At 54.3% G+C, this 230,686-nt stretch carries 203 protein-coding genes and 1 tRNA gene (1 of these 204 cut by a window edge); 88 read left to right on the forward strand and 116 right to left on the reverse strand.

The window, feature by feature from the left end; genetic code table 11:
• The 4 genes in view from mlaC to mlaF are tightly spaced (at most 15 nt apart) and all read right to left on the reverse strand, a layout consistent with a single transcriptional unit that may run on beyond the window.
• Positions 1-473 carry the 5' portion of a phospholipid-binding protein MlaC gene (gene mlaC, locus LK04_RS16580; protein WP_039327491.1) on the reverse strand. The gene continues 160 nt to the left of window position 1, outside the view, so only the first 473 of its 633 coding nucleotides appear in the window; its start codon is at positions 471-473; its stop codon lies beyond the left edge, outside the window.
• 15 nt (positions 474-488) lie between these two features.
• On the reverse strand, positions 489-1,031 hold the full coding sequence (gene mlaD / locus LK04_RS16585; RefSeq protein ID WP_039327488.1) for an outer membrane lipid asymmetry maintenance protein MlaD: 543 nt from the start codon (positions 1,029-1,031) through the stop codon (positions 489-491).
• A 4-nt stretch (positions 1,032-1,035) separates the two neighbouring features.
• The gene (gene mlaE / locus LK04_RS16590) at positions 1,036-1,818 is read right to left on the reverse strand and encodes a lipid asymmetry maintenance ABC transporter permease subunit MlaE (protein ID WP_039327484.1); all 783 of its coding nucleotides are present in this window, start codon (positions 1,816-1,818) and stop codon (positions 1,036-1,038) included.
• A 4-nt stretch (positions 1,819-1,822) separates the two neighbouring features.
• Positions 1,823-2,638 (reverse strand): phospholipid ABC transporter ATP-binding protein MlaF, encoded by an 816-nt coding sequence (gene mlaF, locus LK04_RS16595; protein WP_039327665.1) that lies wholly within the window; start codon positions 2,636-2,638, stop codon positions 1,823-1,825.
• A gap of 227 nt (positions 2,639-2,865) precedes the next feature.
• On the opposite strand from mlaF, the gene LK04_RS16600 reads away from it, so the two are divergent.
• From LK04_RS16600 to npr, 11 genes are all read left to right on the forward strand, one after another.
• Positions 2,866-3,849, forward strand: a complete 984-nt coding sequence (locus LK04_RS16600) for a calcium/sodium antiporter (RefSeq protein ID WP_039327481.1) — start codon at positions 2,866-2,868, stop codon at positions 3,847-3,849.
• A 13-nt stretch (positions 3,850-3,862) separates the two neighbouring features.
• Positions 3,863-4,843, forward strand: a complete 981-nt coding sequence (gene kdsD, locus LK04_RS16605; protein ID WP_039327479.1) for an arabinose-5-phosphate isomerase KdsD — start codon at positions 3,863-3,865, stop codon at positions 4,841-4,843.
• Between the two features lie 13 nt (positions 4,844-4,856).
• The gene (gene kdsC / locus LK04_RS16610; protein WP_039327477.1) at positions 4,857-5,423 is read left to right on the forward strand and encodes a 3-deoxy-manno-octulosonate-8-phosphatase KdsC; all 567 of its coding nucleotides are present in this window, start codon (positions 4,857-4,859) and stop codon (positions 5,421-5,423) included.
• The gene (lptC, locus tag LK04_RS16615) at positions 5,420-5,992 is read left to right on the forward strand and encodes an LPS export ABC transporter periplasmic protein LptC (RefSeq protein ID WP_039327475.1); all 573 of its coding nucleotides are present in this window, start codon (positions 5,420-5,422) and stop codon (positions 5,990-5,992) included. Before kdsC ends, lptC begins: the two co-directional genes overlap by 4 nt.
• On the forward strand, positions 5,967-6,521 hold the full coding sequence (gene lptA / locus LK04_RS16620; protein ID WP_039327473.1) for a lipopolysaccharide ABC transporter substrate-binding protein LptA: 555 nt from the start codon (positions 5,967-5,969) through the stop codon (positions 6,519-6,521). Before lptC ends, lptA begins: the two co-directional genes overlap by 26 nt.
• A 5-nt stretch (positions 6,522-6,526) precedes the next feature.
• A complete protein-coding gene (gene lptB, locus LK04_RS16625) occupies positions 6,527-7,252 on the forward strand; it encodes an LPS export ABC transporter ATP-binding protein (protein ID WP_039327471.1) in 726 nt (241 codons plus the stop codon).
• A gap of 48 nt (positions 7,253-7,300) precedes the next feature.
• Positions 7,301-8,734 (forward strand): RNA polymerase factor sigma-54, encoded by a 1,434-nt coding sequence (gene rpoN / locus LK04_RS16630; RefSeq protein WP_039327468.1) that lies wholly within the window; start codon positions 7,301-7,303, stop codon positions 8,732-8,734.
• A gap of 21 nt (positions 8,735-8,755) precedes the next feature.
• Positions 8,756-9,043, forward strand: coding sequence for a ribosome hibernation promoting factor (gene hpf / locus LK04_RS16635; protein ID WP_039327466.1), 288 nt, complete (start codon positions 8,756-8,758; stop codon positions 9,041-9,043).
• A 162-nt stretch (positions 9,044-9,205) separates the two neighbouring features.
• A complete protein-coding gene (gene ptsN, locus LK04_RS16640; RefSeq protein ID WP_197063293.1) occupies positions 9,206-9,688 on the forward strand; it encodes a PTS IIA-like nitrogen regulatory protein PtsN in 483 nt (160 codons plus the stop codon).
• A 52-nt stretch (positions 9,689-9,740) separates the two neighbouring features.
• Complete coding sequence (rapZ, locus tag LK04_RS16645) at positions 9,741-10,595, forward strand: RNase adapter RapZ (RefSeq protein ID WP_039327464.1); 855 nt, start codon at positions 9,741-9,743, stop codon at positions 10,593-10,595.
• On the forward strand, positions 10,592-10,864 hold the full coding sequence (gene npr, locus LK04_RS16650) for a PTS phosphocarrier protein NPr (RefSeq protein ID WP_039327462.1): 273 nt from the start codon (positions 10,592-10,594) through the stop codon (positions 10,862-10,864). Before rapZ ends, npr begins: the two co-directional genes overlap by 4 nt.
• A 6-nt stretch (positions 10,865-10,870) precedes the next feature.
• On the opposite strand, the gene mtgA is transcribed toward npr, so the two are convergent.
• Both mtgA and arcB read right to left on the reverse strand, forming a co-directional pair.
• Entirely contained in the window at positions 10,871-11,593 is a 723-nt protein-coding gene (mtgA, locus tag LK04_RS16655) for a monofunctional biosynthetic peptidoglycan transglycosylase (protein ID WP_039327459.1), read from the reverse strand.
• A gap of 896 nt (positions 11,594-12,489) precedes the next feature.
• Positions 12,490-14,826, reverse strand: coding sequence for an aerobic respiration two-component sensor histidine kinase ArcB (arcB, locus tag LK04_RS16660; RefSeq protein WP_039327457.1), 2,337 nt, complete (start codon positions 14,824-14,826; stop codon positions 12,490-12,492).
• Positions 14,827-15,712: 886 nt separating this feature from the next.
• On the opposite strand from arcB, the gene LK04_RS16665 reads away from it, so the two are divergent.
• The gene (locus tag LK04_RS16665) at positions 15,713-21,244 is read left to right on the forward strand and encodes a glutamate synthase-related protein (RefSeq protein ID WP_039327455.1); all 5,532 of its coding nucleotides are present in this window, start codon (positions 15,713-15,715) and stop codon (positions 21,242-21,244) included.
• Positions 21,245-21,310: 66 nt separating this feature from the next.
• Positions 21,311-23,065, forward strand: coding sequence for a sulfite reductase subunit alpha (locus LK04_RS16670; protein ID WP_039327453.1), 1,755 nt, complete (start codon positions 21,311-21,313; stop codon positions 23,063-23,065).
• Positions 23,066-23,199: 134 nt separating this feature from the next.
• Here LK04_RS16670 and sspB read toward each other — a convergent pair whose 3' ends face one another.
• From sspB to zapE, 5 genes are all read right to left on the reverse strand, one after another.
• The gene (gene sspB / locus LK04_RS16675; protein WP_039327451.1) at positions 23,200-23,685 is read right to left on the reverse strand and encodes a ClpXP protease specificity-enhancing factor; all 486 of its coding nucleotides are present in this window, start codon (positions 23,683-23,685) and stop codon (positions 23,200-23,202) included.
• 3 nt (positions 23,686-23,688) lie between these two features.
• Entirely contained in the window at positions 23,689-24,330 is a 642-nt protein-coding gene (gene sspA, locus LK04_RS16680) for a stringent starvation protein SspA (RefSeq protein ID WP_039327450.1), read from the reverse strand.
• 326 nt (positions 24,331-24,656) lie between these two features.
• Positions 24,657-25,049, reverse strand: a complete 393-nt coding sequence (rpsI, locus tag LK04_RS16685; RefSeq protein WP_034826648.1) for a 30S ribosomal protein S9 — start codon at positions 25,047-25,049, stop codon at positions 24,657-24,659.
• Positions 25,050-25,064: 15 nt separating this feature from the next.
• Positions 25,065-25,493, reverse strand: coding sequence for a 50S ribosomal protein L13 (gene rplM, locus LK04_RS16690; RefSeq protein ID WP_039327446.1), 429 nt, complete (start codon positions 25,491-25,493; stop codon positions 25,065-25,067).
• Between the two features lie 237 nt (positions 25,494-25,730).
• Positions 25,731-26,858, reverse strand: coding sequence for a cell division protein ZapE (gene zapE, locus LK04_RS16695; RefSeq protein WP_039327444.1), 1,128 nt, complete (start codon positions 26,856-26,858; stop codon positions 25,731-25,733).
• A gap of 184 nt (positions 26,859-27,042) precedes the next feature.
• Between zapE and zapG the strand changes: the two genes are divergently transcribed.
• The 3 genes from zapG to degS all read left to right on the forward strand — a co-directional run bounded on the left by zapG (position 27,043) and on the right by degS (position 30,086).
• Complete coding sequence (gene zapG, locus LK04_RS16700) at positions 27,043-27,447, forward strand: Z-ring associated protein ZapG (RefSeq protein ID WP_039327442.1); 405 nt, start codon at positions 27,043-27,045, stop codon at positions 27,445-27,447.
• Positions 27,448-27,549: 102 nt separating this feature from the next.
• Positions 27,550-28,920: a serine endoprotease DegQ gene (degQ, locus tag LK04_RS16705; RefSeq protein ID WP_039327440.1), complete on the forward strand. Its 1,371-nt coding sequence runs from the start codon at positions 27,550-27,552 to the stop codon at positions 28,918-28,920.
• 86 nt (positions 28,921-29,006) lie between these two features.
• The gene (degS, locus tag LK04_RS16710) at positions 29,007-30,086 is read left to right on the forward strand and encodes an outer membrane-stress sensor serine endopeptidase DegS (protein WP_039327438.1); all 1,080 of its coding nucleotides are present in this window, start codon (positions 29,007-29,009) and stop codon (positions 30,084-30,086) included.
• Between the two features lie 23 nt (positions 30,087-30,109).
• Here the strand turns inward: degS and epmA are convergent, their stop codons facing one another.
• The 4 genes from epmA to efp all read right to left on the reverse strand — a co-directional run bounded on the left by epmA (position 30,110) and on the right by efp (position 32,244).
• Positions 30,110-31,087, reverse strand: a complete 978-nt coding sequence (epmA, locus tag LK04_RS16715; protein ID WP_039327436.1) for an elongation factor P--(R)-beta-lysine ligase — start codon at positions 31,085-31,087, stop codon at positions 30,110-30,112.
• A 162-nt stretch (positions 31,088-31,249) separates the two neighbouring features.
• Entirely contained in the window at positions 31,250-31,384 is a 135-nt protein-coding gene (locus LK04_RS16720; protein ID WP_038649531.1) for an entericidin A/B family lipoprotein, read from the reverse strand.
• A gap of 102 nt (positions 31,385-31,486) precedes the next feature.
• Positions 31,487-31,621, reverse strand: a complete 135-nt coding sequence (locus tag LK04_RS16725) for an entericidin A/B family lipoprotein (protein ID WP_039327661.1) — start codon at positions 31,619-31,621, stop codon at positions 31,487-31,489.
• Between the two features lie 56 nt (positions 31,622-31,677).
• A complete protein-coding gene (gene efp, locus LK04_RS16730; RefSeq protein ID WP_039327432.1) occupies positions 31,678-32,244 on the reverse strand; it encodes an elongation factor P in 567 nt (188 codons plus the stop codon).
• 41 nt (positions 32,245-32,285) lie between these two features.
• On the opposite strand from efp, the gene epmB reads away from it, so the two are divergent.
• Complete coding sequence (gene epmB, locus LK04_RS16735) at positions 32,286-33,314, forward strand: EF-P beta-lysylation protein EpmB (protein WP_039327430.1); 1,029 nt, start codon at positions 32,286-32,288, stop codon at positions 33,312-33,314.
• 43 nt (positions 33,315-33,357) lie between these two features.
• Here epmB and LK04_RS16740 read toward each other — a convergent pair whose 3' ends face one another.
• The 4 genes from LK04_RS16740 to LK04_RS16755 form a co-directional block, all read right to left on the reverse strand.
• Complete coding sequence (locus LK04_RS16740; RefSeq protein WP_039327428.1) at positions 33,358-33,705, reverse strand: DUF4156 domain-containing protein; 348 nt, start codon at positions 33,703-33,705, stop codon at positions 33,358-33,360.
• Positions 33,706-34,019: 314 nt separating this feature from the next.
• Positions 34,020-35,672 carry a chaperonin GroEL gene (groL, locus tag LK04_RS16745; protein WP_039327426.1) on the reverse strand — a complete coding sequence of 551 codons (1,653 nt, stop codon included), beginning with the start codon at positions 35,670-35,672 and terminating at the stop codon, positions 34,020-34,022.
• A 45-nt stretch (positions 35,673-35,717) separates the two neighbouring features.
• Complete coding sequence (locus LK04_RS16750) at positions 35,718-36,011, reverse strand: co-chaperone GroES (protein ID WP_021507766.1); 294 nt, start codon at positions 36,009-36,011, stop codon at positions 35,718-35,720.
• Positions 36,012-36,203: 192 nt separating this feature from the next.
• Positions 36,204-36,656 (reverse strand): FxsA family protein, encoded by a 453-nt coding sequence (locus LK04_RS16755; protein WP_039327422.1) that lies wholly within the window; start codon positions 36,654-36,656, stop codon positions 36,204-36,206.
• Positions 36,657-37,030: 374 nt separating this feature from the next.
• Between LK04_RS16755 and aspA the strand changes: the two genes are divergently transcribed.
• The 5 genes from aspA (at position 37,031) to LK04_RS16780 (ending at position 42,675) form a co-directional block, all read left to right on the forward strand.
• On the forward strand, positions 37,031-38,467 hold the full coding sequence (aspA, locus tag LK04_RS16760) for an aspartate ammonia-lyase (RefSeq protein ID WP_007886584.1): 1,437 nt from the start codon (positions 37,031-37,033) through the stop codon (positions 38,465-38,467).
• A gap of 266 nt (positions 38,468-38,733) precedes the next feature.
• Positions 38,734-40,035, forward strand: a complete 1,302-nt coding sequence (locus LK04_RS16765; RefSeq protein ID WP_039337152.1) for an anaerobic C4-dicarboxylate transporter — start codon at positions 38,734-38,736, stop codon at positions 40,033-40,035.
• An 83-nt stretch (positions 40,036-40,118) separates the two neighbouring features.
• Positions 40,119-41,819, forward strand: a complete 1,701-nt coding sequence (locus LK04_RS16770) for a protein-disulfide reductase DsbD (protein ID WP_059109812.1) — start codon at positions 40,119-40,121, stop codon at positions 41,817-41,819.
• Positions 41,820-41,885: 66 nt separating this feature from the next.
• The gene (gene dicD, locus LK04_RS16775; RefSeq protein ID WP_039337484.1) at positions 41,886-42,464 is read left to right on the forward strand and encodes a division control transcriptional repressor DicD; all 579 of its coding nucleotides are present in this window, start codon (positions 41,886-41,888) and stop codon (positions 42,462-42,464) included.
• A 135-nt stretch (positions 42,465-42,599) separates the two neighbouring features.
• Positions 42,600-42,675 (forward strand) — tRNA-Phe (locus tag LK04_RS16780).
• A 243-nt stretch (positions 42,676-42,918) separates the two neighbouring features.
• Here LK04_RS16780 and LK04_RS16785 read toward each other — a convergent pair.
• Entirely contained in the window at positions 42,919-43,317 is a 399-nt protein-coding gene (locus LK04_RS16785) for a cupin domain-containing protein (RefSeq protein WP_039336699.1), read from the reverse strand.
• A gap of 421 nt (positions 43,318-43,738) precedes the next feature.
• Between LK04_RS16785 and LK04_RS16790 the strand changes: the two genes are divergently transcribed.
• On the forward strand, positions 43,739-45,250 hold the full coding sequence (locus tag LK04_RS16790; protein ID WP_039336702.1) for an MFS transporter: 1,512 nt from the start codon (positions 43,739-43,741) through the stop codon (positions 45,248-45,250).
• A gap of 12 nt (positions 45,251-45,262) precedes the next feature.
• A complete protein-coding gene (locus tag LK04_RS16795; protein WP_059109813.1) occupies positions 45,263-45,958 on the forward strand; it encodes an RraA family protein in 696 nt (231 codons plus the stop codon).
• A gap of 95 nt (positions 45,959-46,053) precedes the next feature.
• Here LK04_RS16795 and LK04_RS16800 read toward each other — a convergent pair whose 3' ends face one another.
• Complete coding sequence (locus tag LK04_RS16800) at positions 46,054-46,974, reverse strand: DMT family transporter (protein ID WP_059109814.1); 921 nt, start codon at positions 46,972-46,974, stop codon at positions 46,054-46,056.
• A gap of 257 nt (positions 46,975-47,231) precedes the next feature.
• Here LK04_RS16800 and LK04_RS16805 point away from each other — a divergent pair, with 257 nt between their 5' ends.
• Genes LK04_RS16805 through LK04_RS16820 form a run of 4 tightly spaced genes read left to right on the forward strand, consistent with a single transcriptional unit; the run spans position 47,232 to position 50,559 of the window.
• A complete protein-coding gene (locus LK04_RS16805; protein ID WP_039337325.1) occupies positions 47,232-48,071 on the forward strand; it encodes a transporter substrate-binding domain-containing protein in 840 nt (279 codons plus the stop codon).
• A gap of 2 nt (positions 48,072-48,073) precedes the next feature.
• The gene (gene pxpB, locus LK04_RS16810) at positions 48,074-48,784 is read left to right on the forward strand and encodes a 5-oxoprolinase subunit PxpB (RefSeq protein WP_039337323.1); all 711 of its coding nucleotides are present in this window, start codon (positions 48,074-48,076) and stop codon (positions 48,782-48,784) included.
• Positions 48,781-49,767, forward strand: a complete 987-nt coding sequence (locus tag LK04_RS16815; protein ID WP_039337321.1) for a biotin-dependent carboxyltransferase family protein — start codon at positions 48,781-48,783, stop codon at positions 49,765-49,767. Before pxpB ends, LK04_RS16815 begins: the two co-directional genes overlap by 4 nt.
• A 21-nt stretch (positions 49,768-49,788) precedes the next feature.
• Entirely contained in the window at positions 49,789-50,559 is a 771-nt protein-coding gene (locus LK04_RS16820; protein ID WP_039337320.1) for a 5-oxoprolinase subunit PxpA, read from the forward strand.
• A gap of 376 nt (positions 50,560-50,935) precedes the next feature.
• Here the strand turns inward: LK04_RS16820 and LK04_RS16825 are convergent, their stop codons facing one another.
• Positions 50,936-52,138, reverse strand: a complete 1,203-nt coding sequence (locus LK04_RS16825; protein ID WP_039334113.1) for a pyridoxal phosphate-dependent aminotransferase — start codon at positions 52,136-52,138, stop codon at positions 50,936-50,938.
• Between the two features lie 450 nt (positions 52,139-52,588).
• Between LK04_RS16825 and nac the strand changes: the two genes are divergently transcribed.
• The 6 genes from nac (at position 52,589) to LK04_RS16855 (ending at position 57,153) form a co-directional block, all read left to right on the forward strand.
• A complete protein-coding gene (gene nac / locus LK04_RS16830; protein ID WP_039334112.1) occupies positions 52,589-53,512 on the forward strand; it encodes a nitrogen assimilation transcriptional regulator NAC in 924 nt (307 codons plus the stop codon).
• Between the two features lie 114 nt (positions 53,513-53,626).
• Entirely contained in the window at positions 53,627-54,040 is a 414-nt protein-coding gene (locus tag LK04_RS16835; protein ID WP_039334111.1) for an acetyl-CoA carboxylase biotin carboxyl carrier protein, read from the forward strand.
• 128 nt (positions 54,041-54,168) lie between these two features.
• A complete protein-coding gene (locus LK04_RS16840; RefSeq protein ID WP_039334110.1) occupies positions 54,169-54,921 on the forward strand; it encodes an SDR family oxidoreductase in 753 nt (250 codons plus the stop codon).
• Positions 54,922-54,943: 22 nt separating this feature from the next.
• Positions 54,944-55,639, forward strand: a complete 696-nt coding sequence (locus LK04_RS16845; protein ID WP_039334109.1) for an amino acid ABC transporter permease — start codon at positions 54,944-54,946, stop codon at positions 55,637-55,639.
• Between the two features lie 5 nt (positions 55,640-55,644).
• Positions 55,645-56,406: an amino acid ABC transporter permease gene (locus tag LK04_RS16850; RefSeq protein ID WP_039334105.1), complete on the forward strand. Its 762-nt coding sequence runs from the start codon at positions 55,645-55,647 to the stop codon at positions 56,404-56,406.
• Between the two features lie 9 nt (positions 56,407-56,415).
• Positions 56,416-57,153 carry an amino acid ABC transporter ATP-binding protein gene (locus tag LK04_RS16855; protein WP_039334103.1) on the forward strand — a complete coding sequence of 246 codons (738 nt, stop codon included), beginning with the start codon at positions 56,416-56,418 and terminating at the stop codon, positions 57,151-57,153.
• A gap of 129 nt (positions 57,154-57,282) precedes the next feature.
• Here the strand turns inward: LK04_RS16855 and LK04_RS16860 are convergent, their stop codons facing one another.
• From LK04_RS16860 to LK04_RS16870, 3 genes are all read right to left on the reverse strand, one after another.
• The gene (locus LK04_RS16860; RefSeq protein WP_039334100.1) at positions 57,283-58,452 is read right to left on the reverse strand and encodes a Gfo/Idh/MocA family protein; all 1,170 of its coding nucleotides are present in this window, start codon (positions 58,450-58,452) and stop codon (positions 57,283-57,285) included.
• Between the two features lie 10 nt (positions 58,453-58,462).
• The gene (locus tag LK04_RS16865; protein WP_039334098.1) at positions 58,463-59,386 is read right to left on the reverse strand and encodes a TIM barrel protein; all 924 of its coding nucleotides are present in this window, start codon (positions 59,384-59,386) and stop codon (positions 58,463-58,465) included.
• A 253-nt stretch (positions 59,387-59,639) separates the two neighbouring features.
• Complete coding sequence (locus LK04_RS16870) at positions 59,640-60,668, reverse strand: LacI family DNA-binding transcriptional regulator (protein WP_039334096.1); 1,029 nt, start codon at positions 60,666-60,668, stop codon at positions 59,640-59,642.
• Between the two features lie 324 nt (positions 60,669-60,992).
• Here LK04_RS16870 and LK04_RS16875 point away from each other — a divergent pair, with 324 nt between their 5' ends.
• The gene (locus LK04_RS16875) at positions 60,993-62,030 is read left to right on the forward strand and encodes a Gfo/Idh/MocA family protein (protein ID WP_039334094.1); all 1,038 of its coding nucleotides are present in this window, start codon (positions 60,993-60,995) and stop codon (positions 62,028-62,030) included.
• Positions 62,031-62,046: 16 nt separating this feature from the next.
• Positions 62,047-62,928 (forward strand): sugar phosphate isomerase/epimerase family protein, encoded by an 882-nt coding sequence (locus LK04_RS16880; protein ID WP_039334092.1) that lies wholly within the window; start codon positions 62,047-62,049, stop codon positions 62,926-62,928.
• A gap of 122 nt (positions 62,929-63,050) precedes the next feature.
• Here LK04_RS16880 and LK04_RS16885 read toward each other — a convergent pair whose 3' ends face one another.
• The gene (locus LK04_RS16885) at positions 63,051-64,061 is read right to left on the reverse strand and encodes a Gfo/Idh/MocA family oxidoreductase (RefSeq protein ID WP_039334090.1); all 1,011 of its coding nucleotides are present in this window, start codon (positions 64,059-64,061) and stop codon (positions 63,051-63,053) included.
• A gap of 100 nt (positions 64,062-64,161) precedes the next feature.
• Here LK04_RS16885 and LK04_RS16890 point away from each other — a divergent pair, with 100 nt between their 5' ends.
• From LK04_RS16890 to LK04_RS16900, 3 genes are all read left to right on the forward strand, one after another.
• A complete protein-coding gene (locus tag LK04_RS16890; RefSeq protein WP_039334085.1) occupies positions 64,162-65,181 on the forward strand; it encodes a LacI family DNA-binding transcriptional regulator in 1,020 nt (339 codons plus the stop codon).
• Positions 65,182-65,283: 102 nt separating this feature from the next.
• On the forward strand, positions 65,284-66,165 hold the full coding sequence (gene yghU, locus LK04_RS16895; RefSeq protein WP_039334082.1) for a glutathione-dependent disulfide-bond oxidoreductase: 882 nt from the start codon (positions 65,284-65,286) through the stop codon (positions 66,163-66,165).
• Positions 66,165-66,455, forward strand: coding sequence for a DUF1330 domain-containing protein (locus LK04_RS16900; protein ID WP_039334080.1), 291 nt, complete (start codon positions 66,165-66,167; stop codon positions 66,453-66,455). The genes yghU and LK04_RS16900 overlap by 1 nt, the downstream gene beginning before the upstream one ends.
• A gap of 27 nt (positions 66,456-66,482) precedes the next feature.
• On the opposite strand, the gene LK04_RS16905 is transcribed toward LK04_RS16900, so the two are convergent.
• Positions 66,483-67,934, reverse strand: a complete 1,452-nt coding sequence (locus tag LK04_RS16905) for a methyl-accepting chemotaxis protein (protein WP_039334078.1) — start codon at positions 67,932-67,934, stop codon at positions 66,483-66,485.
• 309 nt (positions 67,935-68,243) lie between these two features.
• On the opposite strand from LK04_RS16905, the gene LK04_RS16910 reads away from it, so the two are divergent.
• Positions 68,244-69,170, forward strand: coding sequence for a glycosyltransferase family 2 protein (locus LK04_RS16910; protein WP_039334077.1), 927 nt, complete (start codon positions 68,244-68,246; stop codon positions 69,168-69,170).
• Positions 69,171-69,190: 20 nt separating this feature from the next.
• Here the strand turns inward: LK04_RS16910 and LK04_RS16915 are convergent, their stop codons facing one another.
• The 4 genes from LK04_RS16915 to LK04_RS16930 form a co-directional block, all read right to left on the reverse strand.
• Positions 69,191-70,414 carry an O-antigen ligase family protein gene (locus tag LK04_RS16915; protein WP_158649445.1) on the reverse strand — a complete coding sequence of 408 codons (1,224 nt, stop codon included), beginning with the start codon at positions 70,412-70,414 and terminating at the stop codon, positions 69,191-69,193.
• Positions 70,415-70,821: 407 nt separating this feature from the next.
• Entirely contained in the window at positions 70,822-71,736 is a 915-nt protein-coding gene (locus LK04_RS16920) for a substrate-binding domain-containing protein (RefSeq protein ID WP_039334076.1), read from the reverse strand.
• A gap of 74 nt (positions 71,737-71,810) precedes the next feature.
• On the reverse strand, positions 71,811-72,590 hold the full coding sequence (locus LK04_RS16925; protein ID WP_039334075.1) for a TIM barrel protein: 780 nt from the start codon (positions 72,588-72,590) through the stop codon (positions 71,811-71,813).
• Positions 72,590-73,609: a Gfo/Idh/MocA family oxidoreductase gene (locus tag LK04_RS16930; protein WP_039334074.1), complete on the reverse strand. Its 1,020-nt coding sequence runs from the start codon at positions 73,607-73,609 to the stop codon at positions 72,590-72,592. The genes LK04_RS16925 and LK04_RS16930 overlap by 1 nt, the downstream gene beginning before the upstream one ends.
• A gap of 197 nt (positions 73,610-73,806) precedes the next feature.
• Here LK04_RS16930 and LK04_RS16935 point away from each other — a divergent pair, with 197 nt between their 5' ends.
• Entirely contained in the window at positions 73,807-75,774 is a 1,968-nt protein-coding gene (locus LK04_RS16935; protein ID WP_039334073.1) for a sigma-54-dependent Fis family transcriptional regulator, read from the forward strand.
• Between the two features lie 72 nt (positions 75,775-75,846).
• Here the strand turns inward: LK04_RS16935 and LK04_RS16940 are convergent, their stop codons facing one another.
• The 4 genes from LK04_RS16940 to LK04_RS16955 form a co-directional block, all read right to left on the reverse strand.
• Complete coding sequence (locus LK04_RS16940; protein ID WP_081998120.1) at positions 75,847-76,524, reverse strand: SDR family NAD(P)-dependent oxidoreductase; 678 nt, start codon at positions 76,522-76,524, stop codon at positions 75,847-75,849.
• Between the two features lie 2 nt (positions 76,525-76,526).
• Positions 76,527-77,708: a sialidase family protein gene (locus LK04_RS16945; RefSeq protein WP_039334069.1), complete on the reverse strand. Its 1,182-nt coding sequence runs from the start codon at positions 77,706-77,708 to the stop codon at positions 76,527-76,529.
• A gap of 1 nt (position 77,709) precedes the next feature.
• Positions 77,710-79,131, reverse strand: coding sequence for a sodium:solute symporter family protein (locus LK04_RS16950; RefSeq protein ID WP_039334067.1), 1,422 nt, complete (start codon positions 79,129-79,131; stop codon positions 77,710-77,712).
• 377 nt (positions 79,132-79,508) lie between these two features.
• Complete coding sequence (locus LK04_RS16955; protein ID WP_039335948.1) at positions 79,509-80,417, reverse strand: LysR family transcriptional regulator; 909 nt, start codon at positions 80,415-80,417, stop codon at positions 79,509-79,511.
• Between the two features lie 85 nt (positions 80,418-80,502).
• Between LK04_RS16955 and LK04_RS16960 the strand changes: the two genes are divergently transcribed.
• Positions 80,503-81,573, forward strand: a complete 1,071-nt coding sequence (locus LK04_RS16960; RefSeq protein ID WP_039335944.1) for a tartrate dehydrogenase — start codon at positions 80,503-80,505, stop codon at positions 81,571-81,573.
• Between the two features lie 96 nt (positions 81,574-81,669).
• Here LK04_RS16960 and LK04_RS16965 read toward each other — a convergent pair whose 3' ends face one another.
• The 3 genes from LK04_RS16965 to LK04_RS16975 are packed head-to-tail and all read right to left on the reverse strand — an operon-like array spanning position 81,670 to position 84,756.
• The gene (locus LK04_RS16965; protein WP_039335942.1) at positions 81,670-82,485 is read right to left on the reverse strand and encodes a carbohydrate ABC transporter permease; all 816 of its coding nucleotides are present in this window, start codon (positions 82,483-82,485) and stop codon (positions 81,670-81,672) included.
• Positions 82,485-83,357 carry a carbohydrate ABC transporter permease gene (locus tag LK04_RS16970; protein ID WP_039335940.1) on the reverse strand — a complete coding sequence of 291 codons (873 nt, stop codon included), beginning with the start codon at positions 83,355-83,357 and terminating at the stop codon, positions 82,485-82,487. The genes LK04_RS16965 and LK04_RS16970 overlap by 1 nt, the downstream gene beginning before the upstream one ends.
• A 58-nt stretch (positions 83,358-83,415) precedes the next feature.
• Positions 83,416-84,756, reverse strand: a complete 1,341-nt coding sequence (locus tag LK04_RS16975; protein ID WP_039335946.1) for an ABC transporter substrate-binding protein — start codon at positions 84,754-84,756, stop codon at positions 83,416-83,418.
• A gap of 519 nt (positions 84,757-85,275) precedes the next feature.
• On the opposite strand from LK04_RS16975, the gene LK04_RS16980 reads away from it, so the two are divergent.
• The 3 genes from LK04_RS16980 (at position 85,276) to LK04_RS16990 (ending at position 88,234) form a co-directional block, all read left to right on the forward strand.
• Positions 85,276-85,875, forward strand: coding sequence for a GNAT family N-acetyltransferase (locus LK04_RS16980; protein WP_039335938.1), 600 nt, complete (start codon positions 85,276-85,278; stop codon positions 85,873-85,875).
• A gap of 12 nt (positions 85,876-85,887) precedes the next feature.
• Positions 85,888-86,979, forward strand: coding sequence for an ABC transporter ATP-binding protein (locus LK04_RS16985; RefSeq protein ID WP_039335936.1), 1,092 nt, complete (start codon positions 85,888-85,890; stop codon positions 86,977-86,979).
• Positions 86,980-87,082: 103 nt separating this feature from the next.
• On the forward strand, positions 87,083-88,234 hold the full coding sequence (locus tag LK04_RS16990) for a DDE-type integrase/transposase/recombinase (protein ID WP_059109794.1): 1,152 nt from the start codon (positions 87,083-87,085) through the stop codon (positions 88,232-88,234).
• A gap of 124 nt (positions 88,235-88,358) precedes the next feature.
• Here LK04_RS16990 and LK04_RS16995 read toward each other — a convergent pair whose 3' ends face one another.
• Positions 88,359-89,477 (reverse strand): ROK family transcriptional regulator, encoded by a 1,119-nt coding sequence (locus LK04_RS16995; RefSeq protein ID WP_039335869.1) that lies wholly within the window; start codon positions 89,475-89,477, stop codon positions 88,359-88,361.
• Positions 89,478-89,503: 26 nt separating this feature from the next.
• Positions 89,504-90,379: a BadF/BadG/BcrA/BcrD ATPase family protein gene (locus LK04_RS17000; protein ID WP_039335867.1), complete on the reverse strand. Its 876-nt coding sequence runs from the start codon at positions 90,377-90,379 to the stop codon at positions 89,504-89,506.
• Between the two features lie 267 nt (positions 90,380-90,646).
• Between LK04_RS17000 and LK04_RS17005 the strand changes: the two genes are divergently transcribed.
• Positions 90,647-91,807 (forward strand): Gfo/Idh/MocA family protein, encoded by a 1,161-nt coding sequence (locus LK04_RS17005; protein ID WP_039335865.1) that lies wholly within the window; start codon positions 90,647-90,649, stop codon positions 91,805-91,807.
• Between the two features lie 117 nt (positions 91,808-91,924).
• Here the strand turns inward: LK04_RS17005 and LK04_RS17010 are convergent, their stop codons facing one another.
• Positions 91,925-93,160: an MFS transporter gene (locus LK04_RS17010; RefSeq protein WP_039335863.1), complete on the reverse strand. Its 1,236-nt coding sequence runs from the start codon at positions 93,158-93,160 to the stop codon at positions 91,925-91,927.
• 420 nt (positions 93,161-93,580) lie between these two features.
• Here LK04_RS17010 and LK04_RS17015 point away from each other — a divergent pair, with 420 nt between their 5' ends.
• The gene (locus tag LK04_RS17015; RefSeq protein WP_039335861.1) at positions 93,581-94,180 is read left to right on the forward strand and encodes a hypothetical protein; all 600 of its coding nucleotides are present in this window, start codon (positions 93,581-93,583) and stop codon (positions 94,178-94,180) included.
• A gap of 283 nt (positions 94,181-94,463) precedes the next feature.
• Positions 94,464-96,854 carry a glucose/quinate/shikimate family membrane-bound PQQ-dependent dehydrogenase gene (locus LK04_RS17020; protein ID WP_039335873.1) on the forward strand — a complete coding sequence of 797 codons (2,391 nt, stop codon included), beginning with the start codon at positions 94,464-94,466 and terminating at the stop codon, positions 96,852-96,854.
• A gap of 93 nt (positions 96,855-96,947) precedes the next feature.
• On the opposite strand, the gene LK04_RS17025 is transcribed toward LK04_RS17020, so the two are convergent.
• The 3 genes from LK04_RS17025 to LK04_RS17035 all read right to left on the reverse strand — a co-directional run bounded on the left by LK04_RS17025 (position 96,948) and on the right by LK04_RS17035 (position 99,722).
• Positions 96,948-98,159: an MFS transporter gene (locus tag LK04_RS17025; protein WP_039335859.1), complete on the reverse strand. Its 1,212-nt coding sequence runs from the start codon at positions 98,157-98,159 to the stop codon at positions 96,948-96,950.
• A gap of 110 nt (positions 98,160-98,269) precedes the next feature.
• The gene (locus LK04_RS17030) at positions 98,270-99,160 is read right to left on the reverse strand and encodes a LysR family transcriptional regulator (RefSeq protein WP_039335857.1); all 891 of its coding nucleotides are present in this window, start codon (positions 99,158-99,160) and stop codon (positions 98,270-98,272) included.
• Between the two features lie 193 nt (positions 99,161-99,353).
• Positions 99,354-99,722: a helix-turn-helix domain-containing protein gene (locus LK04_RS17035; RefSeq protein WP_039335855.1), complete on the reverse strand. Its 369-nt coding sequence runs from the start codon at positions 99,720-99,722 to the stop codon at positions 99,354-99,356.
• Between the two features lie 165 nt (positions 99,723-99,887).
• Here LK04_RS17035 and LK04_RS17040 point away from each other — a divergent pair, with 165 nt between their 5' ends.
• The 3 genes from LK04_RS17040 to LK04_RS17050 all read left to right on the forward strand — a co-directional run bounded on the left by LK04_RS17040 (position 99,888) and on the right by LK04_RS17050 (position 103,132).
• Positions 99,888-100,547, forward strand: a complete 660-nt coding sequence (locus LK04_RS17040; RefSeq protein ID WP_039335853.1) for a response regulator — start codon at positions 99,888-99,890, stop codon at positions 100,545-100,547.
• Entirely contained in the window at positions 100,544-101,902 is a 1,359-nt protein-coding gene (locus tag LK04_RS17045; RefSeq protein WP_039335852.1) for a sensor histidine kinase, read from the forward strand. The genes LK04_RS17040 and LK04_RS17045 overlap by 4 nt, the downstream gene beginning before the upstream one ends.
• 363 nt (positions 101,903-102,265) lie before the next feature.
• Positions 102,266-103,132 (forward strand): nucleoside-specific channel-forming protein Tsx, encoded by an 867-nt coding sequence (locus tag LK04_RS17050; protein ID WP_039335850.1) that lies wholly within the window; start codon positions 102,266-102,268, stop codon positions 103,130-103,132.
• Positions 103,133-103,263: 131 nt separating this feature from the next.
• Here LK04_RS17050 and yjdN read toward each other — a convergent pair whose 3' ends face one another.
• Positions 103,264-103,695, reverse strand: a complete 432-nt coding sequence (gene yjdN, locus LK04_RS17055; RefSeq protein WP_039335847.1) for a VOC family metalloprotein YjdN — start codon at positions 103,693-103,695, stop codon at positions 103,264-103,266.
• Positions 103,696-103,773: 78 nt separating this feature from the next.
• Positions 103,774-104,676, reverse strand: coding sequence for a LysR family transcriptional regulator (locus tag LK04_RS17060; protein WP_039335846.1), 903 nt, complete (start codon positions 104,674-104,676; stop codon positions 103,774-103,776).
• 114 nt (positions 104,677-104,790) lie between these two features.
• Between LK04_RS17060 and LK04_RS17065 the strand changes: the two genes are divergently transcribed.
• The 4 genes from LK04_RS17065 to LK04_RS17080 all read left to right on the forward strand — a co-directional run bounded on the left by LK04_RS17065 (position 104,791) and on the right by LK04_RS17080 (position 110,850).
• Positions 104,791-106,104 (forward strand): amidohydrolase, encoded by a 1,314-nt coding sequence (locus LK04_RS17065; RefSeq protein WP_039335845.1) that lies wholly within the window; start codon positions 104,791-104,793, stop codon positions 106,102-106,104.
• Positions 106,101-107,546 carry a M20 family metallopeptidase gene (locus LK04_RS17070; RefSeq protein WP_039335844.1) on the forward strand — a complete coding sequence of 482 codons (1,446 nt, stop codon included), beginning with the start codon at positions 106,101-106,103 and terminating at the stop codon, positions 107,544-107,546. The genes LK04_RS17065 and LK04_RS17070 overlap by 4 nt, the downstream gene beginning before the upstream one ends.
• Before the next feature lie 185 nt (positions 107,547-107,731).
• The gene (gene abgT, locus LK04_RS17075) at positions 107,732-109,252 is read left to right on the forward strand and encodes a p-aminobenzoyl-glutamate transporter (RefSeq protein WP_039335843.1); all 1,521 of its coding nucleotides are present in this window, start codon (positions 107,732-107,734) and stop codon (positions 109,250-109,252) included.
• A gap of 188 nt (positions 109,253-109,440) precedes the next feature.
• Positions 109,441-110,850, forward strand: a complete 1,410-nt coding sequence (locus LK04_RS17080; RefSeq protein ID WP_039335842.1) for an MFS transporter — start codon at positions 109,441-109,443, stop codon at positions 110,848-110,850.
• Positions 110,851-110,940: 90 nt separating this feature from the next.
• Here LK04_RS17080 and LK04_RS17085 read toward each other — a convergent pair whose 3' ends face one another.
• From LK04_RS17085 to LK04_RS17100, 4 genes are all read right to left on the reverse strand, one after another.
• The gene (locus tag LK04_RS17085) at positions 110,941-112,008 is read right to left on the reverse strand and encodes a helix-turn-helix domain-containing protein (protein ID WP_039335841.1); all 1,068 of its coding nucleotides are present in this window, start codon (positions 112,006-112,008) and stop codon (positions 110,941-110,943) included.
• Between the two features lie 240 nt (positions 112,009-112,248).
• On the reverse strand, positions 112,249-113,559 hold the full coding sequence (locus LK04_RS17090) for a c-type cytochrome (RefSeq protein WP_039335839.1): 1,311 nt from the start codon (positions 113,557-113,559) through the stop codon (positions 112,249-112,251).
• A gap of 11 nt (positions 113,560-113,570) precedes the next feature.
• Positions 113,571-115,355 carry a GMC family oxidoreductase gene (locus tag LK04_RS17095; protein ID WP_059109816.1) on the reverse strand — a complete coding sequence of 595 codons (1,785 nt, stop codon included), beginning with the start codon at positions 115,353-115,355 and terminating at the stop codon, positions 113,571-113,573.
• 2 nt (positions 115,356-115,357) lie between these two features.
• Complete coding sequence (locus LK04_RS17100; protein ID WP_039330378.1) at positions 115,358-116,092, reverse strand: gluconate 2-dehydrogenase subunit 3 family protein; 735 nt, start codon at positions 116,090-116,092, stop codon at positions 115,358-115,360.
• 295 nt (positions 116,093-116,387) lie between these two features.
• Here LK04_RS17100 and sbmA point away from each other — a divergent pair, with 295 nt between their 5' ends.
• Positions 116,388-117,623 (forward strand): peptide antibiotic transporter SbmA, encoded by a 1,236-nt coding sequence (sbmA, locus tag LK04_RS17105; protein ID WP_039330380.1) that lies wholly within the window; start codon positions 116,388-116,390, stop codon positions 117,621-117,623.
• A gap of 41 nt (positions 117,624-117,664) precedes the next feature.
• Here sbmA and LK04_RS17110 read toward each other — a convergent pair whose 3' ends face one another.
• From LK04_RS17110 to LK04_RS17125, 4 genes are all read right to left on the reverse strand, one after another.
• The gene (locus tag LK04_RS17110) at positions 117,665-119,305 is read right to left on the reverse strand and encodes a dihydroxyacetone kinase subunit DhaK (RefSeq protein WP_039330382.1); all 1,641 of its coding nucleotides are present in this window, start codon (positions 119,303-119,305) and stop codon (positions 117,665-117,667) included.
• 123 nt (positions 119,306-119,428) lie between these two features.
• Complete coding sequence (locus LK04_RS17115; RefSeq protein WP_039330384.1) at positions 119,429-120,478, reverse strand: YncE family protein; 1,050 nt, start codon at positions 120,476-120,478, stop codon at positions 119,429-119,431.
• Positions 120,479-120,693: 215 nt separating this feature from the next.
• Positions 120,694-120,903: a DUF1471 domain-containing protein gene (locus LK04_RS17120; protein ID WP_039330385.1), complete on the reverse strand. Its 210-nt coding sequence runs from the start codon at positions 120,901-120,903 to the stop codon at positions 120,694-120,696.
• 358 nt (positions 120,904-121,261) lie between these two features.
• On the reverse strand, positions 121,262-122,449 hold the full coding sequence (locus LK04_RS17125; RefSeq protein ID WP_039330386.1) for an MFS transporter: 1,188 nt from the start codon (positions 122,447-122,449) through the stop codon (positions 121,262-121,264).
• A 103-nt stretch (positions 122,450-122,552) separates the two neighbouring features.
• Between LK04_RS17125 and LK04_RS17130 the strand changes: the two genes are divergently transcribed.
• Entirely contained in the window at positions 122,553-123,503 is a 951-nt protein-coding gene (locus tag LK04_RS17130; RefSeq protein WP_039330389.1) for an AraC family transcriptional regulator, read from the forward strand.
• On the opposite strand, the gene LK04_RS17135 is transcribed toward LK04_RS17130, so the two are convergent.
• From LK04_RS17135 to gltP, 6 genes are all read right to left on the reverse strand, one after another.
• Positions 123,500-125,044 carry a PAS domain-containing methyl-accepting chemotaxis protein gene (locus tag LK04_RS17135; protein ID WP_039330391.1) on the reverse strand — a complete coding sequence of 515 codons (1,545 nt, stop codon included), beginning with the start codon at positions 125,042-125,044 and terminating at the stop codon, positions 123,500-123,502. The genes LK04_RS17130 and LK04_RS17135 overlap by 4 nt on opposite strands.
• Positions 125,045-125,310: 266 nt before the next feature.
• Positions 125,311-131,394, reverse strand: a complete 6,084-nt coding sequence (locus LK04_RS17140; RefSeq protein WP_039330393.1) for an autotransporter outer membrane beta-barrel domain-containing protein — start codon at positions 131,392-131,394, stop codon at positions 125,311-125,313.
• Positions 131,395-132,013: 619 nt separating this feature from the next.
• Positions 132,014-133,453 (reverse strand): PTS N-acetylmuramic acid transporter subunit IIBC, encoded by a 1,440-nt coding sequence (gene murP, locus LK04_RS17145; RefSeq protein WP_039330395.1) that lies wholly within the window; start codon positions 133,451-133,453, stop codon positions 132,014-132,016.
• Positions 133,453-134,364, reverse strand: coding sequence for an N-acetylmuramic acid 6-phosphate etherase (murQ, locus tag LK04_RS17150; RefSeq protein WP_039330397.1), 912 nt, complete (start codon positions 134,362-134,364; stop codon positions 133,453-133,455). The genes murP and murQ overlap by 1 nt, the downstream gene beginning before the upstream one ends.
• Positions 134,365-135,070: 706 nt before the next feature.
• A complete protein-coding gene (locus LK04_RS17155; RefSeq protein ID WP_039336184.1) occupies positions 135,071-135,478 on the reverse strand; it encodes a type II toxin-antitoxin system HicB family antitoxin in 408 nt (135 codons plus the stop codon).
• 151 nt (positions 135,479-135,629) lie between these two features.
• Positions 135,630-136,931 (reverse strand): glutamate/aspartate:proton symporter GltP, encoded by a 1,302-nt coding sequence (gltP, locus tag LK04_RS17160; RefSeq protein WP_039336186.1) that lies wholly within the window; start codon positions 136,929-136,931, stop codon positions 135,630-135,632.
• A 582-nt stretch (positions 136,932-137,513) separates the two neighbouring features.
• Between gltP and acs the strand changes: the two genes are divergently transcribed.
• From acs to actP, 3 genes are all read left to right on the forward strand, one after another.
• Positions 137,514-139,469, forward strand: a complete 1,956-nt coding sequence (gene acs, locus LK04_RS17165; protein ID WP_039336188.1) for an acetate--CoA ligase — start codon at positions 137,514-137,516, stop codon at positions 139,467-139,469.
• Positions 139,470-139,643: 174 nt separating this feature from the next.
• Positions 139,644-139,973, forward strand: a complete 330-nt coding sequence (locus LK04_RS17170) for a DUF485 domain-containing protein (RefSeq protein WP_039336190.1) — start codon at positions 139,644-139,646, stop codon at positions 139,971-139,973.
• A complete protein-coding gene (gene actP / locus LK04_RS17175) occupies positions 139,970-141,622 on the forward strand; it encodes a cation/acetate symporter ActP (protein ID WP_039336192.1) in 1,653 nt (550 codons plus the stop codon). Before LK04_RS17170 ends, actP begins: the two co-directional genes overlap by 4 nt.
• Before the next feature lie 129 nt (positions 141,623-141,751).
• Here actP and LK04_RS17180 read toward each other — a convergent pair whose 3' ends face one another.
• The 4 genes from LK04_RS17180 to LK04_RS17195 form a co-directional block, all read right to left on the reverse strand.
• Positions 141,752-142,903, reverse strand: coding sequence for a DDE-type integrase/transposase/recombinase (locus tag LK04_RS17180; protein ID WP_059109817.1), 1,152 nt, complete (start codon positions 142,901-142,903; stop codon positions 141,752-141,754).
• 152 nt (positions 142,904-143,055) lie between these two features.
• The gene (locus LK04_RS17185) at positions 143,056-143,601 is read right to left on the reverse strand and encodes a YfaZ family outer membrane protein (protein ID WP_039331602.1); all 546 of its coding nucleotides are present in this window, start codon (positions 143,599-143,601) and stop codon (positions 143,056-143,058) included.
• Positions 143,602-143,721: 120 nt separating this feature from the next.
• On the reverse strand, positions 143,722-144,417 hold the full coding sequence (locus LK04_RS17190; protein ID WP_039331603.1) for an LrgB family protein: 696 nt from the start codon (positions 144,415-144,417) through the stop codon (positions 143,722-143,724).
• The gene (locus LK04_RS17195) at positions 144,410-144,835 is read right to left on the reverse strand and encodes a CidA/LrgA family protein (protein WP_039331607.1); all 426 of its coding nucleotides are present in this window, start codon (positions 144,833-144,835) and stop codon (positions 144,410-144,412) included. Before LK04_RS17195 ends, LK04_RS17190 begins: the two co-directional genes overlap by 8 nt.
• A gap of 105 nt (positions 144,836-144,940) precedes the next feature.
• On the opposite strand from LK04_RS17195, the gene LK04_RS17200 reads away from it, so the two are divergent.
• Positions 144,941-145,843: a LysR family transcriptional regulator gene (locus LK04_RS17200; protein WP_039331608.1), complete on the forward strand. Its 903-nt coding sequence runs from the start codon at positions 144,941-144,943 to the stop codon at positions 145,841-145,843.
• A 171-nt stretch (positions 145,844-146,014) separates the two neighbouring features.
• Here LK04_RS17200 and LK04_RS17205 read toward each other — a convergent pair whose 3' ends face one another.
• The 4 genes from LK04_RS17205 to soxR all read right to left on the reverse strand — a co-directional run bounded on the left by LK04_RS17205 (position 146,015) and on the right by soxR (position 150,684).
• On the reverse strand, positions 146,015-147,664 hold the full coding sequence (locus LK04_RS17205) for a Na+/H+ antiporter (protein WP_039331609.1): 1,650 nt from the start codon (positions 147,662-147,664) through the stop codon (positions 146,015-146,017).
• A 139-nt stretch (positions 147,665-147,803) separates the two neighbouring features.
• Positions 147,804-149,153, reverse strand: coding sequence for an NCS2 family permease (locus LK04_RS17210; RefSeq protein WP_039331610.1), 1,350 nt, complete (start codon positions 149,151-149,153; stop codon positions 147,804-147,806).
• A gap of 347 nt (positions 149,154-149,500) precedes the next feature.
• On the reverse strand, positions 149,501-150,163 hold the full coding sequence (locus LK04_RS17215; RefSeq protein ID WP_039331612.1) for a glutathione S-transferase family protein: 663 nt from the start codon (positions 150,161-150,163) through the stop codon (positions 149,501-149,503).
• 44 nt (positions 150,164-150,207) lie between these two features.
• Positions 150,208-150,684: a redox-sensitive transcriptional activator SoxR gene (soxR, locus tag LK04_RS17220; protein WP_039331614.1), complete on the reverse strand. Its 477-nt coding sequence runs from the start codon at positions 150,682-150,684 to the stop codon at positions 150,208-150,210.
• A gap of 100 nt (positions 150,685-150,784) precedes the next feature.
• Here soxR and soxS point away from each other — a divergent pair, with 100 nt between their 5' ends.
• Both soxS and LK04_RS17230 read left to right on the forward strand, forming a co-directional pair.
• Positions 150,785-151,213 carry a superoxide response transcriptional regulator SoxS gene (gene soxS / locus LK04_RS17225; protein ID WP_039331615.1) on the forward strand — a complete coding sequence of 143 codons (429 nt, stop codon included), beginning with the start codon at positions 150,785-150,787 and terminating at the stop codon, positions 151,211-151,213.
• Positions 151,214-151,471: 258 nt separating this feature from the next.
• A complete protein-coding gene (locus LK04_RS17230; RefSeq protein ID WP_039331620.1) occupies positions 151,472-151,753 on the forward strand; it encodes a YjcB family protein in 282 nt (93 codons plus the stop codon).
• Between the two features lie 55 nt (positions 151,754-151,808).
• On the opposite strand, the gene LK04_RS17235 is transcribed toward LK04_RS17230, so the two are convergent.
• Together LK04_RS17235 and LK04_RS17240 are read right to left on the reverse strand one after the other, a co-directional pair.
• On the reverse strand, positions 151,809-152,759 hold the full coding sequence (locus LK04_RS17235; RefSeq protein ID WP_039331628.1) for an ATP-grasp fold amidoligase family protein: 951 nt from the start codon (positions 152,757-152,759) through the stop codon (positions 151,809-151,811).
• Between the two features lie 8 nt (positions 152,760-152,767).
• Positions 152,768-154,024 (reverse strand): polysaccharide biosynthesis C-terminal domain-containing protein, encoded by a 1,257-nt coding sequence (locus tag LK04_RS17240; RefSeq protein ID WP_039331633.1) that lies wholly within the window; start codon positions 154,022-154,024, stop codon positions 152,768-152,770.
• A 527-nt stretch (positions 154,025-154,551) separates the two neighbouring features.
• Between LK04_RS17240 and LK04_RS17245 the strand changes: the two genes are divergently transcribed.
• Positions 154,552-154,947 (forward strand): transposase, encoded by a 396-nt coding sequence (locus tag LK04_RS17245; RefSeq protein WP_039331635.1) that lies wholly within the window; start codon positions 154,552-154,554, stop codon positions 154,945-154,947.
• A 903-nt stretch (positions 154,948-155,850) separates the two neighbouring features.
• On the opposite strand, the gene LK04_RS17250 is transcribed toward LK04_RS17245, so the two are convergent.
• The gene (locus tag LK04_RS17250) at positions 155,851-156,804 is read right to left on the reverse strand and encodes a DMT family transporter (RefSeq protein ID WP_039331637.1); all 954 of its coding nucleotides are present in this window, start codon (positions 156,802-156,804) and stop codon (positions 155,851-155,853) included.
• A 72-nt stretch (positions 156,805-156,876) separates the two neighbouring features.
• A complete protein-coding gene (locus tag LK04_RS17255; RefSeq protein WP_039331639.1) occupies positions 156,877-157,707 on the reverse strand; it encodes an AraC family transcriptional regulator in 831 nt (276 codons plus the stop codon).
• 126 nt (positions 157,708-157,833) lie between these two features.
• Here LK04_RS17255 and LK04_RS17260 point away from each other — a divergent pair, with 126 nt between their 5' ends.
• Positions 157,834-158,361 (forward strand): isochorismatase family protein, encoded by a 528-nt coding sequence (locus LK04_RS17260; protein WP_039331641.1) that lies wholly within the window; start codon positions 157,834-157,836, stop codon positions 158,359-158,361.
• A 103-nt stretch (positions 158,362-158,464) separates the two neighbouring features.
• Here LK04_RS17260 and ssb1 read toward each other — a convergent pair whose 3' ends face one another.
• Positions 158,465-159,016, reverse strand: coding sequence for a single-stranded DNA-binding protein SSB1 (ssb1, locus tag LK04_RS17265; RefSeq protein ID WP_039331643.1), 552 nt, complete (start codon positions 159,014-159,016; stop codon positions 158,465-158,467).
• A gap of 222 nt (positions 159,017-159,238) precedes the next feature.
• Here ssb1 and uvrA point away from each other — a divergent pair, with 222 nt between their 5' ends.
• Together uvrA and LK04_RS17275 are read left to right on the forward strand one after the other, a co-directional pair.
• Complete coding sequence (uvrA, locus tag LK04_RS17270; RefSeq protein ID WP_039331645.1) at positions 159,239-162,067, forward strand: excinuclease ABC subunit UvrA; 2,829 nt, start codon at positions 159,239-159,241, stop codon at positions 162,065-162,067.
• 281 nt (positions 162,068-162,348) lie between these two features.
• Complete coding sequence (locus LK04_RS17275; protein ID WP_039331647.1) at positions 162,349-163,413, forward strand: NAD(P)-dependent alcohol dehydrogenase; 1,065 nt, start codon at positions 162,349-162,351, stop codon at positions 163,411-163,413.
• Here the strand turns inward: LK04_RS17275 and LK04_RS17280 are convergent, their stop codons facing one another.
• The 5 genes from LK04_RS17280 to dnaB form a co-directional block, all read right to left on the reverse strand.
• Complete coding sequence (locus LK04_RS17280) at positions 163,414-163,770, reverse strand: MmcQ/YjbR family DNA-binding protein (RefSeq protein ID WP_039331739.1); 357 nt, start codon at positions 163,768-163,770, stop codon at positions 163,414-163,416.
• A 186-nt stretch (positions 163,771-163,956) separates the two neighbouring features.
• Positions 163,957-165,150 carry an amino acid aminotransferase gene (locus tag LK04_RS17285; RefSeq protein ID WP_102136038.1) on the reverse strand — a complete coding sequence of 398 codons (1,194 nt, stop codon included), beginning with the start codon at positions 165,148-165,150 and terminating at the stop codon, positions 163,957-163,959.
• Positions 165,151-165,198: 48 nt separating this feature from the next.
• Positions 165,199-165,813 (reverse strand): YitT family protein, encoded by a 615-nt coding sequence (locus tag LK04_RS17290; RefSeq protein ID WP_039331650.1) that lies wholly within the window; start codon positions 165,811-165,813, stop codon positions 165,199-165,201.
• Positions 165,814-166,042: 229 nt separating this feature from the next.
• On the reverse strand, positions 166,043-166,534 hold the full coding sequence (locus tag LK04_RS17295; RefSeq protein WP_039331651.1) for an Lrp/AsnC family transcriptional regulator: 492 nt from the start codon (positions 166,532-166,534) through the stop codon (positions 166,043-166,045).
• A gap of 128 nt (positions 166,535-166,662) precedes the next feature.
• A complete protein-coding gene (gene dnaB, locus LK04_RS17300; RefSeq protein WP_039331652.1) occupies positions 166,663-168,069 on the reverse strand; it encodes a replicative DNA helicase in 1,407 nt (468 codons plus the stop codon).
• A gap of 73 nt (positions 168,070-168,142) precedes the next feature.
• Here dnaB and LK04_RS17305 point away from each other — a divergent pair, with 73 nt between their 5' ends.
• Positions 168,143-169,126, forward strand: coding sequence for a quinone oxidoreductase (locus LK04_RS17305; RefSeq protein ID WP_039331653.1), 984 nt, complete (start codon positions 168,143-168,145; stop codon positions 169,124-169,126).
• A 184-nt stretch (positions 169,127-169,310) separates the two neighbouring features.
• Here LK04_RS17305 and pspG read toward each other — a convergent pair whose 3' ends face one another.
• The 3 genes from pspG to traF all read right to left on the reverse strand — a co-directional run bounded on the left by pspG (position 169,311) and on the right by traF (position 172,148).
• Positions 169,311-169,544 (reverse strand): envelope stress response protein PspG, encoded by a 234-nt coding sequence (gene pspG / locus LK04_RS17310; RefSeq protein ID WP_231568861.1) that lies wholly within the window; start codon positions 169,542-169,544, stop codon positions 169,311-169,313.
• A 262-nt stretch (positions 169,545-169,806) separates the two neighbouring features.
• On the reverse strand, positions 169,807-170,802 hold the full coding sequence (dusA, locus tag LK04_RS17315) for a tRNA dihydrouridine(20/20a) synthase DusA (RefSeq protein WP_039331656.1): 996 nt from the start codon (positions 170,800-170,802) through the stop codon (positions 169,807-169,809).
• A 95-nt stretch (positions 170,803-170,897) separates the two neighbouring features.
• Positions 170,898-172,148, reverse strand: coding sequence for a conjugal transfer protein TraF (gene traF, locus LK04_RS17320; RefSeq protein ID WP_039331657.1), 1,251 nt, complete (start codon positions 172,146-172,148; stop codon positions 170,898-170,900).
• A gap of 453 nt (positions 172,149-172,601) precedes the next feature.
• Between traF and zur the strand changes: the two genes are divergently transcribed.
• Positions 172,602-173,123 (forward strand): zinc uptake transcriptional repressor Zur, encoded by a 522-nt coding sequence (zur, locus tag LK04_RS17325; RefSeq protein ID WP_039331658.1) that lies wholly within the window; start codon positions 172,602-172,604, stop codon positions 173,121-173,123.
• 68 nt (positions 173,124-173,191) lie between these two features.
• On the opposite strand, the gene LK04_RS17330 is transcribed toward zur, so the two are convergent.
• The 4 genes from LK04_RS17330 to LK04_RS17345 form a co-directional block, all read right to left on the reverse strand.
• Positions 173,192-173,404: a CsbD family protein gene (locus LK04_RS17330; RefSeq protein ID WP_039331660.1), complete on the reverse strand. Its 213-nt coding sequence runs from the start codon at positions 173,402-173,404 to the stop codon at positions 173,192-173,194.
• 160 nt (positions 173,405-173,564) lie between these two features.
• The gene (gene dinF / locus LK04_RS17335) at positions 173,565-174,890 is read right to left on the reverse strand and encodes an MATE family efflux transporter DinF (protein ID WP_039331662.1); all 1,326 of its coding nucleotides are present in this window, start codon (positions 174,888-174,890) and stop codon (positions 173,565-173,567) included.
• 124 nt (positions 174,891-175,014) lie between these two features.
• Positions 175,015-175,629: a transcriptional repressor LexA gene (lexA, locus tag LK04_RS17340; protein ID WP_039331664.1), complete on the reverse strand. Its 615-nt coding sequence runs from the start codon at positions 175,627-175,629 to the stop codon at positions 175,015-175,017.
• A gap of 105 nt (positions 175,630-175,734) precedes the next feature.
• Positions 175,735-176,103, reverse strand: coding sequence for a diacylglycerol kinase (locus LK04_RS17345; RefSeq protein ID WP_039331667.1), 369 nt, complete (start codon positions 176,101-176,103; stop codon positions 175,735-175,737).
• A 127-nt stretch (positions 176,104-176,230) separates the two neighbouring features.
• Between LK04_RS17345 and plsB the strand changes: the two genes are divergently transcribed.
• Positions 176,231-178,654, forward strand: a complete 2,424-nt coding sequence (gene plsB, locus LK04_RS17350) for a glycerol-3-phosphate 1-O-acyltransferase PlsB (protein WP_039331669.1) — start codon at positions 176,231-176,233, stop codon at positions 178,652-178,654.
• Between the two features lie 35 nt (positions 178,655-178,689).
• Here the strand turns inward: plsB and ubiA are convergent, their stop codons facing one another.
• From ubiA to LK04_RS17370, 4 genes are all read right to left on the reverse strand, one after another.
• Positions 178,690-179,556 carry a 4-hydroxybenzoate octaprenyltransferase gene (ubiA, locus tag LK04_RS17355; protein ID WP_197063326.1) on the reverse strand — a complete coding sequence of 289 codons (867 nt, stop codon included), beginning with the start codon at positions 179,554-179,556 and terminating at the stop codon, positions 178,690-178,692.
• A gap of 24 nt (positions 179,557-179,580) precedes the next feature.
• A complete protein-coding gene (gene ubiC, locus LK04_RS17360; RefSeq protein WP_039331673.1) occupies positions 179,581-180,099 on the reverse strand; it encodes a chorismate lyase in 519 nt (172 codons plus the stop codon).
• Between the two features lie 88 nt (positions 180,100-180,187).
• Positions 180,188-180,598: a phosphate-starvation-inducible protein PsiE gene (psiE, locus tag LK04_RS17365; protein WP_039331675.1), complete on the reverse strand. Its 411-nt coding sequence runs from the start codon at positions 180,596-180,598 to the stop codon at positions 180,188-180,190.
• Positions 180,599-180,667: 69 nt separating this feature from the next.
• Positions 180,668-181,366: a UTRA domain-containing protein gene (locus LK04_RS17370; protein ID WP_039331678.1), complete on the reverse strand. Its 699-nt coding sequence runs from the start codon at positions 181,364-181,366 to the stop codon at positions 180,668-180,670.
• A gap of 224 nt (positions 181,367-181,590) precedes the next feature.
• On the opposite strand from LK04_RS17370, the gene LK04_RS17375 reads away from it, so the two are divergent.
• From LK04_RS17375 to LK04_RS17400, 6 genes are all read left to right on the forward strand, one after another.
• Positions 181,591-182,652 carry an ABC transporter substrate-binding protein gene (locus tag LK04_RS17375; RefSeq protein ID WP_039331679.1) on the forward strand — a complete coding sequence of 354 codons (1,062 nt, stop codon included), beginning with the start codon at positions 181,591-181,593 and terminating at the stop codon, positions 182,650-182,652.
• A 110-nt stretch (positions 182,653-182,762) separates the two neighbouring features.
• Entirely contained in the window at positions 182,763-183,572 is an 810-nt protein-coding gene (locus LK04_RS17380) for an alkaline phosphatase family protein (RefSeq protein ID WP_039331680.1), read from the forward strand.
• On the forward strand, positions 183,572-184,420 hold the full coding sequence (locus tag LK04_RS17385; RefSeq protein WP_039331681.1) for an ABC transporter permease: 849 nt from the start codon (positions 183,572-183,574) through the stop codon (positions 184,418-184,420). Before LK04_RS17380 ends, LK04_RS17385 begins: the two co-directional genes overlap by 1 nt.
• Before the next feature lie 3 nt (positions 184,421-184,423).
• A complete protein-coding gene (locus tag LK04_RS17390) occupies positions 184,424-185,209 on the forward strand; it encodes an ABC transporter permease (protein ID WP_039331682.1) in 786 nt (261 codons plus the stop codon).
• Positions 185,210-185,211: 2 nt separating this feature from the next.
• Complete coding sequence (locus LK04_RS17395) at positions 185,212-186,204, forward strand: ABC transporter ATP-binding protein (RefSeq protein ID WP_039331684.1); 993 nt, start codon at positions 185,212-185,214, stop codon at positions 186,202-186,204.
• Between the two features lie 109 nt (positions 186,205-186,313).
• Complete coding sequence (locus LK04_RS17400; RefSeq protein WP_039331686.1) at positions 186,314-187,939, forward strand: Na/Pi cotransporter family protein; 1,626 nt, start codon at positions 186,314-186,316, stop codon at positions 187,937-187,939.
• 93 nt (positions 187,940-188,032) lie between these two features.
• On the opposite strand, the gene gntU is transcribed toward LK04_RS17400, so the two are convergent.
• The 4 genes from gntU to LK04_RS17420 all read right to left on the reverse strand — a co-directional run bounded on the left by gntU (position 188,033) and on the right by LK04_RS17420 (position 191,911).
• A complete protein-coding gene (gene gntU, locus LK04_RS17405; protein WP_039331688.1) occupies positions 188,033-189,373 on the reverse strand; it encodes a gluconate transporter in 1,341 nt (446 codons plus the stop codon).
• 2 nt (positions 189,374-189,375) lie between these two features.
• Positions 189,376-189,912 (reverse strand): gluconokinase, encoded by a 537-nt coding sequence (gene gntK, locus LK04_RS17410; protein WP_038649722.1) that lies wholly within the window; start codon positions 189,910-189,912, stop codon positions 189,376-189,378.
• A 140-nt stretch (positions 189,913-190,052) separates the two neighbouring features.
• Positions 190,053-191,048, reverse strand: a complete 996-nt coding sequence (gntR, locus tag LK04_RS17415) for a gluconate operon transcriptional repressor GntR (RefSeq protein ID WP_039331691.1) — start codon at positions 191,046-191,048, stop codon at positions 190,053-190,055.
• A 167-nt stretch (positions 191,049-191,215) separates the two neighbouring features.
• Positions 191,216-191,911 carry a pirin family protein gene (locus LK04_RS17420; RefSeq protein ID WP_039331693.1) on the reverse strand — a complete coding sequence of 232 codons (696 nt, stop codon included), beginning with the start codon at positions 191,909-191,911 and terminating at the stop codon, positions 191,216-191,218.
• Positions 191,912-192,307: 396 nt separating this feature from the next.
• Between LK04_RS17420 and LK04_RS17425 the strand changes: the two genes are divergently transcribed.
• Positions 192,308-193,879, forward strand: coding sequence for an AbgT family transporter (locus tag LK04_RS17425; RefSeq protein ID WP_039331695.1), 1,572 nt, complete (start codon positions 192,308-192,310; stop codon positions 193,877-193,879).
• A gap of 228 nt (positions 193,880-194,107) precedes the next feature.
• A complete protein-coding gene (locus tag LK04_RS17430; RefSeq protein WP_039331697.1) occupies positions 194,108-194,599 on the forward strand; it encodes a GNAT family N-acetyltransferase in 492 nt (163 codons plus the stop codon).
• Positions 194,600-194,661: 62 nt separating this feature from the next.
• Here the strand turns inward: LK04_RS17430 and ggt are convergent, their stop codons facing one another.
• Positions 194,662-196,413 (reverse strand): gamma-glutamyltransferase, encoded by a 1,752-nt coding sequence (gene ggt, locus LK04_RS17435; protein WP_039331698.1) that lies wholly within the window; start codon positions 196,411-196,413, stop codon positions 194,662-194,664.
• A 186-nt stretch (positions 196,414-196,599) separates the two neighbouring features.
• On the opposite strand from ggt, the gene LK04_RS17440 reads away from it, so the two are divergent.
• A complete protein-coding gene (locus LK04_RS17440; protein WP_039331699.1) occupies positions 196,600-196,875 on the forward strand; it encodes a DUF2756 domain-containing protein in 276 nt (91 codons plus the stop codon).
• Here the strand turns inward: LK04_RS17440 and ugpQ are convergent.
• From ugpQ to LK04_RS17490, 10 genes are all read right to left on the reverse strand, one after another.
• Positions 196,872-197,615, reverse strand: a complete 744-nt coding sequence (ugpQ, locus tag LK04_RS17445; protein ID WP_039331700.1) for a glycerophosphodiester phosphodiesterase — start codon at positions 197,613-197,615, stop codon at positions 196,872-196,874. The two genes, LK04_RS17440 and ugpQ, sit on opposite strands and share 4 nt — an antisense overlap.
• Entirely contained in the window at positions 197,612-198,685 is a 1,074-nt protein-coding gene (locus tag LK04_RS17450; protein ID WP_039331701.1) for a sn-glycerol-3-phosphate import ATP-binding protein UgpC, read from the reverse strand. Before LK04_RS17450 ends, ugpQ begins: the two co-directional genes overlap by 4 nt.
• Positions 198,686-199,531 (reverse strand): sn-glycerol-3-phosphate ABC transporter permease UgpE, encoded by an 846-nt coding sequence (ugpE, locus tag LK04_RS17455; protein ID WP_039331703.1) that lies wholly within the window; start codon positions 199,529-199,531, stop codon positions 198,686-198,688. It lies immediately after the preceding gene.
• Positions 199,528-200,415 carry a sn-glycerol-3-phosphate ABC transporter permease UgpA gene (gene ugpA / locus LK04_RS17460; RefSeq protein WP_039331705.1) on the reverse strand — a complete coding sequence of 296 codons (888 nt, stop codon included), beginning with the start codon at positions 200,413-200,415 and terminating at the stop codon, positions 199,528-199,530. Before ugpA ends, ugpE begins: the two co-directional genes overlap by 4 nt.
• A 60-nt stretch (positions 200,416-200,475) precedes the next feature.
• A complete protein-coding gene (ugpB, locus tag LK04_RS17465; protein ID WP_039331707.1) occupies positions 200,476-201,792 on the reverse strand; it encodes a sn-glycerol-3-phosphate ABC transporter substrate-binding protein UgpB in 1,317 nt (438 codons plus the stop codon).
• A 345-nt stretch (positions 201,793-202,137) separates the two neighbouring features.
• Positions 202,138-202,851, reverse strand: a complete 714-nt coding sequence (gene livF, locus LK04_RS17470; protein WP_039331711.1) for a high-affinity branched-chain amino acid ABC transporter ATP-binding protein LivF — start codon at positions 202,849-202,851, stop codon at positions 202,138-202,140.
• Between the two features lies 1 nt (position 202,852).
• A complete protein-coding gene (gene livG, locus LK04_RS17475; RefSeq protein WP_039331713.1) occupies positions 202,853-203,620 on the reverse strand; it encodes a high-affinity branched-chain amino acid ABC transporter ATP-binding protein LivG in 768 nt (255 codons plus the stop codon).
• Entirely contained in the window at positions 203,617-204,888 is a 1,272-nt protein-coding gene (locus LK04_RS17480) for a high-affinity branched-chain amino acid ABC transporter permease LivM (protein WP_039331715.1), read from the reverse strand. The genes livG and LK04_RS17480 overlap by 4 nt, the downstream gene beginning before the upstream one ends.
• Positions 204,885-205,811, reverse strand: a complete 927-nt coding sequence (livH, locus tag LK04_RS17485) for a high-affinity branched-chain amino acid ABC transporter permease LivH (protein ID WP_039331717.1) — start codon at positions 205,809-205,811, stop codon at positions 204,885-204,887. Before livH ends, LK04_RS17480 begins: the two co-directional genes overlap by 4 nt.
• 152 nt (positions 205,812-205,963) lie before the next feature.
• On the reverse strand, positions 205,964-207,091 hold the full coding sequence (locus LK04_RS17490) for a branched-chain amino acid ABC transporter substrate-binding protein (RefSeq protein ID WP_039331722.1): 1,128 nt from the start codon (positions 207,089-207,091) through the stop codon (positions 205,964-205,966).
• A 405-nt stretch (positions 207,092-207,496) separates the two neighbouring features.
• Here LK04_RS17490 and panM point away from each other — a divergent pair, with 405 nt between their 5' ends.
• On the forward strand, positions 207,497-207,883 hold the full coding sequence (gene panM / locus LK04_RS17495; protein WP_039331723.1) for an aspartate 1-decarboxylase autocleavage activator PanM: 387 nt from the start codon (positions 207,497-207,499) through the stop codon (positions 207,881-207,883).
• Positions 207,884-208,000: 117 nt separating this feature from the next.
• Here panM and rpoH read toward each other — a convergent pair whose 3' ends face one another.
• From rpoH to ftsY, 4 genes are all read right to left on the reverse strand, one after another.
• A complete protein-coding gene (gene rpoH / locus LK04_RS17500; RefSeq protein WP_039331724.1) occupies positions 208,001-208,858 on the reverse strand; it encodes an RNA polymerase sigma factor RpoH in 858 nt (285 codons plus the stop codon).
• A 239-nt stretch (positions 208,859-209,097) separates the two neighbouring features.
• On the reverse strand, positions 209,098-210,084 hold the full coding sequence (gene ftsX / locus LK04_RS17505) for a permease-like cell division protein FtsX (RefSeq protein ID WP_039331725.1): 987 nt from the start codon (positions 210,082-210,084) through the stop codon (positions 209,098-209,100).
• Positions 210,074-210,742, reverse strand: a complete 669-nt coding sequence (ftsE, locus tag LK04_RS17510; RefSeq protein ID WP_039331726.1) for a cell division ATP-binding protein FtsE — start codon at positions 210,740-210,742, stop codon at positions 210,074-210,076. Before ftsE ends, ftsX begins: the two co-directional genes overlap by 11 nt.
• A gap of 5 nt (positions 210,743-210,747) precedes the next feature.
• Positions 210,748-212,343, reverse strand: coding sequence for a signal recognition particle-docking protein FtsY (gene ftsY, locus LK04_RS17515; RefSeq protein ID WP_039331728.1), 1,596 nt, complete (start codon positions 212,341-212,343; stop codon positions 210,748-210,750).
• 230 nt (positions 212,344-212,573) lie between these two features.
• On the opposite strand from ftsY, the gene rsmD reads away from it, so the two are divergent.
• Complete coding sequence (rsmD, locus tag LK04_RS17520; protein WP_039331731.1) at positions 212,574-213,173, forward strand: 16S rRNA (guanine(966)-N(2))-methyltransferase; 600 nt, start codon at positions 212,574-212,576, stop codon at positions 213,171-213,173.
• Positions 213,163-213,432 carry a DUF1145 family protein gene (locus tag LK04_RS17525; RefSeq protein WP_039331733.1) on the forward strand — a complete coding sequence of 90 codons (270 nt, stop codon included), beginning with the start codon at positions 213,163-213,165 and terminating at the stop codon, positions 213,430-213,432. Before rsmD ends, LK04_RS17525 begins: the two co-directional genes overlap by 11 nt.
• Before the next feature lie 27 nt (positions 213,433-213,459).
• Here LK04_RS17525 and LK04_RS17530 read toward each other — a convergent pair whose 3' ends face one another.
• Positions 213,460-213,816: a DUF2500 domain-containing protein gene (locus LK04_RS17530; protein WP_039331734.1), complete on the reverse strand. Its 357-nt coding sequence runs from the start codon at positions 213,814-213,816 to the stop codon at positions 213,460-213,462.
• A gap of 162 nt (positions 213,817-213,978) precedes the next feature.
• Here LK04_RS17530 and LK04_RS17535 point away from each other — a divergent pair, with 162 nt between their 5' ends.
• Positions 213,979-214,608 carry a lysoplasmalogenase gene (locus LK04_RS17535; protein ID WP_039331735.1) on the forward strand — a complete coding sequence of 210 codons (630 nt, stop codon included), beginning with the start codon at positions 213,979-213,981 and terminating at the stop codon, positions 214,606-214,608.
• A gap of 95 nt (positions 214,609-214,703) precedes the next feature.
• Entirely contained in the window at positions 214,704-216,980 is a 2,277-nt protein-coding gene (locus LK04_RS17540; RefSeq protein WP_039331736.1) for a zinc/cadmium/mercury/lead-transporting ATPase, read from the forward strand.
• Here LK04_RS17540 and tusA read toward each other — a convergent pair.
• Positions 216,977-217,225 carry a sulfurtransferase TusA gene (gene tusA, locus LK04_RS17545; protein ID WP_039331737.1) on the reverse strand — a complete coding sequence of 83 codons (249 nt, stop codon included), beginning with the start codon at positions 217,223-217,225 and terminating at the stop codon, positions 216,977-216,979. The two genes, LK04_RS17540 and tusA, sit on opposite strands and share 4 nt — an antisense overlap.
• A gap of 190 nt (positions 217,226-217,415) precedes the next feature.
• On the opposite strand from tusA, the gene LK04_RS17550 reads away from it, so the two are divergent.
• A complete protein-coding gene (locus tag LK04_RS17550; protein WP_039331738.1) occupies positions 217,416-218,081 on the forward strand; it encodes a 7-cyano-7-deazaguanine/7-aminomethyl-7-deazaguanine transporter in 666 nt (221 codons plus the stop codon).
• A 125-nt stretch (positions 218,082-218,206) separates the two neighbouring features.
• Positions 218,207-218,764, forward strand: a complete 558-nt coding sequence (locus LK04_RS17555) for a DcrB family lipoprotein (RefSeq protein ID WP_039337516.1) — start codon at positions 218,207-218,209, stop codon at positions 218,762-218,764.
• 88 nt (positions 218,765-218,852) lie between these two features.
• Here the strand turns inward: LK04_RS17555 and glgP are convergent, their stop codons facing one another.
• From glgP to glgB, 5 genes are all read right to left on the reverse strand, one after another.
• The gene (glgP, locus tag LK04_RS17560; RefSeq protein ID WP_039333961.1) at positions 218,853-221,300 is read right to left on the reverse strand and encodes a glycogen phosphorylase; all 2,448 of its coding nucleotides are present in this window, start codon (positions 221,298-221,300) and stop codon (positions 218,853-218,855) included.
• Positions 221,301-221,321: 21 nt separating this feature from the next.
• The gene (gene glgA / locus LK04_RS17565; RefSeq protein ID WP_039333965.1) at positions 221,322-222,755 is read right to left on the reverse strand and encodes a glycogen synthase GlgA; all 1,434 of its coding nucleotides are present in this window, start codon (positions 222,753-222,755) and stop codon (positions 221,322-221,324) included.
• Positions 222,756-222,829: 74 nt separating this feature from the next.
• Positions 222,830-224,113, reverse strand: a complete 1,284-nt coding sequence (gene glgC, locus LK04_RS17570; RefSeq protein WP_039333966.1) for a glucose-1-phosphate adenylyltransferase — start codon at positions 224,111-224,113, stop codon at positions 222,830-222,832.
• Positions 224,114-224,123: 10 nt separating this feature from the next.
• Positions 224,124-226,103, reverse strand: a complete 1,980-nt coding sequence (glgX, locus tag LK04_RS17575; protein ID WP_039333969.1) for a glycogen debranching protein GlgX — start codon at positions 226,101-226,103, stop codon at positions 224,124-224,126.
• On the reverse strand, positions 226,103-228,289 hold the full coding sequence (gene glgB, locus LK04_RS17580) for a 1,4-alpha-glucan branching enzyme (protein WP_039333971.1): 2,187 nt from the start codon (positions 228,287-228,289) through the stop codon (positions 226,103-226,105). The genes glgX and glgB overlap by 1 nt, the downstream gene beginning before the upstream one ends.
• Before the next feature lie 35 nt (positions 228,290-228,324).
• Between glgB and LK04_RS17585 the strand changes: the two genes are divergently transcribed.
• Positions 228,325-228,651 (forward strand): hypothetical protein, encoded by a 327-nt coding sequence (locus tag LK04_RS17585; RefSeq protein ID WP_039333973.1) that lies wholly within the window; start codon positions 228,325-228,327, stop codon positions 228,649-228,651.
• Here LK04_RS17585 and asd read toward each other — a convergent pair.
• Positions 228,648-229,757: an aspartate-semialdehyde dehydrogenase gene (asd, locus tag LK04_RS17590; RefSeq protein ID WP_039333992.1), complete on the reverse strand. Its 1,110-nt coding sequence runs from the start codon at positions 229,755-229,757 to the stop codon at positions 228,648-228,650. The two genes, LK04_RS17585 and asd, sit on opposite strands and share 4 nt — an antisense overlap.
• A 207-nt stretch (positions 229,758-229,964) precedes the next feature.
• On the opposite strand from asd, the gene LK04_RS17595 reads away from it, so the two are divergent.
• Positions 229,965-230,558: a YhgN family NAAT transporter gene (locus LK04_RS17595; RefSeq protein WP_039333975.1), complete on the forward strand. Its 594-nt coding sequence runs from the start codon at positions 229,965-229,967 to the stop codon at positions 230,556-230,558.
• Positions 230,559-230,686 lie beyond the last annotated feature (128 nt).

Genomic DNA, 230,686 nt, shown 5'->3' on the forward strand with positions numbered 1-230,686 from the left:
CCGGTTTGGCTATTTTTACGCCACTGGAAATCCAGGCGCACTGGTGGGCGTCCGTTAGGATCAAGGATGGTAACGCGAATCGCCACAATGTTGGCATCGCCAATCGGCTGCGGTTGCTGAATCTGGTAGGTCTGCCCATGATAGAGCGCCAGCGCCTGACCGTATGCCTGCGCCAGATAGTCACCGAAAGCGGTGAAATAGGCCTCACGTTGTGCTGGGGTCGCTTCACGGTAATAACGGCCCAGCACTAAAGCACCGGCATATTTGATTTGTACATACGGCAGTAACTCCTGACGCACCACTTCGCGCAGATAGTTCGGGTCCTGCTTGATCTTAGGCTGTTCGTTTTTCAGGCGGGTAAAGGTTTTCGCCGCCGCGTCATTCATTTGCTTGTAAGGATCGCTCTGATCCGCCGCATTCGCCGCCAAGGGCACAATGGCCAGCATGGCAATCATCAGAAATCGTTTAAACATCGTGTTTACCCTCTCTTATTCCGTGGTAGCAGGTGCTGCTGAAGCAGGGGCACTCTCCGTGTCCTGCTTTTGGTTATCGTTTTTATTGTCGCCGCTCTTATAGAGGAACTGACCTATCAGATCTTCCAGCACCAGTGCAGATTTGGTATCGCGCAGGGTACCGCCATCTTTGAGCATGGATGAACCGAGTTCAGGATCGTCAAAACCTAAATTTAGCGCAAGGAACTGCTCACCGAGCAAGCCTTGTGTGCGGATCGCCAGCGAACTGGTATCAGGAATTTTATCGGCATAGGCATCGCTGATATCCATAGTGACACGCGGCGATAAGGTTTTATCATCCAGCGAAATATCCGTGACGCGGCCAATCACCACGCCGCCTATTTTCACCGGCGAGCTGACTTTCAGGCCGCCGATATTGTCGAAGGTCGCGTAGAGCTTCCAGGTCGGTTCGGTGCCGAGTGACTTAAGATCGGCTACGCGCAGACTCAGGAACAGCAGCGCAATCAGTGCCGCCAGCATAAAGACGCCTACCCAGATTTCGTTTTTCTTGCTTTGCATTGCATCAATTCCCAAACATCAGTGCTGTCAGCACAAAATCCAAACCGAGTACCGCTAATGAAGCATGCACTACGGTGCGCGTTGTCGCCCGACTGATCCCTTCGGAAGTCGGGATGGCGTCATAGCCATTGAACAGCGCAATCCAGGTTACCGTGACGGCAAAGACCGCGCTTTTGATAATGCAGTTGATAACATCGCTGCGGAAATCCACCGCATTCTGCATCGCGGACCAGAAGAAGCCCGGATCGATGCCCTTCCAGCTCACGCCCACCAGCGCCCCGCCAGCAATGCCCACTGCAGTGAAAATGAGCGTGAGCAGCGGCATGCTGATAAAGCCGGCCCAGAAACGCGGTGACACCACACGGCGCAGCGGATCAACCGCCATCATTTCCATACTGGAGAGCTGTTCAGTGGCTTTCATCAGACCAATTTCAGCTGTTAACGCTGAACCCGCCCGTCCGGCAAACAGCAAGGCCGTCACCACCGGGCCAAGTTCACGTAACAACGAAAGCGAAACCAGCATGCCCAGACTGGTCTCGGCACTGTAGGTGGTGAGTACCAGGTAGCCTTGCAAACCTAGCACCATGCCAATAAACAAGCCGGAAACCACAATGATCAGCAGTGAGAGCACGCCGACGCTGTACAACTGTTTCACCAGTAATGGCGCGTGCCGACGTAAAGCCGGTTTCCCCACCAGCGCGTGAAACAGCATCAAGCCTGCACGACCAAACGCCGCACAAGTGTTAATTCCCTGTCGTCCGAGTGACGCCAGCGCCTTTAGCAACATCAGTTTAGGTTCTCCCTGCGCGGGTCAGATCGCTGAGGTAATCCCCGGCAGCGAAGCGGAATGGCACTGGGCCATCCGCATGACCCTCAATAAACTGGCGCACGCGCGGATCGGCATTTTCCCGAAGTTCCGGCGCACTGCCCTGGGCAATAATTTTTTTCCCGGCAACAATATAGGCATGATCGGCAATGCTCAAGACCTCTGGCACGTCGTGTGAAACAACGATACAGGTCACGCCTAACGCATGATTCAACTCATCGATCAGTTTAACCAAGACGCCCATGGTGATCGGATCCTGGCCCACAAAGGGCTCATCGAACATGATGAGATCCGGTTCCAGTGCGATAGATCGCGCTAACGCCGCACGGCGTGCCATACCGCCTGACAGCTCAGCGGGCATTAATTTGGCTGCGCCACGCAGACCCACCGCCTCAAGCTTCATCATTACCGTACTGTGTAGTAATTCAGGGGGTAACTGCGTGTGCTCACGCAGCGGCCAGGCGACGTTATCAAAGACGTTGAGATCGGTGAAAAGTGCCCCCGACTGAAACAACATGCTCATCTTTTTACGCACTTCATACAATTTCGTGCGGGAAAGCGTCGGGATGTTCTGATCGCGGAACCAGATCTCACCTTTGTCCGGCTGCAACTGCCCGCCAATCAGACGCAACAGCGTGGTTTTACCAATGCCGGACGGACCCATAATCGCAGTCACTTTACCTGCGGGTACCGTGAGCGAGATGTCGTCGAAGATGACACGATCGCCGCGCGTAAAGCTGACGCCACGAACCTCAACCAGATTCGTTTGCTGCTGGACCATCATTACCTCTTTATGCGGATCGGGCGTTATCAAAGTCGTGGATGGTAGCCTGGTAGGCCACAATGCACGATAGTTTTACAGAAACTTACCCGTTAGGTGTGGCGAAAACGGCCTTAAAATTTACTTTTGCCTCTCAGACAGTCAAAATCAGCGCCTGTTTCCGCGCGCGCAATGTTTTTACCTGTCGGACAAGGTTTGCCGACACACATATCCATCAAGGATTTTTCATGTTCGTAGCCACTGCCCTGCTGTTTATTGGATTGATTTTACTGGCTTACGGCGCTGACCGTCTGGTATTCAGTGCCGCGATCCTGTGTCGATCCTTCGGCATCCCACCGTTAATCATCGGCATGACGGTAGTAAGCATTGGCACATCGTTACCCGAATTGATCGTCTCCTTCTCAGCGGCACAACACGGCCAGATGGACTTAGCAGTGGGCACCGCACTCGGCTCAAATATCACCAATATTCTGTTAATACTCGGCGGTGCGGCGCTTTTGCATCCTTTGACAGTGCATTCCAATCTGATTCGCCGCGAACTCCCCTTGATGCTGCTGGTCTCACTGCTGAGCGGCATTATGTTGTTTGATAATCATCTTAGTCGACTGGATGGGGCAGCACTGCTGCTGATCGCGCTGGGCTATTTGGTGATTGCGATTCGCATCGCCCGCCGCGCGGAGCGTGATAACAATGATACGTTAACGCGTGAGCAACTGGCCGAACTGCCGCGCGATGAAGTCGGCAACACCGTGGCCTTTCTGTGGTTGGCGGTGGCGCTGATAATTTTACCGATGTCGACCCGTATGGTGATCGACAATGCCACCGTGTTTGCCGACTACTTTGGTGTCAGTGAACTGGTGATGGGTCTGACGCTGATTGCGGTGGGCACCAGCTTGCCAGAGCTCGCCACCGTCGTGGCAGGCGCACTGAAAGGTGAAGACGATATCGCCATCGGTAACCTGATTGGCGCGAATATTTTTAATCTGGCGATCGTACTGGGCCTGCCTGCACTGATTCATCCCGGCAGCATTGATGCGCATGCCTTCGCGCGTGATTACTGGGTCATGCTGGGCGTGAGCGTATTGTTTGCCCTGCTCTGCCTGCTGCGCAAGCGCCGTATTGGTCGCGTAGCGGGCACATTACTGTTAGGTGGATTTATCGCGTGGGTACTGTGGCTGTGGCTCAGCCCTGCGCTTATCTCAAGTTATTAAGGACGGACTGACCATGTCACATCAGCAACCGGATTTTGATTACCAGCAGGCGGGCAAAGCGGTACTGCGCATCGAACGTGAAGGACTTGAGCAACTGGATCAGTATATTAACGCCGACTTCAGCCGCGCCTGCGAGATGATTATTGCCTGCCGCGGTAAAGTGGTGGTGATGGGAATGGGTAAATCCGGGCATATTGGTGCGAAAATGGCGGCAACCTTCGCCAGTACCGGCACCTCGTCGTTCTTTGTTCACCCAGGTGAGGCCAGCCATGGTGACCTCGGGATGGTCACACCAAATGATGTGGTGATTGCTATCTCGAATAGCGGCGAGTCGAATGAGATCCTCGCCCTGATTCCAGTGCTGAAGCGCCAGAAAGTGCCACTCATCTGCCTCACCAGCCGCCCAGAAAGCGCGATGGGGCGTGCCGCAGATGTGCATTTGTGCGTGAAAGTGCCACAGGAAGCCTGTCCGCTGGGATTAGCGCCGACTTCCAGCACGACCGCAACGCTGGTAATGGGTGATGCACTCGCCGTAGCACTGCTGGAAGCGCGCGGTTTTACTCAGGAAGATTTTGCATTGTCACATCCCGGCGGTGCCCTCGGCCGCAAGCTTCTGCTGCATGTCAGCGACATCATGCACAGCGGTGATGAGATCCCTCACGTGAGCCGTGATGCCTCGCTGCGTGATGCGTTGCTGGAGATCACGCGTAAAAATCTTGGCCTGACGGTGATCGTTGATGACCTGATGAAAATTGAAGGCATCTTCACCGATGGTGACTTGCGCCGCATCTTCGATATGGGCATCGATTTTCAGTCCGCCAGTATTCAGGATGTGATGACGCGCGGTGGGATTCGTGTGCGCCCCAATATGCTGGCGGTGGATGCGCTTAACTTAATGCAAAACAAAAACATCACTGCAGTGCTGGTCGCCGATGACGATCGTCTTCTTGGTGTGGTACATATGCATGACATGCTGCGCGCTGGCGTAGTTTGAACAGGAACAAATAATGAGTGTTGAATCCACAATGGTTGATACCTGCTACGGTCCGGTCAGTGCCGATGTTATGGCGCGCGCGGCTAAGATTCGCCTGCTAATTTGTGATGTTGATGGCGTGATGTCAGATGGTGTCATTTACATGGGCAACAGCGGTGAAGAGTTGAAGGCGTTTAACGTGCGCGATGGCTACGGCATCCGCTGCCTGCTGACCTCAGACGTCGAAGTGGCTATTATAACCGGCCGTAAAGCGAAACTGCTGGAGGACCGCTGCCAGACGTTGGGCATTACGCATCTTTACCAGGGACAATCTGATAAGCTTTTGGCGTGGCGCGAACTCCTGGATAAACTGTCTTTATCTGCCGATCAGGTTGCCTATATTGGCGACGATCTAATCGACTGGCCCGTGATGGCACAAGCCGGCTTAAGTGTGGCCGTGGCCGATGCCCATCCGGTTTTACTGCCACGTGCAAACTACGTGACTCGTATCGCTGGCGGTCGGGGTGCGGTGCGTGAACTGTGCGATTTGATCTTGATGGCGCAGAACAAATTTGAGGATGCCAAAGGGCAATCAGTATGAGTAAGAGCAGGCGTTGGATAACGCTGATTCTGGCCTTGATCGCCGTGGTGCTGATCGGCTGGAATCTCACCAACCAGGATGACAGCAAAGCGCCGGTGGCAACCAATACCCAAGAGCCAACGTACACCAGCGAAAAATCTCACTCTGTGGTTTATAACCCCACGGGGGCGTTAGCCTATAAACTGATCTCGGATAAAGTCACCTACTTTGCGGCCGATGAAGTTAGCTGGTTCGAAAATCCTGTGGCGACCACTTATGATGAAAACAAAGTGCCGACCTGGACCATTCGCGCTGATAAGGCAAAGCTGACCAAAGATCGTATGCTTTACCTTTACGGCCACGTTGAAGTGAATACGCTGACCCAGGATTCACAGCTTGAGCGCATCATCACCGATACCGCTCAGGTTAATCTGGTCACCCAGGATGTGACATCTGACGATCAGGTCACCCTATTTGGCCGCAGTTTTAATTCCACTGGCATGAAGATGCGCGGCAATTTACGAACAAAAAATGCCCAGCTGCTTGAAAAGGTCAAAACTTCCTATGAAATCCAAAATGAAAAAAAATAGCCTCAAGTTGTTGCTGGTAAGTGCACTGCTGGCCACCAGCCTGCCTGCGCTGGCCTTGACGGGTGATTCAGACAAACCCGTCAATATCGATTCCGTTAACCAGTCGCTTGATCTACAAGGCAACGTGGCGACCTTCACCGGCAATGTCATCGTTACCCAAGGTTCAATCAAGATCACCGCTGACAAAGTGGTAGTCACGCGTCCAGGCGGCGACAGCAAAAAAACCATCGTCGATGCTTACGGAACTCCCGCGACCTTCTATCAGATGCAAGACAACGGCAAACCGGTTCAGGGGCACGCTTCAAAGCTGCACTATGAGCTGGCGAACGATTTTGTTGAGCTGACGGGCAACGCCTTCATTCAGCAGCTGGACAGCAATATCAAAGGCGATCGCATCACCTATCTGGTCAAAGAACAGAAAATGCAGGCTTTCAGCCAGGGTGACAGCAAACGCGTGACCACCGTGCTGGTGCCGTCGCAGCTGCAAGACAAAAACGGCTCAACTGCGAGCCCAAAAAAGAGTAACTGATCGCTATGGCCACATTAGTCGCTGAAAATTTGGCGAAAGCCTATAAAGGCCGCCGCGTGGTAGAAGACGTCAGCCTGCAGGTAAAATCAGGTGAAATTGTTGGCCTGCTCGGCCCGAACGGTGCTGGCAAAACCACCACGTTTTATATGGTCGTGGGCATTGTCCCGCGCGATGCTGGCCGTATTGTCATTGATGATGAAGATATCAGTATCCTGCCACTGCATGCACGCGCGCGTCGCGGTATCGGCTATCTGCCTCAGGAAGCTTCGATCTTCCGCCGCCTGAGCGTGTATGACAACTTAATGGCCGTACTGCAGATTCGCGATGATTTAACGGAAGAACAGCGTCAGGATCGTGCAAACGAGCTGATGGAAGAGTTCCATATCGAACACCTGCGCGACAGCATGGGTCAGGCGCTCTCCGGAGGCGAACGACGTCGTGTGGAAATCGCACGGGCGCTGGCGGCCAACCCGAAATTTATCCTGCTGGATGAACCTTTTGCCGGTGTTGACCCCATCTCCGTTATTGATATCAAGAAAATCATCGAACATCTGCGTGACAGCGGCCTTGGCGTGCTGATTACCGACCACAACGTGCGTGAAACCCTCGCCGTGTGTGAACGCGCTTACATCGTCAGCCAGGGGCATCTGATCGCACATGGCACCCCTGATGAAATTCTTGCAGATGAGCAGGTTAAGCGTGTTTATTTGGGCGAAGAGTTCAGACTCTGATAAGGTGTCGGAATACCCGACATTTGCTTAGGAAATTCTGGCCGGATTATGAAGCAAGGTTTGCAACTCAGGTTCAGCCAACAGCTGGCAATGACCCCACAGTTGCAGCAGGCCATTCGTCTGCTGCAACTCTCGACGCTTGAACTCCAGCAGGAACTGCAACTGGCGCTGGAAAGCAATCCGCTGCTTGAGCAAACTGAACTGCATGAAGAAGTCGATGCGCGTGAACATCAGGAAAGTGATGCGTTAGATACACGCGAAGCGCTCGAACAGAAAGAGATGCCGGAAGAGCTTCCGCTCGACGCCACCTGGGATGAGATCTACACCGCAGGCACGCCTTCTGGTACCGGTACGGATTATCAGGATGATGAGTTGCCGGTCTATCAGGGCGAAACCACCCAGTCACTGCAGGATTACCTGATGTGGCAAGTGGAGTTAACGCCGTTCACCGATACCGATCGCGCCATTGCCACCTCGATTGTTGATGCCATCGACGAAACCGGTTATCTCACAGTCAGCGTTCAGGACATTTGCGACAGTATTGGCGATGAAGAGCTGACGCTGGAAGAAGTCGAAGCCGTGCTCAAGCGCGTCCAGCGTTTCGATCCCGTAGGTGTTGGCGCACGTGACTTGCGTGATTGCCTGCTGGTGCAGCTCTCGCAGTATGCTGCAGACACGCCGATGCTGGCCGAAGCGCGCCTGATCGTCAGTGAACATCTTGATCTGCTGGCCAACCACGATTTCCGCAGCCTGATGCGCGTCACACGTCTGAAAGAAGAGGTGTTAAAAGACGCGATGTTGCTGATTCAGTCACTTGATCCACGCCCCGGGCAGTCAGTGAACACCAGCGAACCTGAATACGTCATCCCGGACGTTCTGGTACGCAAGAACGGTGCGCGCTGGACGGTAGATCTCAACGCTGACAGCCTGCCACGTCTGAAGATTAATCAGCACTATGCCGCGATGGGCGGTTCGACGCGCAATGACAGCGATAGCCAGTTCATCCGCAGTAATCTACAAGAAGCCAAGTGGCTGATTAAAAGCCTCGAGAGCCGCAACGATACCTTGCTCAAAGTCACTCGCTGTATCGTTGAGCAACAGCAGGCGTTCTTTGAACAGGGTGAAGAGTACATGCGCCCGATGGTGTTGGCGGATATCGCACAGGCCGTCGATATGCATGAATCCACGATTTCTCGCGTGACCACGCAAAAGTACTTACATAGCCCGCGTGGCATTTTCGAACTGAAATATTTTTTCTCCAGCCACGTCAACACCGAGGGCGGTGGCGAAGCCTCCTCCACGGCGATTCGTGCGCTGGTGAAAAAATTGATTGCCGCGGAAAATCCCGCAAAACCCTTGAGCGACAGCAAACTCACCTCCATGTTATCCGATCAGGGCATCATGGTGGCGCGACGTACGGTTGCTAAATATCGCGAGTCTTTGTCTATACCGCCATCAAACCAGCGTAAACAGCTGGTTTGACCGAATGAGGAAGGAAGACCTATGCAGCTAAACCTAACCGGACTGAATGTTGAGATAACCGAGCCACTGCGTGAATTTGTAAACAGCAAATTTGCCAAACTAGAACACTACTTTGATCGTATCAATCAGGTTTATATTGTTCTGAAAGTGGAGAAGGTGACGCAGATTGCGGATGCAACACTGCACGTCAACGGCGGGGAGCTGCACGCCACAGCGGAAGCGGAAGACATGTACGCGGCCATCGACGGGTTAATCGATAAGCTTTCCCGTCAGCTGACCAAACATAAAGACAAACTGAAAAAACACTAACCTTCATGCTTGCAGAGTGCCGATCGGTTTGGCACTCAGAGCACAAATGGGGCGGGATGACCGCCCCGTTTTGTCATCTGCGCAAGCGCCAACGGGGAACTCGCCATTGCGGTATGAATGGCGTTACCCTTATGGCTATGTGAACTCGCAAGTGAAACGATGATGAACAACGATCTGACACTGGAATTGAGCTCGGTCCTCACACTGGACTGTACCCGAAGCGGCGTACACTGCCAGAGTAAAAAACGCGCGCTGGAAATTATCAGCGAGTTGGCAGCAAAGCAGCTCAATCTGCCGCACCAGACGCTTTTCGAAGCCATTCTGACCCGTGAGCGCATGGGCAGTACCGGCATTGGTAACGGCATCGCTATTCCACATGGCAAGCTGGAGGAGGATACGCTGCGTGCTGTTGGCGTGTTTATCAGCCTCGATCAGCCGATTGCCTTCGATGCCGTCGATAACCAGCCGGTTGACCTGCTGTTTGCCCTGCTGGTGCCTGCAGACCAGTGTAAAACCCATCTGCATACGCTGTCGTTGGTCGCGAAACGCCTGGCTGACAAAACCGTCTGCCGTCGTTTACGCGCCGCACAGAGTGATGAAGAGCTCTATGCGATTATCACAGAAGCTCAGGAAGAACACTCTTAAGCGACAGACACTTTTACCGGCGTTATCGCCGGTTTAAAACGGGAGAATTGTGATGGTGCTGATGATCGTTAGCGGTCGGTCAGGCTCAGGAAAGTCGGTTGCACTTCGCGCCCTTGAGGACATGGGGTTCTACTGTGTTGATAACCTGCCGGTGGTATTGCTGCCGGAGCTGGCGAACACTTTAACGGAGCGCAACATTTCGGCTGCAGTCAGCATTGATGTGCGCAACATGCCTGAATCACCCGAAGTATTCGAAACGGCTCTCAACAATCTGCCTGAGTCGTTCTCTCCGCAGCTGCTGTTCCTGGATGCCGATCGCAATACCTTAATCCGCCGTTACAGCGATACGCGCCGCCTGCATCCCCTCTCCAGCAAAAATCTGTCGCTGGAAAGTGCCATCGATGAAGAGAGCGATCTGCTGGAGCCATTGCGATCGCGTGCTGATTTGATCATCGACACTTCCGAGATGTCGGTACACGAGCTGGCAGAGATGCTGCGAACACGCCTGCTGGGCAAGCGCGAGCGTGAATTGACCATGGTGTTTGAATCCTTTGGATTTAAACACGGCATTCCGATTGATGCAGATTACGTGTTCGATGTGCGTTTCTTACCGAACCCGCACTGGGATCCTAAACTGCGTCCGATGACGGGTCTTGATCGCCCGGTCGCCGCCTTCCTGGATCGTCATACCGAAGTGCACAACTTCATCTACCAAACGCGCAGCTATCTGGAACTGTGGCTGCCGATGCTGGAAACCAACAACCGCAGCTACCTGACCGTAGCCATTGGCTGTACGGGTGGTAAACACCGTTCAGTGTATATCGCTGAGCAGCTGGCGGATTACTTCCGTTCACGCGGTAAAAATGTGCAGTCTCGTCATCGCACTCTGGAAAAACGCAAATCATGACCGTGAAGCAAACCGTTGAGATTCGAAATAAGCTGGGTATGCACGCTCGTCCGGCCATGAAGCTGTTCGAGTTGGTACAGAGTTTTGATGCTGAGGTGCTGCTGCGTAACGAGGCGGGAACGGAAGCCGAGGCCAGCAGTGTGATTGCATTGCTGATGCTGGACTCGGCAAAAGGCGGTCATATTGAGATTGAGGCCAGCGGCCCGGAGGAAGTCCAGGCGCTGGCAGCCGTCATTGAGCTGTTTGAAGCGGGCTTTGACGAGGACTAGAAGCGATTAATGCAGCTTGTAGCGTTCAAGGAAGCCTTCGCCCCCAAGCTGTCGCATCTGTCGCATGATCCACTGCTGACGCATACGGACATACCCTGAAGGCGCATCCGCGCGGAAGCGAATAGGATTAGGTAATACCGCCGCCAGCAGCGCGGCTTCAGAGATCGTCAGGCGACTGGCGGGTTTATGAAAGTAGCGCTGCGAAGCTTCTTCCACACCAAACACACCGTTGCCAAACTCTGCGATATTCAGGTACACCGTCAAAATACGGCGTTTAGTCCAGACGGTTTCAATGCCCACCGTCAGCCCGGCTTCCAGGCCTTTACGCACCCAACTGCGGCCATCCCATAAAAACAGGTTTTTAGCCGTCTGCTGAGATAAGGTGGAGGCACCGCGCATCCGTTCGCCACCATCGTTATCCAATACTTGTTGAATCGCGTCGACATCAAATCCCCAGTGTTCCGGAAATTTCTGATCTTCAGAGGCAATCACCGCCAGTGCCATCCACGGGGAAATATCATCCATCCCCACCCAATCGGAATGGGCGACATAATCAAAGCGGCCACTCATCCAGGCCCCAAGCTGACGCTCTACCATCACCGCTGAAAACGGTACAGGCAGGAAGGCAAAGATCACAATTCCTGCGAGCCAAACCCCAAGCCAAGCCAGTAGCACTTTTACTACCAGCACTTTAATGCGTTGTCCCAGTTTCCCTTTACTCTTACTCATGCAATTTTCTCTTACCTGTTCCCTGAGTTAATCAATCACTCAAGTCACGATTTCATATATCTGCGATTCAAGCCTAACCTTTATCCCTCATTGCCAGTCACTTAGAAGGAAAGTTATTACCTGCGCAACCATCGTTCCTCTATTAGAGCCAATTACATCAAGCACTTCCGCCAACAAGGAATCGGTTCCATGGTGAAAAAACCATCAGAATCTTTACCGTCAAACACTTAAACCGATGTGATTAAGATCACAATTAAACTTTCACAATACTTAACATTAAACTTTCAAAGCATTTGAATATGTTCATTGATAAGCGAGACCATTCTGAAAAACGTGGCGAAAATAGCATCGCCGACTCAGCCAACTCCCTGTTTTGAGGTAAAGCACCTCACCCTCATTTTGGTTTACATTACGGCGTTAAACCCTAAACTGGAACTTTCTAAAGAGGGTTTCCAAAACGTTTTGGATAACCCGCCAAAAACCTCATATTTCTTGTCTAATATCAGTATGTTAAGCTTATTTAACTGCGATTTTTTAGCGGAATAAGATTTTCAACGCTGCCGACAGGCTTTTCCTGCTTCTGGCTGAAGGAAATCCAGGCAAAAAGCAGAACATTTGGTCAAAAATAGTGCAATACGGCAAAGAAATTAATTCCTTACTTGACTGTGTCAGCAAATTAATGTTTTCTGTATTTAAACGCTGCTCAACATCACACAATTTAATGAATCTTGTCACAAGCGTTGGCGAATTTGTTAAGGTGATTTTGAAGCGTCATCCAATACCAAACTGTTGCTGATTCAATCGACCACTAACGATAGCAGCAGTACCCATTTCCCTGGTGTTGGCGCAGTATTCGCGCACCCCAGTTTCGACTGGGGTCATTTTTTTCTGGCGTACTACGATTTTTCCCGCTCTGCTACCCATTCGCGTAACACGTTAACTTCATGTTGCCACTCATGTTTTAATTCGTCGATCCACTCCTGCACGTTATCCCACCAGGCTGGCAATTCCGGGGACTGAATCTGCTTCGCGAGCTTTTGCAAGTGCAACAGACCCACCGAACCTGCCGCACCTTTGATCTTATGCCCCTCTTCCGCAATCCCTTTCTGGTCACGCGCCATCATGTTGGAATCCAGCACTTCAAGATAACCCGGCATCATTTGCTCAAACATCGTCAGGCTTTGCTTAATCAAACCCGGGCCGACCAGTTCAATGTATTGCTCCAGCATCTCGACATCGAGTAGCGTGCGGGAATGCTCGTCTGATGAGCTCATAACAGCCTCTGACGCGTCTCCCTGGTAATCCCAGAACTTTTTGATTATCGCGGTCAGAGCTGGCACGGCCAGCGGCTTACTCAACACATCATCCATACCCGCATCGAGGTACTCTTTTTTATCTTTGAGGACATTGGCAGTGAGCGCCACTAACGGCGGTAACGAGATGCCGGCGTGCTGCTGATGTATGGCACGCGAGACATCCAGCCCGGTCATATCGGGCAGCTGGATATCGAGCAACACCAGATCAAACTCCTGCGGATCGAACATCGCCAGCGCGTCACTGCCGGTCATCGCCACTTCCACGCTGCATCCCAGTTTTTCCAATACCGAACGGGCGACAATCACGTTCAATTCGATATCTTCCACCAGCAGCACGTGCAGCGCCGGCAACGGCATGCTGTCGTCTACGTTCTCATCTTCTACTTCATCCGCCACGCGCGGTGCTTTGATATCGACCCTGAAGCATGAACCCTGACCCGGCGCGCTGCGGACGCTAATATCGCCGCCCATGGCCTGTGCCAGGCGGCGTGAAACGGCCAGGCCAATCCCGGTTCCCGTTGCGGGCTTACCGCCCTGCTGATCTTTCACCTGGTAATACATGGCGAAGATTTTATCCTGCTCGTCCTGCGGAATCCCCATGCCGGAATCCTGTACTTCGAAGTGCAGCGTTTCGTCCGGGTGATAAGCCACACGCACCACGATTTCACCCTGCTGGGTGAATTTCACCGCATTGCCAATCAGGTTCCACAAAATCTGACGCAGGCGCGTCCCATCCGCCGAAATTTTATGCGGCAGCGGGAGTTCCGGGGCCATGACAAACTTCAGCCCTTTCGGCTGCGCCAGCAAGCCAGAGAGGTTTTCAAGATCCGCCAGGAAGCCAGTGAAATCGAGCGGCTGATTATCCAGTTGCACTTTGCGGCGCTCAATTTTGTCCACTTCAATCACATCATTGAAGATGTTGCCGAGGGTGATGGCGGAGACATGGATGGTTTTCAGGTACTTAAGCTGTTCCTGATTGAGATCGGTATCCAACAGAATGCGGCTCAGCCCCACAATGCCATTCAACGGCGTACGCAGCTCGTGGCTGATGGTGGATATAAAGGTGGTTTTCTCACGGCTGGCGTTCTCCAGCGCGTCCTGATAGCGCTTGCGCTCAGTAATATCGCGTCCGAAGCCCATCAAGCCACTGCGTTTCCCCACGCGGTCATAGTAAGGCACTTTACGAATTTCAAAGCAGGCTTTGCGCCCGTCAGGATATTGCAGCCACTGTTCGTAAGTCAGAGAGACATTATGACGGAACACTTTCTCATCAGTTTCCAGTACCTTGGAGGCGGCATCTTCGTCGTAGATATCGCGCGGTGTCAGCCCAATTAACTGTTTCTCGCTCATGCCCGTCAGCAGCTCCATCGCGCGGTTACAGCCAGAGAACTGTTTGTCGATGTTGCGATAGAACACCAAATCCGGTGAGGCATCGAGGAAAGAGCGTAAGAAGGAAGATTGCTGCTCCAGCTCAATCTGCGCCTGTTCGCGACGTGCCATCTCTTCGCGCAACTTATCCATCACCTGTTCGCGCGCTTGCTCAGCTTTGATACGGTCATTAATTTCCTGATTAAGCTGAGCAATGGTTTCTTTCATCTGCTGATTGAGTTCGAGGTCGCGCGTGCGCATCTCCTCCAGCTTGTCCACCAGCTTGGTGAGCCGCTGGCGTGACTCTTCCAGTTGATCGACTACCACCGACAGGAAATAAACCGCCCAGGGGGTAATTAACAGACCGAAGAATATCGAACGTACCACGTCAATGCTTTCTACATGGCCACGCAGCACCATGGTGACCGCCATCTGCACCACCATGGCCAGCACCACCAGCGCCGAAGCCAGCAGCAGTGAGAAGCGCACTAGCCCCAGCTTGACCATCAAATCAACGTAGTACTGCGCTAAAAGACGAATCTGTTTCATGTCGAACTCCCTGAACGAAATCTGGCCCATAATAGCGTAATTATCGCCGCACTGCGCCGCTTCCCCTTACCTGACGACACAGACTTCGCCCCATTCTGGTGCATCGCAATGCCATTTCGCCGACGTTCGGCTCTTTATGCGCAAATCGCTTGACTAATTCTGCCAACTGAATAATCTGGAGGGCCGCACTTTTGCGGCCCTTTCATTACATCCCGTGCTATTCAGCATGTCAGCAGCCATTGCGCCTGGTGGTTGCGTTTCTTTATTGCATATCCATTCAACTTAAGTGCTGTTTTAATCACGTCACGCATGATTAATTTTACTAATGGCAGCCCGATTTTGATTCAAATATGACGCCATAAGAAAAACAGATACATGAAGTGTCCGAAACCGCACCAACAGAATTTTATGCTGACAGGTGCGGGTTATTCAGCATTGTTTGGATATCTGAGGCGTTCATCACAGTGAGACGGCTCACACTTCATAGGGGAATCAGAATCCTCAGATTGACATATATTTACGTAATAAATCCTTCATAATCATTAAGTTAAATCACAAAAAAGCCAATTAACCGCAATAAAGCTGGCTATTTGACCTGAGTTCGCTTTCCCGATAAGTTGGAATTCCGCTGGATGCTTTCCAGTCGGGACTGTGTCTCGGCATATCTATGCAGCAAGAAACTCCCTCTGGATGCAAGTTATCTCCTGTAAGAGACCGGAAGTAAGAGCAGCTCATCAAGGACGTGAAACTCTTCTCTTGAGAGCCTTTGCTCAGTATTGCGACGTCCGCGTTTAAGCGCGGCGAAAACGAATTGATACAGCACGCAGCGGTGCTCTGTGCTCGAAATAATGCAGGTAATGTCAAAAGCAGTTTAAGGAGACCCTCAATGTCCACTCAAAAACCTCATCCATATGGTTTGTATGATCCCTCAGCAGGCAGTGATAGCTGTGGTGTCGGGTTTATTACCCGTAAGGACGGCGAGCAGACCCATGAGATCCTGCAGATGGCGCATAGCGCACTGTGCACGGTGCCACACCGTGGCGGTATGTCTGCTGAAGGCGTGGGCGATGGCGCGGGTGTCAACGTCGATCTTTCTCTGAATTTCTTCCGTAAAGTGACGGGCCAGCCGCTGGAAGCCGGTCGCTTTGGTGTGGGTAACTTCTTCGTCCCTAAAGATGCCGAACTGCGTGCAAACGCCGAGCGTCTGGTTGAAGAAACTCTGGCCGCACATAACTTTGCCGTGCTGGTGAAACGCGATATGCCGCTGGACGGCAGCGTGACGCGCCCTGCTGCGCTGCAATTCCAGTTACCGATTGTGCAGTGGGTCTTCGCCGCGCCACAAGAAGTGACTGAACAGATTGAATTTGAGCGCCATATCTATCGCGCGCTGCTGGATATTGAAGCGCGTGCCTTTACGGAAAGCGAATTCGGCGGACTCTATCCGCTGTCGCTCTCTTCGCGCACCCAGGTGTTTAAAGCACGCCTGAACTCCAACGAAGTGATTCCTTACTTCAAAGATTTGACCGATGCGGATCACCAGGTGCGCGGGCTGTTCTTCCATACCCGCTTCTCAACCAACACCGATCCGCACACCACTATGGCTCAGCCATTCCGTTTGATGGCGCACAACGGTGAGCTGAACACCGACCGTAAAAATCGCATCGCAGAAGCGGCGCTGATGTTAGCGCGCGGCAAAAAAATCGTGCGTCCGAAAGGCCAGTCTGACAGCTCACGCCTCGATCAGAGCATCCACAGCCGTTTGATGGAAGATAACCTCGACCTGATCAACGCCGTGGTCTCCATGATGCCGCCTGCGTGGGAAAACGACACCTCACTGTCAAATGAAGTACGCGCCATGCTTGAATACTTCTCTCTTTATGAAGAGAAGAACGATGGTCCGGCAGCCCTGATCTTCGGCAACGGTGAAGTGATCGGTGCGCGTCTTGACCGCCTGGGTCTGCGTCCGCTGCGTTCGGTAGAAACGGCAGAATATATCGGTGCGATGTCCGAAGCAGGCCAGATTGCCTTCCCACCGGAAAGCGTCCTGCGTCGTGGCCGTATCGAAGCGGGCGGCATGCTCTATTACGATCACAAAGAAAAACGCTCTTACACCACCGTGGAAGCGCTGGAAAAACTGGCAGCAGAGAAAGATTACCTTTCACTGCTGAGCGCCGCGCGTGTTGACCTGCACGACCTGCCAGAAATTCAGGCGGAGAAGCTCGGTTCGCCGCTGCGTTATCGTGGTGACCTCAAAACCTATCAGCGTTTTGTGGCCTACTACTACAACCAGGAAAGCTTCAAATTCATGATGGACCCGATGCTGCAAACCGGCGCTGAGAAGATCTCAGCAATGGGTTACGGCAACGCCATCAATGGCCTGTCCGACCATGAAGGCGGCATGGCGCACTACTTCTCGCAACGTTTTGCTCAGGTCACCAACCCGCCACTGGATTCCATCCGTGAAGCGGACGGCATGACGCTGCGCGTCGCGCTGGGCGCAAAACCGCATCTGGGCCGCAGCAAAGGCCAGCAGGTTATCGTGCCGACGCCGATCCTGACTCACCTCGACATGCTGCGCCTGCGTGAGCAAGACGTCGCGCCTTACGCGCGCTTTGAGATGCTCTACGAGCCGGTGATCGGCAAAGATATCGTTAGCCGTGCAGCCAACGCCAAAGCGCTGGAAAACGCTATTGATAACCTGGCACAGCAGGTAGTGGATTTCGCACGCCAGCAAGGCGGCATCGCGGTCATCACTGACCGCCATATCTCTTCGACTCATGCGGCGATTCCGATGCTGCTGATGGTTTCTGCCATCAACCAGCGCCTGGTGCAGGAAGGTTTGCGCCTGGACGTTTCTCTGGTGGTCGAGAGTGGCCAGAGCATCTCTTCACACCATATTGCTGCCACCCTGGGCTTCGGTGCGTCAGCGGTCTATCCGCTGGGCGTGCAGATGCGTGCAGAAGAGAAGTTTGGTGAGGGCGAAGAAGGCAATAAAGCCTTTAAGCGCTATGCCAAAGCGGCTGAAAAAGCCTTGATGAAAACCATGGGTAAAGTGGGTCTCTGTACCGTGGAGAGCTATAGCTGTGGTGAGTTCTTTGAGCCAAACTTCCTCGATACCGAAGATCCGGTACTGAAGAAGTACTTCCCGAATATCAAAACGCCGGTGGGTGGCGCGGGCTTCCCGGCTATCGCCCAGATGGCGGTTGACTGGCATCAAAGCGCGCTGAAAATTCAGGGCGAGGCAGAAGTGCCGTTGCTGGGTCTGTTTAAAGAGCGCGCAGAGGGTGCGGGTCACTCCTACGGCACCATTGCCGTGCGTACCTTTATCGATATGACTGAGCAGCCGATTCGCTTCGCGGACAAAGCGCGCGAGGAAGACAACTTTATCCGTCTGATGACGCTGGCCAAGCTGGACAACGCCTTCAACATCAAAGCGGACGCCTTTAAAGACAGCAGCTTCGAACGCATCCCGAACGAGGTGATTGATTCACTGGCGATCACGCCGGATTACCGTCAGTTCTCCAGCCTGATGCACGCAGAACGTAAGCGTCGTCCTGCGGCCCTGCGTGACATTCTCGCGCTGCCATGTGATTTGACTCACGTTGACAGTGAAGCCGAATTTGGTCGCAAGCTGGGGCGCTACTCGCTGGTCAACAACGGTTTTGCGACCCGCGGGCTGAAGTGCGAAGCCGTCAGCGGCAGCCTGAACCAGTTCGAACTGCGTTTGATTGATTCTATCGCTGGCCTGAAGCCAGAAAACGAGCGTCTGGAAGCACTGTCGCGCGCGCTGAAAACCCGTTTCAGCGACGATATCGAAAGCAGCAACGTGGCAAACGGTGTACTGACAATTACCGCTTACGGTAAAGCGGCAGAGTATCTGTCCCTGATCTTTACCGCTCTGCCTTCGCTGCCGCTGGATGAGATTCAGCCGGCACACGAAATTACCCGCACTTTCGCCTCTGGCGCGATGAGCCACGGTGCGCTGGTCGCCCCTGCGCATGAAGCCGTAGCACACGGCACCAACATGGTGGGCGGTATGAGTAACTGTGGTGAAGGTGGCGAGCACTATTCACGTCACGGCACCATCCGCGCCTCACGTATTAAACAGCTGGCTTCAGGTCGTTTTGGCGTCTGGGCTGCCTATCTGGCCGATCCGATGCTGGAAGAGCTGGAGATCAAAATTGGTCAGGGTGCGAAACCGGGTGAAGGCGGTCAGTTGCCGGCACCGAAAGTGACGGTAGAAATCGCTGCAGCACGTGGCGGTACGCCGGGTGTTGAGCTGGTTTCACCGCCACCGCATCACGACACCTACTCGATCGAAGATTTGGCTCAGCTGATCCACGACTGTAAAGCGGCACGTGTGCGCGTTATCGTCAAACTGGTGTCTTCTGAGGGCATCGGCACCATCGCTGTCGGCGTGGCCAAAGCCGGCGCTGACGTGATTAACGTGGCAGGTAACACCGGCGGTACCGGTGCGGCTTCGGTCACCAGCCTGAAGTACACCGGACGCGTTGCCGAAATCGGTATCGCTGAAGTGCACCAGGCGCTGTGTGCTAACGGCCTGCGTGACAAAGTGCAGCTGCGCTGCTCCGGTGCACAACAAACCGGTAGCGATGTGATCAAATCCGCCCTGCTCGGCGGCGACAGCTTCGAGTTTGGTACCACCGCGCTGATGATGCTGAAATGCGTGATGGCGAAAAACTGTAACGTTAAATGCCCGGCCGGTTTGACCACCAACGCCGAAGCTTTTGATGGTGATCCGCGTCAGCTGGCGCAGTACTTCGTCAACGTCGCACAAGAAGTCCGTGAGTTCCTGGCACGCCTCGGCTTGCGTTCACTGCGTGAAGCGCGTGGACGTTCTGATCTGCTGCACCTGATGGATCACCCGCTGGAAGTGGGCAAACTGGACCTGCGTGCCATGTTGACCGTGGTGCCAGAGCAGAAAATCGCTAAGCCGGTTTATCTGGAAAAAGATTTTGAACTGGACAACGGCTGGGTCGAAGAGCTGAAAACGCAGCTTATCGGCCAGGCGAGCCGCGATATCTCGCTCGGTGCCGGCATCACCCTGAACAACCGTAATAAGAGCGTGGGCGGCCAGCTGGCCATCGACATCGAGCGTATGCTCAACCACGAATTATCAGCTGAACAACGTGCTGCTCTGCCAGCGGTGTTCAAAGACGATCGTGGCCGCCATTATCTGGCACCGCGCACCGTGAACATCCACACCAGTGGCTCTGCGGGCCAGTCATTCGGTGCCTTCTGCAACGATGGTATGCAGATGAAGCATTACGGCACCTGTAACGATGGCGTAGGCAAAGGCCAGTGTGGTGGCGAGTTGGTGGTGATGTCACCAGGCGGCGGCGCACAAGACAGCGATGGCAACGTGCTGATCGGTAACTTCGCGCTGTTCGGCGCAACCGGTGGTCGTCTATACGTACAAGGCCAGGCGGGCGACCGTTTCGCCGTGCGTAACTCTGGCGCAACGGCGGTTGTTGAAGGCGTGGGTGATTTCTGCTGCGAATACATGACCAACGGCGCGATTCTGAACCTGGGCACCTTCGGTAAAGGTTTCGGTAACGGCATGAGCGGCGGTTTCGCTTACCAGTATGACCCGTATGGTGCACTGGCAGGCCACGCAGCGGGAGATTCCGTGCTGTTCGGTTCTATCGCCGACGAAGATGAAATGGCGCAGGTGCACAAGCAAGCGGTGCTGACCATGCTGAACTGGCATCTGGAAGCCACTCAGTCTCCTCGTGCAGCCTGGCTGTTGGATAACTGGGAAACCGAGTGCCATCACTTTGTCTACGTGATGCCACGTTCGCTGCTGCTGTATCAAGACGGTGGCGAGATCCTGAAGGCGAAGTCACGTAAGGATCTGCTCGAAGAGCTGTCAACGTCACTGGCTGCGCATCAGGTTGCGAAATTCAAAGCGGCCTGGCGTACCGGCAAAACCATCGCTGATGGTGCAGTACCGGCTTACGGTGCCACAGATACGCTGGAGATGTTTGTCCTGCTGAACAACTACACCGTGCTGAGCTTCGCGCAGCAACTGGCGCTGGGCAAGCTGCCGAAAGGCACTTCAGTGGAAGATCCTGCGGTGGAAAAAGCCGTGCGTAATCTGCTGATGACCGAAGACTTTGCCCTGATCAGTAAGCTGCAACGCCATGCGCGTTCAGCGATTGAGAGCTACAGCGATGATGAACTGGCTAGCCTGATCGCGGCAAAACGTATGTCGGATTATAAAGCGGCACTGACGCAACGTAACATTCGCTCGATGGACAGCCTGGCAACCTATGGCTGGATCATTTATCAGGATGCCCGTAACCGCGAGGTGCTTGGCCATCTGCCTGATTTCGAAGAGCTGTTTGCGCGTGCTGCACTGCCAGAAATCGCCGCTGCCGTCGGGAAACTTTCCTGATAGCAGCACCAATGAATGTGTGTATATTGACTGAACATCACGAGACGGGTTTGAGTACAGATATCCATGAAGATTCCTTACATTCCTGAAGATGCGCCCTTTAACGGCGAACAGAAATATTGGCTGGCGGGTTTTCTCGCCGGCCTCCACTCGCGCCTGTTGGTATTAGAAGATAAGCAGACTGCCCCTGCGGCCGGTGGCGCCACCAATACGCAGTTGCACATTCTGTTCGGTTCGCAAACCGGCAACGCAGAAGCGCTGGCACAGACCGCTGCCAAAGCCGCGCGTGCCAAAGGTTTGGTTCCTGTGGTTCAGGCCTTGGGCGAAGTCGATTTGGATGTGTTTGCGACCATGCGCCATGTGCTGATCGTGACCTCAACCTACGGCGAAGGCGAAATGCCGGACAATGCACAGCTGTTCTGGCAGGCGCTTTCTGCCAGCACCGCGCCCCGTCTGGAGCAGATGCACTTTGCCATCCTGGCAATTGGCGATACCGGCTACGACGGCTTCTGCCAGGCAGGTAAGTTCTTCGACATGCGTCTGGAACAGTTGGGCGCGAAACGCGTCTTTGACCGCATCGATTGCGATATCGACTACGAAGAGCCATCCAGTGCATGGATTGGCGATGCGATGCCACAGTTTGCGGCCAGTGCAGGCAGCAGCGGCACGGTGTTAGAAAGCGCGCCTGAAGCCCCTGTGATCCCAGGTAGCAACAAACAGAACCCTTATGCCGCCGCACTGGCGACCAATAAGCGTCTGTCTGGCGAGTCTTCAGCGAAAGATATTCGTCACTTCGAATTCGACCTGACCGACAGTGGCCTGAAGTACGAAGCCGGTGATGCGCTGGGCGTGATCCCCGTCAACGACGCTGAGCTGGTGACTCTGCTGCTGAGTGAGCTGAAAGCCGATTACGAAACGCCGGTACCGGGCTTTGACCGCAACCTCGGCGATCTGCTGACTTATCAGTTCGAGATATCTGAGCCGTCACGCAAGCTGATCGAGTGGGTTGGACAGCACACCGCGAACCAGGAACTACTGCACGTGTTGCAGCACGATGATAAAGACACCCTGGCGAACTGGCTGTGGGGCAAAGACACCCTGGACCTGCTGCAGCTGGAGCTGAAGCGTAATCTGTCCGTGCCGGAGTTGGTTGCGATGCTGCGTCCGCTGCAACACCGCGCGTACTCCATCTCTTCCAGCTCGAAGACTCATCCAAATCAGGTGCATCTGACCATTGCTTCTGTGCGCTATCACAGCGGCGGCCGTGAGCGTAAGGGTGTGTGCTCCACTTACCTGGCTGAGCGTGTGCGTCGTGGCGAGAAGCCAGCGATCTTCATTTCGCCGAACAAAGCGTTCCGCGTCCCAGCGAATGGCAATGCGCCACTGATCATGGTTGGCCCAGGTACCGGTATCGCTCCGTTCCGCGCCTTCCTGCAAGAGCGTCAGTCAACTGGTGCAGACGGTAAAAACTGGTTGTTCTTTGGCGACCAGCATCAGGAACACGATTACATCTACGAAGATGAATTGAGTGGCTGGCAGCAGAGTGGCCTGTTGACGCACCTCGACCTGGCGTTCTCACGCGATCAGGAAGAGAAGATTTACGTGCAGAACCGTATGTTGGAAAAAGGCGCCGAGCTGTATGCCTGGCTGCAAGAAGGGGCTTACTTCTATGTGTGTGGCGATGCCTCACGCATGGCGAAAGATGTCGACGCTGCGCTGTATGAAGTGGTACGCCAGTTTGGTGGCCTCTCCAGTGAACGTGCTGCGGCTTACATCGACCAGTTGAAGAAAGATAAGCGTTATCTGCGCGACGTCTACTAAGACCCGCCGTAGCGATTTGTAGGGTGCGGCCTTCAGGCCGCCCGATGTGAGCAACGGTTGCGCCAGAACGCGCCCACACAAATGTGCAGATATAAAAAAACGGGCCAAACGGCCCGTTTTTTAATGCATGCGATTTACTTCACCACGCGTAATGAAGGACGTCCACCACGCGGTGGCGGCTCATCATCCGGCGAGTGATCATCATCAGCCGCATCGTCTGGACGATCGCCATCAATCACAGACATCATCGTCTCTTCCTGGCCGCCCTCTTGCTCGTCCGTTGCCAGCTCGTAAGCCGGTTCAGGTTCGAACATGGTACCTGCACCATTCTCTCGCGCATATATGGCGAGAACGGCTGCCATCGGGACAGAAACCTGGCGTGGAACGCCGCCGAAGCGCGCATTGAAACGCACTTCATCATTAGCGAGGTCCAGATTACCCACCGCGCGTGGCGCGATGTTCAGAACGATCTGACCATCCCGCGCATACTCCAGCGGCACCTGCACACCAGGCAGATTGATGTCGACCACCAGATGCGGCGTCAGCTGGTTGTCGAGCAACCAGTCATAAAACGCGCGCAGCAGATAGGGACGACGAGCCGTTAGTTGCGACATTTCCATACATTAGCCCCGGGCTTGCAGGCGCATTTCACGTTCCGCTTCCGTTAATGAAGCGAGGAATGAGTCACGTTCAAATACGCGCGTCATGTAGCCTTTCAGCTCCTTAGAACCCGCGCCAAGCAGATCTACGCCCATCTGCGGCAAACGCCACAGCAGCGGTGCCAGGTAGCAATCCACCAGGCTGAACTCTTCGCTCATGAAGAATGGCGTACGTGAGAACAGCGGTGCAATCGCCAGTAACTCTTCACGCAGTTGCTTACGTGCAGCGTCTGCTTCTGCATTGTTACCGGTTTCGATGGTACGCATCAGGGTATACCAGTCCTGCTCAATGCGATGCATCATCAGACGGCTTTCGCCACGTGCAACCGGATAGACCGGCATCAGCGGTGGATGCGGGAAACGCTCATCAAGGTATTCCATGATGATGCGTGATTCATACAGCGTCAGTTCACGGTCGACCAGCGTAGGTACGGTGCGATACGGGTTGAGGTCAATCAGATCCTGTGGCAGGTTATCCGTTTCAACCTGCTCGATCTCCACGCTGACGCCCTTTTCGGCCAGTACGATACGTACTTGATGGCTAAAAATGTCAGTCGGACCCGAAAACAGCGTCATTACCGAACGTTTGTTGGCAGCGACAGCCATGAAAACCTCCAAGTTTGTTCACAAAAAGTTACTGCGAATAGCCAACCACACGGCGACTCACCGATTCATCAGATCGCACACAGCCAGCGTGCATCACATTATTCTGCCATCCCGACAGGAATAACGCGCACAACGCTCCAGCTTGCGGGCGCAAAGTGTCAGTGAGTTTACCAGATTTTAAGCAGCTTGTGGGGCAGGGATAATCATTTGCGGGCAAAATGCGGGTAAAGCTCGCGTTTTTAGCGTGAGAAAGCATAAATGAAGGCAATAAAAAACCCGCCGAAGCGGGTTTTTTGAGCAAATCGTGTCTGCCGAAGCAGCAACAATTAACGCTTAGAGAACTGCGGACGACGACGTGCTTTACGCAGGCCGACTTTCTTACGTTCAACTTCACGTGCGTCACGGGTAACGAAGCCCGCTTTACGCAGTTCAGGACGCAGAGACTCGTCGTATTCCATCAGAGCGCGTGTGATACCGTGACGGATCGCACCAGCCTGACCAGAAATACCACCACCTTTAACAGTGATGTACAGGTCAAATTTACCAACCATATCAACCAGCTCCAGCGGCTGACGCACGACCATGCGTGCAGTCTCACGACCGAAGTATTGCTCCAGTGAGCGCTGGTTAATGACGATGTTACCGCTACCCGGCTTGATGAATACGCGAGCAGCAGAGCTTTTGCGGCGACCAGTGCCGTAGTTTTGAGTTTCAGCCATTGCCTATAATCCCGATTAAATGTCAAGAACTTGCGGTTGCTGCGCCGCGTGGTTGTGCTCGTTACCTGCGTAAACTTTCAGTTTACGGTACATAGCACGACCCAGTGGGCCTTTCGGCAGCATGCCTTTAACCGCGATTTCAATCACACGCTCAGGACGGCGCTCGATCATCTCTGCAAAGGTCGCTTGCTTGATACCACCGATGTGGCCAGTGTGGTGATAGTAAATCTTGTCAGTACGCTTGTTGCCGGTTACAGCAACTTTGTCAGCGTTCAGAACGATGATGTAATCACCGGTATCAACGTGCGGAGTGTATTCCGCTTTATGCTTACCACGCAGACGGCGCGCCAGTTCAGTCGCCAGGCGACCCAAGGTTTTGCCCGTTGCGTCAACAACATACCAGTCACGCTGTACGGTTTCTGGTTTAGCTGTAAAAGTTTTCATTGAAAAGCTTACCCAAATAAAAAGTTACACGTTGGTGAAATCCCAAACGCTAAGTAAACGAATGAGGCTCACACGACCATTTTGCCCAGCAAGCCACCCCTTCAAGTGAGTTACCGGATCACATCGGATTCTGGGAAAGAAAATCGATGCTGTAACGTGGGGTCGCAAGATTATAGAGAAGTCGAACTCAAAGATCGAACCTTTTTGCATCTAAATCCTGCGATTTCTGCCCCGCTATCAAGGCAGATGCGGCAGACGCAAATACTCTTCGCTCTGCATCTCCTGCAAACGCGATAAGCAGCGTTGATACTCAAACTTTAAGCGTGTGCCCTGATAAATTTCGAACAGTGACGTTTCCGCTGCCACAACCAATTTGACGTGGCGTTCATAGAATTCATCGACCAGCGCCAGGAAGCGCCGAGCCTGATCTTCCGTCTTGTAAATCATCACCGGCACATCATACAGCAATACGCTGTGGAAGCGGCGCGATAGCTCAATATAGTCATGCTGACTGCGCCCTTCTCCGCATAATGCGAGGAAATCAATCGCCAGCACGCCTTCATTGACGCCCAGCGTCGGCATCTGGCGGTGGTTAATCTCCAGAACGAGCGCATCCTCACGCGCTTTTCCTGACAGCGCGCGGAACATACGCTCCATTTCTGCGTGCGTGGCCTCGTTGAGTGGGAAATTCCACAGATGTGCCGAGGTCAGGGTGCGCAGGCGATAATCGATGCCAGCATCGACATTCATCACGTCACAATGGCGCTTAATCTGCTCAATCGCGGGCAGGAAGCGAGGACGTTGCAAGCCATTGCGGTACAGGTCATCCGGTGGAATGTTTGAGGTAGCCACCAGCGAGATACCCCGTGCAAACAGCGCCTCCATCAGCGTTCCCAATAACATCGCATCGGTAATGTCGGACACAAAAAATTCGTCGAAACAGAGAATATCGGTTTCAGCTTTAAAACGGTCAGCCACAATCAACAGCGGATCGCTGTGCCCTTGCAGCTGCGTTAACTCTTCATGGACGCGCAGCATAAAACGGTGAAAATGCAGACGCATCTTGCGATCGCCAGGAATAGACTGAAAAAATAAATCCATCACCCAGGTTTTACCCCGCCCAACACCGCCCCACATGTAAAGACCACGCACCGGCGTTTCGTTACTGCTTTTCTCTTTGGTCATCAGCTTAGATAAACGGCCAAACAGCCCTTTCGCTGCCGGCTCTGGCGCGGGTTTGCGCGCTATCAATCCTTGCTGAATAGCATCTAAGCGGGTTATCGCTTCGCGTTGTACGTCGTCCGGGCGAAACTCGCCCTGTGACAGCGCCTGCTCATAACGGGCAAGCGGAGATAAGGTTTGCATGGTTCTCTCAGAATCCCTGAAAAAGTCCGATTCACGGGTCGGTTGGCGAAAATTAGGCCGCACTACACTAAGCGATGCAGCCCGAGAGTTCCACTTCCAATAGATTATTGGGTATAGTGGCTGCTAATGAAGTTGAAACAGAAGCAATGCCCTACGAAGCAACGGAAATTACACGGGAGTCATTATGACCTGGGAATACGGGCTGATTGGTTTAGTGATTGGCATTATTGTCGGCGCGGTAGTGATGCGTTTTGGCAACAAAAAGCTGCGTGAGCAGCGTAGCATGCAGTATGAACTGGAAAAATCGAAGGCCGAGCTAGCAGATTATCGCGAAGAGCTCACCAACCACTTTGCTCGCAGCGCAGAGCTGCTGGACAACATGGCACATGATTATCGCCAGCTGTACCAGCATATGGCAAAAGGCTCTAACGACCTGCTGCCAAATCTGCCGGGCGAAAAGAATCCGTTTGCTTACCAACTGACGGAAGCCGAAGCGGATAACGATCAGGCACCGGTGCAAATCCCGCGTGATTATTCAGACGGCGCATCCGGTCTGCTGCGCGGTAGCGATCGCACTCCACGCAAATAATCCTTTTGGGGCACAGCTTAGCTGTGCCCTTTTTGTTTCCGAACACTTGCCCCAAACTACGGTCACACTTTTTATCCTCTTTTCGCAGTGAGAGCGTTTGCAATGAAAAAACAAGCACGACTGTTAAGCGCATTAGCCTTGAGCATTGGTATGAGTCTGGCCGCAACGCCCGGCGCAATGGCCACGCTGCCCGCACAGGTTCAGGGACAAGCACTGCCGAGTCTGGCTCCGATGCTGGAAAAAGTTCTGCCGGCGGTGGTCAGTGTGCATGTAGAAGGCACCGACAGCGGCCAGCAAGCACAGGATATTCCTGAACCTCTGAAACGCTTCTTTGGTCAGGCGCCGGGACAATCCCAACCGCAGCCGTTTGAAGGATTAGGTTCAGGCGTGATCATTGATGCCGCTAAAGGTTATGTCCTCACCAACAATCACGTGGTTAACGGTGCGGATAAAATCAGTGTGCAACTGAGCGATGGCAACGAGTATGACGCCAAACTGATTGGTCACGATGAGCAGACCGATATCGCCCTGATCCAGATTGAAGGGGCTAAGAATCTGACACAGGTAAAAATCGCCGATTCCGATTCCCTGAAAGTCGGTGATTTTGCCGTGGCGATTGGTAACCCGTTTGGCCTGGGGCAGACAGCCACGTCCGGCATTATTTCCGCGCTGGGCCGCAGTGGTTTGAACCTCGAAGGGCTGGAAAACTTCATCCAGACCGATGCGGCGATCAACCGCGGTAACTCTGGTGGTGCGCTGGTGAACCTGAATGGTGAGCTGATTGGCATCAACACCGCCATCCTGGCCTCCAGCGGCGGCAACATTGGTATCGGCTTCGCCATCCCGAGCAATATGGCAATGAATCTTGCACAGCAGTTGATTCAGTCAGGTGAAGTGAAACGCGGGCAACTCGGTATCAAAGGCACGGAAATGACGGCGGATATCGCCAAAGCCTTTAATGTCGATGCACAGCGTGGTGCCTTTGTTTCCGAAGTGCTGCCAAACTCTGCCGCGCAAAAAGCCGGTATCAAGGCGGGTGATATCATCACCTCGATTAACGACAAAGCGATCACCAGCTTTGCCGAACTGCGTGTCAAAGTGGGCACCACACCGCCAGGCCAGCAGGTGAAGATTGGTCTGTTGCGCCAGGGCAAACCGGTTACAGTGACCGTGACGCTGGAGCAGAGCGCGCAAACCACCGCCAGCGCCCAGCTCATGTCGCCAGCATTACAAGGTGCCACCTTGAGTGATGGAACGGCAAAAAGCGGCGATAAAGGCGTGAAAGTCGATGCCATCGAAAAAGGCACTCCGGCTGAGCAGGCTGGCCTGCAGAAAGACGATGTGATTGTCGGAGTGAACCGCGATCGCGTGACGTCGCTGGCTGAAATGCGCAAAGCGCTGGAAGGTAAACCGCCGGTGCTGGCACTGAATGTGGTGCGCGGTGACGAGAGCATTTACCTACTTATGCGTTAAACCTCGCAAACGGCGGACAAGCAGGTGTTTGTCCGCCTTTCTCATGCTATTCTGCCCTGCGATCAAACCTTTCCTGAAATAACACCATGATTCTTAAACTTTTGCGTTCTGTGGTGATGGGCCTGATCGTAGCGGGCTTACTGCTTGTTGCGATTCCTGCGCTGCGTATGGGCAGCAACGTCACCTTTGATCATGATAACAGCGATGATGAATCCCCCGTGAGCTTCAATCAAGGGGTGCGTCGTGCTGTGCCTGCGGTGGTCAATGTGTATAACCGCAGTGCTCACGGCAACAACAATCGTGGCATTACCACGCTGGGTTCCGGCGTGATCATGAACGTGAAAGGCTACATCCTGACCAATAAGCATGTGATTAATAACGCCGATCAGATTATCGTCGCGCTGCAGGATGGCCGTTTCTTTGAAGCCACCTTAGTAGGCTCAGATGCCATGACCGATCTCGCCGTGCTGAAAATCAGCGCCACTAACCTGCCAACCATTCCCATCAATGCCAAGCGTATCGCTCACATTGGTGATGTCGTGATGGCCATCGGTAACCCTTACAACCTCGGTCAGACGGTCACCCAAGGCATCATCAGCGCCACCGGGCGCGTAGGTTTGAGTTCTTCTGGCCGTCAAAACTTCCTGCAGACCGATGCGTCCATCAATCAGGGGAATTCCGGCGGTGCGCTGATCAACTCGTTGGGTGAGTTAATGGGCATCAACACGCTCACCTTTGATAAAAGTAATGACGGTGAAACGCCGGAGGGCATTGGTTTTGCCATTCCTACCGCGTTGGCGACCAAAATTATGGACAAGCTGATTCGCGACGGTCGCGTGATTCGCGGCTATATCGGGATAACCGGACGTGAACTTCCCCCGCTGCACGGCCAGGGCAGCAGCCTCGATCGCGCGCAAGGCATTATCGTCAGTGAAGTGACACCGGGAGGGCCAGCCGATCGTGCGGGCATTCAGGCTAATGATGTGCTGTTGCAGGTAAACGGCAAACCGGCCTTGTCGGCGCAGGAAACCATGGACCAGGTGGCGGAGATTCGCCCCGGGTCGGTGATTCAGGTGCAGGTGTTACGTAACGAACAGAAGATGATGTTGCCCGTGACCATTCAGGAGTTCCCGGAAGCACCGGCAACCACCACGCCACAGCAATAAGGGCGCTGATGCGCCCTTCAGATTTAACTGCGATCGACCGGGAAGGCGATCACGTCGCTCAGCGCATCCGCTTTCAACGCCAGCATAATCAAACGATCAACACCCAGCGCCACGCCTGAACACGCGGGCATGCCGTGCGACAGCGCATCCAGTAGATTGGTATCAATCGGGTGTTGCGGCAAACCCCGTGCGGCACGGCGGCGGTTATCCTGCTCAAAACGCTGACGCTGTTCACGACTATCGGTTAACTCACGGAATCCGTTTGCCAACTCCACACCTTTGTAATAGACCTCGAAGCGCTCTGCGACACGATGATCTTCGGTGCTGATTTCAGCCAGCGCCGCCTGGCTTGCCGGGAAGTGATACACGAAGCATGGCTTGTCATTGCCAATCTTCGGTTCAACCCCCAGCATAAACAGCAGCTGCAGCAGCGTATCGCGGTCATCTTCGCGGTTAGCCAGTTCACCTTCGCCCAGTTTGGTTGCCGCTTCACGCAGTTGCGCTTTATCCGCCGATAGCGGGTCGAGCTCCAGGTGACGGATAAACGCTTGCTGGTATGACAGTGACTCGGCGCTATCGCACTCCAGCACTTGCTGCATTAAATCGTCCACTTCATTCATCAGACGATACATGTCGTAGTGTGGGCGATACCACTCCAGCATGGTGAATTCTGGATTGTGATGACGTCCTGCCTCCTCATTACGGAAGCAACGTCCCATCTGGTAGATCGGGCCACTGCCCGCCGCCAGCAGACGCTTCATGTGATATTCCGGACTGGTCATCAGCCAGAGATCGCGCCCTTCTGCTGCGCCAGGCCCAACAAAACGCGTCTGGAAGGGTACCAGATGGATATCGGTAATGGTCGCCTGGCTCATCGCCGGGGTATCAACCTCCAGCACGCCGCGATCGGCAAAGAAACGACGAATCTCCGCCAAAATGGCGGCACGTTTCAACAAATTGGCAATGGGTGCGCTCGGCTGCCAGCTTGCCGTTTCGCTCATGTTGGTGACTCCGTATACAGATAAGGGGGAGAAGTCTACCCGTATTGATTAAGGCAAACAACGGCGTAACGGGGAGACAGGCGTTAACAGTGCTTTTTCAGATAAGGAGGTGAGATGACAGAGATAAATCCGGTACGAAACCAGGTTCCGCACCGGTTTTGATTACTGTGCGCTGCGCTGAATCGCTTTGCCGCCCGCCTGAACATCCTCGCCAACACCACGGGTGGTGTTGCAGGCAGTCAAAACGGAGGAAAGAACCAGAACAGAAAGAATCGCGACAATACTTTTCTTTAACATAGCCATATCCTTGTTGGTTGCAGTAAAAGTACAGCTATTCAAGCATAGACCTTATACACAACCTTGCAGGCTAAGCCGCTGAAAACGGGATGTCGTCGCAATTTATTTGTCAGCTGCGTGTGAGATCGCGCCACCCAAATGGGAGACATCTTCACCAAAGCCGTGGAAAGTGTTGCAGGCACTCAAAGCGGAGGAGACCAGCAACGCAAAAACAGCCAACTTCGCTATCTTTTTCATTTTTCTGAACTCATAGAATGAAAAAAGGCGCATCGATGATGCGCCTGATTTGACGATTATTTTACGCGGGAAACGTATTCGCCAGAGCGGGTATCCACTTTAACGACTTCGCCAATCTGCACGAACAGTGGAACTTTGATCACTGCGCCAGTCGACAGAGTAGCGGGTTTGCCGCCGGTACCTGCGGTGTCACCTTTCAGGCCAGGGTCAGTTTCAGTCACTTCAGCTTCGATGAAGTTCGGTGGCTGAACCGCGATCGCTTTATCGTTCCACAGGGTAACGATACAATCAGCGTTGTCCTGCAACCATTTGGTCACGTCATCCAGCACTTTAGCTTCGATCTGATACTGCTCGAAAGACTCTGGGTGCATGAAGTAGTAGAAGTCGCCGTCATTGTAAGAGTACTGCAGCGTCATATCACGAACGTCTGCGCCTTCGGCAGAGTCAGTAGATTTGAAAGTCTTCTCAACGCGAGAACCGGTCAGCAGACGACGCATTTTCACGCGTGCAAATGCCTGGCCTTTACCCGGCTTGACGAACTCACTGGCTTCGATGGCATATGGCTCGCCTTCGAACATGATTTTAAGACCGGGACGGAAATCGTTGCTAAGATAAGTCGCCATAAAGGCCCTCTGTAAATATTGAACTGGTAATAGCCAAAAAAATGGCAAACATTGTAACCCTAAATCCCCCCATCAGAGAAGATTGGTTGCAGCAACTTGCTGATGTTGTCACCGATCCTACTGAATTACTGCAACTTTTATCTCTCGATCATCATGCAGATTTGGCCGCAGGCCACGATGCGCGCAAGCTTTTTGCCCTGCGCGTGCCTCGCGCCTTCATTCAGCGTATGGCGATCGGTGATCCACAAGACCCTCTGTTGCTGCAAGTTTTGACCAGCCGTCAGGAATTTAATGATGCGCCAGGTTACAGCACCGACCCGCTCGACGAACAGAGCAGCGTGGTGCCGGGTTTACTGCATAAGTATAGAAACCGTGCGCTGCTGCTGGTGAAAGGCGGTTGTGCCGTCAACTGCCGCTACTGTTTCCGCCGCCATTTCCCCTATCAGGATAACCAGGGCAATAAACGCAACTGGCAGGCTGCGATTGATTACATTGCGGAACATCCAGAACTGGATGAGATCATCTTCTCCGGTGGCGATCCGCTGATGGCGAAAGATCATGAGCTGGCGTGGCTGGTTGGCGCGCTGGAAAAAATTCCGCATCTGAAACGTTTGCGTATCCACAGCCGCTTGCCGGTGGTGATCCCTGCTCGCATCACTGAAGGATTGTGTCAGATTCTGGCTGAGACGCGCCTGCAAGTGTTAATGGTCAGTCATATCAACCACGCGCAGGAGATTGATGACGAGCTGCGCTATGGCATGCAGATGTTGAAGCGTGCAGGTGTGACGTTGCTCAATCAGAGTGTGCTGCTACGTGGCATCAACGATGATGCGCAAGCACTGGCCAACCTGAGTAATGCGTTATTTGATGCGGGCATTCTGCCTTACTACCTGCACGTGCTGGATAAAGTGCAGGGTGCCGCCCATTTCTTTGTTTCCGACGATGAAGCCCGTGCGCTTGTGCGTCAATTGTTGACGATGGTGTCAGGCTACATGGTGCCGAAGCTGGCGCGTGAGATTGGTGGTGAACCCAGCAAAACGCCGCTGGATTTACAGCTCCGTCAGGAATAAAAAAAGCCGCATCAGCGGCTTTTTTCATATTCATTCCGTGCCATTAAGGGCACTTATACACCTGACCAGACATTTTGCTGTCAAGCGGTGCAAAAGCAGACAGCAGGTTCTGCGTTGGGCTGGTTGCACCGTAAATCACGTTGCCGCCCATTTCTGCCGCACGGTTACGCAGGTCATTGGCTGCGCCACGCAGAGAACTGCCTTCACCGCCTGAACCGCTCAACCAGTTGCTCTGTGAGCCGGTGACGTTACCCAGAAGCTGACATTGGCTGCCAGGCTGTTGGTCGACGAAGGTCACACGTTCGCCGCCTGAACTCAGTTGATTGGAGCTGCTGCAGCCCGCCAGCAGTAAAGTCCCTACCGCCAGTCCGAGCAAGAGGTTAATCCGCATTGTAATCCCCATTTATTATCATCAGTGTCGGGCGGCAGCGTAGCAGAAAAACGCACATTTTTTCTGAACATTCATTGCCACCTACCCTAAATAGTTCCAGGTGCAGAAAGGCGGCAAGGGCATGAATCCCCAAGAGCTTACTCCAGTAAGTGACTGGGGTGAATGAACGCAGCCAACGCATCTGCAGCCAGAAATATGACGGGTAAAACCCGCAATATTGCGCTCCTACTTATACCTTGTTCGCCGCCAAAAGAAAAACCCCCGACCGTTTCCAATCGAGGGTTTTTCACATGACTTAAGCAGTCAGGGGCAAATTACATCATGCCGCCCATTCCGCCCATGCCACCCATGCCGCCAGCTGCGCCTAAATCAGGTGCATCGCCTTTAGGCAGGTCGGTCACCATCGCTTCGGTGGTGATCATCAGACCGGCAACAGAAGAGGCGTACTGCAGCGCAGAACGGGTCACTTTAGTTGGGTCCAGGATACCGAAGTCGATCATGTTGCCGTACTCTTCAGTCTGCGCGTTGTAACCGTAGTTGCCGTCGCCCGCTTTCACGTTGTTAGCAACCACAGATGGCTCTTCACCGGCGTTAGACACGATCTGACGCAGTGGAGCTTCCATTGCGCGCAGCGCAACTTTGATACCCACGTTCTGATCTTCGTTCTGACCTTTCAGGCCAGATGCTGCGATTTTCGCCGCAACACGCACCAGTGCAACACCACCACCAGCAACCACGCCTTCTTCTACCGCAGCACGGGTTGCGTGCAGGGCATCTTCAACGCGCGCTTTCTTCTCTTTCATTTCAACTTCAGTGGCTGCGCCCACTTTCAGAACGGCCACGCCGCCTGCCAGTTTCGCTACGCGCTCCTGCAGTTTTTCTTTGTCGTAATCAGAGGTCGCTTCTTCGATCTGCTGACGAATCTGCGTTACGCGGCCCTGAATTGCGCCTTGATCGCCTACACCATCGATGATGGTAGAGGTATCTTTGTTGATCACAACACGCTTAGCCTGACCCAGATCTTCCAGGGTGGCTTTTTCCAGGTCCAGACCGATCTCTTCAGAAATCACGGTACCACCGGTCAGGATAGCGATATCCTGCAGCATGGCTTTACGACGGTCGCCGAAACCAGGTGCTTTAACAGCAGCCACTTTCACGATACCGCGCATGGTGTTCACCACCAGAGTCGCCAGTGCTTCGCCTTCAACATCTTCAGCGATGATCAGCAGTGGTTTACCGGCTTTCGCAACCGCTTCCAGTACTGGCAGCAGTTCACGGATGTTAGAGATTTTCTTATCAGCAAGCAGGATGTACGGTGCATCCAGTTCGATAGCGCCGGTTTCTGGCTTGTTGATGAAGTATGGAGACAGGTAGCCACGGTCAAACTGCATACCTTCAACCACGTCCAGCTCGTCTTGCAGGCCGGTGCCTTCTTCAACGGTGATAACGCCTTCTTTACCCACTTTTTCCATCGCATCAGCGATCAGGGTACCGACGGTTTCATCAGAGTTAGCAGAGATGGTACCAACCTGTGCAATCGCTTTGGTGTCCTGGCAAGGTACAGACAGGGTTTTCAGCTCTTCAACGGCTGCAGCAACGGCTTTATCGATACCGCGCTTCAGGTCCATTGGGTTCATGCCAGCCGCAACAGCTTTCAGACCTTCGTTGACGATAGCCTGCGCCAGTACGGTTGCAGTGGTCGTACCGTCACCTGCAGCGTCGTTCGCTTTAGAGGCAACTTCTTTCACCATCTGTGCACCCATGTTTTCGAACTTGTCTTCCAGTTCGATTTCACGCGCAACAGAAACACCATCTTTGGTGATGGTCGGTGCACCAAAAGATTTATCCAGAACCACGTTACGGCCTTTCGGGCCCAGGGTAACTTTTACTGCATCTGCCAGTACATTCACGCCACGCAGCATTTTTACGCGTGCGTCATTACCGAATTTTACGTCTTTAGCTGCCATTTCAAATATCCCTTAAATTCGTTTCGTTCAGTGAATTACGCGTAATTACGCTTCGACAATCGCCAGGATGTCGCTTTCAGAAATGATCAGAACTTCTTCGTTGTCGATCTTTTCAGTTTTAGCACCGTAGCCTTCGCTGAAGATAACCAGATCGCCAACTTTCACGTCCAGTGGCTTAACATCGCCGTTTTCCAGGATGCGGCCATTGCCAACAGCCAGGACTTCACCGCGAGTGGATTTACCAGCTGCTGAGCCGGTCAGAACGATACCGCCAGCAGATTTAGCTTCAACTTCTTTACGCTTGACGATAACGCGATCGTGCAACGGACGAATTTTCATTTGGTAGCTCTCCTTTGAGAAGTCCAATCATTCATTTTGGGGTTGAACCGGACTGCATGGCTTCCGGCCTCGTGGAGAGAGAGATAGGGTCAGGAAAAACGGCTTTCAAGGGGCAAAAAATAAAAAATTTTCGTTTTTGTAACCGTTGACGAAAAAGACAGCAAAAAGGCGGCTTGCGCCGCCTTCGATAACTCAGTGATCTTTGTCGTGCCCGATACGATCCTGATCTTTACGCTCATATTCACCATCCATGGTGAAACCACTGTCTGGCCCCGCGCCCGGCCCCCGCCACACACGTAAATGTGGCATCAATTTCAGCGTCAGATGCTTCTGCACCGGCGGCAACAGCAGCAGTAAACCGAGGAAGTCGGTAAAGAATCCCGGCAGCAGCAATAAGAAACCAGAGATGATGAGTGAAACGCTTTTGGTCATCTCCGCTGCTGGGCTTTCGTTACGCGCCAGCTTCTCCTGCATCAGGCGGAAGTTCTTCATGCCTTGGTTTTTCACCAGCGAAACACCAATGCAGGAGGTGAAAATCACCAGCAGCATGGTGAGCAGCACGCCCAGCGCATGCGCGACCTGAATGAAAATTGAGATCTCAATCCAGGCCAGAACAAAAAAAATCACGAACGGTATCCAGCGCACCGATATCTCCTGTGAGTAGAGCTGCCTCGCTATTTGCCAGGCAGCAGAATGGGATGGTCTGTAAGACCGTATTGATAGAGATGGGCATCTGAACCCATGATTTCAACCGATCCTGCCAAATTTTTCCCACTGACTTAAAATTGCGAACTACATCACATATCGTTATTACCGCTGGGCCAGCAAATGCCCGTAAAGTGATCTGTGCACAAACAATTCTGTAACAACAGAATATGATCGTGCCCGCCAGCCCGAAGATGGATAAAATGTCGGTGCGGGTATTCCACGACAATATAATTGCTTCACCTGCACAGTGATTGCCGCCGACCATCCCGGTCGCCTGGCAGCCACACCGCAGAAATAATAAGAAGGTAATCATGGCGAACAACATTCGTATCGAAGAAGACCTGTTAGGCATGCGCGAAGTTCCGGCAGACGCTTACTACGGTGTTCATACTCTGCGTGCGATTGAGAACTTCTACATTAGTAATAATAAAATCAGCGACATACCGGAATTTGTTCGCGGTATGGTGATGGTGAAAAAAGCAGCCGCGCTCGCCAACAAAGAGCTGCAAACAATCCCTCGCAACATTGCTAACACCATTATTCAAGCCTGTGATGAAGTGCTGAATAACGGTAAATGCATGGATCAGTTCCCGGTTGACGTCTATCAAGGCGGCGCGGGGACTTCGGTTAACATGAACACTAACGAAGTGCTGGCGAACATCGGCCTTGAGCTGATGGGCCACCAGAAAGGTGAATACCAGTACCTCAACCCCAACGATCACGTGAATAAGTGTCAGTCAACTAACGATGCTTATCCCACCGGTTTTCGTATCGCGGTTTACGCCTCCATCCTGAAACTGCTGGACGGCATTAGCCAGCTGAGCGAAGGCTTCCAGCGTAAAGCGGTCGAGTTCGAAAACATTCTGAAGATGGGCCGTACGCAGCTTCAGGATGCGGTGCCGATGACGCTGGGTCAGGAGTTCCACGCCTTCAACGTACTGTTGAATGAAGAAACACGCAGTATTCTGCGCACCGCAGAACTGCTGCTGGAAGTGAACCTTGGCGCGACCGCAATCGGTACCCGTCTCAACACCCCTGATGGCTATCAGCAACTGGCGGTACAGCGCCTTGCTGAAGTCAGCAACCTGCCGGTGGTGCCTGCAGAAGATCTGATCGAAGCCACCTCGGACTGTGGTGCCTACGTCATGGTGCACTCAGCGCTGAAACGTCTGGCGGTGAAACTGTCGAAGATTTGTAATGACCTGCGCTTGCTCTCATCCGGGCCACGTGCGGGCCTGAACGAAATCAACTTGCCTGAACTGCAGGCAGGTTCATCGATCATGCCAGCCAAAGTGAACCCGGTCGTGCCAGAAGTGGTGAATCAGGTCTGCTTCAAAGTCATCGGTAACGATATTACCGTCACCATGGCCTCAGAAGCGGGTCAGTTGCAGCTGAACGTCATGGAGCCGGTCATTGGCCAGGCGCTGTTCGAGTCGATCAGCATTCTGACCAACGCCTGCTTCAACCTGCTGGAAAAATGCGTTAACGGCATTACCGCCAACAAAGCGGTGTGTGAAGCTTACGTATTCAACTCGATTGGTATCGTCACCTATCTGAACCCCTATATCGGCCACCACAATGGCGATATCGTCGGCAAGATTTGTGCAGAAACCGGTAAGAGCGTACGTGAAGTGGTGCTGGAGCGCGGCCTACTGACCGAAGCAGAGCTGGATGATATTTTCTCTATCCAGAACCTGATGCATCCGACTTATAAAGCCAAACGCTACACCGACGAAAACGAACAGTAATCCGTTCCGGATCAAATCGCCAAAAGCACGCTTGTATACAATACGGCGTGCTTTTTTTCTTATGGCGACCATACCCAAAATAATTCGAGACCCCTCATGGGGCCTACTCTTGGTTCAGAAAGGCGGCAAGTGCATGAATCCTCAGGAGCTTACTGAAGTCAGTGACTGAGGTGAATGCACGTAGCCAACGCACCTGCACCTTGAAGTAGGAAGGGTATACAATTTTAAGAGTCTGGATCTCCCCCCATGGCTCAGGAGCGGAATGAATGGTAGGTGTGGAGTTATTGATTGTTCTGCTGGCAATCTGGCTCGGTGCGCGTTTAGGCGGCATTGGAATTGGGTTTGCTGGCGGATTTGGCGTGTTGGTGCTGACACTCTTCTTCGGCATGAAACCCGGCGCCATTCCCTTCGATGTGATCGAAATTATCATGGCGGTAATCGCCGCGATTGCCGCGATGCAAATTGCCGGTGGGCTGGACTATATGGTGGGTCTGGCCGAACGGTTATTACGTCGACACCCACGGTATGTCACCTTCCTTGCGCCACTGGTCACCTATGTGATGACGTTACTGGCCGGCACGGGGCACACCGCATTCTCCACCCTGCCGGTGATTGCTGAAGTCGCTAAAGAACAAGGTGTTCGTCCCTCGCGCCCGCTGTCGATTGCCGTCGTCGCCTCGCAGATCGCCATCACTGCTTCTCCGCTCTCCGCCGCCGTGGTGTTCTTTGCGTCGATTCTTGAACCGCGCGGCGTCAGCTATCTGGCGCTGCTTGCCGTGTCAATCCCCGCCACCATGGCCGCCATTTTCTGTGCAGCGGTGATCACCAGCTTCCTCGGCAAAGAGTTGCAAGAGGACGAGGTTTACCAGGCGCGTCTGGCCAAGGGTGAAGTCACGCTACGCGGCGAACGTGTTTATGACATCAAACCGGGCGCCAAACGTTCTGTGCTGCTGTTCCTGTTGGGGATTGCTGCTGTGGTGCTGTACGCCACCGCAATCAGTGACAGCGTTGGGCTGATTAGCAACCCAGTGTTGCCACGTAACGAAGCGATTGTGGTCTTTATGCTGACCGTCGCGACCCTGATCTGCCTAACGTGCAAAGTGGATACCGGCGAGATCCTCAGTGCCAGCACCTTTAAATCCGGCATGAGCGCCTGTATCTGTGTGATGGGCGTCGCCTGGCTCGGTGATACCTTCGTTAAAGCACATCTGACCGATATCCAGACCGTCGCGGGCGATATGCTGCAAAGCTATCCTTGGATGCTGGCGCTGGTGCTGTTCTTCGCCGCTACCCTGCTCTACTCACAGGCCGCCACCACCAAAGCGCTAATGCCCGCCGCCCTGATGTTAGGCGTGTCACCGCTGGCAGCCATCGCTTCTTTTGCCGCTGTCTCCGCGCTGTTTGTTTTGCCAACCTATCCCACGTTGTTAGCGGCAGTAGAGATGGATGACACCGGCTCCACCCGAATCGGCAAGTTTGTTTTTAACCACTCCTTTATTATTCCCGGCGTGTTGGCAATCGCCTTCTCAGTGGCGTTTGGCTTCCTGTTTGGTAGCCTGATTCTGTAGCGCCGTTACATCCTGAAAACCTCGAGGCGAGGCGGCCGTGTTATCATCGCGGCCTATTTGCCAACGGAGCTGATTACATCGTCATGGCTGCACGACTCTCCCGCCTGATGGGCCTTTGCTTTGCGCTGCTGTTTTGCCTTTCCGCGCACGCGAATATTTTCTCACCCAATAACAACAGCCGCTTTGTGCCGGTCGACCAGGCCTTTGGCTTTGATTTCAGCCAGCAAGGTAATCAGCTGACGCTGAGCTGGAAGGTGAAGGATGGCTATTACCTGTATCGCCAGCAAATTCACGTCACCCCGCAACAGGCGCAGATAGCCCCCCTTGCCCTGCCAGCGGGCAAGCCGCATGAAGATGAGTTTTACGGCAAAAGCGAAATCTATCCGCAGGATCTGCAACTGCCGATCACGCTACGTCAGGCCGATGCAGGTGCAACGCTCACGGTCACCTACCAAGGCTGTGCTGCTGCCGGGTTCTGCTATCCACCTGAAACCCGCTCCGTGCCGCTGAATCCTGTCGCGCTGAATTCTGCTGCGCCAGCGGTCACGGCTCAACCTGGCCCCTCTTCAACGCCACTGCCCTTTTCACCGCTTTGGGCGCTGCTGATTGGTATCGGTGTCGCCTTCACGCCTTGTGTGTTGCCGATGTATCCGCTGATCTCCAGCATCATTCTGGGTGGACCACGTCGCTATTCGGTGGGCCGCCTGTTTGCGCTGGCAATGGTGTATGTGCAAGGCATGGCGCTGACCTATACCCTGCTCGGCATGGTCGTTGCGGCGGCGGGCTTACGTTTCCAGGCTGCACTGCAACATCCGTATGTTTTAATTGGCTTGTCGGTGCTGTTTATCGTCCTGGCCCTGTCAATGTTTGGCCTGTTCACTTTGCAACTGCCCTCCAGCCTGCAAACCCGCTTGACGCTCTGGAGTAACCGCCAACAAGGTGGCTCGCTGCCTGGCGTGTTTATGATGGGTGCGCTGGCAGGATTGATCTGCTCGCCCTGCACCACCGCGCCGCTCAGCGCCATCCTGCTGTATATCGCCCAGAGCGGCAATCTGTGGGCCGGTGCCGGCACGCTATGGTTATACGCGTTCGGTATGGGCCTGCCGCTGATTGCCGTCACGATGTTTGGTAACAAGCTGCTGCCAAAAAGTGGCCCCTGGATGCAGAGCGTAAAAGAGGGTTTTGGCTTTGTGATTCTGGCATTGCCGGTGTTCTTGCTGGAGCGCGTCATCGGCGATACCTGGGGGTTGCGTCTCTGGAGCCTGCTTGGCGTGGCCTTCTTTGCCTGGGCGTTCAGCCTCAGCTTGCGTGCGCAGGGCAAATGGCGCATCCTGCAAATCGTGATGCTGGCGGCGGCACTGGTGGCCGCGCGTCCGCTGCAAGACTGGGCCTTTGGCAGCAGCAACAGCGTGCAATCCGTTGCCCATCTGCCGTTCAAAACCATTGCCAGCAGCGAACAACTGGATAGCGCCTTGCAGCAGGCACAGGGCCGCATCACCATGGTTGATCTCTACGCCGACTGGTGCGTGGCCTGCAAAGAGTTTGAAAAATACACCTTCAGCGACCAAGGCGTGCAAAACGATTTGAGCCAGATACAGCTGCTGCAAGCCAACGTCACCGCCAACAGTGCGCAAGACAATGCACTGCTACAGCATTTACAGGTGCTCGGATTACCGACCATCCTGTTTTTTGATGCGCAGGGTAAAGAAATCCCTGATTCGCGCGTGACCGGTTTCCTGAGTGCCGCAGACTTCAGCGCGCATTTGCACAATCTGCCGCGTTAAACGACACTGGTTGCAGGACACTGCCCGTTCGCCCGCGAACGGGCCCGCACTCCAGAGGAGAGTCACTTGCAACGTGAACAGATTCTTGAGCATGCGCTGAATGTGCTTGAGCAGAGCGGATTAGCCGCCACCACTTCCCTGCAACAGCTGGCCGGCGAGACCGGGCTAACAAAGGAACAACTTGAGCGTTTCTGGCCCGACCGTGATGCCCTGCTGTATGACGCCCTGCGTTATCACGGCCAGCAAATCGATAGCTGGCGCCGTCAGGTGCAGCTCAATGAACATCTCACTCCCGCTCAAAAACTGCTGGCGCGCTATGAAGTGTTGAGTGAACACGTGAATAAAGGGCGCTTCCCCGGCTGCCTGTTTATCGCTGCCTGTAGTTTCTATCCGCAACCCGATCAACCGGTGCATCAACTTGCCGAGCAGCAAAAACGCAGCTCATGGCAGTTTACTCATGAGATCCTGGTGGATTTGGCGCTGGATAACCCCAGCATGGTGGCCGATCAAATGGAGCTGATCCTTGAGGGCTGCCTCAGCAAGCTGCTGGTAAAGCGTAACGTACAGGACGTAGCGACCGCTCGCCGCCTGGCCGAGGATGTGCTGAGCATAGCGTTGTGTCGTCAAAACGGCGCACTGAGCTGATCCACGGGCGTGGTAAAGCGCAGGGTGATATTTTGGTCAGCCTGCCTGAAAAGCAAGCAATCAGTCACGATTGCACCGTTTTTTTGACGAAAGCCGTTGACGGTTGTGAGCCATTAAGGTTTAATGCGCCCCGTTGCCCGGATAGCTCAGTCGGTAGAGCAGGGGATTGAAAATCCCCGTGTCCGTGGTTCGATTCCGCGTCCGGGCACCAACATTCTGAAAACCCAGCTTATAGCTGGGTTTTTGCTTTTCTGCGTTTGTCATTCTGTTCCCCCCTACCAGCTATCAACTTACAGCACTGCTTATGTTCCAAATTTGGCACTTAACTCGTCCTATACCGATTAAAGTGCCAGAAAAGGAACGTTATTAAACTTCATATCTTGATAGCTAATACAAACAACAGCTGGTTTTGAGACTTTGAATTACGGGATGCCTTTCAGCATCCCTTAATAGACTACAACCGATAATCCTCGTCACTCACCTGCTCCATCCAGGTCACCGGGCTACCGTCCACCGATTCAGCAATGGCGATATGCGACATCGCGTTATCCGGGGTTGCGCCATGCCAGTGCTTCACACCCTCTGGGATCCAGATAATGTCACCTTGATTCATCACCTGAATCGCCTCACCTTCACACTGAATCCAGCCTTGCCCATGCACAATAATCAAAGTTTGTCCGAGCGGATGCGTATGCCATGCAGTCCGCGCGCCCGGCTCGAATGTCACCGTTGCGCCACCTACGCGTGCAGGGGCATCAGCCTGGAAAGGGGCATCCAAACGCACCGTACCGGTGAAATACTCTGCTGGACCTTTACGTGAGGGTACGGAGCCGTTTTTGATGAATCGCAACATGGTTTTTGTCCTCTGTTTTATCAATGACTCTACTGTAGCAAAGGGGACTGGATGCGATTAAGACAACAATCACGCAAGCGCCTATGAGCAGGACTCATAAGATCATACCGATTACCGTTACAGGGTCTTTCAGGGAAGAATAGGATGTTTTAAAACTATTCTTTTAAGGGGAAACAATAAAACAACCTCAGGTCATAATATTAATTTATTCCCCCATAAAAAATTTCAATAAAATTATTTATCATATAGTTAACGCATCCCTAAATAATATTTCGTGATCGTGACTTCGTAAGCCGTAACACACACTCCGTAACACGCCATTTATCCCGTATTCTTGCTCAAACAGAAAAATAACCTCTGATACCCGGCTGTTGATAACAGCCGGGATCCCCCTACTCTGTCATTGCATCGGGAGTGAATTATGCCTGAAGAGACGATCGCGTTGCCGTGGTATAAAAGGCTTAACCGCCAGCAATGGAAGGCATTCTGGGCTGCATGGATGGGATATTTGCTGGACGGATTTGACTTCGTCATTATTACCCTGGTGCTTACCGAAATAATGGCTGAATTTCATGTTTCGACAGCAGAAGCCGCGGCCTTAATTTCCGCTGCTTTTATCTTACGCTGGTTTGGTGGATTAGCGCTGGGTGCAATGGGTGATAAATATGGCCGAAAAAGCGCCATGATCACCAGCATCATATTATTTGCTGGCGGAACATTCGCCTGCGGTATTGCGCCGAATTATACATGGATGTTTATTGCCCGTGTTCTGGTCGGGATTGGCATGGCGGGTGAATATGGCACCAGTTCCGCTTATGCCATCGAAACCTGGCCAAAAGACATGCGTAACAAAGCCAGTGCCTTTCTTAATTCAGGGTTCTCCGCTGGCGCTATTTTATCGGTGCTGGCTTACAGTTGGGTGGTGCCGCTATGGGGCTGGCGAGCGCTGTTTTACCTCGGCATCATCCCGGTGTTTTATGCCTTATGGCTACGACGTGCCATCCCAGAAGCTGAAGAGTGGGCCGCCGCGAAGGCGAAAGCCTCACAACCCGCCGTCACCATGATTGATGCGCTGTTTCGCAGCCCCAATCGCTTACGGAATAACCTCAACATACTGCTAGGGATTGTTGCTGCCGTTGCGCTCTACTTCTGTTTCGATCATCAAAGCTCCGGTTGGGCAACCGCGCTGTTAGCCATCACCACGGCCGCTATTTTTATTCGCTTCCTGGTGCAGAGTGGCGGCGATCGCTGGCCCACCAGCCTGATGCTAACGGTGACGATTATTTGCGTCTTCCTTTACGGGTGGCCGATCCATGCGCTGTTACCGACTTACCTGAAAACCGATCTGCACTATTCACCTGAGGTGGTGGCGTTAGTGTTCTCCTTCAGCCGCTTTGGCATGGGGCTGGGCTGTTGCGTGGCGGGCATTGCTGCCGATCGGATAGGCACACGCAAAACCTATGTTCTCAGCCTGTTAGTCGCCCAGTTGCTGATCATCCCGGTGTTTATGCTGAACGGCTCGAATGTGTGGTTGCTGTGCCTGCTCATCTTCTTGCAGCAGCTATTCAGCCAGGGTGTCGGCGGGCTACTGGCGAAAATGATCAGCGGCTATTTCGATACCGAACAGCGTGCCGCCAATCTCAGCTTTATCTACAACATCGGCTCGCTGGGTGGTGCATTAGCACCGGTGTTGGGTGCACTGATCGCGCAGCATGCGTCGCTGGGCGGTGCACTGGGTGGACTCTCCTTTGGCTTGACCTTCGTGGTGATGCTGCTGATTGGTTTTGATATGCCTTCCCGCGTGCAGCGCTGGCTGAAACCGCAGGCACTTCGCCATTACGACACCGTCGATGGCACGCCACTCTCCGGCGCATTCACCCGTGAAGAGCGAGCCAATCCCTCTCTTACCCCTATAAACCCAAGTAAATCCTGACAGGAGAATAAAATGACCGCAGGAAACCGTATTTATCTTCGTCGCCCAGCTGATGCCGAACCCTTACTGGAAGCCTTTCGCTGTTTACCCGCCGCGGTGGTCGCGGACTGCATGAGCCGCCTACCCGCGCTGTCAGCGGAGATCAGCCTGAAAACCGCGCCACAAAAACCGATCATGTGCGGTCTGGCAGTCACGGTGAAAGCACGTTCCGGCGATAACCTGATGTTGCACAAAGCGCTGGATATGGCCGGGCCAAACGATGTGATTATTCTGTCGAATGAGGGCGACCGCAGCCAGTCATTGATGGGTGAAGTGATGGCCACTTACGCCAGACAGCGTGGCATGGAAGGGATTGTACTTGATGGCCCGGTACGTGACATCGACGGCTTATCACGCATGGACTTCCCGATTTATGCCGCTGGGCATACCCCCGGCGGTCCGTTCAAAGATGGCCCAGGCGAAATTAACGTGCCGATTGCCTGCGGCAAGATCCATGTCTCGCCCGGCGATATTGTGCTGGGGGATGCCGACGGTGTGATTATCATTCCACGTCAGGATGCGGCACGCATTCTTGAAGCGGCACAGGCCTATTTAATCGTGGATGAGCGTAACTTCGAGCTGGCAAAAACCGGTTCGCTGGAGCGCGGCTGGCTGGCAGAGACGCTGCACAATAAGCAGGTCGAGATTATTGATGATGTTTATCGGTAGGGGGTTAGAGGCGCTACGATTATTTGGTAGGGGCGTGCCTTGGCACGCCCGATGGTGGCGGCGAGCGGCCTAAAGGCCGCCCCCCACTGTACATATCACGGCGTGGTGCTCACCATCGCCAACTTGCGCTGCCGGTTTTCGCGCCACACCGCAAAAATCCCAGCCAGCGCCACAATCGATGCGCCAAAGATGGTGGTGCTACCAGGCAAGCTGTTGAGGAACAGATAACCAATCAGCATCGACCATACCAGCGTGGTGTAATCAAAGGGGGCGAGTAATGAGGCATCGGCATAACGCAGGCTCAGCGTGACCAGAATTTGCGCCAGCCCACCAAACAAGCCACACCCCACCAGCAACAACAGCTGCAAGCCGGTAGGTTTCGCCCAACCAAAGAACGCGGTCGCCAGGCCAATCAGCGTGGTCATCAATGAAAAATAGAACACAATCGCGCCGGGCTTTTCGATGCCATTAAGGAAGCGGATCTGCACATTGGAGGTCGCCGTACAGAGTGCCGCAATCAGCGCAAACGCCACGCCAAGGCTGGCCGTCGCACTGCTGGCACCGCCGGCCAGCACACCACCGCTGGCCGCGAGGCTGGACGAGAGCATGATCAGAATGCCGGATAATCCCACCACGACCGCCACCCAGCGGGACACTCGCACTCGCTCTTTCAGCAGCATCGCCGCCATCATCACCGTAAACAAAGGCGCGGCATAGCTGAGCGCTGTGGCATCGGCTAACGAGATATACACCAGCGCCAGATAGTTAAAATACATGCCGCCAGTGCCGGAAAAACCACGAATGAAATGGCCAAACAGGTTGCGCGTCTTGAGGTTTTCCAGCACGTTTCCCTGGAATTTCAGCCAGATCAGCAAGGGGAACAGCGCGATAAAACTGCGGAAAAAGATCACTTCGCCAGTGGGCATTGCGCCATTGAGGCCTTTCACACAGGCCAACATCAAAGTGGCGCAGAGCGCGGCAAATATCTTCAGTAACACGCCTAAACGGGGATTCATGCGCTTTCTCTTCTCTCTACTGCGTGCAATCGGCAGGATTGCCGAGAGGACAACGCGCTTCACACTAAGGAGAAAACTGTGCGCTGGATAACACTTTTTCGCTCTACCTGAATAGAAATAACTTATCGCCTTGGGTCATATCATTTCCCTATTGCATGCAACGCTTTCCCTCTTTTTCGACGTAAAACAAAGCCGATATAGTCCAGAAAAGCGAACTTTTGCGCTGCGAGGCAGCATCCACTATTGAGGGAATGCACATGACCATGAAAAGACGTACTACCATCGGGTTGGCACTGCTGCCACTGCTGGCGATTTCGGCGGCGCAGGCAGACATGATGGCGAACATTAAATCCAGCGGCGAACTGAAGTGTGCCGTTTACTCTGACGTGCCTCCGTTCTCTTCACCGGATCCACAAACGCGCCAGCTGGCTGGGATGGATATCGATCTCTGTACCGCGTTAGCCAAACATATGGATGTCAAACTCACGCTGGTGCCGACATCCGTTGAGGCACGTATTGCCGTTATTGCCACCGGCCGCGCCGATGTGTTGATTGCTAACCTCGCTTACACCAAGACCCGTGGTAATCAGATCCAGTTCAGCGATCCCTACTACGTAGCGAAGGAGATGTTGCTGGTCAAAGCTCCGCTGGCGGATAAGCCGTTGAGCTACTTCCAGGGCAAACGCATCAGCGCCACCAAAGGCACCACTTCTGAGCAGTCGATCCATATCAAGGGTGGCAAAGCCGTGACCTTCCAGGATTCCGCTTCGGCGTTCCTGGCGCTGGAACAGAACAAGTCTGTAGGCTTCGTCACCAACACCATGACCGGTATCAAAACCATTGCTCAGGCGAAAAAAGACGGCATCGATCTGGCGATGATCAAAGAGCCGATGGCGCTGGAGCCGATTGGTGTCGGCATGAAGAAAGATGAACCGGCGCTGCTCGCCAGCGTCAACAGTGGCCTGAAAGCCATGGACGATGACGGCACCATCGATAAAATCTGGAACACCTGGATTGGGCCAAACACCGAATACAAGATGGTGCGTGAAGAGCGCGTACAGCCGCTCTCCAGTCTGAAATTTGAACCGCTGGAATAACCATGCCCGTGATGTCGCCATCTGATATCCAGCCCGCCAGTGCCCCCGCGCTGGCTTGCTCCTCCGCGATTACCCTTTCCACCATCGGCGCGCGTGCGTGGCTGGTGGAAGCCCCGGGTGGGTTTGATCTCTCCGCCCAACGCCGCATCTGGTCACTGGCACGTCTGCTGCAAGCGGATGAAGCCGTTGAAGCCTTGATTCCTGGCGTCACCAATTTGCTGGTGCTCTTCCGCCACATCCCTGTTGATGAAGCCGCCGTTCGTCTTAGCCTGCAAGCGGCGTGGGATCAGGCTCAGGCGACCAGTCCGCAAGGCAAACTGATTGAAATCCCGGTGCATTATGGCGGCGAACACGCGATCGATATCGATGCGGTCTGCCGCCACACCGGCTTTAGCGCGCGCGAAGTGGTGCGTCGCCACCATCAGAGCGAATACACGGTGTTCGCCCTGGGCAGTGCGCCAGGCTTTGGTTATTTGCACGGGCTGGATCCGCAGCTGGCTACGCCAAGGAAGAAAGTACCGTCGCTAAGTATGTTGAAAGGCACGGTGACCATTGGTGGCGCGCAGGCGGGTGTGTCAGCGCTGACCGGCCCCAACGGCTGGAACGCTATCGGCTTTGCCGAACTGGATGTGTTTGATCCCTTGGCATCCTCGCCAGCCTTGATGGCACCGGGCGATCGTATTCGTTTCCTGCCGCAGAGGATTGAACTGTGATTGAGATTGAACAAAGCGGTGCGCTTAACACAGTGCAGGATCTGGGACGCTTTAATTTTCGCCATATGGGCGTCTCGGTCAGTGGTGTGATGGATCCCCTGGCATTGCGCGCGGGCAATCTGTTGCTGGGGAATGAAGAGAATGCCGCGGCGATCGAAGTTCAACTGTTCCCGTTTCGCGTACGCTTTCTGCAAGACACCAGTATCGCCGTGACGGGCGCAGACTGCCGTACCACGCTGGATGGCGTCCCCCTGCCGCCTTGGTGGGGTTGTGGCGTGCGGGCGGGCCAGGTACTGGAAATGCGTTACCCTCGCAGTGGCGCGCGCGGTTATCTTTGCATCGCGGGCGGCATTGACGTGCCCGTGGTGCTGGGTTCACGAAGCACCGCACTGCGCGGCAGCTTTGGTGGACTGGAAGGCCGTCCATTACAACGCGGCGATCGGCTGCCGCTGGGTGAATCGCACGCCTCAGCCCTTCCCGCCAGTGGGATTGGCATCGAACCGCCGGACAGCGCCCTGAGCGCGCATTTCCCGCGTAACAGTGCCGGTGAGATTCAGCTACGCGCGATTCCATCGGGTGAATATCCGCTGTTTGCTGCTGATGCACCGCGCTTCTGGCAACAATCCTGGCAGGTTTCCAACCAAAGCAACCGTACCGGTTATCGGCTGGCGGGCGATCCGATTTTCCCCTCTGAAACCATCGAAATGCGCTCCTATGGCCTGATACCGGGCATTGTGCAGGTGCCACCTGGCGGCGAACCCATTATTCAGTTGAGCGATGCTAACACCGCAGGCGGTTACCCGAAGATTGCCGGGGTGATCGAGCAGGATCTGTGGCGTTTGGGACAAGTGCTTCCCGGCCAGTCGATCCAGCTGATCCAGAGCGATGCGCGTGAAGCGATAGCGATCGATCAGGAAGTCACACGCTGGCTCAGCCGTCTGCGTCTCAGTTGCCCGCCGCTGCGCAAAGCGTTGACGGCATAACTTTCGTAAGGAACCCAAACCATGAAGATTGATGTGAATTCCGATATGGGCGAAGGCTTTGGCGTTTATCAACTGTGCGATGACGCTGCGTTAATGAAGGTGGTGTCATCAGCCAATATCGCCTGCGGATTCCACGCGGGCGATCCGGCGATCATGACCAGGATGGTACGGCTGGCCAAAGAGAACGGTGTTGGAATTGGCGCCCATCCCGGCCTGCCCGATCGTCAGGGTTTTGGCCGCCGTGAATTACCGTTCAGCGCCGAAGAGATTTGCCAGCAGGTGGCGTATCAACTGGGTGCGCTGACGGCGATTGCCCAGGCGGAAGGCACCAAAGTGTCACACTTCAGCTTCCATGCAGCGATGGGCAATATCGTCAATCGCGATGAGGCACTGGCACAGCAGGTGATGGCGCTGATCGCCCGCATCAATCCAGATCTGATTGTGTTTGCCCAACCCGATACCATTATTGAGCGTGCGGCGCAGCAGGTGGGACTGAAAACCCTGACGCTGTTCCTGGCAGATCGCGCTTATGATGCGCAAGGACGTCTAGTGCCGCGCGGCATTGCCGGTTCCGTAATTAAAGAAGAGACCGCGCTGCGCGCCCGCGTGCGCCAGTTCCTGCAGCATGGCACCGTGACCACGTTCGAAGGGGAAGAGATTAGCGTGCGTGCGCGCTCGATTCTGGTACACAGCGACACGCCGGGTTCACTGGCGCTCGCGACTATTGTGCGCAGTGAAATTGAAGCCAGCGGCCATCAGGTGGCACCCGCCGCAGAAGTCGTCGCGCAGTAATCACGCCCCAGAAAATGGCCGGTTTGCGCGTAATGATTGTCAGTTAAGCGACTGACGATAACGCCGTCTGGAGCCCCCTCAGGGTTATCCGCAGCGCTGAGACTTTTACGTTGGGCCAGGAGCCCCACGCGGGGAGGCGTGGGGCAGTTCGCGGCCGACCATGGATGGTCATCCGCGAACGGTCCGTCCGGCACGACGTGGAAGTCGAAGGTACCGCGTCAGCGGCGCGAGGACGGCCCAGAGGGGGCAGTAGTGGCGGCAGAGCCCGCACAGACCCGCACAGAAAAGAAAGGCCACTTATCAATAAGCAGCCTGAGTTCTTAACGGACAAACATGACCGCTTTACGCGGCCATTTATCTCTCTCGTCTATATCCCTTAACGGCAACCGGCGCAGAACGCTGCGATGCGATCACAACCGGTTTGCAAACGCTCCATGCTGGTGGCGTAAGAAATACGGAAGAAAGGACTCATCCCGTAAGCGGCGCCCTGCACCGTCACCACGTGCTGCTCTTCGATCAGCGCCAGCACAAAATCAGCATCATTGGTGATCAATCGTCCACCCGCGCTGGTTTTGCCAATCAATCCTTCAATATTTACAAACAGATAAAACGCGCCCTCTGGCTTATGGCAGCGTAAACCGTCAATCGAGGTCAGGCGCTCCAGCACGTAATCACGGCGCTCACGGTAAATACCTGCACGCTCCTGCAGCAGATCCTGTGGGCCTTCCAGTACCGCCACCGCTGCGGCTTGCGTCAAAGTGCACACACCACCACTGTTCTGCGTATTGACGTTACTCATGGCTTTAATCAGGGGGACAGGGCCACCACAGAAGCCGAGGCGCCAGCCCGTCATTGAATAAGCTTTAGACACGCCGTTCACCGTCAGCACACGGTCATACAGGCGCGGCTCAACCTGCGCCAGGGTGTAAAAACGTACGTCGTCATAAATCAGGTGTTCATAGATATCATCGGTCATGATCCACACCTGCGGATAGCGCAACAGCACCTCGCCCAGCGCCAGTAGCTCAGCTTTGCTGGCAACCGAACCGGTAGGGTTACTCGGATAGTTCAGCAGCAGCCATTTGGTCTTATCCGTGATGGCAGCATCAAGATCGGCGGGCAACGGCTTAAATCCGTTCTCCTGCGCGCACGGTAGCGGCACGGGCACGCCGCCAGCAAATTTCACGATATCGGCATAGCTGATCCAAGACGGCGTAGGGATCACCACTTCGTCACCCGGATTGATGGTGGCCATGATGGCGTTAAAGATGATCTGCTTCGCGCCACCCGCGGTCAGAATCTGGCTAACGTCATAATCCAGCTGATTGTCACGCTTGAACTTCAGTTGAATCGCTTTGCGCAGTGCAGGCGTACCGTCGGTTGGTGGATAACGCGTATCACCCGCGCGCGCGGCGGCGTAAGCGGCTTCAATAGCATGAGGCGGTGTGGGGAAATCAGGTTCACCGGTGGAGAGCGCCACCACATCCACGCCCTGCGCCGCGAGGTCGCGCGCTTTCTGGGTCATGGCTACGGAGGCGGAAACGGTGACATTCTTTAATCGATCGGCTATCTCGGGCATGGTCAATCCTGGGTTCGGTGTCAGTTTCCCTGAGCATAGGATTAGGGCCGAGGCCACGATAATAGAGCTTTGTTGTGGTGATATAACACAAAGCGATGACTGGACCGACTCCACACTTTTGTCATAAAGGTTTGGGATTGGCATAAAATTGCGCGGCAGGTCACGCCCATGCGCCTGACGCAATGTTAATAAAGTGTTACTTTTATCCGCGAGCCACATCTCGAACCCACGATTTTCCTTGCCCGCCATTGGCAATGCTGATGGGTAAAATGCACCCTTTCGGTGCATCGCTGCTTTTTTCAACACCCGCCAGATCGGCGGATCGCAAACTCAGCACCAGCCTCAGGAGGCCCGGTAGCCGTACCCTCCTGTCTGAGTTCAATCACGAAAGCTTATATTGGCATCAACTTTGCTTGATACCGATATGCGTTCTTTTGGAGGGAAGTGCCCATGAATCTTCGTCGCCTGAAGTATTTTGTTAAAATTGTTGATGTCGGTAGCCTGACTCAAGCCGCAGATATTCTTCATATCGCTCAGCCTGCGCTCAGCCAGCAGCTGGCCACGCTGGAGGGGGAAGTCAATCAACAGCTCTTGATCCGTACCAAGCGCGGGGTCACGCCAACCGAAGCAGGCAAAACACTCTATTCTCATGCCCAGTCCATTTTGCGCCAGTGCGAACAGGCGCAAAGTGCGATTGATTTGGTGGGTGCATCTCTCAGCGGCAGCGTCTCGGTGGGTCTGGCACCTGGCACCGCCGCGCAAAACCTCGCGTTGCCGCTGATGATGGAAGTGCAGCAACAGCATCCTGGCATCGTGCTGTATTTCAATGAAAACTTCGGCACCACGCTCAGCGAATTGATCATGAATGGACGCATGGATATGGCAGTGATCTACGATCATCGCAGCATCCATGGCCTGCGCTTCATGCCGTTGATGAAAGAAGATTTATGCTTCGTCTGCCCGTTCAGCCTGGCGAAACCGGTTAAAGAAATTCCGCTGGCACAGGTTGCACAATACGACCTGTTCCTGCCGCGCATTTATAACATCATGCGCAAAGTACTGGATGACGCCTTCACGCAAAACAACCTGCAGTATCGCGTGAAATGCGAGATCGAATCACAAACCACGCTGAATGCCGCCCTCAGCGCAGGTTTAGGCACCACCATCATGCCGGAGTCTGCCGCACGTGCGCTGCTGAAAAACGGTGATACCTGGATGGCGAAGATAGTTGAGCCAGATGTACAGGCCTCACTGTCGTTCTGTATGTCCGACCACCTGCCGCTCTCCCAGCCAGCTGAAGCAGTGAAATCGATTCTGCTGTCGTTGATGTCTCGTCGCAATGTCGAGAACCATCCGCTGACCCTGGTGGGATAAGACCCGCTTATTACCGCAAAGCGAAACCCTCTTACAGCCCGCCTGGCGAACGCGCTAGATTGATTTGGTCTGTTGCCCGCTAAGGCGGGCGTGTTTCGCTTTGACGGGAACCCCATGGAAAAAACCGCGATACCGCTGCCCACGCTGCGTGCGTTGGCGCGCAAAATGCAAAGCTCCGGCCTCAACAGTCTGGCACTTGAGGGCAAACAGTGGTCAGTACGTCTGACCTTCGCCCCAGCATGCCCCTCCCCCGTTATCCTGGCAGAGGAAACCCCACCGGCGACACAGGCGATTGGCGCCCCCATGCCGGGTACGCTGCTGCGCCGCCATCCTCTTAGCCAACAGGATTTTGTTCAGCCCGGTCAGCAGGTAGAAGCTCAGGATCTGCTCGCCGTGGTGCAGGTTGGCCCCTTGTATGTTCCGGTGCTCAGCCCGCTAAAAGGGCGTGTACACCAACTGACTCAACCCTCGAACAGCCCGGTTGAATATGCGGAAGAAATCATGACTATTCAGTCAGATAGTGAGTAAATAATCGGGTTATAAGGGGCACTTATCGCCTCAAAGTTTTTATGTCTTATGCCCTTGCGGCATAACTGCATAAAGTCAAAAAAGACCAATTACGCCGACAACACCTTCGGCGAGACGAGGAGAGGCAAATGCCATTTTCAGATTATAAAACCGCGCTGGTCACTGGCGCATCCGCCGGTATGGGCGAAGCGATTGTTGAGCGTCTGTGCAAAGAAGGCATCACCGTGCACGCCGTCGCGCGTCGCAAGGAACAACTGGCCGCACTGGCCGATCGCACTGGCTGCATTCCCCATGCGGTGGATGTCAGTGACGTTAATGCGCTGACGGCACTGTGCAAAGATCTCGAGATCGACATTCTGGTGAATAACGCTGGCTTGTCGCACCCTGGCTCAATCCTCGACGCAGATGAGAATGTGGTGGAGACGCAAGTTGACGTCAACCTGCGTGCGGTTTTACACCTGTGCCGTTTGCTGGTCCCTGGCATGGTGGCTCGTGACCGTGGCCATGTGTTCAACATCACGTCGATTGCCGCGATTTACAACTTCAACGGCAACTCGGTGTACCACGCCACCAAAGCCGGTGTGCATGCCCTGTCACGCCAGCTGCGCGTTGACTGTTATGGCAAACGCGTGCGTATCACCGAAATCTGCCCTGGCCGTGTCGCCACCGATATCTTCGGCAATGTCTCTGGCGACCACGATGACGCTCGCCGCCGCTTCATTGATGGCTTCGAACTGCCGCAGGCCAAAGACATCGCCGACTGCGTAGCCTTTGCGCTCTCTGCCCCGGTGGCGGTGAATATCGGCAACATCGAAATCACCCCGACGCTGCAGGTGCCGGGCGGTCTTTCCACTATGCGACCGGGCGACCGCACCGCGTAATACCGTACTAAGAGGTAACTGTATGGCACTTGATTTCAGCAGTGTGATAACCGGCCATTACGGCCAGATGATCGTTGACGGAACGGTGGTCACCCTTGAACTGGCGTTAGGTGCCTGGCTGCTGGCAATGGTTCTTGCCCTGCTGCTGGTGGTGATCCGCCTGACGGAAAATCGTATTGCCGTTGGGCTGGTCAAAGCGTATGTCTCCTATCACCGTAATGTGCCCACCTTAATTCAGTTAATGATGTGGTACTTCGCGATCCCTACGCTGCTGCCGGAATCCGTGCAGATGCTGATAGTCGATTACAACGCTGAGTTTCTGTTCTCACTGGTTGCGCTCGGACTGTGTCAGGCCGCGTATTTCTCCGAAGACATTCGCAGCGGCCTGCGCGCCATTCCTGATGGACAAAACGAAGCGGCTCGCGCACTGGGCATGAGCTATGTGCGCGCCATGCGTTCCGTGATCCTGCCACAGGGCATTCGCAACGCGCTGCCATCCGTCATTAACCACACCGTGCTGCTGTTTAAAAACACCAGTCTGGCGATGGTCATCGGCGTGGCGGAGCTGACCTATGTCACCCGTGATATTGAGAACCAGACTTTCCGTACCTTCGAGTCCTACTTAGTGGCAACCGTGGGTTACCTGTTCTTCTCCCTGCTGCTGATGGGCCTTGGCGCGCTGCTGGCCCGCCGCTTCCAACGCGTCTACGCGAGGTAATGGCAATGTTTGAGATTTTCACCATTTTGCATGACAACGGCATGCTGCTGTTAATGGGCCAGTACCCTAATGGCCCGCTGGGCGGCGTGCTCTGTACCCTGCTGATTTCAGTGCTGGCCGTGCTCTTTGCTTTCCCCATCGGGGTGCTGCTGGGTCTGGCGCGACTGTCTCCGTGGCGCTGGCTGAGCTGGCCTGCCACCTGCTGGGTCTATTTGCTGCGCGGCATTCCCCTGATGATGGTGGTGTTCTGGACCTACTTCTGCGTACCGCTACTGATTGGCCACAACATCAGCGGCTTCGCCACCATGCTGTGTACGCTGGTGATTTACGAAAGTGCCTACATCGCCGAAATCGTACGTGGCGGCATTCAGGCCTTGCCACACGGACAGTATGAGGCCTCACGTGCGCTGGGTATGAGCCACCTCAAAACCTTGCGTTTGGTGATTCTGCCGCAGGCGCTGTTCAACACCTTGCCAAGCCTGGTGAGCCAGTTGGTGTCGATCATCAAAGACTCGACGCTCGGCTACGTGATTAACGTACCGGAGCTGACCTTTGCCGCGAATCAGGTGAGCAACCAGTTACTGACGAAACCGTTCCAGGTATTTGCGATTGTGGCGCTGAGCTATTACATCATCTGCTTCAGCCTCACCTGGCTTGCCAATAAACTCGAAGCGCATATTGCGCAGAAACGTCGCCAACCGCCGCAGGCCAATGCCAATGCCAATGTGGCACCCGCGGTGATGCTGACTAAAACCTCTTCGCAATAAGGAAGCTTTATGAGCCCAATGATCATGTTTAATCAGGTCAACAAATGGTACGGCGCTTATCAGGCGCTGACTGACCTGAGTGCCGAAATCAACACCGGTGAAGTAGTGGTGGTGTGTGGTCCGTCCGGTTCGGGTAAATCGACACTGATCCGCACCGTCAATCGCCTCGAACCGATTGATAACGGCCAAATTGTGTTTAATGGCATTGATATTCACGGCAGCAGCACGCGGTTGAACCATCTGCGCACCCGGATTGGCTTTGTGTTTCAGAGCTTCAACCTGTTCCCACACGTCTCGGTGGCTGAAAACATCATGATGTCGCCGATGAAAGTGTTGGGTGTGAAACGTGCCGAGGCGCGCCAGCAGGCGGGGGAGTTGCTGGAGCGAGTGGGGTTATCCCATAAAGCGGATGCCTACCCGGCACAGCTCTCCGGCGGCCAGCAGCAACGCGTGGCGATTGCCCGTGCGCTGGCGATGAAACCACCGGTGATGCTGTTTGATGAACCGACCTCCGCGCTCGATCCCGAGATGGTCGGCGAAGTCTTGTCGGTGATGCGCAGTCTGGCGCAGGAAGGCATGACCATGATGTGTGTGACGCACGAAATGAATTTTGCCCGCGAAGTGGCGGATACCATCTGGTTTATGGATCAGGGGCAAATTCTGGAGAAAGCGACGCCTGAGAACTTCTTCAATCAGCCACAGCACCCGCGTGCGCAGCGCTTTTTGAGTGATTTGCGATCGCATTGATGTAACGTCGCGGCGCAATTCATTGCGCGTATTTCAACCTCGCGCGATACATCGCGCCCGAACGAAATGCGGCACGAAAACAGTGTAAGGTCGGCAGTTATGCCGACCGTTTTCATCACCGAGCTATCTTTAGCAATCCACCCACACCGCACCGGCATCCGCTGACTGCACACACTGCTCAACCCAGCGCACGCCCATCAAACCGGCATGCACATCCGGATACCAGAAATCAGCAAGGAATGCCTCATCGCCCCGGTCGGTGGCATCCATCGCCAGCGCAAAACGACGATAGAGATTTGACCAGGCTTCAAACATCCCTTCTGGGTGGCCACCGCCAATACGATCGTCCGCCAGTGCCGTGCGATGCAGGTAACCCATCCCTCGCTCCAGTATCTGCACCGGTTCACCCTGCACTTCATAACGCAGCTGGTTTGGCTGCTCATCCCACCACTCCAGGCTGGCCTTCTCGCCAATCACGCGCACCTTCTGCCCGTGCATCGAACCACAGTTGACGGCGGAAGCCCACATGGTGCCCACCGCACCGTTGTCATACTCCATCATGACAAAGGCATTATCTTCCAGCGGTGCGCGGGTTTTGACAAAGCTCTGGCGACTGCACAACAGGCGTTTCACCTGCAGTTTAGGCACCATGGTTTCGGCGATAAACAGCGGATGCGTTGCCAGATCCCCCAGCACATAGCTTGGTCCGACAAACCGCGGATCGACACGCCATTTGGTGCTTTCGTTTTGCAACTCGACAGCTTCATTATGGAAACCGTGCGCGAACTGCATATTGATAATGCGAATTTCACCCAGTAGCCCTTCAGCGATCATCTCGCGTGCCTGATGAATCAGCTGATGTCCGGCATAACCGTAAGTGACACCAATGATCTTTTTCTTCTCGGCACAGAGTTTTTCCAGCTCGTCCGCTTCTGCAGTGGTGAAACAGAGCGGTTTCTCACACACCACATGCAGGCCTGCATTGAGTGCAGCACGGCAGATGGTGAAATGGGTATTGTTGGGGGTCGCGATGGACACCGCTTCGATGCCATCTTCACGCGCGGCCTCAGCGGCGAACATCGTTTCGTAGTCGGGATAACAGCGCTCGGCATCGACCCCCAGAGAGGCACCAAAGGCGCGACCACGCTCAGCATTAAGATCAAACGCGCCAGCCTGGAGGACAAAGTTGCCATCACGTAGTGCTGCAGAGCGATGAATGTAACCTATCTGGCTGGTGCCACCGCCGCCGACCATGCCCCAGCGCAGGGAACGATTCAGTGCTTTAATGCCGTTAATCATGATGTTCTCCTTAGAATCCGACCGATTGCAGATAGTGCAGGCTGGCAGTCACGTCACGCAGACTGGTGTCCGCGTTGCGCGGATCGCGCTCTTGCTCAATGGTGATCCAGCCCTGATAGTTGCGCTCAGCGAGGAAAGCACGCACCGCTGGATAATCAATCGCCCCTTTGCCAATTGGGCACATCACGCCTTCGGCGCAAGCGGCAAAGAAGTCCACCCCACGCGCAATCACATCGCGCCAGACGGCGTCGTTCACGTCTTTGAAATGCAGATAATCGATACGATCCCAATAGCGGCTTAGGTACGGAATCGGGTCCATGCCGGAGTAATACAGGTGTCCGGTGTCGAGGCATAAGCCAGCCACCTCGTGTGGGATATCCTGCACCAACTGCGCCAGTTCGTCGGCAAACTCAATGCAGCCGCCAGCATGCGGGTGGATCACTGCACGTACGCCATACTCGTTCCAGGCGATCTGGCTCAGGGTGGTGATGTGCTGCATCATGCGCTGCCAGTCATCGCGGGAAAGGCGAGGCGCTTTATCTGACTGCCCGGCGTATTTCGCGCGTTCTGGATTACCAAAATCGATAATCACCAGATAGGGCGCGGGAAGGTTATCCGCGTGCGTTTTCTCAGCAGTCGGCACTTGTGACAGGTTGCGGCAGATGTTGTGGGTCAACTCGACCATGGCGGGGAAGTTCGCCTCGCTGACCAGATCATCAAAGATCGTGCCTGCCACCAGCGAAAGCTGATGCGCCTCTAACTGCTGACGCAGTTCACTGGCATCGGTGGGCAGATAACTCCACGGGCCGAGTTCAATGCTTTTGTAACCCGCCTGAGCTGCCTCGGTGAGGACTTTCTGCCACGGCGGCAGAAAAGGATTTTTCGGATCGTCGACACCCCAGCTGCAGGGTGCGTTAGCAATATGAATAGTCATGATCGTTCCTTGCGGTAGTGGATAGCGCAAGTATCAAATAAAAATTTCACCTTCAGCAATCATGAAACTTTCATTTTTTGATAGCGATCAAGTTATTTTTCATCATTAATTTGATAGATTATCTATCAAATGCAGCCAGAGTGCGCATAAATGCGCACCCTACGAGATCGGTGCACAATCGTTGTAGGGTTGCCATTCATGGCGACCGGGAAACGAATAACTGTGTAGCAGTCCGCCATTTGTGGCGACAGGCTCACAAATTCTCCCGCGTGATGATCGCAAACGGCAGCGTCACCAGCGAGAAGTGATCGCCTGATTCCGTGGCCTGCTGCTGCACCGTACGCGCCAACTGCCGTGCCATATCATCGATATCATGGCGGATCATCACCGTAATGCTGCCGTCAATCAGCGCCAGATCCCCCTCTTTCACCGGACCATGGCAAACCAGTGCCACCTTCCGCTGTGGCTGTTGGCGTAGCGCATGGATCACCCCCTCAATTCCGCCACAGGGGGCGTAAATCAATGCGAGATCAGCATGCTCATCCAGTAACTGGCGCGTGGCATGATAGCCACCATCAATTGACTCATGGGTTTTCAATGGCTCCAGCACCCGGCGGGCACTGTCTTGTTCCCGCAGATAGGATCGGAAGCTGATCTCACAGCTCTCCTGACAGGTAAAACGATGGTCACCGACCAACACGCCCACCGATCCCGGCTGATGCAGCAGATGCGAGGCCACCCAACCGGCGGTGCGCCCGGCTTTCTGATTATCCAGCCCAAAATAACCGGCGTGGCCGCAGGGAGAAAAATTCGAAAACAGCGCATAAACCCGCACGCCCTGCCGCGAGATATGCTCAATCGCATGGCGAATCAGCGGATGGTCCAGCGCCACCAATCCAATAGCATCCACTTGCTCAGCCAGCTTATGCAGGGATGCCACCACCGCAGCAACATCATCAATATCGTGCCAGTAAAATAACGGCTCACTGCCGGCAGGATGGAGCGGCTGGGTATGCTGCCGCAGTGCGTCAGTGAACGCATGATAGAAAGAGTAAGATTTGGAGAGCAGGATGAAACCCATACGTAACGTCACGCCTGCCGTTTGCTGTGTTTCGTGGAACGCCGCGACGGGGCCAACGCGATACCCCAGGCGATTCGCGGCTTCAAGTACCTTTTGCTCGGTGGCTGCGCGAACCGGTGCGCGACGGTTCAGCACGCGATCTACGGTCGCAACACCCACACCCGCCGCATCGGCAATGGCATTCATGGTGATTTTACTCATCAATAGCTTCCAGTAAATTGATAGTTAATTATCAAAAATAATGCCCGAATTCGTTTTAGAGTGCGAATCTGTTGTTGGATAAGTCGTCATCAAATCTCACTATTTGATAGAAAGCCTCTCAGTATTTTGATCCCCCTCGCAAAAATGAAATGATTCATTTCATTCAGATACCATCCAGAATAAATGTTTGATATTTATTCTCCCGACACCTGTGCTTCAGGCTGATGGATTTACATCAGGAAAGGATTAGAGGGTGCGGTTGCCGCTTCCTATATTTGATGGCTGGCTCCCGGTTCATTAGGTATCAAATAAAACGGAGATGATATGTTCCCTGCAACCCTACCTGCACCTCGTCGTCACCCTGAAAACCAGATTCCTGCATTACGCTGGGGTATTGTTGGTCCTGGCTGGATAGCCGACCACTTTGCCAACGCATTGCGCCACCACACTCAGCAGCAGCTGATCGCTGTATCGTCACGCAGCCTTGAGAAAGCCCAGGCCTTTGCCAGTAAGTGGGATATCCCGCATGCCGTGGAAGGGATAGATGCACTGCTCAGCCGCTCTGACATTGATGTGGTGTATATCGCCACGCCGCACAATCACCACTTCCCGGATGGTCTGCGCACGTTACAGGCAGGCAAACACGTATTAATCGAAAAGCCGCTGGCGTTGAATGCGCAGCAAGCCTGGCAGTTACAGCAAGAAGCGCTAAAGCAGCAACGCTTGTGTGTCGAAGCGATGTGGTGCGACTTCGCGCCAAAATATGATGTGATCCGTCAACTGCTGGCCGATGGCGCTTTAGGTGATGTTCATACGCTGATCGCCGATCATGGCGAATATTTCACCCAGGATCACCGCATCTTTAATCTCGATCTGGCTGGCGGCCCGATGCTCGATCTCGGCAGTTATTTGATCGGCTTCAGCGTGTTTGTTGCCGGCGCGCCCAACAGCATTGTCGCCAAGGGACAGCCCGCACCGGGTGGGGTTAACGGCCAGACCTCGATGCTGCTGACGCACAGCAATGGTATGCATTCGGTACTCAACACCACCCTGTTCAGCAACACGCCTGGCACCGCAGTCATCGCTGGCCGCGATGCCACGCTCTACCTTGACGGCCAGTTCTACGCGCCGGGCAATTTCCGTCTCACCTCCAGTGATGGCCGACACACGCTGCGCTGGGAGGAGCCGACCAACCGCTATATTCAGCTCAGTCATGAAATCGAACATACCGCCTGGTGTATTCATCAGGGCCTGCTCGACTCGCCTGTTCGTCCGCTTGCCACTTCTCTGGCGACGCTGCGGGCAATGGATGACGTCAGACAGCAGATTGGTGTGGTGTTTAATGAAGAGCGCACCGCTTAACGCTCAGGAGAACAAAATGAAAATCGCTTTTGATGTGGATGTCATCAGAGACCTTGGTATCACTCGCATGGTGCATCAGGTGGCTGAGTGGGGCTATAAGTACATTGAGCAATCCCCGCATCCGCAGATCAACCCGTTCTATAAACATCCCAAAGCCAGCCGCGAAATCATGCGCGAATACAAAAATGCGCTGAATGCCACCGGCGTGGAGATCTCTTCGTTCATTACCGTATACCGTTGGTCCGGCCCAGACGAGTTGCGCCGTCAGGCTGCGGTGAAGAACTGGAAACGCATGATTGAAATCGCCGTTGAGATGGGCGTACAGGTGATCAACACCGAGCTGTCGGGCAACCCGAATGAGCCGGAAATCTGTGAAGAGATGTTCTATCGCTCAATGGATGAGTTGCTGCCCATTTTCGAGCGTGAAGGCATCCGCGTCGAAATTCAGGCCCATCCATGGGATTTCTGCGAACAAAGTAATGAAACGGCGGACATCGTGAAATCCTTCCGTAGCGACAACGTCAAATACATCTACAGTGCGCCGCACACCTTCTATTACGACAAGGGCGTAGGTGATGTGAAAAGCATGCTGCATTACGCAGGCGACGATCTGTCACATATGCTGATTGCCGATACCATGAACCACACCAAGCACTGCCGCTATATCGTTAACCCACCGGGTGTCGATGCGACGATTCATCAGCACGTGGCTGTAGGTGAAGGCGAAGTGAACTTTGATGGGCTGTTTGAGGCACTGCGCGAGATGGATTTTGCCAACCGCACTTACAAGGTGGGCGGCGAGTCGATCATCTCGGCGGCGCTGTTCGGCTATCCGGAGAAGATGAAGTACCAGGCAGTAGAAACACGTGAATTGATTGAGCGTGAACTGCTGAAATAGGTGCGGCTTGATGCCCTCACCCTAACCCTCTCCCACAGGGAGAGGGGACTGGATAGTGTGGACGACATGCTCTCTCGATCGGCCCCCTCGCCCGCTTGCGGGAGAGGGTTGGGGTGAGGGCATCAGATAGACACCCGCTCCACATCCACAAACTCACCGCGTGTCAGCGAAAGCTGCGCCGCTTCCGCAATCGCCTGCGCACGCAGACCATCAATCAATCCCGGCAGCCCTTCCACCTTCTCCCCGCCGATGTAACGCACAAACGCATCCAGATGCGTGTAATACGTCTCTTGCACACGGCTAAACCAGTCGGCATAAAGTCCAGGCTGAGTAATCCCTTTCCCCTGATACAAGGTGGCACCGCGCGCCGATTGACTCTCTGACGCCAGCATCCCTTCGCTGCCCATCACGCTAATGCGTTCGTCGTAGCCATAAGCCGTGCGGCGTGTACTATCCAGCTGAGCCAAGGCGCCTTGCTGCATACGCATGATAAGCACCGAAGTATCGACATCGAAATCACGTATCTCGGGCATGGCCAGCGCGGCCCCCATTGCACCCACCGTGCTGACTTCATCCTCGGTGAGCCAGCGCAGCAGATCGAAAAAGTGAATCGCCTGATCGCGCATCTGCCCGCCCGAAGCCTGAAGATAACTCAGCGGTGGCAGCTCAGAAGCCCGGCACACCATCTGGATCAGCTCGGTGCGGCCAATCAGCCCCTGCTTTAACTGCGCTTTCAGCTGCTGATGGCTGAGATCAAAGCGACGATTAAAGCCCACGGTAACGGGCACCTGCAGCGGTGAAATCTTTTCCACCACTTCGCGCGCACGTTGCAGCGACAGATCAATCGGTTTCTCACAGTACACCGCCTTACCCGCGCGCACCGCCTGCTCCAGCAATTCGGCATGGGTCGGCGTGGCACTGGCGATCAGCACCGCGTCAATCGCATCGCGGTTGAGCGCCTGCTGTACGCTTGCCGCTCGCGCACCAAACCGCTGCGCCACCGCTTCTGCTCGTGAGACATCGATATCGCACACCAGCGCCAGTTCTACACCGGGATGAGCCGCCAGGTTTGCGGCATGTACCTGGCCAATAAATCCACTGCCAATCAGGGCAAAACGCTGCGGCGTCCGCATCTTAACGCTCCTTTTGTTCACATTTTGGAATAACCAATGTTGTCAAAATAGCGCTTTGTGGCAGGCTAGCTGAACGCGGTTTTTGATGGAATTACCTCAGATGAAAGCACTGACGCTGGCGGAGCTGGCGAAGCAGGTTGGCGTAGGCGTGGCCACGGTTGATCGCGTCCTGAACGATCGTGGTGGCGTCTCGCCTGCGATGACCAAAAAAATTCTACAGGCAGCGCGCGAGGCGGGTTTAAAGCGTATTTTGCCGGAGGAGCATCGCCACACCTGGCAGGTTGAAGTGCTGCTGAGCGGCAATGGCTCGTTCTTCTTCCAGCAACTGGCACAGGATTTCGCCCATCTCGCTGATGAGCTTGGCTATCGCCGTTTGCGGTTGCATCGCACCCTGATCCCAGAAAACGCGCCCGAGAAGCTGGCAGCACATATTGCAGCCAGTAGCAAAAAACGGGACGCGCTGATTGTCTTTGCCCACGAAAACCCTCTGATTTATGAGGCGTTAGCCGCTTGCAAAGCGCACGGTGTGCCGGTAATCACCCTGGTCACCGACCTGCCCGATGCGGCGCGCTTGTGCCATGTGGGTATTGATCAATACAAAGCGGGTCGCACTGCCGGGCTGATGCTCGGCAGTATGACCGCCACCGCGGGTGATGTGGTGCTGGTGAGTGGCCGCGCCGACTACTCTGCGCATCGCCAGCGTATCGAAGGCTTTCAATCGGTACTGGCTGAACGCTTCCCGCAACTGCGCTTGCGCGAGATTCTGGCCGGGCAGGATGAGCGTGAGCGCATCAGCCGTCTGCTGGAGAAAACCCTTGCCGGCTCGCAGCACATCGTTGGGCTGTACAACACGGGCATGGGCAATACGCAGATCCACGAAGCCCTGGCGCGTCATCGTCTGAACGGCAAACTGGTGTACGTCACCCATGAGCTCTATAGCACCACGCGCCAGCTGTTAGAAAAACGCGTGTTGACGCTGACCCTCGATCAAAACACCCTGCGCCACGCGCAGCTGGCGCTCACCCTGCTGCTCAAACATCTGGAAGAGGGTGAACAGCCCGACACCTACGCGCCCGGTAAAGTGGACTTTATGCTTTTTACGCAAGAGAACTTCGCTTAATCACACTTGGCTTCGCACCGCCAGCGCGGTTAAATCGCCTTCATCTCGCGCTGCTACACTCAGTAGCAGCAAAAAACGCAATCACAACAAGGCGAAATCACTATGTCGGAAAATCAGTATCAGCCCGCGAAAGTCTGGACCTGGGACCCGGAAGCCAAAGGTAACGGTGCGAAAACCAACCGTCCGTTCGCCGGGCCGACGCATGAGAAGACTCTGCCAGTGGGCAAACATCCGCTGCAGCTCTATTCACTTGGCACGCCGAACGGCCAGAAAGTCACTATTCTGCTGGAAGAGTTGCTGGCCGTGGGGGCTAAAGAAGCCGAGTACGATGCCTGGCTAATCCGCATCGGGGATGGTGATCAGTTCTCAAGCGGTTTTGTTGAGGTTAACCCGAACTCTAAAATCCCGGCCTTGAGTGACCACTCTGTCACCCCGCCGCTGCGCGTATTTGAGTCAGGCAATATTCTGCTCTATCTGGCCGAGAAATTTGGTCACTTCATTCCTGCCGATATCGCGGGCCGTACCGAAACCCTCAACTGGCTGTTCTGGTTGCAAGGTTCAGCGCCCTACCTCGGCGGCGGCTATGGCCACTTCTATTTCTACGCGCCAGAAAAAATCGAATACGCCATCAACCGCTTCTCGCTGGAAGCCAAACGCCAGCTTGACGTGCTGGATCGTCGATTGGCCGATAATCGCTTCCTCGCCGGTGATGAATACACCATTGCGGACATCGCCACCTGGCCTTGGTACGGCAATCTGGTACTGAATAACATCTATGGCGGCGGCGAGTTCCTCGACGTGCAGTCGTATAAAAATGTGGTGCGTTGGGCTAAAGAGATTGCCGAACGCCCAGCGGTAATCCGTGGTCGTAAGGTGAATAAAGCGTTCGGTGCAGAGCCGCAAGACCAACTGCTGGAACGCCACGATGCCGCTGATTTCGATAACAACACCGAAGATAAACGCCAGGCTCGAGGAGAGAAGTAATGGCTGCCTATGTGGTGATGATTAAGGACGAAACGCTGGATAAGGATGAGCTGGCGACCTATGCGCAGAAAGCGGGCGAGGCGCGCGGCGATCATCAGATCAACCCGCTGGCCTTTTACGGCGATCTACAGGTGCTGGAAGGCCGTGATGCGGAAGGCGTGGTGGTACTGGAATTTGCCGATGCTGACGCCGCAAAAGCCTGGTACTTCAGCCCGGCATATCAGGAAGCCAAAGCGCACCGCCTTAAAGGTGCCAATTACCGCGTGCTGTTGGTGAACGGCGTAGCTTAATGTGTTGGCGGCCTGCAGGCCGCCCACTCAACCCAGCCTGAACAACGAGATCGACTGCTGTAACTGATTCGCTTGCCGTTGCTGCTGCTCGACCACCTGCATGGTTTCAGCTACGTGCTGCACATTGTGATGCACGCTGTGATCGATGCTATTGATGCTCTGCTGTATCTGCTCGATGCTGAGATTCTGTTGCTCACTCATCTCCGATAATTCCGTCACCAGCTGCGATAAACCGCTAATGCTGCTGTGAATCGAGCGCATCGTTTGGGCCGCATGCTCAACTTGCACGGCCCCATGCTGGGTGCTGGCAGAACTGGCATCGATTAACTGCCGGATTTCACGCGCCGCATTTTCACTGCGCATCGCCAGATTGCGCACTTCGCTGGCCACCACCGCGAAACCACGCCCTTGGTTCCCCGCGCGGGCGGCTTCCACCGACGCATTGAGTGACAAAATATTGGTCTGGAATGCAATGCCGTCAATCAGCTCCAAAATCACCTTCACCCGCTGTGACTCTTCGCTGATCTTCGCCATCGATCCCATCGCCGACTGAATATTCTCTTCACCGCGCGTTGCCACCGTGCGCGTTTCACTGGCCAGTTCGCGGGCACTTTGGGCTTTATCACGGGTTAAGCTGGCGGCGATACTGATCTCCGTCATCGCGCTGGCAGCCACCTCCAGCGCCTGCGCCTGCTCATCGGTTCGACTTGACAGCGCGGCGTTGCGTTGCAGAAGCGTGTCCGACTCCACTAACAACGCCCCCACACGCTGACTGACCTGCGAGAGCGTGCCATGCAAGGTGCCTAGCGTGGTGCTAAAGGTACGCGCAAAGGGCGTCTCACTCTGCTGTGTATCGGCGGTGAGCGTCAGATAACCGCTTTGCTGATTGATCTGGGCGGCCAGTGCTGCCACTTCGCTGGCGGAACGCGCATCAGCGGCCATCTGGCGAGCAATCACCAGCAGTATGATGGTTTGCGCGACAACAAACAGCGCATGGAAAAACACCATGTCCCAACCTGGGTGATGGAAGACCACCACGCCAAACAGATCGTTATCTTGTAGATAGTTAAACAAAATATGATGCGTCGCCGCTGCTACCGCTCCCATGAGCAGCGGACGTATATCGCGCCACGCCAGGAGTACGGACATCAGCACAAATACCGAGAAGTGATATTCGGTTTCCCCTTCACCGAGCTGAATCAACAAGCCAGCCCAGCCAATCAGCAAAGTGGAAAGAAGTAACCTGGAAGTCAGTGAGCCGCGCATCACCGTTGCGCAAAACGTGGCCAGCAATACCAGTATCAGCCCCACGATTAGCGCCACCATCACGCTGTTGTTCATCCACCCTACGCCAAGCGCAATCGGCCACAGTGTCCAACACAGCAGCATGGCAAGCGTGTCTGCGCGCTGTGCAATACGTTTAAGCGAAACCATTTCTACCGGCGCGGCGTCCGGGCCTATCAAGGGCGTTGCGATCATGACACTTTCCACACCAGAAGTTGATCAGGCTGCCCCAAGGATGCAGGGCAAGGCGCACAGACTGAGTGGAGAAATTATCGACAAGCGCGGGAAATAATTTAGCGCCGTCTGAAGCTAAGGTGATGAGATGTGATCTTTTTCACTGTTACAGCTCGCAGCGAGCTGCCGTTAGGCTTATAGCGGGGGTTTTCTTAGTACTAATCTGACTTTACCAGAAGATGTGCACCACTTCATGAATTCGCTCACCCCCGATGATGTACCTATAGTAATATTAATCGTGATGTCTCTTATAAAAGATAGCGGATAATTATGGCTTCTCCTTATGTTATTAGTGTCTTACTCACTGCACACAACTGTGAAAATTTTCTTGAAGACACCTTAGAGAGCTTGAAAAATGCCTGCATTGGGGTGCAGGAATTAGTTGAGATCATCCTTGTTAATGACGCCTCTGCGGATAACACCAGTAAAATGCTGCACGCGTTCGCAGCCGAAAATGCCCATGCCAGCGTATTTGATATTTCATTACGAAATATCGGCAAGGTAAGAAACTTTGCAGTCAGTCAATGCCGCGGTCAGTACGTTATGATGCTGGATGGTGATGACCAACTGTTGAAAAATTCATTAGCGGATATTGTTAACTGCTTAGAAAAAGAGAGTCCAGATGCCTTGTTTGCACCACTCAATGAGGTTTATGAGAATAAGCAGCGAGTTGCAAAATGGCATGGATTAATCACAACGCCATTGAGTCAGCATCAGGCTATTGAAAAATTCCTGATTCATCGTGAATTACAGGCACATTTTATCGGTCAATTCATTAAGCGAGAAATCCTGGAAAAATTTCAATTCCCTGATTTAACCTGCTATGAAGATGCATGGCTCTTCCCTACTGTATTAGAAGTCAGCCACCATATCCTTTACGCTCAACATAGCCCGTATCTTTATTTTAAAAGGGCGAAAAGTTTGTCGAACGACCTGGATGCTGAAAAGATCGCCATGCTAATTCTTGCCACACAGAAAATGGATGATGTTTTTCAGGAAAAATATCGCAATCTCCTGTCATGCCATTGGATTAATATTGCCCATAAGTATTATCCGATGATCAAAAACGAAAATGACCTGGTAACAGTGAAAAATGCCATCAGTAAAATACCCGTCATTTCGTTTCTCGCTGACACCAAAGTGCGAACCAGTTTCAAGAAAAAATACTTCAAAATGAAGCTTAAAGGTCTCTTTTAACACGCTGAAAAAAGCTCCCGTTAAGGAGCTTTTTTATTACCCTCTGCGTTCTCAATCAGCGACAGCAACACCACTAATACACCGAACATGGCGATAAACTCGACTGAGGTTAGCAATACATCGGTCATACCATATAACAGCATGGCAACGCTGGCTATGGCCAATGGCGTGATGGTTTGATGAGATCTTATTTCAACCACGATAAGAGTGAAAAAGAAATACAACAACATCAAGACACCCACCACACCAAATAATGAAGCGAATTGAATAAACTCATTATGCAGATGAACATTAATATAAATTAACGCCCAGGAATCCGATTGATGATGTTCATCAAGGTAGGTGGTAATGAATTTATTACGCTGATCCTGCGTCTGACCTAATGGTGCATGTTCAAAGGCCAGAATGCCGGTTTTCCACATGGTAAAGCGCGATCCCAGCGATGTTTTGTCATTGCCCTGCTGATAATCCGTGTACTCCGTCACGGTCGTATCAACACGGGTTTCAATCAGTTTATAGCTAAGGCCTACCGCTAACAGCAGCAATAGCGCTACACACCCTATGAATTTCACATTACGTGTCACCGCAAAGAGTCTCACGGTCATGTAAGCAAGGAATAAAGTATGGATGGCCATAGCCGAGCGCGTTTGCGTCAGCATAATCACGTACAGTGAAATGATCGAAACGAACAGGAAAAAGGCTTTCTTTAGCTTGCTGTCAGGCATTCTCAATATCAGTGATATTAACGCCAGCATCACGATAGAGTAGGCATAGGCCGTCATTGTTGCGCGGTTAATGCCGAGCACAATGCGCTCATCGGTGGTTATCGATTGGAAGATCGCAAAGCAACTTGAGGTGATAAATGCCAAGGATAAAGAGAGAAAAGCATAGCGCACAGCCAATTTTTTGTTCAGCGACCCAGTGCGGAAGCAGTGCATCATGTACACCATAATAAGCCAGGCAAGGATAAATCGCTTCCCAGCGGTATAATACAAGCCATCTACGGTATGCATGACATATTGGAAGTATATTGACCACCCAACGTAAATCACACCCAGCAATAATATCGCCAGAGCTTTTTTATCCGTTAGCTTAACCTTCTTTCTTTGCCATAATTCAATAACTACACCAGCCAATGAAAAATAAGCACAATAATAAAATAATACCCGCCCCCCTTTCTCATACAGAAACGCAACGGGAAGCATACAAAAAAGTGCGGCAAAAGCCAGCCAAGGCAGTGCCATGCCAAGATTTTTTCTCTTCATTACTGGTGATAATATACTCAAAATTCGCTTAGCCTCAGTAACCTTTACTCTCAAAATGACCGACGGAACATTAAGTATAATCCTAAATACTTTATTTATGATTTTTACTTACTGTCACCCATCCTCACGTTTTGATGCCTCTCAAAGTAGGAATAACCCCTGTCTCTGATTCATTCAACGATAATATCGCCAATGCGCTGCTGATAATGCCGCACTGATTGTTCAACGTCCAGCAGTCAACGGCTTATTTACTTCGCCTCATCAACGTTAAATTGGATCCGTTAATGGATTATGGGGCGGTACATAGAGGGGAGTTGGCTTACAGGGAGTGAGGATGAGGTGGAGAAGAAATTCCCCTCTTGCATGATGAAGAGGGGATAAGCGCATTAATTCGCAGCAAACTGCGCGTAGTTATCCTGTGTTATGGTTTTGTACGGAACCCAGTTGTACTCCTGCACTTTCTGCTTATCCAGCAGCGCCTTGGTGACCTGAACCGCGCCGGTTGCCTGGCCTTTGGCATCCTGGAAGATGGTCAGGGTCATTTTGCCGTTTTTCACAAACTGCTGACCATCAGGCGTGCCATCGATACCCGCTACCAGAATTTTTTCATTCTTCGCCTGGTTGAGCGCCATGATGGCGCCAATCGCCATTTCATCGTTATTGGCGGCGATAGCATCAATTGGACGCTGGTTCAGCAACCAGCTCGACACCACATCCACCGCTTCATTGCGCTGCCATTTGGCACTCTGCTTCTCAATCACTTTCATATCTTTGTATTTGGCGATGACCGCTTCGACCGCTTTGGTGCGTTCACGCGCTTCCTCGTTCGACAACGCACCCATTAAAATCGCCACGTTACCCTTGTAGTTCATCTTCTTCGCCAGTGCTTCCATCTGCATCTCGCCGCCCAGCGCCGAATCGGAACCGACATAAGCCATGTCACCTGGCAACTTCACTTCCGGCTTACGATTGACAAAAATCAGAGGGATATTGGCGTTTTTCGCTGCGGTAATCATCGGCAACACGCCCTGGGTGTCCACGGGGTTGAGAATAATGGCGTCAACGCCCTGGTTGATAAAGTCATCAACCTGCTGCACCTGCAACGCCACATCGCCTTTGGCATCGACAAACTGGCCGTTAAGTTGGTTAGCCTTCAGCTCTTCCTGCATCTGGGTACGCAGGATGGAGACGAAGTTAAGATCGAAATTAGCCAGGGCGACGCCAACGGTGAAGGTTTTCGCACTGACGCTCAGACTCAGTAACAACGAGCACAGGCACAGCATGAGGTTTCTGATATTCATGGGTTCATTCCTGTAGGGTTGAGGTTTTATTGTTATGACGCCGGGCAACAGGCAAATACCCGGCGGTAGAACGCTTAAATCGTGAAGTGATCGCGGAACTGTTGCAGTGCGAGCGTGCTATCACCGCTGGCCCAGCCCTCCATCGCGACAGTGCCGGTATAGCCCACCTCGTGCAGCGCACGGGCGATGGCGCGGTAGTTGATTTCACCGGTACCGGGCTGTTGACGCCCCGGCACATCCGCCACCTGAATTTCACCGATGGCCGTACCGCAGCGGCGAATCAGCTCGATGAGATTTCCTTCACCAATCTGCGCGTGGTAGAGATCGAGGTTCATTTTTAGCGCCGGACTGTTGACGGCTTCCACCAGCGCACGCGTGTCGGCGGCCAGCGCAAACGGCGTGCCGGGATGATCAACAGGCAGATTCAGGTTTTCCAGCGTGAATACGCGTCCGGCGCGCTCACCCAGCTGTGCCACTTTACGCAGCGTCTCGACGGCTTTGAGCCACATCTCCCCCGTGACAATCTCCACGGGTTTCACCGGTAAACCTTTGTCATCCAGCCCGGTGCCGTGCAGGTTAAGCCCTGGGCAGTTAAGCCGCTCAGCCACGGCCAGCGAGGTTTCCGCACTCTCCAGCAACTGCTGAATTTCACTGTCATCGGTCAGGTTACCGGTGAGATAGCCGGTCATCGAGGTAAAGCGCGCCCCGGTCGCCACCAGCGCATCAATGTCTTTGTTGGCCCAGCCCCAGATTTCAACGCCAAACCCCAGCTCATGAATGCGTTTTACCCGCTCGATGAACGGCAGATCGAGAAATACCATTTCGGCACAGACAGAGAGTTGATAAGTCGCCATTAGCGCGCTCCTAAGGTAACAGGCAGGTTCTGTTTGACGGACTCGATACAGGCCAGCGCAATCGCCAGCGCATTGCGCGCATCTTCGCCGGTGGCGCGTGGTGTTTCGCCGTTGCGAATACAGCGTGCGAATTCGGCCATCTCCGCCACATAGGCTTCACGCAGCAGATCGGAATCCATTCTGGAGGTATCAATGGCAATACCGTCGGCGTGGTAGCGCACGCAGTGGTTGGCGTTGATATGGCCGGCCTGCAACATGCCTTTGCTGCCAAATACTTCACCGCGCACATCGTAGCCGTACACCGCCTGGAAATTGGCTTCGGCAATGGCAATCGCACCGTTGTCGAAACGAATCGTCACCACGGAGGTATCTAACAGCCCTTTGTCTTTGAAGTCTGGGCGCACCAGAGCATCAGCAATCGCGTACACTTCGACCGGCTTCGCGCCGTGGTTGAAGTGCAGCAGCGTATCGAAATCGTGGATCAGGGTTTCCAGGAAAATAGTCCACTGCGGGATCGGGGCCGGATCGTGCAGCTTCGGATCGCGCGTGACCGAACGGCTCAACTGCGTGGTGCCGTTTTCGCCGGCTTTCACTGCCGCGATGGCGGCCGCAAAGCCGGAATCAAAGCGGCGGTTGAAACCTACCTGTAGCACGACGCCCGCGCTTTTGGCCGCCGCAATCGCGCGATCCGCTTCATCCAGCGTCACCGCCATCGGTTTTTCACAGAACACATGCTTGCCCGCATTGGCCGCGGCGATCACCCACTCGGCGTGCGTCCGCGCCGGTGCCGCGATAGCAATGGCATCTATCTCAGGATCCTGCAGCAGCGCATGCAAATCGCTGTACGCTTTGGTCACACCTAATTTGCTGGCCAGTTTCTCTGCGGCACCCGGCAGCGGATCGGCTACGGCAGCCAGGATAGCGCCCGGTACACGATACGCGAGGTTTTCGGCATGGAAGCTGCCCATGCGGCCCGCACCAATCAGGCCAACGCGTACAGGGTCAAGATGATATGTCATGGTTCATTCCTTAGGTTTCTGGATATACCCAATCGGGCCTTGCGATGTCATCAAGACATTGCAAAGCCAATGCCAACCCATATCGCGGTGATTTTGTGAGACAGAACACAGTGTTGGCTCACAAACTGGCAATAAAATTTACATGTCAACTTTGCATGTCAATAAAATGGACATTCCACCGCCAGCAGGAGTGTCCGATGCGTACCATTGAGCGTTTACCCTTTAAAGATGAAAGCGACCCCATCTTCAGCCTGCCCAACAGTGCAGAAGTGGGCGAATGGGATACGCTGCTGTGGCAGGGTTGGCACAGTTTTGAACGAGGTGAGCAGCCGCGCTGGATGCGGCGAAGCATTTTGCACTCCTGGCAGCGCTCGCAGCAGCGTGCCATCGACCCCACGACCTTTGTTTATACCTCTCCGCCCGGCGAGGAGCTGGCGGCGATCCTGGAACACAATGCCGAGCTGATCCTGGTGGCACGCAACGTGATGGAGAACCTGCTGGCCTACAACCCGGACGGCCATATCAATCTCACTGATGCGCAGGGTGTCACACTGCATTTCTGCGGTTCCGATCTGACACCTGTTGGCAGCATCCTCAGTGAAGAGGTGCTCGGCACCAATTGCACGGCACGCTGCCTAATCGAGCAACGCCTGGTGTATGTGCTGAGCGGGGAGAACTGGAAGATCGATTTACGCAATCGCCACTTTCAATGCGCCGCCGCACCGGTACGTGACGCAAGCGGTCAAATGCTAGGCGTGCTGACACTGACCGCTACGCCGGATAACTTCAATACCCACACGCTGGGTACCGTACAAGCCGCTGCGGAAGCAGTGGGACAGCAACTGACGCTGCGCCGTTTACTGGCCGAGCAGCAGTCGATTCTCGAAACCTTGAATGAAGGCGTGATCGTCTGCGATCGCCACGGTCGCATTAAAACCCTGAACCGCTATGCACGGCAGATTTTCAGCGGCCTCGATCCCGATGCCGGGCCGATCGATGTCCTGCTGCAGCCGCAAGGTGGATCGTTACTTACCATGCCGTTTTGCAACGACCGCGAGATGCAGTTCATCCCGGATGGCATCCAGCCCCTCTCCTGCCTGATTTCCCTTATGCCCGCGCCCGATGGCGGTCGCGTGCTCTCTCTGCGTGAGAACCAGCGTATCCGCGCGATCACACGCCGCGTGATGGGGGCCAGCGCCAGCTACACCTTCGAGATGATTCGCGGCCACGCCCCGCTTGTGCAGCAGGCGATTCAGAAAGCGCGCGCCAGCAGCCGCACAGACAGCACAGTGTTGTTAAGCGGTGAAAGCGGTACCGGTAAAGAGTTGTTTGCCCAGGCGATTCACAATGCCAGCCCGCGTCATCAGGAACCGTTTATCGCGCTCAACTGCGGCGCACTGCCACGCGATCTGGTCCAGAGTGAACTGTTTGGCTATGTCGATGGCGCATTTACCGGCTCACGGCGTGGTGGCTCAGCCGGTAAATTCGAACTGGCAGAGGGCGGCACGCTGTTTCTCGATGAGATTGCCGAGATGCCGTTAGAGGCGCAAACCAGTTTGCTACGCGTCTTACAGGAAGGTGAAGTGGTGCGCATCGGCGCGGCGCATCCGCTGAAAGTGAACGTACGCATCATCGCCGCCACGCACTGCAATCTGCTGGATGCCGTGGAGAAAGGCGCCTTTCGTCGCGATCTCTACTACCGCCTTAACGTTATTTCGCTGGAGATACCGCCACTGCGCCAGCGTCAGGAGGATATTCCAGGATTGGTGAATACCTTTATTGTCGCGCTCTGTACCCGGCTGAAACGCATTGCCCCCCAAATGTCGCCTGAAGCGATGAGCTGTTTGCAGGCGTGGCACTGGCCGGGCAACGTGCGTGAATTGGAGAATCTGGTCGAGCGTATGGTGAACCTGTGTGAAGGGCTGGAGATCGGCAGGCAAGATTTGCCCGAGGAGATGACGCGACGGGCTTCAGTGACCGACACCAGTACATTGACGTCATTGCAGGATAAAGAGCGCCAGCATGTCTTGCAGGTAGTGAGTGAACACAAAGGCAATCTGCGCCAGTCCGCGCAGCTGCTGGGGATTTCCCGCACGGCGCTGTATAACAAATTGAAGTTGTGGCAGGTGGACGTGGCCGCAATAAGAAATGGATTAGCATTGTAACTGCGGCCACAGACAGCGTTATTGTCAGGCCTGGAGGCCGCCCCTACGAACACCCGCATCTATGAACAATAGTTACAACGACGCCCCCCCACAAATCACCAGCTCCTGCCCGGTGATGGCGTCAGCAGCCGGCGACAGCACAAAACCTGCCAGTGCAGCGACCTCTTCTGGTTTGATATAGCGCCCCATCGGCGGCAGCTTGGGCGGTGAGCTGGCGCGCCCCGGTTGCAGCAGCATCGGCGTTTCGGTGGCGCCCGGCGCAATCACATTCACTGTAATACCTTGCGGCGCTAGCTCTGCCGCCCAGCTGCGTGCCATTCCCACCATCGCCGCTTTGGTACTGACATACTGACTGCGATTGGCTGCACCGCGTGACGTTCGACTGCCGATCAGCACAATACGATCGCCCTGTGTCATCTGTGGCTGCAAGGCATTGGCCATGATTTGCGCCACCTGCACATGCAGATACCACAAGCGGGCGCTCTGCTCTTCATACAGATCGCCAAGTGGTGCTGCCGCCATCATCCCCGCCGCATGCACCAGCGCGTTGACCTTCGGCAGAGCGGCCAGCGCCTGTTTCAGCAGGTTGGCATCAAACAGGTCGACGCTCACCGAGGTAAAGGCGGGATGATCTTTTTTCACCGGCGTGCGGCTGAAACCCGTCACCTGCCAGCCTTGCGCCAGCAAGTGATCGGCAATCGCCGCGCCGATGCCGGAACTGACACCGGTAACCAGCGCGTGTCGACTCATGCTTATCCCCTCACCCATGCTTCGTTGACGCGCACATATTTAATCGCCTGACGGAAATAGGTATAGGCGATGTGCAGCGCACCGTCTTCGCTCTGTTTGATACTGGGGTAGGAGAACTCGCGGTTCAGCTTCTGCTGTGAGTTATTGGTCATGCAGTAGCCATCCCCCTCGTCGAGGTTGCGCTGCCACGGCCAGCTTTTGCCGCCATCGGTAGAGATCGCCAGCGTCATCGGCGCGCGCGGCGCCCCCCAAAATGCCGTGCGCCCGGTGTGCACCACCGGTTCCGCCGCCACCGCCACATCGTCATCCTCGTCTTCAATTTCATCGTACAACGACCGACGGCGCTCGCTGGCATCTTTGGCGCTCATCGCATTGAACACCAGTGCCAAATGGCCGTTGTTCAGCGTGGTGACCTGAATCGAAGAGTTGTTATTAGGCAGTTCGGTCGCCAGCGGCGCACTCCAGCTCTCTCCGCCGTCAACGGAGCGGCTTTGGTAGATAAAATCTGCCCAACGGCTGCGATACAGCGCTAACAGGCTGCCATCCTGCAACAATGTGATATTCATGTGTACACAGCCCATACTCTCCGGCACCGCGACATCACGCCAGCTTTTCCCTTTATCACTGGAGATCTTCACCGCGCTGATATCGTCATTCCCTACCCACTTCACGCCCGGCTGGGTGCGGCAATAAAACACCGGCAGCAACCAGTTGCCATTCGGCAGCACCACAATCGGCTGGCGAATAAAGGTGCCAGGCTGATCGAGCAGCGTTTCAATGGCACTCCAGCTGCGGCCAGAATCGCGAGACTGACGATAACGCACAATGGCGGTGTCCTGATTACCCGACTTCTGGGCAGTCCAAAGCAGCCACAGCACCTGATCGGGATCGAGGAACAGCACCGGATTTTGCTCCGAACGGGTGGAATCATCAGAGAGTTTTTCTGCTTCGCTCCACTGCGTACTGCCCTTCTCCAGACGCGAGCACCACACCGAAATATCCGCGATCCCCTCCTGAGTGCCACCAAACCAGACGCACAGCAGATCGCCGTTCGGCAGGGGCAGCAAATTCGCAGCATGGTTCTGCGGACAGACCGAAGGCAGCATGGCCGTCAGCTGCTGTGCATCCTGGGCGTGTGGATGAAGGTTACCGTTACGTTCTACGGTAATCGTTGAATCGGTCATATCAGGCTCCACTGTTTTGCATTGACGATTTTGGGGCTTTTTTCTCAAGCGTCTGGCGCGAGGGGATCAAACGGTCAATCACCATGATCACCGCAGGCGTAATCAGCGCAACGTACATGTTATTGATGCCGAACGGATCACCCAGCAGGTACCAGACCGAAGTCACCACGCAGGCACCAATCAGGCCCGCATTGGCACCGCGCGTGCTTTTATAGAACGGCAGGTAGAAAGCGATAATGGCGACAACCGAGATCGACAGGCGAATCGCGCGAGTAAAGAAGGATAACTTCAATACTTCCGGCACAAACAGCACAAAGATCAGCGGTAAGAAACCAATCAGCAGCGATAACCAGCGTGTCATACGGAACTCACGTTCTGGCGTAGGGTTGCGGTAAGGCACGTAGAAATCTTTCACCACCAGCGAGGCAATCGCCAACGCCACGGTGCTCACGCTGACAAAGATTGATGCCACCAGCGAGGTCGTCACAATCCCTGCCAGCCATGGGCTCATATCCTGCAGGAACACCGGCAGCGCATAGAGGCTCTTAATATCCGGATGCAGGTACTTAGCCGCCACGCCGATCAGTGCAATGGCGATGGCAATCGGCATACAGAAGAAGAAGGCGACCCAAGTGGCGCGTTTGGCAGACTCCGCGCTTTTGGTGGAGGCAATCGCCTGAATCACGAACTGGGTGCAGAAGATCGAGCCGATAGTGCCAATCATCCACGCGAAGATAGTGCTGGCACCGACATTGCCATCCCAGGTCCAGTAGAAGTGCGGCATATCCTTGATCATCGGCTTAACACCGCCGGTCATGTGCAGCGCCACACCGAGAATGATCAGAATGCCGATATATTTCAGTCCGCTGTGCAACAACGTAACCCAGGCAATGCCCTTCATGCCGCCAAACATAAAATAGAAAGTACTGACGATCGCGGTGATCACCGCCGCCGTGGTGAGATCCAGGTTTAACACCGTGGAGATCGCCGCCGCGCCGCTCACATAGTTACCGACGTTCACCAGCAGCAGCGCGTAGATCATAATGATCGAGATAATATTTTTGGTCGAGGTACCGTAGCGCTCGGCAATCGCGCCTGAAATGGTGATTTTTCCGGTGTTGTAAATGCGCTTCACCAGCAGGAAACCAAACAACGGGAAGCCAATAGCGGCACCAATCACGGACCAGGACGCGGCAAAACCGTCTTCAAAAGCGGCTTGCGCCGTACCGATCGTGGATTTCGCGCCGATATATTCTGACATCAGCATTACGCCCACCACAAAAGCCGGCATCACGTTGGATCCCGCCATAAAGTCGCCGCTGTTTTTACTGCGCAGACGCCAGGTCAGCCAGGTGGTAAACAGAATGTACGCGATGACAATCCCGACAATAATCATCATCCCTTCTGCAGAGAATTGTTTCATTTTAGCCTCATCGATAACGTAGGGTCGTGGCAGGCGCTGGGCTTAACGCATGCCGTTAATGAGGTCGCCAACTTTGTTATTTTATACCTTTCATACTTCAAGCTGCAGGTGCGTTGGCTACGTGCATTCACCTCAGTCACTTACTTCAGTAAGCTCCTGAGGATTCATGCACTTGCCGCCTTCCTGAAGCTCGAATTATTTTGGGTATAGTGTCTTTGCACTCTGACCACCCCCTGCTTTATTTTGTGATTCATTTCACTCACCGCAGAATGAATTCACGCACAAGCAGGGCAATTTATAGGCTAAATGAAGTAATATTTGTTTGATCATGCTCACAAACAGTCAATGATGATTATAAATAATCAAAATCAACTTAACTATTTCAGCGCGGACTGCAAAAAGTCGACAAAGGCGCTAATGCGAGCGGGCAACTGGCGCTGTGGCTGCCACACGGCAAAAATATCACCGTCCACCGCGCTCCATTCAGGCAGCACATGCAGCAGTTCCCCGCGCTCAATGCTGTGCTGAGCGTCCCACCAGGAACGCAGCAGAATACCGTGTCCATCCATCGCCAATTGCACCGCCACCTCACCATCGTTGGTGATCAGACTGCCGTGCACCTTTTGCGTCAACTGCTGCTCGCCGTTGCTCAAACGCCACAGGGCAAAATCACTCTCATACTGACGCAGTAAAATACAGTTGTGTTGTGACAGAGCAGCAATATTCTCAGGCAGCCCATAGCGTTCGGCGTAGATCGGCGCGCAGCATAACACGCGCGGATTGGTGCGCAACTTACGCGCCATCAGCCGTGCATCGGGCGGCTCGCCCATGCGGATATCGATATCAATGTGCGCATCGAGGAAATTGAGTGGCTGGCTGCTGAGCTGCAATGACATAGAGACTTCAGGATGCAGCGCGGCAAAACGTGAGACACAAGGCGCCACGTGCCGTCGGCCAAAGCCGAACGAGGCGTTAATGTTGAGCGAGCCACGCAGCACCGCGGTTTGGCTGCTGACCGCCTCTTCCAACTCTGCCAGCTGATCCAGCAGCGGCCGCGCCCCTTCCAGATAGCGCTTGCCCTCGGCGGTCAGTTCCAGCCGTCGTGTCGTGCGGCGCAGCAGTTGAACACCCAGCCGCTGTTCCAGTTGGCTCAGGCGTTTACTGACCGCAGGCAGCGACAGGCCCAGTTCCCGCGCCGCAGCGGTTAAGCTCTCCAGCGTTGCCACCCGGACAAAGAAGGCCAGATCGTCGGTTGAAGTGCGCGATTCTCTACTTTTATTCAACATTGGCTTGCCGCTCAGGCTAATTATTTCCCAGTGATGCATGGTTATACTGCGTTCAGAACATCAACAGCAACCTGCGAGAGACCCTATGAGCGGCAAAACCTATAAAATCGCCGTCATCCCTGGCGATGGCATTGGCAAAGAAGTGATGCCTGAAGGCATCCGTGTGATGGATGCAGCGGCGAAGAAATTCAATATTTCACTGGAGTGGCAGTGGTTTGACTTTGCCAGCGCCGAATACTGGCAGCAGCACGGTAAAATGCTGCCGGATGATTGGTTCGCCACCTTAAGCCAGTTCGATGCCATCTATTTTGGCGCCGTGGGCTGGCCGGATGTGGTGCCCGATCATGTGTCACTGTGGGGATCGCTGTTGCAGTTCCGTCGCGAGTTCGATCAGTACGTCAACCTGCGTCCGGTGCGTTTAATGCCAGGCGTGAAAGCACCGCTGGCAAACCGCCAGCCGGGCGATATCGATTTCTACGTAGTACGCGAAAACACCGAGGGCGAGTACTCGTCCGTGGGCGGCACCATGTTCCCCGGCACCGAGCGTGAAGTGGTGATTCAGGAGACGGTCATGACGCGCACTGGCGTCGATCGTATTCTGAAATTTGCTTACGAGTTAGCGCAAAAGCGCCCGAAAAAACACCTGACATCGGCCACCAAATCCAACGGCATTGCTATCACCATGCCCTACTGGGACAGCCGTGTTGAAGCGATGGCACCGAGCTACCCGGAAGTAAAAGTCGATAAATACCATATCGATATTCTGACCGCGAACTTCGTGCTGCATCCTGACTGGTTTGATGTGGTGGTCGCCAGCAACCTGTTTGGCGATATCCTGTCGGACCTCGGCCCCGCCTGTACGGGTACCATCGGGATTGCACCTTCGGCCAATATCAACCCGGAGGGCAAGTTCCCCAGCCTGTTTGAACCTGTGCACGGTTCTGCGCCCGATATCGCGGGTAAAGGCGTGGCCAACCCGATTGGACAGATTTGGTGTGGCGCGATGATGCTGGAACATCTGGGTTACGCTGAAGCGGGTGCCGCAGTGCTTGATGCGATTGAGCGCACGCTGGCTGCGGGCAATAACCTGACACGCGATCTCGGCGGCAGCGCCTCAACGGAAGCGCTGGGCGTGGCCATAGCGGCTGCGTTGTAACGTTAAAATGCGCGATGAGTCGCGCCGCTACGGTAATGTCGGTTACGGGCGACCTGAAGGCCGCCCCTGGCAATGATGGATATTCTGAACGCCCAACTACTTCACTGCCCCTTCTGTCACACCACTAATAAACTTGCGCTGGAACACCAGGAACACCGCCACCAGCGGCATAATCACGATCATCGCGCCTGCCATCAGCACCGGAATGTCGATGGTGTTTTTGTTCTGGAAGAACATCATGCCGATGGGCAAGGTGCGTAGCTCATCTTTGTTGACCAGAATCAGCGGGATAAGAAATTCGTTCCACGTCCAAATAAACAGCAGCAGCGCGAGCGTAGAGAGCGTGGGCCAGATAGCGGGTACCAGAATGCCCCATAGAATTTTGCGGCGTGATGCCCCATCCATCACCGAAGCTTCCACCAGTTCACGCGGCACTTGCTGCAGTGCGGTGGCAATCATCAAGGTGGTAAACGGCAGCGACAGCGCAATTTGCGGCAGGATCAGCGCCAGATAGGTGTTGGTCAGCCCCATCCAGCGCAATTCGTGATACAGCGGAATAATAAAGGCTTCACTCGGCAGCACCATGCCCAGCCCCAGCATCGCTGCGACCACTTTCTTGCCGGGGATCTTCAACCAGGCAAAACCGAATCCCGCCAGAATACCGAGCAGAATACTGCTGATCACCACCGGAATCACCACCAGCACCGAGTTCATGAAGTAGACGTTGAAGTGACCCTGCTGCCAGGCAGTGATATAGTTTTTGAAGTTCAGCGACGAGGGCAGCGTAAACACGCCCTGAAACAACTCAATCTGGGTTTTGAATGAGGTCATCAGCGCCATCAAAAACGGCAGAATGGTCATCAGCGCGACAATCCAGATCAGCGCGCGAGAGGCTATTGGCGTGCCACGCATCAGTGTCTCTCCCGAATGGCAAAGTGAATTAATGCGTTGATCATCAATACAATCAACATGCTGAACACCGCCACCGCGGAGGCATAGCCAAAGTAGTGCAGGTCGAAGCCCTGCTTATACATAAAGATGTTGGTCACCATGGTTGAAGTGCCAGGCCCGCCTTGCGTCATCACGTAGACCAGGTCGAAAGCCTTGAGGCTGGCAATCACCGTCAACAGCAGCGCAATACGCAGCTCCGGACGCAGCGAGGGCAGCGTAATCCGGATAAATTTCTGACGACGTGAGGAGCCATCTAAATCGGCTGCCTCAAGCAGCGACGGATCCATGCGCTGCAAACCGGCCATAAACAGCACCAGGCAGAAGCCGAAGAAGTACCAGGTCGCCACTAGCCCGACCGCTGGCAGCGCCCAGGTAAAATCGCCCAGCCAGGAGAGTGCCAACTGCGGTAAACCGATAGCGCGCAGAAACTGATCGATGGGGCCAAACGCCGGGTTGTACAACCAGCGCCACACCACGCCCAGCACCGCCATGGGCATGATATACGGCAGGAAAAAGAGGATGCGCAATACGCTACGCTCTTTGGCATTGCGCGTGTCATACAGGAAGCTGCACAGCAGCAGGCCTACGCCAATCGGTAGCAGGGTGTAAAACAGCATCAGCAGCGCATTGTTGCCCAGCGCCACCCAGAACACCGGATCCTGGAACATGCGCATATAGTTGCTAATGCCCGTGAAAATCGGCCAGGAGGTGCCATCCCACTCGGTGAAACTGATGCCAAGCGATGCCAGCAGCGGCAGAAGTAAAAACACCGCGTACACCAGCACGGCGGGCAGAAGATAGAGCGCATTGCGCCAGGCAGATTTGTTCAGCATAACCTTACTCGCTTGCGGGCCTGTTCACGGCCCGGCGTGGTGGCCGGGCCGGACGTCATCAGTGCTTCAGGGTTTTCAGGTAACGTTGGTAGTTGTTATCGAAATTAATGACCATTTGATCCGGCGTCTGCCGTCCTGCCAGCAACAGCTGAACATTCTGATTCAACTCCGCGTTCATGGTCGGCGTGGCCCAGTCAAGATAATGGCCAAGACCATCATGATCGTTGAGGGTCACCCAAACTTGATAGGCTTCAGCCAGCAGTGGGTTGTCCGCTGGGATCTGCGCGTTTTTGCTGGTGCCCGCAGGCAGGAAGCCGACTTTCAACCAGCGGTTAGCCATCTCATCCGAGACGATGTAATCGATGAATTTGGCAGCCGCATCTTGCTGCTCTTTGGTTTTCGCGGTGTTGGTAATCGAGAACGCCAGGTCTGTCCCGCCGACCATCAACGCATGCTGCACTCCCTCGCCCATCGGCATCGCCGCAAAGTGCAGATCTTTGTTGTCTTTAAACTGGCCGAGATACCAGGTACCGCTCACCAGGAAAGCTGACTGACCATTCTGGAACAGCGTGGCGGCATCATCATGCCCAATACCTTCGAAACCCGGGAAGAGGTAGCCTTTGTCTTTCCAGCTCTTCATCATGGTTGCCGCTTTCACCAGCTTATCGTCTTTGAAAGTCCCCCCGACGTCGTAAATCAGATCGTCCAGCGCCTTGCGGTCTTTACTCTCTATTTGCGCTTCCCACAGGGTACTCAGCAACTGCTGCCCCATGTTGCCATCCAGCAGACCAAGCATCATCGGCGGCGTACCCGCTGCTTTCAGCTTCGCCATTGCTGCTTCCAGTTCCGGCAAGGTTTTAGGGACGGCCACACCCGCTTTATCCAACAACGCTTTGTTGTAATAGAGCCCGACCATTTCACCCAGGCTCGCCACGCCATACAGGTTACCGCTGCCAAAATCCTGCTTATCAGACCAGCGGTTGCGTTTGAGAATCGAGTCCGGGAAGCGTGTGGTCCAGCCGTAGGTCTTGGCGTAATCATCCATCGGCCACAGCAACTTATCTTTCACCAGCGATCCCATATCGCCACCGCCCTGATTGACCTGAGCGATTTGCGGGCCATCACCGGCGGTCAGCGCCAGCTTGAGTGGGATGCGCGTATCTTCAAACGAGTGCACCGAGCGCTGGATCGTGATGCCCGGATTTTTTTGCTGGAACGCCTTAACCGCTTCATCCACCGCTTCGGTCTGCTGCGGATAGTTGTAAATATCCCATTCATTCAGCGTCACCGCCTGGGCCGCCGCCATGGTTGCGCCGAGCACGATCCCGGCTGAAACCAGACGCGACAGGCCGCGCAGTGAGCTTTTCATACGGGACGAACGCTGGGTTGAATCACACATCATGCTCGGTTTCTCCAACAGATGACTGGCATCCCTTCATCTCGACACCTGCCTGTCCTGACAGGTTGATTCAGCTGCAATAACACCGTTAATTCATACTTACTTTATGAACAAAAGAAAGTCAAACATCGCCAATGTGGAATTTTTGCTCTGTGATGCAGTGCAAAAAGTGAGAAGAAAAGCGGCTTAAACAGCAGAGAACCCTGTGGTTTCGTGCAGATATCGCACATTAAACGAGCATCACCCTTGTGCATCAGCATAAACCACCAATACAATTAAACCACTGACATATCATATGAAAATTCTATAGTTATCGAGTCAATCACTGGGCCCTACAGGGACAGGCAGCACGGATTACCGCATAGCGTGGGCGGATGCGGCTATCAAAGCTTCAAAGGTCATAACCGTAAATTAGGGTTGATGTCTGCTTTGTGCGCCAGGTCAATTATTACACCTTGAAAACTAAGTCAGCTTTCTTTACCGTGAAATCTGTTCATCTCCTGACCACAGAGGCACCCCATGACGGCCGAAGGTGTTATTCGTCGCGCGAACGAGGCTGATTTTCCCGCCCTGTCGCGTATTTGCTTAGAAACCGCCAACGCCGGAACCGACGCTACGGCGCTCTACTCGGATCCGGCGCTGCCCGGCCTGCGTTTTGTTATTCCGTACGCGCGCTTTGCACCTGAGTTTGCTTACGTACTGGAACAACAAAGTGAGGTGGTGGGCTATGCCGTCGCTGCACCCGATACGCGCGCATTTGAGGCTGAGCTAAACACATCGTGGTGGCCTCGCCTGCAACAGCAGTACCGCGATTACACGCCTCGCGCCCCGCTGGATAGCAAAGTGCTGGATGCGATTCACCAACCCGATGAAGCCGCAGAACAGCTGGTGAGCCAGTGGCCCGCACATCTGCACATCAACCTGTTGCCCGCGGCACAACAAGGTGGCTGGGGACGTAAATTGATTGAACAGTTGCTGCACGAGCTGCGGGCAGCAGGCGTACCCGGGGTTTACCTTGGTGTCAGCCTGCAAAATGAGAAAGTCTGTGGCTTTTATCAGCGCCTCGGCTTCACGCCGATTCTGCGCAGCAACGCCATCTACATGGGCCAACTACTCTGATTGAGGCACCGCATGACTAGACTGCACCTGCAAAACGTGAAGAAGTCCTATGACCATGTCAACGTCATCCACGGCATCGATCTCACCATTAACAGCGGTGAGTTCGTGGTGTTTGTGGGCCCATCCGGCTGTGGTAAATCAACCCTGTTGCGCATGATTGCCGGGCTGGAAGAGATCAGTGACGGTAAGTTGCTGATTGAAGGTGCAGATATGACTCAGCAACCCGCCACTGAACGCGGGATTGCCATGGTATTTCAGTCTTATGCCCTTTATCCCAACATGACGGTGCGCGGCAATCTGGCTTATCCGCTGGAGGTGATGAAGAAATCCAAAGCTGAGATTGAGCAGGCGATTAACAAGACGGCAGCGAGCCTGCACCTGACTGAACTGCTGGACCGTCTGCCGCGCGCCCTCTCTGGCGGCCAACGCCAGCGTGTCGCCATTGGTCGCGCCATTATTCGTCATCCGCGTATTTTCCTGTTCGATGAACCGCTGTCGAATCTGGATGCGGAGCTGCGTTTACAGATGCGCATTGAAATCGCGCGCCTGCATAGCTCGCTGGGTAATACCATGATTTACGTTACACACGATCAGTTGGAAGCGATGACCTTAGCCGATCGCATCGTGGTGCTGCGCCAGGGCCGCATCGAGCAAGTAGGTGCGCCGATGGCGCTGTATCACGATCCTGATAACCTGTTCGTCGCCGGATTTATCGGTTCACCAAAGATGAACTTCCTGCAGGCAGAAGTCGCGGCAGTTGCGCCTGGTGCGGTGCAGTTGCGCGTGCCCGCCTTGGGCATTCACTCGCTGACCATGAAGATTGATGCCGCTTGCCGCGAGGGGCAAAAGGTCACGCTTGGCGTGCGTCCGGAGCATTTTGCACCGGCCAGTCACAACGCTGAGGCCCTGAGCTTTAGCGCCGATTTGTCCTTTAGCGAGATGCTCGGGCACACCAATTACCTCTATCTTGATATTGGCGAAGAGAAGTTATTGGTCATTGAGGAGCGTAACGCGGCGGAGCATGAGATTGGCGAACGTGTGAGTTATCAGATTTGCGCTGAGCGCGGCATGCTGTTTGATGAGCAGGGATTGCGGTTGCGTTGATGTTCTCCGGTGCGCATGAAGGTGCAAACCGGGCACATAGGTAACACTTTAGACCGGGCACATGGGTAACAGTTATAAATTGGTATAGCAGAGGAGACTCACTATGCCCTGGACTGAGACTGTTACCATGCAACGCCTTCATTTCATCCTCGCCTGTCAGGCAGGCGAGAAATCCATGACCGAGCTTTGCCACCTTCACGGCATTAGTCGAAAAACCGGCTATAAATGGCTTAAGCGATTTAATGCTGAAGAGCTCTCCTCTGTTGAAAATCGCTCCCGTGCCCGTCTCACGCAGCCAGAAAAAATCCCTCCGGATATCGCCGGACAACTCGTCCTCTTTCGCCAGCAGCATCCCGACTGGGGGCCTAAAAAAATTCGCCACTGGTTCCTCAATAACAACGCTGACTTCATCGTTCCCGCGGCCAGCACGATAGGGGACCTTTTGAAAGAAGAAGGGCTGGTTTCTCCACGGATAAGGCGCAAGCGTACGCCGGGAAATCTGAACGAACTCACCGATGCGAACAGGAATAATCACGTCTGGAGCGCTGACTTTAAGGGCCGCTTTCGCCTGAAAGACGGCAGCTGGTGCCGCCCGTTCACCCTCACCGACAACCACAGCCGCTACCTCCTGTGCTGTGAGCCCGGCACGTCAGAGACCACGACATTCGTGCGTGGCTGTATGGAAGCCGCCTTCCGCGAAGGTGGACTCCCCGACATTATCCGCACCGATAACGGCTCTCCCTTCGTCGCGCCGGGCATCCTGGCGCTGACACAGTGGAGCGTGTGGCTGATGAAGTTGGGTATTAAAACAGAAAGAACCACGCCGGGATGTCCGGGGCAAAATGCCCGTCACGAGCGCATGCATCTCTCGATGAAGACCGCGATGAGCCACCATGATGTGTTTGGCTCGCTGTCGGAACAACGGGTGTGGTGTAACGGATGGCGTAATGAGTTCAATCGGGAGAAGCCGCATGAGGCTCATGGACAGGTACCGCCCGCAAAAATATGGGTGCCCTCACCGCGAAGTTGGGATGGAAAAGTGCCTGAGGTGAACTATCCGGAGGGGGCAAAGCTATATAAAGTCGGAGAAAAAGGTGACCTGAGCCTGAACGGGCGCACGTTCCTGAGTTCGGCATTACGGGGTGAGTACGTGAGGTTCCTGGAAGTGGATGACGGAGTTGACGTCATCCTCTTCGACAGGGTGATACTGGCGTATTATGACCGGGCAGAAAAAAGTATTATTCGAATCGACTGAGCACAAAAGTGTTACCTATGTGCCCGGTCTGATCTGTTACCCATGTGCCCGGTTGTACCTGAATGCGCACCCTACGAAAACCGCTTACGATTGCCATAGGGTTGCCATTTATGGCGACCTGAGACTAAACGACTTCCTCATCCGCCTTCGCCGCCAGTAAATCCAGCAACTTATTCACCGCGAACCCTGCCGCACCTTGCGCCCACATACGATTGGACTCAGTGAGGAACTGCAGCGGTGTCATGTGTGGCGTCAGCTTCAGACGGTAAGTCTGGAAACTCTGGGTGATGTGATCGAGCAAAATGCGTGATGCCATTTGCGGCTCCATCGCCAGATACACCACATCGGGATCGTACGCCACGGAAAGGTTTGCCAGGGATATGCCCAGATGCTGCCCTGCCTCCGCCAGTATGGTTAATACCTCAGGCGTGGGCTGCAGGTCCAGATCGCGCAGTGTCTGTGGCGCCGCCTCTTTCATCGTCACAGCCACGCGCTGCAAAATAGCCTGGGATGAGGCAACATCCTCCAGCAACCGTTCAGAGCCATCACCCAGCAGCGAGACGCCAATTTCTCCGGCTTTACCATGGCGACCGCGATAGAGTTGACGGTCAAGCAAGATCCCCGCACCGATGCCTTTACCGAATGTGGCAATCACCGCTGACTGCGCATGCCCCAACTGACCAAACACCAGCGCCGCCATCGCCAGCGCGTTGGCATCATTTTCAATAAATACCGGCAGCGAAAAACGCTCTTCCAACAGGCGTGCAATCGGTACATTGTTCCAGCCCAGCGCGCGGGATAATACGCAAACACCGTTACTGGCATCCACCAGTCCGGAGAGCGCCAGACCAATAGCGCCGACTTTTTTGCCTTCCACACCACGCAGAAACTTTGCCAGTGCATCACCCAGCTGTTTAGGCGTCATGGCGCCGGAAGGGATTTGCTGCTCGCCGATAATATTGCCGCTGAGATCGGTTAAGACAATGAGGTTACGTTCGGCGTTGAGCTGAATGCCGACCACGCTGGCGTGATCTGGATTCAAACCCAGCAGCGTTTTGGGTCGACCCATTGAAACGCGACGCAGCCCCAGCTCTTGCACAATGCCACCGGAGAGCAGGCGATTCGTGGCCTGAGAAACCGTCGACATGCTCAGGCCGCTTCGCACTTTGAGATCGGATTGGCTGATCGGTGCATTTTCGACAATCAGCCGCAAGATGCGGGCAGTGACGTTGGGAGCGGTCATGGATCTCTTTATCTGCAAGTAAAGGGTTAAGCCGGTTGCTGACTGAACTGGCTTGCCAAACGTAACGCGCCGCTAAGCGCATCCTCCTGTGGCGGCACCAACTGAGCAACAATCGCGGCCGACAGCCAGGGTTGAATCGGTACGGCTAAGCCGCCCATCAGCGCCAGCTTGCCATGGCTGCGGGCCAACAGCGGCTGCACCATCTGCTCAATCTCGGCTGCCGTTTGCTGCAGCAGTGCCACCGCGTGTTCATCGCCCTGCTGCGCAGTGGCGAAAATCTCTGGCACCACCCGGCCCCAGTCAGCGGGCGTTGCCTGCTGTGACCAAATGAGCATCTGTTCCGGGCTGTGTTGATGAAGTGCCATGATGCGATCGGTCAACGGTGACGCGGGCACAATACCTTCCTGCGCCAACAGCGCCAATCGCCGTGCGCGCCGTCCGAGAATCGCACCTGAGCCGTCATCGGACAAGGCAAAACCCCAACCGCCCAGCAAGGTAAACTGTACGCCATCCCAGGCGGCCCCCTGGCTGCCCGTCCCGACAATAAACACCGCCCCCGGCGCACCGGCATGTGCGCCCGCGCAGGCGATCTCAACATCGGTAAACAAGTAACGTGCCTGTGAGCGTGGCTGCCAGCTCTGTAGGCGGGCGTGAACCGATGCCACATTAACACCCGCCAGCCCCGCCACCAGGGTGGTGCGATCACGTACCTCAGCGGCTAAGCCAGCTTGCAGAAACAGCTCATCAATAACGTTTTCAACCGCCTGAATAGCCCCATCAAACTGCGACCAGACATTGGCAGGCCCGCCTGTGGCTTCAGCCAGCACACGACCGGCGCTATCTGTCAGGCGTCCACGACAGTGCGTACCACCGCCATCAATTCCCAGCAAAAGTGATTGCACGCGTTTCCTCCTGCCTGCCGCACACGGCATGACGCTTATAGATGTGCGAAAGATAGGGGAAAAAAACTTAAATCGCAATCACAAATAAATACGCATTCCCTATAGTTAATTAATTTTCATATAAAACATAAAGATAATTAAATTTAACAGTTTGAGATCTGGGTTACTGATTGACATTAGTTTTTCTGGCGTAATAAGTTAACGGTCAGATTATCAGCAGCCTGATGGGTCGGGCAGCTAACAGGCAACGGGCTTCAGGGGTACAACATGAAAGTGGGTATTATTGGTCTGGGCTTTCGTCTTTCCCATGTGGTGAAAGAGTTCAACAAAGCCGACGCAAAGTTCTCCGTAGTGGGTTACGTCGATCCAGCACCTGCTGGCTTGCCGAATCTTCACACCTTTGGCATTGATGCAGGCGTGGCATTCGACAGCGTTGACGCCCTGTTACAGCATGGTGGCTTTGATCTGCTGCTGGTGGGTTCACCGAACTTCATGCACCTTGAACACATTCGTCAGGGTCTGGCTGCGGGTTACACCGTCTTCACGGAAAAGCCGGTAGTGATCAATGAAGAGCAGACCATGGCGATGGCGCAACTGGTGCAACAATATGGCCATGAGCGAATTCTGGTGGGTCTGGTGCTGCGTTATTCCCCGCTGTATCACGATTTGCTGAACGCACGTGATGAGCAGCGTCTGGGCGAAATCACCTCCATTGAAGCCACTGAGCACATCAAGCCCTATCACGGTGCCTTCTTCCAGCGCGACTGGCGTCGTCTGGAGAAGTATGCCGGTCCTTACATTCTGGAAAAATGCTGCCACGATATCGATCTCTATCAGGGGTTAGTGGGTGAGCGCCCAATACGGGTGGCCAGTTTTGGCGGACGTAAAAACTTCACGCCACAGCATGCGCCTACCGGCGCGGTCACGCCGCAGTCGGAGGTGTATCACGTCAAACCTAGCGGCTGGTCGAGCACCGATGCGGTGTTTGATGGCGATGCGGATATTGTGGATTATCAAACCGCACTGATTGAGTACGCCAACGGCGCCACCCTCGCCTTCCACGCCAACCTCAACGTCCCGGATGAGTTCCGCCGCTTCTGCGTTATGGGCACTGATGGCATGGCTGAGGGGGATTTTGTGCGTAACTACTTCCGCGTACACAACGCCCGCACTGGCGAACGCGAAGTGGATACCACCTACAGTGGCAATGCCTATGATGGCCACTACGGTGCCGATGCGCTGATGGCAGAAGAGATCGTCAAACACATTAAACAGGGCACCCCGCTGAAAGTCTCAGTCGTGGATGCCCTGGAAGCGGGTCTTACTGCGATTAAAATCGATGAAGCGCGAAAATCGAAAACCGTGGTGGATATGACAGAGAGCTGGAAACAATTTGACGCCAGCCTGGGGAAAACCGCGACCGTTTAATCAGTGCGAGTATTGGTGGGCAGCGACGGGCGGCCTGAGGGCCGCACCTTACCAACCGCATCCCACAAACCGCAAAGGATAATAACCCAAGAGCGCACCTTGGTACGCCCGACAGATTTAAACGGTTTCATTCTCCAGCTTCTGCCGTTTACGCAGATGAGGGAAAATTGTCATCCATACCGCCACCACCACCAGCGTGCCGATACCGCCGAGCGCTGCCGCTGGCACCGCCCCCATCCAAGCCGCCAACATGCCTGATTCAAACTCGCCCAGCTGGTTAGAGGTATTAATGAAGATGGCATTGACCGCATTAACACGTCCACGCATGTCATCCGGCGTATCCAACTGCACCAACGCACCCCGGATCACCATACTTACCATATCGAAGCCGCCGAGTGCCGCCAGCGCCAGCAGCGACAGCCAAAGTTGGGTAGAGAGCGCAAACACCAGTGTCGCGACGCCAAAACCAGCAACCGAGCCGAACATGATCATGCCGACGTGCTTTTCCAGTTTATGACGGCTCAACCATACGCCCACCAGCAGTGCTCCGACAGAAGGTGCACCGCGCAGCATGCCCAATCCCCAAGGCCCAGTATGCAGAATGTCCTGGGCAAAAATAGGCAGCAGTGCAGTTGCTCCACCGAGCAATACGGCAAACAGATCGAGAGAAATGACCCCGAGCACATCCTTACGCTCGCGAATAAACCGTACACCTGCAAACATATTGGTGAGGTTCATCGGCATACGCACCTGCGGTGGGCGCTCGTACCGCAATCGACTGACCAGCACGAGAGAAATCAGGTAGAACAATGCCGCGACGCCGTACACCACATCGGGGCCCGCAACATACAGCAGACCACCGAGAGTCGGTCCGATAATTACCGCCGCCTGACCGCCAACGGAGCTGGCGGCCATCGCTCGCGCCAGAATCGACGGCGGCACCAGCGCTGGCAGCATAGAGGTAATGGAAGGCCACTCAAGGGCTTTAGCAACGGAGATCAAAAAGACCAATCCCCAAATTTCGAGCTTATCCGCCCAGTGCAGTAGCGTCAGCACCACCAGTCCCAACAAGGCCAGACACTCAATCAACTGCCCCAATAAGACAATGCGACGACGATCAAACTGGTCAGCCAGATGGCCTGCAGGCAGAGCCAATAGTACAGAAGGCAAGAATTGCATCAGTCCTATCATGCCAAGCGCCATCGCACTGTGGGTGATGGCATAGATTTGCCAGCTGACCGCAACGGAGAACATCTGAAAACCAAACGATGAACAGGTGCGTGCCAACCAGAAGGCGACAAACGACCTGTGCCGCAACAGCGAATCATCTGCTGCGGATACCTGTGAACCCATAGTTTTTATCCCATCCTCAATCACTGTTCCGGCTGGCGTCATTGCACCAACCTGGTGAAAAGCCCTTTGCTGGCTCTCATTATGTTTTTCCGGCCACAGAGTGCGGCATCTTGCAGGTACAGGCAATGGCTAGCCGTGCGCTTTAAAAACAGTTGCTTATCTTAAATTCTGCTAAGCATAGAGTTCTGAATATTAGCAGGCTGATTGTTTTTAACCGAAAATATCCAAATCATTCCGAAAGTTCCAATAACTATTTAATTATTACCGCTTCGCTGGCGATTATCTCTTTATCAGAGACAGCTAAAAAACGTGATCTTTTCAAACAAATCGGTCTATATTGGAAGTGTAAAAATCACAGCAGTCTTGCCGTCCTTATAATAATTAAGACGCTCCAATTAATTAATTTATTCGCAGAGATAAATGGAAAACAGTTCATACAATCCTTATGTTACTGAGCGTATCCGTCGCTTCGACGGCGCACTGACCGGTGTCTGTTATTCAGCACCCTTTATGCATTGTGAACAGGAAAGCCCGAGATTACTTAACGGATGCAACATAATTTCACTGCACAATCAGTTGCCCGATACGCCTGAATTAATAATCATCCCTTTAGCGGGAAATATACTGACGCGCTTTTTACAGGCACCGGAAATTTATTCCAGCCTGCAGTCAGAGAATGTGCGTCTGGCAATCAACTATACCGGTTTACTTCAGCAGGATAAGGCCTTGCGGGAAGCAGCTCAGCATTTTTCTTTCTGGCTTTATGATTTGGCGCCACCGGGTACTTGCTGGAAGAATATTGCTTCATTTCCCTTTAGTGGAATAGTTCTGACTGATGAATTCTTCAACGATAATTATCTCAAGTTTAGCTTTCCATTTCTGCTTGGCTCATGCCGGGAAAGAGAAGCAGAAGTGATATTACGCACGCCGCAGCTATCCCTGCCGCTGGCGAAGTATGAAGACTTACAGCTTTCTGGCTGGCAGGAACAACGCACCAGCAGCGTCCTGATTGAAGTGTAAACGGTTACACAAAACTCCGCACCTTGGCGTAAAGGCCCGATCTCTTCGGGGATAACGCTTTAATTTCCTCATAAAATGTCGCACTACTACCATTCCAGAAGTGCAAAGCACTAAAAAAATCAAACCCGTTAACGTTTTTAAGATAAAATTTAACGCAAAGGGATCATCTGGCGTCATGGAAGCGCGCCGATCGTACATCTTAAGTCACTTCGTACTCTATGTCGGAAAACAACCCAATGCGTTGTTTTCTTTTAAGTTTATGGCAAAGAAAGAGGTTAATATTATGGGGAAAGCTTCCTCATCTTTTGGCGTGATTCGTTTCCTGACAGTGCTGTTCGCACTGCTCACGGGCGCATTTATGCTGGTTGGCGGCGTTTGGTTAGCCGCCATTGGAGGTTCCTGGTACTACGTTATTGGCGGTGTGATTATGTTGATCACCGCTGTCCTGCTGTGGCGTCGTAGCGGCGCAGCAATCATGCTGTATGCCTTACTGCTGTTGGCTACGCTGGTGTGGGGTGTCTGGGAAGTCGGTTTCGACTTCTGGGCGCTGGCACCACGTACCGATGTGCTGGTGATCTTCGGCATCTGGTTGATTCTGCCGTTTGTCTATCGCGGCCTGAACCATGCGGGTAAAGGTGCTCTCGGTCTGATGGCCGTTGCATTGATTGCCAGCATACTGGTTCTGGCGTGGGCGGTATTCCACGATCCGCAGGAGCTGAATGGTGAAATCCCTGCGGCGGCGGATAATGCCCCGCAAGCGCAGCCATTGAGCAACATCAAGGATGCTGACTGGCCAGCCTATGCGCGTGACCAGCAAGGCACCCGCTTCTCACCATTAAAGCAAATCAACAGCGGCAACGTGAAAGATCTGCAGGTGGCCTGGCAGTTCCAGACCGGCGATCTCAAGACCCCGAACGATCCGGGTGAAATCACCGACGAAGTAACGCCGATTAAAATCCGCGACACCTTGTATCTGTGTTCACCGCACCAGATTCTGTTTGCGCTGGATGCGACCACCGGTAAGCAGAAATGGAAATTCGATCCGGGCTTGAAGCCGAATCCAACTTTCCAGCACGTTACCTGCCGTGGTGTTTCTTATCATGAAATGCCTGCTGCCGCTGATGCAGCCAACACCCAGCCTGCGCTGTGCTCGCGCCGTATTTACCTGCCGGTAAACGACGGTCGTCTGTTCGCACTGGATGCCGAAACCGGTGAGCGTTGCCCATCATTCGGTAACAACGGTGAGCTGGATCTGCAGCACAAACAGCCGGTGCTGACCCCAGGTCAGTATGAGCCGACTTCCCCACCGATCATCACTGATACCACTATCGTGATTGCCGGTGCGGTCACCGATAACTATTCAACCCGTGAGCCGTCAGGCGCCATCCGTGGCTTTGACGTCAACACCGGTAAGCTGCTGTGGGTGTTTGATCCGGGCGCGAAAGATCCTAACGCGATTCCAGATGACGAACACAGCTTCACCATGAACTCGCCTAACTCTTGGGCACCGGCGGTGTACGATCCAAAACTGGATACCGTTTACCTGCCGATGGGCGTTTCCACTCCAGATATCTGGGGCGGCAACCGTACACCTGATCAAGAGCGTTATGCGAGCAGCGTGCTGGCCCTGAATGCCACTACCGGTAAGCTGGTATGGTCATATCAGACGGTGCATCACGATCTGTGGGATATGGACCTGCCGTCACAGCCGACGCTGGCCGATATCACCGACAAAGAGGGCAACACCGTACCGGTGATTTATGCCCCGGCGAAAACCGGTAACATCTTTGTATTGGATCGCCGTACCGGTAAGCCTGTCGTGCCAGCACCAGAGACGCCAGTGCCGCAGGGTGCTGCGAAAGGTGACCACGTTTCTCCTACTCAGCCGTACTCCGAACTGACCTTCCGTCCGAAAAACAATCTGACGGACAAGGACATGTGGGGCGCGACTATGTACGACCAGCTGGTGTGCCGCGTGATCTTCAAGCGTCTGCGCTATGAAGGTCCGTTCACGCCGCCGTCTGAGCAGGGTACGTTGGTATTCCCAGGTAACCTCGGCATGTTTGAGTGGGGTGGTATCGCGGTTGATCCACATCGTCAGATCGCGATTGCTAACCCAATGGCGCTGCCGTTTGTCTCTAAACTGGTGCCACGCGGTCCGGGTAACCCGATCGAACCCCCAGCTGATGACAAAGGTGGTTCAGGTACCGAAACCGGTATCCAGCCACAGTATGGCGTGCCTTATGGTGTGGAGCTGAATCCGTTCCTGTCTCCGTTCGGTCTGCCGTGTAAACAGCCAGCATGGGGCTATGTCTCTGCTGTTGACCTGAAAACCAACGAAACCGTGTGGAAGAAACGTATCGGTACCGTTCGCGACAGCGCACCGGTTCCAGTGCCGTTCAAGATGGGTATGCCAATGCTGGGCGGCCCAATCACCACCGCCGGTAACGTGTTCTTCATTGGTGCGACTGCCGATAACTATCTGCGCGCGTTCGACACCAACACCGGGGAAATGCTGTGGCAAGCACGTCTGCCAGCCGGTGGCCAGGCAACACCGATGACCTATGAAGTGGATGGCAAGCAGTATGTTGTCATCGCAGCAGGCGGTCACGGTTCGTTTGGGACTAAGCTGGGCGATTATGTGATTGCTTATGCACTGCCAGATGCGAAGTAAGCCTCTGGGTTAAAATGACAAAGGCGGGCTGAGAAGCCCGCCTTTTTATTGCTTCACGTTCTGCAGCTAACAGATGCGCAATGAATTGCGCCGCTACGGTTTTTTTAACACTCGTGCATTTAACAATGCGCATAGCGCAATGATCACACAGGTCGCCAGAAACACGGGCTGCATGCCGAATGCGCCGCCGACAAATCCACCAAACAGCGGGCCCGACACCTGGCCGACATATTGAGCCGAAGTCGAATAGCCCAGCATTTTCCCCACCTGCTCTTGCGGCACGTTATGGCGAATCAACGCCGTCACACAGGGCATCAACCCGCCCAGCGCCATCCCCATCAGGAAACGCAATACCACCAGTTGCCAGGCTTGGGTAATAAACGCCTGGGGAATCAGCAGCACGGCACAGGCAATCAGGCCATAAACCAACACCCGTCCATGCCCGACCCGATCCGCCAGTCGGCCCAAACGCGGTGCAGAGAGAATGCTGCCCAATGCGGCGGCGGCCATCACCACCCCCGCCGTGACCGTAATGGCATGTTCACCCTGGACAAACTGGCCGATATACAGCGTGATAATCGGTTCAATCGACATGTTGGCGAAAATCAGCAACATGCCTGATAACCACATCAGCCTGACCACCGGCAGATTAATCGATTTATCTTCCTCAATATTGCTCTGCGCCGCTTTTTTACCGGCTTGACGCGGTGCTTCTTTTAACAAAAAGGTGGTGGCAAGGAAGGCGAGGAAAATCACCGCACCGGTCAGCCAGAAGGTGTGACGAATCCCGATAAGAGGTGGCAGTATCCCGCCCAGCAGCGGCCCCACCACGTTGCCCGCCATAATGCCGGATGACAATACCCCCAGCGCCCAGCCAGTCTGCTCTTTAGGCGTCTGCGACGCCACCAGAATGGTTGAGCCAGAGGCATAGCCACCTAATAAACCGGCTAACAAACGCAGCGCCACCAGCTGCCACGGCGCGGTCGCCATACCAATCAGTGACATGGCAATCGCCATCCCAAGGCTGGCTCGGATCAGCATCAGTTTACGGCCATAGCGATCGGCCAACTTACCCCACAATGGTGCGGTGAGCGCCGCGCTCAGGAAGGTTGCGCCATACGCGGCCCCAGACCAACGGGCAATCGCGGCAGGTTCCTGCACGCCAAGCTGCTGCACGTAGAGTGGTAAAAAAGGTAACAGTAACGTCATCGCCACGATGGTACTGAACGAACCCAGCACGCAGACACACAAGTTACGCTTCCAGTGTTGCTGCTCAGGCGCTAACACGGTTGAAGAGGACGACATAGTGATTTCCCTGTTTTTGCTTTTTAGCAGGCTAACAGCGCTGAAGCGGAGAAAACAGGGCGAGAGGGATATTTGCCAACCAGCACTGCATTGTTGCCAGATAACAACAATCAACCTTCACCTAATGTATTGATGAGTGCATCACACAGCAGCGTGACCGGTGACGAAGGCTGTGGCTGCTCTTTGAGCAGTAGATAGCTGTGCAAGCGATCCATCTGCCACTCCGGTAACACCTGCTGAATTTCCCCACACCCTAACGCCTCTTGCGTCATATACGCAGGCAGATAAGCGATACCCGTGCCCGCCAGCGCGGCATTCAGCAGCGCCATGCTGTTATTGGCACGAAAGCGGCTATGTACGTCCAGCGCCAGTCGCTGTTTGTCGCGTCGAAACGGCAGTGCAGCGGTATGCGCCGGACCGTGAAAAAGCAGCAAATCGTGGCGGGTCAGGCGTTCAGGATGATCGATGGCAGGATGCGCCGCCAGATAATCGGGCGTGGCATACAAGCCCCACTCAATCGTGCTTAATTCCCGAAAATTGGCCACTTCCGGCGGCCGGGCGCGGATCACGATCGCGACATCTGCACTGGGTTGTGGGTCGTCACTGGTGGTGAGTTCAAGGTCGACGTTGATGTGAATATGACGGCGGATAAAGTTATTCAGGGTGGGTACCACGCACTGGCAACCAAAGGTGATGGGCGCCTGCAAGCGCACATTCCCGGCGGGCAGTTGATGTACCTGCTGCACAAAAGCATCGGCACGGTGCATCTCTTCCAGCATGCGGGTACAGAACGGATAGTAAGCCTGCCCCAGCTCGGTCAGCACCACCTTGCGCGTAGTTCGCTGCAGCAGTTTGATGCCGAGCCGCACTTCCAGCCGGGCAATTTCACGGCTGACATGCGATTTTGAGATACCCAGGGTTCGCGCAGCTTCACTGAAACTTTGCCGCTCTACGACGCGCGCAAACAGCATCATAGCGGTGAGATTATCGCTGTTGTCCATGTTCTCAGACAGATGAAGAGAGTGAGAACTGAAGATTAAAAGTAAACGACAGAATTAGCACCGAATTTCATCACTGCACATATTCGTAGCGGCACGATTTATCGCGCATAGCAGAGGCTAAAGTGCCGCTGAAAGACGCGCAATGAATTGCGCCGCTACGAAGACTGCGCTGAGAAAATAGAGTGAGCTTGCCTCAACTGGCCACCGCCAGCGGGAATAACAAACGTTCCTGTTCAACACGACGCTGGCGGCGTAACTGGCCCGGCGTGACGCTAAAGTAATTTTTAAAGGTGCGGGTGTAGGCCTGTTGGGTATCAAACCCGTAGCTCATCGCCACCTGTAAAATCGCTTCATCACTGTTAATCAGCGTGAGCGCTGACTCAGTCAACCGGCGCTGGCGAATGTACTCTGCCAGAGAGAAGCCCGTGTGTTGACGGAACAGACGTTGTAGATGCCAGCGGGAGTATCCCGAGCGGCGTGCTACTTCATCCAGATGCAGATCGTGACCTAAGTTGTCTTCTATCCAGTCCAGCAAACTACGGATAAATTCGCTCTGATTCATGGGAACCTCCTGCTTCGACAATATGTCCAGTGCAGTCACTGTAGCGCGTTAAATTTATCCCTTAATTAGCAGAAAATTAGCGCAGAATTAGCAAGGAGGGAGAGCAGTGTAATTATCTACTAAGAATCCGAAGGTAAACTGCGTTCATCAGTCTGGGAGAACACTATGCGCGTGCTGCTGGTAGAAGATGATGAAATGATTGGCACCAACTTGCAGCAGGCGCTGGAAGCGGCGGGCTGGTCAGTGGACTGGGTGCGCGATGGCGTGTATGCCACCAATGCCTGGTCTGAGGGCGGCTATACCTGCGTATTGCTTGATTTAGGCTTGCCGCGTGAAGATGGCATCCACGTATTGAAACGTGCTCGCACCCGAGGCGATATGACGCCGGTGCTGGTACTGACAGCGCGTGACACCGTACAACAGCGTATTCAAGGCCTCGACAGCGGTGCCGATGACTATTTGCTCAAACCCTTTGATTTGCAAGAGGTACTGGCGCGCATGCGTGCAATCACCCGACGTCGTCACGGTGCGGCGGATTCCCTGTTAGGTAGCGGCGATGTGCAGCTGGATATGATGACGCGTGAGGTATTGTATAAAGGGCAACGCGAACAACTCACCGCCCGTGAATATGCGCTGCTGTATGCACTGCTGGAACGTCCCGGCGCGATTTTATCGCGTGAACAATTAGAAAACCGCATCTATGGCTGGGGAGAAGAAGTCACCAGTAACGCCGTTGATGTGCTGATCCACGGCATGCGCCGCAAGCTTGATAACGAAGTGATTCGTAACGTACGCGGCCTGGGCTGGCGAGTACCGGCAATATGAAACCTTTCACCTTTATGCGCTCCTTGCGTAACAAACTGCTGCTCACCCTGGTGCTGTTGCACCTGGCGATGATTGGCGGCGTCACCTGGTACTTCTACCACTGCTATGGCGACATGATGGGCACCATGAAGGACGATCAACTCGCGAAGATCGCCGATGCCTGGTCATCCAGCCAACGCATGCCCGCGCTAATGCCGATGGTGATGCAGCAAGAGAAGCTAAAAAGTACCTACATCGTGCAGTTGTGGGATGACCACAACCACCTGCGCGCCAGTTCCTGGCCTGCGTTACAGGCACCGCTCCAGCCCAAAAAAGGCTGGTCAGATTTGAAAGTGGGCGACTGCGGCGATGACTGTGAATGGCGTGTCTATACCCGCCCCGGTGAGTTAGGCAGTGAAATTGGCAATATTCAGGTGTTGCATAACATTGGCTACATGAAGAGCTTGATGGTGAAGCGGGTACTTTCCGCCATCATTCCGTTGATGCTAATGATGCCACTCTCGCTGCTGGTGATATGGTTAGTAGTTCGCGCGATTACCCGAGATTTACGCGTGGCGTCGCGGCAAATTGCCGCCCAGGAAACGCTGCACCCCCACGCGGTTTCACCCAACAGCCTGCCCGATGAAGTGCTGCCGCTGGTCGCGGCTTATAACTCGCTGCTGGATAAACTGCGTGCGGCCTGGTCTTCACAGCGTCAGTTCCTGGAAGATGCCGCGCATGAATTACGCACGCCGGTGACCGCCGTCACTCTCCAACTGGAAAATCTGCGTCAGCATATTCAACCGGGCGAGGCCAGCCGACAGTTTGACCAGTTGGAAGCGGGCGTCACGCGCACGCGCCACTTAGTTACGCAACTGCTCAACATCTCACGGCAGGAAGATCAGTCGGTAGTAGCCTCCGTCGAGACCATCGACATCGACGATCTGCTCAAAGAGAGTATTGAGCAACTGATGGTGGTGGCAGACAAACGCGGGATTGATATTGGCTTTAACGGCACGACGCATTACCGCCTGCACGCCAGCCGCTCCGATTTGCGCAGCCTGTTCGATAACCTGATAGGCAATGCCATGCTGCACACGCCAGAGGGCAGTCTGGTGGATGTGCTGTTACATCGCGTGGGCAATCACACCGTGGTGGATATCATCGATAATGGTCCAGGCATGCCGGAATCCTTTATTGAACGCGCCTTTGACCGCTTCACACGCTCGCCGGATGTGCAGGCACAAGGCAGCGGCTTGGGGTTATCCATTGTTCGTAGCGTGGCGCAAAAGCATCAAATGCAGGTGGCGCTGTCCAACTGTCATAATCCGCAAGGCGAGATTTCTGGCTTGCAGGTACGTGTGACCTTGCCTTGATTCGACGGTTGCTAACCTTTTCGGTAGAGCGCGGTCTTCAGGCCGCGCGATAAATCGCGCCACTCCCTCCTTTTCAACATCCCATCAAATTACCGCTGAACGCGACAACGTAATCGGTTGCGGGGTTCCGTTCGCAACACGCCTTTTTTGTGATCACAGTCACATTTCAGATGAATCAAAATGCAACACATTTTGACAAACGTGATCAAAATCTATTTCCTATCGCTCTGTTACAGGCACATTACGCGCACTTGAAAATTCGGCGATTCAGACCGTTTAAACCAACACACTGCCCATCCCCTGGGATCGATTTGACACGATCGCGGCGCATTCGCGGCGATCACAAGCATGTGGATAACAATAATGAAATTTAAAGCATTGATAGCAGGGGCCTTATTGGCCAGCAGCTGGACCGGCGCGGCACAAGCGGCAGACAGCGATCCGCAGTATCTTTCTGACTGGTGGCATCAGAGCGTAAACGTGGTGGGCAGCTATCACACGCGCTTCGGACCTCAGTTCAACAACGATGTGTATCTCGAATACGAAGCCTTTGCCAAAAAGGACTGGTTCGATTTCTACGGCTATGCCGACCTGACCAACTTCTTTGGCGCAGGCAACAGCAACGCAAACGGCATTTTCGACCACGGTTCGCCGCTGTTCATGGAAATTGAGCCGCGTTTCTCTATCGATAAACTGACCGGCACCAGCCTGGCATTTGGTCCGTTTAAAGAGTGGTACTTCGCGAACAACTATATCTATGACATGGGTCGCAACGCGTCACAGCGTCAAAACACCTGGTACATGGGTCTGGGTACCGATATTGATACCCACAGCGATATCGGCCTGTCACTGAACGTGTATGCCAAGTACCAGTGGCAGAACTATGGTGCGGCGAACGAAAACAGCTGGGATGGTTATCGCTTCAAGGTGAAATACTTTGTGCCGATTACCGATCTGTGGGGCGGTAAGCTGAGCTATATCGGCTTCACCAACTTCGACTGGGGCTCGGATCTGCGTGACGAAACCGGTCCATCGCGTACCAGCAACTCGATCGCCTCCAGCCACATCCTGTCGCTGAACTACGATCACTGGCACGTTTCTACCGTGGCGCGTTACTTCCACAACGGCGGACAGTGGGCGGATGGTCAGGAGCTGAACTTCGGCAACGGTCCGTTTGAAGTGAAATCAACCGGCTGGGGTTACTACCTGGTGGTGGGTTACAACTTCTGATTGCATGGACCAGGTCGCCATAAATGGCGACCCTACAACGATCGTGTGCGGTTTTCGTAGGGTGCGCATTTATGCGCACCTGGTAACATACACGCAATGAATTGTGCCGCCACGCATCTCAACAACACCTGTCAAATCTGTGGTTTATAGGCATTCACCATCCAGGGCACGCCAAACTTATCGGTGAACATGCCAAAGCCGTGCGCCCAGAAGGTCGGTTCCCACTTTTTCGTCACCTCTCCGCCTGCCGATAATGCATCAAACCACCGCTTGCCTTGTGCCTCATCCGGCGTTGATAAGCTCACGGAAAATCCTGCGTAATTCGCCTGCGGTGCGCCATCGCTCATCATCAGTTCGCCCTGCCCGATGCGCAGGTGCGCGTGCATTATCTGTTCGGGTGAGAACGTCATGCCAGATGGGCAGCCTTCATCTTCGACAGTTGTTTCGTCTGGCATATCGCCAAAGGTCATTTTGAACAGCAGTTCGCCGTCGGTCGCCTCAAGATAGAAGGCGATCGCCTCTTCGCAGCGGCCGTTGTAAAACACATAGGGAGTAATTTGCATGGTCAGTTCTCCAGAATTGGAACGTCCAGTGCAAGTGTAGTGCGCAATTTTTAATCAGATGGGAGCCAGGCCGCACTCTTACCTTTGTTGACAGTAACGCCGGAATAATTGCGCCATATAGGCACTCATCGGCGTCAGCGCGGTGTCTTTTCGCTGAATCAAATAGAACGTGGCTTTCGGCAGCGGATCGTCAAGATCGAGAGCGATTAACTGCCCGCCGTGGGTAGGATCTTCAATCACATCGCGCGAAATAATACTGACGAAATCGCTCTTCGCCACCAGACTGGTACAGGCCATAAAGGTCTCACAGGTGACGACGATCTTCGGTGCCATGCCGCGTTCACCAAACAAATCGTGCAACAGCCGGTAATAGCTGCCTTGCGGCGTCGGCATGGTCCAGTCACAGTGCTGCAACTCCGTGAGGGATCGCGCATGGGCCATGGGATGCCCTTTGCGCATCACCACCTGATATTCTCGCTGCATCAAGCGTTCAAAAATCAGTTCCTGATCCAGATGGTGTTGATCGTAGGTATTGATGGTGAAATCCAGCGCACCCTGTCGCAGTTCATGCACCATCGACACCAGTTGCCCCTCAACAATGCGCACCTTCACCAGCGGATATTCGCGATGAAACTGAGTGATCACCTGCGGCATGATGGTACGCGCGATACTGCCGCCCACACCAATATTGACCCGGCCACCGGCCAGTCCCAGGCGTTGCTGAATATCCTCCTGCGCCACGCGCAGCTCTTCCAGCACCAGACTGGCATGTCGAAAAAAGTTATCACCGATGTCAGTCAGCGTGACGCCTTGCTGACGCCGTTCGAACAGGCGCGCACCGAGCGCCAGCTCCAGTTCCTGGATCGCTTTGGTCAGTGCGGGCTGCGATAGCCCCGATAAGCGGCTGGCCGCCCGAATACTACCCTGGCGCGCCACGTCGACAAAGGCACGCAGCTGATGAAGTTTGAGGTTGGCAGGCATGATTTTTGTGATAACCGTTGTTTATCAGTGACAAGATATTCGCATCTTATGCGCACCAATACCATTGTGTAGATTCGGGTTAATGCATAAAAAACCAACACAAAGGATATGCCGATGAAAACCCTCTCCGACCTCGTCAACGCGCGGATACCGCAGATGCAAATCTGGCGTCGCGATCTGCACCAATTTGCCGAATCGGGCTGGCTGGAGTTCCGTACCGCGACCTTGGTCGCTGAAGAGCTGCATCGCCTTGGTTATCAGCTGAAGCTGGGCCGTGAAGTGATCGATGCTGATGCGCGTATGGGATTGCCCTCCGCCGAGGTGCTGGCGCAGCAAGAAGCCCGCGCGCTAGAACAAGGTGCGCTGCCGCAGTGGATCTCCCATTTCTCAGGCGGTTTCTGTGGCGTTGTCGCCACGCTGGAAACCGGTCGTCCCGGCCCAGTAATGGGCTTCCGGGTCGATATGGATGCACTGGACCAGAACGAAAGCCGTGATGCCGACCATATCCCGACCCGCGAGGGCTTTGCCTCCTGCAATGCCGGCATGATGCATGCCTGCGGTCACGACGGGCACACCACCATCGGACTGGCGCTGGCGGGCGTGTTGATGGAGATGAAAGATCAGCTCAGCGGCACCATCAAGATCATCTTCCAACCCGCCGAAGAAGGCGTGCGCGGTGCGAAAGCCATGGTCGCTGCAGGCGTGGTGGATGATGTGGATCTGTTTACCGCCATCCACCTTGGCACAGGCGTGCCCGCAGGCGAAATCGTTTGCGGCAGTGATAGCTTCCTCGCCACCACCAAACTGGATGTGAGTTTTACGGGTATCGGCGCACATGCAGGCGGTAAACCAGAAGAGGGCCGCAATGCCCTGCTCGCTGCCGCACAGGCTACGCTGGCATTGCATAATCTGCCGCAACACAGCGGCGGCGTGGCGCGCGTTAACGTCGGCGTATTACAGGCGGGCACCGGCCGTAACGTGGTACCGGATTGCGCGCTGATGAAAGTCGAAACCCGTGGCGTCAGCAATCAGGTTAACGACGATATCTATCAGCAGGCTTTGCGCGTCATCGCTGGCGCGGCGGCGATGTATGGCGTTGAGTACGATATCAAACTGATGGGCGGTGCTCGCAGCTGTACACCGAGCCAACCGTGGGTGGATTTCATCCACCAGCAGGCCGATGCGATGGGCATTTTCACCTCGGTCATTGATACCAAACAGCAGGCGGCAGGTTCAGAGGATGCCACCTACATGCTGGAGCGCGTGCAGCAGCGCGGCGGCCAGTCTTCGTATGTGATCTTCGGCTGCGATCTGGCAGCAGGCCATCACAACGCCAGATTCGATTTTGATGAAGCGATCATGGCCACCGCGGTGCAAACGCTGGCCACCCTGGCGCTGAATCAGGCGCAGTTTGGAGGCCAGCGATGAGCCATCACGACTTTATCGATCATTACATCAACGAGAATCAGCCGCGCTTTACTGCGCTCAGCGATGCCATCTGGGATGTGCCGGAAACCCGCTTTGAAGAGACGCAGTCTGCCGCCATTCTGGCTGATGCGCTGGAGCAGGAAGGTTTTCGCGTTGAACGCGGCGTCGGCAATATCGATACCGCTTTTATCGCCAGCATCGGCAACGGCAAGCCGGTGATTGCGATTCTGGGTGAGTTCGATGCACTGGCCGGTTTAAGCCAGCAATCGGGCTGCGCCACGCCACAACCGCTGGTCGAGAACGGCAACGGACACGGCTGCGGGCACAATTTATTAGGCACCGCCGGGCTGGCTGCCGCCTTTGCCATTAAAGCCTGGTGGGCGCAGAACGGTCAACGCGGCACATTGCGTTTTTATGGTTGTCCGGGCGAAGAAGGCGGTTCCGGCAAAACCTTTATGGTGCGTGAAGGACTGTTTGATGATGTCGATGCGGCTGTCACCTGGCATCCTGAAGGGTTCAGCGGCATGTTCAACCTCAGCACCCTTGCCAACATTCAGGCCGCGTTTCATTTCAAGGGCGTCGCCGCGCACGCCGCTAACTCCCCGCATCTGGGCCGCAGCGCCTTAGATGCCGTCACCCTGATGAATACCGGTGCCAACTTCTTACGCGAGCACATCGTGCAGGAAGCCCGCGTGCACTACGCCGTGACTAATACTGGCGGCGTCTCTCCCAATGTGGTGCAGGCCGATGCCGAAGTGCTGTATCTGATCCGCGCACCGGAACTCGATCAGGCCCAGGATATCTACCAGCGCGTCATCAACATCGCCAAAGGCGCGGCCCTGATGACGGACACCACCATGACGGTACGATTCGACAAAGCCTGCTCCAACTATGTGCCCAATCGTGCGCTGGAAGCCGTCATGGAGCGCAATTTGCATCAGTTTGGCCTGCCAGCTTACAGCGCGGATGAGCAGCAGTTTGCCGCCGAGATCCGTGCCACGCTGACCAAAGACGATCTGCGCAATGCGCGCCTGAATGCGGCACGCACCGGCGGTGAAGCGGGCGTGGCGTGGACAGAAGCGCTGGGTGACAAGATTTTGATGGATGAGGTGGCGCCGTACGCCGTCACGCGCGAGCTGCTGTACGGCTCAACCGATGTCGGCGATGTCAGTTGGGTCACGCCGACGGCACAGTGCTTCGCGCCCTGTTTTGCCTTCGGTACCCCGCTGCACACCTGGCAACTGGTGGCACAGGGCCGCACCTCTTTGGGTCACAAAGGCATGTGTCTGGCCGCCAAAGTGATGGCCGCCACCGCGCTGACCTTGTTACAGGACGAGGACGCGCTGGCACGCTGTCGTGAGGAGTTTCAGCGTGTGCGCCGCGAACAGCCTTATGTTTGCCCGATACCGGCAGACGTCACACCATCGAAGTTGTCATCCTGAAATAAGCGCGGTACTCCGACTAAGTGCGCATCAATGCGTACACTACGGGGCTTAGGCGCAGTTGTAAGGTTTACCACAGTTGTAGGGGGCGCATTTATGCGCCCAGAAATATCTAAAACACTATAAAAATGACAGCCCCAACGCGGGCATGCAAATACAACAAGACGACTAATGAGGCAAAGCTGATGGAAGTGACCACGGAGAACCGCAGCCCAGGGAAGCTGTTTAGCTGGATAGAGCGCGTCGGCAATAAAGTGCCGAACCCATTCTTACTGTTTGTCTATCTGATCGTGGTATTGATGGTGGCTACCGCCATTATCAGCGCCTTTGATCTGGCAGTGAAAAATCCCACCAACGGCGAGCTGGTACGCGTCAATAACCTGCTGAGCGTGGCTGGGATTCAGTGGATCCTGCCGAACATCATCAAAAACTTCAGTGGTTTTACGCCACTCGGCTCGATTCTGGCGCTGGTGATTGGTGCAGGCCTGGCCGAGAAAGTCGGCCTGCTGCAATCGCTGATGGTGAAGATGGCCTCACGCGTGAGCCGTCGTTACGCCAGCTATATGGTGCTGTTTATCGCCTTCTTCAGCCATATCTCATCGGATGCGGCACTGGTGGTGATGCCACCACTCGGCGCACTGATCTTCCTCGCGGTGGGTCGTCATCCGGTAGCGGGTCTGCTGGCAGCGATTGCCGGTGTGGCGTCTGGATTTACCGCCAATCTGCTGATCGTCACCACCGACGTCCTGCTGTCGGGTATCAGTACCGAAGCGGCGAAAGCGGTGAGCGATACCGTGCACGTCAGCGTGATCGATAACTGGTTCTTTATGGCCAGTTCAGTGATCGTATTGACGGTAGTGGGCGCGATCCTCACCGATAAATTCGTTGAGCCGCGCCTGCCCGCATGGAACGGTGGTCATCAAGACCGCCTGCCGCCGCTGACGGCACTGGAAAATCGCGGCCTGAGAGCGGCTGGTATTGCTGCACTGGTATTTATTGCGTTGATGGCGCTACTGGTGGTGCCGGAACACGCACCGCTGCGCAACCCGAAAACCGGCGGCATTATTCCTTCGCCGTTTATTCAGGGCATTGTGCCGATCATCATCCTGTTCTTCTTTGTGGTGGCGATTGCTTACGGCGCAGTGACGAAGCAGATTCGTCGGGCCGATGATATTCCGCAGTTGCTGGTCGATCCGATGAAGAGCATGGCGGGCTTTATTGTGATGGTATTCCCGCTATCGCAATTCGTCGCCTTCTTCAACTGGAGCAACATGGGCAAGTTTATGGCTATCGGCCTGACCGATATGCTGGAGAGTGCCGGGATTAGCGGCGCACCCGCTTTCCTTGGCCTGATGTTCCTGTCGGCATTTTTGTGCATGTTTATCGCCAGCGGCTCGGCTATCTGGTCGATTCTGGCACCGGTATTTGTGCCGATGTTTATGTTGCTTGGTTTCCATCCGGCCTTTGCACAGATGATTTTCCGCATAGCTGACTCTGCCGTCTTGCCGCTGGCACCGATGTCACCGTTCCTGCCGTTGTTCCTTGGTTTCCTACAGCGATACCAAAAAGATGCGCAACTTGGCACCTATTATGTGTTGATTTTCCCCTATCCGGTGGTTTTCTTCATCAGTTGGATTGTACTGCTACTGGTCTGGTACGCACTCGGCTTACCGATTGGTCCGGGCGTCTATCCCAGCCTGCACTAAGCGCATCGCCATGGACGGCGATCACACTTCTGTGAACTGCAACGTAGATTGCGAAAATGTCACCGTTACGCCTCTCGGCAACTTCCGATGAATTGATTATTCTGCTATTCCTTCGCTTGCTAACGGTTAATTATTTTTAAAACCCATAAAACCGCGCGAGTTCTGCAAACACCGAGGTTTATCCAGTAATGACAACAATCACTTCGACAGGGATGGCGAATAACAACATCGCAGCCGATCGTCGCACCTTAGCCGGGCGCATTGATGCACTGCCTTCTTCTGCAGGGCTGTGGCGTTTTATTACGCTGCTGGCACTGGGAGGATTTTTTGAGCTCTACGATCTGTTCGAAACGGGCTACATCAGTTCTGGCCTACTCGCTGCTGGCGTGTTTCATACCGGCTCCGCAGGGGTATTTGGCTTTGCCGACCAGGCAGCTTTTGCTTCTGCCACTTTCCTCGGCCTGTTTGTTGGTGCCAGCCTACTTGCGCCTTATGCCGACCGATTTGGACGTCGTCTCACCTTTATGTGTGCCCTCGCGTGGTACGGCGTCTTCTCACTGCTGATGGCGTTCCAGCAGAGTGCGGAGATGATCATCCTGTTCCGCTTCCTGGTCGGGATTGGCCTTGGCGTTGAGCTGGTGACCATCGATACCTATCTGTCCGAATGGGTCCCCGCGCACCTGCGTAGCCGCGCCTTTGCCTTCTCGTTCTTTATTCAGTTCCTGTCGGTGCCGGCGGTGGCACTGATGTCATGGTGGCTGGTGCCACAAACCATCCTGAGCCTTGAAGGTTGGCGTTGGGTGGTGATTGCCGGTGCGGTCTGCTCGTTGGTGATCTGGCTGATTCGTAAAAACCTACCAGAATCTGCGCGTTGGCTGGCACAGCAGGGCCGCCATCAGGAAGCGCATAACGTACTGAGTGAGATGGAAAAACGCTGTGGTATTGCGCCGGGTGAAGACTTCTCTAACAGCGATGCCGCCGCACAGCTGCCGAAAAAAGGCCGTTTCAGCGAGATTTGGGCACCGGCTTATCGCAAACGTACCCTGATGCTGGTGGTGATGAACTTCTTCCAGGCAATTGGCTTCTTTGGCTTCGGCAACTGGCTGCCTGCGCTGCTTTCAGGTAAAGGTGCGACCGTGACCCACAGCCTGCTGTATGCCTTTTTCATCACGCTGGCCTACCCGCTGGGCTCGCTGATCTGCAGCCGCTACGCCGACAAGATTGAGAACAAATGGCAGATCGTTCTCTCTTCATTGATGACCGTGGTGTTCGGTACGCTGTTCGCACTGGTCACCAACCCGGTATTGATGATCATCTGTGGATTCCTGATCACCTACAGCAACGCGTGGCTGACCTTCAGTTATCACGCCTACCAGACCGAGATTTTCCCGACCCATATTCGCGCGCGTGCAGTGGGCTTCTGCTACTCCTTCAGCCGCCTGTCGACCGTGTTCAGCAGTATTTTGATTGGCATTATTCTGCAGTACGCCGGCAGCCAGGGCGTGATCGCCTTTATCGTGCTGAGTATGTTGATGGTGATGCTGTCAGTGGGGATTTACGGTCCGAAGACGCGCGGGCTGGATTTGGAGAATATTTGATTTATCGAAGGGTCGTGGGCGGAAAATAGAGCCGCCCACTATTTCGCATCTAACAAATCGCCCTCTTCCATATCAATTAAAATATTGGCATCACTGATGAGAATGATCATCCGACCACCCCAACTGTCGCTTGCGGTGGAAGGCGACTAGCGAGACGCCCATCAGCTCAGCCGCTTTACCTTCGCTGATAATCCCTTCTCCCAGCGCTCGAAAGATTAACTGAGGAAAAAGCGTGGTGCTCTCGCGTGCGACTTGTTCACCAGGTTCCTGCTTTCGCCATTTACGCGCTGAAAACATCATGATCAGATCTTTGCGCTTGCCCTCAGTTATCACGGCCAGATCGGCAGCGCGGTAAACACAGGCCAGCATGCTGAGACCATAATCCATTTTTTGCAGGTAAAGCTCTTGTTCCTCAAGGCGTGTTCGCTGCTTGCCAAAATGTTGCAATACCGCGCCAGCAGGGAAAAGCAAGGCACCGGCAAATCGATTGCAGGCTTTCTCTTCATCCAGATCAGATGGAAGAGAATGATGCAGAATCAAATGACCAAGTTCGTGTGCCAGAGTAAAACGCTGACGGTCACCTGGCCATTTTGCTGAAATAACGATGACAGGAATGGCATCGACCATCGCCTGGCAGCCATCGAATTTGTCGGAGTGGTCAACGTCAGTGACAATGACCAAAATCCCATGACTTTCCAGCACATCAATTAAATGCGTTATCGGCTGAGAACCTAATCCCCACTGCTGACGAATATGCTCTGCAACCTTTTCAATTTGCCCGTAATTCTCGATTTGCTCGAGAGGCAGTTGCGGTTGGGTAAAAGCAGGGACCGGAAAATTTGGCCACAGGTTCGCCAGTTCAAGCCACCGCTCAGCCTGATCAATCACATCCGCATGAATCTGCGCCAGCATTTTGGCTGATAGCGTATGGCGTTTGCGGTACTCAACGTTCTTCAATTCAACCGTGGTCGGACGGAAGAAATATTCATTACGTACGCCCAAGGCGCGCGACATTTTTACTAATACGGCAGAGCCCGGCACACTGAGGTTGTGCTCGTATTTCTTAATCATATTTGCGCTGACGCCTGCTTTTTCTGCAAGCTGCTTCATAGAAAAGCCCGCAGCGGAACGCGCACGTAGTAAACGCTCTCCAAACACACTGACCTCCTGTGGTTTACGAAAAAATTAATTTAATGAATTTCATAAACCAAGATTATGTTCGCTGGGCTTAGCTCTTGCAATCATAGGGAGGGAAAATGAGACGGGACTTGGGTTGATTTATTGCTTGTGGAAGTGGTGAAGCATCACTGCTGGTGTGCGCAATAAATTGCGCCGCTACCAAATCGTTGCGATCGGTAGCGGCGCAGTTCATCGCTCAGTTAAACGCAGCGCGGGGTATTACTGCCCTTCCAGCACCTTAATATCGGCACTGCCCTGCTGCGGCGCATCTTTGCGCAGCTTCGCCACATCCTTCGCCGTCACCGTCGACTTCACGCCATTACCCCAGCTGCCACGGATAAAGTTGACCACATCCGCAACCTGGTTGTCGTTCAAACGCCAGCCGAACGCCGGCATGGTGATCGCCGAAGGTGCGCCCTGCACGCCAGGCAAGGTGCCGCCCACCAGCACGATGTGAATCAGCGAGGTTGGGTCTTCTGCCATCACCACCGGGTTGCCACGCAGCGCTGGATAGAAGCGTTGGTAGCCGCTGCCGTCCGTTTTATGACAGGCCGCACAGCTATCGACATACACCGATGCGCCTGGCTGGCTGTCATCGCCCTTCCACAACGCTTTGGCGACCGCATCATCCTGCGTAAACACTGTCTGGCTGGCATCCTTCGCACCCAACGATTTCAGATATTTAGCAATCGCGCTGATATCTTCGTCATTAAGGTATTGCAGGCTGTGCTGCACCACATCGGTCATACCACCAAATACCGCGGTGTGATCGTTGCGGCCAAAGCGCAGGAACTGCTTCAGGTCGTCTTCGCTCCAGCGGCCTAAACCGTCACGGTTGTCACTGCGCAGGTTGCTCGCGGTCCAGCCATCAATCGGAGCGCTGCTGCCAGACAGGTAATCGTTGCCTTCGCCATTATTCAGCGCTTTTTCCTGCATGGTGATGCTACGTGGCGTATGGCAAGCCCCGCAGTGTCCGAGGCCTTCCACCAGATAGCGACCGCGCGCCAGGGCGGGGTCTTCCTGTGCAGCTGGCTGGAACGCTTTCACGTCCGGCGCAAACATGCCACGCCAGATGGAGAGCGGCCAGCGCATCGACAGCGGCCATGGAATATCGCTGTCTTTGTTTGCCTGCGACACCGGCTGCACGCCATGCATGAAGTAGGCATACAGCGCCTGCATATCGTCATCGCTCACCACCGCATAGGATGGGTATGGCATGGCGGGATAGAGCGTATCGCCATTTTTCGCTACGCCGTGACGCACCGCTTTCTGGAAATCGTCATAGCTGTAGTCACCAATCCCAGTAGTTTTATCCGGTGTGATGTTGGTGGAGTAGATGGTGCCAATCGGGGTGGCCATCGGTAATCCACCGGCAAAAGGTTTGCCGCCCGCCGTGCTGTGACAGGCGACGCAGTCACCCGCACGCGCCAGATATTCACCGCGCTTCACCAGTGCGTCAGAACCTGCTTCGTCCGCCACCGCGGCGAAGGTCATCGTGCCCAGAAACAGGGCTAAAATGCTTTTGATCATCGCCTTGTTCCTTATGCCTGTACCAGCGGGCCGGGGTTCTTCAGATACTGTTCACGAATGGCCTTGGCTGACCAGTAGCTCAGCGCTGCCACCATACCGGTCGGGTTGTAACCGAGGCCCTGCGGGAACGCAGACGCACCTGGCACAAACACGTTCGGCACATCCCAGCTCTGCAGGTAACGGTTCACGGCACTGGTTTTCGGATCTTCACCCATGATCGCCCCGCCACTCATGTGCGTGGTCTGGTACACGGTGGTATCGAAGTGGGTGCCCGGTCCTTTTGCGCCGCCGATGATCATTTTCGGGTTCATCGCTTCGGTGATCTTACGCATCTTGCCGACCATGAACTGTGCCATCTTGATGTCATTGTCCTGCCAGTCAAAGGTCATACGCAGCAGCGGCTGGCCGTAAACATCTTTGTAGTTCGGATCGAGATCGAGGTAGTTAGCGCGATAGGACTGGTGCGCACCGTGCGCATCCATCGAGATGTGATGGTTGTAGGTATCCGCCACCGCCGCTTTCCACTGACTGCCCCAGTTCGGCGTGCCCTTCGGCGTCGGTAATCCAGAAATCGGCTTGGTGCCCGCCTGGTTAACCCAGAACGGCGAGCCGCCGACAAAGCCATACGGACCGTGGTCGAAGTTATCGGCGTTGAAGTCATCCACCGCCACACCTGCACCGCCCGCACCAATGAATGGGTTGGTGGTCGTGTTCTTGTCGAACAGCGCCTTAAGGGTCGAAATGTTCTGGTAGGCAAAGTTACGCCCCACCACACCTTCATTGCTGATGGGGTTATATGGCTTGCCGATGCCTGACAGCAGCATCAAATGGACGTTGTGGAACTGGAAGGCCGAGAGGATCACCAGGTCCGCGGGCTGCACTACTTCACGGCCCTGACCATCAAGATAGGTCACACCGGTGGCGCGCTTCTTGTCATCGGTCAGATTCACACGCAGCACGTAGGAGTTGTTACGCAGTTCGAACTTCGGTTCCTGACGCAGTGCGGGCAGAATATTCACGTTTGGCGACGCCTTGGAGTACATGTAGCAGGCATAGCCGCTGCAGTAACCGCAGAAGTTGCACGGCCCCATCTGCGCGCCGTAGGTGTTGGTGTACGGACCCGAAGTGTTAGCAGACGGCATATCGTAGGGGTGATAACCCACTGATTCAGCCGCCTGAGCAAACAGTTGGGCCGAATAGGTGCGCTTCTGCGCGGGCAGCGGGAAATCGCTGGAACGATCAGGCGCGTAAGGGTTTCCGCCCTTTTCTTTACCCTGCAGCTTACCTTTAATCGACCAGGCGCTGCCGGAAGTACCAAACACTTTCTCAGCTTGATCAAAGAACGGCTCTAGCTCATCGTAGCTGACACCGAAATCCTGAATGGTCATGCCTTCCGGGATGAAGCTTTTGCCATAGCGCTGCTCATAGTGGCTACGCAGGTTCAGCTCAACCGGATCGACACGGAAGTGCACGCCCGACCAGTGCAGGCCCGCACCGCCGGTGCCGGTGCCCGGCAGAAACGCCGCCAGTTGACGATAAGGTACGGCGGTTTGCGACGCATCGTGACGGATAGTTACGGTGCTTTTCGACAAATCCTGGAACAGCTTTTTACGGATGTTATAGGTCAGTTCATCAATTGACTGCGGATAGGATCCATCGGGATAAGTATCACGATGCGGACCACGCTCCAGCGCCACAACGTTAAGACCGGCTTCAGTCAGCTCTTTCGCCATGATCGCCCCGGCCCAGCCGAAACCGACCACCACTGCGTCTACTTTTTTCAATTCATTTGCCACGGTTACGCCCTCTCCCCGCGAATATCCACTGACGGGAACGGATAACGTTCGCCGCGCTCTACCCAATCCATAAAGTCGGCACGTGCGCCTGGGAAGCCAATCAGCTTCCAGCCCACCATGCCTTGGTTGCCGCCATGGATCGGATCGCTGAAGTACCCCTCGCGGGTGTTCTGCAGCAGGAAGGAGAAGAAGGTTTTAGCCGCCAACTGAGGGAACTCGGCCTGACCGCTCTCAAAGGCGGTGAGTAGCGCGTCTTGTTGTTCACCGCTTAACTCGGCAAACACTTTGCCATGCTGCTTTTTGCTCCAGCTGTCCGCATCGGCAAGCCCCAGGCGATAAATCTGCTGCGGCACCAGCGGAGACTGGTAACCCAGCTCTTTCGGCAGATCGGGATTGAACGGCCCCTGCATATACCAGTTGCTACCGGTGGCGTAAGGGGTATTCATTTGACGATCGATAAACTCCGGCACACCGGCTTCCAGTGCGCCAGGACCGCGTTCATCATTCGGGATCAGGCGCGCAACGGCCGCTTTGAGGAAAGCGTACTCTTCTGCGGTAAACCAGTTTGGTTGGTAATCACGTGCCTGTTGCGGTGCGACAGGTTGCTCTGCTGCCCCAGCGGCCATTGGCACCACCAGCGCGCCCATCGCCGAACTGCCAACCGCCATTGCGGGTGCCAGGGTGATGGTTCTCAGCAGAAAATCCCTGCGACTATGACCATTTTTTTGTTCTGACATGACATTGCCTCAGTACCGCAGATGATGCGGCATGAAAGTTAAGTGATTGCGTTGTATTGTTTTTTTATGGGTGACTTAAGGGATACAGTGTTACTGTTACCGGTAACAATGCGCGTAGTGTAACACCTTCCCCGTTAATAATTTAGTTTCTCGAAACAAATGCGCACAAAATACTTAACAACTGATGGCAGCGCTTTACATCGCCGGGACGATGCTGTCATCGTCAGAAACAACCTACAAAAGACAGATCATGTCTATCAGGGTATAAAAGAGTACACACAACAGCGGAGTGCCTATGTTTAAGTCCTATTTTCCGCGGCCAGCGCTGTTTTTCAGCTCGGCAGCGATTTGGAGTTTGATTGCGATTTTTGCCTGGTTTGGCTTTGCCGATAATCTGCCTGCACTGTGGCCATCGCTACATGCAGCAATACAGCAGCCGTTGCCCACCAATGCTTCCCGTTTTATTCACCCGGCCCAGCTCTGGTTCTATGGCTATTACTGGATAATGGCGTCCATTTTCGCCCTTGCCTGGAAGGTGATTGATAACCATCCGTGGCAGCGCTGGTCAGTATGGGGCGCAGCCCTGATCATCTTCGTCACCTGGTTTGGGGTACAAGTCGGCGTGGCGGTCAACGCGTGGTATGGTCCGTTCTATGATTTAATCCAAAAAGCCTTAACCAAGGCAGGATCGGTACAAATTACCGAATTTTACCAGCAAGTTGTGGCGTTTTTGGGTATTGCACTCATTGCCGTCGTGATTGGCGTCATGAATTCGTTCTTCATCAGCCACTGGGTATTCCGCTGGCGTACTGCAATGAATAACTACTACATGCACAACTGGCAGCGCCTGCGTAAGGTCGAAGGTGCCGCACAGCGTGTGCAGGAAGACACCATGCGTTTTGCCAGCACGCTGGAAGACTGGGGCGTAAGTTTCATTCAAGCCATCATGACGCTTGTGGCCTTCCTGCCAGTGCTGATCGCGCTGTCACATCACGTCAAAGATATCCCGCTGTTGGGTAACATCCCTTACGCGCTGGTGATTGCTGCGGTGCTGTGGTCAGTGTTTGGCACCGGGCTGCTGGCGGTGGTGGGGATTAAATTACCGGGGCTGGAGTTCCGTAATCAGCGTGTGGAAGCCGCTTACCGTAAAGAGCTGGTATACGGTGAAGATAATGCTGACCGCGCGTCACCGCCGACGGTCAATGAGCTGTTCAGTCGCGTGCGCTTTAACTATTTCCGTCTTTACTTCCACTATTTGTACTTCAACATCACCCGCATTCTCTATCTGCAGGTCGATAACGTGTTCGGGCTGTTTTTGCTGTTTCCGTCAATCGTGGCAGGCACGATTACGCTGGGTTTACTCAACCAGATTACCAATGTGTTTGATCAGGTGCGCTCTTCGTTCCAGTACCTGATTTCCTCCTGGTCGACGCTGGTGGAGTTGATGTCGATTTATAAACGTCTGCGCAGTTTTGAGCAGATTCTGGCTGATATTCCGCATGATGAGATGATGCGCGAAGCAGCTGAGTAAGTGCGTGAGTGGGTGCGGTTTGATGTCCGCACCCCAACCCCTTAACCTGCCAGCACCGCGAACACTTTCTCAATGGCATACGCGCCAGGATCTTTCACTCCATCCAGACTCTGCTGATTCAGATACGCCGAACGGCCTGCTTTGGCGCTCTGCATTTGCGCGGTGGCATCCGCACCTTGTTGTGCCGCTTTCGCCGCGACTGCCAGCGACTCACCCGCCACCAGCGCTTCCAGTGCCGGTTGCAGTGCATCCACTAAGGTACGATGCCCCGGCTGCGCGCCGCCATAGTGCTTCATACGCTCCAGCCCATGCATCAACGCCTGCGGTAACGCGCTACCTTCTTCCAGCTGCTGGCCCGCGCTGGTGAACAGAATCGACATCAATACACCGCTCGATCCGCCCATTACCGTCGCGAGCTGCTCCCCGATCAACGCCATCAAGGTCGGTAACTCATCCAATGGCAGCTGCCTGTCACGCAAACCCCGCTGAATTTTTTTCGCGCCTGCGGCAAAAGTTGAACCGGTATCACCGTCGCCGACTTTGGCATCCAACGCGTTCAGCTCGCTCTCCAGATCGATCAGCGTTTGCGTCACACGATCAACGGTCGCAGCCACTTCCGCGTTTTCGGATGGATCGAAATCCAGCATGCTGCCCACTTTCTCTGCACTCTGCAAACTGATCGGCGCGAAGTCATAAACTGGCACCCAGCCGAGCACTTGCACTGGCGCATTTAAAGCCTCAAGGAACAGTTCTTCCAGCGCCAGCAGCGACAACGAGAAGCCCTTCATATCCAGGGCGCTCACCAGTGTTGCCGGGCCAATCAGATGGGTAACGCGGGCCGCCAGCGGTGACTGCAACACTTCACGTGTCAGCAATGCCAGCTCAAGCTGCGAGAACCCGCCGAGGTTGTTGATCAACAGTAGCGCCTGTTTACCGTCTGGCAATGCCTGCGCCAGTTTATCAGTCATGATACTGCTGATTTTGCGGCTGTTTTGTGTGTCCAGCGTCACCACGCCAGGCTCGCCATGAATGCCCATCCCCAGCTCGCTGTGGCCTACCGCCACACGGTCATCACGCGTTTCCCCCGGGATGTGGCACGTCGCGAATGCCAGACCAATCGAAGCGGTCGCATCGATGGCGCGTTGTGCCAGCGCCTGAACCTCTTCAAGTGAGTGCCCTTGCTCCGCGGCAAACCCGGCGATTTTGTGTACCAGCACGGTCCCGGCAATACCGCGCGGCTGCGGATTTTCCGGTAGCGCGATATCATCCTGAACCATAACGATTTCGACTTTATAACCGAGATTTTTCGCCTTCTCGGCAGCCAGGCCAAAGTTGAGGCGGTCGCCGGTGTAATTTTTCACAATCAGCAGGCAACCGGCCTCACCGGTGACGTTGATAATGGCGTTCAATACCGCATCCACACTCGGCGAGGCAAATATATCGCCGCACACCGCCGCCGTGAGCATGCCTTTACCGACGAAACCGGCATGCGCGGGTTCATGGCCCGATCCGCCACCTGAGATCAGCGCCACTTTGCTCTTATCCCAATCCGAACGCACCACCACGCGGATCTCATCACCAAGATCGAGGCGGCGTAAGTTGTGCCACGGCGTACTCAGCAAAACCCCTTCGATGGCTTCGTTGACCAGATCGCTCTTCTCATGCATAAAAAACTGGCTCATTGCTTCCTCTCCATTGGTGTTGTCGTCATAAAAGGTAGCGTAAAAGCGGGGAGGACTTCGCGACGAAAGCCAGGAAATGCAAAGGGCGGCACACGCCGCCCTTGAGTTTCAGATAACTACCGCTTACAGCGCGATGCGCAGTACGCTATCTGGGTTCTTCGGTGGCTCTTTACGGGTGCCAGGCTGCTTGATGCTGACAAACAGGGTTTTGCCATCGGCAGACAGCGCCAGGCTGTTTGGCAGGCCTGGGGCTTTGACCGTGCGCTTCACTTTGTAGGTGCTGGCGTCGATGATGCTGATCTCACCCGCTTTACGGTGCGTCACATACAGCTCGTTACGATCGGCATTGAACAGCACTGCCAGAGATTCTGGCACATCAATCTTATGGATCACTTGCTGAGTGCGCGCATCCAGCACCAGCACCTGAGGCTGCTTGGAGTCGCTCAGGAAGATACGGTGGCCTTTGGTGTCCAACGCAATGTTCAGGAAGAAGTGATCTTTTTCGCCATCAATTTTCTGGCGTTTTTCAATCGCGTTCAGACGCGTATTGATCGTCACCAGCTCGCCATCAGCGTTGGTCACGTACAGCTTCTGCGCAGCAGAATCGAGCGCCAGGCCAGTGCCCATCTTGCCGGTATTCGGCACGGTGCTGACCAGCTTCAGGGTTTTGCCATCCACCACCCACACCACACTCTGCTCACCCAAACCTGTGATATAGACGCGGTCAGTTGCGGCATCGGCCACCAGTTCACGCGGCTGCAGTGGGCGTACGCTCTCACTGCGCTTACGTGCATCCAGCACCAGCGAGTTGATCTCTTTCCCGCTCGTCGCATCCACGGCGGTGACCGCGGCATCACGGGTATTACCGAAGAACAGGGTATTGGTTTTCTGGTTGATGGTGGCACCAAAGGTTGGCAGTTCAGTGCTGATCGTCTGCTTCACCGCCAGATCCTGCGGGTCGAGACGATAAACAGTGCCGCCTTTGCTGCTGGCATTTTGCGCCGTGGCAACGAACAGCGCGTTATCGCTGTTGCTGAACGCCAGTTCGTAAGCACCTTTTGAGATCACCTGGTTCAGCGGCTGAGATTCGGCCGCCAGTACTGCAGAGGATGACAACAGGGCCGTTGCCAGCAGCAGCGGACGCAGCGCCCACGTTGTTTTATTCGCTTTCATAACTTCTCCATAGCAAAACCACCGCCTCTTGGCAGTGAAGTGAAAGCTCGACAGTGCAACCAATTTTATAAAGACAGCCCGAGGCGAGCTGACGAAGGATGATTTTTTTTGAGAATAGTAATCATTTCGTGGAGAAAGTGACAGGAATTTATCAGGTTACCAACGCCGCCAGGGCGCCCGGAGGCACCCTGTCAGCACAGAACGTTAACGCAGACTTATTTGGTCAGTTCGGCAGTCATGTGCACGCCGTTGTTGAAGTTGGCTTCAGTCACTTTATAGGAAGCACCAGCTTTATGCGCCTGAGCAGCGATTTGCGCTTCTGCACCATCAAGCGTTGAGGCACAGGCAGTCACGCTTTGCGCGAAGCTGGCGAATGGCAGAACAGACAGGGCAACAACAGCAGCAAAAGTTTTGATAGATTTCATGGTCAATTCCTCAGTCAATGTTTTATCAGATAAGGCGTCATCGCCTTGTTGAGATACATAGTAGGCTGATCATTGAGGAGTAAAAAGCGGAGAGATTTGCCAAAGTTATTCGATTAATTTGAAAGACAAAGGCACATTTGGATTAACCCTTGTGCAAAGGGTTAAAAATCCAGGTTTTAATGAATGGACGGGATTAATGACTGTGAATGGTGCGGTTGGTTTTGCGCGATAAATCGCGCCGCTACAGTAATGGAGGCTGCGAGCGGCCTGAAGGCCGCCCCTTACTGAAACCTTGACGTGCAAGACGGTAGCTATGCACATCCTGTATAGCGGCGCGATTCATTGCGCTAAAACGAATTTAACCGTGATGGCGTACCCGCGTGAAAATGGTGATGGCCGCTAACAGCATCAACACACCACTGGCCATGAACACGCCGCCAGCCCCTTGGAGGTCAAACATCCAGCCGCCTGCCGCTGCACCTGCGGTGATCGCCAACTGAATCGTCGCCACCAGCAGACCCCCACCGGACTCCGCATCATCCGGCACCGCACGGGAAATCCACGTTGACCAGCCGGTCGGCATCGAACCGAATGCCAGACCCCACATCGCCACACCCGCACCGACCAGCCAAGGCAGACTGCCAAAACTCACCAGCACCACAGCCGTGACGCTCATTACCAGCGCCATGCCAGTCAAGGTCAATGACACACTGCGCGTCACCAGGAAACCGGCCAGCGAAGTGCCGAAGAAGTTCGCCACACCGAATGCCAGTAACACCAGCGACAGCTGATTAATGTTGAGCTGGGCACTGCTCTCCAGGAACGGGCGCAGATAGGTAAAGAAGGCGAAGTGACCGGTAAACATCATGATCACTGCCAGCATACCCCAGCGCATCAGGCTGTTACGCAGCAGATCCAGCACCCCACCGCTGCGCGCTTTGTTCTCTGGCGGCATGGCTGGCAAGGTAAAGAATTGCCAGAACAGCGCCAGCACACCTAACACGCCGGTTAACAGGAAGATGTTGCGCCAGCCAATCAAACCGCCCAGATAGCTGCCCAAAGGCGCGGCAATAATGGTCGCCAGCGAAATACCGCTAAACACAATCGACAGTGCACGCGGCACCTGTTCTGGTGGCACCAATCGCATGGTGATGGCGGTGGAGAGCGTCCAGAAGCCGCCAATCGCCATGCCAAGCAGTACACGCGCCAGCAAGATCATCGGCAAGTTTTCAGCAAAAGCCACCAGCAGCGCCGACGCAATCAGTAACAGCGTGAAGGCCAGCATCACCATGCGACGGTCAAGGCGTCGCGTAATGTTACCGATCACCAGGCTAGTGAGCAGCGCCACCAGCGCCGTTACCGTCACCGTTTGCCCCGCCTGCCCTTCACTCACCTGCAGCGAGTCGGCAATCGGTGTCAGCAAACTGACCGGCAGAAACTCGGCGGTAATCAGGCCGAATACGCCAAAGGCCATGGCAAATACCGCACCCCATGCGGGTTTATCCACCGCTATACTTGTTTCGACAACTTCAGTATCCAGACTCATTTGCGATCCCCATCACAAAAATTCAGGTTGTAAGCATAGTGAGACAAAGCAAGACGATCTATGATACAAAAACTTTGTTTTTTGATTATTCGTCTGGATTCGTATGAGCCGCTATGAAGATCTGACCAGTGAACTGCTGATGGGTATGCGCTTGTATGGCGTGAAGTATCAGCGTATTGCCTTACATACTCCGTTTGGTTTGCAGTACGATGACGCGCCGGGTAAAGCTCAACTGCACTTTGTTGGCCGGGGCTCGTTGCTGATCCGCTCGGCATCTGGCGTGATCTATCCACTGCAAGCCGGCGATGCGCTGCTGATCCCCCACGGCAAAGCGCATGCATTAATTTCATCTGAAGACGCGATCTGCGAGCCGATCGGCACCTTTAACAGTAAGCCGATTTGCGGCAGCGTCTGTTCGATAGGCGACAGCGGCGAAGATTGCCCCGACGACAGCGATGTCATCCTGTTTAGCGCCTGCATGGCATTTGAACTCGGTGGCATGCAGCCGCTGGTGCATACCATGCCGGATGTGATGCTGGTGAGTACCCTGCTGGCACAGTACCCGGAAATCCAACCGATTCTGGATGCTATGGAGCGTGAAACCCGCGATCGTAAAGCCGGTTTTGCCGGGATTTTGTCCCGACTGGCGGATGTGGTGGCCGCGCAAATCGTTCGCGGCTGGGTGGAAAACGGCTGCGGCAAGGGCAGTGGCTTAGTGCAGGCATTGCGCGATCCGCGACTCAGCCAGGCAATGGCAGCCATGCACCGCGCACCAGGGGAAAACTGGACGGTGGAGCGGCTGGCGCGTGAATCAGGCAGCTCGCGCTCGGTGTTTGCCGCGCGTTTTCAGTCCGCCACGGGCATGACGCCGCTGCGCTATCTCACCGAGTTGCGCATGCGCCTGGCAGTTGAACGTATCGTGAATGAGGGTGAAGCGGTGGAAAGCGTGGCCTTCCACCTCGGTTACGGTTCACTGGCGGCGTTTAGCCGTGCCTTCAAGCGTATTGTCGGCTCGCCGCCCGGCGCGTTACGTGCCGCGCGCGAAACCCTTTAACGAAATACGCTGATGGCTTCCACCAGGCGGTTGGCTTGACGTGCCATCCGCCCTGAAGCCTCGGCGCTCTCTGCCACGCGGGCGGCGTTTTGATGCGTGATGTCATCCAGATCTTCCACCGCCGTACTGACTTCGCTCAGAGCGATGGATTGCTCAGCGGTAGCCGAACTGATTTGTGCGATCAGCGCGGTCACGTTTTGCACCTGGCCAACAATCTCCTGCATGGTACGGCCAGCCGCATCTGCGTGATCGCTGCCGGACTGCACGCGGCTGGCGCTGGTTTCGACCAGGGTTTTAATTTCGCTGGCGGCTTTGGCACTGCGTTGTGCCAGACTGCGCACTTCACCCGCGACCACGGCAAATCCTTTCCCCTGCTCACCGGCTCGCGCCGCTTCTACGGCGGCATTGAGTGCCAGAATGTTGGTCTGGAAGGCGATCCCGTCAATCACGCTGGTGATATTGGCGATACGCTTGGAGCTGTCAGCGATTTCCGCCATCATCCCCACCATCTCCTGCATCACTTCACCGCCTTTCAACGCCGCATGGCTGGTGTTCTCCGACAGGTTATTCACTTCACTGGCGGTATCGGTATTACTTTTCACCGTGGCGGTCATTTCATTCATGGTGGCCGCCGTTTGCTGCACATTGGCTGCGGCTTGTTCGGTACGACGACTCAACTCATCGTTGCTACGGGCAATCGCATCACTGGCGCTTAAGACGTTGATCGCCTGACCGCTGACATCATCCACCAGCCAGCGGAACATCAGGCCCAGCTGACCGATGGCGCGCAGGGTGATGCCGATTTCATCGACGCGATCCATCTGCTCCACTTTATGGCTGGCACCGGTCGCTACGCTCAGTGCCTGGCGGCAGATGCGCTCCATCGGGCGAGAAATTTGCTGCTCCAGCCACAGGCTGGCCAACAGCAGCAAGACAGCCATGCCACCGGTAAAGCAGCCGAGTTGCAGAGTGTTCATTCCCAGCAACGCCACCCCACCCACCGACAGCGGCAGCAGTGCCAGCAACGTGGAGCGGATGCGCCAGCGCAGCGGCATGGTTTTCAACAGGGAGCCAAACCGACGCCAGCCGGTGCCGATCAACAAGCCTTTGTGGAAACGGCGTCCTTTGGCACGCCCTTCTCGGAAATCGCGGTACAGCGCTTCCGTCTGGCGGATTTCCTCCACGGATGGCTTAGTGCGCACAGACATAAAGCCCTGAACTTTGCCTTCTCTTACCACCGGAATCGCGTTGGCACGCACCCAGTAGTGGTCGCCGTTCTTACGGCGATTTTTGACCAGTGCAGTCCAGGGTTCACCCTGTTTCAACGTTGCCCACATATCGGCGAAGGCTTCCGGCGGCATATCCGGATGACGCACCATATTATGCGGTTGGCCATTGACCTCATCCGGCTCGAACCCGCTGACCTCAATAAAAGCATCGTTGGCATAGGTGATGTAACTGTTGAGATCGGTGGTCGACATCAGCGTGGCGTCGTCGTCAAAAATAAACTCACGCTGAGTGATGGGCTGGTTGTTCCGCATGTGTGTTGTCCTTGCAAGATGCAGGCTAAAGGAAAAATCGATAATACTTTTTTACCTTTTCGGCAGCGCAAGGAGCGGGCTTTAGCACGAATAATTAATTTTCATCCTGAATTAAAGGCCAAACGGGTAATGTCCCTGTTTTTTATAGTGGAAAAGAATCAATAAAATTTCATTTAGGGTAAATGAAATCATTGTTTAGCTTGATGAGCAGAGTGCGCATCAATGCGCACTCTACGAAAACAGCTACATCCCTGTAGGGTCGTCGGCTAAAACTGCCACCTTACGCCCACGTTGTAGCGCCAGCCTTTGGCCCCGTTGCCGTTAATCTCTTTGCGATAATCAGCTTCGGCATACAGCGACACATCCTTTTGCAGCGTGGCGGTGCCGCCTGCGCCCACTTCCCACATCTGACCAAAGTGACCGCTGGTGAAGGTTGCCCCCAACGCAGGGTTATCCACTGAAGAGACGTTGGTCTCTGCCGTACCGCCCCAGCCTTTATAGAAATTCGCGCGCAGATAGGGGGTGTACTGACGTTGGCTGTCATCCGTCCAGGTACGATCGAGCCGTGCGCCCAGACGTCCGATGGTCTGGTGGTAATCGCCATAGCGCACTTTATTGCCATCCTGATCGGTAAAGTCATTCATGTTGAGCTTCATATACATCAACTGCGCCTGCGGCTCCAGTTTATAGCCATCGCCCAGGTCGAACGGATAGCCGCTCTCCAGTGAGGCGGTCCAACCGTGCGCCTTCAACTTCGCCTCTTGCTGCTGTCGCGCAATAGCCGTTTCGCCGCGATGCCAGTCAAACGAGAGCACGCCGTCCAGATAGAAACCGCTTTGACGCTGCCAGGTGCCGTAAAACGCCAGGCTGTCGCTGTCAAAGGTGGTGCTGCTGTAACCATCCGCCGCATCTGGGCGAATACGGGTGTTACCGCGCGTGTAGGCCAAACCACCGCGCAGGCTGTCTTTCTCCCCGTCGAGGCGCAAGAGGTTACCGCCCACCTGCACCGCACTGTAATCCAAATCAAAGTCGTAACCGTAATCAGTAAAACGCTGGTCACTTTTGTATTTCAGGTTTGAACCGATATAGCGCAGGAACATCTCGCCGCCCTCGCCCTCTGGCCGCGTCTGCTCATGGCGCAAGTCGCCAAGACGTTTATGCAGATCGTCAATGATCGCCGAGGTGTAATACGCCAGCCCGACCGGCGCAGAGATATACGAAGGCACCTGCGGCACCACGGCAGCACGCGCATCGTAGCTTTGACCGCTACCGAACGCATCGGTGATAAAGGTCGATGGGCAGCTGGCGCCGTCTTCGCAGACGTAATAATTTGCCAGTCGATAATCCCAGTAATTGTTGCCACTACCGCTGACCAAACGCTGGCTGGGGTCAGTGCTGCCCGGCGCAAAGGTGTAGAGCCGATACTGCCACGGCCCGGCACCGAGATAGCCGTCTTTCAGTGCAAAACTCTCCGGACTGGCGTTACCCGCCACCTGGGCCAGGGATATCCCTTCGTTGCCTTCAATCCCGCCGTTGCGGTTGAGATCGGTAAGCGCCCCAGTACTGCTGTCCGTCAGTTTCACATTCACCAGCGTGGTGCCGCTGGCGTTGCCCGTCACGTTGAGATGGTCAGTGAACTGGTTGCTCAGCGCGCCCCCCTCGTTGAGGTCGGTGATCAGGTTAAGCTGACCACCGCTGGATGCCAGTGACCCGTTGATGTTGAGCGTGTTGCCCGGCGACCCTGTGCCGTTGGTCAGATCCAACGTCCCCGCATTATTCACTGTGAGTGAGTCCGCCGTGCCGCCTGCCAGCGTCGGGTGCACATTATTACCGGCGTACAGTGTCGAATCCGCATCCACATTGATGGTGCTGTGTGCCAGATTGAGGTTATCGGTCAACGTCCACTGGGTGTTGGCGAAGTTGATAGTGCTCCAGCCGCTGCCCAGATTCACCCCTTTGTTGAGATCGTCTGCACTAAAGCTGCCGCCGCGTGAATCAATCTGGTTGAAAGTCAGGGTGTTGCCAGTACCGCTGCCGCTGGTGAGGTGATAAGTCGTACCCAGATCAACGTTGCTGACTTGCGCGCTGTTGTTGTTGTCATTCCCCATCGTCAGGCTGCCGTTAAGCGTGCCCCCCGTCCAACGAAATACATCAGATCCGCCGCCGGGATTGATATCGCCGCGCACCTCCCCCTCGGTCAACAGCACTTCATCATCGGCATTGCTTCCGGCCACCGCCACCGTCTGGGGATTGGCCGTAATGATCGATCCATAGTTCTCAAATATGGTTTTACCGCCACGCAAATCCACCACCGGAGACGTCAGGCTGTTGGAGGTAAAAGTACCGGTATTGGTGATGGTGCCCGCCGTGCTGGAAACCAGTGCCGAGCCACCTGCAGGGTTATCAATATTCACGTCAGCTGCGGTGGTCACATTACCGCTGGTGTTGGCACGGATCCCTGTGCCGCCTGCGCCGGTCACATTGAACTGATAGCCCGATCCCAGCGTTAAATCGCCACGGGTGGTCGATCCATCCGCATTGGCGATGTTCAGCCCGGTGCCGCTGCCCGACACATTAGTGGTCACGGTGGAGGCGGGATCAAAGGCCACGGCAGTGCGGATCCCGTTACCGTTGCCAACGTTGAGGGTGAGATTGCTCAGGCTGACATTGCTGAGTTCTGCACGGTTTTCGATACCGTTGCCGCTGCCGAGCACGTTGACCGTGGCATCGCTGGCGCTCAGTGCGGTCGCACCGGTATCCAGCAAAATGCCGTGCGCATTGCCGCGTGTCGTGATCACCGTGTCACTGCCGGTGAGCGCCAGCTGCGCGCCATCACTGATGCGCACGCCCGCTGCACCGTTATCCACGTTGATTACGCCGCCCTTAGCCAGGGTGCTGCCGCTGCCGGAGACATCCAGCCCAGTGCCACTCGCCACATTCACCGTGCCGTTGTTGGTTAAGGTGCTGCCGGCACGCGAGCGAATACCGATGTTATCGCTGCCGGTGAGATTCAGCGCACCATTGTTCACCAGCTCGGCACCGTTGGTGACATCAAAGCCGATGGCGTTGCTGCCTGCGCCGCTCAGATTGGCATTGCTGGTGACGGTAGTGGGTGCCGAGCTGCCATTCAGCGCATTGCTCAGGTCAGTGCGCAGATTATTCACCAGCACTCCCACCGCATTACTGCCGCTGAGATTGAGCGTGCTGCCGCTGGCCAGAGTGGCAGCTGCGCCCCCTTCGACCCGCACCGCGGTGCTGCCCTGCCCGCTGGCGGTGAAACGGGCATTGGCGCTGTTCAGGCTGCTACCACTCCCCGAAACAATCACGCCCGTGCTGTTCACGCCGCTGGTGGTCAGTGCCGTTGGGCTACTAAAGCTCAAGGCTGCACCATCATCAATGCGATATCCGGTGGAGTTTTGCGTGTTCACATCCAGTGCGTTCGCAGCCGAGTTGATGCGTGAACCATTGCCTGCGGCGTGATAAGCAATCTGATCGGTATTATTGAAAATCGGCGTAGAGCCTGCCGCAATATTCACCTGCGCGCCATTGATCGCCTCTGCGCCTATCGCGCCCGTGCCGTTAAGGTTCAAGGTGCCGCTGTTAAGATTGGCAATGGCCCGGCTGCCGCTGGCGCTGACACCCCGGCTACGATTCGTGGTGCTGCCACCATTGACATTGATGTTGCCGCTGTTATTGGCGGTGGTATTCGCCGTGCTGCCGCTGCTGTTGACCGCAATACCAGTACCACCATCATTGATGCTGATGTTACCGCTGTTGCTGCCAGTGGCACCGCTCTCTACCCGAATACCGGTGGCGTTTGCCCCGCTGAAATTGATGTCACCGGTGTTATTGAGTTGCGCACGATTGCGCGCCAGATAACCCACCAATCCGGTTTGTGATGAGCTGAGTGCGGCGGCTGAACTCAGGCGGGTGCCGGTAACGGGAGCACCACTGTTACTGCCCGCCAGGGTATGTTTTTGCCCATCCACAATCGCGCCGATGGCATTGTTGCCGGTCAGATTGATGGTGGTGGCATTGTCGATAGTGCCGGTGGCTCCGCCTTCGATATTGACCCCCGTGGCACCCGCGCCGCTGACATTAAGCGTGGCGTTGCGCGTATTCACCTCCGTGCCCCCCGTGCCGCTGCCATTCACCGCCACCGAACCCGCGCCTGATGCGGTGAGAGACAGGTCGGTACCATCAAAATCTGCACCCTGCTCGACGCGGAACAGGGTTGAATTGGCGGTGGTGACATTGAAGGGATTATTGCCCGCGACGTTGATCAGCGCATTGGGGCCATAGGCGAAGAAGGCGATCTGATTGCTGCCATTGCTAAAGGAGGGAATGGCATTTGCCGCCACGTTCACCGTGGCATTGCCGCGCGCATGCACGCCAATCGCGCCGTTACCACTGAGGTTCACCGGACCATCAATGTCTGCGCTGGCTTGGCCGGTTCCCTGACCTTCAACCCAGACGCCAAAGTTGCGCGTTCCGCTCGCCGGATCGGCCCCACCCGCAACGTTAATGGTGCCCGTGGAGTTGGCCGATGCGCTGTTGCCATTGGTCGCCACCACTTTCACGCCGGTACCGTTGACGCCGTTGAGATTGATGGTGCCGCTGTTGTCGATATTTCCGCTGCTATTGGTCACCGACATGCCGACGTTTTCACGCGGTACCGTTGCTGCGGCACCGTTCACATCAATGGTGCCGTTGTTCAGCATCGTGACATTGTTGGCACCTGAGGCCGACATGCCTGCTGCATTCTGTACTTTTGAACCGATAACAATGTTGCCGTTGTTGGTGGCGCTGCCGTTGGCCACCAACGCGATGCCACTGGTCAGGCCGCTCTGATTCATCGCCGTATCCGCGACGTTATCCGTCAGGCTGTTCTGTGGACCCCGGCCGATATAAATCTGCCCATCGGCCGTATTGGTAAACGTGGACGTTGGGGTGGTCAACAAAACCCCAGAGGCGGTACCACTGGCACTGGAACCATTAACGCCAACGTTGATGTTGCCGCTGTTGTTGGATGTGGCGTTATCCTCCAATCGAATCCCCGCCACACCGTACTGCGAATTGCTACCGATGGTGGCCAGGTTGACGATGCCATTATTGTTGAACTCACTGCCGCTCTGCACCAGCACGCCGTTAGCGCCATAGCCGGTAGAACCAATGCCGGTACCATCCTGGCGATTCAGGAAACCACCGTTAATCACGCCAGTGGCGCTGGTGCTGCCGTTGCTGCCGCCCGCCAGCACCAGCGCTGTACCGTTGTTAGCGATCGTGCCTCGACTGGCGAGCTTGCCATCAATCACCGCCTGCGCACCGTTTGACGCTTTAATTGCGCCGCCCGTCGAACCAACCACCTCCAGCGTTTTACCCGCCGCCAGATTGACGCGCGCGTTTGCGCCATCGGCATTCACCACGATGCGATTGCCTATATGCTGAGTCACTTCATCCGGGGGCGTGGCGCTGACGTCGTAAACAATATTGCCGTTGGTCACGGTGACGGCCTTGTTGAAGTCGGTCAGATAGTTGGCTTTATCGAGATTGCCTGATTGCAGTTGGCTGATCAGCCAGTTGTTATAGGTTTGTAGCTCACTGGCGCTGGTGACCGAGAAGGTGTGGTTGGCACCGTCCAGCGTTTGCACACTGAAACTGCCGTTGTACGTCGCGAGATTTTGCACCTGAAACGTTTGCGTGGCTCCTGCGCCGTCAGGGGTGGCGGCAGTGCCAAAGAAGCTGATGCGATTGTTGGAATTCCAGTTCAGCGTGCTGTCGCTACCTACCTGAAACAGCGTGGTCTGTTTGGCAGCCATGCTCCAACTGTTGGTGCTGGCGCTGCTAGCAGCATTCGGCTGGCCGATGTTCACATCAAGTGAACCTCCATTAGAGACATCCGCGACCCGTGCGTTGATGTATTGATCGCCGTTCACATTCACCACATCGGGCACGGCAGTGTCTGAGGTCACGGGCGCTTGTGCCACCAGGCTGGCGGAGTTGTAAACCTGGAAGGTGGTATTACCGCCCGTAGTGGGATCAGGCACCGTAATGGCAAAGTTCTGCGGCCCAGGATTGAGGCGCGTCTGGTTGAGGAACTGCGCACCCGAGGTGATATTCACCTGAGCCAGGCTTGAACTCACTGAGCCGTCGGTACCCGGTGCAAAATCCGGGTTACCGGTCAAGGTTTCGCTCGTGCCACTCACATCAATATTCTGCTCACCAAAGAGGTTGTCATTGACCTGCGGTGAATAGCTCCCCAATGTTACCGCTTGTGCACTGATATAGGGATAAAACAGTGCCTGTGCCGCTAATATTCCGATGGCGATCGGATTTAATTTGAACTTCATACTTCCTCCGGTGGGCGTGCAGCGTCCACGCTGTTATTGCAACAGCGTTAAATTCATCGCGAGGGGATAAAGCGGCAGGAATAACACCAACCCCGATGAGCAATTAATTTCTGAGAACCACTGTGTGAAGAAAGTACGGCGCAGCGAAAAAGAGACAGAACTGTTGTTATAGATTAATTGGCTTTAGGTATAGACTTTTCTGCCATGAGAAGCAAAAGGCAATTGCAGCTAACCTATTGTCACAATGAGGAAATAAATGCGAGGCGGGATAAATTATTGGCAATATTTAATTCCGCAGATAATCAACTGTTAGCACGCTAAGTTGTTAATAATTTCTTTATTTTTTCTTAGCGTTTTATTTACGATTGGCACGGCAAGACGCAGGTCGATCGTGCCAAGGTAAACGATACGGCGAAATGCAAAAGTGTGACCTGCATCACGCTTCATTGGCGCAAATCAGGCACTCCTGAAGCGGCATGATTTATCGCTCATCCTTTCTTCGAGGCCAAAAGTGCGCACCCTACAAAAACCGCGCACGATCGTCGTAGGGTTGCCATTGATGGCGACCGAAAAGCGCTTAACTGACTAGCCTGACGCCATAACTCGCGCCGCTACGGGATTAACTCAGATCCACATCCTTGGTGCCGCCCCACCAGGTAAACGCAAAACCGCCGACCCACGCGACGATTAACCCCACCAGATACACCGCCATCCCGGCAAAGATACCTTGCGATGAGGTCATCAAAGGCAGCGTCACTAATCCTGATGGACCAAACACGGTATTCATCCCCACTGGCAAACCCAGCCATGCCACCAATCCAATGAAGAACCCGCCCAGCGCACCGCCACAGCAGGCGGTAATAAACGGCTTTAAACGCGGCAGCGTGACGCCATAAATCAGTGGCTCACCGACACCTAACAAGCCGGGGACGATCGCGCCTTTGATCTGTTTTCGCAGTAAGGAGTGTTTATCAGCTTTACACCACAGCGCGATGGATGCACCCACTTGCCCGGCTCCCGCCATCGCCAGAATGGGGAATAATGAGTTGAAGCCCTGCGTTTCCATCAGTGCGAAATAGACCGGAATAAAGCCTTGATGAATACCGAACATGACCGCAATTAAAAACAATCCGGCCAAAATGGCGCAACCGAATGGATTGTTATTTAGATGGATAAACAGCCACGACATGCCCTTAAATAACTCACCGCCGATGGGCATAATCACCATAAAGGTCACCGCGCCGGTAATTAATAACGTGAGTAATGATGTCAAAATCATATCGAGATTATCCGGGATAATCTTGCGCAACTGTTTCTCTATCCAGGCTCCAAATATCGCAGCCAGTAATACGCCAATAATATTGCCACGTGGGTCAATTGCCATGCCGAAGAAGTCCGACATGCCACTGTAATATCCTACCGTGGCTTTTGGCACATAACCCAGTACAAACAGCGAGGCGATAATCGCGCCATTCACGCCGGAGCCGCCAAATGCTTTCTGCGCGTTGTAGCCAATCAGAATGCTCAGGAAGGTGAACAGTCCCTTGCCGAACACTTTCATGTAGGCCACGGTATCCAGCAGCCACTGCGCATGATCGCCCGGCTGATTGAGATGAAAAATCTGCTCAATCAGCGTAGCAAACCCCAGCAGCAAACCGGCACCAATAAAGCCGGGAATAAGTGGGGTAAAAATGGTGGCAAAGCAGGAGAGAAAACGGTGCAGCGCGCTGGTCTGTTTCGCTTTCATTTGCTGTTTCTGCGCCGCCGCAATCTGGCTCAGATCGCCTGGCGCAGCAGGCTCACTGCTATTCAGTAGCAGCTGCATTTTCTCCGCCGCCGTTTGTGCTTTTCCGGGGCCGAGCACAATTTGCAGTTGCGCATCACTGTCAATCACACCCAGCACACCGGGCAGCGTTTTCAACCGCGCGTGATCCGCCCGCGACGCATCCGCCAGCGTCAGACGCAGGCGCGTCATGCAATGACCACACTGCACTACATTCGGTGCGCCACCTACTGCCTGCAAGATATCCTGCAATAAACCTTCGGTGATGGCGGCCATTATTCGGCCCCTGCTTCACGCAACGCACGACGAATGAAGCCGCTGTTCTGATTGAGCAGCGCCTTAGCCTCACTGGCATCCAGCCCCGCCAGCACCATGACAATTGCGGTTTTACAGTGCCCCTGACATGCGCTCAGCGCCTGCTGTGCGATGGCATCATCGCAGTCAGTGGCTTGCTTGACGATATTGATCTGGCGCTGAACCAGCTTCTGGTTAGTGGCTTCAACATCCACCATCAGGTTGCCATACACCTTGCCGCTGCGGATCATCGCACCGGTGGTCAGCATATTGAGCACCAGCTTCTGTGCCGTGCCCGCTTTCATCCGTGATGAACCCGTCACCACTTCCGGCCCGACCACCGGCGTCAGTGCCACATCGGCGGCTTGTGACATCGGGCTATTTGGGTTGCAAGTCAAAGCAGCGCTGAATGCGCCCTGCTGTTTCGCATAGGCCAATGCACCCAGCACGTACGGCGTGCGCCCGCTGGCAGCAATACCGACTAACACATCATGGGCATGGAAATCGATATCCTTAAGATCCTGCGCACCCTGTTCGTGGTTATCTTCCGCATTTTCCACCGCCTGCAAAATCGCAGTGTGACCACCCGCAATCAGCCCCACCACCTGCGAGCGCGGCGTGCCGAACGTGGGCGGGCATTCGCTGGCATCAAGAATGCCCAAACGGCCAGATGTGCCGGCACCGCAATAGATCAAGCGGCCACCTTTACTGAAGGCCAGGGTGATGGCATCTACCACTTGTGCAATCTGCGGGACGATTGCTTCTACCGCCAACGCCACTTTCTTATCTTCGTCATTGATGACGCGTAGCATCGCTTCGGTGGAGAGTTCATCAATATTCTGGCTTGCGGGGTTACGGCCTTCGGTGATCATCTGGCTGAGGTCGATCTGCATCATGCACTCCTGTGAAAGAATAATTTATTCTGAAAACTATACACCATTTAGAATTGTTAATTCCTGCCGGGTGACGCCGATTTTTGTGATTCTGCGCAAACGGGTATAAAAAAACCCGCCAAAAGGCTAATGCTTGTTAGTTAAGAACTCAGGCTGCTTATTGATAAGTGGCCTTTCTTTTCTGTGCGGGCTCTGCCGCCACTACTGCCCCCTCTGGGCCGTCCTCGCGCCGCTGAAGCGGTGCCTTCGACTTCCACGTCGTGCCGGACGGACCGTTCGCGGATGACCATCCATGGTCGGCCGCGAACTGCCCCACGCCTCCCCGCGTGGGGCTCCTGGCCCAACGTAAAAGTCTCAGCGCTGCGGATAGCCCTGAGGGTGCAGCAGAGGCGTCATAGCCTCAGGCAATGTGCCCTTTTTGACAACCCGCACTGAAGCTGATGAGCTGGCTGGGGCCGCACCGGGGCAGGCATCCGCAGCGCTGAACGGAATGAGTATGCCAGGAGAGCCCGCAGGACGCGGGCGAAAGGTGGCGCTGGGACATGGATGTTCCATCGGCACCGGTCCGTTAAGGCAGACGAGTGAAGTGAAGGCACCGCATAGCGGCGCGAGGACCGCCAGCCCCGGTGCGGCTCCAGACGGCGTTATCGTCTGTCGCCTAACTGGCAAGCATTACGCCAAAAGGCGGGTTTAGCTTAGTGCGCCGTTAATGGTGACCTGCGAGTTCTCTGCGCGCTAACTCAGCGAGAAATCCGCTACGTGATGCGTATTCACGATGCGATTCGACATAACTATCAATTTTACTGAGTAAATTTTGAGGCAGGGTGATATTCAACTTTACCGCTTTGCCCTCGTAGCGACTTAAGTCAATGTCGACAAATGCCCAGAATCCACCTTGACAGGCCTCATCCTGGATGTGGGTTTCAATGTCTACAGTTTTAGGGATGGGCTTACCCGCATCGGCTAACGATTCTACATGCACGTCGATAGCGCTAAAGGCATCATTTAATGCATCGTCTATGCTTCTGCCGGCAAAAAAACATCCCTCTACATCCGTCACAAAACCTGACCAACTGTTGTCTTCTGTCTTATGCAGGTAAACGGGGAATCTCATGGTGAATCATATTTTAATAGGGGTGGTTATGGTGGGTATTGATTTAAGCAAGAATGATGCACCGGAAACTACAAGATTGAGCTTGGATTGCATTAAAAAACCCGCCAAAAGGCGGGTTTAGATAATGACACCGTAATGGCGACTTAAGGCATTAACTGGCTTTTTGCGTGCGCAGTTGCAGCTCGTAAGCCTCGGCTTGCTGGGTGTCGAACTGGTTTTCCCAGCGCGCGATCACCAGCACTGCCAGTGCATTACCAATCACGTTCAGTGCGGTACGCGCCATGTCCATGATACGGTCAACACCGGCGATAAACGCCAAACCTTCCAGCGGAATACCGACGCTTCCCAGCGTTGCCAACAGCACAACAAATGAGACGCCTGGCACGCCAGCGATCCCTTTTGAGGTCACCATCAGCGTCAGAACCAAGATGATCTCATCGGTCAGTGACAAGTCGATACCATACAGCTGTGCGATAAAGATCGCCGCGATGCTCTGATACAGCGTTGAACCGTCAAGGTTGAAGGAATATCCGGTTGGCACCACGAAACTGGTGATGGCTTTTGGCGCACCGTAGGCTTCCATTTTCTGCATGATGCGTGGCAGCACGGTCTCAGAACTGGAGGTGGAGTAAGCCAGAATCAGCTCATCTTTCAGAATGCGCATCAACGTGGTAATTCGCAGCTTACAGAAGCGCGCCACGCCGCCCAGCACCACAAAGGCAAAGAACAGAATCGCCACGTAAACCAGTAATACCAGCTTGGCCAACGGATAAAGCGAGGCAAAACCAAAGTTGGCAATGGTCACCGCGATCAGCGCAAATACACCCACCGGCGCATAACGCATGATCATGTGCGTCACTTTAAACATGGTTTCAGAAATCGAACGGAACACGGTGACCAGCGGATCGCGATGCTCAGATGGCAGCGCTGATAAGCCCATACCAAACAGTACCGAGAAGAAGATGATTGGCAGCATGTCACCCTTCACCAATGAGGCAAAGATGTTCTGCGGGATCAGCGACAGGATGGTTGTCACCAGTCCGTGAGGGGCACCTTGTACCGCTTCGGTTGTGGCTTCGTATTTAGAGATGTCCACCGTTGCCAGCGTTGACATATCAATGCCGCTGCCGGGTTGGAATACGTTGGCCAGCGTGATGCCGACCACAATGGCAATGGTGGTGATCACTTCAAAATAGATAATGGTTTTGACACCAATACGTCCGAGCTTTTTCGCATCACCGACGCCAGCAATGCCGACAATCAGGGAGGAAATCACAATCGGCACCACAATCATCTTGATCAGATGAATGAAAATGTCGCCTGCAGGAGTAAGAATGTTAGTGATTAACCATTCACGATCGTCTGGCTGATTATGCAGCACGGTTCCGACTACGATGCCGAGAATCAGGGCAATCAAAATTTGCCAGGCAAGGGTGAGCTTAAAACCTTTCATAACGCGTTATTTTCCTCAGTAAAAACCCCTTTGCTCTGCTGCGATGGTGCAGAAGATTTGACACACAGGGAAGTGAGCAAAAGCCCGATAAAATAGAGGGTTATATTGGACTGCATCCTTAACCACTGTGCGCGGCATTTTGCGCCTGCGCGATGATGCAGCCTGAGTGGATACCTGCTGAACAGGGGCGAGATAAGTACCATTTTCACTGCGGTAATTGCAACCCCTGGGGGCTTAGCGTAATTCCTGTGCAGGTGAGTAGCATAAAATGCTGGCATTTACTTTTAGTCATAACTCGCTGTTATGAAAAGTGTTAATTCGATAATTTTCCGCATAGCTATTCAATATCGGGCAAAAAACCCTCCGGCGCGTTTGCTGATTATTTAACCAGCGACAACGTCTGATTCCGCGAAAAGCAACAGATTGGGTCTCATTTGTTTCGGTGATGAACAGTATGAATTCGGGCACTTTTCAGGCATACAAAAGGTCGTGATCCAGACTACAAAACAGAAACAAAGCCAGATCGCGCTCTTTAATTAACCTTTGATTGACATATGATTAACATCTTCAAGGAGGTCAGCCATGAGCCAAATACATAAGCATCCTGTACCCGCTGCCGTCGCAGCGAATGCCCTGATTAACGCCGATCAGTATGCGGCGCTGTATCAACAATCGGTTGACGATCCCGACGCCTTTTGGGGTGAACAAGGCAAAATCCTCGACTGGATTAAGCCCTACAGCAAGGTGAAAAACACCTCATTTGCCCCAGGCAATATTTCGATTCGCTGGTATGAAGACGGTGCGCTGAACCTCGCCGCCAACTGCCTTGATCGCCATTTACAGACGCGTGGCGATCACCCCGCCATTATCTGGGAAGGCGATGACGCCAGCGAAAGCAAAACCATTACGTTCCGCGAACTGCATGGCGATGTATGCCGCTTTGCCAATGTGCTGCTGAGCCTCGGCGTGAAGAAAGGCGACGTGGTCGCCATTTATATGCCGATGGTGCCGGAAGCGGCAGTAGCGATGCTGGCGTGTGCGCGCATTGGTGCCGTGCATTCGGTGATCTTCGGTGGCTTCTCACCCGAAGCGGTCGCCGGTCGCGTGGTCGATTCCAACGCCAAACTGGTGATCACTGCCGACGAAGGGGTGCGCGCAGGACGCAGCATTCCACTGAAGAAAAACGTCGACGATGCGCTGAGTAACCCAAGCGTCACCAGCGTGAAAAACGTGGTGGTGTTTAAACGCACCGGTAAAGACACCGGCTGGCGCGAAGGACGCGATCTGTGGTGGCATGATCTGGTGGCCAAGGCCAGCGATCAGCACGAACCGGTGGCGGTCGAAGCCGAGCATCCGCTGTTTATCCTTTATACCTCTGGTTCCACCGGTAAGCCAAAAGGGGTGCTACACACCACTGGCGGCTATCTGGTGTATGCGGCCAGCACCTTCAAATATGTGTTTGATTACCATCCAGATGATGTGTACTGGTGCACCGCCGATGTGGGCTGGATCACCGGTCACAGCTATTTGATTTACGGCCCGTTAGCGTGCGGTGCCACCACCCTGATGTTTGAAGGCGTGCCGAACTGGCCGAAGCCGAGCCGCATGGCGGAAGTGGTCGACAAACATAAAGTGACCCTGCTGTACACCGCGCCAACCGCCATTCGCGCCCTGATGGCCGAAGGCGATAAAGCGATTGAAGGTACCAGCCGCAGCAGCCTGCGCATCATGGGATCGGTGGGTGAGCCGATTAACCCGGAAGCCTGGGAGTGGTATTACAAAAAGATTGGCGACAGCCGTTGCCCGATCGTGGATACCTGGTGGCAGACTGAAACCGGTGGCTTCATGATTACTCCACTGCCGGGTGCGATTGAGCTGAAAGCCGGCTCCGCGACCAAGCCGTTCTTTGGCGTACAGCCCGCGCTGGTGGATAACGAAGGTAATCCGCTGGAAGGCGCCACAGAAGGCAACCTGGTGATCAACGACTCCTGGCCAGGTCAGGCGCGTACGCTGTTTGGCGATCACGAGCGCTTTGAACAAACCTACTTCTCCACCTTCAAAAATCGCTACTTCAGCGGTGACGGCGCACGCCGTGATGAAGATGGCTATTACTGGATTACGGGCCGCGTCGATGACGTGTTGAACGTCTCTGGCCACCGTCTGGGTACCGCTGAGATTGAATCGGCGCTGGTGTCACATCCGAAGATTGCAGAAGCTGCCGTGGTGGGTATTCCCCACAGCATTAAAGGCCAGGCAATCTATGCTTATATTACGCTGAACCACGGCGAAGAGCCGTCGCCAGAGCTGTATACCGAAGTGCGCAACTGGGTACGAAAAGAGATTGGCCCGATTGCCACGCCGGATGTCCTGCACTGGACTGACTCGCTGCCGAAAACCCGCTCCGGCAAGATTATGCGTCGTATTCTGCGCAAAATCGCCGCAGGCGATACCAGTAATCTCGGCGATACCTCAACGCTGGCCGATCCGGGCGTGGTTGAGAAATTGCTGGAGGAGAAACAATCCATCACCATGCCTTAATCGGCATCGACGCGACGGAGAGTGTCAGCCTGTCCACGGCAGGCTACTCTCCGTCACCCCCTCCTTACGCCGTACGCTTTCCAGCATCGCAAAACCTTACATAATTATAAAATTCAGAAAGATAAATCACTTAACCGTGAGTTATCTGCCTGCCTTTCCTCTGGAGAAACTGTGATGAACCAAGCCCTAAATCAACAGGAAGCAGTCTGGCAACAAATCGAGAGCAATCCGCGTTTTCAGGAACTGGTGCATAAACGCCAGTCCTTTGCGCTGCTGCTCAGTATCATCATGTTGGTGTTATACGTCGGCTTTATTTTGCTGATTGCCTTCGCCCCTGGCTGGCTGGGTACGCCGCTACACGAAGGGACCAATGTCACGCGCGGCATCCCGATTGGCGTCGGTTTAATCGTGGTGTCATTCGTATTGACGGGCATTTATGTCTGGCGTGCCAATGGCGAGTTCGACCGCCTGACGAAGCAGATCCTAAGCGAGGTGAAATCATGAAGCGCCTGTTTTCTGCGTTATTAGCGATTGTACCCGCCAGCGTATTTGCCGCCGATGCCATAACCGGTGCGGTGCAAAAACAGGCGACCAACTATGAAGCCATCATCATGTTTGTGGTGTTTGTCGCAGCAACACTCGGCATCACCTACTGGGCCTCAAAACGCACTCGCTCACGCAGCGATTACTACACTGCGGGTGGCAACATCACCGGCTTCCAGAACGGCTTGGCGATGGCCGGTGACTTTATGTCTGCGGCATCCTTCCTCGGCATTTCCGCCTTGGTGTATACCTCTGGCTACGACGGGCTGATCTACTCACTCGGCTTCCTTGTGGGTTGGCCGATGATTCTGTTTTTAATCGCAGAACGTTTGCGTAACCTTGGGCGCTACACCTTTGCCGATGTGGCTTCGTATCGCTTACAGCAAAAACCGATTCGTACCCTCTCCGCCTGTGGCTCGCTAGTCGTTGTGGCGCTGTATCTGATTGCGCAGATGGTTGGCGCGGGCAAGCTCATCCAACTGTTATTTGGTCTGGATTACCACATCGCGGTGGTACTGGTCGGTATTTTGATGGTGATGTATGTGCTGTTTGGCGGCATGTTGGCCACCACATGGGTGCAGATCATCAAAGCGGTATTGCTGCTGTTTGGCGCCAGTTTTATGGCCATTATGGTGATGAAAGCCACCGGATTTAGCTTCAATACGCTGTTCACCGAAGCCATGGCTGTCCACCCGAAAGGCGCGGCGATTATGCAGCCCGGTGGTTTGGTGAAAGATCCGATTTCTGCACTGTCGCTTGGCCTGGGGTTGATGTTCGGCACCGCCGGTTTACCGCATATTTTGATGCGTTTCTTCACCGTAGCGGATGCGCGTGAAGCGCGTAAAAGCGTGTTCTGGGCCACCGGCTTTATGGGTTACTTCTACTTCCTGACCTTTATTATCGGCTTTGGCGCCATTCTGCTGGTGGGAGCGAATCCCGCCTTCAAAGATGCCAGCGGTGTACTGATTGGCGGCACCAATATGGCGGCGGTCCATCTGGCGAATGCGGTCGGCGGCAGTCTGTTCCTCGGCTTTATCTCGGCAGTGGCCTTCGCCACGATTCTGGCGGTGGTGGCGGGTCTGACGTTGGCGGGGGCTTCGGCGGTTTCGCACGATCTTTACGCCAGCGTGATCCGTAAAGGTCAGGCGACCGAACGAGACGAACTGCGGGTATCGAAGATTACCGTGCTGGTGCTTGGCGTGGTAGCGATTGTGCTGGGCATTGCGTTTGAGAAACAGAACATCGCCTTCATGGTCGGTCTGGCATTCTCGATTGCGGCCAGCTGTAACTTCCCGATCATTTTGCTGTCGATGTACTGGTCGAAGCTGACTACGCGCGGCGCAATGGTGGGGGGCTGGCTGGGGCTAATCACGGCGGTGGTACTGATGATCCTCGGACCGACCATTTGGGTACAGGTACTGGGTCACGCCAAGCCGGTTTATCCGTATGAGTATCCGGCGCTGTTCTCCATGATTGCGGCGTTTGTGGGCACCTGGCTGTTCTCGATTACCGATCACTCTGAACAGGGTGCGCAGGAACGTGCACGCTTCCGCGGACAGTTTATTCGTTCACAGACGGGAGTGGGAATTTCGCAGGGGAAAGCGCATTAAGAAAGTGCAGTGATTAACCAGGTCGCCATTAATGGCGACCCTACAAAAACCCCCGTAGGGTGCGCATTTAGGTACAACCGGGCACATGGGTAACAGATCAGACCGGGCACATAGGTAACACTTTTGTGCTCAGTCGATTCGAATAATACTTCTTTCTGCCCGGTCATAATACGCCAGTATCACCCTGTCGAAGAGGATGACGTCAACTCCGTCATCCACTTCCAGGAACCTCACGTACTCGCCCCGTAATGCCGAACTCAGGAACGTGCGCCCGTTCAGGCTCAGGTCACCTTTTTCTCCGACTTTATATAGCTTTGCCCCCTCCGGATAGTTCACCTCAGGCACTTTTCCATCCCAACTTCGCGGTGAGGGCACCCATATTTTTGCGGGCGGTACCTGTCCATGAGCCTCATGCGGCTTTTCCTGATTGAACTCATTACGCCATCCGTTACACCACACCCGTTGTTCCGACAGCGAGCCAAATACATCATGGTGGCTCATCGCGGTTTTCATCGAGAGATGCATGCGCTCGTGACGGGCATTTTGCCCCGGACATCCCGGCGTGGTTCTTTCTGTTTTAATACCCAACTTCATCAGCCACACGCTCCACTGTGTCAGCGCCAGGATGCCCGGCGCGACGAAGGGAGAGCCGTTATCGGTGCGGATAATGTCGGGGAGTCCACCTTCGCGGAAGGCGGCTTCCATACAGCCACGCACGAATGTCGTAGTCTCTGACGTGCCGGGCTCACAGCACAGGAGGTAGCGGCTGTGGTTGTCGGTGAGGGTGAACGGGCGGCACCAGCTGCCGTCTTTCAGGCGAAAGCGGCCCTTAAAGTCAGCGCTCCAGACGTGATTGTTTCTGTTCGCATCGGTGAGTTCGTTCAGATTTCCCGGTGTACGCTTGCGCCTTATCCGTGGAGACACCAGCCCTTCTTCTTTCAAAAGGTCCCCTATCGTGCTGGCCGCGGGAACGATGAAGTCAGCGTTGTTATTGAGGAACCAGTGGCGAATTTTTTTAGGCCCCCAGTCGGGATGCTGCTGGCGAAAGAGGACGAGTTGTCCGGCGATATCCGGAGGGATTTTTTCTGGCTGCGTGAGACGGGCACGGGAGCGATTTTCAACAGAGGAGAGCTCTTCAGCATTAAATCGCTTAAGCCATTTATAGCCGGTTTTTCGACTAATGCCGTGAAGGTGGCAAAGCTCGGTCATGGATTTCTCGCCTGCCTGACAGGCGAGGATGAAATGAAGGCGTTGCATGGTAACAGTCTCAGTCCAGGGCATAGTGAGTCTCCTCTGCTATACCAATTTATAACTGTTACCCATGTGCCCGGTCTAAAGTGTTACCTATGTGCCCGGTTTGCACCTTTATGCGCACCTGGTCAAAATCCGTAGTCATCATGAAGACGCATTTATGGGCGCCTGGTGACGACAAATCAGAAACGCAGTGACGCGCCCACGTACGGGCCATCGACCAGCACGTTGTCTTTACGGTCGCCTTTGTTGTTCAGCTCAATGTACTGGTAACCCACACGCAGGTTCAGCAGTGAAATCGGGGTGAAGCTCAGGCCGCCGGATGCTTCTTTATAGCTATCCAGACGATCAGAGAACGCTTCTGGCGCATAGTAGTATTCGCCGTACAGGCCCCACATGCTGTTGAAGTTGTACTGCGCACCGGCACCCAGAGCGACAGTGAAACCGTCACGACCATCTTCAGGATGGGTAAACAGCGCTTTGGCGGTTGGCGCAATGCGGAAATCACCCACATCGATGTTGTAACCCAAGCCCGCGCCGTAAGTGCTGCCGTCATGATCGCTGCGCAGCCAGTTGCCTTTCAGGAACAGGCCAGGTGAGGTTGTACCGAGGCCAAGGTTCAGGTTGGTGCTGTGCTCACCCACGTCAACACTGCCCTCGATGGCCTGCGCGCCGCTGCTCAGCAGTGCCAGACCCAATACGCTTCCAGTAACAAGTTGCTTAAACATATGATTCCACTCCATGAAGGACAAATAAGTCGGCGCAAAGGGTAGCAGCCTGAGAGCAGGAGACAACTTTATTTGGAAAGCTTTACGTAAAAATCAATGACAGTGCGCAAAAAATCGCCATTATGCCGCCCACAGCAGATGGCTCAACAGCGGAGCCAGAATCACCGTCACAACACCGGACAGCATCATCACCAGGCTTGAAACCACGCCCTCTTGCTGACCTAATTGATAAGCGCGTGCGGTGCCCGCACCGTGTGAGGCGGCACCAAAGCCGGCGCCTTTCGCCACACCTTGCTTGATCGCGATGCGCAGAAACAGCACATCACCCACCGCCATACCAAACACCCCGGTGATCACCACAAACAGCGCCACCAAATCAGGTTGGCCGCCAATCGGTAAGGCTGCCGCCAGCGCAAACGGCGTGGTTATTGAGCGTACCGCCAGGCTACGCTGGATGGTTTCCGGTAGCATCAGCAAACGCGCCAGCCACACCGAACTGCACACCGCCACCAGCGTCGCGGTCAGTACGCCAACACTTAATGACAGCCAGTGGCGCTTAATGATCTCCAGGTTTTCATACACCGGCACCGCAAATGCCAGGGTTGCGGGGCCCAACAGCCAGATCAGCCAGTGGCTCTCAGCGATGTAATCCTTCCAGCTGACATGCGTGAGCAGCAGCAGCGCCACCAGCACCACCGGCGTCATCACCAATGGCATCAGCAATAAGGTCTGTTTGCGGCGATAGAGTCGTTTGTTGAGGAAATAGACCAGCAGCGTCAACACCAGACACAGCACGCTAATCATGAAATCAGCCATGATGCGCCTGCTTACGCGCTGCACGCGCCAGTTCAAATCGATATAAGCGATCCACCACCAGCGACGTGGCCGCCAGCACCAGCAGGGTACTGACTGCAATCACCACGCAGATACGCCAGCCTTCAGTGCGCAACAAATCACTGTAATTCACCACCGCCACCACCGCAGGAATAAAGAACAGCAGCATTTCCGCCAATAGCCAGTTCGACCCGGCTTTCACCCACCGCAGCGGCACGATGCGTGTCATGATCAGCAGCAGCAATAACACCATGCCCACCACGTTAGCGGGCAGTGGCAGATGCAGCCAACTCACCAGTTTGTCGCTGGCGATAAACAGGCCGATATACAGCACCAACTGCAATGGCACGAACACACGTTGCAGGATGTCCGTTCTGCGCGGACTCAATGCAAGCGCCATTTCTCTTTCTCCACGGGTTTAAATGTTGGACGTAGTATAAATCCGCACAAAACTGTGAATAAAATGAATTAAAATTATTCAAACTATGCCAAAAAGGAATGCTTTATGGACGTCCGTGCCCTGCGCTATTTCACCGAAGTGGTACGCCAGCAAAGCTTCACCCGTGCAGCGGAAAAGCTGTATGTCACACAGCCCACTATCAGCAAAATGCTGCGCCAGTTGGAAGAGGAACTCGGTTGCACACTGCTGCTGCGTGACGGGCGGAAGCTGCATCTTACCGATAGTGGTCAGGCCGTCTATCAACGTGGGCTCGCCATTCTGCAGGAGTTTCATCAGCTTGAAGCGCAAATTGGTGACATCAATGAGCTGAAAACCGGTGAACTGCGCTTAGGCATCCCACCGATGGTCGGTATGCAAATCGCCGGTTCAATTTCCGCTTTTCGCCGCCGCTATCCCGGCGTACAACTTAAAATTGTGGAGTCTGGTGGATTAACCGTACAGCAAGCGGTACTGAATGGTGGACTGGATATTGCACTCACGGCGCTGCCAGTCGATACCGATTTACCGCTGAAGACACTGGAGTTGATGCGCCACCCGCTTTGTGTGCTGCTGCCGCGTAATGCGCAATGGCTAAATCGCAGCAGTCTGGGTCTGGCGGAACTGGCGGCTCATCCGCTGTTGATCCTCAACGAAGAGTTCTCGCTCAATCGCCAGCTGATGAAGGCGTTTCAGCGCCAGGGACTGACGCCGCAGATTGCGGTGCGCAGCGCGCAGTGGGATTTCCTCGCCGCGATGGTACAGGCAGAGATGGGGCTGGCGATTCTGCCGGAACCGATTTGCCAGCGACTGGATAAGCAGTCGCTGCTGTGGCTGCCGCTGGAATCGGAGTTACAGTGGAGTCTGGGATTGATTTGGCGTGAAGGCAGTTATCTGTCGCGCAGTGCGCAGGCGTGGATTGAGTGCTGCCGCGAGCATTGGCCGGATAATCCGCCGAGGTTATCGGTATAACCACCAGATTCTCGGCCAGGCGCGCATAAATGCGTCATCACGATTGCGCGGTGTTTGGCCAGGTACGCATAAATGCGCACCCTACAGTCCTCTGTAGGGTCGCCATTTATGGCGACCGAGTTCCATCACCGCACACGCGAGAGGACGCCTTAATGGCGGCCACTCGCGAGGCTACTCTTCTTTCTCTATCAGCAGTGCTTCCAGCAGGTCGAGATCGCGCAGCAGTTTCTGCATCGTCTCATTCGAGATCTCCTGCGTGGCACGCAAGTGGTAAACTTCGGCGCGCTCAGCACGCAGCGCGTTCAGGCGGAAGCGGCGCTCCAGGTTCTCAGCAAACAGGGCCTGTTCAACCTCATCCTTACCCACCACCCTACGGCGTAAGTTGCCGATCACCCGCAGACTGACCTCTTTCAGCAATTCAGGATCGATATTCTCTTCGGTATCGTTTTCCAGTCGCTGTTCCATTTTGTGCAGGCTTTCAATGGCCACATTCGCCATCGCTGCCCGCGCAAACTGGATTTCACGACGGTGCCCGGATTTGTCGGTGCTTTCCATTCCGCGCAGCAGAATCGGCAATAGAATGACGCCAACAAACAGCGAGAACAGGATTACGCCTGTGGCGATAAACACCAACTCATAGCGCGCTGGGAAAGGTTCACCATTGCTGAGGAACAGCGGAATTGACAACACACCGGCCAGCGTAATTGCTCCGCGCACGCCCGCGAAGGAGGCAATCAACAACTCACGCAGCGAGTAGTTAGAGAACTCCAGCGGCTTCTTCTTCAGGAAACGCAAGCTGGTGCGCTGCATGATCCACAACCAGCCAAAGCGCACTAACATCAATGCGACATACACCAGCGCGACGTCGGTGAACAGCATCCAGAGTTCAACATTTGGATCGGCATTCGCCTGCGCCACCGAAGTTTCAAGGATGTCGGGCAATTGCAAGCCCAGCATCAGGAACACCATGCCGTTGAACACGAACTCCAGCATCTGCCATACGCTGTTGGCGCGCAGACGCATGGCTAACGGTGCCTGACGGATAATGCCAGAACGGGTGATGGTCATACCCGCCGCCACTGCAGCAAGGATACCTGATACGCCAAGGTGTTCAGCGATCAGATAAGAGGCGAACGGCAGTAACAGCAGCAGTACCGTTTGCGTAGCCGGATCGTCTCCGCTCCAGCGGCTCAGTAAGCGCAGCGAACGGCCATACAGCCAACAGACGGCCACACCCGCAATCAGGCCGCCGACGGCCACCTTAAGAAACTCAATGCTGGCCCCGCCCCAGGTAAATACCATGGTGCCCATTGCTACGGCGACAGCAAACTTCAGCGAGACCAGGCCCGATGCGTCGTTCATCAAGGCTTCGCCCTGCACAATCGACATGATTTTTTTCGGGATGCGCCCTTCCCCCACAATGCCGGAGAGCGCCACGGCATCGGTGGGTGACAGGACCGCCGCCAGCGCAAACGCCGGGATCAGCGGGATACCGGGCACCAGCCAGTAAATCAGGTAACCGATCCCCACCACGGTAATCAGCACTAACACCAGCGCCAGGCCGATGATTTCGCGTCCGTGATGAAGAAATTCATTAATCGGCGTTTTCCAGCCATCGGCAAACAGCAACGGCGGAATGAACAGCACGAGGAACAGTTCAGGGTCAAAATCCACGTGCAGACCAAAGCTCGGTACAGCCAGCAGTGCACCTGCAGCAATTTGTACCAGTGGCAGCGGGATTTGGAACGGCAGTATGCGTGCCGCAACGCCGGAGAGTGACACCACCAGCGTCATAATGAGAATGGTAAAGAAGATTTCCATGCTTTCCTTAGGCGAATCGTATTTATTCAAGCGATGTTGTTGCGAAGGAAAGTGTAAAACAAAACGCCGCCCGAAGGGGCAACCCTGCGTGCGGCGTGGACCAGAAAGAGACTTATCTGGAATTAAGCGTATTTAAAAGTCAGATGGCCCAGCCACCGGCGTAGAATGCCACCAACGCAATGGCAATCACTACCGTGCCAACATTCAGTTTGCGCCACTCACCGGCAAACACGCGACCAATCACCAGGGAACCGAAGCCCAGCATAATGCCGGTGACGATGTTGCAGGTCAGCACGATGAAGACCGCCGTCACCAAACCCGACATCGCATCGACAAAATCATTGAAGTCGATTTTTGCCACGTTGCTCAGCATCAACAGGCCCACGTACATCAGTGCCGGTGCCGTTGCGTAGGCTGGCACCAGATAGGCCAGTGGAGACATAAACAGAATCAGCAGGAACAGCAGGCCAACCACAACGGCCGTCAGGCCGGTTTTGCCCCCGGCGGCGGTACCTGCGGCAGATTCGATGTACACCGCCGCTGGCGAAGCACCGACTAACCCTGCAAACAGGCTGCTGACGGAGTCAGTCGTTAATGCGCGACCGCCGTTAATGATCTGCCCATCTTTGTCCAGCAGATTGGCCTGGCCCGCGACCGCGCGAATAGTGCCGGTGGCGTCGAATACTGCCGTCATCACCAGTGCCAATACACTCGGCAGCACCACCGGTTGCAGCGCTCCCATGATATCAAGGCTAAACATGGCGGATTGGCCATTGGCATCTTTCAGGCTTGGCATGGCAAACAGCCCTTGATAGGTCACAGCGGGATCAAAAATCAAACCCACCACGGAAATCGCAATGATAGTCAGCAAAATGCCGCCGGGAACACGACGTTTTTCCAGACCAAAGATCGCGGCCAGACCAATCAACGCCATGATCACCGGAAACGAAGTGAAGTGGCCAAGCGCAACCGGTAAGCCCGGTGCCGGGTTTTTCACCACTAAACCAATCCCGTCGGCGGCGATCAACAGCAGGAACAAGCCGATACCAACACCCGTACCGTGCGCAACGCCCATCGGCAGGTTACGTAAAATCCATGCACGAATGCCCGTCACCGAAATCAAAGTGAACAACAAGCCCATCAGGAACACAGCGCCCAACGCAACCGGCACGCTGATATGCTGCCCCAGCACAAGGCTGAACGCAGTAAAAGCGGTGAGCGAGATAGCGCAACCAATCGCCATTGGCAGATTGGCCCATAACCCCATAATGATCGATCCAAAACTGGCGACCAGACAGGTGGCAACAAACACAGCCGTCGGCGAGAAACCCGCTTTGCCGAGCATGCCAGGCACCACGATGACGGAGTAGACCATGGCTAAAAAGGTGGTCAATCCTGCCAGTACTTCCTGGCGCACGCTGCTGCCACGTGCTGAAATGTTAAACCAAGCGTCCAGTTTTCCACTGGCCGGGCGTGATTCGCCAGACATAGTCAATCCTCTGCGTTTTTTAAGATGTAATAAGCCCCACGGCCCGCGTTTGCACATCACCCTGGTGAAGGCTTCTCAGTGAGAAAAGAGGCAAACGTTTACGTGGCCGCGTATTCCAGGTCGTTAAGGGGGACACGGAAAAAGGCAAACGATTATCTGGCGTTTGCTATGGGGTTTTCAACTACTAATCGATGACAAGGCAGGATAAAGCGTCCGGTTTTGATCGGGTGATATGAGAGAATGCGACGCGAAAACGTAGCGGCGAGATTTATCGCGCATAGGTAGAGCCGTGCTGCGGCGGGTCAATGCGCAATAAATTGCGCCGCTACAGTTATGTTGTAGGGTGGCTACGTCAATGCGATCGGGCCGCCCTGCTCAACCGCACGTTGCCAGGCGGCGCGCTGCTGCATCTCCTCCAACCAGCGTGTGATAGCGGGCATCTCTTGTTGTGATCCCCGCGTCTGCAGGGCCAGCAGCGGGAAGCTCATTTGTACATCCGCGATGCTGAAGCGCGAGCCCGCGAAATAGCGATGTTGACTGAGATGCTGCTCAATGACGCCACCATGCAGTTGCAGCTGTTTATTCAGCCAGGCTTTCTGGATGCCCTTGCTCAGCGCGGCACCTGCGGGACGTAACAGCCACGGCACCGGCTTTTTCCCTAACTGCCCAAAAACCAGTTTCATCAGCAACAACGGCATCAGTGAACCTTCGGCATAATGCAGCCAGTAACGTGCCTGGATCTGCTCATCCTCGTCGGTCAGTACCAACAGATGCTCACTGTCATATTTTTGCTGCAGGTACTCCAGAATCGCACCTGATTCCGCAATCACGCGATTACCGTCCGTGATCACCGGCGACTTACCCAGCGGGTGCACTTTCTTCAACGCTTCCGGTGCCAGCAAGCTCTTTTCACGTTGATAGCGCTTGATTTGATAGGGCACCGACAGCTCTTCCAGTAGCCATAACACACGGTGCGAACGGGAATTTTCCAGATGGTGTACGGTGATCATGCGCTTTTCCTTGCCGACGAAAGTGTTTCGGCAAGTATAGCGGATCAACTTTTTGGCTCATCCTGTTCGGGATCGAGTAACACCGCACCGGACCCTTGCTGCGCCAGACGGTCTCCGGGGTTGCGCAGCGGACAATCCCGCATCGACAAACAGCCACAGCCAATGCAGCCGTCAAGATCGTTGCGCAGGCGCGTCAGCGTCTCAATGCGCTTATCCAGCTCTTCGCGCCAGTGCTGCGTCAACGCATCCCACTCTTGCGTTGACATGCGTTTATTCGCCGGCACGTGCATCAAACTGTCACTCACTGTCGCCAGTGGAATGCCAATGCGCTGCGCGATCTTGATAATCGCCACGCGCCTCAGCACATCACGACTGTAGCGCCGCTGATTACCGCCATTGCGTGAGCTAAAAATTAACCCTTTGGTTTCATAGAAATGCAGCGCTGACACCGCCACGCCACTGCGTTTCGCCACTTCTCCGGGTGTCAAAACGGGCTTTGGGTAATTGCGTTCTTTTTTCATTTAGGGCCTTTACCTCAAGTTAACTTGAGGAATTATACTCGCACCCCAACAAAAGTTCGAATTTCAAACCAGGTAAAACAACCTTCAGAAGGATGAGACTATGATGCAACAGGAAATCATTCATTCACTGACTCACTGGATCGATGAGAATCTGGATAAGGCGCTGTCGATCGATGAAGTCGCGGCAAAATCAGGCTACTCAAAATGGCACCTGCAGCGTATGTTCCGTACCGTGACGAAACAAACGCTGGGTGGCTATATTCGCGAGCGTCGTTTGACGCTGGCAGCTGAAGCCCTGCGCCAGACGCAACGTCCGGTGTTCGATATTGCGATGCAGTACGGTTACGACTCACAGCAGACTTTCTCGCGTGTGTTTCGCCGTCAGTTTTCGCAAACGCCAACCGCTTATCGCCACAATATGCGCCGTCAGGCGATGATCCAGCGCCCACGCCTGCTGAGTTTTGATTGCAGTGAAAGCATGAACAGTTTTGCCCAGCGTACTACTGGCGAGTGTTGCCCGGTCCGCTAACCTCTCTGCGCGCCCTTTGCGGGCGCACCTTCCCCCATCTCCTTGTTTTCACTGATTCCCCCGCTTCGATAAAAATCTTTCTACCATACCAGGTATAAATTTTGTTCAAACTTTCAAATCGAGTGATATAATGTGAGCCAAGTCACAGTTTCCATGCGTAGTAAGACGGCCAGAAGGGCCTCCCTGACCTTCCTTCTTTGCCGCCAGTGATGTCCAGCAATGTCAGGGATATTACTGATTTGAAGAGGTTTGTTGCAGATGGCTACTTTAACTACCAGCTTAATCGTCATGCGTTGGGAGCTGCTTAGCGCCGTTATGATGTTCTTCGCGAGCACCATGAAAATTAGATTGCGCCAAAACAGTCACCACGTGATGGCATTGATGTGCGGCGGTATTGGTGTTGGCATGTCCTGCTGGTTCGTTACAGGCTTACTGGGCATTACCCTGAGCATGGAAAATCTGCACAACTTCATGGAAATCTCGAAGAACGCCTTTATTCAGGTGATGAGCCAGACGCCTGCTGATTGGCCGATGCCTTAATCGCTGCCCATAAAAAACCCCGCTAAGCGGGGTTTTTTATTTTGCTGTGTGATTCTCAAATTTTCTTCAAAACGGCGGGAAGAGCCACTTCCGGAACCGTGACACCCGGTCTCTGCGTACCGCGGCGATCTTGAATCCACATATCACCCATCATCTGGTTTAACCCACGATCCAGCCCAGTGACCAATCCCGCCCCCGGTGTGAACGTCAGCTCACCGAAGTAAATCTGTTCCCCGTCGATGTACCAGTCCACGCGCACGTAATCGAAGTCACTTGCCAGCGTTTTACTTAACGCTAAAGCATGCTGAAGCTGTGCCATCTGTGGAGACACATCCAGGCCGGTATCACGGATTTTGTGATACGCCTCATTGAGGTTGTTAACGTAAAAGTTCATCGACAGTAAGGGGTTACATCGGTTGTAGATCACCTGCAACACATACTCAAAGTTGCCGTCACGCTTGTTGAACATGTGGAACTTATAATCAATCGGCGCCGTTTTACCATCACCAATGTACTTCTCCACCAAAATTCGCGGCTTAATGTAGCGATAGTGGATTTCACGCGCCTCATTGGCAAAATCGGTTTTCAACCAACGATGGCAGTCACTGATAATCTGCTGCTTCTTCAACGCATCCGGCTCTTCCAACAGAATCTCTACCATGTTGGAGGCATGATTGGGTTTGATGACCGTGTTCTTCCAGCTCGGCAGCGTATGCAGCGAGTGAGGATCGCTGGTCTCATACACCAGCGGGATCAAGTATTCGCTGCCCACCTTCTCGGCGATGTACTCGCGTACGGAGTATTTATCCGATAAACGCCCGTAAATCTGGTAGTCACCAAACACGAATTTACGGTACAGCACTTTTTCATTGAAGACTTTAGGCTGGCGCAGGTTCGGCAGTTTGCGGAACTTGTGAAAATAGTAGATGCGATCCTGGTAAGCCCAGGGCATCTTCTTGATGAAATACTGCACACTTCTTCTGAGTTCATCTTTCAACTTGAGCATATCGGACCTCATTTGTAGGTTTTGTAGTTGAGTGAGGAAACTTGAATCTTCTGAATGACGCCGTTATTGAAGAAGTAATTCATTACGGTGAGGGACAGGAGTTCAGAGATGAAGACGCTCCAGGCGGCACCCATGATGCCGTAGCTCTGGATCAGCCACCAAGACAATGGCAGGCTAATCACCATCAGGCAGACAATCTTCTTCAGCAGATAGTTGAACCCGCCCTCTTTCACCATGTAGCGATACGCCACGGTTCCCATTGCCGAAAAGCAGGTTGCTAACGACAGTAACGTAATGAGACTTCCTGACTGTGTGTACTCGTGACCATACAAAGCGATGATTATTTTTTCGCCATACAGCGCGATCACCGCTAACAACAACAATGAAACACCCATAACATAGCCGTTCAGCCGCGCAGTGAGCTTGATGGCGGCAGCTCCGCGCTCCCGGAATATCTCCGAGAAACAGGAAGTGATGATGGCTACCGGAATAAAAATCCAGGACGCCGAGATTGTATTTGCCGCAGCAAACAGGCCGAGATCGCGCGCTGAGGCAATCCCCGCAAGGAACATCTGTGCCGCTTTTACCTGTACAGAAATAAAGATGCTGGAGATAGCCAGTGGCAATCCGGCATACAGCAGATAGCGCAGATAGGTATTGCGCTTCTCCTGAGGGGGTGCCAGATCCTGGTTTTCCCGATAGAAGTTGAAACGCTTAATGACGTAGGGCACCAGCGTAACGGCCACAATAGACAGGGTCAGCCACAACGGATTGAGATGTAGCCAGGCGATGGTGAAACTCAAGGCAAAGCCCAGCAGCAGACCAATTGAGTTGGCCACGGTATTTAACCGTGAAGCCAGTCGCGCGTTGTTATACACGCTGAACGTATCCTGAGTGACAAACACCGATGAAATAAACGAGGCCAGGGCAAACGCGAGGAAGTTTTCCTGCATGTTGTACCACACCCAAATCAACACCGGGATCGATGTCAGCAGTAACAACACTAACCGCATATTGCGCGCCACGGTCATCAGGCGCAGGCCTTTGGGCGCACTTTTGCTGATGCGTTTAAAGAGGATGGTTTCCGTGCCAAAAATCGCCACGGTTTGCACCATCGAGAATAACGAAGTAGAAAACGCCATTTGGCCGAAGATGGTTGGGCCAAAGGATTTTGCCACGTAGGAGGTCACAAATATGACGCCAAACACCGAGACGAGCTTCTCAGACATCATCCAGGCGGCATTAGACATTACGCTCAATTTCATTGACTGATCCTTAGTATTACTTACAGCAACTGCCTTTCGGTACAACGTCCTTGAAATGAATTAACAAGCGCTCAGTGGGCCTGACCTAAATTAAGAACTTCAAACCAAACTGGTCCGAAAAATGAGATTCGCGTCAGGATTCTTTGAATGAATTCAGGATAATTCCGATTAAACCTGGTGCGAATCTCTGCGGATGTAAACGATTTCAACCTCAATTCGAAGAAAAAGTTTACTAGCACACCCTGTGATTTTGACAAACAGGTTATGCCGAATTTCCAATGATTGTAGTATTTTTCTGCATTTGGGATGGAATGAATCTATATCAAAAACCCAAAGCCAGGAAGGCGTTCAACGGCATTCATAATAAAATAAGATTTATCCCATGATGATATTTATTCTAAATAACTTAATTTAACCCTCGCAATTCTAATCGCGCACTTTAATACTGCATTAATACTCTTTTTGCAGTACCAGATATTAATACAGTTATTCTCATCCACTAATTGATAAGAAAGGTAAGAGCATTTATGAGAAAGTCACGATATAGCGAAGAGCAAATCACAAATGCCATTAAAGCTTCTGAAACAGGAGTGAAAGTCAGGGAGATTTGTGAGGAGCTAGGCATCTCAGAGGCAACCTTCTATAGCTGGAAGAAAAAGTTCTCCGGACTTTCTTCCGAAGAAGGTAGAAAAATCAAAGAATTGGAGGATAAGCTGCAGAACCTTTCCCGCGAGTTGCAGTCGTTGAGTTCCGACAAGGAGATGCTGCAAAGCGTATTGAAAAACTTCTTCACCACAAATGAAAAACGTCAGGCCGTTAACTTCCTGCAAACTACCTTCGACATTGGCACCCGTCGCAGCTGTCGCTTGCTGGATATTAGCCGTAGCGTTTACCACTATCCTTCAGGTTCCGATAATCACTAACGACATTAAGGCCGCTGTTATTTGACTTAATGCTGAGATTTGTTCTTACCAGAAGAGATGAAGATCATTTAATTCGGCGTTCGCAACATAACAATTCGCACCATTTTTTCCTGATGATTATCATCGCGGAATTGCTTCCTTTTTTGCGGTAAAATTGATTCACATCAGCAAAAGTCTCGCTATTCAAGCCATTTAGACGAGGGCCAATCTCATTTCGGTGAGATTGGCTCTTCGCATATTACTTTATCAATATTAATGCTGAGACCTGAATGCAGATAATTCTGTTAAGCATTTATGAACAACGGACTGTAACCGCTCGCACATCTCCTCTTCTTTAAATTGGATCTATTGCCTTGCGCAATGATCATCTTCTCGATTTTCCCTATACGTTATCCCATGTATCAGTACCAGGATTCGTCCAGATCGAAAACGTTATCATGCCTAAACAATTACAGTAAAAAATGGCAACCCGCGTGAAATATCACCCCATAATTCATCGCTGTGTTTAATCAATTTTTAACAGGCTTCTGGCGGGTGTTTCTGAACTCTGGTGTTCACCCTTGAGCAAACAGTGGCTTTTCCAAGGGATTTTCAGTGCCAAAATGCAATTAAAATGCATCCCAGAGACACTTTTATCCCGCTCATTAGGGCCTTTTAGCCCACCTCCAGGAGGTAAATCATCGTGGAAGCCTGCGATAGACACGCGGCGCGAGTGCTTGTCGCAACACTTCGTTATGTCAAACCAAGGGTCAAACAGCGGTGAAATTGAGGGGAATTGTTATAAGACGACGATATGAGAGGTGATAAACGCCATTTCAGCGCACAAAACCGACTGGTCAAATTCTTAAAAACACTAAAGAAAGCGCTGCTGAGCAATCATTTCAGCAGCGGAAATCATTCGTTTCAGATCGGTTTGACCACCGGCTGCGGTTTAATGCGCATCGCGTAAATCACGCCGACAATCAGGCAGCCAATGCCAATACCGGTCAACAACGGCGGCCAGCTTTGTCGCCACAGGAAGGTCCACAGTAATCCGGCTAAGGTTTCGAATACGATAAGCGGCCCCATGATCACGGTGGGCACACGCTGGCTCGCCGCATTCCAGCAAAGCGTGCCGAGCCAGGAGCAAATCAGGCCAATCGCTAGCATCAGCAACAGATAGCGCGTTGGCTGTGGCCCAAACGGCAGCGCGAAGTCCGGTTGCTGCCAGTAAAGCTGACCACAAACCAATAAATAGAACACCAACGCCAAGGGTAAGGTGACCAGTCCCTGCGCAGTCGCCCAGCTACCGGGCTTATGCTGCGGGTGAGCGCGCAGCCAGATACCATTACGCAACGGATACCAGGTCCAGCACGCCACCGCTAATACGGCCAACAGCAGACCGGTGAGATAACGTGACCAATCAAAGTTCGGCCCCTGCATCTGCAGTTCTGCAGCATTCACGCACGCTAAACCCGCAGCGATAATCAATAAGGCCGGTAAGAGCTTACGCCAGGAAAGTCGTCCCTCAAGATGGCCATAACAGAGATTGGCCGTCACGGTGATCACCACCGGCAGCGTGCCGATGATCATGGTCGATATAGGTGCACCGGTGCGCTGAATCGCACTGGCGAGAAATGCGTAATAGAGCAAATTGCCGATTAGCGACAGTTTGAGCGCTTCCAGCCAGTCTTTGCGCGCCAGCAGGCGCAAACGACGACGGTCCAGCCACGCCAGCGGCAGCACCACCAGGCCAAACGCCACATAGCGCCCGGCTGACTGTAAGGTTCCTGGATAGTCCGGTATCAGCAGAGGGCCAACGAAAATCAGCCCCCACATCAGTCCAGCCGCTAAAGCAAATACAATCCCAGCCAACATACGTTCTTCCTTTATCACAGTGCGGCAGCAGTGTGACGCAAACCGATAATAAAGGCTTGTAGCAGATTGCGGTTAGCGTGAGGGGAAGACTTGCTTTTGAAAACGCCCAGGCGTGATGCCGTAGCGATGGGCGAAGGCTCGCGTGAGATGCGCCTGGTCGGTCAATCCTACCGTCGCTGCCACGGAGGCAGCGCTTTCGCCTTGAGCCAGTCGCTGTTTAGCCTCGAACAAACGAAAAGCCATCAGCATTTGATGGGGCGTGACATGGAAGTGTTGTTTAAAACTGCGCAGGAAGTGCCAGGGCGACAAGGCAGCCAGCGCAGCAAGCTCCTCCAGGCGTACCGGCTCCGCCAGGTTTTCTCGCAGATACATTTTCACCACATCGAAACGATGCGCGCCTTCATCAGGTCTGGCTTTGCCTTGATGCGCCAGCGGTCGCAGTAGTTCCAGCAGTTCCAGTAACAGGCTTTCACGCTCTAGCGCGCTGGTCGCCTGCCACATCTGCGACAGCCGCTGGGAAAAGGGCTGCGCCAGACGCACATCCGTGCGCAATGCTTCACTGAACCACCAGTCACGATCGCCGGTCAGCCGATCCATCTCCTGCGGATCGATGTAAATCATGCGATAACGCCATCCTTCTTCGCAGGCCGATTCCCCCGTGTGTAACTCATCCGGATTCATCATCACCAGCGAGTGTTGCGGTGCCGTGTAATGCGTTCCGCGATAGCGGAAGCGTTGTGCGCCGGACTCAATGGTGCCAATGCCAAAGGCTTCATGGGTGTGCGGCTCAAAGGCATAGCGGGAGATGTGAGCCTGATACAGTTCAATGCCAGGCAATTCAGCAAATTGCTGAAATTGTGCCTGGTCGCACTTATCAGGAAAAATTTCGGGAACCACCTTCACGCCACACCTCCGGTAAAAACAGCTCAATAAGCATGCGCGGCTGGGAGGGGAAATGCAAAGCAGTTTTGCTTTACCTGTACACGGATTGATCGCGATACTGGAGCCCTGCATATAAAGGAGGACGTGATGGCAAATCGAGTGGTTGTGGTGGTGGATATGCAAAACGGCGTGCTGGAAACGCCGCGTTTCGATCGTGAAGGGCGCAGTGTCCGCATCAATCAATTAACGGCTGCAGCCGACCAGGTCATTTTTATCCAACACGTTGGGCCAGGCATGGAAGTGGACACCGAGGGCTGGCAGATTATTCCGGATTTACAGCAGCCCGACAATGCGCGCTATGTGAACAAAACCGCCTGTGACAGTTTCTGGCAAACCGACTTTGCCGCTGTGCTTGACCAGCATGACATTAAGAGCTTCGTGATTTGCGGCTGCGCCACCGATTATTGTGTCGATACCACCATTAAAGTGGGCGCGAGCCTGGGCTATCGCATCACCGTTGCCGCCGATGCCCACACCACCGCTGACCGCACTTACGTGACCGCGCAACAGCAAATCAATCAGCACAATGAAGTCTGGGCCGATCTCATCCTGCCTGGCAACCCGGTGCTGGTGCGTGATACCGATGATCTGCTGCGCGAGTGGCGACCACACTAGTTCTCAATATACGGATTATGATCCTGCGAAAATAAAAAAAGGCCATTCATGAAGAATGGCCTTTTCAATTCAACATCAGGTTACCTGTTTACACAGGGCCCAATCAGAAAGGAATGTCGTCGTCAAAATCCATTGGCGGCTCATTGTTCGCCGGTGCACTCTGCTGCTGCGGACGCTGCTGTGCACCGCCGCTGAACTGGTTGCCGCCCTGAGGCTGCTGCTGAGGTTGCTGTGGCTGGCCCCAACCGTTGTTGTTGCCGCCGCCCTGGCCACCCATTGGTGCGCCACCGGCGTTCGCGCCCTGCTGACGTCCACCCAGCATCTGCATGGTGCCGCCAACGTTGACGACCACTTCAGTGGTGTACTTTTCCTGGCCGCTCTGATCCTGCCATTTACGGGTACGCAACTGGCCTTCAATGTAAACCTGAGAACCTTTACGCAGGTACTCGCCTGCGACTTCGGCAAGCTTGCCGAACAGCACAACACGGTGCCACTCGGTAATCTCTTTGTTTTCACCGGTGGTCTTGTCGCGCCAGCTTTCCGACGTGGCCAGCGTAATGTTGGCTACCGCGCCACCATTTGGCATGTAGCGCACTTCCGGATCCTGACCCAGATTCCCGACTAGAATCACTTTGTTTACGCCACGACTGGCCATGTTGCTGTCTCCCGATGAGTTGATGCTAAAAGTCTAAGCCAAAAATTGTATCACGTCACAATGACGGTGCCCACTTCAGAGCAGGCTCCCAATTTTTCTTCGGCACACAGAATAGCAAAAACACTGGATATTTATTCAGTTTATTTTTTGTGCCATAATGATGCGTTTCTGCTGGTCGTGCTGGCAAGGCATGGCGAGTGTTGTTCAATCCGGGAAAGGTGAATGGATAAGATCGAAGTCCGCGGTGCGCGCACCCATAATTTGAAGAATATCAACCTGATCATCCCTCGCGATAAGCTGATTGTGGTCACCGGTCTGTCGGGTTCCGGGAAGTCGTCGCTGGCGTTTGATACGCTGTATGCCGAAGGTCAGCGCCGCTATGTTGAATCGCTCTCGGCTTATGCACGTCAGTTTCTTTCATTAATGGAGAAACCGGACGTTGACCATATTGAAGGTCTTTCGCCCGCCATTTCTATTGAACAGAAATCGACTTCGCACAACCCGCGTTCAACGGTCGGTACCATTACCGAAATCCATGACTATCTGCGTCTGCTGTTTGCCCGTGTGGGTGAACCGCGTTGCCCCGATCATGATGTGACGCTGGCGGCACAAACCGTGAGCCAGATGGTGGACCAGGTGTTGGCGCAAGAAGAGGGCCGCCGCCTGATGCTGTTGGCGCCAGTGGTAAAAGATCGCAAAGGCGAGCACACCAAAACGCTGGAAAACCTTGCGGCTCAGGGTTATATCCGTGCCCGTATCGACGGTGAGGTCTGCGATCTGTCTGATCCACCGAAGCTGGAACTGCAGAAGAAACACACCATTGAAGTCGTGATTGACCGCTTCCGCGTGCGTGACGATCTGGCGACGCGTCTGGCGGAATCCTTTGAGACCACGCTGGCGCTGAGTGGCGGCACCGCCATTGTGGCGGATATGGACGACAGTAGCGCTGAAGAGATGCTGTTCTCCGCTAACTTTGCCTGCCCGATTTGTGGCTACAGCATGAGTGAACTGGAACCGCGCCTGTTCTCGTTCAATAACCCAGCCGGTGCGTGCCCAACCTGTGATGGTTTGGGTGTGCAGCAATATTTCGATCCCGATCGTGTGGTGCAAAACGGCGAGCTGTCACTGGCAGGAGGCGCGATTCGTGGCTGGGACCGCCGCAACTTCTATTACTTCCAGATGCTGCGCTCATTAGCAGAACATCTCGATTTTGATGTCGAAGCCCCGTTTAACAGCCTGAGCGACAAAGCACGCGAGGTGATTTTATACGGTTCCGGCAAAGAGAATATCGAATTTAAATACATCAACGATCGCGGCGACACCTCAGTGCGTCGTCATCCGTTTGAAGGTGTGTTGCACAACATGGAGCGCCGCTACAAAGAGACGGAATCCAATGCTGTGCGTGAAGAGCTGGCGAAATTCATCAGCAACCGCTCCTGCACCAGCTGCGAAGGCACACGTCTGCGTCGTGAAGCGCGTCATGTGTTTGTCGAGAACACCAACTTGCCGACCATCTCAGAGATGAGCATCGGTCATGCTACGGACTTCTTCCGTAACCTCAAGCTCAGCGGCCAACGCGCGCAAATCGCTGAGAAAATTTTGAAAGAGATCGGCGATCGCCTGAGTTTCCTGGTCAACGTCGGTCTGAATTACCTCTCAATGTCACGTTCCGCGGAGACCTTATCCGGTGGTGAGGCACAGCGTATTCGTCTGGCAAGCCAAATCGGTGCGGGCCTGGTGGGCGTGATGTACGTGCTGGATGAGCCATCGATTGGTCTGCATCAGCGTGATAACGAGCGTCTGCTCGGGACGCTGATTCACCTGCGCGATCTGGGTAATACCGTGATTGTGGTTGAGCACGATGAGGATGCGATCCGCGCGGCAGACCATGTAATTGATATCGGCCCTGGCGCGGGCGTCCACGGTGGTCAAGTGGTGGCCGAAGGTGATGTGAATGCCATTATGGCAAACGAAGCCTCATTGACCGGCCAATATTTGAGTGGCAAACGCGAAATCGCGATTCCCCAACAACGCGTGAAGGGTGATCCCGCCAAGGTCCTTAAACTGACCGGCGCACGTGGCAATAACCTGAAAGATGTGACGCTGACGATCCCGGTAGGCCTGTTTACCTGTATCACTGGCGTGTCGGGCTCGGGTAAATCAACGCTGATCAACGATACCTTGTTTCCGATTGCTCAGCGTCAGCTCAATGGTGCCACTACCACTGAAGTTGCCCCGTATCGCGAGATTGCTGGTCTGGAGCACTTCGATAAAGTCATCGATATCGATCAGAGCCCAATCGGTCGTACACCGCGCTCTAACCCGGCCACCTACACCGGCATTTTCACGCCGGTACGTGAACTGTTTGCCGGCGTGCCAGAAGCGCGTTCACGCGGCTACAATCCGGGTCGTTTCAGTTTTAACGTGCGTGGCGGACGCTGTGAAGCCTGTCAGGGCGATGGGGTGATCAAAGTCGAGATGCACTTCCTGCCAGACGTTTACGTGCCTTGCGATCAGTGCAAGGGCAAACGCTATAACCGTGAAACGCTGGAGATTAAATATAAAGGCAAAGGCATTCACGAAGTGCTGGATATGACCATCGAAGAAGCACGTGAGTTCTTCGATGCGGTGCCAGCGCTGGCGCGTAAGCTGCAAACGCTGATGGATGTAGGTCTGTCATATATTCGCCTCGGTCAGTCGGCTACCACGCTCTCCGGTGGTGAAGCCCAGCGCGTGAAGCTGGCGCGTGAGCTGTCGAAGCGCGGCACCGGGCAGACACTTTACATCCTGGATGAACCGACTACCGGTCTGCACTTCGCCGATATCCAACAGCTACTGGAAGTGCTGCATCAGTTGCGCGATCAGGGCAATACCATTGTGGTGATTGAGCACAACCTTGATGTGATCAAAACCGCTGACTGGATTGTTGATCTCGGTCCTGAAGGCGGCAGTGGCGGCGGGGAAATTCTGGTTTCGGGCACACCTGAAACGGTTGCCGAATGTGAGAAATCCCACACCGCGCGCTTCCTTAAGCCGATGTTGAAGAAGTAATTTTACCAGGTGCGCATCAATGCGCACCCTACATTTTGTATACTGTTTATCCGTAGGGTCGCCATTAATGGCGACCGCTGTTTCAGACATTCCTTTCAGCCAGATTCCGCAGCAAAATGCAGAAACAGGCAAGAATCAGACAACTTCAGGCATATACGCTTTCTCCCCCGCTGACTATCCTTATACCGTTCCTTTTTAGCGCAACCCAACGCGCCTTTATCCCTTCAGCTCACTGAACGGGATCCCGCAATAAACTCACGACACACCCGATTGGAGACACCATGAATATTACGCATGCCTATGCCGCACAGGACGCGAAATCTAAACTCGCCCCGTTCGACTATAAGCCGCGCGAGCTGCGCGCTCATGATGTGCAGATTGAAGTGTTGTACTGTGGCGTTTGCCACTCCGACCTGCATACTGCGCGCAATGAATGGAAAAACACCATTTTCCCTGTAGTGCCAGGCCATGAAATTGTTGGACGCGTCACCGCAGTTGGCGCGCACACCCACAAATATAAAGTGGGCGATTTGGTCGGTGTTGGCTGTATGGTTGACTCCTGCCGCAGCTGTCCGAGCTGCCAGGAAGGACTGGAGCAGTATTGCGAAAATGGTTTTGTTGGCACCTACAATGGTGAAGACCGTGAAACCCGAGCCATCACTTACGGCGGCTACTCCACCAGCATGGTCGTTGACGAGAGTTTCGTTCTGCGTGTACCGGAAAACCTCGACCTGGCCGGTGTTGCGCCCCTGCTGTGCGCCGGTATCACCACCTATTCTCCGCTGCGCCACTGGAATGTAGGCCCAGGGCAGAAAGTCGGTATCGTCGGTCTTGGCGGCCTCGGCCATATGGGTGTGAAACTTGCCCATGCCATGGGCGCACATGTGGTGCTGTTCACCACCTCTCCATCTAAAATTGAGGATGGCAAACGTCTCGGCGCCGATGAAGTGGTGATTTCAAAAGATGCTGATCAGATGGCACAGCATACCAACAGCTTTGATTTCATCCTCAACACCGTTGCTGCTCAGCACGATCTCAACCCGTTTATTGCCCTGCTGAAACGCGATGGCAACATGACACTGGTTGGCGCGCCAGAGCACGATCACCCGGCACCACAGGTGTTCAATCTGATCTTCAAACGTCGCAGCATTGCCGGTTCGCTGATTGGTGGCATCGCTGAAACTCAGGAGATGCTGGATTTCTGCGGTAAGCACGGTATCACTTCAGACATTGAGCTGATCGCCATGAACCAGATTAACGAAGCCTACGAACGTATGCTGAAAAGCGACGTGAAATACCGCTTCGTGATTGATATCAACACCCTGCGTGAAGAGTCTGCGGCTTAATTAGCGCGAATCTTCATCATGGCTGATGCCCGCCGCGCGTGTGGCGTCAGCCTGTTGCCAGGAAGCATCCACCAGGTAATAGATCTGCGAATCCTTTAGTGAACCATCCAGCCACAATGTACTCCAGTGCGTCTTATTGAGGTGCTCGCTCGGAAACACATCGCTGTGCTCCTCTCGTAGTAAATCCGCAAGAGCAGGCGAGGTTTTTAACGACAGCGCCGGACGCCCTTTTGCATCATGCACCATGGCAAATAGCACACCCTCGCTTTTGATTTGCGTGGCATCCCATTCATTTTTATAGGTTTGCTCCGCGCCCGGTTTGCTCATACAAAAAGTCAGTAAATCCGAAGTGTTCATGCTGTACTCCCTTTCATCGATGGGCAGATAACTGCGCGGCATTCCGCCTGCCAGAATCATAACGTCATCACACCGTTTAAGTGTGCAGCATGTCGCCAAAAGGTAAAGGCCAGCTCGGCAGATTAGGGCGATAAAAAAACCGCCAGCCCGAAGGCATGGCGGTTTTTATCTTGCTGCGAGGTGTATTTACATCACGGCAGCAAAGGCTTCAGCGACCTGATTCACGTTACGGCTATTAAGGCCGGCAACGCACATACGGCCGCTGGCGATCAGGTAGACGCCGAACTCATCACGCAGGCGATCAACCTGCTGCGCACTCAGACCGGTGTAGCTGAACATACCGCGCTGCTTCAGCAGGTAATCGAAGTTTTTTCCCGGCAGCTTGGTGCTCAGCACGTTAACCAGTGCCTGACGCATTTCGATGATACGCAGACGCATCGCTTCCACTTCTGCCAGCCAGTTGTTCAGCAGAGCTTCGTCGTTCAGCACGCAGGAAACCACCTGAGCACCGAAGTTTGGTGGACTGGAGTAGTTACGACGCACAGTGGCTTTCAGCTGACCCAGCACGCGTGCAGACTCTTCTGCGCTTTCGCACACAATCGACAAGCCGCCAACACGTTCGCCGTACAGCGAGAAGATTTTCGAGAACGAGTTGCTGACCAGTGCAGGCAGGCCCGCAGCGGCAATCGCGCGGATGGCATATGCATCTTGTTCCATACCGGCACCAAAGCCCTGGTAGGCGATATCGAGGAATGGAATCAGCTCCTGCGCCTTCAACACTTCAGTGGTCTCATCCCACTGCGCGTCAGTCAAATCTGCGCCCGTCGGGTTGTGGCAGCATGGGTGCAGCAACACGATGGACTGCTTTGGCAGTGTCTTCAGTTTGGCAATGAAGGCATCGAACTTCACACCGTTGGTTTCCGCGTCGTACCACGGATAGGTGTTCACCTCGAAACCGGCACCGTTGAAGATCGCGACGTGGTTTTCCCACGTTGGGTCACTCACCCACACGTTGGAATGCGGGAAATAACGCTTCAGGAAATCTGCCCCCACTTTTAACGCACCAGAACCGCCGAGCGTCTGAATAGAAGCAATACGTCCCGCTTTCAGCATTGGATGTTCTTTACCAAACAGCAACGGGGCAATGGCGTTACGGTAAGGTCCCAGGCCTTCCATCGGCAGATAGAGCGAAGCCTGATGCGGCTGCGCCTGCAGGCGCTCTTCGGCTGCAGCAACGGCCTGTAGCTGAGGAATGATGCCCGCCTCGTTGTAATAGAGGCCGATGCTCAGATTCACTTTGTTGTCACGCGGATCCTGTTTGAAGGTTTCCATCAGCGACAGAATCGGATCGCCAGCATAAGCATCAACGTTTTGAAACACGGTGCAGATCTCCATGATTGGTCATAAAAAGTCGGTAAAGAGGCGTCATCAAACCATATAACGGCCAGGACGGTGATTCATTGCGATGATGAGATTAAGTATCACCGCACCTGCGATAGAGGCCACCAGCATCGGCAGCGACACCACAAACAGTGATGCGAGTACCACGCAGGTATCCACCGCCATTTGCAGTTTGCCCGCGCGCAGACCGATGCGGTCTTGCAGCCAGAGCGCCAAAATATTGATACCACCCAGGCTGGCTTTGTGACGAAACAACACTATAAACCCAATACCCATCACCACGTTACCGAACAATGCCGCATAAAAGGGATTTAGCGCAGAAAAATGAATGAATAACGGATGTAAATGCGTAAACAGCGAAACCAGTCCAACGGCGCAGAAGGTTTTAATGGTGAATTCCCATCCCATACGGCGCACCGCCAGCCAGTAAAACGGCAGGTTGATCAGGAAAAATGCGCTGCCGAAGGAGAGCGGTGTCAGATAGCTGATTAAGAAGGCAATGCCTGCGGAGCTGCCCGTCAGCGCGCCCGCCTGTTTCAGCATAATCACGCCAAATGAGACCATTAATGTGCCGAGCACAATGGCCAGCGCATCTTCAATCAGCGAATGAGGAACTTTGGTAGGTTGAACGACGTTATCCATGGATTAATCTCAGTGCAAATGATGCGGTTCAAATGCAAAAAACGCACCACATAGGCGACGTCTAGTCGCCACCCATGTGGTGCCAGCGATTATCCAATTGATAACTAAGGCGCTTTTATTGCAGATTTTTGTGCATCAATTAATGAACCAGCAATCAATTCATGCACAAATCTGTTTCTGGTGCGCGTTTTTCGCATTTTTCAGCCAAATATTGCGCCAGATTAGCACATCATGCACTTTTTTGGCGCGTTTTGTGCTCAGGGATCATCATCAAACCGTTCTCTTTTAATCGGTTTAAAACTACGGAAGTCTTCACATGCGCCACGCTCTGATGCCCCGCCACTAATTGGCTGATCAACGCGCTGAGTGACGCCAGATCGGCGACGGCAACTTTCAGCAGATAATCGGCATCTCCGGTGGTTTTGAAAGCATCAACAATGGCGGCTTCCTCCTCCACCATGCGATGGAAACTCGCTTCATAATCAGGTGTGTGATTTTTCAAACGCACTTCAATCAAGCCCACCATTCCGAGACCCACGGCGTCCGGCGAGAGCCGTGCGTGATAACCCAAAATGAGGTTTGCCTGTTCAAGGTTGATGCGGCGGCGTGAACATTGGGACGCCGAAAGACCGACTAAATCACTGAGTTCCTGATTGGTGAGGCGGCCGTTAGATTGTAATAGTGTCAATATCTTAAGGTCGTAATCGTCTACCTGGGTCATTCTGTTTCCACAGCGTATTAAGGGGCGCTTTGGTACAGATAACCTGATTAAAGCCGGGGTTGTCCAACACTATTTTCTGATGACGTGAATTGCATGCACAAATCGTGCATGCAACGGGCATGAAAGGCTTATTCGTCGTCGTAAGAGGGTCCAGCGTAGTTATCAAATCGTGACCACTGACCGTTAAAGGTCAATCGTACGGTGCCGATCGGCCCGTTTCGCTGTTTACCGAGAATGATCTCCGCGATGCCTTTCAGATCGCTGTTTTCGTGATAAACCTCGTCGCGATAGATGAACATGATCAAGTCGGCATCCTGTTCGATCGATCCGGATTCACGCAGATCTGAGTTCACTGGACGTTTGTCCGCTCGCTGCTCCAGAGAGCGGTTGAGCTGCGACAGTGCCACCACCGGCACATTGAGCTCTTTCGCCAGGGCTTTCAACGAACGCGATATCTCGGCAATCTCCAGCGTACGGTTATCCGACAGCGACGGCACGCGCATCAATTGCAGGTAGTCGATCATGATCAAGCTCAGACCGCCATTTTCACGGAACACACGGCGTGCGCGTGAGCGGACCTCCGTTGGCGTCAGACCAGAAGAATCATCGATATACATGTTCTTCTTCTCCAGCAGGATCCCCATGGTTGCGGAGATACGCGCCCAGTCTTCATCTTCCAACTGACCGGTTCGAATACGGGTCTGATCCACACGTGATAGTGAAGCCAGCATACGCATCATCAATTGTTCGCTGGGCATCTCAAGGCTGAAGATTAATACCGGCTTATCTTGCAGCATTGCCGCGTTTTCACACAGGTTCATGGCGAAGGTGGTTTTACCCATCGATGGACGCGCGGCAACGATAATCAGATCCGAGCCCTGCAGACCGGCGGTTTTTTTATTCAGGTCCTGATAGCCGGTATCGACCCCAGTGACGCCATCGTGCGGCGTCGACACCAGCGCCTCAATACGCGATACCGTGGCTTCCAGAATCTGCTCAATGTTCTGCGGGCCTTCATCTTTATTCGCGCGCTGCTCGGCGATTTTGAAGACATTGGATTCGGCGAAATCGAGTAGATCTTCGCTGCTGCGGCCTTGAGGATCATAACCCGCATCGGCAATTTGATTCGCTACCGAGATCATTTCGCGCACCACCGCACGTTCACGTACGATATCCGCATAAGCACCGATGTTCGCGGCACTTGGGGTGTTTTTCGCTAACTCTGCCAGATAGGCAAAGCCGCCCGCCATCTCCAGCTCACCCAATGTTTCCAGCGATTCGGATAAGGTGATCAGGTCAATCGGCTGGCCCATTTCCAGCAGGCGCTGCATTTCAGAGAAGATCATGCGGTGCGAGCGGTTGAAGAAATCTTCCGCGACGACGCGCTCAGAGACGTTATCCCAGCGCTCGTTATCCAGCATCAACCCACCGAGCACCGACTGCTCCGCTTCAATGGAATGCGGCGGCATTTTCACGCCTTCCAGCTGCCGATCGCGGGTTTCGTTGGATTTGTTGGTGGGTTTATTTCCTGCCATAGTGAATGCATTACCGATCGTGAAAGGGACGCGCAAGTATACCGTCCCAGGATGAACAATCACAGGAGTCAGAATGGCAAAGCGTATTCAGTTCAACCAACACGGTGGCCCGGAGGTGTTGCAATGGGTCGATTTTGAGCTGGCCGATCCCAGCGAGCATGAAGTTCAGGTCGAGAATAAGGCGATTGGCATCAACTACATAGACACCTATGTACGCAGCGGACTCTATCCGGTGGGCGCGTTTCCCTCTGGCCTTGGCACCGAAGCGGCGGGCGTGGTCAAACGCGTGGGCTCTGCCGTGACACGTTTTAAGCCCGGCGACCGGGTGGTGTATTGCCAGGCCACGCTGGGGGCCTATAGCGAGCTGCATAATGTGGCGGAAGATCGCCTGGTGATCTTGCCAGACAGCATCAGCTTCGAGCAGGGCGCCGCCTCATTTCTCAAGGGGCTAACCGTGCAGTATCTGCTGCGCCAGACCTATAAAGTGAAAGCGGACGAGATCTTTCTGTTCCACGCGGCGGCCGGTGGGGTGGGTTTGATTGCCTGCCAGTGGGCGAAAGCGCTGGGTGCGCATTTGATTGGCACCGTCGGGTCGGCTGAAAAAGCGAAAATTGCCAAAGATGCCGGCGCATGGGCCACGATTAACTACCGTGAGGAGAATATTGCCCAACGCGTCAGCGAATTGACCAACGGCGAGAAAGTGGGCGTGGTGTATGACTCCGTCGGGAAAGATACCTGGGAACCGTCGCTCGATAGCCTGCGCCGTCATGGCTTGATGGTGAGTTTTGGTAATGCGTCAGGGCCGGTAACCGGTGTCGATCTCGGCATTCTGAACAAGAAGGGATCGCTGTTTGTCACGCGCCCTTCGCTGTTTGGATACATCACTAACCGTCAGGAGCTCGACAGCGCCAGCAATGAACTCTTCTCACTGATTGCCAGCCGCGCCATTCAGTTGAAAGTGCCAGAAGAGCAGAAGTTTGCCTTGAGCGATGCGGTACGTGCGCATCAGGTGCTGGAAAGCCGCGCCACACAGGGCTCAAGTTTACTGATCCCCTAAAAGTTAAGGGCTTCCCGAAGGAAGCCCTTTTTTTCTTTCTTTTTATAGTTCGCGCTGGTGTAGGGTCAGCGGCGATGAATTCGTTTGAATTACTTTACGCATCCTGACAGAAAACATAAGTAAAAAATATGTTTAAATGCAGATTCGTACTAAGCAATTATTCACTCTGTGATCGCCCCCGCATTTAGCGCCAGCCATTCCTGTCTAAGTGACTGATTTTTCTTTTCAGTCTGTTCAATTTAGCTTCACCACTTGGTGTGGTAAATGCGCGGTAAAGCCAGACGGTGACCACTGCCAGCACCAACCATGGCAACAACTTGATAACAAGTGCAAACAATCCGCCCAGGAACATAACGACGGTGGCGACGATCAATGCCGCAATGACACCCAGCAATGAGACGCCGGTCAACAGCAGCATCAGAAAAAAGCCGATAACAAATAAAATTTCCACGAAGGCTCTCCTGTGTAAGTAACACAGTGTGCATTACAAGATGCGTGCCAAATTAGAAATTTAGGTAATGTGTTGAAAATCAAGGAAAAGATTGAGGGTTAAGCTAAATGCAGTGATGAGATTCACTAAGTTGTGGCGTGATAAAAACCACATCTTAACAGCTTAATGATTCCTGATAATCTTCAAGGGCGGCCTGAAGGCCGCCCCTACGACGTCAGATAACGTGAGATCACGCTTCTTGTGGAATTCTATCTGCCACTAAGGCTAGTGCCGCTTCCAGCACACGAACATCCGCACCCGGTTTATGCGCATTTTCACTTAAATGACGACGCCACTGACGTGCACCCGGAATGCCCTGGAACAGACCCAGCATATGACGAGTGACGTGACCAAGATAGGTTCCCTTGCTGAGTTCTGCTTCGATATAAGGATACATCGAACGCACCACGGCAACCGGATCCACCAGCGCACTGTCGCGACCAAACAGCTCACGATCCACCTGCGCCAGAATGCCGGGGTTTTGATAGGCTTCGCGGCCCATCATCACGCCATCCATATGCTGCAAATGCGCTTTTGCTTCTTCCAGGGTTTTAATGCCGCCATTGATGGCCATGGTCAGCCCGGGGAAATCACGCTTCAGTTGGTAAACGCGTGGATAGTCGAGCGGTGGGATTTCACGGTTCTCTTTCGGGCTCAAACCCGAAAGCCAGGCTTTGCGGGCATGAATAATAAAGGTGTCACAATTTCCCTTATCCGCCACGGTGCCAACGAAATCACACAGGAATTCATAACTGTCTTGCTCATCAATACCGATGCGCGTTTTGACCGTCACCGGAATGCTCACCACATCACGCATGGCCTTAATGCAATCAGCGACCAATGCCGCATCAGCCATCAGGCAAGCACCAAAACGGCCGTTCTGGACGCGATCGGAAGGGCAACCGACGTTGAGATTGATCTCATCGTAACCCCGTTCCTCCGCGAGTTTTGCGCACTGCGCCAATGCTGCAGGATCGCTGCCACCTAACTGCAACGCGAGCGGATGTTCCTCTTCACTGTAAGCGAGATAATCACCTTTGCCGTGAATGATAGCGCCCGTGGTCACCATTTCGGTGTACAGCAGTGTATCGCCGCTTAACTTGCGGTGAAAATAACGACAGTGGCGGTCGGTCCAGTCCAGCATCGGGGCGATGGAAAAACGTTGCGAAGAGAAAGTATCGGTCATGAAGCGCAGCAAATCCGGAGTGAGTTAAGTGATGACAATCTGCGCAATGATACCACAGTAATAACGGGCGACACAGCCGCCCGTTATTACGGGTTTTAGAAGTTAAATCCGAGCTGCAACATGCCGCCCCAGGTATTGTCATCACCCACCGAACCGGCGAGATCCAGATGAACCGTGTTGTTAAACGGTGACACACCCAGACCGGCAGTAAAGACGTTAGTGTCGTTGGATTTCATATCCGCACGATAACCCGCACGTAAGGCCAACCACTCCAGCACGCGATATTCAGCACCCACGCCCGCATACTGGCTGCTCTCTTCAGACTTAAAGCGTTTGGTTTCAGTCAGATCAACATCACCAGCCAGCGTGAACGCACCGTAATTCCATGCCACGCCCGACGTGACCAACGGACGGATTTGGTAGGTATCGCGATAGCCTTCCACCGTTTTCGTATCAATATCACGTGAAATCAGGTTCTGACCGGTGACACCCACTGTCCAGTGGTCGCCAAAATCGGTTGCGACACCGGCATCAATGTTGAAGCCAGTGTCAGAGCTGCGGTACTGACTGTTGTTGATGTTACTTTTATCGAAGTTATAAATACTGGCGGTGTAGTTGTACAACCAGGTTTTCTGCAATTTCGGGGTAACGCCTACTGAAACCGGATGACCGGCAACGTTGAACTCATGGGCCAGCGCAACGCCGTAGTCGGTGACTAATGCTGCCAAACCGTTACCGCTGGACGTTAATTTATCCTGGTCGCCTGGCAAAGGAATCACCGTGCCGTCTGCGACACCGCGCAGATAAGTGATATCACTCTGGGAAACATTGGCCTGCACATGTGCTGTACCGTAGGCTTTGGTGATAAATGCAAAGGGCAGCGTTTCATTTGGCACGGTAACCGCAAAGGCTACACCCGCAGTGCCATGGGCTTTATCACCCTTTAAACCTTCCAGCTGATTAGCCATATCCCCGGCGGCAGCCTTGAGTTCTGGATAGCCTCGCAGATAATCGGCAAACGTCAGATTATCAATCACGTCTTTGTAGCGATCGACGCTGTCGCTGATGTCATCGACTTTGTTAATTAATTTATCGGCGTCCGTAACCTGAACACCCGCCGAAGGGAAAATAATGCTGACGTTATCTTCAGGTTTGGCTTTGGTCATCAATGCCGGGTTGGCCAGCACCGCCGAACTCCAGGTGGATGAGGCGACGCCCGTCCCCCCCATCGCATCGTTGCGTGCGTCATACCATGTACCCGCTGCCAGAGCTGAAGAAGAAAGAAATACCGCATTCAAACCAATAAGATAAGCAACTTTTTTGTGCCTGAATATTGTCTTCACCATGAGCCTGCCATCACCTTTGAAATGTCGCTGAATCACTCAGAAACGAAACAGTTTAGTTAGCCGCTATTCTGAACCCTGGCTAACGCATCATTGCTGTGAATTAAAAGGAAATAGCACTGCTATTCACAGAATTGGCTGCGCAGACACCATTCTGCTGTTTTGTTATGCAGAAAAATGAACAATACGTAAATTGATACCAGAAATTACTTAAGACCTTTTGAACCTTAGACGCTAACCCGGTGAGTTGCAAAGCAAAATCAGGACGGTTTTTATGCTATCTGGCTGATCTAATAGAGAGTATGAAATTGCTGGAATGGATAAGAGTTGCAGAATGGGAAAGTTAATTCATTGATTATCGTGGGTTTTCTTAGACAACATAAGAACAAAAAGCAATCACAGCAGGGTAAAAGTTTGTGTGATAAAATAACATCGCCTGCAACCTGGAGAATGTTTATGTCAAACCTCACGCCCGCACAACTGCTGACTCAAGCAGAATCACTTTGCCTTGATCGCGGCGTGCGCCTGACCACTCAACGCGCTGAAGTGCTGCGTCTGATGGCCGAGCAAAATGGTTCGATCAGTGCCTATGACCTGTTGGATCAACTGCGCATCAGTGAACCGCAGGCTAAACCGCCAACGATTTACCGTGCACTGGATTTCCTGTTAGAACAAGGGTTTATTCACCGCGTTGAATCTAACAACAGCTACGTGGTGTGCCATCATTTTGATGAACCAGCCCATACCTCAGTCATGCTGGTGTGTGACGGCTGTGCGGCTGTCAGTGAGAAACATGCTCATGGGGTGGAAAAAATTATCGCAGGCTTGGCCGATCAGGCAGGTTTTTCACTGCGTCATACCGTCATTGAAGCGCATGGGTTGTGTGAAAATTGTGCAGAAGTCGCCGCGTGTAAGCACCATGACAGCTGCGATCATGACCATGAAATTGAGAGTAAAAAGAAGGTAAGAAAAGGGTAGTTGGCACTTCCTTGTGCCGTGCCGACGGGTGATCGGCGGGGTAGGAGCATCATCCTTAAAGCGGCTGCTTACCAACGGTAGTCTTTATTATGACTTTCCCAGTCTTTGACTTCCGTTTCGGCTTGCTCTTTCGCATAGCCATAACGTTCCTGAATTTTGCCGACAAGCTGATCGCGTTTACCTTCAATGACAGTCATATCGTCATCCGTCAGCTTGCCCCATTTCTCTTTCATCTTCCCTTTGAACTGCTTCCAGTTACCGCTCGCTTCGTCTTTGTTCATCATAATCCTCCACGTCATCCTGAGTGAGATAAGATGATCCCCTACAAAAGCAAGGAAACATCTACACAACGCGCTACTCATTTGCGCCGTTTGAGATAATTATAGTACCCGGCGTGGATTGCGCAAAAAAATACAGAATAATCTGTAGGTTACGCTTCGCTTATCCGGCATTGAACCAGGTGTCACGCTGCCAGTGACGACGCCACACCCACCACAGCGTTACGCCTCGCAACGTAAGAAACACCGTTACCGCCAGCCATAAGCCATGGTTTCCCAACCAGGGGAGTGATAGCAGAGCAACGCCATAACCCACCGCTGCCATCACCATGCTGTTGCGCATTTCGCGTCCGCGCGTGGCACCAATAAACATGCCATCCAGCAGATAGCACCATACGCCGACCAATGGCAGAATCACCTGCCAGACTAAATAGCGATCGGCCATTTCACGCAGTGTCTCCAGCGAAGTGAGCAGCGCCACGATATATGGACCGGTAAAGGCGTATATCAGGGCAAACATTAACGCGACAATCCCCGCCTGACGGCAGGCTGCATGCCAGATAAGTAATAATCGGCTGCGATCTTTTGCCCCGACAGCCTCCCCTGAGCATGCTTCGACCGCATAGGCAAAGCCATCCAGCGCGTAGGCGGTAAAGGTGAGGAACATCAGCAATACCGCGTTGACTGCCACCACGTCTGGCCCGATGCGCGCGCCCAACAGAGTGAGAGAGGCAAAGCAAATCTGCACCATCAGCGAACGCAGCATAATGTCGCGATTGAGCCGGAACAGGCGCGCAGCATCACCGCGCCAGCTTTGCTTGAGCAGCGTAAAATGGATACCGCGCAGCCTGAGCACGCGCGCTACCATCCATAAACCGACTCCCAGCGTCACATATTCTGCCAATGCGGTTGCCGCCGCAGCCCCCGCCACGCCCCAGTGCAGTTTCAGTACGAAGAGTAAATCGAGCAGAATATTGACCAGGTTCCCAACGATCAGCAGCACCATGGGCGCCCTGGCATACTGCACGCCTAGCAGCCAGCCAAGAATCACCAGATTGGCCAGTGTGGCCGGCGCGCTCAGCCAGCGAATTTCGATAAATATTTGCGCCTGCTGCTGCACTTCTGGGCTACCGCCCATCAACGTTGCCGCGAGAGTGCTCGCAGGCGTTCGCAGCAGCGCAAACGACAAGCCTGCAACCAAAGCAATCAATAAGGGTTGTATCAACGCGCGCGCCAGTGCGGTTTTATCATTGGCACCAAAGGCCTGGGCCGTCAGCCCGGTGGTGCTCATGCGCAGGAATAGCAGCAGCATAAAGATGAAGCTGGTCGCTGTAGTACCGACAGCCACGCCGCCCAGATAAATAGGACTATCGAGATGACCAATCACCGCCGTATCAACCACGCCGAGCAGCGGGACAGTAATATTGGAGAGGATCATCGGCAGCGCCAGCCGCCAGAGTGCTTTATCTGAAGAGGAAAACAGCCGCATCCGCCCGTTCCGTTGTTGCGAAGATCAGCCTGATTCCTCACGCTGAACCAAAAAAGTCCGACGCAAAGAATCAGTACTTCATACTGCGATAAGCGCTACCGCAGCGGGGGAGTTCAAAAAGAGATTAGAGCCATTCACCGTTACGCACGATGCCCACAGCCAGACCTTCAACGGTCAGAGACTGTTCACGCGTATCGACCACGATCGGCTGGAAATCGGTATTTTCGGGCAGCAGATGTACAATAGCGCCCTGCTTTTTCCAGCGTTTTACGGTGACTTCATCATCAATACGCGCCACCACGACCTGGCCATTACGCACTTCCTGAGTCTTATGCACCGCGAGCAGGTCGCCATCCATAATCCCGATATCTTTCATCGACATTCCACTTACGCGTAACAGGAAATCAGCGTTAGGTTTGAACAGATTAGCATCAACCTGGTAGTGAGCTTCGATGTGTTCCTGCGCGAGCAGCGGCTCACCGGCGGCTACGCGGCCAATCAGCGGTAAACCTTCGCTGACTTCTTCTTCCATCAGCAGACGAATACCGCGTGAAGCACCCGAAACAATTTCGATAACACCTTTACGCGCCAGCGCTTTCAGATGCTCTTCAGCAGCATTGGGCGAGCGAAATCCCAGTTGCGAAGCAATTTCCGCACGCGTTGGCGGCATGCCCGTCTGGTTAATATGGTCGCGAATCAGATCATAGACCTGTTGCTGCCTTGCTGTTAACGCTTTCATCCCGCCCCCTGGTTGTTTATACAGTCGCTGTGAGTATATACAGGTATTGGCGAAATGAAAACCAAAACAGCGGCGAATTAGCGCAGCGCGGTGAATCTGGAATGGCTATCGCAAATGGGACCAGAGCAGTGTGATCCAGACAAACAGGGCCAGCAAGATAGCCAGTAATACCGCCGCTGAACCCATATCTTTTGCGCGTCCTGCCAGCGGATGCCGCTCTTCGCCGATGCGATCCACCACCGCTTCGATGGCGCTGTTAATTATTTCAATAATGATCACCAGCACCACTGAGCCAATCATCAGCACACGAGAAATGACATCGATATCCAGCCAGCAGGCCACGATAACGGCGATCACTGCGGCGATCGCTTCCTGACGAAATGCCGCTTCATTCTGCCAGGCAGCGCGTAACCCCTGCCAGGAATAACCGGCTGCATTCACTATTCTTTGAAAACCGGTGACATTATTTGCCATGCTGGTGGAACCCTTGATTGATTTTGACGTCAATTTCTCGGCAGCCTGAGGTGGTGTCACCACAGATCTTCGCTGCACTTTCTGGTATGCTTGCCGCGCTTTGCTAACAAGAGGCTTTAAGTTGTCTATGTCAGGTTGGCGTAAACTTTATTACAAATTATTGAATTTACCACTCTCTATTTTGGTAAAAGGTAAGGTCATTCCGACCGATCCTGTCTCCGAACATGGGATCGATCCGACACGTCCGGTGATGTACGTTTTGCCTTATGATTCAAAGGCAGACTTACTGACACTGCGGGCGCAATGTCTGAAACATGATCTGCCGGATCCCCTGGCCCCCTTAGAGATCGATGGTACTCTACTGCCGCGCCACGTGTTTATTCACGATGGTCCGCGCGTTATCCCCTATTTCGTGGCCAATCCAGAATCCGTGAAGCTGTTTCACGATTACCTCGATTTGCACCGCAGTAACCCTGATCTCGACGTTCAAATGTTGCCGGTTTCGGTGATGTTTGGTCGCGCACCAGGACGCGAAATCCAGGGTGAAGCCACGCCACATCTGCGCATGATGAATGGTATAGAGAAGTTCTTCGCCATTCTGTGGCACGGCCGTGACAGTTTTGTGCGCTTCTCGCCGACCGTTTCCCTGCGCCAGATGGCGACGGAACACGGTACCGATAAGTCTATTGCACAGAAACTGGCGCGCGTGGCCCGCATTCACTTTGCGCGTCAACGCCTGGCGGCGGTGGGCCCGCGCTTGCCCGCACGTCAGGATCTGTTCAACAAACTGCTGCAATCCAAAGCGATTGAGAAAGCAGTGGAAGACGAAGCGCGCAGCAAAAAGATCTCCCATGAGAAAGCCCAGCAGAACGCCATCGAGATGATGGAAGAAGTGGCTGCGAACTTCTCCTATGAAGCCATTCGCGTCACCGATCGTGTAATGGGCTGGCTGTGGAGTCGTCTCTATCAGGGTATCAATGTCAATGGTGGCGAACGTGTGCGTCAGCTGGCGCAAGACGGCCATGAGATTGTCTATGTGCCCTGCCACCGTAGCCACATGGACTACCTGCTGCTCTCTTATGTGCTGTATCACCAGGGCCTGGTGCCCCCGCACATTGCAGCCGGTATTAACCTGAATTTCTGGCCTGCGGGTCCGATTTTCCGTCGTCTTGGCGCTTTCTTCATTCGCCGTACCTTCAAAGGCAACAAGCTCTACTCCACGGTGTTCCGCGAATATCTGGGCGAACTGTTCAGCCGCGGATATTCGGTTGAGTATTTCGTGGAAGGTGGGCGTTCACGCACCGGTCGCTTACTCGATCCTAAAACCGGCACGCTGTCGATGACCTTGCAGGCCATGCTGCGCGGTGGTAGCCGCCCTATCACGTTTGTGCCGATCTACATCGGTTATGAACACGTGATGGAGGTGGGCACTTACGCGAAAGAGCTGCGCGGTGCGGCTAAGGAAAAAGAGAGCTTCCTGCAGATGGTGCGCGGCTTGCGTAAATTGCGCAATCTTGGTCAGGGCTATGTCAACTTCGGCGAACCTTTGCCGCTGATGAACTACCTGAACAAAAACGTGCCGGAATGGCGTGATGCAATCGATCCGATTGAGCCACTGCGTCCAGCCTGGATGACACCCACCGTGAATGATATCGCGGCGCGTTTAATGGTGCGCATCAATGAAGCCGGAGCCGCTAATGCCATGAACCTGTGTGTCACGGCACTGCTGGCATCGCGTCAGCGCTCGCTCACCCGCGAACAGTTGATCGAACAGCTCGAGTGCTATACCCAGCTGCTGCGTAATGTGCCGTATTCGCCGGAAGCAACGGTCCCGGACATGAGCGCCGAAGCGCTGCTTGACCATGCCATGGGCATGAACAAGTTTGAGACCGAAAAGGACAGCATCGGCGACATCATTATCCTGCCGCGCGAACAAGCGGTGTTGATGACCTACTATCGCAACAACATCCACCACATGCTGGTGATGCCGTCGCTGATTGCCGCCATCGTGCAGCAGCATCGTGAAGTCGATGAAGCGGAACTGCTGCGTCAGGTTAGCCTGGTCTATCCGATGCTGAAGAGTGAACTGTTCCTGCGCTGGGATAACGCCGAGCTGCCTGCGTTGTTGAACGCACTCAGTGCTGAGATGGCGCGACAAGGGCTGATTACTTTGCAGGAAGGTCAGCTGCGCATGAACCCTGCGCGTCATCGTTCACTGCAGTTGCTGGCAGCCGGTATCCGCGAAACCTTACAACGTTTTGCTATTACCTTTGCCATTCTGAGTGCCAAGCCAACGATTAACCGCGGTACGCTGGAGAAAGAGAGCCGTACTTTGGCTCAACGTCTATCGGTGTTGCACGGCATTAACGCACCGGAGTTCTTCGATAAAGCGGTCTTCACGACCTTAGTGCTGTCACTGCGTGACGAAGGGTACATCAGTGATTCGGGTGATGCCGATGCAGAGCGTACTCATATCATGTGGCAGATGCTGGCAGAGCTGGTTACCAGCGATGTACGTTTGACCATTGAAAGCGCGGTTACTCACGAATAGTGATTCTCGGGCGGCCTCCAAGGCCGCCCCTGCAATCAAAACAGGTCAATAAACGGCTGGGTATTCAGCAACACCCCGATAAACATCACCAAACCCACATAGTTGTTATTCAGGAACGCCTGGAAGCAGGGATCGCGCTCGCGCTGGGCAATCAGCTTTTGCTGATGCACAAATAAAGCACCCGCCAGCAACAATGACCAGTAAAACGCGCCATTCAGACTCAGCATCCAACCCACCAGCGCCATCAGGCCCAGCGTCGCCAGCTGCAACAAGCCAATGATCAGCTTGTCGTATCGCCCAAACAGAATCGCCGTGGATTTCACGCCAATCTTCAGGTCATCATCACGATCGACCATCGCGTATTGGGTGTCATAGGCCACTGTCCAGCAGATGTTCGCAAAGAATACCAGCCAACAAACAAGTGGTAAGGACTCACTAACTGCCGCCCATCCCATCGGAATTGCCCAGCCAAAGGCTGCGCCCAAAACCACCTGCGGCAAATGGGTAAAGCGCTTCATAAACGGGTAAACCCACGCCAGCGCCAGGCCGCCAAATGACAGCAGAATCGTCATGCGATTCATGGTCAGTACCAGCGCAAACGCCAACAGACCGAGCAACACGAACAGTATCTTGGCCTCTTTCTCCGTCACCGCGCCACTCGCCAGCGGCCTCGAAGCCGTGCGTTTAACGTAGCCGTCAACTTTGCGATCCGCGTAGTCATTAATGACACATCCCGCAGCACGCATGACAAACACACCCAGCACAAACACCACCAGCACAGACAACGGCGGCACGGCCATGCCTGACAGCCACAGTGCCCACATCGTTGGCCACATCAGCAGCAGGGTGCCAATCGGCTTATCAATGCGCATCAGGCGGCGATAGGCCTGCCATTTGGTCATGGTTAAGGTTTTTTCCACAGTCCTTTATCCTTGATCCAGCGCGCGATACAGCGGCGACGCCGGTAAAAACAGTTCAGTTAACATCAGCGGCTTGCCCGACAAACGCAGGCGAGAACGGCGTCCCCATAAATCCTCGACCTGACCGGGATCGATAAAATCACGGCTAAGGGTTGAGGAAGCAAACAAATAGCGACCCAGCGGACGGGTGCCGAGATTTTGCAGCATCAGCTCGGGGCCATTCAGCGTGCTTTCAGGCACCACCGTACGGCCAATTAACCAAGGCTCACCATCACCGCAGAGCACGATCTCACGCAGCCAAAATCGTTCGTCGGCAGGCAGGAACTTCGCTTCTTGCGCCATTTCGTCGGCACGGATAAAGCTTTCGCGGATCAGTTCAACCGTGACTTTCTGGCAATGTTGCTCGAAACGACGCGTCATCGAGTCTTCTTCCAGCAACCAGCCAAGTAATGGGGGCGAGAGTAAGGGGGAAGAGGCTGGCAGCCAGTGCAGTGCGCGTAACTGGCGCAGCGCTTGATGCGACATCAGGACATCTCCGGAAAAAAAGTTGCCCTAGTTTAGCGCAGAGAAACCGACGTGGCACTGTTGGTTGTGCCACGTCAGGAAGAAGATGTTATTCGCGCTTTAAGCGATTGCTGTTCGCCAGCCACAACGTGATCACCAGAATCAGAATCGCCGCCGAATAATAGAGCGTATCGAACGGATTTTTATGGTCAACGATGATCAGGCGGATAATCGCGGTGATACCGATATAAATAAAATAACGCAGCGGGAAGTGATAGCCCGACTGAAAATACTTCACGATCAGCGCGATAAATTCGAAATAGAGAAAGTAGATGACGATCCCTTCAATCAGCAGGTAAGAAGAGGCCTGCTCACCGGTGCTGAACAGTACCGTGGCTAAATGAATCGTCTCTTTCCCCAAAAACACCACGAGGATGATGGCCAGAATCACCAGGCCAATATTCAGAACCCACTGCAATACCGAAGCAATAAGCTGCCCCGGTGCTGATTTTGTTGTCATTTTTTGCGCCTTATCGTACGAGAACTCTCTGGCGCTATCATGCTGTAGTGTGATCGAAATCACAATATGCTACACATCAACATCCACACAGAGCGCGTCGTAGCGCCAGTACTCACAATCGCAATCGATCACCCTGCGCTGCCGATCGCGGTTGATGCGGGTGATCAGCAAACCTGGCGTCCCACTGGCCACATTCAGCGCGGGTGCGGCTCTTGCGGGTAGCGGTCCGGGAAGAATGGTGAAACGCGCGCCACCGTAACGAATGCCGTAACGCTGATCGTAAAGGTCTGTGAGGGAACGCGTGAGGTCTTCATCTAATAGACCGGGGAAAAATGCCGGGTTGAGGTAGTGCTCAACATACAACACCGCACGGCCATCAATGCGTCTCAAGCGGCGGATGCGGTAAACCTTGTCACCCTCCAGCAGATTTAAATGCCGCGCGATAGCCAGCTGTGCAGGCACTTCCCGCGCTTCAATCACTTCGGTGGTCGCCACCCGTCCCTGCTCAGCGGCCATCGCATGAAAATGGCTGTGATGAGCCGGGTTATAGACCAGCCGCGGGGGCGCCAGAAACCAACCGCGACGCAGTTCGCGATAAATAATCCCCTGCACTTCCAGCAAGCCAAGCGCTTCACGCAGCGTAATGCGCGTGGTGGAGTAGTGTTCGCTCAGGTTCCGCTCTGCTGGCAGGCGTCCGCTGGCAAATTCACCGTTTTCAATGCGTTCGCACAATGCTGCGGCAATCACGTCCGCCGTTTTCGACGACATTTTACAGCCTCTTATTAGTGCAATATCTGCACTATGACAGTTCGATGACTACAATATGACAAGCATATCCCACGCTTTAGCGCGCCGTATCCGCATGTGGAGCTACGTGCCACACCACATTTCACCACCATGGTCATAAAACCTTCATCTGATCGGGCTAAATTGGCTCGGTTCTTGCTGGACTAGACCAAGACGTCCCACAACTTACACCCGGAGCCACTGAGATGAAAGCGTTTATCTCCTCTGTAGTAGCCAGTGCCGTACTGCTTGCGCTGCCCGCCGCGCACGCCGCCGATAACGACCTTGCCGCGCTGGAAAAAGCCGCGCGTGCTGAAGGACAAGTCAATAGCGTGGGTATGCCAGATAGCTGGGCAAACTGGAAAGACACATGGAATGACATCAGCAGCAAATATGGCCTGAAGCACAGCGACACTGATATGTCGTCTGCGCAGGAGTTGGCGAAATTTGATGCAGAGAAAGAGAACGCCAGCGCCGATATCGGTGATGTGGGCGCGGCCTTTGGCCCTATCGCGGTCACCAAAGGTTTGGCACAGCCTTATAAACCTACGCACTGGGATCAGATCCCGAGCTGGGCGAAAGACAGCGAAGGCAACTGGATGCTGGCTTACACCGGCACCATCGCTTTCCTGATCGACAAGCAGCAGGTGAAAGATGCACCGCACAGCTGGGCCGATCTGAAGAAAGGTAAGTATGTGGTTACTATCGGTGACGTCGGCGTGGCTGCTCAGGCGGCTAACGGCGTACTGGCCGCTAACTATGCGATGGGCGGTGATGAGAAGAACCTGAAACCGGCGCTGAATTTCTTCGGTGAGCTGGCAAAAGAAGGCCGTTTGGGCGTGACCGATCCGGTGATTGCCAACATTGAGAAAGGCGAGATTCAGGTTGCCGTGGTATGGGACTTTAACGGTCTGAACTACCGCGATCAGATTGACAAAAATCGCTACGAAGTGGTGATCCCATCTGATGGTTCGGTGATTTCCGGCTATACCACCATCATCAACAAATACGCCAAACACCCGAACGCCGCCAAGCTGACGCGTGAATATATCCTGTCCGATGAAGGTCAGATTAACCTGGCAAAAGGCTATGCACGTCCGATTCGTGCCGAGCATTTAACCCTGCCAGCCGATGTGCAGGCCAAACTGCTGCCGCAGTCTGAGTATAAAAATGCCCGTCCGATCAAAGACCAGGCTGCATGGGATAAGACCTCCAAAATGCTGCCGCGTCTGTGGCAAGAGAACGTCATCATTAATATGAAGCAGTAATTTTGCACACGCCGTAGCGGCGCGATTTATCGCGCATATCGTTAATCAATGCGCAATGAATTGCGCCGCTACGCATAGTGCCGGCAATTTGAATGATGTAAGGAACGGGAATGAAAACAATCCTGGTGGTACTGGATGGGCTGAGCAATCAGGTGGCGCAGCATGCGATGGGCTATCTGTTCGCGGAATGCAAACAGGGTAACGGCCAATATTACACCTTAACCTGCGAGCTGCCTTCGCTGTCGCGCCCGCTGTATGAATGCATACTTACCGGGATTCCGCCGGTGCAGAGCGGGATTATTCATAACGGCGTTAACCGCTTAAGTAACCAGCGCAGCATCTTCCACTATGCACGTGCAGCCGGATTAACCACGGCCGCAGCGGCGTATCACTGGGTGAGTGAGCTTTACAATCAATCTCCGTTTAATGCCGCGCGCGATCGCCACACCCTCGCGCCTGAACTGCCGATTCAGTACGGCCATTTCTACTGGGACGACGGTTATCCCGACTCCCACCTGTTTGAAGATGCCGAGAGTTTGCGTCTTAATCACGATCCCGACTTTTTACTGATTCACCCGATGAATATTGACGATGCCGGCCATAAGCACAGCCTGTCATCGCCGCAATATCGCAACCGCGCACGCATGGCTGATGGTTACTTATCGCAATGGATGCCGGGCTGGCTGGCTGCGGGCTATCAGGTGATTGTCACCGCCGATCACGGCATGAACGATGACCGATCGCATGGCGGGATTCTACCGGAAGAGACGCAGGTGCCGCTGTTTGTGTTCGGCGCAGGCTTCTCACGCCAGCCCGACCTTGAACCGCAGCAGACCGAATTGTGCGGTATCGTCTGCTCTTTGCTTGGCGTCCCACACGATAAACCGGTATGCCGTGGCCTGCTGGCGGAGCCGCAATAATGAAGGGCAAAACCCTCGCCTCGCTGTTGCTCATCCCGTTCGCCATTTTCTGGGTCGCCTTCCAGCTCGCGCCGTTGTTATGGATTGCCATCAACAGCTTCTGGAGCGACATGAATGAGCGCTGGGGTATTGATAACTATAGCGATATCCTCACCTCGCCGTTTTATCTGCAGGCGTTTCGCCTGTCACTCGACATCTCCATATGGTCGAGCATTTACGGCCTGCTGATTTCACTGATTGCCGGGTATTCGCTGCATCAACTGGGCGAAGGCCGTTTTCAACGCTTCCTGACGTCATTCACCAACATGACCAGTAACTTCGCCGGCGTACCGCTGGCCTTTGCCTTCGTCATTTTGCTGGGGATAAACGGCTGCCTGACGCTGCTGCTGCGCCATTACGGCATGCTGGAGGGGTTTAAACTGTTTTCCCGTGACGGCATGGTGCTGGTGTATACCTGGTTCCAGATCCCACTCGGCATTCTGCTGCTCTATCCCGCTTTTGATGGATTGCGCAAAGACTGGGAAGAGTCGGCTGCGTTGCTCGGTGCCAGCCGCTGGCGCTACTGGTGGCATATCGGTTTACCGATTCTGTTCCCGGCACTACTGGGTACTTTCGTCATTCTGCTGGCCAACGCGCTGGGTGCCTACGCCACCATTTATGCGTTGACCACCGGCAACTTTAACGTAGTACCGGTCCGTATTGCCGCGCTGGTGTCAGGTGATATCTCACTCGACCCAAATACCGGCGGGGCGCTGGCAATGCTACTGGTGCTGATCATGGCGCTGATTACCGTGGTGCAGCAGTATCTGGTGCGCCGCAGTTATCTCAACGCGAAATCACAGGAGTAGAACGTGTCTCGCGCGGAAAAAATTTACCATCGCCTGATTATCTGGCTACTGCTGATCATCCTGGCCGCGCCGCTGCTGGCGACGCTGCTGTATGGCATCTCCACGGACTGGAGCGACACCATTCTGCCGCAGGGCTTTACCCTGAAGTGGCTAACGGCGCTGTGGAGCGATCCCCGTTTCCTGACGGCACTCGGCCATTCGCTGCTGATTTGCTTCGGCGCTTTGCTGTTCTCCTTAGTGCTGGTGCTGCCTGCGATGTTTGTAATCGCTTACTATTATCCAAGACTGGATGCGGTGATGAACGTGCTGATTCTGATGCCGTTTGCCGTGCCGCCGGTGGTGTCGTCAGTAGGTTTACTGCAGCTTTATTCATCGTCGCCGTTAATGATCACTGGCACGCCGTGGATTCTGATTGGCTGCTACTTCACCATTGCCCTGCCATTTATCTATCGCGCTATCGCCAACAACATGCAGGCCATCAACCTAAAAGAGCTGATTGATGCCTCACACCTGCTGGGTGCCAGCACCTGGCAGGCCGCCCTGTTTGTGGTGCTGCCTAACCTGCGCAAAGGGGTGTTCATTGCCGTGTTGCTGTCGTTCTCTTTCCTGATAGGTGAGTTTGTATTCGCTAACCTGCTGGTCGGCACCCGCTATGAAACCTTGCAGGTTTATCTCTATAACATGCGCAATGGCAGCGGCCACTTCACCAGTGCCTTAGTGATCTCCTATTTTGCTGTCGTCCTGCTGGTCACCTGGCTGGCGAATGCCCTCAATCCTGAACGAGGCTGACCATGAGTTATCTGAACGTCACCCAGCTGAACAAAAGCTACGGCCCTACCAGCATCTTTGAAAATATCGATTTCAGCGCCGAGGAAGGCGAGTTTGTGACCCTGCTCGGCCCCAGCGGCTGCGGCAAATCCACGTTGCTGCGCTGCATCGCCGGGTTAACCGATGTGGATAGCGGGAAAATTCTGTTACAGGGTCAGGATATCGTGCCGTTGCCGCCGCAGAAGCGCACCATCGGTATGGTGTTCCAGAGCTACGCGCTGTTCCCCAATATGACAGTCGAGAAGAACGTGGCATTCGGCCTGAAAATGCAAAAGCTGGGCAGCAGCGATATCCAAAAGCGTGTGATGGAAGCGCTGGCGCTGGTGGAACTCACCGATTTCGCCCGCCGCTATCCCCATCAACTTTCCGGTGGTCAATGCCAGCGCGTGGCCCTTGCGCGTTCGCTGGTGACGCGCCCGCGCCTGCTGTTGCTGGACGAACCGCTTTCCGCCCTTGATGCCCGTATTCGCCGCCATCTGCGCGAACAGATTCGCCATATTCAGCAGGAGCTGAAGCTCACCACCATTTTCGTCACCCACGATCAGGAAGAAGCGCTGACGCTGTCGGACCGTATCGTGTTGATGAACCGTGGCAAAATCGTGCAAAACGGCAATGCTGAAGCGCTCTACACTCAGCCTGCCGACCTGTTTGCCGCCGGTTTTATTGGCAACTACAACCTGCTGAGTGCTGAACAGGCGACACAACTCACCGGACAGACCTTTAGCGGCCAGGTGGCGATTCGCCCTGAATCGATCCGCTTGAGTGCACCGCAGGAGGGGATTCCAGCCACCATCATCAGCCACAGTCTGCTGGGTAACGTGATCCGCTATCGTGTTTTAGCGAACAATGTCGAGTTATCGGTCGATGTGCTGAACCGCAGCGTGGCAGATTTGCACCCTGCTGGCATGCAAATTGGTCTACAGTTAGAGATGTCGACGTTGCGCCAGGTCGCTTAAATTTAACGAAAAATTGGCAACGCAACGCGGCAGAAATTTGTCCCGGTTGCGCTCACCGTCAGGCGGCTAACCGCATGATTACAGCCTGACGGAAGAGGAGCCAGCCAACGTGTTAACCCTACTCAATCTCTTGTCTGCTGTGGCCCTGCTGGTGTGGGGCACGCACATTGTGCGTACCGGCATCATGCGTGTTTACGGTGCCGATTTACGGCGCGTGCTCAGTCGCAGCGTGGAAAGGAAGCCGATGGCGTTCCTCGCGGGCATTGGCGTTACCGCGCTGGTACAAAGCAGTAACGCCACCACCTTACTCGTCACCTCGTTTGTGGCGCAGAATCTGGTGAGTCTCACCCCCGCGCTGGTGGTGGTGCTCGGCGCGGATGTTGGTACCGCCATTATGGCGCGCATACTGACCTTCGATCTCTCCTGGCTCTCCCCGCTGTTTATCTTCTTTGGCGTGGTGTTTTTCCTCAGTCGTAAGCAGACGCGTGCCGGACAAATGGGCCGAGCAGCGATTGGCCTGGGGCTGATTTTGCTGGCGCTGCAACTGATTGTCGCCGCTGCCAAGCCCATTACCCAAGCGGCTGGCGTACAGGTGCTGTTCTCCACGCTGACCGGCGACATCATGCTGGATGCACTGATCGGTGCGGTGTTTGCCATCATCAGTTATTCCAGCCTCGCTGCAGTCCTGATTACCGCGACACTCACGGCGGCAGGCGTGATCTCTTTTAAAGTCGCACTCTGTCTGGTGATCGGGGCTAACCTCGGCAGCGGCTTACTGGCGATGATCAATGCCAGTGGCTCAAATGCCGCAGGCAAGCGTGTCGCGCTCGGCAGCCTACTGTTTAAGTTGATTGGCAGCCTGGCGATTCTGCCGTTGGTGAATTACGTTGCCGATGTGCTGGATAAACTGCCGGTGAACGATGAAGAGTTGGTGATCTTCTTCCACGTCTTCTACAACCTGATTCGCTGTCTGATGATGGTGCCCTTTGCCGAACCGATGGCGCGACTGTGCCGACGGATGATCGCAGACGACCCAGACAATGAGACCCATTTAAAACCGAAACACCTCGACAGCAGCGCCCTGGATACCCCCGCGCTGGCGCTGGCTAATGCCTCACGCGAAACGCTGCGTATTGGTGATGTGGTGGAACAGATGATGGAATCGTTCAATAAGGTGGTACACGGCGAATTGCGTGAAGAGCGCGCCGTGCGGCGACTGGATGATGATGTCGATGTGCTGTATACCGCGATCAAACTTTATCTGGCGCGCATGCCAAAAGAGGACCTCGCCGAGGAAGACTCCCGCCGCTGGGCAGAAATCATTGAGATGGCGTTAAACCTTGAACAGGCAGGCGATATCATTGAACGCATGTGTGCGGACGTGGCAGATAAATCTCTGCACGCCCGCCGCGCTTTCTCGACGGAAGGTCTGGAAGAGCTGAACACTTTACAAGAGCAGGTGGTGAATAACCTTCGCCTCAGCTTGTCGGTATTTTTGTCCAAGGACATCACCAGCGCGAAGCGTCTGCGTCGCTCCAAGCACCGTTTTCGCATTCTGATTCGCCGCTTCTCACATGCGCACGTTGAGCGCTTGCATCAACAGAACGTGCAGAGCATTGAAACCAGTTCGCTGCATCTGGGGTTATTAGGGGATATGAAGCGCCTGAATTCGCTGTTCTGCGCGGTGGCGTATACGGTGCTGGACCAGCCGGATGATGAGCGGGAAGAGGATTGAAAGGGCGCACCGCCAGGTACGATGCCTGGCTGGTCGCCATAAATGGCGACCCTGGGGTTTTGTAGGGTGCGCATTAATGCGCACCTGGATAAATTACGACAACAAGCTAAACGCGATCATCCCGACAATCGCACCGGTGGTGCCAAGGATGGTTTCCATCAGCGTCCAGGTCTTCAGCGTTTCACCTTCGGTTGCCCCGGTAAAGCGGCCAAACAGCCAGAACCCGGCATCGTTCACGTGGCTGATAATGATTGAACCGCCGCCGATACAGATCGACAGTGCCGCCAGCTGCGCGCCGCTGTAGTGCAGCGGCTCAATCACCGGCATCACTAAACCAACCGTGGTTAAACAGGCAACGGTTGCTGACCCCTGAATCACACGGATTGCGCCAGAAAGAATAAAGCACGCCAGCGCAATCGGCATCCCGGCACCGGTCAGCGCGTGGCCCAATACCGGGCCCACGCCAGAATCCACCAGCACCTGCTTAAACACGCCGCCTGCACCGATCACCAGCAGAATAATCCCCGCCGGTTGCAGTGCGCTGCCGCACACTTGCATCACCTTCTCTTTATCCATGCCCTGACGATAGGCCAGGCCATAAATCGCCACCAGGCACGCCAGCAGGATGGCGGTGAAAGGATGGCCGATAAACTCCAGCCACTCATACAAGCGTGAATCCGGCGTGGTAAAGCGCGCACCAATGGTTTTCAGGCCGACCAACAGCAACGGGAACAGAATCAGTGCCAGACTGAAGCCAAACGACGGCAACTTGCCCTCTTCCACTTCTGGTTGATGATCTTCGGGCGGCGCACTGAAGCTGACATGGCGGGCAATGAAGTTACCGAACAGCGGCCCCGCGATCAGCATGCCCGGAATCGCCGCACACAGACCGAGCAGTATCATCCAGCCAAAATCCGCGTGCATCTGTGAAGCCAGCAGCATCGGCGCAGGTCCTGGCAGGAGAAAAGCCGCCGAGGCCGCTACCCCGGCAAACAGCGGAATCACCAGCTTGACCAGATTGCCTTGAGTACGCCGAGCCACCGCAAAAGCGATGCTAATCAGCAACACCACCGCCACCTCAAAGAACAGCGGCAGCGCACAGATCAATCCGGCGATCCCCATCGCGTAGTGCGCGCGGTTTTCACCAAAGGCTTTCAGCATACGGATAGCAATCTGATCGACCGCGCCGGTTTCATGCAGGATTTTGCCAAACATCGCGCCCAGCGCCACCACAATGGCGAGAAACCCGAGCGTTCCCCCCATGCCTTTTTGCATGGTGTCGGCAATTTTATCCAGCGGCATGCCAGAGAACAGACCGGCACCAATCGAGACTAACATCAGGGCGACAAAGGCGTGCATACGCGCTTTCATCACCAAAAACAGCAGCAGCAGGACAGAGCCTGCTGCGGTTAACACCAGCGTTGCGGTACTCATCACTAACCCTTGTTGATTGCTTCCTCAATGGTCGCAACCGTGGCCGCAACGACTTCATCCAGTGAATGATTAATATCAACCACCAGTACATCGGGCTCGTCGGCCCCAGGTTCTTGCAAGGTTTCAAACTGCGTGACCAGCATCTGCGGCTTAAAGAAGTGACCTTTACGCGCTTTCAAACGGGATTCAATCGTCTCAAAATCACCTTTCAGATAGATGAATTTCAGATTCTGATTGCCCTGACGCAGGATGTCGCGATAGGACTTTTTCAGCGCCGAGCAAACAATGATGGAAATGGCCTGGGTGCGCTGCATGGCGAACGCGGCATCATTCAGTGCCTGCAACCACGGCTGACGATCGTTATCGTCCAGTGGATGACCGTCGGCCATTTTCATGATGTTGCTGCGCGGATGGAGGAAATCTCCATCAAGGAAGGCGGTGCTCAGCTGATGAGAAACCTGGTTAGCGACAGCAGACTTTCCGCTGCCGGAAACGCCCATCAGGATAAAGACGTGGTGCGATGGAGATGGCGTAGTCATTGTTTTGCGCTCCGGCAGTTGCCCTGCCAATGTTACCGATAACAAATTTGATTATCATTGTCGGAGCCCACTGCAGGACTGGCAACCCTTGTTAGGCGGAAAAGCACGAAAGTGTGAACTGACTCAAATAATCGCCAAAATCAGATGCTGCCACCTTCAGCAATTTCAAACCCAACATCCAGTGGCTCAGTCACGCTGGTATCACCGCCAATCCGCGCCAGCAGCATCGCTGCTGATTCACGCCCCATACGCTCACGCGGCGTCAACACCGTGGCAAGCCGCGGCGTGACCACTTGCGTAATATCGTGGCCGTGGAAACCGGCAATCGCCATCTGCTCAGGCACGCGTAATCCCTGGCGCTGGCACTCAAACATCGCACCCACGGCCAGGTCATCATTGGTACAGAACAGACTGTCGGTTTTGGGATGGCGCTTCTGCGCTTCACGCAGCAACTGTGCACCGGCGCTAAATGAAGAGGCATCTTCCATCATCACACTGTGCGGGGTTAATCCCGCTTCACGCATCGCTTGCTCGTAACCCTGCTGTTTTTGCAGGGTACGTTCATCAAGACGAGCACCGAGGTAAACGGTGTGAGAATGGCCTTTTTTCAGGATAGCATGCGTCATCTGACGCGCGGCTTCGACGTTATCAAAACCCACCGCCATATCGAGGCATGGCGTGACGCAATCCATCATTTCAATCACCGGGATGCCCGCCACTTCCAGCATGCGCAGCGTGCCTGGTGTGTGGGTGCGCTCAGTGAGGATCACGCCATCAATATTCCAACCCAGCAGTGAACGTAGCTGTAGCTCTTCTTTCTGTGGGTTATAGCCGAAGTGCGCCACCAGCGTTTGATAACCGGCTTCATCGGTGACGGTTTCGATACCGCGTAGTACGTCGGCGAAAACCTGGTTGGTAAGTGAAGGCAGTAACACACCAATCGCCCGGCTGGTAGCGTTAGAGAGCATATCGGGGGCGCGGTTAGGGATGTAACCCAGCTCATCAAGCGCCACGGCGATCTTATCGCGCAGTGCCGCAGAGACCTGATCGGGGTTACGCAGGTAGCGGCTGACAGTCATTTTTGTGATGCCGACGCGATCGGCAACGTCCTGTAATACCGGTCTTTTCTTCTTCATCGTATGCGCCTGAGGTCAGAGATACGATGAGTCTATCATTTTTTTGTCATTTTCAGGCTGTGCGGAAAATCGTAGATTCCCGCACAACCCGGTGCACATCAATGCGCACGCCACCAAAACGTAGGGTCGCCATTTATGGCGACCGAACAGGTTTCACTGGCAAGCTCTTACACCGGCGGCAAATCAAACAGCAGAATCTCGGCATCGCTGTCGGCTGTCAGCGTCAGCGCGCTTTCATCCCAGATCGCCAACGCATCGCTGGTGCCGACTTGCTCGCCATTCACGCTCACCAGACCTTTCACCACCTGAATCCATACGCGGCGGCCGACTTCGATAGCCACATCATCCGTTTCACCTTCAGCAAATACCCAGCGCGATAAGGTCATATCCTGGAACACTTTCAGTGAACCTTCACGCTCATCCGGTGACAGCACAAACTGACGGCCTTTGACATCAGCAAAGCGGCGCTGCGCATAGCGTGGCTCGATCCCTTTGCGCTCTGGAATGATCCAGATCTGATACAGATGCAGCGGATCGCTGGCGCTGGCGTTATATTCCGAGTGACGCACGCCGGTGCCCGCACTCATGATCTGGAACTCACCTGCCGGGATCTGCTCTTTGTTGCCCATGCTGTCCTGATGCTCAACCGTACCGGAAAGCACATAGGTTAGAATTTCCATGTCTTTATGCGGATGAGTACCAAAACCCTGACCGCCATCAATCACATCTTCATTGATAACGCGCAGGGCGGAGAAGCCCATAAAGTTGGCATCGTAATAATCCGCGAAGGAAAAAGTGTGCCAGCTATCCAGCCAACCGTGATTGGCGTGACCGCGTTCTTCAGCTTTGCGTACGTAGATCATGTTCAATTCTCCTCAATGTTTTTTACAGTGTGGACCTGAGGTGAATCTATTGATAGCTGAAAAACTTCACGCCTCTGTTCAAATAATATGAAAATGATTTGTGCACCCTGCAGGCGAATAATCCGGTACGAAAATGAGTGATATGCTGTCAAAAAATTAACTTATATCGACTTCAGAACAAAATTCATGCAAGTCATGCTTTAAGTCACATTATTAGCGATAAAAAGACTTATAAAATCTTTAAATAACATATTAATTCTTAATAAATATTAATACTTAACAATAATATAAATTAAATACTCGATTTTAACGTCATGATTACTCGGTTTTATCGTCTTTGCGTTTTTTATCCTTTCATTATCATGCACGACTTTAAGAATAAAAAAGGATAGGATCATGACGGATCAAGTCAATACAACGCCACCACGTCCCATTGAGCGATTCTTAAATGCTGTTGAATGGCTCGGCAATTTACTCCCTCACCCCATCACCTTATTTGCCCTGTTTTCACTGATCATCGTTGTCACATCGGCGATTGCGGCCTCCTTAGGCGTGAGCGTACTTGATCCCCGGCCAGCAGGTGCGGCAGGGCGCACTGCAGATGGCATGATTCATGTGGTCAGCCTGATGAACGCTGAGGGCCTGCAACGTATCGTGAGCAATCTGGTGACCAATTTCACTGGCTTTGCTCCTTTGGGCACGGTACTGGTCGCGCTGCTGGGCGTCGGCATTGCCGAGCAATCAGGCCTGCTGTCAGCCGCAATGCGCACTTTGGTGTTCAACGCGCCGAAAAAGCTGATCACGTTCACGGTGGTGTTCGCGGGTATCGTCTCTAACACTGCTGCTGAGCTTGGCTACGTGGTGCTGATCCCCTTGGCAGCGATGATTTTCCACTCACTGGGACGACATCCGCTGGCCGGGCTGGCAGCCGCTTTCGCCGGGGTTTCCGGAGGCTACAGTGCAAACTTATTGCTGGGTACCATTGATCCACTGCTGTCAGGAATTACCCAAAGCGCCGCGCAAATTATCGACCCCACTTACAGCGTTGGGCCAGAGGTCAACTGGTACTTTATGTTCGCCAGCACCTTCTTCATCTCAATATTAGGCACCTGGATCACCAACAGCATTGTCGAGCCCAAGTTGGGGCAATATCAGGATAGCGAAGGTGACGCCGTACGCGGTGAGATGGGTGAACTCTCTTCCGCTGAACGCCGCGCACTGAAAGGCGCAGGCTGGACCGTCTTAGGGGTTACGCTGATACTGGCGCTGACGGTTATACCGGGTTATGGCGTATTATTGAACCCTAAAACGGGTACGCTGGCGGGCTCGCCTTTCCTCAAAGGCATTGTGGTATTTATCTTCGTGTTCTTCGCCATTCCCGGTTACGTCTACGGCCGCATGATGGGAAATATGCGCAGCGACCGAGATGTGATCAATGCCATGTCCACCAGCATGAGCAGCATGGGCATGTATATCGTGCTGGTATTTTTTGCCGCCCAGTTTGTCGCCTTCTTTAACTGGAGCAACTTCGGCACCGTGGTGGCGGTGAAAGGCGCCAACCTGCTCTCTTCGCTGGATATGAGCGCACCGTTGCTGTTTGTGTGCTTCATTATGATATGCGGTTTCATCAACCTGATGATTGGCTCCGCCTCTGCGCAGTGGGCAGTCACCGCGCCGATCTTTGTTCCGATGTTAATGCTGGTCGGTTTCGCACCGGAAGTGATCCAGGCGGCTTATCGCATTGGTGATTCCGTCACCAATTTGATCACACCAATGATGAGCTATTTCGGCTTAATTATGGCCGTGGCGGCGCGCTATCGTCGTAATATGGGCATCGGCACCTTAGTGGCCATGATGCTGCCCTATTCCGTGGTGTTTATGATTGGCTGGACGTTGCTGTTCGTGGTGTGGGTATTTGTGTTCAATCTCCCGGTCGGGCCGGGGGCGGCAACCTGGTACACCATTTAAGAGGCAAAAAAAAAGCCAGCACCCGAGCTGGCTAAGAAACACTGGAAGCAATGTGAGCAATGTCGTGCTTACCCGGTTGTCAGGAGACGTCCCCGAGTCCGCATGACAATAATAATCATTATCATTCGCGTCTGTAAACCCTTTTTGCGATTTATTTTTGATTGACGCGTTGCGAGAATTCCTTGATGTTAAAGGGGATTTTATTCACTTTGCACAAGGAGTCGCCTTATGAGTCAAGTCACTGTTCGTCATGCCACCCCCGAAGATGCTGCGGCCTTAACCCGCCTTTATAGCCAGCCAGAGACCCAGGCTGGCACACTGCATCTTCCTTATCAGTCACCTGTGCTGTGGCAGGAGCGCCTAAATGATCTGCGCCCTGGTCAGCACCGCCTGGTGGCCTGCATTGATGAACAAGTGGTAGGGCAACTCACGCTGGATGGGATCACCGTGGCGCGTCGTCGACACGTGGCATCGATTGGCATGGGTGTTGATCCGGCTTTTCACCGTCGTGGCGTGGGCTCCGCGCTGATGGCGGCGATGATTGACCTGTGCGACAACTGGCTGCAGGTAACGCGTATTGAGTTAACGGTGTTTGCCGATAACCACAAAGCGATTGGCTTGTATCAGAAGTTTGGCTTCGAGATTGAAGGCACCGCGAAGCGTTTTGCCATACGCGATGGCGAAATGATTGATACGCATTACATGGCACGATTGAAATAAATCCAGGTGCGCATCAATGCGCACCCTATAAAAGGGTCGCCATTAGTGGCGACCCCACTTTTCTAATACCCCGCACTCAAATCATCCACCGAACGCGGATCGGATGCGCCATAACGCATACCATCCGGCCCGATCATAATGCTCTGTGTGCTACCCATCGCCGGCAGGACTTTTACATGCTGACCTTTGGCCTCCAGCAAGCGCAGCGTATCCGGGCTGAAGCCTTTCTCCACGCGGAGCTGATCTGGCAACCACTGATGATGGAAGCGCGGCGCGTTAGTGGCTTCCGCTACGTTCATACCGAAATCGATGCTGTTCACCACCATTTGCAGCACGGTGGTAATAATTCGGCTACCGCCTGGGCTGCCGGTCACCAGCCAGGTTTTCCCGTCTTTCGCCACAATCGTCGGTGACATCGATGACAGCGGACGCTTGGCCGGTTGCACCGCATTGGCCTCACCGCCCACTAAGCCATACACGTTTGGCGTACCCGGTTTGGCGGAGAAATCATCCATTTCGTTGTTCATCAGGATGCCGCTCTGCCCGGCAACAATGCCGCTACCGAAGTAGGTATTCAGCGTATAAGTCACCGCTACCGCATTGCCATCTTTATCCACCACCGAGAAGTGCGTGGTTTGGTTGCTTTCGTAAGGTTCCAGTTTACCCGGTTTGATTTCACTGGAAGGACGCGCTTTGTTGACGTCGATCTGCTGCGCCAGGGTTTTGGCGTAGGCTTTGCTGGTCAACGCCTGCTGCGGCACTTTGACAAAATCAGGGTCACCCAAATACTCCGAGCGATCGGCATAGGCGTATTTCTCCGCTTCCGCCATCACCTGCATCGCATCGGCGCTGCCAAAGCCCCACTTCGCCAGATCGAAGTTTTCCAGGATATTGAGGATCTGCACGATATGAATACCGCCCGATGATGGCGGTGGCATGGAGAACACCTCATAGCCGCGATAGGTGCCACTCACGGGTTTGCGCTCCACCGCGCGATAGGCGGCCAGATCCGGCTTACCGATCAAACCACCGTGCTGCGCCATTTCGCCCGCGATCTCATCGGCGATTTTGCCTTTGTAGAAGGCATCTGGCCCCTGCTGAGCGATCAGTTGCAGGCTGTGCGCGAGGTTCTTCTGCACCAGACGATCGCCTTTCTGATAAGGCTGACCATCCGCTTTGTAGAAGATCGCACGGCTGTTGTCGTGGTTGATAAGAGTCTCTTTACCGTAGGTCGCCAGGTCATCAGCCAGCGCATCGTTGACGATAATGCCGTCACGCGCCAGCTTGATTGCCGGAGCCAGCAGTTTGCTCAATGGCAAGGTGCCATATTTCTGTGCGGCGAGCGCAAATCCCGCCACGGTGCCCGGCGTGCCAGAGGCTAAGTGCGAAGTCAGCGATAACTTCGGATCGGCGTTGCCCTGTTTATCGAGGAACATATCGCGCGAGGCACGGGCCGGAGCCATTTCACGGAAGTCGATGGCGGTCGTGCGGCCAGATGCGGTACGCAGCATCATAAATCCGCCGCCGCCCAGGTTGCCGGCCTGTGGATGCGTCACGGCCAGCGCAAATCCAACCGCTACCGCCGCATCCACGGCGTTACCGCCCTGCTTAAGAATATCGACGCCCACTTCCGTTGCTATCGCATCCACGGACGCCACCATGCCGTGCTTCGCCTTCACCGGGTGGAAGGTATCGCTATCTACGCCATAGGAGACCGGCGGAGCGCTGGCAGGCGCGGCCTGTGCGCCCTGCACCACGGTAAAACTCATGAGTAACGCCCAGCCAATCTGGCGCATGCTGCCCTGTTTTCTCATCCTGCTATCATCCTTTTCAGTTGTTTACATTTGTTATGAACTGATGCAAGTGTTTGCAAACACGATAGAAAACTGTAGCAGTAAGCCAAATTCGGTGCACTCCTGGTGATGGACTTTGTGACATCGCATAAACTTATAGATGCAGCCACTCCCTCACACAGCAGGCTGCATTAATGGAGGAATACCATGAAAAAATGGCTAATTGTGATTGCCGCGTTGCTGCCACTGAGTGGCATGGCGAATATGCTGAATAACACCAGCGAGCCCTACAAACCCGGCTACAACCCGAGCCAGCAACGGATGCAGACGCAAATGCAGGTCCAGCAGCAGCAACAGCAGCAAAAATTGCGTCAGGATCAGCAACAGCAAAATCAGGAATTGCAGCGCAAAATGCAGGAACGGCGGGACAGTGCCCAGCAGCGCGTGATTCAGCAGCAGCCGGGCCAGCAGAGCGGGAATTAACGGAAGTCCGGGCCGATAATGTCGATGCGATCGGTGCAGATGGCGTCGACACCCCAGTTTAACAGCTCGCGCGCTCGCGCGGGCTGATTCACGGTGTACACCAGAATGTGTAATCCGGCGACTTTCAGCTGCGCGGTGCGCTCAGCATCCAACAATTTGTGATTCAGATGGATGGAAACACAGCCCAGCGCCGACGTCAGCGTCAACCAGTCATCGTGCCATTCATCCAACAGCAATCCGCGAGGCAGTTCAGGTACCGCCTGCTTGGCCGCTTCCAGTGCGTCATAAGAGAAGGAAGACAACAGCGGTGCCGTTTGCCCCTGCCAGAGTTCGCGGGCAGCTAGCGCCACATCACGTCCGGTTTCCTGCTCTTTGCCCGTGGTGGGTTTGATCTCGATGTTCGCCATCATCTGATGCTGACGGCAGCGTTCCGCCACGTCACGCAACAGTGCCAGGGGTTCGCCCTCATACTCGCGGCTGTACCAGCTCCCCGCATCGAGCTGCGACAACTTACTCCATGACAGATCGCCTGCTACTCCCCAGCCGTTGCTGGTGCGGTCCAGCGTGTCGTCATGCAGCAGGAATACCTGCTTATCCTCTGACAGCTTGGCATCAAACTCGATCATGGTATGACCGTACTGCGCGCCGACATCAATCGCCGCAAGGGTATTTTCCGGGGCCAGTTTACCGCCGCCGCGATGGGCGACAATCTGTGGGTAGGGCCAGTTTTCTGCACTCATTCCAGACGCTTTCCATGGGTAGAATCGAAGAAGTGTAACGCATCTGGCGGCAGATGTAGCCACAAGGAGCTGCCCGATGCCGGACGCTCGCTGTGTGGCAAACGCACCACCAGTCGCGTATTGCCAATGCGACCGTGTGCGAGGTTATCCGCACCTAACATCTCCAGTGTATCCACCACCAGCGGGATTCCCCCAGCGGCTTGCGAGCTGAGCACCAGATGTTCAGGACGAATACCCAGCGTCAGCGGGCGGTTTGCCCATTTGGCTTTGCTTTCGCCCAGCGGCAAACTGTTGAGCGCATCCAGTGTAAAGCGGGTGCCATCACTGTTGATCTGGCCTGGCAGCAGGTTCATCGCTGGCGCACCAATGAAGGAAGCGACAAACTGGCTGGCGGGGCGTTCATACACTTCTACTGGCGTGCCGACTTGCTCCACAACGCCTTTGTTCATCACCATGACGCGCTGTGCCAGCGTCATCGCTTCCACCTGATCGTGCGTCACGTAAAGGCTGGTGGTTTTCAGACGACGATGCAGCTGTTGCAGCTCAAGGCGCATTTGTACACGGAGGCGCGCATCAAGGTTCGACAGCGGTTCATCAAACAGGAATACCGCCGGTTCACGCACGATGGCGCGGCCCATCGCCACACGCTGACGCTGGCCACCAGAAAGCTCACGTGGACGACGCGCCAGCAGGTGATCCAGCTCCAGACTGCGTGCCGCTTCCATCACACGCTGATCAATTTGCTCTTTGCCCATGCCGCGAATTTTCAGGCCATACGCCATGTTTTCGCCCACCGTCATATGCGGATAGAGCGCGTAGTTCTGGAACACCATGGCAATACCACGATCTTTCGGTTCCATGTTGGTCACGCGTTTGTCGTCGATATAGATATCGCCCGAGGTCACACGTTCCAGGCCTGCCACCATACGCAGCAGCGTTGATTTGCCGCAGCCGGAAGGGCCGACCATCACCATAAATTCGCCATCGTTGATGGTGATGTTGAGTGGCTGGATGATCTGATTTTTGCCGTCATACGATTTGGTGACGGTCTGAAGGGTTACGCCTGCCATTTATTTATCACTCTCCACCAGGCCACGTACAAAGGCACGTTGCATCACGAGTACCACCACCACCGGTGGGATCAAGGTTAATAACATTGCCGCCATCACTTCATTCCACTGCGTAGGGCCGCCGCTGGTGTTGATCATACTTTTCACCCCGGCCACTGCGGTGCTGAGTGAAGGGTCGTTGATGATCAACAGCGGCCACAGATACTGGTTCCAGCCATAGATAAAGGTGATCACGAACAGGGCGGCGAGATTGGTTTTGGACAGCGGTAACACGATGTCCCAGAAGAAACGCATCGGGCTGGCGCCATCAATACGTGCCGCCTCAATCAGTTCGTCCGGCAGTGACATAAAGAACTGGCGGAACAGGAAGGTGGCGGTGGCAGAGGCCATCAACGGCAGCGTTAAGCCACTGTAGCTGTCGAGCATGTGCAGGTTTGAAATCACTTCTACCGTGGGGAAGATACGCACTTCAACCGGCAACATCAGCGTGATGAAAATCAACCAGAAGAACAGCGTGCGCAGCGGAAAGCGAAACCACACCAGCGCGAACGCGGAGAGCATCGACACCGCAATTTTGCCCACGGTGATGCCAAGCGCCATGATCAGGCTGTTCATCATCATCATGCCAAATGCCGGACCACTGCCGTTAACCCCTTGAGTCCAGATGCGTGAGATGTTGTCCCACAGGTGCGTACCCGGCACCAGCGTCATCGGCACCTGATACACCGCTTCGTTATCCAGCGTTGCCGCCACAATCGCCACGTACAGCGGGAAGAGAATGGTCAGCACGCCGAGCACCAGCAAGGTATGGCTGAAGATATCCAGCCCGCGTCGATTTTCAATCATTGGTATTGCACCTTACGCTCGACAAAGCGGAATTGCAGGATGGTCAGGCCAATCACCAGCAGCATCAGCACCACCGACTGGGCGGCAGAGGATGAGAGATCCAACCCGGTAAAGCCTTCACGGTAGATTTTGTAAATCAGCGTGGTGGTGGCCTGCACCGGACCACCGCCCGTGGCGGCATCGATCACCGGGAAGGTATCGAAGAAGGCATACACCAGGTTAACCACCAGCAGGAAGAAACTCACTGGCGTAATCAGCGGCAGTGACAGGTTGAAGAAACGGCGCACCGGTCCGGCGCCGTCAATCGCCGCCGCTTCCACCAGCGATTTTGGAATCGACTGCAGCGCGGCGAAGAAGAACAGGAAGTTGTAGCTCATCTGCTGCCAGATAGAGGCCAACACGATCAGGAACATCGCCTGACCACTGTTTTGCGCGTAGTTCCAGTTGTAGCCAATCTGGTTCAACAGGTGGCTGAACAGGCCAAGGCCGGGATTGAACAGGAACATCCACAGTACGGCCGCCACCACGGGCGCAACGGCGTAAGGCAGCAGCAATAAGGTTTGATACAGCTTTTTCAGACGCACCACGTAATCAACCAGCGCCGCCAGCAGCAGCGAGAAGGTCATGCCGCACACCGTGACCAGTGCGCTGAACTCAATGGTGGTCCAGAAAGAGTCGAGATAATAGCTGTCATTAAACAAGCGCTTGAAGTTGTCCAGACCGACAAAGGTGCTGGATATGCCAAAGGGATCGATGCTTTGCAACGAATACCACAGTGCTTCCCCGGCAGGCCACAGGAAGAAAATGGCGGTGATCACCAGCTGCGGTGCGACCAGCAAATAGGGCAGAAAACGGGAGCGAAAAACGGGGCGTGATGAGGACATAACAGACTCGCCAAAGAGAAATCGGGGCTGACGCCACGCGCCAGCCCCGAGACAACGGAATTACTTCACTTGCTGTTCAAAACGACGCAGCAGTTCATTTCCGCGCTTCACTGCGTTATCCAGTGCAGCTTGTGGTGCCTGTTTACCCGTCCACACGCCTTCCAGTTCCTCGTCCACGATGGTACGAATCTGTGGCATGTTGCCCAGACGCATGCCTTTGGTGAACGGCAGTGGATCTTTGTTCAGCATCTGACGCGTGGCAATGTCTGCACCTGGGTTCTTGTCGTAGAAGCCCTGCTGTTTGGTCAGCTCATACGCTGCAGTGGTGATCGGCAGATAACCGGTCTTTTGGTGCCATTCCGCTGCGATCTCTGGCTGTGCCAGGAACTTCATGAACTCTGCTACACCTTTGTAGGTGTTGGCATCTTTGCCTTTCATCACCCACAGGCTCGCGCCGCCGATAATGGCGTTCTGCGGTGCGTCTGGCACGGTTGAGTCGTATGGCATCATGCCTACGCCGAAGTTGAACTTGGCGTAGTGTTTGATATCCGCCAGAGAACCTGAAGAGGCGGTGGTGATACCGCAATCGCCGTTATAGAACTTGGCTGTAGACTCATCTTTACGGCCGAAGTAGGTGAAATCACCCTTCTTGTTCATGTCTTCAAGCATTTGGATGTGACGCACCTGCACCGGCTTGTTGAACTCCAGCACCGCATCGGTACCGTCGAAGCCGTTGTTCTTGGTGGCAACCGGCAGTGCATGCCAGGCGCTGAAGTTTTCGATTTGAATCCAGCCCTGCCAGCCACTGGCGTAGCCACAGGTCATGCCGGCTTTACGCAGGGCATCGGCATCTTTCGCCAGTTCCTGCCAGGTTTTCGGTGGCTGGTCTGGGTTCAGGCCTGCTTTCTTGAAGGCGTCTTTGTTGTAGTACAGCACTGGGGTAGAGCTGTTAAAGGGCTGAGAGATCAACTGGCCTTTGCTGTCGCTGTAGTAACCCGCAACGGCTGGCACGAACTGTTTTGGATCCATCTGCACGCCCGCGTCTTTGAACACGTCATGCACCGGAACGATGGCTTTAGACGCCATCATGGTTGCCGTACCCACTTCGTAAACCTGCAGAATAGCCGGGGCTTTACCGGTACGCACAGCAGCGATACCCGCTGCCAGGCTCTGCTCATAGTTACCTTTGTAAGTCGGTACGATTTTGTATTCTGGGTGAGCCTGGTTAAAACGTTGTGCCAGAGAATCGACTTCTTTGCCTAACTCGCCTTCCATTGAGTGCCAGAAAGGAATGTCTGTAGCAGCCAGCGCATTACCGCTGAGCGCCAGACCGAGCAACACACTCATCAGGCGGGGACGAAGCGTAAAAGCGGACATAAGTTTTTTCCTGTGCTTGTTAGGTACGCGCGATATCACGCATTTTTTTGTTCGCGAAGTAACATGACACGAGGAAATGACGGAAAAATAACAGGATTATGACGGGAATGTGACGAGGTAAAAGCGCATAAGAAAGTTTTAAGTGGCACGAATTATCTCAAATTCGTGCACTGTGTTCGGACCGTCGGCGTTACATTCAAACCGCACCTTCAATCAGACCGCCGGCGGCACAGTCAGATTGCGGGCGGACAGCGCGCACATTATTGTAGCGGCGCGATTCATCGCGCGTTTGCAGGAAGCGCAATGAATTGCGCCGCTACGGATCTATGCAGCCATGATAGTATTTCAGGCACCCAGGTAAGCGCTACGGACGGCTTCGTTGGACAACAACGCTTCTCCGCTGTCTTCCAGCACTACATGGCCGTTTTCCAGTACGTAGCCACGATCGGCCAACTTCAGTGCCTGGTTGGCGTTTTGCTCCACCAGAAAGATGGTCATGCCCTCTTTACGCAGTTGCTCAATAGTGTCGAAAATCTGCTGAATGATAATCGGCGCTAAGCCCAAAGAAGGTTCATCTAGCAAAAGTAAACGCGGCTGGCTCATCAACGCGCGGCCAATGGCCAGCATCTGTTGCTCACCACCGGACATGGTGCCCGCACGCTGCACTTTACGCTCTGCCAACCGGGGGAACAGTTGGTAAACGCGTTCAATGCGCTCCTGATACTGCTGACGCGTGGCAAAAAAACCGCCCATCGCCAGGTTCTCTTCCACTGTCATACGCGAAAACACGCGGCGGCCTTCTGGCACAATCGCAATCGCTTCACGCATGATTTTGGCGGTTTGCCAGTCAGTAATCTCTTTACCATCAAACACCACGGTGCCGCTGGTGGCGCGTGGCTCACCGCACAGCGTGCCGAGCAGCGTGGTTTTACCCGCACCGTTAGCACCAATCAGGGTGACAATTTCCCCCTGATTGATGTGCAGATTAATGTTATGCAGCGCCTGAATCGGGCCGTAATGGGCACTGACACCCTGCAAAGTTAAAATTGGGTTTGCCATATTACGCCTCACCTAAATAAGCACGGATAACATCCGGATTGTTGCGCACTTCTTCCGGCGTGCCGTTAGCCAGCGGTGTGCCCTGATTGACCACATAAATGCGGTCAGAAATTCCCATTACCAGCTTCATATCATGTTCAATCAACAGCACCGAGACCTTGTGCTCGCCACGCAGTTCGGCAATCAGTTCATCCAGCTCATGCGTTTCACGTGGGTTAAGTCCTGCAGCCGGTTCATCCAGCATCAGGATTTCAGGACGTGTCACCATGCAGCGCGCAATCTCCAGACGGCGCTGTTGACCGTAAGCGAGATTACCCGCCTGGCGGTTAGCCAGATCCAGTAAACCAATGCGCTCCAGCCAGGTCGCGGCACGATCCAGGGCTTCACTTTCGCCACGGCGAAACGCTGGCGTCTTGAACAGACCGGAGAATACGCCGCTTTTCAGATGCTGATGCTGCGCCACCAGCAGGTTTTCGATCACCGTCATTTCACGGAACAGACGCACGTGCTGAAAAGTACGCACGATGCCCATGCGCGCAATCTTCTGGCCCGGCAGGCCCTGTAATGGCTGGTCGCGCAGTTTGATGGTGCCGCCGGTCGGCTTGTAAAAACCGGTCAGGCAGTTAAACACCGTGGTTTTACCGGCACCGTTTGGGCCAATCAGTGACACGATTTCCTGAGGGTGCAGTTCCAGCGCCACATTGTTGACGGCCAACAGGCCGCCAAAGCGCATCATCAAGCCTTCAACGGCTAATAAAGGCTGACTCATGCCTGCTCTCCTTGTTTACTGCTTTTTAACTTCAGGTGTGGACGCTTCATCGGCAACAAGCCTTGCGGACGCCAGATCATCATCAGCACCATCAAACCACCGAGCACCAGCATGCTGTACTCGTTCAAATCACGCATCAGCTCGCGTGATACCACCAGCAGCACCGCCGCAAGGATTACCGCAAACTGAGAGCCCATGCCGCCCAATACCACAATCGCCAGTACAAAGGCCGATTCAACAAAGGTGAAAGACTCCGGACTGACAAAGCCCTGACGCGCGGCGAACAGCGTACCGGCAAAACCAGCGAACACCGCGCTGATGGTGAATGCCGTCAGCTTGATACGCGTTGGGCTGAGGCCCAGCGAGCGACAGGCAATTTCATCTTCACGCAGTGCTTCCCAGGCACGACCCAGCGGCATACGCAGTAAGCGGTTAATCACAAACAGCGTCACCACCACCAGCAGCAGCGCCACCAGATAGAGGAAAATCACACGATGGTTGGGATCGTATTGCAGCCCTGTCAGCTCATGGAAGGTGGTCCAGCCGCCTTCACTGACGCGACGACCAAATTCAATGCCAAACAGGCTGGGCTTGGGAATCTGCGCGATACCGTTTGGCCCGCCAGTGAGCGAGGTGCTGTTCAGCAGCAGAATACGGACGATCTCGCCGAAACCGAGCGTCACAATCGCCAGATAGTCCCCGCGCAGGCGCAGCACCGGGAAGCCCAGCATCAGACCAAAGGCACCCGCCACTATTCCTGCCAGCGGCAGGCTTTCCCAAAAACCGAAACCGTAATAGTGATTCAGCAAGGCAAAGGTGTAGGCACCGATGGCGTAAAAGCCGCCGTAACCCAGCACCAGCAAACCGGAAAGCCCGACCACCACGTTGAGGCCCAAACCGAGCATCACGTAGATCAGCGTCAGCGTGGCGATATCCACACTGCCGCGTGAGACGAGGAACGGCCAAATCACCGCTGCGGCAATGATCAACGCCATCAGCCCTTTTTGTTTGGCGTTGGAGCCATCAAAACTGGGTAAAACAAAGCCTTTGCCGCTGCGTTTAAACTTGCCCTGCAACAGTGGACGCAATAACTGAAAGACAAACACCACCGCACAACCGATGAAAATCCAGTTCCAGCGCGCGGCGCCAGCGTTGGCCACCACCAGTTTGGTGCCATCCAGATCGAGGCGAACTCCCATAAAGAAGGTGGCGAGCACTAACAACATCACCGTGGAGATAACGGCGTTAACCAGACCGAGGCGCTTCATACTTTTTCCACCTCCGGACGGCCCAGAATCCCGGTTGGCATCACCAGCAGCACCACAATCAACAGTGCAAAAGACACCACATCTTTGTATTCCGTTGACAGATAAGCCGACGTCAGTGCTTCAGCAATACCCAGCACCAGACCGCCAATCATCGCGCCCGGAATACTGCCGATACCACCAAGTACCGCTGCGGTGAAGGCTTTCATCCCGGCCATAAAGCCGATAAATGGGTTGATGGAGCCATAGAACTGGCCCAGCAACACGCCGGCTACCGCTGCCATCGCGGCACCAATGATAAAGGTCAGTGAGATAACACGGTCAGTGTTGATACCCAGCAGGCTGGCCATTTTCAAATCTTCTGCGCAGGCACGACAGGCGCGCCCCATGCGCGAATAGCGGATGAACAACGTCAGTGCCAGCATCGACAGGAACGTCACCACCCAGATCACCAGTTGCATAGTGGAGAGTGTGGCAGCGAAGCCGTTGCTTTCGCCCAGCTTCCACTGGCCGGTGATCAGGCTTGGCAGTGCCAGATCGCGTGAGCCCTGCGTCAGGCTGACGTAGTTCTGCAGGAAGATCGACATCCCGATAGCCGAGATCAGTGCGATCAAGCGCTTCGAGGATCGCACCGGTTTGTAGGCCACGCGCTCGATGCTCCAGCCGTAGGCGCTGGAGATAATGACCGCCATCACGAAACCGGCGGCAATCATCAGCCACGTGGTATCGATACCCATCATCATCAGGGCGGCAATCACGATAAAGGAGACATAGCTGCCGATCATATACACCTCGCCGTGGGCGAAGTTGATCATGCCGATGATGCCGTAAACCATGGTGTAACCAATGGCGATCAGCGCGTAGGTGCTCCCGAGGGTCACCCCGTTGAACATCTGCTGAATGAAATAGAGAAACTGCTCGGACATAGTGAGGACCTGCATGTGGACTAAAAATCCCCTCTCCTTTTGGGAGAGGGTTAGGGTGAGGGAGATACGCGGGAGCCATCAAAACCGTGCGCGCTGTCCCTCTCCCAGCCCTCTCCGGTAAAAGAGAGGGCCAATCTGTTTAAGGTTGGTAATTACTTAACGGCGGTAGAAGAACCGTCTTTGTGCCATTTGAAGACACCAAATTCAAAGCCCTTCAGGTCACCTTTCTGATCCCAGTTCAGGTTACCCATCACGGTTGGAACCGCAGCGCCCTCTTTCAGGTTTTTAGCAATCGCATCTGGCTCGTCGCTCTTGCTGCGTTCGATACCAGCCACAAGTGACTGAATGGCGGCATAGGTGGTCCAGACGAACGGACCGGTTGGATCTTTGCGGTTAGATGCAGTGTTGGCTTTGATCGCCTCAACAATCGCCTTGTTCTCTGGCAACTGGTCATAACGCTTCGGCAAGGTGACATACAGGCCTTCAGAGGCATCACCCGCGATGTTAGACAGTGATGCGTTGCCCACACCTTCTGGCCCCATAAAGCCCGCGTTCAGACCTGCTGATTTCGCCTGGCGCAGAATCTGTCCCAGCTCTGGGTAGTAGCCGCCGTAGTAAACGAAATCGACGTTCTCTTTCTTCAGACGCGCAATCAGCGTAGAGAAATCTTTGTCACCGGCGGTGATACCTTCAAACAACACCACGTTGCCGCCTTTGGCTTTCAGGGTTTTCTGCACCGATTCCGCCAGACCCTGACCGTACTGCTGCTTGTCGTGCACCACAGCGATACGTTTTGGTTTGATTTCATTCAGGATGTAAGTCGCTGCGGTTGGCCCCTGATCCGAATCCAGACCAGTGGTGCGCAGTACGTCAGCATAGCCACGCGCCGTCAGCTCAGGAGCGGTGGCGGCTGGGGTGATCATCAGAATGCCTTCATCATTGTAGATGTCAGAAGCAGGCTGAGTCGAAGAAGAGCAAAGGTGGCCGATAACGTATTTGATGCCGTCGTTAACCACTTTGTTGGCCACTGCAACCGCTTGTTTCGGGTCACAGGCATCGTCATATTCCACGCCAACCAGTTTGTCACCATTAACACCGCCTTTGGCGTTAATGTCCTTGATCGCCTGCGCTGCACCGGTGAACTGCATGTCACCGTACTGGGCAACCGGGCCGGTTGCTGCGCCAACGATGGCAATTTTGATGTCTTTAGCCAGTGCCGCGTGGCTCAACGCCAGCGCAACGCAACCCGCCAGTAATGCGCGTCCTTTACTCATTTTCATGCGTACTTCCCCATCTGTTGTGTCGTGTGTCTGTTGTGATTGGTTTATTTTCTGCCAGTCAAAGAGGAAAACTGATTTTAGAATAATGAGTTAGCGCTCTTTTCTGGCATTTATTGGTAATAAGGCTTTATTTTTCAGGTTATTAAACAGGAACTTTCTTCTGTAAATCAACTGACATATTTAGAATTAGTCGCGTTGAACAGCAGAATCATCTGGTTGTTATGGCCGGTTTTTAGCCAGCTACCCAGCGTGTTATGCTGGCTTTTTCAACGATCATTGATTGCTTACTCCACAATCCTGGCAAACAGGCTGGCATTTGACCTATTTTCATCGCAAAAAAGTGACAGCACGCTGACTGTCTAAATTCGCTACACTATGGCCTTTCTGCCAGTACAGGTAAGGGTAATGAAGCTCACTATTCAGCGGATCACCGCACTGACGCCACAGGATCGGTTGGATTTAGCTAAAGTCTGGCCGCAGATCGATATTGCGCAACTGGAAGCCGCATTAAGCGAGACGCAGCGTTTGTACGCCGCCCGCTTTAACGATCGCCTGCTAGCGGCGTTACAGTTGGAGATGCGTGGGACGCAGGGGAAGATTTCGCAGCTGAATGTGCGTGAAGTCACACGCCGTCGTGGCGTGGGGCAATATCTGCTGGAAGACACTATCGCGCAGAACAGCGAAGTCGCGAATTGGTGGATTGCCAATGATGGCGAGAGCGATCAGGAGATCCGCGCTGCGTTTATGCAGGCCTGTGGTTTTCGTGCGCAAGTGGACGGTTGGGTGCGTTAACCTGGTGCGCATTAATGCGCATCCTACGGGGGATGAGTGTAGGGTCGCCATTTATGGCGACTGTCGAGCAAAAAAAAGGGCGACCCGCTGGTCGCCCCGTTTTGCACCTGACGCTTATCAGGCTTCAATCGCCATACGCAGTTTCTTCATGGCGTTCTTTTCCAACTGACGTACGCGCTCAGCAGAGACGCCGTATTGATCGGCCAGTTCCTGCAGCGTGGTTTTGTTCTCTTCATCCAGCCAACGGGCACGGATGATGTGCTGGCTACGCTCATCAAGGCTCAGCATCGCATCGCTCAGTTTATCTGCGGCATGTGCATCCCAGTTGTCCTCTTCAATGCCATCAGCAAAGTCAGAGGTTTTATCCTGCAGATACAGCACCGGAGCCATCGGCTTGCCTTCGCCTGCTTCGTCATCTGAAGACATATCGAAGGTCATATCCTGCGCGGCCATACGAGATTCCATCTCGAGCACGTCTTTACTGCTCACGCCAAGCTCGCGCGCGACCATTTCCACTTCGTCTTGGTTAAACCAGCCCAGACGCTGCTTGCTTTTACGCAAGTTAAAGAACAGCTTACGCTGTGCTTTCGTAGTCGCGACTTTCACGATACGCCAGTTACGCAGTACGTATTCGTGAATTTCTGCTTTAATCCAGTGCACGGCAAACGACACCAGGCGCACGCCCACTTCAGGATTGAAGCGACGCACCGCCTTCATCAGGCCGATGTTACCTTCCTGAATCAGGTCAGCCTGTGGCAGGCCGTAACCGGAGTAGTTACGAGCAATATGAACAACAAAGCGCAGGTGAGACAGGATCAGCGTCTTAGCTGCATCCAGATCGCCCTGGTAATGCAGTTTCTCCGCTAATGCCTTCTCCTCTTCTGCCGTTAATACCGGCCAGTTATTGGCAGCCCGGACGTATGATTCCAGGTTACCCAGAGGCGCAATCGCTAAAGTTTGCATTTCTTTGGTCATTCAAACCCTCACAAATTCAATGGACTTGCTGCACAGTTCCTTGCGCAGACGTTACATTATGTCAACGTCGCGAAAAAACCAAAAGCAATCTGTGCTACTTGGACGACAAAGTTATCCACAAGTTCAATATTAGCAGTGAATATTTTACACACAGATGACGGCGGAAGAAACAGGAAGAGTCCTCTGCTCCCAGATCGTCGGCAGCAGAGGAAGAGTATATCAAAAAACGTTGCTGTTGGTTACTGCGGCGTAAATCGGCGTAAATGTTGTACAGTCGCTAACCACGCGGCAATCCAGCCGATAATGGCGGCGATCAGCAGCAGCAGCAGTCCTTCGTCCCAGGAAAAACCTTCCAAAACAAAGGTGGTGCCGAACACCGAGGCGACCTGCGCCACCACGGACTGCAAGCGCAATACCAATACCTCGGAGAGGATCAGTGACAACACCGCGCCACTGAAACCGAGCAGCGCACCGCCATACAAGAACGGACGAAGAATAAAGCCGTCGGTGGCACCGATCAGTTTTTGCACGTTGATGGTATCGCGGCGGGCGAAAATGCTGAGTCGCACACTGTTGCCGATCACCAGGAACACCGCGACCACCATCAGCAAGCCAATCATCGAGGCGATTTGCCCCACCAGCCCGGTTAAAGCGGCTAAGCGAGCAAACCAGCTGTCATCCATACGCACTTCATCAACGCCCTGCACTTTCGCGACTCGATCGCGCAGATTGGCCATGGTGTCTGAATTCTGGAAATTGAGCTTCGGCGTGATAATGGCGACAGCAGGCAGCGGATTCTGCTCCAGCATGTCCATTGAGCCGCCAAAGCCGGACCAGTTACGGAACTCATTCAGCGCTTCTTCACGCGTCAGATAATTGACATTATCCACGCCATCTAACTTTTTCAGTTCAGCGGTGACATTCTCGGCGGCGCTATCGTCCAGCGCTTTGTCGAGATACACGGTAAGCTGCGGCGCGGGATACCATTGCGTGGCCGCCTGGCTGACGTTTTTCCACACCATGTAGCAGACGCTCGGCAGCGTTAGCGAGATGGCGATCACCATCACCGTCAGCAGCGTGGCCAGCGGCTGGCGATACATATCCGATAACGTACCGCGCCACGCATAACGCCACTGCTCCTGCCAGCCACCTTTTAACGCCTTGCTTTTCGAAGGTTGCTTCGTCGCTTTTGGCGCTGCTGGGCGCTTATTGCGTTTATTGACCATCGTGGCCTCCGTGCAGACGTCCCTGATTCAGCGTCATCAGGCGGTAATTCCGCCGTGCAATCAGCCCGGTGTCATGCGTTGCCATCAGCACCGTGACACCTACGCGGTTAAACTCTTCAAACAGTCGCAGAATGTCTTCTGACAGCGCATTGTCGAGGTTACCGGTCGGTTCATCCGCCAGCAAAACCGCCGGCTTATTCACCACCGCACGCGCAATGCCAACACGTTGCTGTTCACCGCCTGAGAGCTGGATCGGATAACTTTTCGCTTTGTCGAGCAGGCCAACTTTATCCAGCGCCGCCGACACGCGACGACGAATGTCCTCACCGCTGGCACCGGAGATAATCAGCGGGATAGCCACGTTGTCATAGACCGAACGATCCATCAGCAAGTGGTGATCCTGGAAAATCATACCGATCTGACGTCGCAGGAAAGGCACTTCACTGTGACGCAGACGCGAAATATCGTGGCCGCTAAACCAGATCTGCCCGGCGCTCGGGCGCTCAATGCCACAAATCAGCTTCAGTAAGGTACTTTTCCCCGCGCCGGAATGGCCGGTCAGGAACGCCATTTCACCGGGACGCAGATGAAAATCCACCCCCTGCAGCGCCTGACGTCCTCCCAGGTAAGCCTTACTGACCTCTTCAAAGCGAATCATCCCAATCATTCCTCTCGGGCAAACAGTGCCTCAATAAAGTCCTCGGCCTTGAACGGCCGTAAATCCTCGATGCCTTCCCCGACACCGATATAGCGAATCGGAATACCGAACTGATCGGCAACCGAGAAGATCACGCCACCTTTCGCGGTGCCGTCAAGCTTGGTCAGGGTAATGCCGGTTAAGCCCACCGCTTCATGGAACAGTTTGGCCTGGCTTACCGCATTTTGCCCGGTGCTGGCGTCGAGGGTCAGCATCACTTCGTGTGGCGCATCCTCATCCAACTTCTTCATCACGCGGGTGATTTTCTTCAGTTCTTCCATCAGGTGCGCTTTGTTCTGCAAGCGACCTGCGGTATCGGCGATCAGCACATCCACCTGACGTGATTTAGCGGCCTGAATGGCATCAAAAATCACCGAGGCGGAGTCCGCGCCCGTGTGCTGTGCCACTACCGGAATGTTGTTACGCTGACCCCACACCTGCAACTGCTCAACAGCAGCTGCACGGAAGGTATCACCTGCCGCCAGCATCACTGATTTGCCTTGCGCCTGGTACTGACGCGCCAGCTTACCAATGGTGGTGGTTTTACCTACGCCATTAACGCCGACCATCAGGATAACAAACGGCGTTTTGCCACTGACATCCAGCGGCTCGTCAACTTTTTCCAGAATGCCGGCCATTTCGGCTTTCAGCAGGCCGTACAAGGCTTCTGCATCGCGCAGCTGCTTACGATTCGCCTGCTGCGTCAAATTGGCGATGATGCGGCGCGTCGTTTCCACACCGACATCAGCGATCAACAGCTGTTCTTCCAGCTCTTCAAACAGGTCGTCATCGATTTTTTTGCCACGGAACAGACCGATAAACCCAGAGCCCAGGTTTTCACGGGTTTTCACCAGACTGCGTTTCAGGCGGGCAAAGAAGCCTTCTTTGGTTGGGCGCTCTTGCTCCTGCGTGACAATCGGCGCCGCGGCCAGCGGCAGATCGCTGACGGTATCCTGCGCTTCGGCTTCCGCATCTTCGGCATAGGTTTCCGCTAATGCCAGTGCTTCCAGCTCCTCGTCGCTTAACGCGTCGTCTTCTGGCTCAACCGTTGCTTCGATAACGGGCTGTTGCGGCTCAATCACCGGCTCAACCGGCGCTTCGATAACAGGCTGTTGCGGTTCAATCACCGGCTCAACCGGCGCTTCGATAACATGCTGTTGCGGTTCAATCACCGGCTCAACGGGTGCTTCGATAACAGGCTGTTGCGGTTCAATCACAGGCTCAACGGGTGCTTCAACAATCAGCGTTTCGGCCTGCGGTTCTTCTTCGACAGGCACAACGTCGGGTTGCACTTCCGCTTCAGGCAGCACCGCTTCTTCAATCGCGACAACCGGCTCGGCAACAGGCTCTTCCACTGGCGCCTGCTGCGCTTCGGCAACCTGCTCAGTGACGGCAACCGTCTCCTCGGCCTGCGCTTCGGCGCTTGCTAATGCGCTCTCTTCAGCGATGGGCTCATGCGCGACATCGGTCGATTGCTGCTGCTCTTCCGCAGGCTGTTGCGTCTCTTCTTCTTTGCCAAAGCCTAGCCAGGAAAAAAAGCCGCGTTTTTTCTCTTTTGCCATTGTGTAACCACACTCCTCGATGGCTTATTCCCGGTTGCACGCTGTTCCCAGGGGATAAAAAATTCAATTATTGACGCACGAGCCGCGTAAAAATCAGGCAATTACGCGCGCCATATCAACTCAGTAGTCTAACACTTTCCAGCCAGCGCACCACAGCACCCTTTTTTACGTTTCTTCTCCTTGCTGCGCCCGTTAAACTACGCAACAAATTATGACGAGTTGTGAGCGAAATGAGTAAATCACCCCGCAGCAGTGGCGCTGCTGGCCAAATCCGCATCATCGGCGGGCAGTGGCGCGGTCGCAAATTACCGGTGCCTGACAGCGCTGGCTTACGCCCGACCACCGATCGCGTACGCGAAACCCTGTTCAACTGGCTGGCCCCCGATATTCAGGAAGCACGCTGCCTCGACTGCTTCGCCGGTAGCGGCGCGCTCGGACTGGAAGCGCTGTCACGCTATGCCGCCTCTGCCACGCTGCTTGAAATGGAACGAGCGGTGGCGCAACAGCTGTCGCAGAACCTGCAAACACTGCGTGCAACTCAAGGTACTGTGGTGCAGACCAACACTTTGCAGTGGCTAAATCAGCCGGGCGAGCCGTTTGATGTGGTGTTTGTGGACCCGCCGTTCCGTAAAGGACTATTGCTGGAAACATTGACGCTGCTTGAAAAAAACGGCTGGCTGGCAGAGAACGCGCTAATTTACGTAGAGAGTGAAGTCGAGCATGGCACGCCGGTGGCACCCGCCAACTGGGATTTATACCGCGAGAAGATTGCCGGACAGGTCGCCTATCGCCTTTATCAACGCCAACAGGAGACGCACGATGTGGCTTAATCTGGGACGTTTACTGATGATTTGCGTCTGGGCTTTTTTACTGTTGAATCTGGTGCACCCTTTCCCGACGCCGCTGCGTTACTTTGTCCATGTTGCCTTGTTCTTCATGGTGATTATGCATGGCTTGCAGCTGGTATTACTGCGCGCGACCCAGCCTAAAGAAGCACCGAAGCTCAGTGGCGCAACGCAGGCGAAGATTTTCTTTTTCGGCGTGTTTGAACTGCTGGCGTGGCAGAAGAAGCATTATCCAAAGATGTAGAGAAATCGGCCGCCATCGCGGCCGATTTTATTGCGCGGGGGTAAAGCTGACAAAGCGACTGCCCTTCATCTTCAACTCCCCCTTCGCACCCTTATCGATTTGATGATAATCGTTGGCGCTGACCACCACTTTGATGTCACTTGCACCATTCAGCGGATGAAACAGGGCTTCATACTTCATGTCTTCAGCCACAATCTCTTCACGCTGGCGTGAACGGCGATTGGGCGACGGATACTCACGTTTGGTTTTGACTTCCACGCTGAGAGAACGAACCGGGGAAGCGTCATTGACCGCAGTTTCACGGCGTTGCTTGATAAACTGACGGGTCGCCAAAACGGCAATAATCGCCAGAACGATAAAAAAGAGTAGCGGTGGTTTGCTCATGTTTTCTCTCGTGCTTTGCGTTGATAATAGAACAAATAAAGACGACAAAGCATACAACCAGAGTTGACCGATTGTCACATTCGCCGCCGGTAACTTACACTGGGATCGCGATTTTGGGAAAATTCAATACTCTGAGCTGCGTGTTCAGAAAAGGGAGAAAACATGCTTTGGTCTTTTCTTGCCGTACTTTTTTCCGGTTGGCTCTACGTTGATGCTTCGTACCGTGGCCCGCAATGGCAGCGCTGGCTGTTCAAACCCGTCACCTTACTGCTGTTGGTGGCTTGGGCCTGGCAGGCACCAACGCTCAACACCACCGACTATTTGATCCTCGCTGGGCTGGTTGCCACATTGGTTGGCGATGCGCTGACGTTATTGCCACGTCAGCAAATGCTCTATGCGCTGGGCGCATTCTTCCTGTCACACCTGCTGTATACCATCAGCTTTGCCGCCCACATGACCATGAGCTTCTTCTGGCCGATCCCGGTGACCCTGCTGGTGATAGGTGCCGTGGTGATGGGCATCATCTGGTCAAAACTCGAAGATTTGCGTTGGCCGATCTGTACGCTGATTGGCATGACGCTGGTGATGAACTGGATGGCAGCGGAAAACTACTTCTTCCGCCCGACTGACTTCAGCTTTTCGCTGCTAGTGGGTGCAGGACTATTGCTGTTGGCCAATATTGTCTGGTTTATCAGTCATTATCGCCGCCGTTTCAGTGCTGATAGCGCCATTGTGGCCGCCTGCTACTTTGCCGGTCACTTTATGATTGTGCGCTCACTGTGGCTCTACTGAAGAAATAATGACCTTTAACGCTTGACTCTGGAGTGGACTCCAAAGTGTAGCATTCAGGTTGCGGGCAGTGGCCCGCACCTGATACCGGAGGTCACATGCACGCACATACTCATTCTTGCCGCTGTGGGAAATCCCATAGCAAGCCTCAACCGCTGTGCGCCATTCGCAGCGCATCGCCCACCACGCTGAAAATCTCTGCCGCCCTGCCCGCCACACCGGAAAATGGTTGCGGCTGCTGCGACAACGACAGCGCCAGCCCTGGCGGTGAAAGCGACGCCGAAAGCGACAGGCCCGGCTCCTCTTCCCATCAGTTCCGCTGGCAAATCGCCGGCATGGATTGCCCCAGCTGTGCGCGCAAAATTGAAAGCGCGGTACAACAGATCCCGCAGGTCAGCGCAGCCCGCGTTATTTTCGCCAGTGAAAAACTGGTCGTGGGTGCCGACCAGGATATTCGCTCAGCCGTAGAGCAAGCCGTGAAAAATGTCGGCTTTACGCTCACTTCAAACGATCCGCAAGCGCAGACCGCTGCACCTAACCGCTGGCGCGAAAATGCTGCCCTCGTCGTGCTGGCGCTGCTGATGCTGGCCAGTTGGCTGCTCAGCCAGATTTCACCGCTATGGGGCGATCGCCTGTTCGTGGTGACCACGCTGATTGGCCTGGCACCGATTGCCCGCAGCGCCTGGAAACTGCTGCGCGGTGGCTCGCCCTTTAGCATCGAAACCCTGATGACCCTCGCTGCCGCCGGTGCACTGTTGATCGGCGCCCACGCTGAAGCGGCCATGGTGCTGATGCTGTTCCAACTGGGTGAACGTCTGGAATCTTATGCCGCCACCCGTGCGCGTCGGGGCGTAACCGCCTTGATGGCCCTGCGCCCTGCTACCGCCACCCGTGTGAATGGCGCGCAGCGTGAGCAGGTGGCGCTGGAAGACTTACACCCCGGCGACAAGATTGAAGTCGCCGCTGGTGGGCGTTTACCGGCCGATGCTGAGCTACTGAACCTCAGCGCCAGCTTTGACGAAAGCGCGCTAACTGGTGAATCTGTGCCAGTTGTGCGCCAGCCTGGTGAAACGGTGATGGCTGGTGCCACCAGCGTAGATCGTCTGGTGACCCTGAAAGTCATCTCCCAGCCGGGCCAAAGTGCCATTGACCGCATTCTGCAACTGATTGAAGAGGCCGAAACCCATCGCGCCCCGGTTGAACGCTTTATCGATCGCTTCAGCCGCATTTATACCCCCGCCATTATGCTGCTGGCACTCATGGTGATGCTTTTGCCGCCATTGGTGGCGGGTGCTGCATGGCTGCCGTGGATTTATAAAGGTTTGACGTTGCTACTGATTGGCTGCCCCTGTGCCCTGGTGATTTCAACACCGGCGGCGATCACCTCTGGTTTAGCCGCCGCGGCACGACAGGGTGCGCTGATTAAGGGCGGTGCGGCACTGGAGCGACTGAGCCGCATCCAGACCATGGCCTTCGATAAAACCGGCACCTTAACTGCAGGCAAACCCCAGGTCACACAGATAGATGTCTTCGGCACACAGCAAGAGAACGCGCTGCTCAGCCTGGCGGCTGCCGTTGAACAAGGCTCCAGCCATCCTTTGGCGCTGGCGATTGTGCGTGAAGCCGTACGTCGCCAACTGGCGTTACCGCAAGCACAACATCAACAAGCATTGGCCGGAAGCGGTATCCGCGCCCGGGTTGATGGAGTGAGTTATCAGCTTCTGGCCCCGCGCGATGTCAATGTTCTCACTGACGATCAGCAACAACTGATTGCGCAACGAGAAGCGCAAGGCCAGACGGTGGTGGTGCTGTTGCAAGAACAGACAGTGCTCGGCGCATTGGCCTTGCAGGATCAACTGCGAGAAGAGGCGATGACGGCAGTGTCGCAGTTGAAAGCGTTAGGTATCAAAAGCCTGATGCTGACCGGCGATAACCCGCGAGCCGCGGCGGCGATTGCGGCTGAACTCAGCATCGATTATCGCGCTGGGCTGCTGCCCGCCGATAAAGTCGAGGCGGTACGCAAGTTAGGTGAAGCGCAGTCATTGGCGATGGTCGGCGATGGCATTAACGACGCACCCGCGATGAAAGCGGCAACGTTGGGCATCGCGATGGGCAGCGGCACCGATGTGGCACTGGAAGCCGCCGATGCCGCCTTAACACAAAACCGTCTGACGTTGTTACCGCGCACGGTATTACTGGCACGCCGCACGCGCGCCATTATTCGTCAGAACATTGCGATTGCGCTCGGCTTGAAGGGGATTTTCCTGATCACCACACTGCTCGGCTTCACCGGTTTGTGGTTAGCGGTGCTGGCAGACTCCGGCGCCACGGCGTTAGTCACGGCTAACGCACTGCGGCTGCTGCGTCAGCGTTAAGCCTGGCCTTTCTGAATCAGATACTGGTACGGCAGCGTTTCCGTTTGCTGTGCCAGCAACTGGTGTTCCATAAAGCGGCAAAATCCCGGTATATCGCGTGTGGTAGCGGGATCGTCAGCGATGATCAGCAGGGTTTCACCCGCCTGCATGGTGCGTACGGTTTTGCGCACCATCATCACCGGCTCAGGGCAGCGTAACCCCAAAGCATCAAGCGTGTGGTCCGGCGCAGAAAAGGGATCGCTCATGATTCTCTGTCTTTGTTCGTGGTGGGCGCTCATTCTAGCGCGCTCAATCTCCAGCGCAAGGCGATAACGATTGCGTTAAAATTAACCATTGCTTAAATTGCGCAACGCGCTAAGATGCCGCCGTTTTCATTTTATGGCTGTACAGCTCGGCTCTATGGGTTCCCTCACCCCTACATTAAAAAGGCTCACAATGATTGATATTTCTGCACGTCAGCGCATGCATGCGCTGTTTTGGCTATCGCTATTCCATCTGCTGGTGATCACCTCCAGTAACTACCTGGTACAGCTGCCGGTCTCGATTTTCGGCTTCCACACCACCTGGGGCGCGTTTAGCTTTCCGTTTATTTTCCTCGCTACCGACCTCACCGTGCGCATTTTTGGCGCGCCTTTAGCCCGTCGCATTATTCTGGCGGTGATGATCCCGGCACTGTTTATCTCCTATGTGGTCTCCTGTGTGTTTTATCAGGGAGAATGGCAGGGTTGGGCTTCACTGGAACAGGTGAACCTGTTTGTCGCCCGTATCGCCAGCGCCAGCTTTATGGCTTATGCGCTGGGTCAGATTCTGGATGTCCACGTTTTTAACCGTTTGCGTCGTTTACCCCAGTGGTGGATCGCCCCGGCAGCCGCCATGTTCCTCGGTAATATCAGCGATACGCTGGCCTTCTTCTTCATCGCTTTTTATAAGAGTCCAGACCCGTTTATGGCAGCCCACTGGGTGGAGATTGCCATGGTGGATTACAGCTTCAAAGTGCTGATCTGCATGATTTTCTTCCTGCCCGCGTACGGTGTACTGCTTAACAGCATGTTGAAACGCCTGGCTGAACGTTCTGCACAGCGCCAGATGAATTTCGGCTAATTGCACATAGACGAAACGCCGCAGCGCGCTAAGATTTCCTGACAGTACGGCGGTTGCTTTTAACCGCCGATTCCGTTTTTATAGCGGATGGAAAGCACCAGACTGGAATCAATAAAGGGAAAAGAATGCGTAATTTAGTGAAATATGCGGGTATTGGTCTGTTGGTGTTGGGTCTCGCGGCCTGTGACCAGAAGAAAGATGATGCGGCAGCAGGCAGTAACGGTGCCAGCGCCAGTCAGTCCGCTCAGACCGTCAACCTGATGGACGGCAAGCTAAGCTTCAATCTGCCTGCGGGCATGTCTGATAAGAGCGGCAAACTCGGCTCGGAATCCACTAATATGCACGTTTACGCCGATGAAACCGGCCAGCGCGCGATTATCGTGATTGCCGGCGATCCCACCAACGAAGCGCTGGATGCACTCTCTCAGCGCCTGGAGCAGCAGCAACGCAATCGCGACCCGCAGCTGCAAGTGGTGTCTAACAAAGCCATTACGCTGAAAGACCAGCCAGCTCAGCAGTTGGATACGGTGATTTCTGCCAACAATCAGACCTCATGGTCTTCCGTGATTCTGGCAAAAGTGGATGGCAAACTGCTGACCCTGCAGATCACCCTGCCAGCAGACAATCAGCAGCAGGCGCAGAGCGATGCTGATGCCATTGTGAAAAGCATCACATTGAAATAGAGCACGCATCAACCGTAGCGGCGCGATTTATCGCGCGTATTCTTACAAAGGGACGCGCAATGAATTGCGCCGCTACAGAATGTGCTCCTTACAACCTCACCGGCGAAATATGCCAAATCTCATCAGCGTATTCCTGAATCGTTCTGTCCGCTGAGAAGTACCCCATATTAGCGATGTTCAACGCCGCACACCGCTGCCACTCATCTGGCTGACGATAAAGCTTGTCCACCTTATCCTGAGTATCCACATAGCTGCGGTAATCGGCCAACAATTGATAGTGGTCACCGAAGTTCACCAGCGCATCAAACAGATTGCGATAGCGCCCTAAATCCCCAGGACTGAACACGCCGCTGGCGATTTGTGTCAGTGCCTGATGCAGTTCGGCATCTTCCTCGTAGTACTTACGCGGGTTGTAGCCATCCTGACGCAGTTTCTCAACCTGCGGCGTGGTGTTGCCAAAGATAAAGATATTCTCCGCACCCACGTGCTCGCGCATCTCGACGTTAGCACCATCCAGCGTACCAATGGTTAATGCGCCATTGAGCGCGAACTTCATATTACTGGTGCCGGAAGCTTCCGTACCTGCCGTGGAGATCTGTTCAGAGAGATCCGCCGCCGGAATAATGATCTGCGCCAGGCTCACGCTGTAATTGGGAATAAACACCACTTTCAGCTTGTTCTTTACCTGAGGATCGTTGTTGATCACATTGGCGACATCGTTGATCAGATGAATGATGTGCTTCGCTACGTAATAGGCGGAAGCCGCTTTGCCGGCAAAGATATTGACGCGTGGCACCCAGTCTGCGGTGGGATCGGCCTTGATACGGTTGTAACGAGTGATAACGTGCAACACGTTAAGCAGTTGACGTTTGTATTCGTGAATACGTTTGATCTGCACGTCAAACAAAGCGTGCGGATCCAGCACAATATCCATGTTCTTCGCTACCCAATCCGCTAACCGCTTTTTGTTGGCGAACTTGGCATCACTAATCTGCTCAATAAATGCCGGGTAATCAACGTGCGGGGTCAGTTCGCTGAGTTGGCTGAGATCGGTACGCCAGTTGCGACCGATGGTGTCATCCAGCACCTCCGACAGCGCCGGGTTAGCCAAGGCCAGCCAGCGTCGTGGCGTTACACCGTTGGTTTTATTGCAGAAACGCCCGGGGAACAGGCGCGCAAAATCGGCAAACAGTGACTGCACCATCAGATTGGAGTGCAACTCTGACACGCCATTCACTTTGTGGCTCACCACCACCGCCAGCCAGGCCATGCGGATCTTACGGCCGTTGTTCTCATCAATAATCGAGATACGCGCCATCAGATCCCAGTCATCCGGGTAATACTCCTGGATGGTTTTCAGGAAGTAGTCATTGATTTCAAACACGATGCTAAGGTGACGCGGCAGAATCTTGCCAAACATATCCACCGGCCAGGTTTCCAGCGCTTCACTCATTAGCGTGTGGTTGGTGTAGGAGAACACCTGGCAGGTCACTTCAAAGGCATCGTCCCAGGTAAACTTGTGATCATCGATCAACAAGCGCATCAACTCGGGGATTGCCAGCACCGGATGCGTGTCATTCAGGTGGATGGCGATTTTATCCGCCAGATTGTCCCAGGTTTCATGCATCTGCCAGTGGCGGTTCAGGATATCCTGCACCGTGGCCGACACGAGGAAATACTCCTGACGCAGGCGTAGTTCACGGCCTGAATCGGTGGAGTCATCGGGATAGAGCACGCGCGACACGTTCTCCGAGTGGTTTTTGTCCTCCACCGCCGCAAAGTAATCACCTTGGTTGAATTTACCCAGGTTGATCTCGTTGCTGGCCTGGGCGCTCCACAAGCGCAAAGTATTGGTGGCGTCGGTGTCGTATCCGGGGATGATCTGATCGTAAGCGGCCGCAATAATCTCTTCGGTTTCCAGCCAGCGCACGCGCGCCCCTTCATGCTGCAAACGGCCACCAAAACGCACTTTGTAGCGCGTGTTAAAGCGCTGAAACTCCCAAGGATTGCCGTATTCCAGCCAGTAATCCGGCGATTCACGCTGCTGGCCGTCAACGATGTTTTGTTTGAACATGCCGTAGTCATATCGGATGCCGTAGCCGCGCCCTGGCAGGCCGAGCGTCGCCAGTGAATCCAGGAAGCAAGCGGCCAAACGGCCCAGACCGCCGTTACCCAGCCCGGGATCGTTCTCCTCATCCATCAGTTCGCTGAGGTCGAGCCCCATCTCATCCAGCGCCTGATTGAGATCGTCATAGATGCCCATCGCCAGCAACGCATTGCCCAACGTGCGCCCCATGAGGAATTCCATCGACAGGTAATAGACCTGACGCACATCCTGTGACAGCTGTGCACGACTGGAGCGCAACCAGCGTTCCACCATGCGGTCGCGAACCGCCAACAGTGCGGCGTTCAGCCACTCATGCTGATTGGCGATCGAGGGGTCTTTACCAATAGTAAACATCAGTTTATAGGCGATTGAGTGCTTCAGTGCGTCAACCGTTAGCGTGGGTGAGGCATAGGTGAAAGGTGCATTCATATCCAGTATCCCAATCTCTGATTACAGCAAACGTTGATAAAGATCGCGGTAGGCTTGTGCGGCCACCTGCCAACTAAAATCCATCCCCATTGCCTGGCGCTGAACATAACGCCAGAGCGAAGGACGGGACCAAAGAACAAAAGCACGTCGAATCGCCCGCAGCAGCGACCAGGCGTTACTGTCTTCAAAACTGAAACCGCTTGCGACCCCGTCAGCGAGGTTCTCCAGCGAACTGTCCTGCACGGTATCCGCCAGCCCACCGGTGCGGCGTACTAACGGCAACGTGCCATATTTCAGACCGTAGAGCTGTGTGAGTCCACACGGCTCAAAACGGCTCGGCACCATGATCACATCGGCACCGCCGACAATGCGGTGCGAAAACGCTTCATGATAGCCAATCTGCACCCCCACGCTGCCAGGATGCTCAGCCGCGGCGGCCAGAAAACCTTGTTGTAACTCAGCGTCGCCCTGGCCCAGCAGCACCAGTTGGCCGCCCTGCGCCAGTAATCCTGGCAACGCTTCCAGCACCAGATCCAGCCCCTTTTGTTTCGTCAGACGGCTGATGACACAGAACACCGGCGCTTTCTCATCAATTTTTAGCCCCATGGCAATCTGCAACTGGCGCTTGTTCTCGGCTTTGCTCTCCAGCGTGTCGCGGTCGTAACGCGCCGTCAGCAGCAAGTCATGTGCCGGGTCCCAGATTCCGGGGTCAACGCCATTGAGGATGCCACTCAGCCGCCCCTCTTTCAGACGTTGTTCAAGCAGCGATTCCATGCCGTAACCGAATTCGGGTCGGGTGATTTCCAGAGCATAAGTCGGGCTGACTGCCGTAATATGATCGGCATAAAATAAACCCGCTTTGAGATAGGAAATCTGTCCATAGAACTCCAGCCCATGCATGTTAAAGAATGCGCGCGGGATCTGAATCTCATCCAGATGGCGCGCATTGAACAACCCTTGATACGCCAGGTTATGCACGGTAAACACCGTTTTCGCCGGACGCCCGCGCGCGGCGATATAGGCGCAGGTTAAGCCAGCGTGCCAGTCATGCGCATGCACCACATCGGGTTGCCAGAAGGTATCCAGCCCACTTGCCAGTTCGGCCCCCATCCAGCCAAGCAACGCAAAACGCAGATAGTTATCCACATAAGCAAACTGCGATGTATCGTGATACGGGCTGCCGGGGCGCTCATACAATCCCGGTGCATCAATTAAATAAATGCCAACTCCGTTGAATTGTCCAAATAATAAACGGACCGGCCCGGCAAAAGTGTTTAATTCCGCAACAATCTCCGTGTCAGGGATCCCTTTACGCAGATCCGGATACGCGGGTATTAGCACCCGCGCATCCGTTCCACCTGCAATTTGGGCCTGAGGCAAAGCGCCGACAACATCAGCCAACCCGCCGGTTTTCAGCAGCGGGAAAAGTTCTGAACAGACATGTAAAACCTGCATCCTGGACCCCTATTATGTTATCGCTCGCGTTCCCCGCGACGATTGCCTGTGTGTCTTGCTCGTTGCTTTCGCGGTCAGCCAGCCAGTTTGGCCAGCATGGCGCGCGTGACCAGCACGATGCCCTCTTCTGAACGGTAAAAACGGCGGCTGTCTTCATCGGGGTTTTCACCAATCACCATGCCTTCAGGGATCACGCAGGCGCGATCAATCACGCAGCGGCGTAAACGGCAGGAACGGTTAATGACCACATCAGGCAGCAGCACCGAGGAGTCGATATTGCAAAATGAGTTGATGCGCACACGCGGGAACAGCACTGAATTCACCACCACCGAACCGGAGATGATGCAGCCGCCCGACACCAGTGAGTTCATCGTCATGCCATGGCTGCCCGAGCGATCCTGCACAAACTTCGCCGGCGGCAGAGGCTCCATGTGGGTACGTATCGGCCATTCATGGTCGTACATATCCAGTTCCGGCGTGACCGAGGCCAGATCGAGATTGGCTCGCCAGTAGGCCTCTAGCGTCCCGACGTCACGCCAGTACGGCTCAGCATTTTCGTCGTTCTGCACGCAGGATAAGGTGAAGGAGTGCGCGTAAGCCTCACCGCTGGCCACAATTTTCGGCAGCAGGTCTTTACCGAAATCGTGGCTGGATTCAGGGATCAGCAAATCCTCCTCCAGCAACTGATAGAGGTAGTCAGCATTGAACACATAGATGCCCATACTGGCCAAGGCTTTGCTGTCATCACCGGGCATTGACGGCGGTTTAGGCGGTTTCTCGACAAAATCCACCACGTTGTTTTCCGCGTCTACGGCCATCACACCAAACGCCGTGGCTTCCGCCAGCGGCACCGGCAAACAGGCGATGGTGCACTTCGCGCCACGGTCAGCATGGTCGAGCAGCATGCGCGAGTAATCCATTTTGTAGATGTGATCGCCCGCCAGAATGACGATGTATTGGGCGTTGTAGCGTCGAATGATGTCGAGGTTTTGCGACACCGCGTCTGCGGTACCGCGATACCAGTGCTCGGTTGACGCACGCTGCTGTGCGGGCAGCAGATCAACAAACTCATTCATCTCTTCGTTGAACAGTGACCAGCCACGCTGGATATGCTGCGTCAACGTATGCGACTGATATTGCGTGATCACGCCAATGCGCCGAATGCCCGAGTTAATGCAGTTCGACAGCGCAAAGTCGATGATGCGGAACTTGCCACCGAAGTGCACGGCAGGTTTGGCGCGTTTTGCGGTGAGATCTTTCAGGCGCGTACCGCGCCCGCCAGCAAGGATCAGGGCAACCGTTTGTGTAGGGAGCTGGCGCGCCAGCATCAGATGATCTGTTCTATCTAATTTAACCATGTCTGACTCCTTATGATTGCTTTAGGAACACACACACGCCGTGTGCGGGCCCGTGCCAGACAGTTGTCAGGATGGGGTTATCTTCCCCGGCGAAAGGAGGAATGGCACGCCACTCTCCGTCTGGTAAGGCAAGGTCACTCACCGATTCCGTGGCGTTGATTGTTATTAACCAGCGGCCGGAGAGCAGGATCTGCATTCTGTGCGCCCCCTGTTCCCACTCCTCATTCTCCAGTGGTTTGCCGCTGGCATTGAACCACCGTACGTTGCCATCGCCCTCCTGCCACCAGCGATCAGCGGTCAGTGCAGGGATGCGCTGACGCAGCCGGATTAACGCGGCAGTGAAGTCGACCAGTCCAAAATCATCCTGTTGCCAGGCCAGCCAGGTCAGCGGGTTGTCCTGACAGTACGCATTGTTGTTGCCGTGCTGGCTGTGACCGCGTTCATCCCCCGCCAGCAGCATCGGGGTGCCCTGCGCCAGCAGGAGCGTGGTCAATAACGCATGCACACTGCGCCGCCGCCGTTCGACAATATCGAAATTGACCTGCAGCCCCTCTTTGCCATGGTTATGGCTGAAGTTGCTGCTACTGCCGTCACGATTGTCTTCGCCGTTGGCCTGATTGTGTTTATTGTTGAAGCTCACCACATCACGCAGCGTAAAGCCGTCGTGGGCAGTAATCAGATTGATACTGGCGTGCGGCAGACGTCCGTCACGCTGGAATACGTCACTGGAGGCCGCAAAGCGCCGGGCAAAGTCACCGTTGTTGAGTTGACCATGCAGCCAGTATCGGCGCGCGGCATCACGGAAGTGATCGTTCCACTCAGCGAAATCAGCAGGGAAATTCCCCACCTGATAACCGCCGGGGCCGATATCCCAGGGTTCAGCAATCAACTTGACCTTAGATAGCAGCGGGCAGGCCTTAATGGCAGCAAACAGCGGCGCATCCTGACGGTATTCCGGCGTGCGTCCTAACACACTCGCCAGGTCAAAGCGGAAACCATCGATATGACAGTCCCGCACCCAGTAGCGCAGCGCTTCTAAGGCCCAATCCATCACCTGAGGATCGCTGAGATTGAGGGTGTTGCCACAGCCAGTCCAGTTTTGATATTCACCCTGCGCGTCGAGCCAGTAATAGCTGGCGTTATCTACGCCGCGCAGCGAAATGTTAGGGCCGATCTCTTCCAGTTCGGCGGTGTGGTTGAACACCACATCAAGAATCACCTCAATACCCGCCGCATGCAGCGCTTTAACGGCCTGCTGGAACTCCTGCAACGGTGTCAAACCGTGCTCGCCAGATGCATAGCGGGGGTCCACCGCCCAGAGTGCAAACGGGTTATAGCCCCAGTAATTGCTGAGCCCCAGCCGCAGCAAACGTGGCTCGCTGGCGAAATGGGCGATCGGCAGCAACTCCAGCGCGGTAATGCCAAGGTGATGAAAGTACTTCACCATAGCAGGATGGCCCAGCGCCGCATAAGTCCCGCGCAGCCTTTCCGGAATTTCCGGATGTTGCTGGGTCAGGCCACGCACATGCGCCTCATAAATCACCGTTTTACCCCACGGCGTCCGCAAGGGCTTATCCGTTTCCCAGTCGAAATCTTCGGCAATCACCAGCGATTTCGGTGCGATGGCGGCGTTATCCTGACTATCAGGCTGCTGCTCGCCGCCGCTAAAGCGTGGATCATCGGGAATGTCGCCGACCACCGCTTTGGCGCAGGGATCGACCAACAATTTGGCCGGATTAAAACGATGACCTTGCTGGGGTGCCCACGGGCCATGCACGCGATAACCATAACGTTGACCTGGCTTAAGTGCGGGAAAATAGCCGTGCCAGATATCGCCGCTACGCGCCGGAAGGGGAAAGCGCCGCTCTACGCCGTGCGCGTCAAATAAGCACAGTTCAACCTGCTCGGCATGGCGGGAAAACAGCGTGAAGTTCACGCCGCGCCCGTCATAGTGGGCGCCCAACGGCGTCGGCTGCCCGGTCTCCAGCATCAGTCGCCCTCCCGCACCAGCCAAATCGTGGCCAGTGGTGGCAAGGTCAGGCTGATTGATTGTGCACGACCGTGGCTCTCAATCGCATCCGTGTGAACGATGCCGTGATTACGCACGTCGCTGCCGTGATAATCATGCTGGTCGGTATTCAACACCTCACGCCAGCCACCTTGCTGATTGACGCCGAAACGATAATCGTGGCGCGCCACCGGCGTGAAGTTGCTGGCGACGATGATTTCGTTGCCCTCACGATCGCGGCGTACAAACACAAACACCGAATTCTCATGATCGTCGACCACCAGCCACTCAAAACCCTGCGCATTAAAATCCAGTTGATGGAGCGGCGCAAAGTGTTTGTAGCTGTGGTTGAGGTCGCGCACTAAACGCTGCACGCCGTTGTGCCAGTTGTCCTCACCTTCCAGCAAGTGCCAGTCAAGGCTGGTATCGTGATTCCACTCACGACCCTGAGCAAACTCGTTGCCCATAAACTGCAGTTTCTTGCCGGGGAAGCCCCACATCCAACCGTAATAGGCGCGCAGGTTGGCAAACTTTTGCCATGCATCACCCGGCATCCGGTCGAGTATCGAACGTTTGCCATGTACCACTTCATCGTGAGACAGCGGTAACACGAAGTTTTCGGTGTAGTTATAAAGCATGCCGAAGGTCATCAGGTTGTGATGATAACGACGGTGCACCGGATCGAGTTTCATGTAATCGAGCGTGTCGTGCATCCAGCCGAGATTCCATTTGAACCAGAAGCCGAGGCCGCCATCTTCGGAGGGACGCGTCACACCGGGATAATCGGTAGACTCTTCCGCCACGCTGATACTGCCTGGCGCGGCACGGCCCAGCGTACGGTTGGTGTGGCGCAGGAAGGAAATCGCTTCAAGATTCTCACGACCGCCGAAGTGGTTGGGGACCCATTCACCCTCTTTGCGGCTGTAATCGCGATAGATCATCGAAGCCACTGCATCGACGCGTAAGCCGTCAATGCCAAAACGCTCCATCCAGTAGAGCGCGTTACCGGAAAGATAGTTACTGACTTCACGCCGACCGAAGTTATAAATCAGCGTGTTCCAGTCCTGATGGTAGCCTTCGCGCGGATCGCTGTGTTCGTACAGTTCAGTACCATCGAATTTCGCCAGCCCGAAGTCATCACTGGGAAAATGGCCTGGCACCCAGTCGAGCAGCACGTTGATACCCGCATCGTGTGCCGCGGCAATAAAGTGGCGGAATTCGTCACGCGTGCCGAAACGGCGCGTCGGCGCGTACATCCCCAGCGGCTGATAGCCCCAGCTGCCGTCAAACGGGTGCTCGTTGATTGGCAGCAACTCAATGTGCGTAAAGCCCATCTCTTTGACGTACGGCACCAGCTGTTCAGCCAGCTCTTTGTAACTCAGCCAAAAGTTATTGTCGGTATGACGCCGCCATGAACCCAGGTGCACTTCATAAATCGAGATCGGCTGATCAAAAGCATTCGCGGCTTTACGCTGTGGCAGCATCTCCACTTTCGGCGGCAGACCACAGATCATTGACGCCGTTTGCGGACGCATTTGCGCTTCAAAAGCAAACGGGTCCGCTTTTATGCGCAACTGCCCATGAATATCAATGATTTCATATTTATACAGCTGGCCATTTACCGCGCCCGGCACAAACAATTCCCAGATACCGAGTTCACGGCGGAAGCGCATCGGATGACGGCGGCCATCCCAGAAATTGAATTCACCCACCACGGAAACACGGCGTGCGTTAGGAGCCCAGACGGAAAAACGCGTTCCGCTGACGCCATCAATGGTGGCACCGTGCGCGCCCAGGGTTTCATACGGGCGTAAGTGCGTGCCCTCGCCGAGCAGCCAGGCATCCATCTCCGCCAGTAGCGGGCCAAAGCGATACGCATCATCGATCAGATTCTGCTGACCATGCCACGTGACCGCCAGCTGATAGCGAAACAGGTTTTTACGGCGTGGGATCACACCACAGAAGAAACCGCGAGAATCCAGACATTTAAGCTGTGCGCATTTGCGACCGGTGTTGGTTTCAATTACCCACACTTCCGAGGCATCAGGCAGCAGTGCGCGCACTTCGAGGCCTTCGACAGTTTGGTGCATCCCCAGAAAAGAGAAGGGATCGGCATAATTCCCGGCAAAAAGGGCATTGATCGCCTGGCGATCGGGAAGCTCTGACATGACTTTCTTCCTATGATTTTGCGCAGGCGACCGGAGTGGACAACAATGCCGCCTCTGGTGCGCTGCTTTTCATTGAGCCATACATACACCAGCAAGAGAGAGGACACCGTCCATGGGAGAAGATCTTTGCCGTGTACAACAACCATTCAGTTCGAAAGCAAAAACAGTTAACAACCGGCACATCACTGTTAAATCATAGCTTGGGGCTGGCAGAAGCCAGGGGGGAAAGCAAAAAAATCTTGTCGGACGAGCAAAAAGGGGAAGCGGATCACTTGTCAGGCGCAACTTGCGTTAAGTTTTGCAACCTGGATTACAAAAAAGGCCGGGAAACCCCGGCCTGTCTGGTTTGTCGCTGCGCTTAGTCGATCAGCAAACGTAGCATGCGACGCAGCGGTTCAGCCGCGCCCCACAGCAACTGGTCACCCACGGTGAACGCGGAAAGGTATTCCGGCCCCATGTTCAGTTTACGCAGACGTCCTACTGGCGTGGTCAGCGTGCCGGTGACGGCCGCTGGCGTCAGCTCACGCATGGTGATCTCACGGTCGTTAGGCACCACTTTCACCCACTCGTTGTGGGAAGCCAACAGCTGTTCGATTTCGTTCAGCGGCACATCTTTTTTCAGCTTCAGGGTGAACGCCTGGCTGTGGCAGCGCAGCGCGCCCACACGGACACACAGACCATCGACCGGAATCACACTACTGGTACGCAGGATCTTGTTGGTTTCTGCCTGGCCTTTCCACTCTTCGCGGCTCTGGCCGTTATCCAGCTGTTTGTCGATCCACGGAATCAGGCTGCCCGCCAGCGGTACACCGAAGTTGTCGGTCGGCAAAGTGCCAGAACGGGTGAAATCAGTGACGCTGCGTTCGATATCCAGAATCGCGGAAGCCGGATCCTGCAGGGATTTCGCTACGTGGTCGTGCAGCATGCCCATTTGCGTCAGCAGTTCACGCATGTGACGCGCACCGCCGCCGGAGGCCGCCTGGTAAGTGGCCACAGACGCCCACTCGACCAAATCGTTGGCGAACAGGCCGCCCAGTGACATCAGCATCAGGCTGACGGTGCAGTTGCCGCCAACGAAGGTTTTGATGCCGTTGTCGAGGCCCTGACGAATCACGTTGTGGTTAACCGGATCGAGAATGATGATGGCGTCATCTTTCATGCGCAGCGTTGATGCTGCATCAATCCAGTAGCCCTGCCAGCCGCTTTCGCGCAGCTTAGGATAGACTTCACTGGTGTAGTCACCGCCCTGGCAGGTGATAATAATATCCAGCGCCTTCAGCGCCTCGATATCAAAAGCATCCTGCAGCGCACCGGTCGACTTACCGCCAAAGGTTGGCGCCGCCTGACCCAGCTGTGAGGTGGAGAAGAAGACCGGATTGATTACATCAAAATCACGTTCTTCACTCATGCGTGACATCAGCACAGAGCCGACCATGCCACGCCAACCAATAAAGCCTACATTCTTCATTTTCTGTCCGTCCGGGGCGTTTTCACTGTGCCCTTCGTGGTGCGAGGAAAGACCAGCCGGATTATCCAGTTGATCTGCGTAATAATCAGGTTTACCTGCGACCTCCAACTCTACAAAATGCAGGCTTTCTGGCAAGTGAATTAATTCGATTGCATCAACTTTTTCAGCAGTACAACTAATAATTCCGAATAAGAGTGGTTTTTAAAAATGACTGAGATGATATCCGCAACCATCTTGTTGCTGTTGATTATGGACCCGTTAGGTAACCTGCCGATCTTTATGTCGGTGCTTAAGCATCTCGAACCTAAGCGTCGCCGCGTGGTACTGATGCGCGAAATGCTGATCGCGCTGATTCTGATGCTGTTGTTTTTATTCGCCGGTGAACGCATTCTGGCGTTCCTCAATTTGCGCACCGAGACGGTGTCGATCTCCGGCGGCATCATTCTGTTCCTGATCGCCATCCGCATGATTTTCCCCTCCGGTGAAACCAGCACCAGCGGATTACCCGCCGGTGAAGAACCATTTCTGGTGCCGCTGGCAATTCCGTTAGTGGCTGGGCCGTCGTTACTGGCCACCCTGATGCTGCTGTCGCATCAATATCCCAATCAGATGACGCATCTGGTGGGTGCGTTGATGATCGCCTGGGGAGTGACGGTGGTGATTTTGCTGCTGTCCGGCGTGTTTTTACGCCTGCTTGGTGACAAAGGCGTCAATGCGCTGGAACGCCTGATGGGGCTGATTCTGATTATGCTGGCAACGCAGATGTTTCTGGATGGGATACGCGCGTATCTCAAGCTGTAAGCCCCTCCCTGAACAGCGATGGCCCTTAATCAGGGCCACTCTTCGTCATAAATAATTCATGCAAACTGTCTGGCTTTAGGATTTATCCGCATAGAACCTGCTGACGCTTAGAGGGTTAAATAGTTCTA

It is taken from the genome of Pantoea vagans (genome assembly GCF_001506165.1).
In the GTDB taxonomy this organism is placed as follows: Bacteria; Pseudomonadota; Gammaproteobacteria; order Enterobacterales; family Enterobacteriaceae; genus Pantoea; species Pantoea vagans_C.

Coding starts and splice junctions, on each gene's coding strand:
- mlaD (WP_039327488.1), bottom strand. CDS start 1,031: ATGCAAAGCAAGAAAAACGAAATCTGGGTAGGCGTCTTTATGCTGGCG.
- mlaE (WP_039327484.1), bottom strand. CDS start 1,818: ATGTTGCTAAAGGCGCTGGCGTCACTCGGACGACAGGGAATTAACACT.
- mlaF (WP_039327665.1), bottom strand. CDS start 2,638: ATGGTCCAGCAGCAAACGAATCTGGTTGAGGTTCGTGGCGTCAGCTTT.
- LK04_RS16600 (WP_039327481.1), top strand. CDS start 2,866: ATGTTCGTAGCCACTGCCCTGCTGTTTATTGGATTGATTTTACTGGCT.
- kdsD (WP_039327479.1), top strand. CDS start 3,863: ATGTCACATCAGCAACCGGATTTTGATTACCAGCAGGCGGGCAAAGCG.
- kdsC (WP_039327477.1), top strand. CDS start 4,857: ATGAGTGTTGAATCCACAATGGTTGATACCTGCTACGGTCCGGTCAGT.
- lptC (WP_039327475.1), top strand. CDS start 5,420: ATGAGTAAGAGCAGGCGTTGGATAACGCTGATTCTGGCCTTGATCGCC.
- lptA (WP_039327473.1), top strand. CDS start 5,967: ATGAAATCCAAAATGAAAAAAAATAGCCTCAAGTTGTTGCTGGTAAGT.
- lptB (WP_039327471.1), top strand. CDS start 6,527: ATGGCCACATTAGTCGCTGAAAATTTGGCGAAAGCCTATAAAGGCCGC.
- rpoN (WP_039327468.1), top strand. CDS start 7,301: ATGAAGCAAGGTTTGCAACTCAGGTTCAGCCAACAGCTGGCAATGACC.
- hpf (WP_039327466.1), top strand. CDS start 8,756: ATGCAGCTAAACCTAACCGGACTGAATGTTGAGATAACCGAGCCACTG.
- ptsN (WP_197063293.1), top strand. CDS start 9,206: ATGAACAACGATCTGACACTGGAATTGAGCTCGGTCCTCACACTGGAC.
- rapZ (WP_039327464.1), top strand. CDS start 9,741: ATGGTGCTGATGATCGTTAGCGGTCGGTCAGGCTCAGGAAAGTCGGTT.
- npr (WP_039327462.1), top strand. CDS start 10,592: ATGACCGTGAAGCAAACCGTTGAGATTCGAAATAAGCTGGGTATGCAC.
- mtgA (WP_039327459.1), bottom strand. CDS start 11,593: ATGAGTAAGAGTAAAGGGAAACTGGGACAACGCATTAAAGTGCTGGTA.
- arcB (WP_039327457.1), bottom strand. CDS start 14,826: ATGAAACAGATTCGTCTTTTAGCGCAGTACTACGTTGATTTGATGGTC.
- LK04_RS16665 (WP_039327455.1), top strand. CDS start 15,713: ATGTCCACTCAAAAACCTCATCCATATGGTTTGTATGATCCCTCAGCA.
- LK04_RS16670 (WP_039327453.1), top strand. CDS start 21,311: ATGAAGATTCCTTACATTCCTGAAGATGCGCCCTTTAACGGCGAACAG.
- sspB (WP_039327451.1), bottom strand. CDS start 23,685: ATGGAAATGTCGCAACTAACGGCTCGTCGTCCCTATCTGCTGCGCGCG.
- sspA (WP_039327450.1), bottom strand. CDS start 24,330: ATGGCTGTCGCTGCCAACAAACGTTCGGTAATGACGCTGTTTTCGGGT.
- rpsI (WP_034826648.1), bottom strand. CDS start 25,049: ATGGCTGAAACTCAAAACTACGGCACTGGTCGCCGCAAAAGCTCTGCT.
- rplM (WP_039327446.1), bottom strand. CDS start 25,493: ATGAAAACTTTTACAGCTAAACCAGAAACCGTACAGCGTGACTGGTAT.
- zapE (WP_039327444.1), bottom strand. CDS start 26,858: ATGCAAACCTTATCTCCGCTTGCCCGTTATGAGCAGGCGCTGTCACAG.
- zapG (WP_039327442.1), top strand. CDS start 27,043: ATGACCTGGGAATACGGGCTGATTGGTTTAGTGATTGGCATTATTGTC.
- degQ (WP_039327440.1), top strand. CDS start 27,550: ATGAAAAAACAAGCACGACTGTTAAGCGCATTAGCCTTGAGCATTGGT.
- degS (WP_039327438.1), top strand. CDS start 29,007: ATGATTCTTAAACTTTTGCGTTCTGTGGTGATGGGCCTGATCGTAGCG.
- epmA (WP_039327436.1), bottom strand. CDS start 31,087: ATGAGCGAAACGGCAAGCTGGCAGCCGAGCGCACCCATTGCCAATTTG.
- LK04_RS16720 (WP_038649531.1), bottom strand. CDS start 31,384: ATGTTAAAGAAAAGTATTGTCGCGATTCTTTCTGTTCTGGTTCTTTCC.
- LK04_RS16725 (WP_039327661.1), bottom strand. CDS start 31,621: ATGAAAAAGATAGCGAAGTTGGCTGTTTTTGCGTTGCTGGTCTCCTCC.
- efp (WP_039327432.1), bottom strand. CDS start 32,244: ATGGCGACTTATCTTAGCAACGATTTCCGTCCCGGTCTTAAAATCATG.
- epmB (WP_039327430.1), top strand. CDS start 32,286: ATGGCAAACATTGTAACCCTAAATCCCCCCATCAGAGAAGATTGGTTG.
- LK04_RS16740 (WP_039327428.1), bottom strand. CDS start 33,705: ATGCGGATTAACCTCTTGCTCGGACTGGCGGTAGGGACTTTACTGCTG.
- groL (WP_039327426.1), bottom strand. CDS start 35,672: ATGGCAGCTAAAGACGTAAAATTCGGTAATGACGCACGCGTAAAAATG.
- LK04_RS16750 (WP_021507766.1), bottom strand. CDS start 36,011: ATGAAAATTCGTCCGTTGCACGATCGCGTTATCGTCAAGCGTAAAGAA.
- aspA (WP_007886584.1), top strand. CDS start 37,031: ATGGCGAACAACATTCGTATCGAAGAAGACCTGTTAGGCATGCGCGAA.
- LK04_RS16765 (WP_039337152.1), top strand. CDS start 38,734: ATGGTAGGTGTGGAGTTATTGATTGTTCTGCTGGCAATCTGGCTCGGT.
- LK04_RS16770 (WP_059109812.1), top strand. CDS start 40,119: ATGGCTGCACGACTCTCCCGCCTGATGGGCCTTTGCTTTGCGCTGCTG.
- LK04_RS16785 (WP_039336699.1), bottom strand. CDS start 43,317: ATGTTGCGATTCATCAAAAACGGCTCCGTACCCTCACGTAAAGGTCCA.
- LK04_RS16790 (WP_039336702.1), top strand. CDS start 43,739: ATGCCTGAAGAGACGATCGCGTTGCCGTGGTATAAAAGGCTTAACCGC.
- LK04_RS16795 (WP_059109813.1), top strand. CDS start 45,263: ATGACCGCAGGAAACCGTATTTATCTTCGTCGCCCAGCTGATGCCGAA.
- LK04_RS16800 (WP_059109814.1), bottom strand. CDS start 46,974: ATGAATCCCCGTTTAGGCGTGTTACTGAAGATATTTGCCGCGCTCTGC.
- LK04_RS16805 (WP_039337325.1), top strand. CDS start 47,232: ATGACCATGAAAAGACGTACTACCATCGGGTTGGCACTGCTGCCACTG.
- pxpB (WP_039337323.1), top strand. CDS start 48,074: ATGCCCGTGATGTCGCCATCTGATATCCAGCCCGCCAGTGCCCCCGCG.
- LK04_RS16820 (WP_039337320.1), top strand. CDS start 49,789: ATGAAGATTGATGTGAATTCCGATATGGGCGAAGGCTTTGGCGTTTAT.
- LK04_RS16825 (WP_039334113.1), bottom strand. CDS start 52,138: ATGCCCGAGATAGCCGATCGATTAAAGAATGTCACCGTTTCCGCCTCC.
- nac (WP_039334112.1), top strand. CDS start 52,589: ATGAATCTTCGTCGCCTGAAGTATTTTGTTAAAATTGTTGATGTCGGT.
- LK04_RS16835 (WP_039334111.1), top strand. CDS start 53,627: ATGGAAAAAACCGCGATACCGCTGCCCACGCTGCGTGCGTTGGCGCGC.
- LK04_RS16840 (WP_039334110.1), top strand. CDS start 54,169: ATGCCATTTTCAGATTATAAAACCGCGCTGGTCACTGGCGCATCCGCC.
- LK04_RS16845 (WP_039334109.1), top strand. CDS start 54,944: ATGGCACTTGATTTCAGCAGTGTGATAACCGGCCATTACGGCCAGATG.
- LK04_RS16850 (WP_039334105.1), top strand. CDS start 55,645: ATGTTTGAGATTTTCACCATTTTGCATGACAACGGCATGCTGCTGTTA.
- LK04_RS16855 (WP_039334103.1), top strand. CDS start 56,416: ATGAGCCCAATGATCATGTTTAATCAGGTCAACAAATGGTACGGCGCT.
- LK04_RS16860 (WP_039334100.1), bottom strand. CDS start 58,452: ATGATTAACGGCATTAAAGCACTGAATCGTTCCCTGCGCTGGGGCATG.
- LK04_RS16865 (WP_039334098.1), bottom strand. CDS start 59,386: ATGACTATTCATATTGCTAACGCACCCTGCAGCTGGGGTGTCGACGAT.
- LK04_RS16870 (WP_039334096.1), bottom strand. CDS start 60,668: ATGAGTAAAATCACCATGAATGCCATTGCCGATGCGGCGGGTGTGGGT.
- LK04_RS16875 (WP_039334094.1), top strand. CDS start 60,993: ATGTTCCCTGCAACCCTACCTGCACCTCGTCGTCACCCTGAAAACCAG.
- LK04_RS16880 (WP_039334092.1), top strand. CDS start 62,047: ATGAAAATCGCTTTTGATGTGGATGTCATCAGAGACCTTGGTATCACT.
- LK04_RS16885 (WP_039334090.1), bottom strand. CDS start 64,061: ATGCGGACGCCGCAGCGTTTTGCCCTGATTGGCAGTGGATTTATTGGC.
- LK04_RS16890 (WP_039334085.1), top strand. CDS start 64,162: ATGAAAGCACTGACGCTGGCGGAGCTGGCGAAGCAGGTTGGCGTAGGC.
- yghU (WP_039334082.1), top strand. CDS start 65,284: ATGTCGGAAAATCAGTATCAGCCCGCGAAAGTCTGGACCTGGGACCCG.
- LK04_RS16900 (WP_039334080.1), top strand. CDS start 66,165: ATGGCTGCCTATGTGGTGATGATTAAGGACGAAACGCTGGATAAGGAT.
- LK04_RS16905 (WP_039334078.1), bottom strand. CDS start 67,934: ATGATCGCAACGCCCTTGATAGGCCCGGACGCCGCGCCGGTAGAAATG.
- LK04_RS16910 (WP_039334077.1), top strand. CDS start 68,244: ATGGCTTCTCCTTATGTTATTAGTGTCTTACTCACTGCACACAACTGT.
- LK04_RS16915 (WP_158649445.1), bottom strand. CDS start 70,414: ATGGCACTGCCTTGGCTGGCTTTTGCCGCACTTTTTTGTATGCTTCCC.
- LK04_RS16920 (WP_039334076.1), bottom strand. CDS start 71,736: ATGAATATCAGAAACCTCATGCTGTGCCTGTGCTCGTTGTTACTGAGT.
- LK04_RS16925 (WP_039334075.1), bottom strand. CDS start 72,590: ATGGCGACTTATCAACTCTCTGTCTGTGCCGAAATGGTATTTCTCGAT.
- LK04_RS16930 (WP_039334074.1), bottom strand. CDS start 73,609: ATGACATATCATCTTGACCCTGTACGCGTTGGCCTGATTGGTGCGGGC.
- LK04_RS16935 (WP_039334073.1), top strand. CDS start 73,807: ATGCGTACCATTGAGCGTTTACCCTTTAAAGATGAAAGCGACCCCATC.
- LK04_RS16940 (WP_081998120.1), bottom strand. CDS start 76,524: ATGAGTCGACACGCGCTGGTTACCGGTGTCAGTTCCGGCATCGGCGCG.
- LK04_RS16945 (WP_039334069.1), bottom strand. CDS start 77,708: ATGACCGATTCAACGATTACCGTAGAACGTAACGGTAACCTTCATCCA.
- LK04_RS16950 (WP_039334067.1), bottom strand. CDS start 79,131: ATGAAACAATTCTCTGCAGAAGGGATGATGATTATTGTCGGGATTGTC.
- LK04_RS16955 (WP_039335948.1), bottom strand. CDS start 80,417: ATGTTGAATAAAAGTAGAGAATCGCGCACTTCAACCGACGATCTGGCC.
- LK04_RS16960 (WP_039335944.1), top strand. CDS start 80,503: ATGAGCGGCAAAACCTATAAAATCGCCGTCATCCCTGGCGATGGCATT.
- LK04_RS16965 (WP_039335942.1), bottom strand. CDS start 82,485: ATGCGTGGCACGCCAATAGCCTCTCGCGCGCTGATCTGGATTGTCGCG.
- LK04_RS16970 (WP_039335940.1), bottom strand. CDS start 83,357: ATGCTGAACAAATCTGCCTGGCGCAATGCGCTCTATCTTCTGCCCGCC.
- LK04_RS16975 (WP_039335946.1), bottom strand. CDS start 84,756: ATGTGTGATTCAACCCAGCGTTCGTCCCGTATGAAAAGCTCACTGCGC.
- LK04_RS16980 (WP_039335938.1), top strand. CDS start 85,276: ATGACGGCCGAAGGTGTTATTCGTCGCGCGAACGAGGCTGATTTTCCC.
- LK04_RS16985 (WP_039335936.1), top strand. CDS start 85,888: ATGACTAGACTGCACCTGCAAAACGTGAAGAAGTCCTATGACCATGTC.
- LK04_RS16990 (WP_059109794.1), top strand. CDS start 87,083: ATGCCCTGGACTGAGACTGTTACCATGCAACGCCTTCATTTCATCCTC.
- LK04_RS16995 (WP_039335869.1), bottom strand. CDS start 89,477: ATGACCGCTCCCAACGTCACTGCCCGCATCTTGCGGCTGATTGTCGAA.
- LK04_RS17005 (WP_039335865.1), top strand. CDS start 90,647: ATGAAAGTGGGTATTATTGGTCTGGGCTTTCGTCTTTCCCATGTGGTG.
- LK04_RS17010 (WP_039335863.1), bottom strand. CDS start 93,160: ATGGGTTCACAGGTATCCGCAGCAGATGATTCGCTGTTGCGGCACAGG.
- LK04_RS17015 (WP_039335861.1), top strand. CDS start 93,581: ATGGAAAACAGTTCATACAATCCTTATGTTACTGAGCGTATCCGTCGC.
- LK04_RS17020 (WP_039335873.1), top strand. CDS start 94,464: ATGGGGAAAGCTTCCTCATCTTTTGGCGTGATTCGTTTCCTGACAGTG.
- LK04_RS17025 (WP_039335859.1), bottom strand. CDS start 98,159: ATGTCGTCCTCTTCAACCGTGTTAGCGCCTGAGCAGCAACACTGGAAG.
- LK04_RS17030 (WP_039335857.1), bottom strand. CDS start 99,160: ATGGACAACAGCGATAATCTCACCGCTATGATGCTGTTTGCGCGCGTC.
- LK04_RS17035 (WP_039335855.1), bottom strand. CDS start 99,722: ATGAATCAGAGCGAATTTATCCGTAGTTTGCTGGACTGGATAGAAGAC.
- LK04_RS17040 (WP_039335853.1), top strand. CDS start 99,888: ATGCGCGTGCTGCTGGTAGAAGATGATGAAATGATTGGCACCAACTTG.
- LK04_RS17045 (WP_039335852.1), top strand. CDS start 100,544: ATGAAACCTTTCACCTTTATGCGCTCCTTGCGTAACAAACTGCTGCTC.
- LK04_RS17050 (WP_039335850.1), top strand. CDS start 102,266: ATGAAATTTAAAGCATTGATAGCAGGGGCCTTATTGGCCAGCAGCTGG.
- yjdN (WP_039335847.1), bottom strand. CDS start 103,695: ATGCAAATTACTCCCTATGTGTTTTACAACGGCCGCTGCGAAGAGGCG.
- LK04_RS17060 (WP_039335846.1), bottom strand. CDS start 104,676: ATGCCTGCCAACCTCAAACTTCATCAGCTGCGTGCCTTTGTCGACGTG.
- LK04_RS17065 (WP_039335845.1), top strand. CDS start 104,791: ATGAAAACCCTCTCCGACCTCGTCAACGCGCGGATACCGCAGATGCAA.
- LK04_RS17070 (WP_039335844.1), top strand. CDS start 106,101: ATGAGCCATCACGACTTTATCGATCATTACATCAACGAGAATCAGCCG.
- abgT (WP_039335843.1), top strand. CDS start 107,732: ATGGAAGTGACCACGGAGAACCGCAGCCCAGGGAAGCTGTTTAGCTGG.
- LK04_RS17080 (WP_039335842.1), top strand. CDS start 109,441: ATGACAACAATCACTTCGACAGGGATGGCGAATAACAACATCGCAGCC.
- LK04_RS17090 (WP_039335839.1), bottom strand. CDS start 113,559: ATGATCAAAAGCATTTTAGCCCTGTTTCTGGGCACGATGACCTTCGCC.
- LK04_RS17100 (WP_039330378.1), bottom strand. CDS start 116,092: ATGTCAGAACAAAAAAATGGTCATAGTCGCAGGGATTTTCTGCTGAGA.
- sbmA (WP_039330380.1), top strand. CDS start 116,388: ATGTTTAAGTCCTATTTTCCGCGGCCAGCGCTGTTTTTCAGCTCGGCA.
- LK04_RS17110 (WP_039330382.1), bottom strand. CDS start 119,305: ATGAGCCAGTTTTTTATGCATGAGAAGAGCGATCTGGTCAACGAAGCC.
- LK04_RS17115 (WP_039330384.1), bottom strand. CDS start 120,478: ATGAAAGCGAATAAAACAACGTGGGCGCTGCGTCCGCTGCTGCTGGCA.
- LK04_RS17120 (WP_039330385.1), bottom strand. CDS start 120,903: ATGAAATCTATCAAAACTTTTGCTGCTGTTGTTGCCCTGTCTGTTCTG.
- LK04_RS17125 (WP_039330386.1), bottom strand. CDS start 122,449: ATGAGTCTGGATACTGAAGTTGTCGAAACAAGTATAGCGGTGGATAAA.
- LK04_RS17130 (WP_039330389.1), top strand. CDS start 122,553: ATGAGCCGCTATGAAGATCTGACCAGTGAACTGCTGATGGGTATGCGC.
- LK04_RS17135 (WP_039330391.1), bottom strand. CDS start 125,044: ATGCGGAACAACCAGCCCATCACTCAGCGTGAGTTTATTTTTGACGAC.
- LK04_RS17140 (WP_039330393.1), bottom strand. CDS start 131,394: ATGAAGTTCAAATTAAATCCGATCGCCATCGGAATATTAGCGGCACAG.
- murP (WP_039330395.1), bottom strand. CDS start 133,453: ATGGCCGCCATCACCGAAGGTTTATTGCAGGATATCTTGCAGGCAGTA.
- murQ (WP_039330397.1), bottom strand. CDS start 134,364: ATGCAGATCGACCTCAGCCAGATGATCACCGAAGGCCGTAACCCCGCA.
- LK04_RS17155 (WP_039336184.1), bottom strand. CDS start 135,478: ATGAGATTCCCCGTTTACCTGCATAAGACAGAAGACAACAGTTGGTCA.
- gltP (WP_039336186.1), bottom strand. CDS start 136,931: ATGAAAGGTTTTAAGCTCACCCTTGCCTGGCAAATTTTGATTGCCCTG.
- acs (WP_039336188.1), top strand. CDS start 137,514: ATGAGCCAAATACATAAGCATCCTGTACCCGCTGCCGTCGCAGCGAAT.
- LK04_RS17170 (WP_039336190.1), top strand. CDS start 139,644: ATGAACCAAGCCCTAAATCAACAGGAAGCAGTCTGGCAACAAATCGAG.
- actP (WP_039336192.1), top strand. CDS start 139,970: ATGAAGCGCCTGTTTTCTGCGTTATTAGCGATTGTACCCGCCAGCGTA.
- LK04_RS17180 (WP_059109817.1), bottom strand. CDS start 142,903: ATGCCCTGGACTGAGACTGTTACCATGCAACGCCTTCATTTCATCCTC.
- LK04_RS17185 (WP_039331602.1), bottom strand. CDS start 143,601: ATGTTTAAGCAACTTGTTACTGGAAGCGTATTGGGTCTGGCACTGCTG.
- LK04_RS17190 (WP_039331603.1), bottom strand. CDS start 144,417: ATGGCTGATTTCATGATTAGCGTGCTGTGTCTGGTGTTGACGCTGCTG.
- LK04_RS17195 (WP_039331607.1), bottom strand. CDS start 144,835: ATGGCGCTTGCATTGAGTCCGCGCAGAACGGACATCCTGCAACGTGTG.
- LK04_RS17200 (WP_039331608.1), top strand. CDS start 144,941: ATGGACGTCCGTGCCCTGCGCTATTTCACCGAAGTGGTACGCCAGCAA.
- LK04_RS17205 (WP_039331609.1), bottom strand. CDS start 147,664: ATGGAAATCTTCTTTACCATTCTCATTATGACGCTGGTGGTGTCACTC.
- LK04_RS17210 (WP_039331610.1), bottom strand. CDS start 149,153: ATGTCTGGCGAATCACGCCCGGCCAGTGGAAAACTGGACGCTTGGTTT.
- LK04_RS17215 (WP_039331612.1), bottom strand. CDS start 150,163: ATGATCACCGTACACCATCTGGAAAATTCCCGTTCGCACCGTGTGTTA.
- soxR (WP_039331614.1), bottom strand. CDS start 150,684: ATGAAAAAAGAACGCAATTACCCAAAGCCCGTTTTGACACCCGGAGAA.
- soxS (WP_039331615.1), top strand. CDS start 150,785: ATGATGCAACAGGAAATCATTCATTCACTGACTCACTGGATCGATGAG.
- LK04_RS17230 (WP_039331620.1), top strand. CDS start 151,472: ATGGCTACTTTAACTACCAGCTTAATCGTCATGCGTTGGGAGCTGCTT.
- LK04_RS17235 (WP_039331628.1), bottom strand. CDS start 152,759: ATGCTCAAGTTGAAAGATGAACTCAGAAGAAGTGTGCAGTATTTCATC.
- LK04_RS17240 (WP_039331633.1), bottom strand. CDS start 154,024: ATGAAATTGAGCGTAATGTCTAATGCCGCCTGGATGATGTCTGAGAAG.
- LK04_RS17245 (WP_039331635.1), top strand. CDS start 154,552: ATGAGAAAGTCACGATATAGCGAAGAGCAAATCACAAATGCCATTAAA.
- LK04_RS17250 (WP_039331637.1), bottom strand. CDS start 156,804: ATGTTGGCTGGGATTGTATTTGCTTTAGCGGCTGGACTGATGTGGGGG.
- LK04_RS17260 (WP_039331641.1), top strand. CDS start 157,834: ATGGCAAATCGAGTGGTTGTGGTGGTGGATATGCAAAACGGCGTGCTG.
- ssb1 (WP_039331643.1), bottom strand. CDS start 159,016: ATGGCCAGTCGTGGCGTAAACAAAGTGATTCTAGTCGGGAATCTGGGT.
- uvrA (WP_039331645.1), top strand. CDS start 159,239: ATGGATAAGATCGAAGTCCGCGGTGCGCGCACCCATAATTTGAAGAAT.
- LK04_RS17275 (WP_039331647.1), top strand. CDS start 162,349: ATGAATATTACGCATGCCTATGCCGCACAGGACGCGAAATCTAAACTC.
- LK04_RS17280 (WP_039331739.1), bottom strand. CDS start 163,770: ATGAACACTTCGGATTTACTGACTTTTTGTATGAGCAAACCGGGCGCG.
- LK04_RS17290 (WP_039331650.1), bottom strand. CDS start 165,813: ATGGATAACGTCGTTCAACCTACCAAAGTTCCTCATTCGCTGATTGAA.
- LK04_RS17295 (WP_039331651.1), bottom strand. CDS start 166,534: ATGACCCAGGTAGACGATTACGACCTTAAGATATTGACACTATTACAA.
- dnaB (WP_039331652.1), bottom strand. CDS start 168,069: ATGGCAGGAAATAAACCCACCAACAAATCCAACGAAACCCGCGATCGG.
- LK04_RS17305 (WP_039331653.1), top strand. CDS start 168,143: ATGGCAAAGCGTATTCAGTTCAACCAACACGGTGGCCCGGAGGTGTTG.
- pspG (WP_231568861.1), bottom strand. CDS start 169,544: ATGCTGCTGTTGACCGGCGTCTCATTGCTGGGTGTCATTGCGGCATTG.
- dusA (WP_039331656.1), bottom strand. CDS start 170,802: ATGACCGATACTTTCTCTTCGCAACGTTTTTCCATCGCCCCGATGCTG.
- traF (WP_039331657.1), bottom strand. CDS start 172,148: ATGGTGAAGACAATATTCAGGCACAAAAAAGTTGCTTATCTTATTGGT.
- zur (WP_039331658.1), top strand. CDS start 172,602: ATGTCAAACCTCACGCCCGCACAACTGCTGACTCAAGCAGAATCACTT.
- LK04_RS17330 (WP_039331660.1), bottom strand. CDS start 173,404: ATGAACAAAGACGAAGCGAGCGGTAACTGGAAGCAGTTCAAAGGGAAG.
- dinF (WP_039331662.1), bottom strand. CDS start 174,890: ATGCGGCTGTTTTCCTCTTCAGATAAAGCACTCTGGCGGCTGGCGCTG.
- lexA (WP_039331664.1), bottom strand. CDS start 175,629: ATGAAAGCGTTAACAGCAAGGCAGCAACAGGTCTATGATCTGATTCGC.
- LK04_RS17345 (WP_039331667.1), bottom strand. CDS start 176,103: ATGGCAAATAATGTCACCGGTTTTCAAAGAATAGTGAATGCAGCCGGT.
- plsB (WP_039331669.1), top strand. CDS start 176,231: ATGTCAGGTTGGCGTAAACTTTATTACAAATTATTGAATTTACCACTC.
- ubiA (WP_197063326.1), bottom strand. CDS start 179,556: ATGACCAAATGGCAGGCCTATCGCCGCCTGATGCGCATTGATAAGCCG.
- ubiC (WP_039331673.1), bottom strand. CDS start 180,099: ATGTCGCATCAAGCGCTGCGCCAGTTACGCGCACTGCACTGGCTGCCA.
- psiE (WP_039331675.1), bottom strand. CDS start 180,598: ATGACAACAAAATCAGCACCGGGGCAGCTTATTGCTTCGGTATTGCAG.
- LK04_RS17370 (WP_039331678.1), bottom strand. CDS start 181,366: ATGTCGTCGAAAACGGCGGACGTGATTGCCGCAGCATTGTGCGAACGC.
- LK04_RS17375 (WP_039331679.1), top strand. CDS start 181,591: ATGAAAGCGTTTATCTCCTCTGTAGTAGCCAGTGCCGTACTGCTTGCG.
- LK04_RS17380 (WP_039331680.1), top strand. CDS start 182,763: ATGAAAACAATCCTGGTGGTACTGGATGGGCTGAGCAATCAGGTGGCG.
- LK04_RS17385 (WP_039331681.1), top strand. CDS start 183,572: ATGAAGGGCAAAACCCTCGCCTCGCTGTTGCTCATCCCGTTCGCCATT.
- LK04_RS17395 (WP_039331684.1), top strand. CDS start 185,212: ATGAGTTATCTGAACGTCACCCAGCTGAACAAAAGCTACGGCCCTACC.
- gntU (WP_039331688.1), bottom strand. CDS start 189,373: ATGAGTACCGCAACGCTGGTGTTAACCGCAGCAGGCTCTGTCCTGCTG.
- gntK (WP_038649722.1), bottom strand. CDS start 189,912: ATGACTACGCCATCTCCATCGCACCACGTCTTTATCCTGATGGGCGTT.
- gntR (WP_039331691.1), bottom strand. CDS start 191,048: ATGAAGAAGAAAAGACCGGTATTACAGGACGTTGCCGATCGCGTCGGC.
- LK04_RS17420 (WP_039331693.1), bottom strand. CDS start 191,911: ATGATCTACGTACGCAAAGCTGAAGAACGCGGTCACGCCAATCACGGT.
- LK04_RS17425 (WP_039331695.1), top strand. CDS start 192,308: ATGACGGATCAAGTCAATACAACGCCACCACGTCCCATTGAGCGATTC.
- LK04_RS17430 (WP_039331697.1), top strand. CDS start 194,108: ATGAGTCAAGTCACTGTTCGTCATGCCACCCCCGAAGATGCTGCGGCC.
- ggt (WP_039331698.1), bottom strand. CDS start 196,413: ATGAGAAAACAGGGCAGCATGCGCCAGATTGGCTGGGCGTTACTCATG.
- LK04_RS17440 (WP_039331699.1), top strand. CDS start 196,600: ATGAAAAAATGGCTAATTGTGATTGCCGCGTTGCTGCCACTGAGTGGC.
- ugpQ (WP_039331700.1), bottom strand. CDS start 197,615: ATGAGTGCAGAAAACTGGCCCTACCCACAGATTGTCGCCCATCGCGGC.
- LK04_RS17450 (WP_039331701.1), bottom strand. CDS start 198,685: ATGGCAGGCGTAACCCTTCAGACCGTCACCAAATCGTATGACGGCAAA.
- ugpE (WP_039331703.1), bottom strand. CDS start 199,531: ATGATTGAAAATCGACGCGGGCTGGATATCTTCAGCCATACCTTGCTG.
- ugpA (WP_039331705.1), bottom strand. CDS start 200,415: ATGTCCTCATCACGCCCCGTTTTTCGCTCCCGTTTTCTGCCCTATTTG.
- ugpB (WP_039331707.1), bottom strand. CDS start 201,792: ATGTCCGCTTTTACGCTTCGTCCCCGCCTGATGAGTGTGTTGCTCGGT.
- livF (WP_039331711.1), bottom strand. CDS start 202,851: ATGGCAAACCCAATTTTAACTTTGCAGGGTGTCAGTGCCCATTACGGC.
- livG (WP_039331713.1), bottom strand. CDS start 203,620: ATGAGTCAGCCTTTATTAGCCGTTGAAGGCTTGATGATGCGCTTTGGC.
- LK04_RS17480 (WP_039331715.1), bottom strand. CDS start 204,888: ATGAAGCGCCTCGGTCTGGTTAACGCCGTTATCTCCACGGTGATGTTG.
- livH (WP_039331717.1), bottom strand. CDS start 205,811: ATGTCCGAGCAGTTTCTCTATTTCATTCAGCAGATGTTCAACGGGGTG.
- LK04_RS17490 (WP_039331722.1), bottom strand. CDS start 207,091: ATGAAAATGAGTAAAGGACGCGCATTACTGGCGGGTTGCGTTGCGCTG.
- panM (WP_039331723.1), top strand. CDS start 207,497: ATGAAGCTCACTATTCAGCGGATCACCGCACTGACGCCACAGGATCGG.
- rpoH (WP_039331724.1), bottom strand. CDS start 208,858: ATGACCAAAGAAATGCAAACTTTAGCGATTGCGCCTCTGGGTAACCTG.
- ftsX (WP_039331725.1), bottom strand. CDS start 210,084: ATGGTCAATAAACGCAATAAGCGCCCAGCAGCGCCAAAAGCGACGAAG.
- ftsE (WP_039331726.1), bottom strand. CDS start 210,742: ATGATTCGCTTTGAAGAGGTCAGTAAGGCTTACCTGGGAGGACGTCAG.
- ftsY (WP_039331728.1), bottom strand. CDS start 212,343: ATGGCAAAAGAGAAAAAACGCGGCTTTTTTTCCTGGCTAGGCTTTGGC.
- rsmD (WP_039331731.1), top strand. CDS start 212,574: ATGAGTAAATCACCCCGCAGCAGTGGCGCTGCTGGCCAAATCCGCATC.
- LK04_RS17525 (WP_039331733.1), top strand. CDS start 213,163: ATGTGGCTTAATCTGGGACGTTTACTGATGATTTGCGTCTGGGCTTTT.
- LK04_RS17530 (WP_039331734.1), bottom strand. CDS start 213,816: ATGAGCAAACCACCGCTACTCTTTTTTATCGTTCTGGCGATTATTGCC.
- LK04_RS17535 (WP_039331735.1), top strand. CDS start 213,979: ATGCTTTGGTCTTTTCTTGCCGTACTTTTTTCCGGTTGGCTCTACGTT.
- LK04_RS17540 (WP_039331736.1), top strand. CDS start 214,704: ATGCACGCACATACTCATTCTTGCCGCTGTGGGAAATCCCATAGCAAG.
- tusA (WP_039331737.1), bottom strand. CDS start 217,225: ATGAGCGATCCCTTTTCTGCGCCGGACCACACGCTTGATGCTTTGGGG.
- LK04_RS17550 (WP_039331738.1), top strand. CDS start 217,416: ATGATTGATATTTCTGCACGTCAGCGCATGCATGCGCTGTTTTGGCTA.
- LK04_RS17555 (WP_039337516.1), top strand. CDS start 218,207: ATGCGTAATTTAGTGAAATATGCGGGTATTGGTCTGTTGGTGTTGGGT.
- glgP (WP_039333961.1), bottom strand. CDS start 221,300: ATGAATGCACCTTTCACCTATGCCTCACCCACGCTAACGGTTGACGCA.
- glgA (WP_039333965.1), bottom strand. CDS start 222,755: ATGCAGGTTTTACATGTCTGTTCAGAACTTTTCCCGCTGCTGAAAACC.
- glgC (WP_039333966.1), bottom strand. CDS start 224,113: ATGGTTAAATTAGATAGAACAGATCATCTGATGCTGGCGCGCCAGCTC.
- glgX (WP_039333969.1), bottom strand. CDS start 226,103: ATGCTGGAGACCGGGCAGCCGACGCCGTTGGGCGCCCACTATGACGGG.
- glgB (WP_039333971.1), bottom strand. CDS start 228,289: ATGTCAGAGCTTCCCGATCGCCAGGCGATCAATGCCCTTTTTGCCGGG.
- asd (WP_039333992.1), bottom strand. CDS start 229,757: ATGAAGAATGTAGGCTTTATTGGTTGGCGTGGCATGGTCGGCTCTGTG.
- LK04_RS17595 (WP_039333975.1), top strand. CDS start 229,965: ATGACTGAGATGATATCCGCAACCATCTTGTTGCTGTTGATTATGGAC.